Below are 230686 nucleotides of genomic sequence, written 5' to 3' on the forward strand. Positions count from 1 at the left end.
TTCGACCGTCACGTCCGCCGAACAGATGAAGGCATACAAGCAGCTCGCCGGCACGCCCGGCACCGTGGTGCGCACGGCCGATGCCGGCAACGCGCCGCCGGCGGCCACGCGAATCCGGCAGGACTACGAATTTCCGTATCTGGCTCATGCACCGATGGAACCGCTCAGTTGCACGGTTGACGTCGGCCCGCCGAGCTGCGCGTGCGGGATCAAGATCTGGGGCGGCTCGTCGATGCAGACGTCCGATCGCGCCGCGGTCGCGAAGGCACTAGGTGTCGTGCCCGAGAAAGTCCAGATCTTCACGATGATGTCGGGCGGTGACTACGGCCGGCGCTCGACGCCCACGTCGGACTACGTGGTCGAAGCCGCGCGTGTGTCCGCCGCGTACCTGGCAGCCGGCCACCTGGGCCCGGTCAAGACCATCTGGACGCGCGAGGACGACCTGCGCGGCGGCTATTACCGCCCGATGGTGCTGCATCGGGTCAACATCGGCGTCGACGGCAGCGGCGCGGTGCGGGACTGGCAGCACGTCGTCGTCGGCCAGTCGGTGCTGAAGGGTTCGCCGCTCGAGCGCACGACGATTCGCAAAAGCGGCACCGATCCCGACCTCACCGAAGGCGTGGCGAACAGCCCGTACGGTTTCCCGATGCAGGTCTCGGTCCACCAGCCGGACGTCGACGTGCCGGTCCAGTCATGGCGCTCGGGCGGCAATACGCATACGGCGTTCGTGATGGAGACGCTCGTCGACGAACTCGCGCACGCGGCCCGCCAGGATCCGGTCGCGTACCGGATGGCGCGGCTGTCCAGCCCCGAGCACACTCGCCATCGCCAGGCGCTCGCACTGGCCGTCGACAAGTCGGGCTACGGCGCACGCACGCTGCCCGCCGGCCATGCGTGGGGCGTCGCGATGCACGAAACCGCCGGCACGGTCGTCGCGTATGTCACCGAGGTGTCGATCGAAGCCAGGCAGCCGCGCGTGCACCGCGTGACGGCCGGCGTGCATGCCGGCCGCATCGTGAACCCGACCGGCGCGGACGCGCAGATCCAGGGCGGTGCGCTGTTCGGCCTCGCGACGACCAAGCCGGGTTTCGCGATCGACGTCGAGCATGGTGCGGCCCGCAACGCCGGCTTCGCCGACTACTCGCCGGTGCGGATGCAGGAAGCAGCGCCGGTGGACGTGTTCTTCGTCCCGTCGGACGCGCATCCGACCGGGTTGAGCGAGGCCGGCGTGCCGCCGATCGCACCGGCGGTCGCCAACGGCGCGTTCGTTCTGACCGGCGAGCGGATGCGCGCGTTGCCGTTCGCGCCGATGCTGGTCGCGTCGACCGCGCCCGCACTGCCTGCCGCGGCGGCAGCGGAAGACGACCCGTACGCCGACCTGGCGGCCGGCGGTTGCCGGATGCCGCACAAGGCAAAGACGGCCGCGTCGAAGCCGAAGGTCAGTCAAAGCCAGGCCGGCGTCGGGCAATCCAGCGCGGTGCCCAAGTTTCTCCGTCCCAAGCGGAAAGCAGGCATCCCGTGCATCGACGATCTCAAGAAGCCAACGACGACCTGATGCCCGTGATCGGTTTGGCGAGCCGAAGCCAGGATGGAAGGATGCGTGCGTGCGGCCGCGGGCGATTTTCCACGGGACATCCGGATCAATGCCGTGACCCCGACCGTACTGACCGAATCCGTGGTCGGGGTTCGGTCGGTTTTTTCCCCGGCCGCGAAAGCGCGCCGGCGTCACGTGTGGCAATCGCCTACCGACGCAGCGTGGAAGGCGTGCATGGCGGCCGCGTTTATCGGGTGGGTCATTGACGTCGAGGGCTCGCCCCGCGAGCCCGAATCCCGCGCTCCGCCGCCCGCCCCAGATTCCACCAAGCCATCACCGCCCCCACCACCAGCAACAGAGCCGAAACGATCAACGCCCGCTCCATCCCATGGACGAACGCCACGCCCCCTGCCTCACGAACGAAGAAACCAAACAACGCGACGCCCATCACGCCGCCCACCTGTCGCGCCGTATTCAACAACCCCGATGCCACACCCGACTGCGCGCCGCTCACGGCCGCGAGCGCCGCGTCCGTGATGGTCGGTATCGTCAACGCGATGCCGCCGCCTGCCAGCAGCATCGGTATCGCGAGCAACCCGTTGGATTGCTCAACGATCGCCAGCCACATCGCCAGATAACCGACCGCTGAAATCGACAGCCCGGCCGTCGCCAGCGTGCGCGCGCCCAGCCGGCCGGTCAGCCGCCCGGCGACGATGCTCATGATCATCAGCACCCCCATCATCGGCAGAAACGCGACGCCCGCACGCACCGGCGTCATACGCCAGACCGACTGAAACAGCAGGCTCAACGTAAAGACGATGCCGTAGAAGACCAGGTTCGCGATCGCACCGATCACGATCGAGCTGCGGACGATCCGGTCCTGCCACAACCCTGCCGGCAGCATCGCGTCCGGATTGCGCGCCTCCAGCCGGACGAACGCGATGCCCAACGCAACGCACAACACGAATGCACTCACGATGACCGGACTGCGCCATCCCAGCGCACTGATCTCGGTCGACGCGAACGTGAGCGCCGCCAGCGCAAACGCACCGGTCAGTTGCGCGGGAAGATCGAGGCGCCTGCCGCCCTGCGCTTTCGTGTCGGGCGCAAACCGCCACGTCAGCCAGATACCGGCAATGCCGACCGGCACGTTGACCAGGAAAATGCTGCGCCAGCCGACTGCAGCGATGAGCAACCCGCCGGCCAGCGGCCCCGCGGCCAGCGCAATGCCGCCGCCGGCACCCCACCAGCCGATCGCGCGGCTACGCGCTGCCGCGTCGTCGAATGCGAGACGCAGCACGGCCAGCGAGTTCGGCACCAGCAGCGCGGCGCCGATCCCCTGAACGAGACGCCAGGCGATCAACGCGCCGATGGAATGCGCGAGGCCGCAGCCGATCGATGACAGCGTGAAGATCGCGTAGCCGGCAATGAACACGCGCTTTGCACCCAGCCGGTCGCCGAGCGCGCCCGCCATCAGCAGGGTCGCCGCGAACACGAGCGCATACGCGTTGACGACCCATTGCAGGTCGGTGAGCGCAGCGCCAAAGGACGTTCGCAATGCATCGAGCGCAACGTTGACGACGCTGACGTCGATCAGGACGACCGCATAACCGAGGCACGCCGCCGTTTGAACCAGCCGCGGGTGAGGTGTGGATGAGGTCTGCATCGGCAATCCTTCGCATTCGGAGGATTGAAGCGTAGAGGATCGTCTTCTGTGCGAATATTCCGCAAAACAGCACAGCAACCTGGAGAAAATGCACCGATGTTCGACTGGGAAAACCTGCGTTACTTCGTTGCCGTCGCTCAAGCGGGGAGTCTTTCCGCGGCCGCCCGGCGATTGAACGTCGACCATGCGACAGTCAGCCGTCGCCTGGCCGCACTCGAATCGGAATTGAAGATGCGCGTGATCGACAGGTTGCCGCGCGCGTGCCGGCCGACCGCCGCCGGCCGGCAGATTCTCGAGTTCGCCGGGAAAATGGAGGAGCACGCGTTTGCGATCGAGCGCCTCGCGCTCACGGAACATCTGCCGATGCACGGCACCGTGACGATCAGCGTGCCGCCCGTGCTCGCCAACAATTTCTACGCGAATCATCTGTATGCGTTCGCGCAAATGCATCCGGGCATTCGGCTGTCGATGGCCAGCCAGGCGCAAAGCGTCTCGCTCGCCCGCCGTGAAGCGGATATCGCCGTGCGCCTGTTCCGCCCCGAAGAGCCGCAAAACGTGACGCGCAAGCTGGGCGAGATGGCTTTCGGGCTCTATGCGAGTCGCGACTATGCGCACGCGTCGACGCCTGACGATTGGGCGTTCATCTGCTACGACGCGCAATTCGCGGAAATGCCGCATCAGAAGTGGCTCGAGTCGATCGCTCGAGGTCGCCGCATCGCGTGCGAAGTCAGCGACATCACGACGCAGCAGGTCGCGGCCCGTACCGGAATCGGCGTAGCGGGCCTACCCGTGTTCATGGGCGATGACGATCCGGGGTTGCAGCGCTTGCCGTTCGACGGGGAACCGTACGCCCGCGACATCTGGCTGGTCGTGCATGCCGATCTCAGGCATTCCCCGTCGATTCGCGCGGCGATCAACTTCATCGCCGACGTGACGGGAAAGACCTTCGCGCCGGATTCGAGGCAGTAGCGACGTCCATACCGTGGCGTGCGATACCGGGCGCCGGGATCGATCGCGATGCCTGCGCCGAGCTTCACCACGCCCCTTCTTGCGGGCGCGTGGCGTCAACACCCATCTGCACACACACGCGCCCCATCAAACCACCGCCCTCAACCACCCCAGCACATCCCCCTGCGCACTCCCCGCCACCACCGGTTCCGGCGTCAACAAGCAGTAATGCGAACCATCCTCGACGAACCCCATCGGCGCGACCAGCACACCGCTTTCGATGTCGTCGCGAACGAGGTGCCACGGGCCGATCGCGACACCGAGCCCCGCAACCGCCGCCTGCAGACTGAAATAGAAATGGTCGAACGTCTGCCCGCGCCCGCCCGCGGCCGGCTGGTTCGCCGCCACTGCCCATTCCTTCCACGCGTGCGGCCGTGTCCGCGTGTGCAGTCGCGCAACATCCGCCTTCAACGAGCGACTGCCACGACGCGCGGAAAACCACGCATCGACCTTATCCGGCCGGCAGACCGGCCCCACCTTCTCCGCGAACAGCCGCTCCGCGTGATAACCCGCCGGCCACGCAAAGTCATTGCGTCGAATCGCCATGTCGATGCCGCTGTCGAATGAGAACGGACCGCCTGCGGCAGCCAGGTGAATGTCGACGCCCGCATGCCGCGCCTGAAAATCCGGCCAGCGCGGAATCAGCCAGCGCATCAGAAGCGTCGGTTCGCACGACAGCACCCAGCGCCGCGCCCGGGCGGCCTCGGTACGCAATTCCTGCGCGGCGTGACGCATCAGCCCCAGCCCGTCATGAACGGCCTGCGCCAGCTTGCGGCCCGCATCGGTCAGGAACACGCGACGGCTGCGCCGCTGGAACAGCGCGACGCCCAGGTCGTCCTCGAGCAATCGCACCGCGCGGCTGACCGCGCCATGGGTCAGGCACAGCTCGTCGGCCGCACGGCTGAAATTCTCGTGACGCGCCGCCGCCTCGAAGCAACGCAGCGCCATCAGCGATGGCAGGTTCGTGCGAACTGACTGTGAGTCAATCTCACCATTCTGGTCAGAAATCATCGCTTTTTCCGATGGAACATGACCCATAAGATTGCGCCATCAAGCCATCAATCGCAAGGACAAGACGATGACCGAACTGATAGTTGTAGTCACCATCACGCTGCTGGCCGTGATCAGCCCGGGGCCGGACTTCGCGATGCTCACGCGCAACAGCCTGATGCTGTCGCGCCGCTCGGGCGTACTCACCGCGCTGGGGATCGGGCTCGGCGTGACGGTTCACGTAAGCTACACGCTGCTGGGCGTCGGCCTGCTGATCCGGCAGTCGCTGTGGCTCTTCAATGCCGTCAAGCTGGTCGGCGCGATCTACCTGATCTACCTCGGCGTGAAGATGCTCATGACGAAGGCGGGCAACGGGCAGACGGATGCGCCGGCCGCACCGCTGTCCGACCTGGCCGCGCTGCGCACCGGCTTCCTGACCAATGCGCTGAACCCCAAGACCACGGTGTTCATCGTCAGCCTGTTCATGCAGGCCGTGCGGCCCGACACGCCGTTGATCGTGCAGATCGGCTACGGCGCGTTCATCGCCGTCGCGCATGCCGGCTGGTTCAGCCTGGTGGCCCTGTGCTTCTCCGCGACGGCCGTCCGCGATCGCCTGCTGGCGCTGCGGCACTGGATCGACCGCACCTTCGGCTGCCTGCTCGTCGGCTTCGGCGTCGCGCTTGCCATCGCGCGCGGCGGGCGCTGATTCGAAACGGCGCGCCACCCGTCGATGCAACCGACCGGCGCGCTTCGCCGGCGCGCCGGATGCGCCACTCGGTCGCTTTAGAACGTACGCGCGATCGTGCGGGCTTCGTCGATCGCGCGACTGCGATCGACCGCTCCGTCGGGGCCGAGCAAGGTGCGCTCGACGACGATCCCGGTGACGTCCTTCACGCCCACGAACTTGAGCCAGGTCTCCATGTACGGGCGCTGCAGATCGAATTCGGCCGCCGGGGTAAATGAGCCCGGCGACTGATAACCGAGCCCGCGCGCGTAGACCACCGCCGCCTTTTTCCCGGCCAGCTTGCCGGCGAAACCTGTGCCGTCGAACGTGAACAGCACGTCCTTCTGCGAGATCACGTCGATCAGGTGCTTGAGTTTGTACGGAATACTGAAATTCCACAGCGGCACGCCGAACAGAAGCTTGTCCGCCTCGTGGAACGGCGCCGCGAGCTGCTCGATCCGCTGCCATGCCGCCGCCTGAGCCGGCGTCAACGCGTTGCCGCTCAGTCCCGCATATTTAGCGGCCAGCGCGGCTTCGTCGAATTCGGGTATCGCCAGATTCCAGATGTCGAGCGTCTGTATCTCGTGATCGGGATGCGTGTGCCGATACGCATCGAGAAAGGCATTGCACACGTCGATGGACGCCGAGTAGTCCTTGTTGGGTGAGCCTTCGATATAAAGCACGCGTGTCATGAAACCGGTCCTTGCCGAAAGTGACGGCGACGCGCGGGATGCGCGATCGCCCACTGCCCTTCGCAGCCTATCGGATCGACCTATAATCCGGAAACGATATGAATTGATCGAATTAACCCGAATTGGTGATCAATGAACACGCCGCTCGACACCTCACTGCTTCATACGTTCGTCGCCATCGCCGACGTACGGAGCTTTACCGGCGCAGGTCGCAGGCTGCATCTCAGCCAGTCCGCGGTCAGCGCGCAGATCGCTCGTCTCGAGGAGCAGGTCGGCCGGGCGCTGCTCGCCCGCAATACGCGCAGCGTTACGCTCACCGAGCATGGCCGGATGCTGCTCGGCTACGCGCGCGCGATGCTCAACCTGAGCGAGGAAGCGAAGACGAAACTGGGCAGCGGCAACGCAGTCGATGTCACGCTGCGCATCGGCGCATCGGAGGATGTGGCGGGAGGCTGGCTGCCCGACGTGATGCGCCGCCATGGCGCCGCGCGGCGCGGCTTGCGGCTGAATCTGACGGTCGACATCGGCGACAGCCTGTTTCAACGGCACGCCGACGGCGAATTCGATCTCGTGATCGGCAGCCGGTGCGCGCACACGGGCCAGGGCGCGACGTTGTGGCGAGAGCCGCTCGTCTGGGCGTTTGCGTGCCACGAGCCGCTGCCGGAAGGCGATGTGCCGCTCGCGTGCTTCCCCGATCCGTGCCCGTACCGGGGCGCTGCCATCAAGGCGCTCGCGCTGGCCGGCATGCCCTATTTCATCGCATGCGAAAGCCCAAGCGTCACGGGCATCCGCACGTTCGCGCGCGCCGGCATCGCGATTGCGCCGGTGCCGCGCAGCGCGATCGACGACACGCTCCGCGAGCTGGGCGTGTCCGAAGGCTTGCCGGCGCTGCCGGACATGGAATTCGTGATGATGCACGACGCGGGAATGCCGGCCGCCGTCGAATTCGCTGCGACGCTTGTCGATGAAACCGCCATTCGCAACGGGGCCGGCGTGCGCAACCGGCCCTAGCGTGCAGTTCGGTCACGGCCGAGGTTCGATCACAGGCACTTACCGACGCATGCAAGTTCGGCCACAACGGCGCGCCGCGTGCGATTCAGCCGCGCACCGGTCGCGGCGCATCGCCGGTCTCAGCGCTTCGCGCTCAATCCCGCCCGCACGCCCTCAGGCTCCCGGCTGCGCCCGAGCAGCGCTGCCAGCGACAGATCCGCGAGCTTGCCAAACGGCGCACGCAGCAGGCTCGGCAGGTTCCAGCGCCCCAGCACGAACACGCCCTTCGCATGGCTCATCGCGCGGAATCCCTCGATGCCGTGATACGCGCCCATCCCGCTCGGGCCGACGCCGCCGAACGGCAAGTCCTCCTGCGCGACATGCAGGAGCGTGTTGTTGATGCCGACATTGCCCGACGTGGTGCGCTTGAGCAACGACTCGCAGTCGCTGTCCTGCGCGCCGAAGTAGTACAGCGCGAGCGGCCGCGGACGCGCATTCACGTAGTCGACGACTTCGTCGATCGTGCGATACGTGCGCACCGGCAGGATCGGCCCGAAGATCTCTTCCTGCATGACGGTCGTATCGTCGCCGGCACCGACGATCAGCGTGGGCGCGAGCGTCCGCTTGCGGGTGGCCGCCTGCTGCGGATTCACACCCGCCTCGATCACGCGCGCGCCCTTGCTACGCGCTTCGTCGACGAGGCTCTTCAGGCGATCGAAATGCCGGTCGCTGACGATCGACGTGTAGTCCGGGCTGGTCGGCCCGCCCGGATAGAAGCGCGCGACGGCCGCATCGTATTGCGCGACGAACGCGTCGAGGTCGTCTTCATGCACCAGCGCATAGTCGGGCGCGACGCAGGTCTGCCCGCCGTTCGACAGCTTGCCGAACACGATGCTGGACATCGTCCGGCCGTCGACGTGCCCTCTCGCGACGATCGCCGGGCTCTTGCCGCCGAGTTCGAGCGTCACCGGCACCAGGTTGTCGCTGGCCGCCTTCATGACCTTGCGGCCCACCTGCGTGCTGCCGGTAAACAGCAGATGATCGAACGGCAAGCCGCTGAAGGCGGCGCCGACTTCCGGGCCGCCGAGCACGACCGCGACTTCCTCGCTCGGGAAAGTTTCCGCGAGCATTCGGCGCATCACCTCGCTGGTGCGCGGCGTCAGTTCCGACGGCTTGAGCATCGCGCGGTTGCCCGCGGCCAGCGCGGTGGCCAGCGGAATGAACGTGAGCGCGAACGGGTAATTCCACGGCGCCATCACGCCGATGACACCCAGCGGCTGGTACTCCACGCGCGCGTGCCCGGCCCGGTAAAAGATCCCGACGTGCCGGCGCTGCGGCTTCGTGAAGCGGCGCAGATTGCGCGTCAGGTAGTCGATCGCCTGGATCACGCCGACCAGTTCCATGATCGCGGTCTCGTGTCGCGAGCGGTGCCCGAAATCGGCGCTGACCGCCTCCTCCACTTCGCTGCGATACGCGAGCACCACGGCGCGCAGCCGCGCGAGCCGCGCCTTGCGCTGCTGCACGCTCGGCGGCCCCTCGCTGACGAACGCGTTGCGCTGGCGGGCCAGCAACGCCGCCGGGTCGAAGCTCGAGCTGGATTCTGCGGAAACGGCCATGGTGCACCTCACGAGGTTGCGTCGATGTAGACACTGTCAACTTGCATGCGGCGGATCATAGGCTCACAATGTGTTCCCTGTCAACATAGGAGCAACGCGATGTCGTCGGATGAGGCTGCGGACGCCGGGCAAAAGGCTTATCACCACGGGGATCTGCGGCGCGCGATCATCGACACGGCGCTCGACACGCTGCAGGAGCAACAGGGCTGGCAGTTCACGCTGCGCGAAATCGCGCGGCGCGCGAACGTCAGCCACTCGGCGCCGTACCGGCATTTCCCGGACAAGGCCGCGTTGCTGCACGAGCTCGCGCTGATCGGCTTCGATCGGCTGAACGAAGACCTCGCCGCGTCCGTCGATCCCGCGGCGGACGCACCGGACGTGCTGCGCGCACTCGCTTACGCCCATCTCGCGTTCGGGCAGCGCAACCCGGATCTCTATCGACTGATGTTTGCCGCGGATGCCGGCGAGCCCACGGACATCCATCTCGATCCGCGCGTGCAGGCGCCGTTCCTGCTGGTCGTCGACATCCTGGAACACGGCCAGCGCGCCGGCACGATCCGCCCGCGCCCGGCGCTCGGCCAGGCGACCGCCTGCTGGGCGCATCTGCATGGGCTGACGATGCTGGCGATCGACGGGCGGCTGGTGCGCGAGAAGGTCGGCGATCACGCGATCGAAGATGCGCTGACCACCTTGCTGGACGGTCTCGTGCTGCCCGCCAGCCCCGCGCGGTCCGCGAAGACGAAAAGGCCTTGACCTTCAACTTTGCTTGAAGGTTAAGGTTTGCCTCGGCAGCGTATCGAGGCCATGGGTATGGGCACTGCCATCCGACAATCCGGCGGCGCGTCGACGACGCCCGCCCGTGGCCGATGAAAGGGAACCGCATCATGAGCAAGCGCATCCTTCACGTGGTCAGCAACGTCGCGCACTACGCCGATCCGTCCCAACCGACCGGCCTGTGGCTGTCCGAGCTGACCCATGCCCATCAGATCTTCGCGGCGAAAGGCTATGAGCAGCTGCTGGTGAGCCCCAAGGGCGGCGTGTCGCCGCTGGAGCCGCGCTCGCTCAAATGGCCGCACGCCGACGCCGCCGCGAAAGCGTGGCGCGCCGACAAGGCCAATGAGGCGCTGCTGGCCACCACCGCGCGCCCCGACGAGATCGATCCGGCCGATTTCGACGCGATCTACTTCACCGGGGGCCACGCGGTGATGTGGGACTACCCGGACGATGCGGGATTGCAGCGGCTCACGCGCGAGATCTACGAGCGCGGCGGCGTCGTGTCGTCGGTCTGTCACGGCTACTGCGGGCTGCTGAACACCAAGCTGTCGGACGGCTCGCTGCTGGTTGCCGGACGCCGGATCACCGGCTACTCGTGGGTCGAGGAAATCCTGGCCGGCGTCGCGAAGAAGGTGCCCTACAACGTCGAGGAGCAGATGCAGCAGCGTGGCGCGCGCTACGAGAAGGCGCTGCTGCCGTTCACGTCGTACGTCGTCGTCGACGGCCGGCTCGTGACCGGCCAGAATCCGCAATCGGCGAAGGCGACCGCGGAACAGGTCGTCGCGTTGCTGTGATGGGATGCGCCGGCGCGCTGCCGCTAGGCGCGGGGCGGCCGGCGGCGCACGACCGCTTCATCGCGATCGGCGGCGGCAGTCGTAGCCTCACCGCCGCTGCCCTCCGCCGCACTCCCCGGCGGGATGCGCGACAGCAATCGCTTCGCATGGATTGCACAATCGACCGACTCCGGTTTCGCGGCGATATCGGCGATCAGCGCCACGATCTGCGCCTTGCTTTGCGCGAGCCGCGCTTCCAGCGCCTCGATGTCCCGCACCTTGCCGCACAGCGCGTCCAGCAACGAAGCGCAGGGCCACTGCGCGAGGTCGGCCGGCATCAGCGTGCGAATCTCGTCGAGACTGAAGTCCGCCTTCTGCGCGGCCGTGATCAGGTCGAGCACCGTCACCGCTTCCTGCGGATAGGTGCGATAGCCGTTCGCTTCGCGCTCGACGAGCGTCAACAGACCGATGCGCTCGTAAAAGCGGATGCGCGAAGAGGTCAGGCCGGTGCGTTCCGCCAGTTCCCCGATCTTCATGTTCCGATACTCCCCGGCCGGATCGTGTCCGGCCATCTGCCCCGTCGTGACTGTCCTTTGTCTCCCGATGTTGTTTCGCAATCCGATCTTTATCGGCTTCCTGTCGAATGGCGAGCGAACGGCGCGCGCTCAAATCACTTCGAAACGCAGGCCCGCATGGCGCACCAGGCGCTCGATGTAGCGCGCGTCGAACATCGTCGCGGGCGTCCAGAAGCCGCCGCCGCGGCCGGTCTTCACGCCGTCGCCGGCGCAATCCAGCGCGAGACTGATCGCGGCCTGGCCGAGCATCTTGCCCGTGGAGCCATAGCCGGGATCGCGGTCGCCGGTGACTTTCACGCGCAAGGTCTTCCCGTCGTCGGTACGGCCGAAGAAGCGCAGATCGTAGCGGCCGGCCAGCTGCGCCGCGGCGCTCGGCCCCTCGCCGGGTTTCGGCAGCAGGAAGCGCTCCATCAGGCTGCGCACCGGCTTGATGACGACACCCACCATGAACGCGCCGAGACCGGCCACCATCGTCACCGCGGTCAGGCGGCCCTTGAGGCCCGTGCCCGTCATCACCGCTTCGTCATACGTGAAGCGGCTGCCGTACGCATTGCCGGCGAGCGCATTGGAGCGATGCACGACACGCTCGTTGATCGCCGCCATCACGAACGGCGCGATCCACGCGTCGAAGTCGCGATCGAATGCGGCGGATCGCACCGCATGCTGGCGCATCGTGAAGCCATGCCCCGGCGGGCACAGCGAGTACGGATCGAGCAGTTCCCGGCGCAAGGCCGGATCGGCCGCCGCTTCCCGCACGACGTTGATCACGCTCGCCACCGTGCCGCCCGACGCGCCGCCCTTCAGCGTTTTCACCCGCATCTTCACCTGCGCGGCCGGCACGCCCCACCGCTGCCGCGCCTGCTGCTGCAGGAAGAACACGCCCATGTCCGACGGCACCGAATCGAAGCCGCAGCAATGGACGATGCGCGCGCCGGATTGCCGGGCCGCGGGCTCGTACCTGTCGATCATCCGCTTGATCCACTGCGTCTCGCCGGTGAGGTCGCAGTAGTCGGTGCCGGTTTCCGCGCAGACCCTGACCAGCGGTTCCCCGTAAAGCGCATAGGGGCCGACGGTGGACACGACCACCCGCGTCTGCGCGCAGAGCGCGCGAAGCTGCGCTTCGTCGGCCGCGTCGGCGACGATGATCGGCACCGACTGCCCGGCCGCGCCCAGCGTATCCCGGACCTGCCTGAGCTTCGCTTCCGAACGGCCGGCGATGGCCCAGCGCAGCGTTTCGCCGCTGCCTGACAGGTACTCGGCGAGGTAGCGGGCGAGGATCTGCCCGACGAAACTGGTGGCGCCGAATACGACGAGATCGTGGGTCGGACGGGTCATGGGCGATTCCTTCGGCGCGGGCGTGCCGCGAAGTGGCGTGGCGTCAGCGTGGCTTTCCGGGTTCATCGAAGGCCTTCAACGGGGTCGGCAGGTTCAGCACCAGCTGCGCGTCCTTCACCACGTCGAGACGCAGGATGGTGGACGCGCCCAGCCCGTCGAGCAGCTGGCTCAGCGGGCCGCCGTGCCGCACGAGCTCGACGTTGCGCGGCAGCAGGCGCTGAGCGAACGATAGCGCATTCGTCTGCACGAATGTCTGGTGCCATTCGCCGTCGATGCGGTTGATCATCGTCGACGTGCCCATGTGCGACTGCGACGCGACGTTCGTCAGCTCGGGCATCGGCACGCTCAGGCTCAGGTCCGGCCGGCCGCCCGGGCCGGCAATGCGGGCGGTGGCGGTGGCGTCGAGTTTCACGTCGATATCGGCGAGCCACTTGGGCAGCTGATAGCCGTGCACGCCGCGCACCCGCGCGATTTCCGTGGTGACCGGCAGCGCGAGCACGTGCGCGAAGAAGCTCCGGCGCCGCATCGAATCGAGCAGCTCGAGCGCGTGTGATCCGGTCGAGCCGGGCCGCCGGATCACCACCGCGACCGACACTTCGTCATACGGATCGTTGTCGCACACCGAATACGAGAAGAAGGTCAGCGCGACCAGCCCGTACCCTGGGAGCGCGCGCAACGGCTCGAGCGGCACCGGCAGCGTGCTCCGCAGGCGTTCGAGCGGCGCAAGGAACAGCAGCTGAATGCTGCTGGAACGGTAGTAGAAATTCGGCGCCCAGGTCAGGCCGACCCGCGACGCAACCTGACGCTTCGGAATCCGACGGAAAAAATCGATGTTCCCCGCCGCGGGATCGCGCGCCACTTCGTCGAGGTCAGGATTCATCCGGAACCGGTCGTAGTACCCGCCTTCGGGCACGTCGACCTTGTGTGGGCCGAATTCGACCTGTGTAAACCGCCTGTCCATGTTCGTTGCCTCCCGTCGATGATCGACCGTGGCAGGCAACACCCGATGCCCGCTGACTCACCGCCGTCAGCAAGCACTCTAAGATTTAAGTCAACTTTAAGGTCAAGGCCCCGAGTAGAGGGGCACGTCGGATTGCGTTTGAGCGACTGGCCGGCGCTCGCCGGGCCGGCGCCGGATCATTTGGCGGTCGTGCGACGGCCCTTGCCGGGTGTCGGCGCCTCGCCCGGATTGCGCAACCGGTCCATCACCCAGCGCGTACGCTCCGAGCAGGTCAGTTCGGCCGGCCGGTTCTTGATGCTGTCGATCGCGACGCGCAGTTGCGCCTTGTTCTCCTCGAGGCGCTTCTGCATCGCGTCGATCTCGGCGACTTTCCGTTCGAGCGCCTCCACCAGCCCGTCATGCTGCCAGTTGCCGGCTTTCAACGGCAGCAGATGGCGGATCTGCTCCAGCGAGAATCCGGCGCTCTGTGCGCCGGCGATGATCTCGAGCATCCACACCGCGTCGTCGCCGTATTCGCGATAACCATTCGTGCCGCGCTCCACGGCCGTGAGCAGCCCCTCAGCCTCGTAGAAGCGGATCCGCGAGGCCGTCAGGCCACTGAGCTTCGCGAGTTCCCCGATTCTCATCCCTGCCTCTCCAGCGTGTTGACATTAAACCTAACTTTAAACCTAGAGTGAACGCATCGCCAAGGCAGGCGGGCAGCGGATGCCACCGCATGCGCCGCGCCGGCCTGGCGACCCTCGCGACCGGCAGGACCGTCACGGATCGACATCGCCCACCGAACAGGAGCAGACATGGGATACGTCACAACGCAGGATGGCGTCGACATCTTCTACAAGGACTGGGGGCCGCGCGACGCGCAGGTCATCTTCTTTCATCATGGCTGGCCGCTCAGCGCCGACGACTGGGATGCGCAAATGCTCTTCTTCCTGGCACAGGGCTATCGCGTGATCGCGCACGACCGTCGCGGCCATGGGCGCTCCAGCCAGGTGTGGGACGGTCATGACATGGATCACTACGCGGACGACGTCGCCGCGGTCGTGAATCACCTCGGCGTGCAAGGCGCCGTTCATGTCGGCCATTCGACCGGCGGCGGCGAGGTGATCCACTACGTCGCCCGTCACGGCGAAGACCGCGTCGAAGGCCGTGCTGATCAGCGCCGTTCCGCCGCTGATGGTCAAGACGGACAGCAATCCGGGCGGCCTGCCGAAAGCGGTATTCGACAACCTCCAGGCGCAACTCGCGGCGAACCGTGCGCAGTTCTACTACGACGTGCCCGCCGGCCCGTTCTACGGCTACAACCGCGACGGCGCGAAACCGTCGCAAGGCGTCATCTGGAACTGGTGGCGGCAGGGCATGATGGGCAGCGCGAAGGCCCACTACGACGGCATCGTCGCGTTCTCGCAGACCGACTTCACCGAAGACCTGAAAAGCACCACGATCCCCGTTCTCGTGATGCATGGCGACGACGACCAGATCGTTCCGTATGCGGATTCCGGTCTCCTGTCGGCGAAGCTGGCGAGGAACAGCACGTTGAAGACGTATGCGGGCTTCCCGCATGGCATGCCCACGTCCAACGCCGAAACGATCAACGCCGATCTGCTCGCGTTCATCCGCGGCTGAAAATCGACGACGCCACTGCGGCCTTCAGTTGCCCTTGCGGCTGAAGGCCGTCGCCTGCCCGCTCTCGAACGCAGCTAGTCGAGCCCGCGCAGAAAATCGGGAACCGCTTCACCGATCGACGCAAGATAGCCGGCCATCGCGCCGGCGACCTTGCGCACGGCGGGGCGTGCCGTCATCCGTTCACGCCACGCGAGCAGGCGGGGCGTTTCGTCCGTCATCGGCGCGCCCTTGCGCGCGCCGAACAACTGCGCCATGTAGAACGCGATGTCGGCATAGGAATACGTGTCGGCCAGAAACGCGCGATCCGCCAGCACGTGCTCCATGCGTCGATAGTATTCGGCCGCCGCGGCGCGTGCAGCCTGTGCGGCCGGATCGTCCGGTGTCGCCTCCGGCCCCATCAGCCGGATGATGTGCGGAAAATAGATTTCGTCGCTGCAATGCTCGAGCTGACGCGCGTTCGCGCGCGCCGCCGGATGCGCTGGCCATAGGGCGGGATCGGGCTGCAGATCCTCGAGATACTCGAAGATCTGCGTGGAATCGAAGAGCTCCAGATCGCCGTCGATCAGCACCGGCACCTGCCGCTTCGGGTTGATCCGCAACACGTCCGGATGTTTGGGATCGTAGCCGCGAAGCTGGCTGAACGGCACCATCACCAGTTCGAATTCGATGCCCTTCTCGTGCGCGGCCATCTCGACCTTCGCGCCAAACATGCTCAGCGGCCCGGAAATGATCTTCATCGCTTGATCCCTCGTGATGTCATGCTGCGTCGCCCGCGTCGATGAAACGGATCGGGAATGCGCGAAAGCATAAACCCGATAACATGACACCTCATGTCAGGTATTTGAGGTAACGTGTCGCTCATGAAAGCGAGCCGCCTGTTGTCGATCATGATGATGCTGCAAGCGCGCGGCCGGATGACCGCACCGGCGCTCGCCGAAGCATTGGAAGTATCCGAGCGCACGATCCTGCGCGACATCGACCAGCTCTCCACGGCCGGCGTGCCGATCTGGGGCGATCGCGGCCGCAACGGCGGCTTTCAGTTGAGCGATGGCTGGCGTACCGATCTCACCGGGCTTACCGAGCACGAAGCGCACGCGCTGATTCTGGCGGGCTTGCCCGGGCCGGCGCGAGAATTGGGCCTCGACGGCATGGCGACTTCCGCGCGGCTGAAGATGATCGCAAGCCTGCCGCCCGGCTCGCGCGAGCATGCCGATCGCGTCGCCAGCCGGCTGCACGTCGACACCGTCGACTGGTATCGCGCGCAGGAAACGCCGGCCTGCCTGCGTGACGTGGCCGATGCGGTGTGGGGCTCGTATCGTATCGACGTGAAATACCAGAGCTGGCGCGGCGTATCCCGCCGCGAACTCGAGCCGCTCGGTCTGGTGCTCAAGGGCGGCGCGTGGTACCTGGTTGCCAGGGTGGTCGGCAAGCCCGGCGCACTCACGTTCCGGCTCGCGAATATCCTCGAACTCGATGCATCGCGCCGCCGCTTCAAGCGGCCCGTGCGATTCGACCTCGCGACGCACTGGCGCGACGCGATGAGCCGGTACGAAGCCGACCTCAATCGGCTGACCGCCCATATCGCCGTGTCGCCGCGCGGCGAAACCTGGCTGGCCAACGCGCGGATCAAGGCCGAGCGTGTCGTGCAGGAAAAAGGCGACACGGAGGTGCCGCCGGGATGGACGGCGTTCCTGATGCCGATCGAATCGATCGAGCACGGCGCGCGGAAATTGCTGGGGTTCGGCGCACACGTGAAGATCCTCGGGCCGCAAGCGCTCAAGGATCAGTTCATCGACGAGTTGGCGCAGGTGCAGGCGCTCTATCAGGCCGGTGACGATTGAAGCATCGCGTTGCGCGACGACGTGGTCGCGGCGATTCGAAACAATGGAACCGTTGAGTCTTCGTCAAGTTTGACGTCGCGCTTCTCAAGGTGGTACTGCCGGCCACGCCGGTCAATTATCGCGCTTCGCCCCAACCCCGACCTGTTCAGCCACCGGCCCGCGGTGGACGATTGACAGCCGCCGGCAGAGCGCCGACAGTTCCGGCATCGCCGCTCGATCGTGCAGGCCGGCATACCGGGGATCGGCCACCGCGAGCGCGAGCGCGAGCGCGCGTGCCGCGCCTGTCGCAAGCAAGGCGCCCATGGACTGCTAGCCAACCATACCGAGAGAACAGCATGCCGCTTCAGTCGAACTACCCCAACACGCTCCACTACGTTCGGCAGAATGCGCGCCGGCTGACCTATGACATCGGCTACTACCTGAGCCCGCACAGTGACGGAGCGATCACCGTCGGCTACGAGATCGTGCAGGCGGCGCACCACGGCCGCATCGGCTGCGCGGCGACCACGCTCGATTTCCGGGGCTCGCTCGAAGAAGCGGAACGGTATCTGGTCAAGCAGCTCGAAGCGATGGTCGAGGGCTTGCCCGAGTCGTGGGAATCGGATCAATACAGAAACCGCAAGGAGACGGACGAGAGCGCGGTCGAGCATGCGTGGCTGATACGCAGCGTCTACGGCTACTGGCCGAAATTTCATGACGCCGGGGTACTGGCCATCGCACTGCGCCGGGTCAACGTGAACGGTGGATGGCAAACGGATATGGAACTCACGATCCGTCATGCCGGGCAAGACAATCCGGCATGGAAAGGGCCGCAAACGCCTTGCCGGATTACGTTCCTGTTCGAGGACGTAGAGGGAACCGAGTTCGCGACGGAAAATGTCGCGCTCCCGTCGTGGATTTACGATCTGCGGTTTTCTCATTGCGACGATGGCCGCATCCAGATCGACCTGTATCCGTCGACCGGCTTCGGGATCCTGCTCTACTGTCGTGCCGCGACCGTCATCCGCATCGAGCCCTGCGCGGCAGACGACGTCGGCATCTGAAAGCCACATCGGCACAGTCAGATTTCGTCGGAGAACTCGTCGAGAAAGCGCTGCAATCGATCGCGGCGAACGATCGCCATACGCGTGCCGGTGACGGTCTGAAAACCGGTTGAAAGCCTCAGCAGTTTCGTGCGGAAGTGATCGATCGCGAATCGCGTGTCGTCGAGCGCCCGTGCCGATGCGTGCGGATCCGCCGGGTCGTACAACGCGCTGCCCATCCGGCCCGCGACATAAAAGCACCGCGCGACGCCCACCATGCCGATCGCATCGAGCCGGTCGGCGTCCTGCAGCACCTTGGCTTCAATCGTCTTCGGCGCGACACCGGCCGAAAAACTGTGCGCCTCGACCGCATGCGCAACCGCGTCGATCTTCGCATCCGGCCAGTCCAGCGACTTCAGCACCTGCCGGGCCTTCTCCGCCGACAGCCGCGATGCGTGCGCGCGAAGCGGGGAATCTTTCTCCACCGCCACGCAGTCGTGCAGCAGCGTCGCCGCCAACAGCACCTCCGCGTCGCCGCCCTCCTTCGCCTGGATCGCGGCCGCGTTCTTCCACACGCGTTGCAGATGCGACGTGTCGTGCGCGCCGTCGCCATTGGCATCGCGCCAGTGCGCCAGCAAGGTGTTGGCCAGATCCTGAAAGGGTGCGAACGCAGGGAAAGTCATCGGGGAAAGCGGTCGAGGTCGGGATGCCGATTATCGCCGCAAGCGCCGCGCGGCATACGATCCGCTATCCGTTCTGCCCGTGATTCCGGTATATCAAGCAAACTACAACCTCCAGCAGAACCCGGTTGCCTTATAGTGCGGGTTGCCAATTCGACGAGGAGCGCTGCAATGACACTGCTGGCCAATGGTCCGTTTGAAGTGAAGCTGAATCCGGAATCCCTGAGTGCCGTCGCGGAACAGACCGGGCTCGGCCGCATGTCGCTGGACAAGCAGTATCACGGCGACCTGGAAGCCGTCAGCCAGGGAGAGATGCTAGCGTTTCGAAGCAGCATCCCGGGCTCCGCCGGCTATGTGGCGATGGAAACCGTGCAAGGCGCGCTGGGCGGCCGCCACGGCAGTTTCGTCCTGCAGCACAGCTCCACCATGACACGCGGGCAGCCGCAGCAGTCGATCACCGTCGTGCCCGATTCCGGCACGGGTGAACTGCTGGGGCTCGCCGGCTCGATGATCATCACCATCGACAACGGCCTGCATTCGTACCGCTTCGACTACACGTTGCCGGAATCGCCTCGGTAAGCCGGCTCGTGCAGCCGATGCGGCTGCTTCGTGGTGTCGCCGCGCCGGGGCAATGACGCCGTCCATGCAGCATTCACGTGCCCGATACCCGGCAATTGCGCTCCGACGAACGCACTACCGGGTTCGCTCGTGATCACGCAGATGCGTTCGACCGCGATGACGCACTCACCCGTCACCGAGCCATGACACCACGATCGTCACGCGTTCAATTCCACGCATGGCGCGCCGGCCGCACGCCGTTCAGGTAGTAATTGCCGACGAGGTGATATTTCCAGCGCACCGGATCGTGCAGCGTATGCGTGCGTGCATTGCGCCAGTGCCGGTCGAGGTTGTGCTCGGCCAGCGTCGACTGCGTGCCCGCCAGCTCGAACAGCTTCTCGCCCGCGAGCAGCGCGATTTCCGTCGTCAGCACCTTCGCCTCGCCCACCGCCACCGATGCACGTGCGACGTCGTCCTCGGTCACGTCGCCGCGCGCCGCGATCTCGTCGAGCGTACGCGCCGCGCGCTCGAGCAGCGCCTCCGCCGCATGCAGCTGGATGTGCAGATGGCCGACCTCGCGAATCGTCAGCGGATCGTCGGCCGCCCGCTCGACGCCGCTGTCGACCCACGGTCGCGTGCGCGAGCGCACGAACGCCAGCGTATCGTCGAGCGCGGCCTTCGCGATGCCCGCGTCGATCGCGGCCTGGATGATCTGCGACAGCGGGCCGTTCAGCGTCGGCAGGTCGGACACGCGCTGCGCCGGCAGCACGTGCGACGCCGGCACGCGCACGTTGTCGAGCACGACGGTGCCGCTCGCGGTGGTTCGTTGCCCGAACCCCGACCAGTCGTCGATTACGGTCAGCCCCGGCGCGGGCTGGCGAATGTACGCGAGCCACGCTTGGCCCGTGTCGTCGAGGCCGAGCACCGGCACGTAATGCGCGAACAGCGCGCCGGTCGAATAGAACTTGGTGCCGTCGACGACGTAATCGTCGCCGTCCCGCCGCACGCGCGTCTTCAGATCGAGCACGTGCTTCGTGCCCTTCTCCGAAAAGCCGTTGCCGAACCGCTTGCCGCTCAGCACTTCCGAGAACAGGTGGCGCTTCTGCGCGTCGGTGCCGGTCAGCGCAATCACGTCGACCAGCCCGAAATGATTCTGCGGCAACTGCCCGAGCGACGGATCGGCCGCCGCGACGATCTTCACCACCTCGGTCAGCGTCACGTGCGACACGCCCGCGCCGCCGTACGCCTTCGGCACGGTGATGGCCCACAGCCCCGACTGCGAGAACCATTCGATCTCGTCACGCGGCAGCCGGCGCTCCCGGTCGCGTTCGGCCGCGCCTTCCGCGAGCCGCTGCGCAAGCGCGTGCGCGGCCGCGATGGCCTGCGCGTCGTCGGCGATCACGCGGGCCGCCTGCGGTTGCGGATCGGCCGGCCGTTCCTGGATCGTGGCGCTCGTCTCTGACATCGGGCTCTCCTGCTGATTGACGGAAACATTCAATCTAGCAGCACGCCGTACGCCGGCAAACCGAGCGATTCGCACAACGATATTCCTTCGCATGACAAACGATGCGGTGCACGGCCCGCAATGCACCACGCGTCAGCGACGATATCGACGCCCCGGCATCGATGCCACACCGCCTCGCCCGCGTAATGCCCGGTGACGATAACGATGTACGAATCCGTTATTGGATCGTCAGCAGCGTGCTTCCTATACTGGCCTGCCGGCATCGACGGCCCTGCCTTTCAAGGATCACCGCATGACTTCGTCTCCCGCAGCAACCGAACTTTCCACCGGCACTGACTATGACGCGCTTGCCAGCCGCTTCAGGCCGATCTTCGAACGCATCGCGGCCGGCACCGCGGAACGCGAACGCCGCCGAGAGCTGCCGCACGAGGCGATCGGCTGGCTGAAGGCCGCAGGCTTCGGCGCCGTGCGGCTGCCGGTGCGCGATGGCGGCGCCGGCGCGTCGCTGCCGCAGCTGTTCCGGCTGCTGACCGAACTCGCTACCGCCGATTCCAATCTGCCGCAGGCCTTGCGCGGGCACTTCGCGTTCGTCGAGGACTGGCTGAACGCGCCGCCCGGCGCCGATCGCCAGACCTGGTTCGACCGCTTCGCGAGCGGCCAGCTCGTCGGCAATGCATGGACGGAAACCGGCGACGTGGCGCTCGGCCAGACCATCACGAAGGTATCTGAAAAGAATGGCCGGCTCGTGCTGAACGGCCGGAAGTTCTACAGCACCGGCAGCCTGTTCGCCGACTGGATCGACGTGTTCGCGCAGCGCGCGGACGACGGCCGCGACGTGATCGTCGCCGTCGCGACCGCGCAGCCCGGCGTGATCCGCGAAGACGACTGGGACGGCTTCGGCCAGACGACGACCGGCAGCGGCACCACGCGCTTCGAGGACGCGACGGTCGACGCGCGGGACGTGATCGACTTCGCGCGACGCTTCAAGTACCAGACGGCGTTCTACCAGCTCTTCCACGTCGCGACGTTGGCCGGCATCGGCCACGCGATCGTGCGCGACGCGGGCGACCTGGTGCGCCGCCGCACCCGCGTGTACAGCCACGGCAACGCCCCGCGCGCGGCCGACGACGCGCAGCTGCAGCAGGTGATCGGCGAAATCGCGTCGTGGGCCTATGCGGCCGACGCGCTCGCGCTGCGCGCCGCGCAGCCGCTGCAACGGGCCTACGAGGCGCACTTCGATGGCGACGAGGCGGCCGAGCACGATGCGAACGTGGCGGCCGAGATCGAATCCGCGCAAAGCCAGCTCGTCGTCTCGGACCTCGTGCTGCGCGCGGCGACGCGCCTGTTCGACGCGCTGGGTGCGTCGGCAACCCGCAGCACGACGGCGCTCGATCGTCACTGGCGCAACGCGCGCACCGTGTCGTCGCACAATCCGCTCGTCTACAAGGCGCGGATCGTCGGCGACTGGGTCATCAACGGGCGCACGCCGCCGTTCGTCTGGCAGATCGGCAACGGCCCGGGTGCGAGTTCAAACACGAGCACGCATGCAGAGACAGGAGCCGCCCAATGAGCAAGACCATCCGCTTCAATGCGTTCGAGATGAACTGCGTCGGCCATCAGTCGCCCGGGCTGTGGGCGCATCCGCGCGACCGGTCGTGGCAATACAAGGATCTCGACTACTGGACCGACCTCGCCCGTGTGCTCGAACGCGGGATTTTCGACGCGATCTTCATCGCGGACGTGATCGGCTACTACGACGTCTACAAGGGCAGCAATTACCACGCGCTGCACCAGGCCGCGCAGATCCCGGTCAACGATCCGCTGCAGCTCGCCGCGCCGATCGCGATGGCGACCGAGCATCTCGGCATCGGCATCACTGCATCGACGACGTTCGAGCACCCGTACACGTTCGCACGCCGGCTGTCGACCGCCGACCATCACACGAAGGGCCGGCTCGCGTGGAACATCGTCACGTCCTACCTTGAAAGCGGTGCGAAGAACGTCGGCGACAACGGCCTGCGCACGCACGACGACCGCTATGCGGTCGCGGCCGAATACGTCGAGGTGCTGTACAAGCTGTTCGAGGGCAGCTGGGAAGACGGCGCGGTCGTGCGCGATCGCGACGGCCGCGTGTTCACGCATCCGGAGAAGGTGCACGAGATCGGCCACAAGGGCCGTTTCTTCGACGTGCCCGGCTACCACCTGTGCGAGCCGTCGCCGCAGCGCACGCCGGTGCTGTTCCAGGCCGGCGCGTCCGGCCCCGGCAAGGCGTTCGCGGCGCAGCACGCGGAATGCGTGTTCGTCGCCGCGCCGACGCGCCCGCAGCTCGCGCGCTACGTGGCCGACGTGCGCGCGCAGGCCGCGGCCGCCGGGCGCGACGCGAGCAAGGTCCTGATCTACAACCTCGTCACCGTGATCGTCGACGAGACCGACGAGAAGGCGCAGGCCAAGTTCGACGAATACCGCAAGTACGTATCGTATGACGGGTCGCTGGTGTTCATGTCCGGCTGGACCGGCATCGACTTCGGCCAGTACGCGCCGAACGATCCCGTCCGGCGCGTCGAAACGAATGCGATCGTGTCGGCGGTCGAGCACCTCGCGGGCGGTGACACCGCGTGGACGATCGAGGAACTGGCGGCCTGGGGCGGCATCGGCGGCCTGGGGCCGGTGTTCGTCGGGTCGGCGGAAACCGTCGCGGACATCCTGCAGGAATGGGTCGCCGCCACCGACGTGGACGGCTTCAACCTCGCGTATGCGGTGGCGCACGAAACCTTCGAGGATGTCGTGCGTTATCTCGTGCCCGAGTTGCAACGGCGTGGCGTGTATCCGACCGGCTATGCGCAGGGCACGCTGCGCGAGAAACTGTTCGGCGGGTCGGCGCGGCTGCCGGACGAGCATCCGGCCGCGCAGTATCGCGACATCGAGCAGGTCAAGCGCGATGCCGAGCGGGTAGCCGCCTGAGCGTGACGACCATTCGGCGGCTGGTCGGCCTGCCGTGTGCGGGCCGGCCGGCTTCACGATGAGCAACAACTGGTGCGTCGGGCCGACACTCGCCCGGCACGCCGCCACCTGATCGCCCCTTCCCCCTCATTCGACACCCGATGCGGGCTCCGCTTCCGCGCTCGTCCATCGAGCGGGCGAAACGTGCGGCTGCGGCAACCCACGACGACGCGCGCACCCACCGTGCGCGCGTTTCCCTAAGGAAGTCTAACCTCGACCGCGTTCAAACACCGCCGTCATCATCGATATCACGCGCCGTCGGCTCATAACGCACGATCAACAGGAACACGATCGGCGTGGCGGCGCTGATCGCGACGACCCAGAACATGTCCGTGCCGAGCCGCGCCTGCAGGATCGGCAGCACGAACAGCGCGAGCGCCTGACCGATGCCGCACAGCGAACGCCCGAAGCCGACGCCGGTGCCGCGGATCGCCGCCGGATACGACAGCGTCGGGTAGATCATCATCTGCGCGCCGGGCCCGAACCCTTCGGCGAACAGCCAGGTGCCCAGCATCAGCAGCACGAAGCCGATCGCGAGCGCGCCATGCGGATGCCCTGCCAGCGCGAGCGCCACGAGCGCGACGAACTGCAGCGCGAAGCCCGCGATCGCGACATGGCGTGACGCATGGCGATGGGCAAGGCGCATGCCCAGCAAGCCGCCGGTGAACGCAAACAGCACGTTCAGCGCCAGCGACGCCGCGATCGTTTCGAACACGCCCGCGCCGAGAAACTGCGACAGGATCGACGGCAGGAAGAACGCGATCGCCGTGTATTCGAACGGGATGCACAGGTTCATCACGCTGGCGACGATCGTGCGTCCCAGGTACGGGCGCTGGAACAGCACACGAATGCGCACGGGCGGCTGGCTCGGCGCGCGTCGGGCGTCCTCTGCTTCGTGCGCATGAATCCCGTACGACTCGCGCAGAATCCGCGCGGCGTTGGCCAGGTCACCCTGGTTCGCGGCCCACAGCGGCGACTCGTTCATGAACCGGTTCCGGAACAGAATGATGACGAGCGCCGGCACCGCACCGAAGATCAGCGACGCGCGCCACAGCCATCCCGCATGCTCGGCGGGCAGCAGGAAATACAACCCGAAGATCAGCAGGAAGCAGGCCGACGACGCCACGTACCACATCGGGCACCACGCCGCGAGCCGCGACGCCTTGTTGCCGCGGCCGTTGAACTTCGAGAATTCCGCGAGAAACGCCATCGCGACCGGCAGGTCGATGCCGACCCCGAGCCCCATCACGAAGCGCGCGCCGATCAGCACCCACACGTTCGGCGCGAGCCCGGCCGCGATCGCCGCGACCACGAAAAACAGCATGTCGGCCATGAACACCTGATAGCGGCCGATCTTGTCGGTCAGCCATCCGCCGATCAGGCTGCCGAAGATCGTGCCGATCATGATCGCCGACCCGACCAGCCCGGTCAGTGCCGGTGTCAGGCCGAACTCGCGCGCCACGTCGTCGATCCCGTAGGACAGCGTCGTCAGGTCGTACGCATCGAGAAACACGCCGCCCAGCGCCAGCAGCACGATCATCCGGGCATGGCTGACCGAGCTGTCCACCGTGTTGATCAGGCGCGCGACGTCGCTTGCCGAGCGAATGGGCGAGGAAACCGGTGTAACGGCGTTCAGATCGATCGAACTCATCGCATTCCTTAGTGTTTCGCCGAATGATCGGCGATGTCCGCATGAAGCCGGAAGTCGGGCATATTCATTCGCGATCGACAGCGACCATGCGCGGCCAGACGCCGCTCGACACGCGACGCCATCACGTTCCGGCAGCACGCATTCTGTTCTCCCGATTCCGTTATCCCAAGCGATATAAATCGATAAATTAATCGGCCCGCGTCATAAAGTTGCTCGCCATCCACGCTTAGCAGCAGCGTGCATGTTCAATCGCGGATTTCTTCGTTCACGGCGCGCCGATGCTTCGTTACATTGGCCGGTCACCCTGCCTGTTCGCGGCATCTTGCCGCCCTTCCGGAGAATCCCCGATGAAGCTGTCCTGGTCCCGCGCGTGGCAATCCGCGGCCCTCGTCGTTGCCGCGTTCGCCAGCCTCGTCTCGGTGCACGCACGCGCCGCGACGCCCGCGGAGATCCGCGTCGACTATGCCTACTACTCACCGGAGAGCCTGGTGATCCGCCACTTCGGTTGGCTCGAAGACGAATTCAAGGCCGACCGCACGTCGATTCGCTGGGTGCTGAGCCTGGGCAGCAATCGTGCGCTCGAATACCTGAACAGCGGCGCGGTCGATTTCGGTTCCGCCGCGGGTCTCGCGTCGGTGCTCGCGCGTGCGAACGGCAACCCGATCCATACGGTCTACGTGTTCTCGCGCCCCGAGTGGACCGCGCTGGTGGTCCGCAAGGATTCGCCGATCCGCTCGCTCGCGGACCTGAAGGGCAAGAAAATCGCCGCGACGCGCGGCACCGATCCGTTCCTGTTCACGCTACGCGCGCTGCACACGGTCGGCCTGACCCGCGACGACGTCGAGATCGTCAACCTGCAGCATCCGGACGGGCGCACCGCGCTTGCGAACGGCCAGGTCGATGCGTGGGCCGGCCTCGATCCGCACATGGCCGCGGCCCAGCTCGACGACGGCGCGCGCCTGCTCTATCGCAATGTCGCGTTCAACACCTATGGCTTCCTGAACGTCCGCGACGCGTTCGCCAGCCAGTATCCGCAGGCGGTCACGCGCGTGCTGAAGGTCTACGATCGCGCGCGCCAGTGGATCGTCGCGCATCCGGCCGACACCGCGCAGATCGTCGCCGACGAATCGAAGGTGTCGCTGCCGGTGGCGAAACTGCAGCTGCAGCGCAACGACTTCAGCGATCCCGTTCCGGGCGACACCCAGCGAGCGGCGCTGAAGGCGGCCGCCCCCGTATTGACGGCCGAACAGCTGACCAAGCCCGGAGTCGATCCCGCGAAGATCGTCGATACGCTGATCGATCCGTCGTTCGCGCGCCCGCTCGTCGACGCATCGCGCTGAGACTGCCGCCCATGACCGACACCGCCGCCCGCGACGACACGCTCGCGCCCCGCCGCCCCGCTTCGCCGCCCGCTGGCCGGCGCGATCCGCTTCGCCGGTGGCGGATCGCGGGCCTCGCGCTGCCGTTCGCGGCGCTCGCGTTGCTGGAGGTCGTCGTGCGGCAGGGCTGGCTGCCGAATCATCTCGTCCCCGCACCGAGCGAGATTCTCGACACGCTCGCCCGCCTCGGCGTCACGCGCGTGGCGCGCCATGTCGGCGCGAGTACGCTGCGGGTCGCGGCGGGGTTTGCGGCGGGCGCCGGACTCGCGCTCGTCGTCGGCGCGGCGATGGGCCTGAGCCGCCGGATCGACGCGCTGTTCGAACCGACGTTCCAGGCGCTGCGCGCGATTCCGTCGCTCGCATGGGTGCCGGTGTTGCTGCTGTGGCTCGGCATCGACGAAGCACCGAAGATCACGCTGATCGCCATCGGCGCGTTCTTCCCGGTCCACCTCGCGGTGGTCGCCGGCATTCGCGACGTCGACCGCAAGCTCGTCGAACTCGGCGCGGTGTACCGGCTCGGCCCGTTCGTGCTGTTCCGCCGCATCCTGCTGCCGGCCGCGCTGCCGCAGATCGTCACCGGCTTGCGCACCGGCCTCAGCCTCGCGTGGATGTTCATGGTGGCCGCGGAGCTGATCGCGGCCACGCGCGGGCTCGGCTTCCTGTTGAGCGACGGCCGCGAAACCGGCCGCCCGGATCTCGTGTTCGGGGCGATCCTGCTGCTGGCGCTGCTCGGCAAGCTGACCGACGGCGCGATGGCGCGCATCGAGTCGCGCTGGCTCGGCTGGCGCGATGCATTCGACCACACGCCACGTAAAGGGTCGGCATGAGCATACGTTCTTCCGCACACACGGCGGCGCGCACCGCGACACCGCTGCTCGACGTGCGCATCACCCGCAAGCTTTACGGCGATCGCACGATCCTCGCCGATGTCCCGCTGCAGGTTGCGCGCGGCGAGATCGTCTGCGTGGTCGGCCCGAGTGGTTGCGGCAAGAGCACGCTGCTGCGGATCGTCGCCGGCCTCGATACGGATTTCCGCGGCAGCGTGAAGCTGGGCGGCGTCGCACTCGACGGCCCGTCCCCGCGCGCCGGTGTGATCTTCCAGGAGCCGCGGCTGCTGCCGTGGCTATCGATCGCGGACAACGTCGGCTTTGCGGCCGGCCCGCGCGGCGGCCGCGAGCCGGCCGTCGCACGGCTGCTCGACGAAGTCGGCCTGGCCGGGGTCGCCCGGCAACTGCCGGCCACGTTGTCGGGGGGAATGGCGCAGCGTGCGGCGATCGCGCGCGGGCTGTTCGGCGAGCCCGACCTGCTGCTGCTCGACGAACCGTTCAGCGCGGTCGATGCGATCACCCGGATGCGGTTGCAGACGCTGCTGCTCGATGTCGTCGCGCGGCACCGGACGGCCGCGATCGTCGTCACGCACGATCTGGACGAAGCGTTGTATCTCGGCGATCGCGTGCTGATGCTCGCGCCCAATCCGGGCCGCATCGACGACGAGATCCACGTCGGGGTCGCCCGGCCGCGCGATCGGCGCGACCCGACGCTGGCCGTGCTGCGCGCGCGGCTGCTGGACGCATTCCAGCAGCTTCAGGATCGTGCCGACGAGACGACGCGCCGACCGCGCGACCTTCAGGCCTCCGAAGCCTGACTTCGCGCCCGCCGGTTCACGACCGGCGTCGCCCGGCCCCCATTCGGCACGCGTTCAGCGCCGGGGCGACGCATCCGTCATCGAATACCGATGCTGCAGGAATCGCAGCCGTATCGGAGCGCCGCCACGGTGCGCGAGGTGTCGCGCGCCTGCTCACCGCTCAGCGAGGTGACATGCTGCAACCCACCGGGCGCACTTCAACCGTGCGTATGCCGCAACTCGCCGTCGATCGTCTGCGGCAGTCTCAGCAGGTTGAAGATCGGGCAGATGGCCTCGACCGCCTGATGCAGTGCCCGAATCGTCTCCGGCGGTTCGGGCGAGACGATATCGAGCGTATAGCGAAGGTTGTGCGGGAACACCGGCACATGCTCGAACCCCGGTTGCTGCGCGAGCGGATGCTGGTCGCCGGTCACCTCGACCTCGATCGAGTCGATCTTCAGGCCGCGCTCCGCTGCCTGGATCAGCGTGATGTGCGTCAGGCAACTGCCGAGCACGCCGAGCTGCAGCTCCGGCGACGCCGGCCCGAGGTTATAGCCCGCGAAATCGGGCGGGCTGTCGCTGATCACCTGGAAGTCGCGAATGCGGATCTCCCGCACGCCGCTGCGGCCCAGCGCGCGCACGGTCGCTTTCAGCGGGGTCGCCTTGAGTTCGGGATTGCTGCGGGCGGCTTCCTTTTTCGCGAGCCACGCGTCGCGCTTTTGTTCGAGATAGTCGTTCAGTGTCGTCATGTCGGGTCGATACGGTCGCAATGACCGGCCGCGCATACGGCGGTCAATCGAAGGGGATCTTCATGCTATTCCCTTCGCTGACCGCCACGAAACGATCATTCCAGCAAAGCAATTCGCAGGATGTGATGTCGCATTGCGACACGCGCGCTCGGGAATTTCCGGCTGTCGTTCATCTCCTCGAGTTATCCACAATTTCCGTGCATAACCCTGTGGAGAACGTTGGAGAAATTGCCCGTCCGCCTTGACCGGCAAGGATCACGGCTACGCCGTGCTGCCTCGGGGCCCCTGAACGCAGACCGCGTCGCATCGCGCTCGGCGATCGGCGATCGGCCGATCGTCGTGCTTCACCGCGCCAGTGCATGGATCGCGTCGACGTCGGCAGTCAGGAAGTCCGCACCAGAAATGTGCCGCTTCGACGCCGGTGCACCGCGTTGGCGGCAAGCCGGCCCGTCGATCCCGCTCCGGTCGCCCGTATCGGTGCATCAGGCGAGCGCCTCGTCACGCAGACGGAACTGCGCAACCGCCGCACTCAGCCGCGCGCCCTGTTCATCGAGCGACAGCGCCGCGGCCGCGGCCTCCTCGACCAGCGCGGCGTTGCGCTGCATCGTCTGCTCCATCTGGATGACCGCGGCGTTCACCTGCTCGATGCCCGACGCCTGCTCCTCGAACGCCTGGCCGGTTTCGTTCATGATCGTATTGACGCGCTCGACCGCCGCGACGAGCTCGGCCATCGCCGAACCGGCCAGTGCGACGAGCCCGCTGCCGTCTTCGACACGCTGCGCGGAATGGCCAATCAGTTCGCGGATCTCCTTCGCCGCCGACGCGCAACGCTGCGCGAGCCCGCGCACTTCCGTCGCGACGACCGCGAAGCCGCGCCCCTGCTCGCCGGCGCGTGCGGCTTCGACGGCAGCATTCAACGCGAGGATGTTGGTCTGGAATGCGATGCTTTCGATCACGCCGACGATCCCGGAGATCCGCGTGGAACTGAGCGAAATCGCCGACATTGTCTCCACCACGCGCTGCATCGCCTCGCCGCCGCGCGACGCGATGCCGGCCGCGCCTTCGACATAGGTGCGCGCATCGCGCGCGTTGTCCGCGTTCTGGCGCACGGCCGCCGTCAGTTGCTCGACGCTCGCCGCCGCCTGTTGCAGCGAGACGGCCTGCTGCTCGGTGCGCGCCGACAGGTCGACGTTGCCGCTCGCGATCGTCCGGACGTCGCCGACGATCGTCTCCGTGCTCGTGCGCACCTGGTTCACGGTGTCGACGAGGCCGTCCTGCATCCGCTTCAGTGCATGCAGCAGATAGGCCATCTCGTTCTCGCCGGGCACCACGACCGTTCCGGTCAGGTCGCCTGTCGAGATCTTCTCGAACTGGCCGACCGCGAGCTTGATCGGCTCGATGATCGCCTTCGCGAGCACGCGCTGCGCAAGGAAGCCGACGACGAGTGCGAAGGCCGCGACCGCCGCCATCCCCCACACGATCCGGTGGAACTGCACGCCGGCCGCCTCGTAGCGCGCCCTTTCGCGCGCGACCTGGAACGCCTCGAGCGCATCGATCGCCTCCTGGTAGGCGGCGAACAGCTCGGGCGGCGCGGTACGCTGCGTGTCGAGGAAGCCGAAGCCGTCGTCGCCGTCGAGTTGCGAGAGCGCCTTCAGGAACACGCGGTCGAGCAACGCCCGACGGCGATTCTGCAGCGTGTCGAACAGCGCCTGCTCGTCGGCGTTGCGCGCGTGCAGCCCCGCATAGGCATCCAGTTCGTCGTTGCTCTGCTTGAGGAGCGTGCGGAGTTTCGCGATCTCTTCCTTGGCCGAGTGGCCGGCGCTGATGATCTGCGCGACGTCGCTCATGCGTTCGCGCAGCACGAGCATCCGCTCGGAGCTGGTCTTCAGGTGCAGCAGCGACGCGGTGTCGTCGCGGTACATCGCCTCGAGCGAACCGTTGCCCATATAGAGGGCCGCGATGCTCGCGCCGACCACCAGCACGAGCAGCACGGTATAGCCGGCGATGGTCGCGACGAGGCCACCACGGATAGTGAGTTGTTTTCGCATGACGTTCCCTTGCGCGGGCCGGGCGCGGCCAGCGGCGGATGTGGATTCCGGATCACGAAAGACGCGCGCCGTGTCGCAACACGGGGCGCATGGGCTGCGAACGGGTTAACGGCGGCGGGAACGGGGAGGTTTTACCGATACGCGACGTGAATCTTGACGATTGCGACAGGGGCAGCGGCGAAGCGGTACGTGACGAGTGCGCGAAGCCGTGCCGACGATCATCTGGGAGTGAAGAAAGGCATCCTGATCACTTCGACGCACTCCGACGGGTATCTAGCCGCCGTTCGTCAGCCTCGAACGAATCTCGTCAACCGACAGGTCGCGCTGATGCGTTGCGATCTGCCATCGATTCCCCCACGGATCCTGCACCATCGCCCGCCTGTCGCCGTATGGCATGTCGGCGGGGGCTTCGAGCGTAGTCGCACCCGCTGCAAGCGCCCGCCGGTAGGTCAGGTCGGCATCCTCGACATACACGTACAGGAATGCCGGCATCGGCTCACGCAGGCCATCTTCCCCGCTGATCATCACGACGGAATCACCGATCCTGATTTCCGCGGGCAGCCCCGGGCGGTACTCGCCCTGTGCGTGAAATACCGTTCGGATGAATTCGATCAGGTTTTCAGGATCAGGCACGACGATCCGGGGCGTGACGGTATGCCATCCATCGGGCTGGAACCTGGCCATGTCGGGCAGCCTCCGAAGAAATTTCCGGGAGTATTGTGCGCCGGGCTCCTGCTGTCAGCAAAGGGGCGGCGCAACGCGGCCAACGCCGTCAATCTCCGGGCGATCCACGCACCGCGGTCACGAGTCGCCCGTCCCCCGCATCAAGCGACCGCGCAACGCGAAACCCCAGATCGTCGATTGCAAAGGTCGGATGACTGCGACGGCGATTCGTCGCCAGGCAGCCCCGTTCGACATCGGCCCAGCCCCCGCCGCGAAACACGCGATACGAACCGTAGACCGCCGGGTCGTACTGATCCGCGCACCACTCCCACACGTTGCCCAGCATGTCGTGCAGCCCCCAGCCATTGGGCTGTTTCCGGCCGACGTCGTGCGTGCGGCCGCCGGAATTGTCCCGGTACCACGCGATGGCATCGAGTTCGCCATACCGCGAGCCCTGTGTTCCCGCGCGGCACGCGTACTCCCACTCCGCTTCGGTGGGCAGCCGGTAGCCGCTGCTGCCGGGAATCGGGGAGGCGCTCGTGCCGTCTTCGTCGATTTCGTAACCGCAAGACAGACCGTCGGCCGTCGACAGCCGGTTGCAGAACCGGACGGCATCGAGCCACGATACGTTTTCCACCGGGCAGTGCGCTCCGCCATGCGACGACGGCGACAGGCCCGTTACCGCCGCATATTGCGCCTGCGTCACCGGATAGCGGCCAATCGCAAAGCGTCGCAATTCGACGCACCAGGTGCGGCCGATCCGGTCGTCCCTCAATGCGATGGTCCCGGCGGGAACCTGCACCATCGGCAGATCGAGTGTTTCAGACGGATATTCGATGTTCTCCATGCTGTCGCACCGTTACGAAGAGAGCCTGACGGAACCGGCTTCGTCATAAGCGACGATGTTCAGCCCTTCCGTCGCAGCCGGCGCGACGAAGTGCCGCGTGATCCGTTCGAACTCGGCATCCGACGCCTGGAACGGATGGTCGCCTCGCGCATTGCGTGCGTGCAGCCGCGCCTTGCAAACGCCATCGCTGACGTCCAGGTAATGCAGTCGATGGCCACGGCCGGCGGCCCGAGAAACGGCGAGCCCCCATGCACGCGCGGCGACGGTGTTGAACGGCACATCGAGCACCACCGACACACCGGCCTGCAGTACCGCGCGAGCCTGATCGGCCATCACGTGGCCGACGCGCTTCGCGCACCGGACATAGTCGTCGATCGACAGGATCTCGCCCGGATAGAGCTGCGCGAGCCACGCGTCCTCGCTGATCGAAACGACCGGCCCGGCGCTCGCGAGTCGCGCGACGAGCGTCGATTTTCCGGACGCGATCTTGCCGCATACCATGTGGAGCAACACGGCATCGTCCGATGCCGTCGCATGAAATGATTTCGCTGTCTGCATTTCCAGGCTCTCCCTCGAACGCCCAGAAAGCGAAAACCCGCCTTCCGGGCGGGTTTTGACGATATCCATTCAGTCGATCGCTATCCCGCCGGCAACATTGCGGCGCAAATGATCGAACGGGTTTGCGAATGGGTCATGCGCATCAGAATAACCAACTGCGCGATCGCGAGCAAGCGGGCTGGAAGCGGCGCACGTCAATCCGCGCGCGTGAAACCGGTACACCAGCCGGAAATGAATATCGAAATATCGACGCTCCGTGGTGTCTGCGCACCGCCATCCATTCAGATTGGGATGGATTCGACATGGCCGAAGACGCGCGTCCCCTCTTCCTACGACATACATCCGCGCGGCCGCATGTTTAACTCATGCCCAACCGGATCGGGCGCACTCCGAATCCGGGCGGCGCGCGCACCTTGAAGGTTCATGAAGCCCGTCAATGCTTCGATGAATTCCGATGTGCTTGACGCACTGCTTGTACACAGCGACGACGAACCGGCTATCGACGTGTGAACCAACACGCGCGTCGCTGCCGCACCCGTTGCGCTCCAAGTGAGGCTTGCCTACGCATCGCCATGCCAACAACGACTGGAACCTGAATGGTGACAAACGCCGAATCCGTGAATTTCCACAGCGCGATCGCCTGTGCCCCGGTAGCAAGCGAGCCACTCGAGTACCCGCCCGCATGCGTCTGATCTGTTTTCCGTATGCGGGCGGCTCGGCCGCCGTCTACCGCGCGCTGCAAACCTTGTTGCCCGGCATCGAAGTGCGCGGTCATGAACTTGCCGGCCGAGGCGGCCGCCTGTCCGAGCCTGCCATCCGAGACATGTCGACGCTGGTCGACACGTTGCTGCGCGACCTGGACAACTGCTTCGATCGTCCCTTCGCGCTGCTCGGACACAGCATGGGCGCGGCGATTGCGGCCGAACTGGCCCTGCGACTTCCCGCCCACGCACGACCGAACCTGCGGCATCTGTTCGTGAGCGCGCGTGCCGCACCGGGCCAGGAGCGCCACGATCGGCGCATGCAGGCGCTGGATGATCGCGCCTTCATCGATGCGCTGCGCGAGATGGGCGGCACACCGAAAGCGGTGCTGGACAACGGCGAACTGATGGCGCTGCTGATGCCGGCGCTGCGTGCGGATTTCACGCTGATCGAAAACCACCGGCCCGTGCCCGGGCCCAGGCTGGCGGTGGATATCACCGCATTCGCGGGCCGGGGGGACAACGAGGTCCCCGTCGATGCCGTTGCGGGCTGGGGCGCCGCGACGACCGGGCGCTTCGATTTTCACGTCATCGATGGAGATCATTTCTTTCTGAGAAACGAAATGCGGACGATGGCCGGCGTCATCGCGGCGCGCATGCGGCGCGCGGAACACGCCGCGTCGAGCGCACTGCAGGCATGACGGGCCGATCCTCGCGATCGGCGTGCCGGCCGGTGCCGTGATCGTCGAATGAAAACGCCCGCGCGCCTGATCCGCTCCCCTGCCGGAGCCGCGGGCCGGTCAAGCAAGTCGGGAGGCCGCGTCGCTTCCCTGCACGCGATACTTGGAGTGCCATTGTGCAACGTAATCGAAAGCGAATCCTCGTAACAGGTGGCGCGGGTTTCCTCGGTTCGCATCTTTGCGAGCGCCTGGTCGAACTCGGTCACGACGTCTTGTGCGTCGACAACTATTTCACCGGCACGAAGCAGAACGTCGCGGCGCTGCTCGGCAACCCGAGCTTCGAGGCGCTGCGTCACGACGTCACCTTTCCGTTGTACGTGGAGGTGGACGAGATCTACAACCTCGCCTGCCCGGCTTCGCCGATCCACTATCAATTCGATCCCGTGCAGACCACCAAGACCAGCGTGATGGGCGCGATCAACATGCTGGGGCTCGCCAAGCGCACGCATGCGCGCGTTCTGCAAACCTCGACGAGCGAGGTGTACGGCGACCCTGACGTGCACCCGCAACCGGAAAGTTACCGCGGCAACGTCAACCCGCTCGGGCCGCGCGCCTGCTACGACGAAGGCAAACGTTGCGCGGAGACGCTGTTCTTCGACTATCACCGCCAGCAGAACGTACGCATCAAGGTGGTACGCATCTTCAACACGTACGGGCCGCGCATGCATCCCAACGACGGCCGCGTGGTGTCCAACTTCATCGTGCAGGCGCTGCGCGGCGAGGACATCACGCTGTATGGCGACGGCAGCCAGACCCGGGCCTTCTGCTATGTCGACGACATGGTCGACGGTTTGATCCGGATGATGGCCACGCCCGCGGAGCTCACCGGCCCGATCAACCTCGGCAATCCGCACGAGATCGCGGTCAGCGAACTGGCGCAGATCATCTTGCGCCTGACCGGCTCGAAGTCGCGGCTCGTATTCCGTCCGCTGCCAAAGGATGATCCGACCCAACGTTGCCCCGACATCAGCCTCGCACGCGCCCACCTCGACTGGGAGCCGACGATCGGGCTCGAAACGGGGCTGCGGCGGACCATCGATTATTTCTGTTCGACGCTCGCTGCCTGACGTCGCGCCTGGAAACCCCGCTTCGATGATCAAAAGGCAATGGCATGACGGGGTGACGTCGCCTGGCTGATGTCCCATTTTTACGTGACAGACGTGATGCGGAGACCATGCTCCAATCCGGTCGTACCGTTAACACCATTGGCCGGGATGAAGCGATTCTCGTGCGCCAGTGTCCATCAATCCGCCTCGCAAGCCGGATCTTCGCGCATGGAAAAAATCGAGTATCTTAAGCAGGTCGAATCGAACGCGCGAACCTACGCAACCTCTTTCCCGCGGCTGTTTACCCATGCCAAGGGCATACGCGTACGCGACGCCGACGGGCAGGAATACATCGACTGCCTGTCGAATGCGGGCACGCTCGCGCTCGGACACAATCACCCGGAAGTCAATGAAGCCGTGATGCGGTTTCTGTCGTCCGATCAGATGCAACAGGCACTCGACCTGGCGACGCCGGCCAAGCACGCGTTCGTCGAGCAGCTTTTCTCGCTCCTGCCCGGGAAGATCGCCGAATCCGGCAAGATCCAGTTTTGTAGCCCGAGTGGGGCGGACGGCGTCGAAGCGGCGATCAAGCTGACCCGGCACTATACGGGCCGCCCGGCGATCATGGCGTTCCACGGCGCCTACCACGGCATGACGGCCGGCGCACTCGCCGTGTCGGGAAACCTCACGCCGAAATCGGCCGGCGGCAACGGACGCGACGTTCATTTCCTGCCCTATCCCTATGCCTTTCGCTGCCCGTTCGGCACCGACGGCTCGGCGACCGATCAACTCAGCATCAACTACATCCGGACCGTCCTGTCCGATCCGGAGAGCGGGATCACCAAACCGGCGGCCATCATCGTCGAAGTCGTGCAAGGCGAAGGGGGTTGCATCCCCGCTCCCGACACCTGGCTGATCGAGTTGCGTGAGCTGACGCTGCGGCATGAAATCCCGTTGATCGTCGATGAAGTGCAGACCGGACTCGGTCGAACCGGCGCGCTGTTCGCTGTCGAACATTCCGGCATCCGGCCGGACGTACTCGTGCTGTCGAAGGCATTCGGCGGCGGCTATCCATTATCGGTGGTGGTCTACGACGAGCGCCTGGACACCTGGCCGCCGGGCGCGCATGCCGGCACCTTTCGAGGCAACCAGATTGCGATGGTGGCCGGCTTGTCGACCATGCGCATCGTCGAACGGGAGAATCTGTCGGCGCACGCGGACCGGGTCGGCAAACTGCTGGTGGCCGGCCTCGAGGGGCTTGCCGAACGCTTTCCGTGCCTGGGCCAGATTCGCGGCCGCGGCCTGATGATCGGCGCTGAAGTCGTCGTGCCCGGCACCCATGGTCGAACCGGCCCGCCCCACACGGAACGGGCAAAAGCCATCAAGCGGAACTGCCTGCAAAACGGGCTCATCGTCGAAACCGGCGGGCGCAACGGTGCGGTACTCCGGTTCCTGCCGCCGCTGATCGTTTCGGATGCGGATATCCACGAAATCCTCAATCGCTTCGAGCATGCCGTGGAAACGGCCTGCCGTGCCTAGCCGCACCGCGGCGCGACCACGCAGGCCGACCCGTTCGGTTGCGTCGTGATCCACGTACAGGAAAGGACTATTGACGATGCTGGGCATGACGGAACGCAAGCTGCTTGCCGAGGGTAGCTCGCCGTGGCTGCTGGAACCCGTGTCGAACGGGCGTGATCTCGCGCGGGCGGTGAACGACAACCGGGTGGCACTGGAATCCCGGCTGCTGGAACATGGCGCACTGCTGTTTCGCGGCTTCGACGTTTCATCCGTGGGCGGCTTCGAAGCGTTTGCTCACGCGATTTCGGCCCATCAGTCCGACTACGTCTATCGTTCCACGCCGCGCACCTCGATCGGCAACGGCATCTTCACCGCGACCGAGTATCCGCCGAGCGAGACGATCGCCCTTCATTGCGAAAACGCATATCAACGAAGCTGGCCGCTGAGAGTCGCATTCTGTTGCCTGACGCCGGCCGCGACCGGCGGCGAAACGCCGATTGCCGACATGCGGGAGGTGAGCCGCCGGATCGGACCGCGCCTCCTGGATCACTTCGAAGCGAAGCAGGTCCGCTATGTCAGGCACTACCGGCGGCACGTCGACATTCCGTGGGAAACCGTGTTCCAGACCCGCGACCGCAGCCAGGTTGCCGCCTTCTGCGCGGACAACGGCATCGAGCATGAATGGCTCGACGACGACACGTTGCGCACCGCCCAGGTCAACCAGGGCGTGGCCTACCATCCGGTCACCGGCGACCGGGTGTTCTTCAATCAGGCCCATCTGTTCCATCTGTCGAACCTGGAAGCCTCGCTCGCCCGTTCGATCGTCAGCCTGTTCGGCGAGGATCGCATTCCGCGCAATGCCAGCCACGGCGACGGGAGTCCATTCGATCTCGCCGACCTCGAGCAGATCCGCACCGCGTTCCGCGCATGCGCGATCACGTTTCCATGGCAGCGAGGCGACGTCCTGCTGGTCGACAACATGCGCTTCGCGCATGGCCGCAACCCGTTCGAAGGCGAGCGCAAGGTCGTCGTGTCACTGCTGGACCCGTACGCGCCCGACCTCGCAGGAAGCGCCGATCGTTAGCAAGCGCGAACGTGCACCTCAATAACAAGCCGTATTGATCCGGTGCGCGAAACGCCGTGTCCTTGGATTACGGGGCAGACGTCGGATTAGAGCGATGCTCTAATTTCAATACCGTCCAACGAAGCACGCTTGGCGGGATCGCCACGACCGGTCCTGAGATATTCAACGTTTAGAAGACAACGAAGGTTGAGCATGCTTCCCGATACAAAATTCAGGACTGTTACAGAAATTCTGTTGTTTCGCGGCAAGGTCGAACCGGAGAAGACCGCATTCATTTTTCTCGAGAACGGCGAAGCGGAACTGACCCGGCTCACGTTCGGCGACCTCGACAAGCGGGCGCGCGGCATCGCCGCCAGGCTGCAGGACATCGCGCAACCGGGCGATCGCGTCCTGCTGGTCTATCCGCCCGGGCTCGAATTCATCTGCGCATGGGTCGGATGCCTGTACGCCGGCCTGATCGGCGTACCTGCTTATCCACCGCGCAGGCATCGCCCCGCCGATCGTCTCAAGGCGATCGTCGCCGACGCCGGGCCGGTCGTCGCGCTGACCGATGCAGCCACACTCGACGGCATCGCGCATCACGCGGACGGTTACTCCGACACGCTGGAACTGAAGATCCTCGCGACGGACCAGCGCTTCGACGCGCCGGCCGAACACTGGCGCGCACCGGACATCACGCCGCAGACGCTGGCGCTTCTGCAATACACGTCAGGCTCCACCGGTACGCCGAAAGGCGTGATGATCAGTCATGCGAACATCCTGAGCAACATGGCGGTCATCGCCGAGGCGAGCGATGCCGATGCGTCGACGGTGTTCGTCAGCTGGCTCCCGGTGTTTCACGACATGGGGTTCTTCGGGAAGGTGCTGCTGCCGATCTATCTCGGCGTGCTGTCGGTGCTGATGGCGCCCGCGGCGTTCGTGCAGAAGCCCCTCCGCTGGCTGCAGGCCATCACGAAGTATCGCGGCACGCATTGCGCCGCGCCGGATTTCGCGTATGACCTGTGCGCGCGCAAAATCTCCGATGAAGCGCGCGCGCAGCTCGATCTGAGCAGCTGGCGGGTTGCGTTCAACGGCGCGGAACCGGTGCGCGCGGAGTCGGTGGCGCGTTTTTCGCGCGCCTTCGCCGCATGCGGCTTCCACGCGCACACCATGCGCCCGGTCTACGGGATGGCCGAGGCGACCTTGTTCATCTCCGGTCAGCCGGCACGCTCGCTGCCGCGCGTGGCGGACTACGACGCCGACGGCCTCGCGCAAGGCGTGGCGACGAGAAGCGACCAAGGCAAGCGCCACGCGCTGGTCTCTTGCGGTCGGACCTGGGCGGAGCACCGCCTGCGGATCGTGAATCCGGATACCGGTGAGCGCTGCGCGCCCGGCCGGATCGGCGAAATCTGGTTGACGGGCCCGAGCGTCGGCGTCGGCTACTGGAACCGCGTCGAGGAAACGGAGCGCACCTTCCGCGCGAAGCTGGATGGCGATGATGCGCGTTACCTGCGCACGGGCGATCTCGGTTTCGTCGATGGCGAGGATCTGTTCGTCACCGGCCGTTTGAAAGACCTCATCATCGTCGCCGGCCGCAATCACTACCCGCAGGATCTCGAACAAACCGCGGAGGGAAGCCACCCCGCGCTGGCGCCCAATGCATCGGCGGCTTTCTCGATCAACGTCGACAACGTGGAGCGGATCGTCGTCGCCTGTGAAGTGCGCCGGGAAGCGCTCAACACGCTGGACGCGGAAGCCGTCGCCGCGGAGATCCGGCGCACGCTCGCCGAAGCGCACGACGTCGATCTGTATGCGGCTGTGCTGTTGAAGCCCGCCACGATCCTGCGCACGTCCAGCGGCAAAATCCAGCGGAGCCGGATCAGGCAGGCATTCATCGATGAACAGGGGCTCGCGATCGCGGGCGAGTGGCGCCGTGCGTTCTCCGCGCCGCCGGCCGCCCCGCAGACGGCCACGCCACGCGACACGCAAGCGCTGGTGCAATGGTGCGTCGAGCGTGTCTCGCGTCTGTCGGGAATCGACGCCGGCAAGATCGACCCCGACGCACCGTTCAGCATCCACGGGCTCGATTCGAAGGACGCCATCCAGCTCTCGGGCGAGTTGCAGGACTGGCTCGGGCGGCCGGTTTCCCCGACTGTCGTCTACGATTTTCCGAGTATTTCGCTGCTGGCGCGCCATTTGAGCGGCACCGGGAACGCCATGCCGGACCCGGCGCCCGGCTCGGCCGCAGCACGCGCGGATATCGCGATCGTCGGCATGGGATGCCGTTTCCCCGGCGCCGGCAATCCCGACGCATTCTGGCAGCTGCTGCTGGAGGGCCGGGACGCGGTCGGCGCGTCGACGCAGCGCGGCGCCGACCTTCCGCCCGCCGGACTGCTGGACCAGGTCGATCAGTTCGATGCGGCGTTCTTCGGCATCAGCGCACGCGAAGCCGAATCGATGGATCCGCAACAGCGTCTGCTGCTGGAGGTGGCCTGGGAGACGCTCGAGCATGCGGGGATCGCACCCGGCAGTCTCGCCGGCGGCCGCACCGCGGTCATCGTCGGCATCAGCAATTCGGACTACATCCGGCTGGCACAGGACGAAGTCGCGGACGTCGGCCCTTATGTCGCGACGGGCAATGCGCTCAGCGTCGCAGCCAACCGCATTTCCTACGCGCTCGATCTGCGCGGCCCAAGCTGGGCGGTCGATACCGCGTGTTCGTCCTCGCTCGTCGCGGTGCATCAGGCGTGCCGCGCGCTGCAGCGCGGCGAGTCCGATGCGGCACTGGCCGGCGGGGTCAACCTGATTCTGGCGCCGCAATTGAGCGCGTCCTTCACGCAAGCGGGCATGCTGTCGCCGGACGGCCGATGCAAGGCGTTCGATGCATCAGCGAACGGTTACGTGCGCGGCGAAGGCGTGGGCATGGTGCTGCTCAAGCGGCTCGACGATGCGCTCGCGAACGGCGACACCGTGTTCGCCTTGATCCGCGGCTCCGCGGTGAATCAGGATGGACGCAGCCATGGCCTGACCGCGCCCAACGGCCCGGCCCAGCAGGCCGTGATTCATAGTGCGCTGCGCGATGCCGGCGTACGCGCGCAGGACATCGGTTTCGTCGAGGCGCACGGGACGGGCACGCCGCTCGGCGACCCGATCGAATTGAACGCGCTGGCGGCCGTCCTGAACGACTCCCGCCGGCCGGACGAGCACTGCTGGATCGGCTCGGTCAAGACCAACATCGGCCACCTGGAATCGGCGGCGGGCATCGCCAGCCTGATCAAGACCGCCCTTGCGCTACACCATCGCGCCATTCCGCCGAACCTCCATTTCCGGTCGATCAATCCGCAGATCGCGCTCGACGGCACGCCGTTCCGCATGCCGCAGCAGGTCACGCCGTGGCATTCGGAACACGGGCCGCGCGTGGCCGGCGTCAGTTCGTTCGGCTTCGGCGGTACCAACGCGCACCTGATCCTGTCCGAAGCGCCCCGGCCCGCGGAGATCGAAGCCGACCTGGCAGCGCCCGCGGCGCACGTCGTGACGCTCTCCGCGCGCACGCCGGAAGCGTTGCACGCGCTCGCTGCGTCCTATGCGGCCTACCTCGACGCCCATCCCGAGGCCCGTGTGCGGGATGTCGCATTCACGGCCAATACCGGGCGCACTCACTTCACGCGGCGCGCGGCCATCGTCGCATCGAGTCTCGATTCGTTGCGTTCGCAACTTGGTGCCGTTTCGTCCGGCGAGCCAGCCGAAACGCCGCCTGCGGTGACATTCCACTTTTGCGCCGACGACGGCGGCAGCGCCGACGCGGTTCGACAATTGCGCTCGGCCAGCCCCGCTTTCGACGCGCTGATGCAGCGGCAATCCGAGACGCCCGGGCTCGCCCTCGCCGAAGCCGGGTTCACGGCATTCCAGCGCGCGCTCGCGCAACTGTGGATGTCGTTCGGCATCACGCCGAATGCCGTCAGCAGCGCGGGCGACGGGCATCGCGCCGCAGCCTCGTGGGCGGACATGCCGCAGACGCCGGACGGCGGTGCGGCGGAGAACCGCGTCGTGATCGAAATCGGCACGCACACGGCCGCGTGGGACGCGATCCTGCACACGCTCGCCACGCTGTACGTACGCGGCGCGTCGATCGACTGGGATGCCGTGGAGCGGGGCGCACCGCACCGCCGGCTCGCGCTGCCCACCTACCCGTTCGAGCGTCGCCGCTTCTGGATCACGCCACATGCGCCCCGGCATCCGTTGCTCGGGCGCCTCATGGAGCAGCACGCGCATGCGCCGGCCACGTGGATCTGGCAATCGCGTCTCGATGCGCCGGCCACCACCTTTCTCGACGGTCATCGCGTCAAGGGCTCGCCCGTCCTGCCCTATTCCGCGTTCGTGGAAATGGCGCTGTCGGCCACGTCGGAAATCGGTGCTGCCGGCCATACGACGTTGAAGGACCTCGCGCTGCATGCGCCGTTGCCGCTGCATCCGCATGCATCGCGCACCGTGCAGACCGTGCTGAGCCGCCGGTCCTGGGGACCGTTTTCGTTTGCCGTCTATCACCGGATCGACGACACCCGCGCCGCCGCGACCTGGCAGATGTGCGCGAGTGCCGAGATTCACGAATCGGAGCGGAGCCACGCATGAAATTCGGCCTGATGTTCTTCGCCAGCAGTGAAGAGGCGCTGTCCGGCAACAAGTACCAGCTCGTGATGGAAAGCGCGCGTTTCGCCGATGCGAACGGGTTTTCCAGCGTCTGGGTGCCGGAGCGCCATTTCACCGAATTCGGCTCGCTGTACCCGAATCCCGCCGTCCTGCACGCCGCGCTCGCCGCTGCCACCCAGCGCGTGAAGCTGGTCGCGGGCAGCGTGGTCGCGGCGCTGCACAACCCGATCCGGATCGCGGAAGAATGGTCGATGGTGGACAACCTGTCGAACGGCCGCGTGGGCGTGTCGTTCGCGTCCGGATGGAATCCGGACGACTTCGTGTTCGCCCCGGACAAATATGCGAGCCGGCAGGACGACATGCTGGCGACGATGCGCACGGTCCAGCATCTGTGGCGCGGCGGCATGCTGGACGCGACGAACGGCGTCGGCAAGCCGGTGCAGTTGCGCATCTATCCGACGCCGGTGCAGCCGGAGCTGCCCGTGTGGGTGACCGCCGCGAGCAATCCGCAGACGTTCGTGCGCGCCGGCGAAACCGGCGCCAACCTGCTGACCCACGTGCTCGACCAGGATCGCGACCAGCTCGCGCACAAGATCGCCCTCTACCGCGACGCGCGCGCGAAGCACGGCTTCGATCCGGCGGCCGGCACCGTGTCCGTGATGCTGCACACGTTCGTCGGCGACGATGCGGCGCAGGCGCGCGAACAGGCGCGTGTGCCGTTCTGCAACTACATCCGCGGCAATATCGGGCTGTTGAACGGGCTGGCGCAGAGCCGCGGCCAGTCGGTCGACGTGCGCGCGATGGGCGCACGCGAACTGGACGAGTTCGTCGAGTTTCTCTATGAACGCTTCGCGCAATCGCGCGGGCTCATCGGCACGCCGGAAACCTGCGTCGACCTGGTGCGGGATCTCGCGTCGATCGGCGTGGATGAAGTGGCCTGCCTGCTGGATTTCGGTCCGCCGGTCGAGCGGATCCTCGGCAATCTTCCGCAGTTGCGTCGACTACGGGAGATGTGCGCGCCCAGGCAAGCCGCCGCGCAGACGCGATTCGATGCCGCCGAGGTGCAGGCCCGCTGCCCGGAAACGACGTCGGGCGCGGACTTCAATGGCGAAATCCGGCAGCACGGCGTGCAGATCGACGGCGTGTTCGACGCGATCCGGCAGATCTGGCGTACGACCGGCGAGGCGCTGGGGAAAATCAGCCTGCCGGCCGACGCGCTGGCATCGTCGCCGTACCAGGTCCACCCCGCCTTTCTCGACGCGTGCAGCCGCGTGCTCGCCGCCGCCATCGATCCGGAAGCGCTGGCGTCGGGCGACCTGTACCTGCCCAGCTCGATCGGTGCGGTACGAGTGCATCAGCCGCCGTCGTCGACCGACGCATGGAGTCACGCCACGCTGCGCAAGCCGGTCGGGCACGGTGCGCTGGAGGGTGACATCCGCGTCCATGACCTCGCCGGGCGACTGCTGATCGAGATCGATGCGCTGCGGTTGCAGCAGGTGCGCGCGGGGCGCGCCGCCGAGCGGCACGACTTCGCCGCGCTGCTTTATCAACGCGTCTGGAGACCGTCGAACGTCGACGCGGCAACCGGCGGTTCCGCGCAGGGCGAGTGGCTGATTCTCGCGGACCGCGGCGGCGTGGGCGCACAGCTGTCGGCGCTGCTGGAAGCCAACGGCGATACGTGCACGCTGCGCTTCGCCGACGCGACGCCGGACCTGCCCGCGCCCGACCGCCCGCTGAAGGGCGTCATCCACCTGTGGAGTCTCGATCTCGCGCCCGCCGACATCGCGGCGAGACGGCGTGCCAGCGCGAGCGTGCTGCACCTGGTCAGGGCGCTTGCGTCACGCGCGCCGTCGGCCCGGCAGGCGCGTCTATGGCTGGTGACGTCGGGCGCGATGAATGTTCTGGAGGGCGAATCGATCGCGGTGGCGCAGGCCCCGCTGTGGGGATTGGGCCGCGCGATCGCGGTCGAGCATGCGGCGCTGTGGGGCGGGCTCGTCGACCTCGATCCCGCGCAGCCGTCAGCGGCGCACATCGTGCAAGCGGTACAGGCGGGCGGCCGGGAAGACATGGTCGCGTTTCGCCGCGACCAGCGCTACGTCGCGCGCATCGCCCGCGACAATCGCGAATTCGTCAGCCACCGGCCGATCCGGTTCCACGATGACGCAACGTATCTCGTGACCGGCGGGCTCGGCGGGCTCGGCCTGCGGCTCGCGTCCTGGCTCGCCGACCACGGCGCCGGGAAAATCGTCCTGCTGGGGCGCGGCGAACCTTCCGCCGCGCACGAGAAAATCCTGCGCACGCTCGACGCGCGGTTCATTCGCGCCGACCTGTCGCGTCGCGAGGACGTCGAGCAGGCGCTCGGTGAAATCGCGCAATCGATGCCGCCGCTCAAAGGGGTCTTTCATCTCGCCGGCGCGCTCGACGATGCGCTGCTGACGCGCCAGGACGACGACGCCTTCCATCGCGCCGGCAGCGGCAAGGCCGACGGCGCCTGGTATCTGCACGAGCTGACGGCCGGCTTGCCGCTCGACCATTTCGTGCTGTTCTCGTCGATGGCCGCGCTGATCACCATGCCGGGCCAGGGCAACTACGCGGCGGCGAACAGCTTCCTCGACGCGCTCGCCCAGCATCGGCGCGCGCAGGGGCAACCGGGGCTCAGCGTCAATTGGGGGCCGTGGGCGGAGATCGGCCACGCCGCCACCGACTACGGACGGCGCGCGCACGAACAGCTGGGCGCGCTCGGCGTCGGCACGCTGCCGCCCGAACTGGCCATCGCGACGCTGGAACGGCTGATGGCGTCCGGCGTCGCCCAGTCCGGGGTCGCGCAAATCGACTGGCCGACCCTGTTCCGGGTCGATGCGCCGGCCGCCGGTTCCGCGCTGTTTTCCGAGCTGGCGCAACCGGCCGCGCAGCCCGTGCAGCAGGACACGGCGTTGCTGCGCCAGCTGCATGCATGCGCGCCGCGCGAGCGGGTCGAGCTCGTCACCGACACGCTCGCGGCGATGCTCGCCGAGACCTTGCGTCTTTCCGGCCCCGACGCGATCGCGCCCGAGCAATCGCTGCTCGATCTCGGCCTGGATTCGCTGGTCGCGCTCGAACTGACGGACCGCCTCACCAAGGTGTTCGGCAGGCCGTTTCGCGCGACGCTGTTCTTTTCCTATCCGAACCTGCGGGCGCTCGCCCAGTACGTGCTCAACGAGCTGTCGCCGTCGCTCCCCGCGCCGGTCGTCGACGAAGCATCCGACGACCTCGACGAGGACGACCTTTCCGAACTGATCGCCCAGGAGATCGGCGCCCAATGAACGCCAAGGCCACGCATGCACTGAAAGCCGCGCTCGACGAATTGCGCCTGCGGCGCGCGGAAATCGCGGCGCTGCGTTCGGACCGCAACGAGCCGATCGCCGTCATCGGCATGGCTTGCCGCTTCCCCGGCCGCAGCGATACGCCGGACGCGTTCTGGCAATTGCTCGACGGCGCGCGCGATGCCGTCACCGAAGTGCCGGGCGAACGCTGGGACATCGATCGCTATTACGACCCCGATCCGTCCGCGCCCGGCAAGATGGCGACCCGCCACGGCGCCTTTCTCGAACGCGTGGATCAATTCGACGCGGCGTTCTTCGGGATCGCGCCGCGCGAAGCGACCTACCTCGATCCGCAGCAACGGCTCCTGCTCGAAGTGGCGTGGGAGGCGCTCGAGAACGCCCATCTCGCGCCCGAGCGCTTCCGCCAGTCCGCCACGGGCGTGTACGTCGGCATCACCTGCTTCGACCACGCGATCCAGGTGTCCAATGCGTCGATGCCGTCGAGCAGCTACGCGGGCACGGGCAGCGCGCTGAACATGGCCGCGGGCCGGCTGTCGTTCGTGCTGGGCCTCACCGGCCCGAGCATGGCGATCGACACCGCCTGCTCGTCGTCGCTGGTGTGCCTGCACCTGGCCTGCGAAAGCCTGCGCTCGCGCGAAACCGGCATGGCGCTCGCGGGCGGCGTCAACCTGATGCTGTCGCCCGAGGTCATGGTCAGTTTCTCGCAGGCGCGCATGCTGTCGCCGGACGGCCGCTGCAAGACCTTCGACGCGGCGGCGGACGGCTACGTGCGCGGCGAAGGGTGCGGCATGGTGGTGCTCAAGCGCCTCGCCGACGCGCTCGCCGACGGCGACCGGGTGCTCGGCATCGTGCGCGGCACGGCGGTCGACCAGGGCGGCGCGGGCGGCGGGCTGACCGTGCCGAGCCGCGATTCGCAGGAACGGGTGATCCGCCGCGCGCTGAACCAGGCCGGCGTCGCGCCCGGCGACGTCTCGTATGTCGAGGCCCACGGTACCGGGACGTCCCTCGGCGACCCGATCGAGGTCGAGGCGCTGGCCGGCGTCTACGGCGCCGGGCGCACGGCGGACGAGCCGCTCGTGATCGGTTCGGTCAAGACCAATATCGGGCATCTGGAGTCGGCCTCCGGCATCGCCGGCCTGATCAAGGTCCTGCTGTCGTTCGAGCACGACCGGATTCCGGCGCACCTGCATTTCACCCGACCCAATCCGCATACGCCGTGGCAGGAGATCCCGATCCGCGTCGCCGCCGATCCGGTCGCGTGGCAGCGCGGGGAACGCAAGCGCATCGCCGGGGTGAGCGCGTTCGGATTCAGCGGCACCAATGCCCACGCGATCGTCGAGGAGCCGCCCGTCGCGCCGGCGCACGCCGCGCAGCGCGCGCTGCTGCTGTCGGCACGATCCGAAGCGGCGCTGGCGGCGCTCGTGCAGCGCTACGAGCGCGCGATCGACGGCGCGACGCCGCAGGAGCTGGCCGCCATCTGCCGCGCCGCCGCCACCGGACGGAGTCACTACCCGTTTCGCGCGGCCTATGTGTCGGGCGTGAGGGCAGCGTCGGCGGCAGCGGCGCGCACGGGCAAGGCGTTGCGCGTGGGCTTCATGTTCGGCGCGCCGGACACCGGCGTCGCACGCGCGCTCCACGCGTCGGAACCGCTGTTCCGCGATGCGTTCGCGCGTTGCGCGGTGCCGCTGGAGGCGCTCGAGACTAACGCGGGCCGCTTCGCGATCCAGTTCGCATGGGCGGAACTGTGGAAGGAATGGGGCATCCGCCCAGCCGTCGTGTCGGGCCATGGCATCGGCGAATATGTCGCGGCCTGCGTGGCGGGCGTCGTGAGCGTGGCCGACGCGCTGCGCGTCGTGACCGCCCGTTCGGATGCCGAAGCGTTGCACGCCGTGCTTCAGGACATCTCGCTCGCACGGCCGTCGGTCCGCCTGATTTCGGGCTGTCTCGGCACCGAAGTGACCGACGAGGTGACACACCCGTCGTACTGGTTGCAACTGGCCGGCGCGTCGGATCAAGCCGATGCGCCGCACCCGCCGGAAGGGCTCGCCGACGGCTGGCTGCCGCCGCCCTGCGCGGGCGATGCACTGGAACACGCACTCGCGGCGCTGTACGTGCAGGGCGCGCAGTTCGACTGGCGCGCGCTGTTCCCGGCGCCCGCCCAGCCCGCCACGACCCTGCCGAACTACCCGTTCGAGCGGCAGCGCTTCAGCCTGGAGAAGACCCCGTCGCCCGTCGTCGGGGTGGATGCGGGCAGCATCGACGCAGCGGTGCGGCAGCTCAAGTCGTCCGGCAAGTATCCGGAGGACATGCTGAACGCGTTTCCGGACCTGCTCAGGACGGCATTCGCCCCCGCCAAAACCACCGCGTCGAACGAAAGCCCGCTCTATCACGTGGTGTGGGAGCCGCAGGCCGCATTGCCGGCGGCACAGACGGCCGCCGACGCGTCCCCGTGGCTGATCTTCGCGGACGCGAGCGGTGCCGGCGAGCGGCTTGCGGCGCTGCTGCGGGCGCGCGGCGCAGCCTGCTCGCTGGTGCGCCCCGGCCTCGACTATCTCGGCGACGTGGAAGCGGGCTGGCAGGTCGCGCCCGAGCGGCCGGACGACTTCGTCCGCCTGCTGAACGAGACCGCCGCTCCCGGCCAGCGCATCGTCTTTCTGTGGGCGCTGGACGAAGCCGTCGGCGAGACGCGCATGTCCACGGCGCTGCTGCATCTCGTGCATGCGGTGGTCGGCAGTGAGCGCGAGTGGACGCCTTCGACCCGGCCCAGGATCTCGGTGGTCACGCGCGACGCGGTGGAAGCCGGCGCAGCGCCGCACGTATCCGGGCTCGCGCAGGCTGCGCTGTCGGGCCTGGCACGCGGGGCGATGATCGAGCATCCGGAATGGTTCGGCACCGCGATCGATCTCGACCCGGCCGCGCCGGAAGACGAGACGCAGGCGCTGCTCCTGGAACTACTCGGCGAGAGCCGCGAGGAACAGGTGGCGTTGCGGCACGGCGCGCGCCATGCCGCGCGCCTGAGCCCGCTCGCGCCAGCCGAAACCGCCGCGCTGCCGGTCGATCCGGACGCGGCCTACCTGATCACCGGCGGGTTCGGCGCGCTCGGGCTGCACACCGCCCGGTGGCTGGCGGCGCGCGGCGCACGCACGCTGATCCTGGTTGGCCGGCAAGGGGCCGCGAGCGACGAGAGCCAGCGGGCAATCGACGAACTGCGCGAGCGGAACGTCACGCTGCGCTGCGAGCGCGTCGATATCGCCGACCCCGCGGCGGTCGCCGCTTTCTTCGCCGCGCTCCGGCGCGACGGCGTGCCGCTGCGGGGCATCGTGCACGCGGCCGGCATCGTCGGCTACAAGCCGATCATGCAGGTCGGGCGCGAGGAGCTGGACGCGGTGCTGCAACCGAAGGTGGCCGGCGCGTGGCTGCTCCATCAGCACAGCGGGCACTTTCCGCTCGATTTCTTCATCCTGTTTTCGTCGATCGCGTCCGCGTGGGGTTCGCGCGAGCAGGCGCACTACAGTGCCGCGAACCGCTTCCTCGACGCGCTCGCGCATCATCGTCGCGGCCAGGGCCTGCCCGCGCTGAGCGTGAACTGGGGGCCGTGGGCGGATGGCGGCATGACGTTCCCCGAGGCGGAAGCGCTGCTGCGGCGGGTCGGCATCCGGTCGCTGGCGGCGGATCGCGCGCTCGACGTGCTGAATCGCCTCCCCGCCGTGCCCCAGGTCGCGGTCGTCGATATCGACCTGGCGCTGTTCCAGGGCTCCTACGAGGCGCGCGGACCCAGGCCGTTCCTCGACCGCGTGCGAGTGGCCAAAAGCGCGCCCGGCGCGACGGCGATGCCGGCGTTGAGCGACGCGTCGCCGCGCGAGCGCAAGCGCCTGCTGGCGGACAGCATCGATCGCGCGGTGGCCCAGGTGCTCGGCTACGACGCGGGGACGCTCGATCGCGATCTCGGCTTCTTCGAGATGGGCATGGATTCGCTGATGGCGCTGGACGTGCGCACGCAGCTCGAAACCGCGCTGGGCATTCCGTTGTCGGTCGCGCTGTTGTTCGATCATCCGACGGTCAACGCCCTCGCGGATTTCCTCGCGGAGCAGGCGTCCGGCATGGCGGCGGACGCACACACGTCACCGGCACCGGCGCAGGCCATGCCGCCGCAGCCGCAACCGCGACCGATCGCGCCGGCCATCGAGGCCCGCGAGGCCGGTACGCCGGAGCCGATCGCGATCGTCGGCATGAGCTGCCGGTTTCCGGGCGCCGCGCACGATCTCGACGCCTACTGGAACTTGCTGAACGACGGGGTGGATGCGATCTCCGAAGTGCCGCGCGAGCGCTGGGATGTCGACGCGTACTACGATCCCGATCCGGAAGCGCCGGGGCGCATGTATTGCCGCTTCGGCGGTTTTCTCGACGACGTCGACCAGTTCGATCCGGCGTTCTTCCGCATCACGCCGCGCGAAGCGAACGCGATGGATCCGCAGCAGCGCCTGTTGCTCGAAGTCAGTCACGAAGCGCTGGAGCATGCCGGCATTCCGGTCGACAGTCTCAAGGGCAGCCGCACCGGCGTGTTCGTCGGCATCACCACCAACGATTACGCGAACCTGCAGCTTCGCAACGGCGGCGGCGCCGGCATCGACGGCTATTTCTTCACCGGCAATCCGCTGAACACGGCGGCCGGCCGCATCTCCTACGGACTGGGCCTGCAAGGGCCGAGCATGGCGATCGATACCGCGTGCTCGTCGTCGCTCACCGCGATCCATACCGCCAGCCAGAACCTGCGCAGCGGCGAGTGCGATCTCGCCATCGCGGGCGGCGTCAACCTGATCCTGTCGCCGGACAACTCCATCGCCGTCTCGCGCACGCGGGCGCTGGCGCCGGACGGCCGCTGCAAGACCTTCGACGCGTCCGCGGACGGCTTCGTGCGCAGCGAAGGCTCCGGCGCGCTGGTGCTCAAGCGCCTGTCCGATGCGCTCGCTGCCGGCGATCGCGTGCTGGCCGTGCTGCGGGGTTCGGCGGTCAACCACGACGGCGCGTCGAGCGGCTTTACCGCGCCGAACGGACGGGCGCAGGAAGCCGTGATCCGCCAGGCGCTGGGCGGGCTGCCCGCCGCGTCCATCGATTACGTGGAAGCGCACGGCACCGGCACCCCGCTCGGCGACCCCGTCGAGCTGCAGGCGCTGGCGACGGTATTCGGCGATGGCCGTGATGAAGGCCGGCGGCTGCGCGTCGGCTCCGTGAAAACCAACATCGGCCACACGGAGTCCGCCGCCGGCATCGCGGGGGTCATCAAGGTCGTGCTGTCGCTGAACCACGACCGCCTGCCCGCCCACCTGCATTTCCGCCAGCCGAGCCCGCTGGTGCAGTGGGACACGCTGCCCCTCGAGATCTGCGCCGAGGCGAGCGCGTGGCCGCGCGGCGAGCGGCCGCGGCGAGCCGGCGTCAGCGCGTTCGGCGCGAGCGGCACCAATGCCCATCTGGTGCTCGAAGAAGCGCCCGCGTCGGCGCGGCCGGCGACACCGTCGAGACACAAGGTGCATCCGCTGGTGCTGTCGGCCAAGACGCCTGCGGCGTTGCGCGAGCTGGTCGGGCGCTATCAGCGGCGGCTCGAAGCCGAACCCGGTCTCGACATCGCGGCCGTGGCCTTTTCGGCGGCGACCGGCCGCTCGCATTTCGCGCATCGGCTCGCGTGGCCGGTGACGTCGCTCGACGACGCCCTCGACAAGCTGCGCGCCTTCCACGCGAAGGAACCCGCCGGCACGACGCAGCCCGCGCCCCGCGTGAAGATGGCCTTCCTGTTCACCGGCCAGGGCGCGCAATACGCCGGCATGGGCCGCCGCCTGTACGACGCGTATCCGGTGTTCCGCGACGCCATCGACCGCTGCCGCGCGGTGGCCGATCCGCTGCTCGACAAGCCGTTGCTCGACGTGCTGTCCGCCCAGGGCGAGGACATTCACCAGACCGGCTACAGCCAGCCGGCCCTGTTCTCGCTGCAGTACGCGCTCACCACGTTGCTGGCGTCGTTCGGGGTGGTGCCCGACGCCGTGATGGGCCACAGCGTCGGCGAGTACGCGGCGGCGTGCGCGGCCGGCGTCTTCTCGCCGGAAGACGGCCTGCGGCTGATCGCCGAACGCGGCCGGCTGATGCAGGCGTTGCCCCGCGACGGCGAAATGGCGGCCATCTTCACCGACCTCGCCACCGTCGAGCGCGCGATCGAAGCGTGGCCGCACGAGGTCGCGGTAGCGGCCGTCAACGGCCCGGCGAGCATCGTGATCTCCGGCAAGCGCGAGCGCATCGCGATGCTGGTCGACGCGTTCGCCGCGCAGGACATCCGGTCCGTGCCGCTCAATACGTCGCACGCGTTTCACTCGCCGCTGCTCGAGCCGATGCTGGACCGCTTCCAGGCCGCGGCGAAAGCCGTGCCCGTCGCGCGCCCGGCGCTCCCGTTCTATTCGAATCTCACGGGCGCCGTGATGGACGACGCGCCCACCGACCTGTACTGGCGCCGGCACTGCCGTGAGCCGGTGCAGTTCGCGAGCAGCGTCGAGCGCCTCGCCGAAGCCGGTTTCAACGTGCTGGTCGAAATCGGCCCCAAGCCGGTGCTCGTCAACCTGGCCCGCGCGTGCTGTGCGCCGGACGCCGGGATCCAGTTCCTTGCCCTGCAGCGGCCGCAAGTCGAGCAGCAAGCGCTGATCGAAACGCTGTCGACCCTGTATGCCCGCGGCGTCGATGTCGACTGGGCCCCGACCGAAACACCCGCACCCGCACGCATCGCATTGCCGTCCTATCCCTTCCAACGCAGCCGTACCTGGTTCCAGAAAGCGGACACGTCCATGACTCAGACAAGCGCATCACCCCTCGCCGCCGCACCGACGCACAATCGCAGCGGCGAGGTGCTCGAATGGCTTCGCGGCAAGATCGGCGAATTGATCCAGGCCGATCCCGACACCATCAACATCGAACTGCCCTTCCTCGAGATGGGCGCCGACTCGATCGTGCTGATCGAGGCCATCCGGCACATCGAGGCGGAGTACGGCGTGAAGCTGGCCATGCGCCGCTTCTTCGAAGACCTGGCGACGGTGCAGGCGCTCGCCGAATATGTCGCGGACAACCTGCCGGTGGCCGCCGCGCCGACCGGGGCCGAGGTCGTGGGCGCTTCCGAGGCTGTGGCGGAACCGTCCACGGCGGCGGTCGCGGTTGCGGTCGCGCCGTCCGCGCAGGCGCTTGCGCCGCTCGCCGCCGCGCCGGTGGAATGGGTGGCAGCCGAAGGCGGCTCGACGGTCGAGCGCGTGTTGCGGGAGCAGAATCAGCTGCTGTCCCACGTGATGAGCCAGCAGATGGAACTGCTGCGCACGTCGCTGACCGGGCAGGCCGGCGTCCGGCCGGCGACGGCCGCCGCGCAAGCCGTCGCGAGCACGGCGAGCGTCGCCCCCCAGGCCGCGATCGCGACCCCGGCCGCCGCGCCCGCGGCGAAGCCCGCACCAGCCGCCGCCGCGGCGCCCGCGGCCGACAATGCGCCGCCCAAGCCGATGATGCCGTGGGGCAGCCCGGTCCAGCAGCGCGCGCGCGGCTTGTCCGCCGCGCAGCAGGAGCATCTCGAGGCGCTGATCGTGCGCTACACGACGCGCACCCGGAAATCGAAGGACTCGGTGCAGGCGTCGCGCCCGGTGCTGGCCGACAGCCGCGCCACGGTCGGCTTCCGCTTTTCGACCAAGGAGATGCTGTATCCGATCGTCGGCGATCGCGCGGCCGGTTCGCGGCTGTGGGACATCGACGGCAACGAGTACATCGATTTCACGATGGGCTTCGGCGTGCATCTGTTCGGCCACACGCCGGATTTCATCCAGCAGCAGGTCACCCGGGAATGGCAGCGCCCGCTCGAACTGGGCGCGCGCTCCAGCCTCGTCGGTGAAGTCGCCGCGCGCTTTGCCCGCGTGACCGGCCTCGATCGCGTGGCGTTCTCGAACACCGGCACCGAGGCCGTCATGACCGCGATGCGGCTCGCGCGCGCCGTGACCGGGCGCGACAAGATCGTGATGTTCACGCATTCGTATCACGGCCACGCCGACGGCACGCTCGCCGCGGCGAACGCGGACGGCGTGACGGAAACCATCGCCCCCGGCGTGCCGTTCGGCTCGGTCGAGAACATGATCCTGCTCGACTACGGCAGCGATGCCGCGCTCGAAGCCATTCGCGGGATGGCGTCGACGCTCGCCGCCGTGATGGTGGAGCCGGTGCAGAGCCGCAACCCTTCGCTGCAACCCGTCGCATTCCTGAAGGAACTGCGCCGCATCACCGAGGAGGCCGGCGTCGCCCTGATCTTCGACGAAATGATCACCGGCTTCCGCGTCCATCCGGGCGGCTCGCAAGCGATGTTCGGGATCAGGGCCGATCTCGCGACGTACGGCAAGATCATCGGCGGCGGCCTGCCGCTGGGCGTGATCGCCGGCACCAGCCGCTTCATGGATGCGATCGACGGCGGCATGTGGACCTACGGCGACCACTCGTTCCCCGCCGCGGACCGCACCGCGTTCGGCGGCACCTTCTGCCAGTATCCGCTCGCGATGGCGGCCGCGCTGGCCGTGCTGGAGAAGATCGAACAGGAAGGCCCGGCGCTGCAGGCCGCGCTCAACGAACGCACCGCGCAGATCGCCGACACGTTGAATGCGTTCTTCGTGGAGGCCGAGGCGCCGATCAAGGTCACGTGGTTCGGCTCGATGTTCCGTTTCGAATTCACCGAGAACCTCGACCTGTTCTTCTATCACATGCTCGAAAAGGGCATCTACATCTGGGAATGGCGCACCTGCTTCCTGTCCACCGCGCATACGGATGCGGATATCGACCGCTTCATCCGGGCAGTGAAGGACAGCGTCGCCGACCTGCGCCGGGGCGGCTTCATCCGGCCGCATTCGAAACACGGCACGGTGGCCGCGCTGAGCGAAGCGCAACGCCAGCTGTGGGTGCTGTCGGAAATCGATCCCGAAGGGTCGCTCGCCTACAACGTCAACACCACGCTCGAACTGAACGGCCGGCTCGACGAAGCCGCGATGCGCGCGGCCGTCCAGAGCCTGGTCGATCGGCACGAGGCGCTGCGCACCACGGTGATGGCGGACGGGTCGGGCCAGATCGTGCATCCGTCGCTGACACTCGAGATCCCGCTGATCGACACGGAGCAGGACGCGTGGCGGGAGCAGGAAAGCCGCCAGCCGTTCGACCTCGTGAACGGCCCGCTCTTTCGGGCCGCGCTCGTGCGCGTGGGCAGCGAGCGTCACCTGCTGGTGATGACGGCCCATCACATCATCTGTGACGGCTCGACGTTCGGGGTCCTGCTCGAGGACCTGGCCCGCGCGTATGCCGGTGCGGCGCCGGCCGACGCGCCGCTGCAGTTTCGCGCGTACCTGAAGCAGCTCGACGGCCAGCGCCACAGCCCGGAAACGAAGGCGAATCGCGATTACTGGCTGGCGCAATGCGCGCACCAGGCCTCCCCGCTGAATCTCCCGGTGGACTACCCGCGGCCCGCGGTGAAGACGTTTCACGGCGGGCGCGTGTCGCTGCATCTGGACACGGCGGCGGCCGCGACGCTGCGCACCGCGGCCCGTCAGAACGGCTGCACGCTCTACATGGTGCTGCTCGCGGGCTTCAATCTGTTCCTGCACCGCGTCGCCGGCCAGCAAGCGATCGTCACCGGCATCCCGGTGACCGGCCGCTCCGTGGCCGGGAGCGACCGCCTCGCCGGCTACTGCACGCATCTGCTGCCGCTGCGCTCCACGCTGCCCGAGCAGGCCACCGTGGCCAGCTTCCTGGCCGGCACCCGGCAGAACCTGCTCGACGCGCTCGAGCACCAGGATTATCCGTTCGCCGAGCTGGTCCGCGAAATCGGCGCACAGCGCGATCTCAACGCCGCGCCGCTGGTGTCGGCGGTCTTCAACCTCGAACCCGTGTCGGCGCTGCCCGAACTGCCCGGCCTGACGGTCGGCCTCGTGGCGCCGCTGATCCGCCATACCGCGTTCGACCTGAACGTCAACGTGCTCGACGCGGGGCAGGCACTCCTGATCGATTGCGACTACAACACCGATCTGTTCGACGCGAGCACGGTGCAGCGTTTCCTCGACATCTACCGGACCCTGCTGACGCATCTCGCGGACGATGCGTCGGCCGCCGTTGCCAAACTGCCGTTGATGAGCGATGCGGAGCGGAACCTGATGACGGTCGAGTGGAACCGCACCGACACGGATTTCGGCGACGCCGCCGCACAACCGCTGCATCGGTTGTTCGAACAGCAGGTCGAGCGCACGCCCGATGCCGTCGCGGCCGTCTTCGATGACCAGACGCTCACCTACGCCGAACTCAACCTGCGCGCCAACCGCCTCGCCCACCACCTCATCGCGCTCGGCGTCGGCCCCGATGCCCTCGTCGGCGTCGCCATGGAGCGCTCGCTCGACATGAGCGTCGCGCTGCTCGCGATCCTCAAGGCCGGCGGCGCTTACGTCCCCGTCGACCCCGACTACCCCGCCGAGCGCGTGCGCTTCATGATCGATCACGCGCAGTTGCGCTGGCTGCTCACCCAACAGCATCTGCGCGACGCGCTGCCCGAGACCGACGCCCGCCTGATCGTCGTCGATACCGACTCGCTCGACCTCGATGCCGCGGCGACGTCCAACCCCACGCCCGCGCTCGACGGCGACAACCTCGCCTACATGATCTACACGTCCGGCTCGACCGGCCGCCCCAAGGGCGCGCTCAACACCCATCGCGCGATCACCAACCGCATCCTGTGGATGCAACACGCCTACGCGCTCGGTGCTGACGATACGGTCCTGCAGAAGACACCCTTCAGCTTCGACGTCTCGGTCTGGGAACTCTTCTGGCCGCTCGTCACCGGCGCGCGCCTCGTGTTCGCCCGCCCCGGCGGCCAGCGCGAGACCGACTACCTGGTCGAGCTCATCGAGCGCGAACGCATCACCACGCTCCATTTCGTGCCGTCGATGCTGCGTGCGTTCCTCGATCATCCCGACCTCGACGCGCACTGCGCATCGCTGCGCCGTGTCGTGTGCAGCGGCGAGGCGTTGCCCCACGACCTGCAGCAGCGTTTCCTCGAGCGCCTGGACGCCAAGCTGTACAACCTCTACGGCCCGACCGAGGCCGCTGTCGACGTGACCGCGTGGGAATGCCGCCGCGACGACCCGCACCGCATCGTCCCGATCGGCCGGCCCATCGCCAACACCCGCCTCTACATCGTCGACGCGCAGATGCAGCCCACGCCGATCGGTGTGCCAGGAGAACTGCTGATCGGCGGCACGCCGGTCGGGCGCGGCTACCACGGCGAACCTCAACTGAGCGCCGAGAAGTTCGTCGCCGATCCGTTCTCCGACGACCCGCTCGCGCGCCTCTACCGCACCGGCGATCTCGCGCGCTACCGGCCCGACGGCAACATCGAATTCCTCGGCCGCATCGATCACCAGATCAAGCTGCGCGGCCTGCGCATCGAACCCGGTGAAATCGAGGCGGCGCTGACGTCGCACCCGCTGGTCGACGCCGCCGTCGTGGCGCTGCGCGGCGTGGACGACGGCGCGAGACTGGTCGCATGGCTGTGCTCGTCGCATCCCGAAGCCGAACTGGTCGACGCGGTGCGCGGCCGCCTGCGGCAACGGCTGCCGGATTACATGGTGCCCGCCGCGTTCGTCGTCGTGAGCGCGTTCGAGCAACTGCCCAACGGCAAGCTCGATCGCGCCAAACTGCCCGAACCCGGCGACGGCCTGGACTACGTGGCGCCCGTCAACGCGCTCGAAGCGCAGTTGACGGCCATCTGGCAGGAAGTGCTCGGCAAGGTTCGGATCAGCACGACCGCCAATTTCTTCGAGCTGGGCGGCAATTCGCTGCTGGCGACGAAGGTCGTCGCGCGCATCCGTCGCGATCTGCATGCGAAGCTGGAAATCCGCAGCCTGTTCGCACTCCCCACCATCTCGAGCCTCGCGAAGCGCATCGCCGATACGCAGCCGATCGACTACGCGCCGGTGACGCCGCTGCCGGCGCAGGCAAGCTACGCGCTCTCCCCGGCCCAGACGCGGCTGTGGGTGCAGGATCGCCTCCATGCGGCGCAAGCCGGCGGGCCGCTGCCCACGTCGCTGCTGTTCGAGGGCGTGCTGGACGTGGACGCGCTCGTGCGGGCGTTCCGCGCGTTGAGCGAGCGTCACGAGATCCTGCGCACGCGTTTCGTGCTGGAAGGCAACCAGCCGGTCCAGCAAGTCCTGCCGCCCGGCGAAGCCGCGTTCCCGGTCGAAGTCGTGGATCTGCAGGAGGCCGAGGATCGCGATGCCCAGGCCGCGTCGATCCAGGCAAGCGAACGGCTCGTGCCGATGGATCTCGCCGCCGGCCCGCTGTTCCGCGTCAAGCTGCTCAGGCTCTCCGAAGTCCGTCACGTCTGCATCTGCACGATGCATCACATCGTGAGCGACGGCTGGTCCACGGAGATCCTGCTCGACGACCTGTCGGCGCTCTATGACGCATTCGTCCAGCGTCGCGACGATCCGCTGCCCGCGCTCCCGATCCAGTACAAGGATTACGCCGGCTGGCTGAACCGCCTGCTCGCCGGGCCGGACGGCGCGCGCATGAAGGACTACTGGCTGACCAAGCTGGGCGGCGGCCTGCGCGCGCTGGACCTGCCGGGCGACGTCGCGCAGCCGGCCGCGCCGAGCTGGAAATCCTGGCGATTCGAGCTGCCCGCCGCCGAGACGACGGCGCTGGAATCGCTCGGCAAGCGCCACGGCGCGACCTTGTTCATCGCGCTGCTGTCCGCGATCAAGGCGCTGTTCTACCGCCGTTCCGGCCAGGAGGACATCGTCGTCGGCACGCCGGTCGCGGGCCGCGAGCTGCCCGAACTCGAGTCGCAGGTCGGCCCCTACCTGAACGTGCTGGCGCTGCGCGATCGTGTCGCGGGCGACGACCGGTTCGACACGCTGCTCACCCGGGTGCGGGACACCACCCTCGAAGCGTTCTCGCACCCGCTGTATCCGCTCGATCGCCTGCTCGACGAGCTGCACGTCAAACGCGTGGCGGGACGCAATCCGCTCTTCGACATCGGCCTGACGCTGCAGAACCAGCGACACGGCCCCGTCGATCGCTATGCGGGACAAGTGCATATCGCCGAGCTGCCGGACCACGACCCGCAGGGCGCGGACACGGAAGCCGCAACGGACTTCTGGTTCCTGGCCGAACCGCGCGCCGAGGGCCTCGCGATCCGCGTCGTCTATCACGCGGGGCGGTTCAGCGAGGCGCTGGTGCAAGGCGTCGCCCACGAGCTGACGTCCGTCATCGGCGAGGTGCTGGCCAATCCGGGCGTTCGCATCCGGAACCTGACCCTGGGACACCGCGCGCTGCACGCCGACGCCCGCCAGCCCACCGTCGAACTCAGCGCATTCTAAGGAGCCTTCGTTGACCATTTCGTCCAGCACGCAGGTCTACCTGCGACACAACATCCAGTTCGAACCGCTGATCAACAGCTGGTACGCGTGGTATCACACGCTGCCGCCGTTGACCGCCGCCCTCAACGTGGCGGAGCGGTTCCTGCCGCTGCTGAAGTCCTATGCGGCATCGCCGATGATGCATGCGGCGGCCTGCAAGGATCCCGCGATGCGCGGCGGGCCGTTCCTCGACCTGGGCGGCCAGCGCGTCGACGAAATCCGCGCGCTGATCGAGCAGACCACCCAGCGCGCGACCCGGCAACTGGAACTGGCGAAGGCCTACAAGGCGTTCTCCACGCTGCTGCTGGAACAGGCCACGGGGATGGCGTCGGACCCGCTCTACCCCGCGATTCCGGAGGTGTTGAAAGGCTATGTCGAGATCTACTACGACCTGAACCACAACCCGTCCTTCCGGGTGTTCGAAAGCCTGCTGTACGCGAGCCCGTTCTATGCGCGCGATGCGCAGAGCATCGCGCTGTCGGCGATCGAGGAGCACACGCCGCGGCCGTTCATCCTCAGCACGCCCCGGCTCCGCGACGATCGCACGGTGTTCTGCGACATGGCGTTCGACGACCGCGCGCTCGACGCGCTGTTCCGCATGCGCGACACGCCCGGCAGCTACGCGAAGATCGTCGACCTGATGCGCGTGGCGGAGCAGGACGAGCCGCTGTTCCGCTCGTTCTTCACCGAGGAGGCGCCGGCGCCGAAACCGGATCGTTCGTTCGACGGCGACGACATCCGCATCCGCTACTACGGCCACGCGTGCGTGCTGATCCAGAGCCGCGGCGTGAGCATCCTGATCGATCCGGTGATCAGCTACGGCTACGACACCGCGCTGCCGCGCTACACGTTCGCCGACCTGCCGGACCAGATCGACTACGTGCTGATCACGCACAGCCATCACGATCACATCGTCCTCGAAACGCTGCTGCAGCTTCGCCACAAGGTCAAGACCGTGGTGGTCGGCCGCAATCTCGACGGCTTTCCGCAAGATCCGTCGATGGAACTGGCGTTGCGCAAGCTCGGCTTCGACGACGTGCTGGAAGTTCGGGATGCCCAGGAAATCAAGCTGCCCGGCGGCACCATCACCGCCATTCCGTTCATGGGCGAACACAACGACCTGGCGATCCACAGCAAGCAGAGCTTCATGATCCGCTTCGGCTCGCGCTCGGTGCTGTGCATCGCCGATTCGTGCAACCTGGACCCGCGCCTCTACGAGCATGTGTTCCGCCTCGCCGGCAAGCCGGACACGCTGTTCGTCGGGATGGAAACCGAGGGCGCGCCGCCGTCGTGGGTCTACGGCCCGCTGTTTCCGAAGGCGCTGCCGCGCGACATCGACCAGTCGCGCCGGGCGCGGGGCTGCCAGTTCGGCGAGGCCGCCGCGCTGGTGGACGATTTCGCGTTCAACGCAGCGTATGTCTATGCGATGGGCCAGGAGCCGTGGCTGAACCACCTGCTCGACAACACCTTCGACGAAAACTCGCCCAGCCACATCCAGTCCACCCAGTTCGTCGCGCACTGCCGGGCCAAGGGCATCGCGTCCGAAATCCTGTACGCGACGAGGGAGATCGTGCTTTGTCAGAACTGAATCTCAACGCGCTCTCGACGAGCGGGCAATACCAGGAACACGTGGCGTTCTGGAACGACGCGCTCGGTCGCCTCGACGAAGACTTCCGCCTTCAGCAGGCGTGGCAGGCGTACGCGCTGCCGCTCGGCCCCGAGCCGACCCTGACGTTCGCGCTCGACGGCGACGCGGCGCCGGTGCTGGAGAAGCTCGCCGCCGGCAACGCGCTGGGCGCGTTCGTCGTGCTGCTGGCCGCGCTGTTCCGCGTGCTGGGGCGCTACGACGGTGCGGCCGGCCTGTTCGTGGCGTCGCCGCCCCTGATCGCCGGACCCGCGAGCGGCGCCGCCGAGCCCGTCCCGTTGCTCGACGCCGGCGCGCCCGGCCCCTCGGTTCGCGCGTACCTGAACCAGTTGCGCGACGCGGTGCAGCGCAGCTATTCGTACCAGGATTTCCCGATCGCCGCGCTCGTGCACAAGCTGCATGGCGAACGGCGCGCGACCAACGTCGGCGTGCGCTTCGACGGCCTTCACGAAGCCTGGGCAGCGGCCGACTACGACCTGTCGATCGAGATCCGCCATCGCGAGCGCTACGAGATCGTGCTGACGGGCCGGCCGACGGTGTTCACGCTGCATTATCTGCAGCATCTCGCGCGGCACCTGCGCAACGTCGTGGCCGGCTTCGGCGCACTGGATGCGCCGCTCGACACCGTCTCGCTGCTCGACGACGACGAGCGCGCGCGCCTGCGTTCGCAGGCGGCACCCGTCGCGGTCGACGGCACCTTCCTGGAACAGTTCGCGCAACGGGTCGCGGCCGCGCCGGACAGCGTCGCGGTGGTGACCGCCGACGCGTCGCTGACCTATGCCGAACTCGACGACCAGGCGTCCCGGCTGGCGAGCTTCCTGCTCGCGGAATACGCGATCGAACGCGGCGACGTGGTGGGCGTGGTGGCCGACCGTTCCGAGCGCTGGATCGTCGGCCTGCTCGGCGCGCTCAAGGCGGGCGCGGTGTATCTGCCGCTCGACCCGGAGTTTCCGCGGGAGCGGCTGCGCTTCATGATCGAGGATGCGAAGGTCAAGGCGCTGCTGACGCACTCGGAACACCTGCCGTTGCTCGCCGACTTCTGGGCGATCCCGATGTTCGCGCTCGACTTCCAGCTCGACACGCTGGCACCCGCGTCGGCATCGGCGCAGGTCGAGGTCCGGCCGGGCGATGCGGCGTACATCATCTACACGTCCGGCTCCACGGGCGTGCCCAAGGGCGTCGTGCTCGAACACGCAGGGCTCCTGAACATGGCGCAGCACCATGTGGACGCATTCGGTTTCGATGCGGCCGACCGCTTCGTGCAGTTCTACTCCCCGGGCTTCGACGGCTCGATCATGGAGATCTTCGTCACGCTGCTCGCGGGCGCGCGCCTGGTGCTGGCAAAGCCCACCGTGATCCGGGACGTGCCGCGTTTCGTCGACTACATCGCGCAGCAGGGCGTCACCACCGTGAACGCGACGCCGGCCTATCTCGCCGCGCTCGACTGGCCCGCGCTCGGCGCCGTGACCCGGGTCATCAGCGCCGGCGACAACGCCCGCGTGGCGGATCTGCGCGAGCTGGCCCGGACCCGCACGTGCCACAACTCGTACGGCCCGACCGAGGCAACCGTGTGCATCACGGACTACGTGGTCGACCCGGCCGTCACCTACGGGGCCCGCCTGCCGGTGGGCCGCCCGATCCGCAACACGCACCTGTACCTGCTCGACGAGCACGGCGGCCTGGCCCCCGAGGGCTGCACGGGCGAGATCTGCGTGTCCGGCATCGCACTGGCGCGCGGCTATGTCGGCCGGGACGACCTGACGGCCGCCGCGTTCGTCGACCACCCGTTCGACGCGGGCGCGCGCCTCTATCGCACCGGCGACCTCGGCGTCTGGCTGCCGGACGGCAACCTGGAAGTCACCGGCCGGCGCGACACGCAGGTGAAGATTCGCGGCTACCGGATCGAAACGGGCGAGATCGAGGCGGCGCTGAGGCAGCACGCCGGCGTCGCCGACGCAATCGTGTTCGTGCGCGAAGACACGCCGCAGCACAGGCAGCTGGTGGCCTGCGTCGCGACGGCGACGGCCAGCGTCGCCAGCCTGCGGGAACACCTGAAGGAACGTCTGCCCGAGTTCATGGTGCCGGCGTCGATCGTGACGCTCGAACGCCTGCCGCTGACGCCGAACGGCAAGCCCGACCGCAAGGCGCTCGCCGCGCTGGAACTGGCGCCCGTGCCGAGCGAAACCGCGTACGTCGCACCGGCCAATGACGTCGAGGCGCGCCTGGGCAGGATCTGGGCCGACGTGCTGGGCCGCGGGCCGATCGGCGTGCACGACAACTTCTTCGAACTGGGCGGCGACTCGATCCTGATCATCCAGGTGATGTCGCTGGCCCAGCAGGTCGGGCTCAAGTTCACCGCCGACCAGTTCTTCGCCCACCCGACCATCGCCGAGCTTGCCCGGGTCGCGACGGAGGCGCCGTCGCTGCGGATCGCGCAGGAGCCGGTGGTCGGCCCCGCCCCGCTGACGCCGATCCAGCACTGGTTCTTCGCGCAGGACGTCGCCGATCCGCATCACTACAACCAGTCGACGATGATCGAGGTGCCCGCGTCGCTGCGGCCGGACACGATCGAGCGCGCGCTCGCGGCCGTCACGACGCATCACGACGCGCTGCGGCTGAGTTTCGAGCGCGTCGCCGGTGCATGGCAGCAAGCGCATGCGGCGCCGCCGCTGGCCATTGCGCTCGGCGTCACGTCGCTGGCGGACGCGGCACCCGCCGCGCGTGAGGCCGCGATGCTCGCGACCGCCACCGCCATGCAGGCGAGCTTCACGCTGTCGGCGGCGCCGCTGCTGCGCGCGCACCTGTTCCAGTTCGGCCCCGACGCGCCGCAGCGCCTGCTCGTGGTCGCGCATCACCTGGTGATCGACGGCGTCTCGTGGCGCATCCTGTTCGAAGACCTGTACACCGCGTGCCGCCAGCTCGAAGCGGGCCACGTGGTGCAGCTCCCGGCCAGGACGACGGCGTGGCGCGACTGGTCGACGCATCTGTCCGAACTCGGCGCGACCGCGCTCGACGGTCTGGGGCTCGACTACTGGATCGACGGGAACGCCGGCGAGCCGGCGTGCTTCGACGACATGCCGGTCGGCACCCGCGCCGAAGCCGGCTCGACGGTCGTCGAGTTCGACGCCCAGCAGACGCTCGCGCTGTTGCAGGACGTGCCGCGTGCGTTCAACACGCAGATCAATGAAGTCCTGCTGACGGCCCTGCTGCTCGCGTTCGGCGACTGGACCGGCAACGCGTCGCTGGTCGTCGATCTCGAAGGCCACGGCCGCGAGGCCCTCTTCGACGGCGTCGATACGTCGCGCACGATCGGCTGGTTCACCACCCACTATCCGGTGTTCCTGAACGCCGGCGACGCCACGGTGGCGGTCGACGCGCTGCGCCACGTCAAGGAGCAACTGCGCGCGGTCCCGATGCGCGGGCTCGGCTACGGCATCGCCCGCTACCTCGGCCGCGACGCCGGCATCACGGCCGCGCTGGAACGGCAGCCGCCGGCGCCGGTGCGCTTCAACTATCTCGGCCAGGTCGATCGCGTGCTGGCCGACGACACGGGCTGGAAGCCGGTGCTCGACTTCCAGAGCCCCGAGCACAGCCCGCGCGCGCGTCGCGGCCATCTGTTCGAGATCGACGGGATGGTGTTCGACGGCCGCCTGCGCCTGACGTGGCACTACAACCGCGAGGCCTGCGCACCCGGCGTCATCGAGCAGCTGACGCAGTGCTACCGCAGCCGTCTGCTGTCGATCGTCGCGGCCAGCGGCGACGGCCCGCGCGCGCTGAGCCCGTCGGATTTTCCGGCCGCGCGCATCAGCCAGGCAGCGCTGGACGCCCTCGTCTCAAGGATCAAATCGTGACATCCCCGACCATCGCCGATATCTACGCGCTCTCCCCGATGCAGGAGGGGATGCTCTTTCATGCCGTGCACGAGCCCGGCGCGAGAAGCAGCTTCAACCAGCTCAGTTGCCGGATCACCGGCAGCCTCGACACCGCGCTGTTTCATGCCGCATGGCAGCAGCTCATCGATCGGCATCCGGTGATGCGCACGTCGTTCCATTGGGAGGAATTCGACAAGCCCATGCAGGTCGTGCACGCGCACGCCACGCTGCCGTGGGTGCAGGACGACTGGCGCGACCTGCCGGAACACGAGCAGCGCACGCGGTGGCAAGCGCACCTCGAAAGCGACCTGGCCGAGGGCTTCGCGCTCGATCGCGCGCCGCTCGTGCGCTGTCGCCTGGCGCGCGTCGCCGCCGACGCGTACCTGTTCAGCTGGAGCCACCATCACATCCTGGCCGATGGCTGGTGCCTGTCGCTCGTCATCGAGGAGATCTTCGAGGTGTATGGCGCGCTCGCGCGCGGCGTGCCGCCGGCGCTCGCGCCGGCGCGCCCGTATCGCGACTACATCCAGTGGCTGCAGCAGCACGAGCCGCAAGCCGCGCAGCAATACTGGACGCGCTATCTCGAAGGGTTCCGCTCGCCGACCCCGCTGCCCACGGCCGCGCGCGCGGGCGCTGACGAGCGCTTCGGCCAGGGCCTCGCGCAAGTGCAGGCCGACCTGTCGGCCGACCTGAGCGCGCGCCTGCGGCAATTCGCGGCCCGCCATCACGTCACCCTCAATACGCTCGCGCAAGCGGCCTGGGCGCTCGTGCTGTCGCGTTACAGCGGGGAAACCGACGTGGTGTTCGGCGCGGTCGTGTCCGGGCGTGGCGCCCCTCTGCCGGGGATCGAAGCCATGCTCGGCCTGTTCATCAACACGGTGCCGGTGCGGGTGCGGGTCGACCCGAGGCAGCCGCTGGTGCCGTGGCTGAAGATGATCCAGGCGCGCGTGGCCGCCCGTGCGCCGTTCGAGCACACCCCGTTGCCCGACATCCAGCGCTGCAGCGAAGTGCCGCCGTCGACGCCGCTGTTCGAGAGCAACATCACGTTCATGAATTACCCGCTCGACGCGTCGCTCACGCATGGCGCGCATGGGCTGGCGGTCGACGAGGTGCAGCTCTACAACCGCGCCGACATTCCGCTCGAATTCGTGGTGACGGCGCGCGACGACTGGAAGATGGAACTGTCGTTCGACCCGCGGCGCTTCGATGAAGACACGATGCAGCGGATGCTGGGCCACGTGGCCGCGACGCTCGACGCGTTCGCGGCCGAGCCGAACCGGCTGCTCGGCCGCGTGCCGATCTTGCCCGAGGCCGAACGCCGGCAGTTGCTGGAAACCTTCAACGACACCGCCGTGCCGTTCGACGCCGCGCTCACCGTGGTGCATCGCCTGGAGCAGGCCGCCGCGGACCACCCCGAGCGGCCGGCGATCGAGTACCGCGATAGCGTCCTGAGCGCGGGCGAGCTGAACGCGCGCGCCAACCGCATCGCGCACCGCCTGCTGGCCGCGGCCGAGCTGGGGCCGGACACGCTGGTCGCGATCTGCATGCACCGGTCCGCCCAGCTGATGGAGGCGATCCTGGCCGTCTGGAAGTGCGGCGCCGCCTATGTTCCGATCGACCCCGACTATCCGGTGGCGCGCATCCGCACCATCCTCGAGGATTCCGGCGCCGCCCTCGTGATCACCAGCGACGGGCTCCTGCCTGCGGAGCTGGCCGGGATCGCGCCGGTCGTGTCGCTCGACGCCGTCACCGAAATCGACAACGACACCAATCCCGGCCGCCCCGTGTCGCCCGACAGCCTCGCGTACGTGATCTACACGTCCGGCTCCACCGGCAAGCCCAAAGGGGCGATGGTCGAGCACGCCGGCATGCTGAATCACATGCTCGCCGAGATCGACGAGTTCTCGATCTCGGCGCATTCGGTGATCGCGCAAACCGCGCCGCATTGCTTCGATATTTCGGTCTGGCAATTTTTCACGGCGCCGCTCGTCGGCGGCAAGACCGTGATCGTCGACGACGAATGCATTCGCGATCCCGCGCGTTTCGTCGCGTATCTGGACACCACCCGGATCAGCATCCTCGAACTGGTGCCGTCCTATCTGTCCGCGGTGCTCGACCGTGCATCGGAACAGCCGGCGCTGATGCGGCACCTGCGGCACCTGCTCGTCACCGGCGAAATGGTCAGCCCGGCCCTGGTGAAACAGTGGTTCGACGTGTTCCCTGGCATCGCGCTGGTGAACGCGTACGGCCCGGCCGAAGCGTCCGACGACGTCGCGCAGCACCGCATGACGTGCGCGCCAACCACGCCTTACGTACCGGTCGGCAAGCCGATCCGCAACGTGCGCCTCTACGTCGTCGACCCGCAGATGAACCTGTGCCCGATCGGGATTCCCGGCGAGCTGTGCGTGTCCGGCGTCGCCGTCGGCCGCGGCTATCTGAACGACGAGGCCGCCACGCGGGAGGCGTTCGTCGAGGATCCGTTCCATCCGGCGCGCGGGGCCCGCCTGTACCGCACCCGCGACATCGGCTGCTACCTGCCCGATGGAACGATCGTGCTCCACGGCCGCCAGGACCACCAGCTGAAGATCCGCGGCTACCGCATCGAGCTCGGGGAGATCGACAACGCGCTGGCCGCCATTCCGGAAATCCGCCAGGCGGCCGCGCTCGACTATCGCGACGAGGCCGGCCGCGCCGCGCTGTGCGCGTATGTCGCGTTCCGCGACGGCGCGGCGCTGAGCGACGCCGCGATCGCCGCCGCGTTGTCCGCGACGCTACCGGACTACATGGTGCCCGGCATCTACGTGGTGCTCGACGCGCTGCCGCTGAGCGGCAACGGCAAGATCGACCGCAAGGCGCTGCCGCCGCTGGACCGCGCGCGACTCGCCGCCACCACGCACGCGCCGACGCCGCCGCGCACGCCCACCGAGACGCTGCTGTGCCGCATCTGGGGCGAAGCGCTGGGCATTCCGTCGCCCGGCATCCACGACAACCTCTTCGCGCTGGGCGGCGATTCGATCCTGAGCATGCGCATCGTGTCGCTGGCCGCGAAGGCGGGCCTGAAGCTCACCACCCGGCTCATCTTCCAGCATCCGACGGTGGCCGAACTCGCCGCCGTGGCGACGCGCGGCACGGTCGGCGCGGCGGAGTTCGTCGCGTCGTCCGGCCCGCTGCCGCTGACGCCCATCCAGAAGCGTTTCTTCGCGCAGCACCAGCACGACCCGAACCAGTACAACCAGGCGGTCCTGCTCGACGTGCCGGCGGATGTCGATCCGGGCCTGCTGCGCCAGGCGCTGCGGCACGCGGCCAAATGGCATGACGCGCTGCGGCTGCGCTTTCGCGCAGGCGCGTCCGGCTGGAGCCAGGAAGTCGTCGACGATCCGGACGTCCCCGTCGTCGTGTCCGACGTGGCGCGCGATCAGCTCGCGCAGCACGTCGCGCAAGCGCATGCGAGCCTGAATCTCGCGGACGGCCCCGTCGTGCGCGCCGACCTGTTCCGCCTGGACGCAGGTCGTTCGCTCCGCCTGCTGCTGGTCGCCCATCATCTGGTGGTCGACGGCGTGTCGTGGGGCGCGCTGCTCGAAACCGTGTACGACGCCTATACCCGCCTGCGCCACGGCAAGGCACCCGAGTTCGCGGGCGGCAGCGCCACCTGGACCGCCTGGACCCGGGCGATCTCGACCTGGGCCGATTCCGGCGCCGCCGACGCCGACCTCGCCCATTGGCAATCCCTCGCGCGTGCCGCGCTACCCGGCCTGCCGCTCGATCGCGAGGCGTCCGCCGACGCCAATACCGTGTCGTCCGCCGAAACGATCGTGGTCGAGCTCGGCGAAGCCGCGACGACGGCGTTGCTGGGCGCCGCACCCCGCGCGTATGACGCGCAGATCAACGACGTGCTGCTGGCCGCGCTCGCGCGGGCCGTCAGCGACTGGAGCGGATGCGCCGACGTCCTGCTGGATCTCGAAGCGCACGGGCGCGAGGAGCTGATCGACGCGCTCGACATCTCGCGCACGGTGGGCTGGTTCACGTCCGTGTTCCCGGTCGTGCTGACGGTCGATGCCGGTTCGCACGATCCGGCCGGCCTGGTCGCATCGGTCAAGGCGCGACTGCGCGCGGTGCCGAACGCGGGCATCACCTGCGGCCTGCTGCAAGACCGGCTCGACGGCCCGCTTCCGCGGCCGCGCATGCAGTTCAACTACCTGGGTCAGACCGACCAGCTGTTCACCGCCGCACGCGACTGGAAACAGGCCGCGGAGCCGAGCGGGGACGGCCGCCATGCGAACCAGCGGCGCGAGCACCTGCTCGACATCAACGCGTACGTGACCGGCAACCGCCTGCACGTGGCGTGGGAATTCAGCCGGGCTTGCCACGACGCGGACACCATCCGGCGCGTCGCGCAAGCCTACATCGCGGTGCTCGAATCCCTGGTCGCCGGCCATGCCGTCCCGTCCGCCTCGTCCCGGCCCGCGACCGGCTTGCCGCAGGCGCCGGCGTCGGTGCGGCCGGACGAGGTCGCCGACGTCTACCCGCTGACACCGACCCAGCAGGGCATGCTGTTCCACAGCCTGTACGCACCCGCGTCGGATGCGTACTTCAGCAGTCTGAATTTCCGGATCGACGGGGCGCTCGACGTCGAACGGTTCCGCCGCGCGTGGGAGACCGTGGCGCACCGGCACGACATCCTGCGCACCGCGTTTCACTGGGAAGACATCGAAAGCCCCGTGCAGGTCGTGCATCGCCGGATCGACTTGCCGTGGCACGAAGAGGATCTGCGCGCGGCGTCCGCCGTGGAGGCCGAGCAGCGCTGGGACGCCTACGTGGCGCAGGACCGGGCGCGCGGCTTCGACTTTGCCCGCGCGCCGCTGATGCGGCTCGCGCTGTTCCGCGTGGGCGAGCACGCGTGGCGCTTTCATTGGAGCCACCACCACATCCTGCTCGACGGATGGAGCTCCGCCCGGCTCCTGAGCGAAGTGGCCGCCGCCTATCAGGCGCCGCCGGCCGACGACGCGCCGCAGCAGGACGCGCCGCCCGCCTTCGCCGATTACGTGCGCTGGCTGGCGCGCCAGGACGCCGCCGCCGCGGAACGTTTCTGGAAAACGAAGCTGGCGGATTTCCCGGCGACGACGCCGCTCGTGCTGGGTCGCCCCGAACTCGACGGCACGGCCGCGCAGGGCGCCTACGTGGAAGAGGCGCTGCTGCTCTCCGAAAGCGACACGCAACGGCTCGTCGCGTTCGCGCAAACCAGTCGACTCACCCTGAACACGCTCGCGCAGGGCGCGTGGGCGCAGTTGCTGAGCCGCTACAGCGGCGAATCGGACGTCGTGTTCGGCACGATCGTGTCCGGTCGTCCGGCGTCGCTGCCGGCGTCGGACGAGATGGTCGGGCTGTTCATCAACACGCTGCCGGTGCGGGTGCGCATCGACGCGCGCCCGACGTCCGCGTGGCTGACGCAATTGCAGCTGGATCTCGCGCAGCAGGAGGACTATGCGCACTATCCGCTGGCCGACCTCCAGAAATTCGCCGGCCTGCCGCCCGGCGTGCCGCTCTTCGACAGCCTGCTCATCTTCCAGAACTATCCGGTGGAGGAAGCGCTGGCCGATGCGCTTCCCGGCCTGCGGATCGGCGCCTTCCAGGTGTCCGATCCGAACAATTACCCGCTGACGCTGGTCGTGACGCCGGGCAAGCGCCTGTCGCTGCAGGTGCTGTACGACGACGGCCGGTTCGATCGCGACACGATCGTCCGCCTGCTGCGCCATGTCGAAACCCTGCTCACCGGCCTGGCCGGCGCGGAAGATCGGCCGAACCGCAGCGTTGCGCTGCTCACCGCCGCCGAGCGGGACGCTCTCCTGCTCGGCTGGAACGACACGTTCGCGCCGGTGCCGTCCGACCGGACGCTGCCCGAACTGATCGAGGCCGTCGCCGCCGCGCACCCGGAGCGCATCGCGGTACGCTGCGGCACGGAGGTTCGCACCTATCGGGCGCTCGTCGAAGGCGCGAACCGGATCGCCGCGCAGCTTCTGCAGACGGCGCCGCTGCAGCCGGACGACCGGATCGCCGTCTGGATGCCGCGCTCGCCGCTGATGCTGGAAACGATCCTGGCCATCTGGAAGTGCGGCGCGGCGTATGTTCCGGTCGATCCGGCCTATCCGGCCCAGCGGGTCGAGACCCTGCTGACGCTGGCCCGGCCGGCCCTCATCGTCGGCACCGACTGCCGGCCGCCGCCGGCGCTGGCGTCGATTCCGCTGGTCGATCCCGCCCGCCTGCCCGCCCATCAGGACGCCGAAGCACCGACGCCGCGCTGCCGGCCCGCGGATCTCGCCTACGTGATCTTCACGTCGGGTTCGACCGGCCAGCCGAAGGGCGCGATGGTCGAACATCGCGGCATGCTCAATCACGTGCTCGCGATGGCGCGCCGGGTCGGGCTCGACGCGCGGAGCGCGGTCGCCCAGACCGCTTCGCACTGCTCCGATATTTCGGTCTGGCAGTGCTTCGCGGCGCTGGCGTCGGGCGGCACGACGGTGATCTATCCCGATGCCGTGATCCTCGAGCCCGCACGCCTGATCGACAGCCTGCACCGCGACCGCATCACGGCGATGCAATTCGTGCCGTCCTATCTCGCGACCTTCCTCGGCGAACTGGAACGGCACGCGGCACCGGCCTTCCCGCACCTCGACACGCTGCTGACGATCGGCGAAACGCTGCAGCCCGCCACCGCGCAAGCGTGGTTCCGCCTGAATCCGACGGTTCGGCTCATCAACGCGTACGGGCCGACCGAAGCGTCGGACTCCGTCGCGCATTACAGCCTGACGCGCGCGCCGGATCGGCCGGCGATTCCGATCGGCCGGCCGATCGAGAACCTGCGCCTCTACGTCGTGGACGCCGACCTGAATCCGTGCCCGGCCGGCGTCATGGGCGAGATCTGCATCGGCGGCGTCGGCGTCGGGCGCGGCTACCTGTTCGACGAAGCCCGCACGCGGGCGGTGTTCCGCGACGATCCGTTCAGTCCGGAACCGGGCGCGCGCCTGTATCGCACCGGCGATGTCGGCTGCTTCGACGCGGACGGCAATCTCCACTTCTTCGGCCGCCGCGACTTCCAGGTCAAGATCCGTGGCTATCGGATCGAGCTCGGGGAAATCGAAGCCGCGCTGACCGGTCTCGCAGGCATCTCCCACGCCGTCGTGGTCGCCCGGGAAACGTCGGATGCCGAAATGACCCTGTGCGCCTACGCGTCGGGAACCGGCTGGACGCCCCCACGCGTGCGCGACGCACTGCGCGACACGCTGCCGGCGCATATGGTGCCCGACACCGTGATGCTGCTGCCGGCGCTGCCCGTCATGCCGAACGGCAAGATCAACCGCGCCGCGCTGCCGCTCCCGGATGCCGCGTCCGTGCCCGACGACGTGCCGGCCGAACCGCGCACGCCGGTCGAAGCGGCGCTGCTGCGCGTCTTCGCCGAGGTGCTCGGCCGCCGGCCGAACGGCGTCGACGCCGATTTCTTCGAGCAGGGCGGCCAAAGCCTCAAGGCGATCCAGCTGGTCAGCCGGATCCGGCGCGAACTGAAACGGGACGTCACGGTCGCCGACATCTTCCATGCGCCGACGCCGCGCGCGCTCGCGCGGAAGCTGGCGGCCATGCCCGTCGACGGAGCTGCCACCGACGATACGTTCATCCCGGCGCTGGCCGCGCAATCGTCCTACGCGGTGTCCCGCGCACAGAAGCGGATCTGGCTCGCCAGCCGCGGCGCGGATCCGTCCACGTACAACATGGCGGGCGCGCTGCAGCTGGACGGCGCCGTCGACACGGCGCGCCTCGTCCGTGCGTTCGACCTGCTGGTCGATCGCCACGAGAGCCTGCGCACCGTGTTCGCGATGATCGAAGGCGAGTTGCGGCAACGCATCCTCAGCCGCGAAGCCTCCGGCTTCCGGGTCGAGCAGCGCGATCTCGCGGACGATGCCGGGCCGCAGGCGATCGATGCGTTGATTCGCGCGGCAAGCGAGCAGCCGTTCGATCTCGCGTCGGGGCCGCTGTTTCGCGTCACGCTGGTGCGGCTCTCGCCAGTGAAGCACCTGCTGCTGCTGAACATGCACCACGTGATCTCGGATGCGTGGTCGATCCGCGTGCTGACCGACGACCTGCATGCGCTGTATGCGGGACACGACCTGCCGCCGCTGCCGATCCAGTATCGCGACTACGCCGCGTGGCACAACGCGAGCCTATCCGGTCCGCGTGCCGCCGCGCATCGCGCGTACTGGCTCGCGCAACTGGCGCCGCCGCTGCCCCGCCTGCAACTGGCATCCGACTTCCCGCGGCCCGAGCGGCCCGGTCATGCCGGGCAGACGCTCGAAGTCGAACTGCCGGCGCCGCACGCGGCAGAACTCGCCGCGCTGGCCCGCGCGCACCATACGTCGCTCTACGCGGTGCTGCTGGCGTCGTTCTGCGTGCTGATGCATCGCTACACGGGGCGTGAGGACATCGTCATCGGCAGCGTATCGGCCGGGCGCGACAGCGAGCCGCTCGAATCGCAGGTCGGCGTGTATCTCAACACCGTCGTGCTGCGCGTGCCGGTGCGGGCATCCTCGACCGTCGCCGACGTGATCGACGGCGTGGCGACAGCCTCCACGCAAGCGCTGGAGCATGCGTCCTATCCGTTCGACGTGTTGCTGGAAGACCTGAAGATCCGCACCCCGGCGGGCCATTTTCCGATCTTCGACATTCAGGTGAACCACGTGTCGATGCCGGCCCCGCAGCCCGGCCTGCGCATCACGGACCTCTCGCCGGCGGACACGACGGCCAAGTTCGACCTCTCCTTCCAGGTCGTGGAAAGCGAAGGCCGGCACCTGATCCAGTTCATCTACAACACGCACCTGTTCCGCCCGTCGACCATCGCCGCGATGCGCGATCGACTGCTCGCGATCCACGACGTCTTCCGCCGCGACCCGGCCACGCCGGTCGATCGCATCCCGCTCTCCGGCGAGGCCCCCGCCGCCGGCCCACGGGCCCGCGTCGGCCTGCGCCTGAAGCGCGCGCCCGAGGTCACGGCCGACGACGCGCTCGAGGAGAAGACGTGATGTGGATCGTCCGGAGTTCGAGCAGCGTGCGCCGTGCGCGCCGCTTCGGGTTGTTTCAGGTGAACAAAACGTTTCAAGGAGTGTCCTGTGCAAGACAATAACGTGCTGGTCACCGACCATCGCTATGCCTCCACCGCGCGTTTCTGGCGCGAAAGCCTTTCGCAGGTCGCCGGCGTCTACCGGATCGCGGCGTACGCCCCGAATCAGCAACCGGGTCGCCCGCTGTCCCGCACGGTGCGGCTCACGCCCGCGTCGCTCGACCTGTTGCGGCGCATCGGCGACGGCGAGCTTGCCGAGTTCGCCGTCACGGCGGCGGGCATTGCATTCCTGCTCTGGAAATACTTCCGGATTCCGGTCACGGTGCTCGGCACGCCGGCGCTGGCCGCGCATCCGCCGGCCCGCGCCGCCACCGTGCCGCTGATCATCGAGGTCCGTCCCGACGAGCGCGTCGAGGACTACCTGTCGCGCGTGGCCGCGATCGTGGAAGACAGCTACGCCGAGCCTCACTTCCCGCTTGAAACGCTCGTGCGCAACGAAAAGGACATGGCGCTCGCGCAGCTCACGAAAGTCGCGCTCGCTGACGACCGGGTGCACGACGCACCGACCGGTCGCGACGACGATCTGCAGTTGCATCTGCGGCTCGCGCGCGGCGAAATCGAGCTTCGTTACAGCACGGCGATCGAGCCTTTCATCATCGACGGTTTCGCCGGCAGCCTCGGCGCGGTGCTGGCGGCATTCGAACACCTCGACACGGCCGTCGGCGACATCGCATCGGCCCCGCCGGAAGAGGGGCCGCTGCTGAGCGCCTTCAACGAAACCGCGACGGCCGGCCCCAGCCACCCGACGGTCGTCGCCATGTTCGAAGCGCAGGTCGCCCGCACGCCGACGGCGCCGGCCCTGGTCACCGACAGTGCGCTGATGACCTACGCCGACCTGAACGCGCGGGCCAACAGCCTCGCGCATCAATTGCGCGAACACCACGGCGTCGGGCCGGAATCGCTGGTCGGCATCATGCTCGACCGTTCCGAATGGATGATCGTCGCGATTCTCGGCATCCTGAAGGCGGGCGCGGCGTTCGTTCCGCTGGACCCGGCGTATCCGGCCGAGCGGATCAATCACATCCTCGGCGACACCGGCCTGTCGTTGCTGGTGACCCAATCGAATCAGCTCGCGCAGTGGTATGAGTTCTCCGGCGTGACGCTGCTGCTGGACCAGGAACTCCCCGGCTGGCCGCCGCGGCCCGACAACCCGCCGTACCGTGCCGAACCGGCGCACCTCGCCTACGTGCTCTACACGTCCGGCTCGACCGGGAAACCCAAAGGCTGCCTGCTCGAACACCGGAACCTGGCCCACTACATCGCGTGGGCCGCCGCGTATTACTTTCCGGAAAGCACGACCGGCAGTTTCGGCCTGTACAGCTCGCTCTGCTTCGATTTCACGCTCACCAATATCTTCTGCCCGCTGGTGCGCGGCAAGACGCTGCGCATCTATCCGCAGTCGGAGAGCATCGACACCATCCTGGCCCGGATGTTCCAGCCCGGCAGCGGCGTCGACACCCTCAAGCTCACGCCCACCCACATTCACCTGCTGGAGTACATGAACCTGGCGCGCTCCGGCGTGCGCAAGGTGATCGTCGGCGGCGAGGAACTGACGCCCCAGCACATCGCCACGCTGCGCAAGATCGATCCCGCGATCGAGATCTACAACGAGTACGGTCCCACCGAGGCGACGGTCGGCTGCATCGTCGAGCGCGTCGAGGACGCGCCGTCGACGGTGCTGATCGGCCGGCCCATCGCCGACACCCGCGTGTACATGCTCGACGACGCGCTGCGGCCGGTTCCGCTCGGCGTGCCCGGCGAAATCTGCCTCGCCGGCGCGGGCCTTGCACGCGGCTACCACCAGCGGCCCGACGTCACCGCCGCGAAATTCGTCGAGCATCCGTTCCCCGGCGAAGCGCGCATCTATCGCACCGGCGACATCGGCCGGTGGCTGCCCGACGGACGTATCCAGTGCTACGGGCGCGTCGACCACCAGGTCAAGATCCGCGGGCACCGTGTCGAACTCGGCGAGATCGAGGCCGCGATCGCCGCGCACGAGGACGTCGTCGGCGCGGCGGTCATGCTGCGCGAATCCGCCCACGGCGTGCGCAAGCTGGCGGCCTACGTCAAGGGCGCCGCGAGCCTGAGCGTGCCGGACCTGCGGGCCTATCTGGCCGGGAAGCTGCCGGACTACATGGTTCCGTCCGACATCATCCCGATCGCCGAATTTCCGCTCAACGCCAACGGCAAGCTGGATCGCCCGGCGCTGCTGGCGCTGGAGCCCAACGCCGCGCCCGACGACGCCCGTCTCGACGCCACGCCGATTCAGCTCGAGCTGGTGCGCATCTGGCGCGACGTGCTCGACAATCCGGCCGTCGATCTCACCGGCCGCTTCTTCGACTACGGCGGCGATTCGCTGCAAGCCATGCAGCTGGTCTCGCGGATCTGGAGCAGCTTCTCCGTCGAGATCGGCATCGACGCGATCTTCGAACTCCAGACCATCAGCGCGGTGTCCGACCTGATCGAAGCGTCGTCGCCCCACGCCGGTTCGACGGCCGGCGCCATCCTGCCCCGCTCGCGCGCGAACGACCTGCCGCTGTCCTTTCCGCAGCAGCGGCTGTGGTTCCTCGCGCAACTGGAAGGCCCGTCGGCCACCTACAACATCTCGAGCGCGCTGCGCTTCGACGGCGAACTCGACATCGCGCGCCTGCAGGCCGCCGTGTCCGAGATCAGCCGGCGTCACGAGATCCTGCGCACGACGTTTCCCGCCGTCGACGGCCGCGGGGTTCAACGCATCGCGCCGCCGGCGCCGGTCGCGCTCGACGTCGTCGACGTCGCCCGCGAATCCGACACGCTCGCGCGGCTCGCGGAGGAAGCCGCCCGCCCGTTCGATCTCGCCGCCGGGCCGCTCTATCGCGTCGTGCTGTATCGCGTCCATGAGCGCCTGCACGTCTTCGGCATCGTGATGCATCACATCGTCTCCGATGCATGGTCGTCAGGCATCCTGATCGGCGAACTGGCCGCGCTCTATGCCGGCGAGTCGCTGCCGGAACTGGCGGTCCAGTACGCGGACTACGCGGTGTGGCAGCACGAGCGCCTGGCGTCCGCCGACACGCATCGGGAACTGGCGCTGCTGAGCGCCGCGCTGGCCGATGCGCCGGACCTGATCGAACTGCCCACCGACCGCCCGCGGCCCGCCATCCAGCAGTTCCGCGGCGCGGTGCTGCCGTTCCAGCTGAGCGGCGAACGCGCCGACGGCCTGCGCGCGATCGCGCGTGCGTCCGGCACCAGCACGTTCATGGTCGTGCTCGCCGCGTATGCGCTGCTCCTGTCGCGATACAGCAACCAGCAGGACCTCGTCATCGGCTCCCCGATCGCCAACCGGCGGTCCAGCATGACCGAGCCGCTGATCGGCTTCTTCGCGAACATGCTCGCGCTGCGCGTGGACCTGTCGGGCAATCCGACCTTCGGCGAACTGCTGGCGCGCGTGAAGCGCGTCGCGCTCGACGGCTACAGCCGCCAGGAGATTCCGTTCGAGCAGGTAGTGGATTCGCTCGCGCTCGAGCGCAACCTGAGCCGCACGCCGGTGTTCCAGGTCGTGTTCGCGTACGAAAAAGCGCCGTCCCAGGCGGTGGGCTTCCCCGGTCTCGTGGCCACGCCGGTGTCGGTCGAGACCCACACCGCGAAGTTCGACCTCACGCTCCATGTGCAGGATGCCGACGACGGCCTCGCGGGCTCGCTGGAATACAACCTCGACCTGTTCGACGCCGCCACGATCGATCGCATGGCGGAACACTTCCGCACGCTCGTCGATGCCGTGACCGCCGATCCGGACGCGCCGCTCGGCGCGCTGCCGTTGACGAGCGACGCGGAGCGGAACCTGATGACGGTCGAGTGGAACCGCACCGACACGGATTTCGGCGACGCCGCCGCACAACCGCTGCATCGGTTGTTCGAACAGCAGGTCGAGCGCACGCCCGATGCCGTCGCGGCCGTCTTCGATGACCAGACGCTCACCTACGCCGAACTCAACCTGCGCGCCAACCGCCTCGCCCACCACCTCATCGCGCTCGGCGTCGGCCCCGATGCCCTCGTCGGCGTCGCCATGGAGCGCTCGCTCGACATGAGCGTCGCGCTGCTCGCGATCCTCAAGGCCGGCGGCGCTTACGTCCCCGTCGACCCCGACTACCCCGCCGAGCGCGTGCGCTTCATGATCGATCACGCGCAGTTGCGCTGGCTGCTCACCCAACAGCATCTGCGCGACGCGCTGCCCGAGACCGACGCCCGCCTGATCGTCGTCGATACCGACTCGCTCGACCTCGATGCCGCGGCGACGTCCAACCCCGCGCCCGCGCTCGACGGCGACAACCTCGCCTACATGATCTACACGTCCGGCTCGACCGGCCGCCCCAAGGGCGCGCTCAACACCCATCGCGCGATCACCAACCGCATCCTCTGGATGCAGCACGCCTACGCACTCGACGCTGACGATACGGTGCTGCAGAAAACCCCGTTCAGCTTCGACGTCTCGGTCTGGGAACTCTTCTGGCCGCTCGTCACCGGCGCGCGCCTCGTGTTCGCCCGACCCGGCGGCCAGCGCGAGACCGATTACCTGGTCGAGCTCATCGAGCGCGAACGCATCACCACGCTCCATTTCGTGCCGTCGATGCTGCGTGCGTTCCTCGACCATCCCGACCTCGACGCGCACTGCGCATCGCTGCGCCGCGTCGTATGCAGCGGCGAGGCGTTGCCCCACGACCTGCAGCAACGTTGCCTCGAGCGCCTGGACGTCAGGCTGTACAACCTCTACGGCCCGACCGAGGCCGCCGTCGACGTGACCGCGTGGGAATGCCGCCGCGACGACCCGCACCGCATCGTCCCGATCGGCCGGCCGATCGCCAACACCCGCCTCTACATCGTCGACGCGCAGATGCAGCCCACGCCGATCGGTGTGCCCGGAGAACTGCTGATCGGCGGCACGCCGGTCGGGCGCGGCTACCACGGCGAACCCGAACTGAGCGCCGGGAAGTTCATCGCTGATCCGTTCTCCGCCGACCCGCTCGCGCGCCTCTACCGCACCGGCGATCTCGCGCGCTACCGGCCCGACGGCAACATCGAATTCCTCGGCCGCATCGATCACCAGATCAAGCTGCGCGGCCTGCGCATCGAACCCGGTGAAATCGAGGCCGCGCTGCGCACGCATCCGTCGGTCGACGACTGCGTCGTGATCGCGAAAACCGCAGGAGCCCGAACGTTCCTGATCGCCTATGTCGCGACCGCGGAGCCAGACATTGCCGATCTGCGCGGTTATCTCGGCGGCAAGCTCGCCGACTACATGGTGCCGTCGCAGTTCGTCGTCCTTGCATCGTTGCCGATGCTGCCCAACGGCAAGATCAACCGCAAGGCGCTGCCCGCCCCGGCCGACGGGGTCAACGTGGTCAACATGGCCCAGCCGCACGCGCCCGCCGTCACGCCCCGGGAAATCCTGCTGGCGTCGATCTGGCAAGACGTGCTGCAGCTGCCTTCCGTCGGCATCCACGACAATTTCTTCGAACTCGGCGGCGACTCCATCCTGAGCATCCAGGTGGTCGCGCGCGCCAATCAGGCGGGGCTGCGCGTGACGGCGAAGCAGCTGTTCCAGTATCAGACGATCGCGCAGCTGGCCGCCGCGCCCGAGGAGCGGGCAGCCTGCGTGCCGACCTTGAGCCCGCTGGGCGACGCGCCGCTCACGCCGGTGCAGCACTGGTTCTTCGACCAGGAGATCGACGCGCCGTCGCACTTCAATCAAACGGTCCTGATCCAGGTGCCGGCGGATCTCGACGCGTCGCGGCTGGCCGACGCGTTCCGGCAAGTCTACGAACATCACGACGCGTTGCGACTGCGTTTCTCGCGCGATGCGGGCCGCTGGACCCAGCACGTCGTCGCCGGCGGCGAGATGCCGGCGCTCTTTGCGAAACAGGTGATCGCCGGCGACGCCGCCGAGCGCCTGGCGGCGATGCGCGCCGCCGCCGCTGACGCGGAGCGCGGCATCGACATCACGCACGGCCCGTTGCTGGCGGCGCGGCTCTTCTGCGTGGCCGGCGAGCCGCTCGCCCGCCTGTTCGTGTCGATCCATCACCTGGCGGTGGACGGCGTGTCGTGGCGCGTGCTGCTCGAGGACTTGCATGCCGCCTACCACGGCCAGCCGTTGCCCGCGAAAACGACGTCGTTCCGCGAATGGGCGCTGCATCTGCAGGAACGGGCCCGGTCGCCGGCCATCGGCGACGAAGCGCGACTGTGGCAAGCGCTCCTCGCGCAGCCCGTCGAGCCGATACCGGTCGACTATCCGGCCGCAGGCGTGCCCAACAATGTGGCCAACAACGCGGTCGGCGACGCGTCATCCGTTTCATTCGAGCTGGACGAAGCCGACACCACCGCGTTGCTGCGCCGGCTGCCACGGGCCTACGACACCCGCATCAACGACGTCCTGCTCATCGCGCTCGCACAAGCCTGTAGCATGGTCACCGGCAACGCCCGCACGCGGATCGATCTCGAGAGTCACGGCCGCCACGTGGCGGACGCGCCGCTCGACCTCACCCGGACGGTGGGCTGGTTCACGTCCATCTACCCCGTCGTGCTCGACGCCGACGCGATGCACACGCCGGAGCAGGCGCTGCGTGCCGCGCGCCAGCAGCTGCGCCGGATTCCGGCCGACGGTCTCGGTTATTCGCTGCTCCGCTACCTGAGCCCCGACGCCGCCGTGCGCGACAGTCTCGCCGCGTTGCCGCAGGCCGATATCCTCTTCAACTATCACGGGCAGCTCGATACCGTGTTGCAGCAATCCGACGGCTGGCGCCCGGCGACCGAAGACCTCGGTTCGCTGCGTGCCGGGCGGTCGCAGCGCACGCACGCGTTCGAGATCGTCGCCGCCGTGGTCGACGGCAAGCTGCAGGTGGACTGGCGCTACGGCGAGCGGCTCCACCGGCGGCAGACGGTCGAGAACCTGGCCGCGCACTTCAGGGACCGGTTGCTCGACTTCACGGCGTCGGTCCCCGACACCGCGGCGGACGACATCGACGACAGCTACCCGCTCTCGTCGCTGCAGCAGGGCATCCTGTTCCATTCGCTGTACGACCTGGATCCTGCCGCCTATTTCCAGCAGTTCAGCTTCGTCGTCAGCGGCCCGCTCCAGGTGCCGGCGCTCCGGCAGGCGTGGGCCCATGCGCTCGCGCGCCATGCCGTGCTGCGCACCGCGTTCGCGTGGGCCGATCGCGAGCAACCCGTCCAGACCGTGCTGCACACGGTCGATCTGCCGTGGACAGTGCTTGACTGGCGGCACCGCGATGCGTCCCGCCGCGCGCAGGACTTCGATGCATTCCTCGCCGACGACCGGAAGCGCGGCTTCGATCTGCAGCAGGCGCCGCTGTTCCGCTGCACGCTGATCCAGGAAACCGACACGCGCCATCGCTTCTGCTGGAGCGCGCACCACATCATCCTCGACGGCTGGAGCACCGCGACCCTGATGAAGGAGGTGTTCGCCGACTACCTGTCGCTCGCGCGCACCGGCACGCCCGCGGTCGCGGCGTCGGCGCCCGGATACCGCGCGTACATCGACTGGCTCGCGCGTCATCCGCGCGCCGCCGACGAAGCCTGGTGGCGCGCCGAGCTGGCCGGCTTCCCCGCCGCCACGCCGATCGCGGCCAGCCCGGCCCGGCAGACGACCGGCGACGCCGCGCGACAGGACAAGCGCCGGACCCAGCAATTCCTGCTGGACGAGGCGCTGACCGCGCGGCTGCACGTGCTCACGCGTGCGCATCGCGTCACCCTCAACGTGCTGATCCGCGCGGTCTGGGCGTTGGTGCTGCGACGCCACGCCGGAACGGACGACGTCGTCTTCGGCGTCACCGTGTCCGGGCGCCCGCCGCTGCTCGACGGCGTCGAGTCGATCGTGGGGCTGTTCATCAACACGCTGCCGCTGCGCCTGCGTATCGCGCCCGAGCGCCCCTTCACCGAATGGCTGGCAGAGGTTCACGCCGCGCAGACGGCGATGGAGCCGCACTCGTACAGCTCGCTGGTCGACATCCAGTCGTGGAGCGAAGTGCCCGCCCGCGACAGCCTGTTCGACAGCCTGCTGGTCTTCGAGAACTTCCCGGTTGCCGCCGCCCCCGAACTCGGGCCGGACGACATCGAGATCCTCGACACCCGCGCGTTCGCGGAATCGAACTACCCGCTGACCCTGACCGTGCACCCGGACGCGCGCATCGGCTTCCATATTTCGCACGATGCGCACCGCGTCGCGCCGGATGTCGTGCGGCAGATGCTCGACACCCTCCGCACGTTGCTCGAGCGATTCGCCGAGCACCCGGACCAGCCGACCGGCCAGCTCGCCGACCCGCCGGCCGCCGACGGCCAGCCGGGCGCGCCGCGCGATGCGGCCGGGCCGGCGATCGAAGCCGCCGCCGGTGCGGCCACGGCGGCACGCGTCGTCGCGCCCACGGCGGACGAGCGCACGTTGCTGGAGATCTGGCAGCGGATCTTCAAACGAGACGACATCGCGGTCACCGACAACTATTTCGACCTCGGCGGCCACTCGATCATCGCGATCCAGCTGATGGCCCATGTCGAGAAGGCGTTCGATCGCCGGCTGCCGATTTCCTGTCTCTTCGAGAATCCGACGATCGAGAAACTGGCGGCGGCGCTCGCCACGAACGAACCGGCCGCGCCCGCCGGCGGACTCGTGCCGATTCGCGACGGCGGCCCCGCCGCGCCGCTCTTCCTGCTGCCGGGCGCCGGCGGGAACGTGGTCTACTTCCACCCGCTCGCGCACCACCTGAGCGGCGCCCACGCGATTCACGGGCTGGAAGCGCCCGGCCTCGACGGCGCGTGCGAGCCGCTCACCCGCGTGGAAGACATCGCGGCCCGTCATATCGAGCGCATCTGGCCGCTGGTGGGCGCGGGTCCGTACTACCTCGCTGGCCACTCGTTCGGCGCGCACGTGGCGCTCGAGATGAGCCGGCAACTGGTCGCCAAGGGCGCCGACGTGAAGCTGCTGGCGATCCTCGACGCGTCCGCGCCCATCGACAGCTCGGCCGCCACGTACTGGCAGGACTGGGACGACACCGAATGGCTGGTCGCGATCGCCCACGAAATCGGCACCTTCCTCGGCGCCGACCTCCAGGTGACGCGAGCCGACCTCGTCCCGCTCGATCCCGACGGCCAGGCCGACTTGATCCTCGCGCGGATCGGCGACCGCGGCAACTGGTTCGCGGACGCCGGGCCCGACCGCCTGCGCGCGTACCTGCGCGTCTATCAGGCCAACTTCAAGTCGCACTACGCGCCGCACGCCACGCCGCTGCCCGTACCGATCGCGTTGTTCCGCAGCACCGAGCACGATCCCGACGACTTCGCGCCGTCGCCCGAGATCGCGCAGCTTCGCCTGGACCCGGCCTGGGGATGGTCCCGCTTCTCGACGCTCCCCGTCGCGGTGACGGACGTCCCCGGCGACCACCTGACCATGCTGCTCGATCCGCATGCCGGCGCCCTCGCCGCCCATGTCAATTCGTTCCTGGAAAAACAACCCTCATGAAACTGAAATCAACGCCGACGATCGACAACACGTTCGCCCGCAAGGTCTGCATCAACCTGGACCGGCGTCCCGACCGCTGGGAAGCGATGCAACGAAAATTCGCAGAGCAGAACATCCTCACGGTGGAACGGCTGTCCGCCGTCGATGCAAGGCTGGTGAGCGTGCCGGAATCGTTGAGCCACATGCGTCCGCAGGACTACGGCTGCACGATGAGCCATCTCGCGGCCGTGAAACAGGCGAAGGCCGCCGGCGCCAGCGAAGTCCTGATCTTCGAGGACGACGCGTTCTTCGACGCCGAGTTCGCCGCGCGCTTCCCCGAGTTCATCGCGCAAGTGCCGGACGACTGGCACATGCTGTTCCTGGGCGCGTATCACTTCACGCCGCCCATTCCCGTCGCGCCGAACATCGTCAAGGCCGTGGAGACGCTCACCGCGCACGCGTACGTCGTCAGGGACTCGCTTTACGACGCGTTCATCGCGATCAACGAAAACCCGCCGGCGATCAACGACCGCAACAACCTCGTCCTGCAGCAGACGTTCAATTGCTACTGCTTCGAGCCGAACCTGGTCGGACAGGAGTCCGGCTACTCCGACATCATGGACGAAGTGATGCCGGAGAAGCCGCTGACCTATTCGATGCCCATTCCGGACGGCTGGTAACGCCTGCCGCCCCGTGCTCGCCGCGAACCCTCACTCGACAGGCCATTGAACCTCATGCAAACCACCACCGTTGACCTCGAAGCGGCGTTCGTACAGGCCGCGCTGGATGCGCTTCACCGGGACTGCAAGCTCGGCGACGCGATTTCACTGGCTTACGGGAAATGCGAATCGACTGCCGGCGTGATCGACCTGATTTTTCCGTTGATCACGAAGAAACTGCGGATCGACTACATCCTCATGTACAGCATCGAAAGCAATCCCCGCACGCTCCTGCAATTTCTTCGGCAGGTCGAGTCGCGGCTGGCACGGAACGAAAACTGGACGGCCGCGTCGGTCGAGGCCGCGTTGCGGAGCGTGGCCGATTCGACGGACAGCGTCGGCTGGGCGCGGGCGCAGCGCCTGCTGAAGTGCTGCATCCTGTTTTCCGATTCGCCGCTGGGCATCGTGGAAAGCATCACGTTCCTGGGCCAGCACGAAACCTCGTCGAGGTTGAGATCAGCGGCAAGCAATGTCGAACTCAGCCACCTGATCAACTGAGACCTATTGGCCATTCATGGATTCCGCTCAAAGCAAATCGCCGCCCTGGCATTCCGCCGTCACGCTGATGTGGCGCAGTCATCCCTGGCTGACGCTGGGCACGGTCCTGACGGGCCTCGTCAGCGGCATCGCGTCGATCGTGGGCGTCGGGTTGATCAGCACCGTGCTGCACGACCCGTCTGATCGACAGACGCTGCTGCTGATGTTCATTGCGGTGAATGTCATCGCGGTGGTCTGCAGGAGCGGCGCGGCCGTGATGCCGTCCTATGCGTGCATGAAAGTCATGACGAGATTGCGCGTCAACCTGTGCAAGCGGATCCTTGCGACCCCGCTCGACGAAATCGACCGACGCGGCGCCCCCCATGTGCTGACCTTGCTGACACAGGACATTCCGCAGCTGAGCCAGACCCTGCTCACCATCCCGACGATCATCGTTCAATCCGTCGTGCTGATCTGCAGCATCGTCTATCTCGCCTATCTCTCGTGGATCGTTTTCGCGTCGACGATGATCCTGACCCTCGTCGGCCTGGTGCTTTACCTGTTCTTCTATCGGAAGGCGGTCAATTTCACCGAGCGGGTTCGCGATGAATTCGTCCAGTTCAACGAATACACGCATGGCCTCGTGTTCGGCATCAAGGAACTCAAGCTCAACCGGGCGAGGCGCCGCTGGTTCACCCGGGCCGCGATCGAACTGTCATCGAAGCGCGTGGCGGGATTCAACTACATCGAACGCTTCTGGTTCATGAGCGGCGACAGCATCGGCCAGATCACCGTCGCGGTGCTGCTCGGCTTCCTGCTGTTCGGCGTGCCTTCGCTCGGCGTCGTGGATCCGTCCGTCCTCACGGCGAGCATTCTGGCCGTGCTCTACATGATGGGGCCCTTGACCATGCTGATCAATATCCTGCCGGTGATGGCCGAAGGCAAGACCGCGCTCGCCCGGCTGGCGGAATTCGGTTTCCTGATCGATGACACGCAGGACGCACGCAATGAGCCGCCCCATCCGGGCGCCGTGGCATCCCCATCGGCGAAGTCATGGAAGGTCATCGAGTTGAACGAGGTGACGATGAACTACCGTGACAATGAATCGTCGACCGACTTCGTGCTCGGCCCCATCAACATGACGATTCATGCCGGAGAACTCGTCTATGTAATCGGCGGCAACGGCAGCGGCAAGAGCACGTTGTGCAAGGTCCTCAGCGGCCTCTATGCGCCGACCGGCGGCACCATTTCGCTCGACGGAAAAGTCATCGACGACGATGCCCGGGAACGCTACCGAAACCTGTTTTCCGCCGTCTTCACCGATTTCCATTTGTTCAATCGCATCATCGGGCCGGATCGGGGCAATGACAGCATCGAGCTTGCCCGGAAATACCTCGACACCCTGAAACTGGCGGACAAGATCGAGATTTCCGGCCGCACCTACTCGACCACCCGGGCGCTATCGACCGGGCAACGCAAGCGCTTGGCGCTGCTTTGCGCGTACATCGAGGATCGTCCGATTTACATCCTGGACGAATGGGCCGCCGATCAGGATCCGGTCTTCAAGCGATTCTTCTATGAAGTGCTGGTTCCCGACCTGAAATCCCGCGGGAAATGCGTCGTCATCATTACCCACGACGATCAGTACTTCAAGCTGGCGGACCGGGTCATTCGGCTCGATAGCGGCCGTATCTTCTCCGATACGGCCGTATGCGCCGTCCCGGCCGAAGCCGCCGGATGAGCCGCGATCCCGATGGGACACGATGCGCGCCGTACCGGATTCGACGGCCGGCGATGCGTCTGTCCCGGCAAACCGTTACAGACGCATTCGCACGTGGGTGTTTAAATCATGTCGGCATCCATGCGCACACGCGCAGCTTCAACGTCTCATCAGGAATCCTTTCATGGAGTTCAGCAGATTGTTCGCACACGTCGGCGAAGCGATCTCGAGCAGCGGGAGCCGACGTTTTCCCCGAATGATGTACAACCTGATCGCCGCGGCGGTCCCCGTCGACGAGATCCGCATTTCGGAGCTGGCGGTCGACGACTCACCTGACGGCCATCCCGCGGTGCGCAGCCTCGGCGCGGTCGGCGCGGCGCTCGCGAAGGCCGGGGTGACCGCCGCCTGTTGCGGGCCGCAGATGCCGCCGCGCCCGGGGGCGAGCCCCCTGCACGTCGACGACACGCTCGCCGGCCACGGCCCCATCCACGCGCAGCTCGACCGCTTCATCGTCATGCAGGCGGCGGTCGTGTCGCCGCGTTACGCGCAATTCCACCTCGTGACCCGCAAGCGGGGCCACTGTTACGTGATCTCGTTGTATCGCACGTGTACGTTCGACGATTTCTCGCCGCAGGAGCGAACCTTCCTCAAGGAACTCTCGCACGTGCTGTTTCCGATCGTCGAGAGCCATGTCGCGGCGCTCGACGCGACGCCACCGGCCGCCCAAGTGACTATCGCCGCGCCGCCGGCGACGCAATCGGGCCGGGAGCGCGTGGCGCGGCGGTTCGCCGAGCGTCTGCGGCAAGCCGGCGTCAAGCTGTCGACGCGCGAGATCGAGGCATGCACGGCACTGCTGGCCGGCGACACGGTGCCCGCCATCGCCATGCGTTTCGCGCTGCGCGAAAGCACCGTCGAGACCTACCTGAAGCGGGCCGCCGTCAAGCTGGGCTTCAGCGGGCGTCATGGCCTGACGCGCTGGATGCTCGACGAGACGGCCGGGGCCGCGACGGAAGCGGGCGGGGACGGCATGCGAAGCGTGCGGCGCGACTACGCGTCGCCGCGCATCGGAACCTGAGGGCACACGGCCCGAACACGCCGATCCGGCGGCGCGGCGTGCGTCAGGCGCGGCACGCCAGGCACTTCAGCGCGCGCGACGCCGACGCAGGCGCAGGCGACGCGCGAAACTCCATGGGACGACTGCCGCCGGTTTCCATCTCGCGTCGCACGTCGGCAATCTAGCCGGCGCCGCAACCCGCGCTGCCGCACCCGGTGACATCGTCGTCATCGCCCGCGCCGACGCGCGTCGGCGCGGGCGCGTGCGGCAGCCTTCCAGGCTAGTCGGCCGGCGGTGTGTCGCACGTCGGCGGCGTGTCGGCGTCACGCCGCCGACGCGCACGGTACGGAATCGTCGATCATCCATTTCGTGAGCCCGTGCCGGCCGCTGATGCCGAGCTTCACCGCGGCGCGCTTGATGTACGTCTCGATCGTGCTCTCCTTCACACCGAGCTCGCCGGCCATTTCGCGCAGCATCTTGCCCGCGAGCAGGCCGAGGCACACTTCGTTTTCACGCGCCGACAGCACGACCCGCGCGCGCGCGAGCCGCGATTCGAACTCGTGGCGCAGCGCGTCGACGCCGGGCAAGCCTGCCGTCGCACCGGGCGCCGTCGCGCATTCGAGCGTGCCGTGCCGACGCGTCGACGCATGCCATTCGACGAGCGGCAACAGCGTATCGGCGAAATTCTTCAGGAACGACATCTCCTGCAACGAGAAGTCGCGATGCGATGCCGTGCGATGCAGCGAGATCACGTAGCGCCGATTCGCCTTGCCCGACACGAGATGGCACTGAAATCCGCCGCCCGGCCCGCGCGGCGGCGCGACGTCGCCGCCATTGCCACGCCGCAACAGCGGATTGATGTGAATGAGCTGCCGGTCGCAGGCCGCCAGGATCCGGTTCAACGGCGGATGCGCGGCCGGTTCCCGCTCGCCGTGCGCGGTCGGCGCGCCGCGCCCGTCGCCGCCCGGCGCGCCGAACGCGCCGAGCGATTGCACGCGGACGACTTCGCCCGCCGGCTCGTCGAGCGTCCATTCAGTCATCCGGGTGATCGCGAGCGGAATCGATTCGACCAGCAATGCATGCATGTCGGATGCGAACCGCTCACTGCCGGCGCTCGAAATCACCTTCCCGAGCTTCGCGAACATCTGACTCTCCTTGTTGTGCGTGCTTGAGGACCTGGCGCAACACCGGCGCGCGCGAGCCGGCACGGTTGGCGCGGCGCGCGTCGGGTCGCGCTGCGTCGCACGCGTTCTCAGGCGGGCAACGCGCGCCGCCGGCGCGCGATCCGGAACACGCCATGCGCGTGCGAATGATCGTCAGGCACGGCGAGCGCCACCGCGTCACCGACGATCGAACAGACCGATGACGAACGAGAAACAGGCACGATGTTTCCTCCGTATCGGACAGCGCGATGCGGCAGGCGTCGCATCGATGGACGTTCACGACGGGCAACGCTGCCAGCAGCCGAAACGTCCATTTCGGTCGATGCGCGTGGCGGGACGAAAACGCGCCGCCGACGGAGGTGCTGCAGACCTGAATCGGACAACCCGGCGCCGGCTCGAAGCAGGCGCGTTTCCGGCGTATTCAACGAAAAATGTCGATCAAAAAGCGAAACGATTCTTTCCATTGAATTTGATCCATGTATATCCCAGCCGCGTATGATAGCGATGATTTAAGACATTTGCAGTTAACCCGAAATTTATTTTTAAAACGACATCGCCCGATAACCGGAAATCGGCATTATTATCAACGCACGAATAAATCAACATTCGTTTACCACGAACTTTGGTAATAATCGGCCGAGCGACGCTTACCACGAATTTTCATCCGGGAGCGCTATTCGAGAGAGGAATTGTCGGATTTCACCAGCACCCCGCTCATCGAGCTGGCTTCAAGGCATATCTTCCGGACGTTATTTCGATTCACTCAACAATCGATTCAATATGCGCGACGGCAAAGCATAGTTTCCACCCCAAGCCCACGGCTGCTGGCCTCCGAGACCGGCGTTGCAAAAACACCCACAAAGGGCGAAGCCATTTCCCGTCATAAAATTTCCATATTAAATCAGTCGGAATTCGTCAATTCCACCGCTTGTCTCCCGATAGATAAATTGTTACGCTTTCGACCGAAATATACGACGCATCATCAATCAACCGTGAACTGCGGTCGGGTTTATTTAAAAAATCGAAACATGACGATTAATATTCACGTGAAATCATCTTTTATCGATTGCCGCGGCTAGCGCTTCGCCGCACGCGATTCCGTCGAATTTCCCTATCCGCTTGTCGACAGAACAGGCCGACGGCCAATTGCAGCAATCTCCCGGCGGTTTTTCGATTTCCTTTTAGACGCCCGTGGTGATGCGCGGCCCGCGCATTGCCGGACGCATCGTTCTTTTTCAATCCTGCCCGACCCGAGCGCAACGCTTCCCGAGCGTCACGCCTGCATCGATTGCCACACCAGTCTCAACGCGTCATTTGTCGTCTTTCCAATCTTCAAAACAATGCCGAAAAATTGGAGCACACCATGAGTCACGACTTCCGAGACGAACCCGCGCCGCGTCGCGCCTTCCTGGCCGACATGGCAAAACTCGCGGCGGCCGGCATCGTCACCGGCTGGACCCCGCTCTACCAGATCGCGGCACACGCGCGGACGGCCGGCGACACGCCGCCCGGCTTCCCGGCCGACATCCCGCTTTACAAGCAGGCATTCCAGAACTGGAGCGGCGAGATCGCCGTGCAGGACGTATGGACCGCCGCGCCGCGCTCCGCCGACGACGTCGTCGCGACCGTCAACTGGGCGCGCGCGAACGGCTACCGGATACGCCCGCGCGGCTACATGCACAACTGGTCGCCGCTGACGCTGGACCCGGGCGCCGGCGCCGCGAACCTCGTGCTGCTCGATACGACGAAGTCGCTGACGGCCGTCTCCGTCGACACGTCGGCACGTCCGGCGCGCGTCACCGCCCAAACGGGCGTCTCGCTGGAGTCGTTGCTCGCGACGCTCGAGCCATATGGCCTCGGCGTGATTGCCGCGCCGGCACCGGGCGACATCACGCTCGGCGGCGCGCTCGCGATCGATGCACACGGCACCGCCGTGCCGGCGGCCGGTGAAACCTTGCAGCCGGGCCATACATACGGCTCGCTGAGCAATCTCGTGGTCGCGCTCACCGCGGTCGTGTTCGATCCGGCCCGGCAGCAATACGTGCTGCGCCGGTTCGAGCGCGGCGATCCCGAGATCGGCGCGTTCCTCGCACACATCGGGCGGGCGTTCGTCGTCGAAGTCACGCTGACGGCAGGCCCGAACCAGCGGCTGCGCTGCCAGAGCTACGTCGATATTCCGGCATCCGAACTGTTTGCGCCGGCCGGCTCGACGGGCCGCACGATCGCGTCGTTTCTCGATCGTTCGGGCCGGGTGGAAGCCATCTGGTTCCCGTTCACGACCAAGCCGTGGCTCAAGGTCTGGACGCCGACACCCAGCAAGCCGTTCCTGTCGCGCGCCGTCACGCAGCCGTACAACTATCCGTTCTCCGATTCGATCTCGCAGACCATCTCGGATCTCGTCAAGCGGATCGTGATCGGCGGCGAAGGCGCGTTGACGCCGCTGTTCGGCCAGACGCAGCTGGCCATCACGACGGCCGGTCTCGCACTCACGCTCAGCGGGGACATCTGGGGCTGGTCGCGCACCGTGCTGCAGTACATCCGGCCGACGACGCTGCGCGTCACCGCGAACGGCTACGCGGTGCTGGCGCGGCGCGCCGACGTGCAGCGCGTGATCAGCGAATTCGTGCAGTTCTATCAGAACCGCGTCGACACGTACAAGGCGCGCAACGAGTATCCGATGAACGGTCCGGTCGAGATCCGCGTCACCGGCCTCGACAAGCCGGCCGATGCCGGCGCGGGCGCGGCCGTGCCCGCGTTGTCCGCGCTCAAGCCGCGTCCCGACCGGCCGGAATGGGATACCGCCGTGTGGTTCGACATCCTGACGTTGCCGGGCACGCCGGCCGCCGATCGCTTCTATCGCGAGATCGAGCAATGGATGCTCGCGAACTACACCGGCTCGTATGCGACGGTGCGCCCCGAATGGTCGAAGGGCTGGGCCTATACCGACACGGCCGCCTGGCAGGACGACACGATGCTCACCACCACGATTCCGAACCTGCATCGTGAAGGCCAGCCGCCGTCCAGCAGCTGGGATACGGCGCGCGCGACCCTCGAACGCTACGACCCGCACCGGATCTTCCGGTCGCCGCTGCTCGACCGGCTGATGCCGTAGGGATCCCGGCGGAAGCCGGCTGCCATGGCCGCCACGGAACGGATGACGATGCGCGAACCGTGCAGGTTCGCAAGGTCATTCAGGATGTGGCGGCCGGCAGGCTGGAACCGTGGCGAGCGGCGGAACGGCTGAATCGACGACCCGACAGGCTCGCCTGCGGGTCGCCAGGCCGCGGGAGCGCGGCCGCGAAGCGCTCCGGCCCATGCACGACTGTCGAAGCGATTGCCGGATGCGGCGCGTGATTCGACAACAGCACCGCGCAAAACCGCACCGGCCCCACTGCCATCGGTCGATCGTCAAAAGGCGACCGCCTGCCGCCGGTCGCCCGCAGCCGGTCGCCCCTCCCCGCCTTACGCCGCGGCCGCTTCCGCCCACGGCGGCCGGAAATCCAGCCCGAGATGCTGGCTGATCGCCGCGTCGAGCCGCTCCACCGCGTCCCGCTCGATACGCGTGATGCCCGGATGCCAGATGTCGACGAGCAGGCAAACCCGCGGCTCGTTGCTGTCGTTCCAGCTCTCATGCTCGAACGTATCGTCGAAAATGATCGCGCGCCCGTCCGGCCACTCGCGAATCTCGTCGCCGACGCGCAGCCGCGAACCGCGCGGCACGATCAGCGGAAGCTGGCAGGTCAGCTTCAGATTCGTCGTGTCCGTATGCGGCGGAATCCGCGTCCCGCCCTGGATCACCGAAAAGATGAAGGCGCCGCTCGGGCTGAGGAAGTCCTGCACCTGCCGCATCAGCGCCGCGGTGCGCGGGCAGCGGCGGCAATTCTCCTCGACCTCGGGCTCGCCCTTGCGCCTGAAATAGAACGACCCCCAGTCGTTGCGCCGGATCGATTCGAAACGCCCGGCCACCTGCTCTTCGTACGGCAGCAGCATCGGCGTGGTCACCTGGGCGAGAAACTCCTCGCGCAGCACGTCGACCGACGCCTCGAACGTCGACGTGAACGCCTCGAGCGCCGGATAGTCGGACGCCTCGTACCACGGCTTGCCGTCCAGCCCCGGGAAATAGAACAGCAGCGGCCGCTGATATTTCGGCAACGCGGGCAGCGGAACCCGCCCCGTGTTGATGTCGACGAACTCGATCACGCGTTCGAGCTCCGCGGTCCCGTACTGCGACACGAGCGCCTCCAGCGTCTCGTGAATCGCGATGCGCATCTCCTGTTTCAAAGTCGATCTCCTTGGCTATCGTGGGGTGACAAACAACAAAATTGCCGCTTCCGCATGACGCATCACACATGAATCGAAACGGTGCGCCCGGCCTACGCGCGCGCCGTCGTCTTCGCCTCCTCCATCGGGTCGGCGGCCCAGCCGCCGATCGACGCGCCGTACCCGGCCGCCGCCGCGACCAGCACGCCGACGCCGCACCACACCGCCTGCACGCCCCACTGGCTGACCAGGTAGCCGAGCAGGATCGACGCGATCATGCTGCCGAGCTGGAACACCAGCGAAAAGAACGAGACGGCGCGCGATCGCAACGCATCGGGCGTCCGGTGATGCAGCACCGCGTTGACCACCGCGCCGGCGATGCCGAGGAACAGCGCGACCCCGCTCAGCACGGCGCCGAACGCGACCACGTGATTCGCCCAGCGCGTCAGCACGAGGCTCGCGGCGAGCCCGGCGAACGGCAGCGACACGGCGAGCGCCGGCCGTGCGGCGCAATGCTTCATCACGCGATACGACACCCAGCCGCCCGCGCCCTTGACGACCAGCATCAGCGTGAGGAACAGGCCGAACGCCCAGGTCGCGCCATGCATCGGCACGAGCGTCTTCAGCACCACCGGCCAGTAGCTCTCCAGCACCGACACGACGCCGCCGAGCAGCATGCAGAGCAGGATCAGCGGCCGCACCGCGCCGCCGTGCCACGCGAAGCGCACCAGTTCGCGCAGGTCGTCGCGCATCCGGCCGGCCGGCGCGGCCTCGGGCGGCGCCTGCTCCGCCTCGGCGAAAAACCATGACGTCAGGCCCAGCAGCACGATGAACAAGCCGCCTGCGAGCGCCAGGCCGATCCGGTAAGGGTTGTCGAACAGCCGGCTGCCGATCAGGTCCGGGAGCACGCCGCCGACCAGCGACATGCTTGCCAGCCCGAGCGCGGAGGCCAGCTCCGCGCGGCCGAGAAAATAAGGAATCCGGTTCGTCTCGCCGTGCTCGCGCAGCAGGCCGACATACCACGCGTCGACGGTGCCGGAACTCATCGCGCGCGCGACGCCGAAGCTCGCCGCGGCGAGGTACAGCACCGGCTTCTGGCTGAAGCACAGCATCAGCGCGCAGCCGATGCTGTTCATCAGCAGCGAGATGCGATAGGTCCGGATCCGGCCCACGCGGTCGGCCATCGCGCCGAACGGCAGTTCCAGCGCGATGGTCGACAGGCTGAACACCGCCGCGTAAAGCCCGATCTCGAACAGCGTGAAATGGCTGTGCAGCAGGAACAACGTGACGACCGGCAGCACGAGGCCGAAGGTGCCCCACAACGCCGCCTGCTGCAGGCAGTACCGCAGGTGGACGGTCATCGGCCGTCCTTGCCGCCGGACTCGAGCAGCAGGTACTCGCCGTCTTCCGAGCTGCCGGCGCCGATCTCGACGAAACCGCACGCGGCATAGAACGCCAGCGCCGGCCCGTTGGCGCGCAGGCACTTGAGCCGGTAACGCGTGGCCGGCCAGCCCGGCAACGCGCGCAGCAGCGCCCGGCCGATGCCGCTCCGGTGGTGCGACCGGTGCACGTGCAGGTGATGGATGAAATGGTCGGGCTCCCAGACCGACACGAAGCCGGCGAGTCGCCCGCGGTCGTCCTCGGCGACCCTCAGCCGCTCGCCTTCCGTCTGGGCCTCGAAATCGGCCAGCTGGAACGCGCCGGCCGGCTGCCAGACGAAGGTCTCGCGGCGCGAGCGCAGGAACAGTTCGCACAGGGCCGGCGTATCGGCGGCCACGGCGTCACGTACGATGATCTTCATGATGCGCTTACCTCGCGGCAGTCGTGGTTGCCGGGCCCGCACAGCCCGGCAGGCTCGCCATCACGTCGGCGACGAAACGTTCGGTATCCCAACTGTGGTCCACCGTCGCGCCCAGCCGCGTGATGACCGCGCGGCACGACGGCACGATCACCACCAGCTGGTGATTGAAGCCGTCCATCATCATCAGGTCCGCCGGCAGCGACGGAAACCGGCGCGCGCCGCCGACGCCGGCGTTCAGCCACAGATGCGCGCCGAGCCGGCCGTCGTGCCGCGCCGCCTGGGGCGTCGCCATGAAGCGCACCCAGTCCGGCTCGACGATGCGCGTGCCGCGCCACACGCCTTGCTGCAGGATCAACTGGCCGAGCTTCGACCAGTCCCGCGCCGACGCCAGCATGTAGCTGCCGCCGACCAGCGTGCCCGACGCGTCGGGCTCCATCATCGCGGTGCGGATGCCGAGCGGCTCGAACAGCCGCGCCCGCGCGAACGGCACGACGTCGAGCGGCCGCGGCGAAATCGCGCGCGCGACGATCTTCGCGACCAGCACGCTGCCGCCGCTCTGGTAGTCCACCTCGCGGCCGGGCGCGACCTTCAGCGGCCGGCTCGCGACGAAGCGCGCCATGTCGGTCGACTGGTACAGCATCTTCGTCGTGTCCGAGCCGGGCAGATAGCCTTCCTGGTAATCCAGCCCGCTCGTCCATTGCAGCAGGTTGCGCAACTGGATCGCCTGGCGCGGATCGCCGGGTTGCGCCCAGTCGTCCAGCAGGTGATCCTGCGTGAGCGTCAGCTTGCCGTCGCGGGCCAGCACACCCGCCAGCAACGCGGTGACGCTTTTCGTCATCGACCAGCCGAGCAACGGGGTGTCGGCCGTGACGCCCGGCGCATACCGCTCGCCGACGAGCTTGCCATCCTGCCGCACGACCACGGCCAGCGTGTTGCGCAGCGACGCGGGCGACGGCTCCGCCATCGCGCGATCCAGCACGGCGCTCAGCGCCGGCAGCGGATCGGCCGGCGCGACATCGTCGGCGTTGCCGTAGTGGTCGACGTAGCCGGCATCGGCCGCGGCGGGCGGCAGCGCGAGGCCGCGGCCCGCCGCGCGCAATGCGTCGATCTCATCGGCCGGCGCGATCGTGCAGCCGAGGCCCGGCCGGTACAGCGCGACCGTCGAACGCAGCACGCCGAGCCCGGCGGCCTCGACGGTCTGTCGCGCCCGGTCGATCCGGTACGTGACGAAGTTGAACAACGGATTGATCGGCTTGACTTCGCGCGCGAACAGCGCACGTGCATCGCCGTCGCCGCCGGCGAGCGCGCGCGCGCACAGGTAGTGCGACGCGTAGCCGGTGGCGGCGGGCAGCGCCCAATACAGCAGGCCCGCGGCAATCACCAGCAACAGCACGGCCGTGGCGGCGAGCATCTTGAAGGCGGCAGCGACACGGGACGGATGACGATCCGGCATGGGAGTGGTTTCCTGGTTCGACGATTCGACGAGACGAGACGACACGACACGATGCGGACGGCCGCGTGGCCGCCCGCGCTCAGAGGATGATTTCCTTCTTCAGGTACAGCCGCTCGGACTGGATGTCGTGCGCGTGACAGCGGGCGATCAGCTTGTCCGATTCGACGATCGGCAGCGACGTCGGCGCGTATTCGATGCTGGAGATGAACTTGAGCCAAGGCTCCGCGCCCATCGCATAGACGAACACCTGGCGCGGCGCGAAGCACTCGACCAGCGGCCACGCGCGCTCGCAGTCGGAGCCGTTCAGCCGGCGGTTCTGGTCGAACTGCCGCCCGAGCGGCTCGTTCAGGAGCGCGCCGTACAGCCAGGACATCGGCGCGCCCTCGCATTCCATGCCGATGAACAGCGTGCCGATCCGGCCGATGCGCTGCGCGATACGCTGGTACAGCTCCGGCTGCAGGTTGTTCGAGTCGGCCGCGAACAGCATGCTCTTGCCGTCCACCTTCAGCGCGAACGCCATCTTCGCGGCGATATGCAGATCGCCGTGCTCGCCGAGGAATGGCAGCGCCACGATCTCGCCGCCCGGCACGGGCACGCTGTCCAGCTCGCCGACCTCGACCACCCGCTCGAACCCGCACGCCTCGAGCGCGAGCCGGATCGACGGGTCCTGCAGGAACCCGCCATGGCTGCGCGGCACCACCAGCGTGCCGATCCGGTGCCGCAGCTGCAGCAGGCTCTCGAGCACGATGTGATCCTGGTGGTTGTGGGTCAGCAGCACGTAGTCGATGCGCTCGGGCAGATCCGCGAACGTGAACGGATCGTCGCCCTGGCCGAGCGGATAGCCGACGATCGGATCGGTCAGCAGCGAAAATTCCGCGGTTTCGACCAGCACCGTCGCATGGTTGAAGTAGCGCACCCGCACCGGCTGCCCCGCGCGCGCCGGCGCCGACGGCGGGCGCGGCGGCGGCGCGTCGGTGAACCAGGTTTCGAGTGCCGCGCGCCGCTCGGCACCGCCCTCCGCGTGAACCAGCAGGCGGTCGATCAGGTCCGGCGCGGCGCCCGCGTGGCGAGCCGCGAACAGTTCGTCGTACAGCGCGTCGCGGAACGGCAGGCGGATCTGCACCATGTGCTCGTCGGGAAAGCGCGGCGTGCTGAGCATGAAGCTCCGGTCGTCGCTGGTCGCGAGGAAGCCGTTCACGCTCTGCAGCGCGTCGAGATAGCCGGCGCTGTCGTACAGCAGCCGCTCGAACAGCCGGTACGACGCGTGGCCGCGCAGGTCGTAGCCCAGCTCGACGAAGCCCTTCAACGGCTCGGGCACCCGCGCATACAGCGGCGACAGCGTGTCGCCGCCCCCTTCCCGCGCGAGCAGCTCGTCGAGCTCGCGCAGCGCGTCCGCCAGCGCCAGCAGCGGCGCGGCGCGCGTGCGGGTGTCGCGGATCAGCGCGTCGACCGCCGGCAAGAGCTCCCGGCCGCCGTTGAGGAACGGCCCGCCGGCCATTTTCGCGGCGGAACGCCGATGCAGTTCGGGTGCGCGGATGAAGGATTCCATGATGCGCAGGTGCACCTGCTTCATCACCAGCGCGCAGGTCGCCGGCTGCAGCAGGAACGTCCACGCATACCACTGATTGACCAGCGGTTCGAAGACGACGTTCGGTTTCAGGTAGATCTGGGTCATGTCAGGAATGATCGTGTTCGACTACGGGAACGGCGGCGTCGGCGACGAGCGCGAGCGCGGCCTCCATGTGCTCGCGCCACCGGCGCAGCAACCGTTCGGCAGTGGCGCGCGTGTGCACGGTGTTGCTGTAACGGCACTCGAATGCGAGTTCGCCGTCGCCCGCGACGCAGACGAGGTTCAGCAGGTGCGAACGTTGGTCGGTCGCCGCGCGATCCGCGCCCACCGCCTCGGGCGCGGCGGAGAACCACGCGGAAGGGCGCGCGGCGGCCGCCGAGACGAAATCGACGCTGACCTGCGGCTGCACGCAACGCCGCCACGCGTCGGCATCGACGCCGGCGGGCGGCGGCACGTCCGCGCCGCCCAGCGCCGCCGGCGGCAGCGCGGCGAGCGCCGCCTCCCACGCGCGCAGCGCGGCGACGCCCGGCGCGCCGGCGTGCTGCGGCAACAGCAGCGGCACGTCGCAGACGAAGCAGCCGAGCGCGCGCTCGACCGCCGGCCCGTCGTCGAGCCAGTCGCGGCCGTGCCGGCCGAGATCGGCGACCACCGCGCCGCCCGCCCATTCGGTCAGCGCGCGCGCGGCCGCCGCGATGGCGACGGTGGCGGCTTTCACGCGCAGGCGCTGCGGCACGACGGTGAGCATCCGTCGCGCCGCGTCGCCCGTCAGCCGGTCGCGCACGACCTGCTGGCTGGCCTCCGCGTTGTCGCCGGGTGCCGCGTGCCGATCCCGCGGCAGCGCGACGTTGGCCGCCATCGGCGCGAAGTACGCGGCGCTCTCGCCCGCCGCCCGCGCGGCGGCAATGCGCGCGTCCACCGCACGCAGATAGGCCGGGTACGCGAGCGTCGGCGCGGCCAGTGCCGGCGTCCGGCCGTTCGCATGCGCCGCATATGCGTGGGCCAGGTCGTCCAGCAGCACCGCCCAGCCATGGCTGTCCGCCACCAGCCCGTGCACGACGAGCAGCAGCCGGTCGCCGGCCGCGCCGCACCGGTAGTGCGCGATCCGGACCAGCGGCCCGTGCGCGAGATCGAAGCCCAGCTGCAGCGTCGCGCCGTGCGCGGCGATGAAGCGGGCCGCATCGTCCGCCGTGCCGAGGTCGTGGCTGCTGAAGCAGCGCTGCACGGCGTCCGCGTCCGCCGGCGCGATGCGGCCGGCCAGCGCGTGGGCATCGAATACGCAGCGCAGCCCCGGGTGCGCGTCGAGCAGCGAGCGGAACGCGGCCCGCAGCGCGTCGGCGTCGAGCGGCTGCGCCGCCTGAACGAGCAGCGAGCGGTTCCAGTGGTGCGCGTGCGGGCGCTGCAACACGCGCCGCTGATACGGCGTCAGCGGGAATCCGGACGCGTCGTCCGCCTCCGGCCGCACCGTCAGCGGTCGCAGGCATTCGGCCAGGTCCGCGAGGGTCGAGGTCGAGAAGAAGTCCTGAGGATCGACCGTCCAGCCCGCCCGGTTCAGTTGCGCGACGGCGCGCAACACCAGGATGGAGTCGCCGCCCAGCCCGAAGTAGTTGTCGTCCCGGCCGATCCGGTCCAGCCGCAGCACGTCGCGCAGCACCGCCAGCAGCGCGCGCAGCGGCGGCGCTTCGTCGCCGTCCGCGGCTTCGTCGGGCAGCACCGCCGTCGACACCCACTGGCGGTCGATCTTGTCACCGGACGTCTTGGGCAGCGACGGCACGATGGCCAGCGCATGCGGCACCAGGTGCGCCGGCGCCACGCGGCGCAACGCACGCAGCCGCGCGCGCGCCGCATCGCGTGGCGTGGCCGGCGCATCCGACGCGTCGGAACCCACGACGATGAACGCCTCCAGGCGCGGCGCCGGCGCATCGGGCCCGCTCGACAGCCGCACCGCCGCCTCGCGCACGCCGTCCTGGTCGAGCAGCAGCGCCTCCACCTCGGCCAGGTCGACGCGAATCCCGCGCACCTTGATCTGGCGATCGCTGCGGCCGAGGTAGACCAGTGCGCCGTCCGTATCGCGACGCACGAGGTCGCCGGTGCGATACATGCGCGCGCCCGGCTGGCCGGCGAACGGATCGGGCAGGAAGGCGGCGGCCGTCTGCCCGGGCCGGCCCGGATAGCCGCTCGCGAGCGCACTGCCGCCCAGGTAGAGCTCGCCGCGGCACAGCGGCGGCACCGGTTGCAGGTGCGCGTCGAGCACATAGGCGGTGGTGCCCGGCAGCGGCGCGCCGATCGGCACGTCGCGTTCGTCCGGGCGCGCGGCGGTCGGCACGTCGTGCACGACGGACGTGATCACGCTTTCCGTCAGCCCGTACGCGTTCATCAGCGCCACGCGGCCGCCCGTCACGGCGCGCCATGCCTGCACCGCCGCGAGCGGCACCGTCTCGCTGCCCGTCACGACCAGGCGCAGCCGCGCCGGCAGCGCGGCCTCGCCGAGCCGGATCGCACGCACCCATTCGCGCCAGAACGACGCGGGCAGGTTGAGAACGGTCGCGCGCTGCGTATCGAGCAGGCCGCTGAACGCACCGAGCGTCGGCCATGCCGCGCGATCGAGCAACAGCAGGCAGGCGCCGGCGGACAGCGTCGTGAAAATCTCCTCGATCGACACGTCGAACACGAGCGACGAGAACTGCACGACGCGGTCGTCTGCGGTCATCCGGTACGCGGCGCACAGCGCCTGGATCTTGTGCGCGACGGCCCGATGGCTGACGTCGACGCCCTTCGGCACGCCGGTCGAGCCGGACGTGAACAGCGTATAGGCGGCCTGCTGCGGATCGATGCACGCGGGCAGCGCGCCGGCGGGCGCATCGCCCAGCACGGCAAACGCGATCGCCGCGCATCCGGGCCATGCCGGCGCCGCCGCCGTGGCGTCGTGCACGAGCAGCACCGGCGCCGCCTGCGACAGGATCGCGTGCTGCCGCGCGGCCGGCGCGGCGGGATCGAGCGGCAGGTAGGTCGCCCCGGCGTGCAGCACGCCGAGCAGCGCCACCAGTGCGTCGAGCCCCGTCGGCAAGCACAGCGCGACGCGGTCGCCGGTGCGCACGCCGCGCGCGAGCAGTGCGCCCGCGACCTGGTCCACCCGGGCCCGCAGCGCCCCGTAGCTGAGCGTCTCGTGCGCGGTGGCGACCGCGGGCGCGGCGTTGCCGGCCGTCAGCGTGCCCGACAGCAGCGACACGAGGTCGGACGCCGCCCGCGCAGGCGCGTCGACGGTGCCGGACGCCGCCTGCCATGCCTGCCGCTGCGCGGCCGACAGCACGCCCGCGTCGCCCAGCGGCGCATCGTCCGGCAGCGTCAGCAACAGGTCCAGCGCCGCGTGGAACTGTTCGACCACCTCGTCCGCCTCGCCCCGCTCCAGCGCGCCGTCGCGTGTCAGCAGCACGCCGCCGTAGCCCGCGCCGTCGCGATGCAGGTTCATCGTCAGGTCGTATTCGGTTTCCGTTTCCGGCGTGTCCTCGAACGCGACGTCCAGCGCGCCGATCCGCACCTGGCGAACCGGCGCCTCCTGCATCGAGAACACCACCTGGAACAGCGGCGTCAGCGACGCGTCGCGCGGGCCGGCGAAACGCTCGACCAGCTTTTCGAACGGATAGTCCTGATGCGCGTGCGCGGCCATCACGCAGTCGCGCACCCGTTCGATCCATGCGCGCGTGCTGCTGGCCGCCGGGAACGCCACGCGCAATGCGAGCAGGTTGACGAAAAAGCCGACGAGCTCTTCGGTGCGGCTCGACGCGCGGTTGGCGACCGGCGAGCCGACCACCAGGTCGCGCTGCCCCGTGCGCCGCGACAGCATCAGCAGGAACGCGGACAGGAACACGACGTACGGCGTCGTCCGCAAGCGCCGCGCCAGCGCGTCGACCTGCGCGGCGCGCCCGGCGTCCACCGCGACGCGGCCGCTGTGCGCGAGGCGTCCGGGCGTGCGCGCGCGACGCCGGTCGCCGCCGAGGTCGAGCACCGGCGCGCCGTCCAGGTGCGCCCAGAACGCCTCGTGCGCCGCGTCGTGCCCGGCGGCGAACCGCGCCGCCTGCTCCTCGCTGTAGTCCGCGTAGTCCCACGCGGGCGGCGCGGCCTCCGGCGCGCGCCCCTGGCTCGCCGCGCCGTACAGCGACGCGAGATCCTGCGCGATCAGCCGGAACGACCAGCCATCGACGACGATGTGATGGAACGACATCAACAGGCACGCGCGGCGCGGCCCGAGTTCGAGCAGCCGCGCGCGGAACAGCGGCGGCCGCGCGAGACCGAACGGCTCCGCCCGCAGCGCGTCGCGATGCTGCGCGATGAACGCGCGCAGCGCGTCGTCCGTGTCGTCCGTGTCGTCCGTGTCGCCGGCGTACGCATGGATCGACAGCGCGACCGCCGCGTCGGCATGCACGTGCTGCTCGCCGCCGCCGTCCGGCCCCTCGTGGAACGACGTGCGCAGCACCGGATGGCGCGCGACCAGCCCGCCGAGCGCCGCGTGCAGCGCGGCGCGGTCGACGTCGCCGTGCAGATGCAGGCATTGCGGCAGGTGGAAGACCGAACCGCCCATGCCGAGCCGTTCGAGCGTCCACAGCCGGCGCTGCTGGAACGACATCGGCGCGCGGCGCGGCCCGGCGGCCGGCCGGCCAGCCGGCGTCGTTGCCGCCCGCTCGGCTGGCTGCGCGGGTTCCGCCTGCATGCGAATCGCGCAGGCCAGCCCGTCGATCGTCGGCGCACTGAAGAACGCCTCGAGCGTCAGCTCCGCATTCAGCCGCTCGTGAATCCGCGCGAGCACGCGCCCGGCCAGCAGCGAATCGCCGCCCAGCGCGAAGAAATCGTCGGTCGGCGTGATCCGCTCATGGCCGAGGCATTCCGTCCAGATGCGCGTCAGCGCATGCCGCACGTCGTCGGTTTCGACCGCTGCGGCGCGCGGGGTGTCGACCGCAACCGGTGCAGCAACCGGTGCAACGGCCGGCGCCTGCGGCTGCGCGCGCTCGAGGGGGCCGCCCTGCTGGGCCGGCAGCCAGTGGCGCGTGCGCTCGAACGGATAGCCCGGCAACGGCAGCCGCTTGCGGCGCTCGCCCGCGTACGCGTCGCGGCGCGTCAGTCGCGCGCCCTTCGCCCACAGCCGGCCGTAGCCGGCGAGCAAGGTCGCCATCGTGCGCGGCGCGCGCTCCGTGAAGCTTGCCAGCACCGCGTCGGCCGGCGCGCAGCGATGCGCGCGCACCAGCGCCGCGAGCACGTCGCGCGGGCCGATCTCGACCCACAGCGCGTCGCCCAGCGCCGCCAGCGTCCGCACGCCCGCCGAGAAACGCACGGTGCCGAGCACGTGCGCAGCCCAGTACGCGGGATCGGCGGCGCGCTGCGCATCCAGCAGCGTGCCGTCGAGGTTGGAGATCAGCGGGATGCGCGGCGCGTGCAGCGTCATCGTCGCGGCATGCGCCTGCACGCGCGCGGCCGCGTCGGCCATCATCGGCGAATGGAACGCGTGCGACGACGCGAGCGGCGCATGCGCGACCCCCGCGTTGCGCAGGTGCGCCGCGAACGCGTCGACCGCGTCCACCGGGCCGGACACCACGCACTGCAGCGGCCCGTTGACCGCCGCGACGGCGAGCGTCGGCGGCAGCTGCGCGGCCAGTTCGTCCTCCGCGATCGATACCGACAGCATCGCGCCGGCCGGCTGCGCCTGCATCGCCGCCGCGCGCGCCGCCACGAGGCCGACCGCGTCGTCGAGCGAGAACACGCCCGCGCAGCACGCGGCGACCAGTTCGCCGAGGCTGTGGCCGATCAGGTAGTCCGGCGTCACCCCCAGCGCCGCCCACGCCTGATACAGCGCGTACTCGTACGCGAACAGCAGCGGCTGGACCAGCGCCGTGTCGGTGGTGCTCGCGTCGCCCAGCAGGTACGGTTCGAGCGCCAGCCCGGCCGCCCCCGCGAACCGCCCGCACACGTCGTCGAGCGCGGCGCGGAACACCGGGTGCTCGCGATGCAGGTCGCGCGCCATCCCGGCGGCCTGCGCGCCCTGCCCGGTGAACAGGAAAATCACCGGGCGCGCGGGCGGCGCGTCGCCGGTGGCCGGCCACCCGCCCGCGGCCAGCGCGTCGAGCGCCGTGTCGCGCGACTCGGCAACCACGAACGCCCGGCACGCGTGGTCCTGCCGGGCGGCCTGCAGCGTATGCGCGACGTCGGCCAGCGCCCATTCCGGGTGGCGGCGCCACGCGGCGGCGAGGCGGTCCGCCGCGCGCCGCAGCCCGTCCGGCGTGGCGGCCGACAGCCGCAGGCAATGCGCGGCGGCGGCCGTCGGCGCATCCGCCTCGGGCGGCGCGGCTTCCAGGATCACGTGCGCATTGGTCCCGCCGATGCCGAACGAGCTGACGGCCGCGCGGCGCGGCGTGCCGCCGTCCGGCCAGTCGGCCGCTTCCGCGGTGAGGCGGAAGGCCGTGTCGTCGAGTTCGAGCAGCGGGTTGGGCGTGTCGAAATGCAGCGTGCCCGGCACCTTGCCGCGTTCGAGCGCGAGCGCCGCCTTGATCACGCCCGCGAGCCCCGCCGCGCTGTCCAGGTGCCCGACGCTCGTCTTGACCGCGCCGAGCAGGCGCGGGGCGCGTGCCGGGTGCTGGCCGTAGGTCGCCTTCAGCGCGGCCATTTCGATCGGATCGCCGAGCAGCGTGCCGGTGCCGTGCGTCTCGACATAGCCGACCGACGCGGCGTCCACGCCCGCGTCCGCCAGCGCGGCGCGGATCACCCGTGCCTGGCCCGCGGGGCTCGGCGCGGTGTAGCCGGCCTTGTCGTGGCCGTCGTTGTTGATCGCGGAGCCCTTGACGACCGCATACACGTGATCGCCGTCGCGGCGCGCGAGATCGAGCCGCTTCAGCACCACCGCACCCGCGCCGCTGCCCTCGACGGTGCCGCTCGCGGCCGCGTCGAAGGCGCGGCAATAGCCGTCCGCGGAAAAGATCCCGCCGGTGCGGTGCAGGTAGCCCGGCACGCCGTCGACGCCGATCGACGCCGCGCCCGCGAGCGCGAGTTCGCAGTCGCCCTGCGCGACCGCGCGCGCGGCCATGTGCAGCGCGACCAGCGACGTCGAGCACGCGGTGTTCAGCGTGACCGCGGGGCCGGTGAGGTTCAGCCGGTAGGCGATCTGCGTCGCGGGCTGGTTCAGCACGTTGATCTGGTACAAGCCGAGCGCGTCGACCGCGTCGCGGTTGCCGAGCACGTGGTTCGCGAGGTACTGGCTCGCGCCCACGCCGACGTAGACGCCCACGTCGCGCGCGAGCCCGGGCCCGGCATAACCGGCGTCCTCGAGCGCGCGGTAGCTTTCCTCCATCAGCTTGCGCTGCTGCGGATCCATGATCTCGGCTTCGCGCGGCGTATAGCCGAAGAACGCGGCGTCGAAACAGTCCGGATCACGAATCAACCCGCGCGCGGCGACGAAGCGCGGATTGCCGAGCAGGTCGTCCGGCACGCCGAGCGCGCGCAGCCGTGCGTCGTCGAGCCGGGTGATGCCGTCCTCGCCCGCGAGCAGCATGCGCCAGAACTGCTCGACGTCGTCCGCGCCCGACACGGCCGCGCTCATCCCGATGATCGCGACGTCGCGGCTGTCGACGGGCGATGGGCTCACGGCCGCGACCGCGACCGCGCCGTCGACATCCGCATCGGCCGACGACGTGCCGGACGCGGACAGCCAGCCGGCCAGCGTGCGAATCGTCGTGTAGCGGAACAGGTGATCGATGTCGACGTCGCGGCCGAATTCGCGACGCAGCCGCGCCTGGCACTGGATCAACGCGAGCGAGTGGCCGCCGGCGTCGAAGAAGTTGGTGTCCGGATCGATCTCGGCGAGGCCGAGCACGTCGCACCAGATCGCCGCGACCGCGCCCTCGGCATCGCCGGGTGTGCGGTGTGCGGGGGTGGCAGGGCCGGCGGAATCGGTGGCGCCCGCCGCGTCGAGCGGCCAGTCGGCCAGCCGGAGACGATCGATCTTGCCGCTGCCGGTCATCGGCATCGCGTCGAGCACGACGATCCGGTCGGGCACCATGTACGGCGGCAGCGCCTGTTGCGCATGCGCCTTCAGCGCGCCGTCCGGCAGCGCGCCCGCCGCCTGCACGAACGCGCAGAGCACGGCGCCCGCGCTCCCCGTACGCGCGAGCACCGCGACCTTGGCGACCCCCGGATGGCGGCCCAGCACCGATTCGACTTCGCCCGTCTCGATGCGGAAGCCGCGCACCTTGACCTGCTGGTCGTCGCGGCCCACGAATTCGAGGTCGCCGTGCCGATCGAAGCGGGCCAGGTCGCCGGTGCGATACAGCACGCGATCCGCATCGCCGGTCGCATACGGATTCGGCACGAAGCGCTCCGCGCTCAGTTCGGGCCGGTTCAGGTAGCCTGACGCCAGCGCGCGCCCGGACAGGTAAAGCTCGCCGGTCACGCCGATCGGCAGCCGTGCGAGATCGGGCGCGAGGATGTGCGTGCCGACGTCGCCCACCGCGCGGCCGATCAACACGGGGCCGCTCGCGCAGCGCCATACGGTTGCGTAGATGCTGGCCTCGGTCGGGCCGTAGGCGTTGAACAGCGGCGCGTGCGGCAGCACGCGCGCCGCCAGCTCGACGGTCGCCGGCAGCAGCGGCTCGCCGGCGGCGAATACCGCGCGCAGCGGGCTCGCCGCGCCGGCGTCGAGCGACTGCAGGAACAGGTGCAGCATCGACGGCACGAAATTGACCACCGTCACGCGATGCTGCTCGATCGCGCGCTGCAGGTAGCGCGGATCGTACTGGCCGTCCGGCCGCGCGATCACGATCGCGGCGCCCTTCATCAACGGCCACAGCATTTCGGTGAGCGAAACGTCGAACGATTGCGCGGTCTTCCACAGCACGCGATCGCCCGCGGCCAGCGGATACGTGCGGGCGAGCGCGTCGAACAGCGCGAGGATGCCCTCCTGGCGGCACAGCACGCCCTTCGGCGTACCGGTCGAGCCGGACGTATAGAGAATGTAGGCCGGGTCGCCGGGGCTGACGCGCGGCGCGGCGGCCAACGCGGCCGGGCCCGCTTCCGCCAGCGCCGCCTGCTCGACGAAGCGCACGCCGCACGCGCGCAGGCAGGCGGGCGCGGCGGCATCGCCGACGATCGCCTCCGGACGCGCGTCATCCACCATGAAGCGATGGCGCGCTTCCGGCAACGCGGGATCGAGCGGCAGATACACGGCGCCGATCCGGAACAGCGCGAGCACGGTCCGCAGCGTCGCCGCCGTGCGGCCCGCGCACACCGCCACGACGTCGCCCTGCCGCACGCCCAGCGCGACGAGCGCAGCGGCGTGCCGGTCGCACTGTTCGAGTAGCGCCGCATAGGTCGTTTCGCCCGTGTCGTCGATCAGCGCGACGGCGTCCGGCGCGGCGGCCGCGCACGCGGCAAGGCGCTCGCCGACGCTCGCGCCAACCGGCCGCCCCGGCTTCGGCGCCGCCCAGTCGTCGAGCCGCGCGAGCGTGGCAGGCAGCAGCCACGTCGCCGCGGGTGCGCCGGCAAGCCGCCGCAGCGCTTCGTGCTGCGCGTGCGCGATGTCTTCCGCGTCGGCGCGCCGCAGGCTGTCGGCCCGGTAGCCGACGATGCAACGCAGCCGCTGGTCGCTCGCGGAGACGGAGAAGTCGACCTGCACCGGAAAGCTGTTGACCGCATGGCCGTCGCGGCCCGCGAGCATCCGCACGTCCGCGTCGTCCAGCTCGCGCAGCACGTGGAAGCTCGTGAAATTGAACAGCACCTCACCCAGCTCGATCCCGCCGTTGTCCTGCCGGATCTGCTGCGACGGATAGAAGCGGTGCCGGAAAATACCCGACTCGATCTCGAACACCTGCCGCACCTGCGCGACGGGCGATGCCGCGCCGTCGAGCGCCGCGCGCACCGGCACCGAATTCAGGAACAGCCCGACCGCACGCGCCGCATGCTCGGTCTCGGGCCGCACGTGCGTCACCATCGACGTCAGCACGTCGCGCCGCCCGCTCAGCGCCTGCAGCGCGCGCAGGTGGGCAGCGAGCAGCACGCTCTTGAGCGGCACGTTCGCGTCGCGCGCGAGCGCGCGCAGCGCCGCCTCCAGTTCGACGGAGACCTCGACCTCCAGATAATCCACCCGTTCGTCCGCCGCGTCGCCCGGCAGCGGCGCGCGGCGCAGCGACAGCGCCTGCGCGCCGTCGAGCCGGCCGCGCCAGAACTCGCGCTGGGCCGGATCGGCGAGCGCGGCCTGTTCCAGTTCGATGAAATCCCGGTAACCGGCCTGCACCGGCTCGTCGTCCTGCGGGTTCCGCGCGCCCGTCAGGCCCGCCGTGTAGAGCCGGATGAATTCGGCGGTCAGCGCGGCCTCGCTCCAGCCGTCGAGCATCGCGTGATGGAAGCTCCACACCAGCTTGAAGCGCTGCGCCGCCAGCTTGAACACGAAGCAGCGAAACAGCGGCGCGGCGGCGATGTCGAACGCGGCGAACCGCTCGCCGTCCATGAACGCGGCGATCCGGGCGGCCTGCGCCGTCGCGTCGAGCGCGGTCAGGTCGGTGACCGTCAGCGGAATGCGCGCCGTGTCGAACACGAGTTGCAGCGGCACGCTGAACCCCTCCATCCGCAGCGCGGTGCGCAACGCCGGATGGCGGGCCGACAGCCGGTCGAGCGCGTGCGCGAGGCACGCTTCGTCGTACGCATACGCGACCTCGTAGCCGATCACGTCGTGGTACACGCTCGAGCGCTCGTGGCGCAGGCCGTGATAGAGCATCCCCAGTTGCAGGCGGCTGAGCGGATACGCGTCGACGACGCCGGCCGGCAGCCGCGCACGATCCGCTTCGCTCGTCAGCGGCGCCCGGGCGACGGCGGCCTCGGCCGGCGCAACTGCAACGGCGCCTGCCCCCGCGCCGCGCTGCCGCTCGATGTGCTCGCCCAGCGTCCGCACGCTCTGGTGGACGAACAGGTCCTGGATCTCGAATTCGAGCCCGTGGCGCTGCGCCTGCGCCTTCAGCCGGATCGCCAGCAGCGAATCGCCGCCGAGATCGAAGAAGCCGTCGTCGAGGCCGAACCCGCTGCGGCCGAGCACGTCTTCCCACAGCGTGCGCAGGACGCGCTGCGTGTCCGTCAGCGTCTCGGGCGCCGCGTCGACGGGCGCGTCGGCCGGCGTGAGCCGCGCGAGCGCGGCCCGGTCCACCTTGCCGTTCGCCGTCAGCGGAATGTGCGGCACCGCGTGGAAGCGCGCCGGCACCAGATGATCCGGCAGCGACGCCCGCAGCTGCGCGCGCAGGCCGGCTTCGTCCGGCACGTCCGCGCCCGTGCCCGGGCTTGCGGTCCAGTACGCGACGAGCTGCTTGTCGCCCTGCGGCGTCGCGTCGACCGTCACGACGGCGGCCTGCACGCCGCGGCACGCGGCCAGCGCCGCCTCGATTTCCGCCGGCTCGATCCGGTAGCCGCGCAGCTTCACCTGCCGGTCGCGCCGGCCGAGGTAATGCAGCGCGCCGTCATGCGCCCAGTAGCCGACGTCGCCGCTGCGGTACATGCGGGCGCCCGGCTCGCCGCCATGCGGATCGGGCACGAACGCGGCCGCGGTCAGGTCCGGCCGGTTCGCGTAGCCGTGCGCGACGCCGGGCCCCGCGATGTAGAGGTCGCCCGCCGCGCCGGCCGGCAGCGGATTCAGGTCGTCGTCGAGCACATACACCGACGTGCCCTGGATCGGCATGCCGATCGGCACCGTGCGCCCGGCCGCCAGCGCGCCGCGCACCGGGTACGCGGTGGCGAAGGTCGTGGTCTCGGTCGGCCCGTAGCCGTTGACCACCTGGCCGCGTTCCAGCAGCGCGCGGGCGCGCGCCACGTGCGGCAGCGACAGCACGTCGCCGCCGCAGACGAGGTAGCGCAGCTGCCGCAGCGCGTCCGGCGCGTGATCGACCATCGCCGCGAACAGGCCGCTCGTCAGCCACAGGATCGTCACGCCCGCGTCGACCAGCAACGGCCCGAGCTGGTCGAGCGACGCGTCGCGCCCAACCGGCACGACGAGCGACGCGCCGTTCAGGAGCGCGGTCCAGATCTCGAACGTCGACGCGTCGAATGCCGTCGGCGCGAACTGGAGGAACACGTCGTCCGGCGTCACGTCGAGATAGGCCGGCCGGTAGGCGAGCCGCAGGATCGCCTGCTGCGGCACGATGACGCCCTTCGGACGATCGGTGGTGCCCGACGTGTACATCAGGTACGCCGGCATCTGCGCCGGCAGCCCGCTCGCGACGAACGCGCCGTCGCGCGCGGCGATCTCGTCGTCGTGGTCCTCGAGGACGATCAGGTTCAGATAGCCGTCGCGCAGCGCATCGGTGCGCGCCACCACGTCGTCGCGCGTGACGATCACGCTTGCCTGGCTGTCGTCGATCAGGAATCGCAGCCGGTCCGCCGGATAGCGGCTGTCGAGCGGCACATACGCGCAGCCCGCGTTGAGCACCGCCAGCATCGCGACGATCAGCTCGGCGCCCGGCTCGAGGCACAGGCCGACGGTCGAGCCCGGCGACACGCCGAGATCGCGCAAGTGATCCGCCAGCCGGTTCGCGCGCAAGTTCAGCGCGTGGTAGTCGAGCGTCGCGTCGCCGTGGCGGATCGCCGTGCGGCCCGGATGCTGCCGCGCGAGCGCGTCGATCACCGCGCCGATCGAGTCGGGCAGCGGCTGCCCGAGCGGCCGGCTCTGCCAGCCGCGCAGCGCGTCGAGCGTGGCCGCGTCGCCGCGCGCGAGCGTGCCGAACGGCGCGTCCGGCTGCGCGGTCAGCGCGTCGAGGTACTGCGCGTAGGTGCGCGACAGCCGCTCGATATCGGCGGCCTCGAACAGATCGGTGCGGAACACCGTGCAGCAGCGCACGCCGTCGGACGTCAGCTCGGCGAACAGCGTCAGGTCGAACTGCGCGTAGCGGTACAGGTCGTCGCGCACCGTCATCGCCGGCATCCCGGCCGGCGTCGCCGGCTCGGCGGCGCCGGGCACCGCGCCTTTCGTGTCCTGCAGCACGAAGTTGACCTGGAACAGCGGGCTGCGCGCGGCATCGCGCGCGACGCCGACCTGCTCGACCACCTGGTCGAACGACACCGCCTGATGCCGCAGCGCGTCGGCGACGGTGTCGCGCTCGCGCTCGACCAGCGCGGCGAACGTGGCGCAGCCTTGCCGCGCGGTGCGCAACGCGAGCAGGTTCGCGAAGAAGCCGACGATGCGCTCGCTGCCCGGATGCACGCGGTTCGACGCGGTCGTGCCGATGCAGAAGTCGTCCTGGCCGGCGTAGTCGCCGAGCAGGCACCGCCACGCGGCCAGCATCACGGTGAACAGCGTGCCGCCCTGCCGGCGCGCCAGCGCCTCGGCCCGCGCGCGCACGGCGGCGGGAATCGTGAAGAACACCAGTTCGCCGTCGTGCGCGCGCCGCGGCGGGCGCGGCAGCGCGAACGGCAATTCGAGCGTCGTCGCGCCGGCCAGCCGGCCCTGCCAGTAGGCGAGGCTCGGCGCGCTGTCCGCGGCGCCGCGCGCCTGCTGCCACAGCGCATAGTCCGCATAGTGCGGCTCGTCGTCGGCCGGCGGCTCGAGCTCGCGGCCCGCCAGCCGCGCCGCGTAGGCCCGCCACCAGTCGGCCAGCATCAGTTCCAGCGACCACCCGTCGACGATCAGGTGATGGGCGGTCAGCACGAGAATCTGCCGCGCGTCGCCGACACGATGCAGCGACACGCGCAGCAGCGGCCCGTGCGCCAGGTCGAACGGCTGCGCGATTTCGGCGGTGATCGTGCGGGCGATGTCCGCGTCGGTCGCGCCCGCCGCATGACGATGGACGGGCAGCGACGGATCGAGCGCGGGGTGCACACGCTGGTACAAGCCGCCGTCGCGCGCGTCGAACGTCGTGCGCAGCGCCTCGTGCCGCGCGACCACGTCGCACAGCGCCGCCCGCAATGCCGCTTCGTCGAGCGTGCCCGCAATCTCCAGCACGTGCGGCACGTGGAAATGGCCAGCGCCGCCGCTGATCGCCATCTGCACCCACATCCGCAATTGTTCCGCCGACGCGGGCAGGTCCGCCGGCCGCGCCTGGCGGGTAATCGCGTCGCGGCTGCCCGCGCCGCGCTGCCTGCCGAACGCTTCGAGCAATTGGCGACGCTTGTTTTCGGTGGAATCGTTATGCGACATCAAACCAGCTCTCCCGACGATGAAAACAGTGTGAGTAGTTCGTCCATGTCGTCCGGCGCGAGGCGATCGAGCAGCGCTTCGAGGCGGGCCTCCCGCTGGGCTTTCTGGCCGAGCGCGACCAGCACCTGTGCGCTGAACCGGTCGAGCTGCGGTGCGCCGAACAGCAGCGGCGGCGACAGCAGCAGCCCGTAGCGGCCATTCAGACGCGCGATCAGCTGGATCGCCTGCACGGAGCTGCCGCCGAGCATGAAGAAATGATCGTCCGGCCCGATGTCGGCGACGTCGAGCACGGCCGACCACTCGGCGGCGACCTCGGCCTGGAACGGTGTCTTGGCGCGCGCCTCGGCGCCGCGCGCGCGCGTCTCGAGCGCCGCGTCGGCGAGCTGGGCCAGGCGCTTGCGGTCGATCTTGCCGGCCGGCAGCAGCGCGATGCGCTCCACCACGTCGATGCGCGCCGGACGCATCGATTCGGGCAGCCGCGCGGCCAGCTCCGTGTGCAGCGCGTCCACCGGCCAGCTGTCCCACCCCGCGGCCGGCTCGACGAACGCATGCAGCAGCCGCACGCGCCCGTGCACCCGCACCGGCACCACCGCGCACTGCGCGATGCCCGGCAGCGCCAGCAGGCACGCCTCGATCTCGCGCAGTTCGATCCGGTTGCCGTTGAGCTTGACCTGCTCGTCGCGCCGGCCGAGGTAATGCAGTTCACCGTGCTCGCCGAACATCGCGATGTCGCCGGTGCGGTACATGCGCGCGCCTGCACGGCCCGCGTACGGATCGGGCACGAAGCTCGCCGCGGTGAGATCCGGGCGGCCGACATACCCTTGCGCGAGCCCCGCGCCGCCGATGTACAGCTCGCCCGCGCGGCCGGGCGCGCAGGGCTCGAGGCCCGCGTCCAGCACGTACAGCGACACGTTGTCGATCGGCCGGCCGATCGGCACGCCGGCGCGCGCGTAAGCCTCGCCCGGCGCGCAATGCCACACGCTCACGTCGATCGCCGCCTCGGTCGGCCCGTACAGGTTGGCGAGCCGCACGCCCGGCAGCAGCCGGTGGAAGCGCTCGGCCTGCTCGGCGAGCAGCGCCTCGCCGCTGCAGACGACCAGCGCGAGATCCGGGAAGCGCTGCCCGGGCACCGCGTCCAGGAACGCGTTCAGCATCGACGGCACGAAGTGCGCGACCGCGATGCGCGCGTGGCGCAGCAGCGCCGCCAGCCCGGCCGGGTCCTTGTGCAGCTCCGGCGGCGCGATCACCAGCGCATGCCCGCTCTGCAGCGTCCACAGGAATTCCCAGACCGACACGTCGAAAAAGTACGGCGTCTTCTGCAGCACGCGCACCGGCGCGGCATCGGCGAGCAGCGAGCCGTGCCAGTCGAGCCGGTTGACCAGCGCGCGATGCGTGTTGGCGACGCCCTTCGGCGCGCCGGTGGAGCCGGACGTGTAGATCACGTAAGCGATCCCGTCCGGGTGCAGGCGCCGCGCCGGCAGCGGCTCGGCGGCGAGCCACGCCGCCCGGTCGTCCAGCGCCTGCCGCGCGGCCGGCCCGGCGGGCAGGCGCGCCAGCAGGTGCCGCTGCGTAAGCAGCAGCGCGAGCCCGGCATCGTCGACGATGCGCCGCAGCCGCTCCGGCGGCGCGGCGGGATCGAGCGGCACGTAGGCCGCGCCCGCGCGCAGCACCGCGACGATCGCCAGCACCATTTCCGTCGAGCGCTCGCAGCACAGCCCGACGAGGGCCCCCGGCGTCACGCCGCGCGCCGCGAGAAAACCCGCGAGCCGGGCCGACAGCGCATCCAGTTCGCGATAGGTCAGCTGCTCCGCGCCGAACTGGACGGCCGGCGCATCCGGCGTCGCGGCGCACTGCGCGGCGAAGCGGGCCGGCCAGTCCGTCGCGTCGAGCGGGCGCGCGGGCCCGTGCCAGTGGCGCGCGAGCCGCGCGCGCTGCTCGGGCGCCAGCAAGTCGACCGCGAGCGCGGGCTGCGCGTCGTCGTCCAGGTACGCGCGCAGCAGCCGGCCGAAGGACGCGGCGAACTCGCCGATCCGCGCCGCCGGCACGCGGCCCGTGTCGTATTCGAGATTCACGTGCAGGCCGTCGGGCGTCAGCTGATACGCGAAGTTCAGGTCGAACGGCCGCTCCGCGGCGACCGCCGGCAGCAATTCCGCTTGCACGCCGTGGAAGGCGAGCGGTGCGTCCTGCACGAAGAACGCTTCCGTCACGCCGACGTTGAAGACGGGCGCATCGGCCAGCGAGCGCGTGCGCCGCAGCGCCGTCACGAGATCGGTCAGCGACAGCTGCTGATGGCGCTTGGCCTCCGCACGCTGGGCGGTGGTGCGCGCGACGATGTCGATGAACGTGTCGCCCTGCCGCAGCGAAAAGATCATCGGCAGGTTGTTCACGAAGCATCCGCTGGCCTCGCGAAAACCCGGCGAGCGCATGTTGACGGGATAAGTCACGACCAGTTCGCGCACGTCCTGCCAGCGGGCCAGCGCGATCGCGAACAGGCTCGACAGCACGAGAAACGGGGTCGACCGGCTCGCGCGGGCACGCGCGCGCAGCCGGCGCGTGATGTCCGCGTCGAAGCGCAGCCGGTGGATGCGCCCCTCGCCCGGAGCGGCCGATGCCGGTGCCGCTGCCGCTGCCGCCGCGTCGAACTCGAGCCCGAGCGGCGCGTGCGCCAGCGCGCCGAGCCAATAGGCGAGGTCTTCGTCGTAGCGCGGCGACGCGCGGTACGCGGCTTCGAACGCGAGCTGCTCGCCGAGACCGCGCAACGTGCGGGCGGGCGCCGGGCCCACGCCGAGCGCGTGGTTGTACAGCGCCGTCAGCCGCTGGTTGATGTACACCGCCGAAAACGCATCGGAGATGATGTGCGGAAAGCTGAGCACGAGCCGGTGCACGTCGGCCTCCTCGCGCAGCAGCGCGAAGCGAAACAGCGGCGCGTCGTCGAGCGCGAACACGTGCGCCGCGCGCGCGGCGATCCACGCGTCGGCCTCGGCGGCGTCCAGCGCCGGCGCCGCCCGCGCGTCGCGGTAGTCGAGCGCGACCGTCACGCGGTCGTGCACGTCCCGCACCACGCCGGCGTCGCCCATCCGGAACGAGCTGCGGCATCCTTCGTCATGCTCGTGGACGAACGCCTCCAGCGCGCGCCGCAGCGCGTCGCGATCCAGCGGACCCGACAGGCGGTAGACGAGCGCGGTCGTGTAGGCCGACGAGTGCGGATTGAGCTGCCACTCGAGCCAGAAGCGGTACTGATAGGCTGAAAGCGAAGTGGTACGCATGGTAGCCCCTGTCTGGATGCATGAAGGACGTGAAGGACATGGAGGACGGCGCGGCGGGTCGCGCCCGGCGCGCCGCGCGTCAACGGACCGCGTGGCCCGCGACGTCCGGTGCCGCGAAGTGTTCGGCGATGCAGTGGCGCAGCCGCGGCCCGAACACGGCGGCGATGTCGTCGGCCGAGTACGGCGCGATGGCGTCGTCGATGCCGAGCGTGCGATCCACCTCCTGCTGGAGCCGCGTGAAGATCCGCTGCGCGGCGCGCTCGTCGTGCAGGTACGTATTGAGCGCGTCCGCCGTCGCCCGCGCCGCCGCCGCGTCGAGCCCGTGCGCCGCGAACGCGTCGGCCGACCATGCGTCAGCGTCGCGCGGCGCATCGCGCATCGCGTCGATCTCCGCCAGCAGCGCCGGCCCGTGCGCGCCGAGCGTGGCCACGCACATCCGGTCCGCCGCGGCGACGAGCTGGTTCAGCCCGGCCGTCATCTGGCGCAGCACCGTCCCCGCCGGCCATTGCCGCGCACGCGCGATCTCGGCCTCGTCGCCCTGCAGCAGCATCGTCAGATCCTCGCGGGCGATTTCGTGCGCGAGCGGGCTCGTGTGTTCGGTGGACCAGTCCTCGAAGCGCGCCAGCGCGTCGCGGAACGCGTGCGTGCGCGCCTGCCCGGGCACCGCGTCGAGCGCGACGATCAGCGCGCGCAACTGCTGCGCCGCACGCACCGCGAACAGGTATTTTTCGGCTTCGAGCTTCAGGAACGCCGCCGCGTAGCGGTAGAAGCCGGGCTCGGCCGCGCTCGCTTCGGCGCCCGCCGGCGGCGCCGGCTCGATCATCGCGCGATAGGCCTGCTCGACCATCGTCTGCGGCCCCGCGCACACCGAGTTGCGGCCGACGAGCAGGCCCGCCGCCTCGGCGACCAGGTAATACGCGTCGCTGGCGAGGCACGGCGCGGCCGGATCGCCGCCCGACGCCATCCGCTTGATCAGCGAGATATGCACGATCCGGTGCATGCCGAGCGAGATCCGGTAGATGATCGACGGCACGACGGGAATGGCATCCGGGTCGGCCGGCTGCTCGCGCCGGCGGATCAGGTACGCGGGCAGCAGCTGGCACAGCTTGCTGATGAACCACAGGTCGAGCATCGACACCGCGCCGTCGTGGCCGCGCAGGCGGCAATACCCGTCGCGCAGCGTCGAGATGGTCGGCAGCACCAGATGCCAGTGGTTCGCGAACTGCCGCAGCGACGAGATGTTCATCGGCAGCGCGTGATGAAACCGGCTGCCCTCGTACTCGCAGCGTGCGGCTTCGATCTCGATGCCGTCGCGCGCGTCGGCCGGCGCGATCTCCTCTCCGAGCGGGCGAAAGAAGCTGTCGCGATACGCGACCATCGAGCCCAGCATCGAGCGCCAGTAGAACTCCGGTTTGTCGAGCGCACGCGGCCCGTGATAGCCGGTCGCGTACAGCGCGTCGATGACGGTGAAATCAAACTCGTTCTGCATCATGGCTTCCTGAAGAGACACGGCCGCCGGCACGGCGGCTCGATAGAACGAACGGCGTGGCGCCGGCGCGTCAGCGCGGCATCGACATCGGCTTGTCGGCCGTGCCGGCCGCGCGGCCCCACCGGCGCGCGAGCGCCTGCCACAGGCTCGCGAGCTCGACCCGGCAGAAGGTCCGCACGGCGCGGGGCGACCACCACCAGTAATTCACGTTGATCGAATCGCTCAGCGATTCCACGTAGTGCCACCAGCCGGGCGGCAGGTACAGCACCTCGCCCGCCTCCAGCACGAAGTCGTGGCGCGGCGCCGACTGCACGCGCGGAAACCGCACCGGGTCCGGATCGCTCATGTCCACCGGGCTGAAGATCACCGGCAGGTCGCGGCGCTGCCGGTAATACACGTTGGCGGACTGCCCGGGCGCAAACAGCACCCAGCGCTTGCGGCCGTACACCTGCACGTTCAGGTTCTCGTGCCGGTCGAAATGCATCGGCGACGAAATCCCGGTGGGGCCGAGCCAGAAGCCCGGCCGCAACACCAGCCTGCGCCGCAGCCAGTGCGGCATCCAGCCGGGAAAGCCGTGCTGCTCGTGCAGCGGCGCGATGTCGTCCTTCAACGCCGGCGCCGTCGAATAGATCGCCGCGTAGGTGATGTACGCCGTACGGGCGCTGCCCTGCGCCTGCATCGCCCGGATCGTTGCGCCCAGGCGTGCGGTCTCGTAGCGGCGCGCGCCCAGGTACAGGTCCGGCTGCGTCGGCGTCGGCGACAGCTGCGAGGTCTCCACCGTGATCTCGTGCTCGCCGTAGCGCTCGACGAAGAAATCCGGCGTCCAGCGCGTGCGCGCGGGCCAGGCTTCGATGAAGCCTTCCAGCACGGCCGGATGCTTCAGTCCGGCCAGAACGTCGCGCATGCTGCGGCTGCCGTCATAGCGAATCCGCGGCATCGGCACAATCTTGCTGCCAGTCATCGTGGGGCTCCTGTCGACGGGAAGAAAATCAGGACACCTGCCAGTCGCCGTGGTGACGCAGCACGTCGCCGGGCAGCCAGCGAATCACGCGGGTGGCGCCGCCGAGTGCGCCGATGCGCGCGTCGATCTGGTCGAGCGTTTCGGCTTCCGCGGGCTCGCCGTTGATCCAGCCGATGTCGCCGATCTCGGTGGCGATGCCGCAGAACCCGTTCGCATACGGCGCGAACGCGCGCGCGCCGGCGCGTGCGCAGAGCTCGCCGATGCCGTCCGGGCCGAGCGTGATGGACGGGCCGTCGCCCGCCTCCGCGATGCGCGGCAGGCGTTGCAGCTCGGTCATCGGCAGCACCATCCAGAACGTGAACAGGCCCTGCCAGAACGGCGCCTTGCGCAGTTCGCGGCAGCAGCTCAGGACCAGGTCGGGCCGGCCGCGACGGGCGACCGACTGGTCGATCACGTCCATCACCGAGCCCTTTGCATCCTCGCCGCTGTCGACGAGCAGGATCACCGAGAACTGCGGCGTCGTGACCCGGTAGCAATTGCCCCAGTTGCGCACGTCGTGCGGCGGCACGGCCGCGCCGATGGTCGGCTGCTCGCCGTAGAACGGCAGGATGTCGATCTCGATGTCGCCGATCCGCACCGTCTCGCCCCAGCCGGGCGCGAGCACCGTCTGCCCGACGTCACGCAGCGACTGCTGCATGTCGTCCTGCGCCAGCAGCGATGCGACCGGGATGCGCGGCACGATGACGGGCACCGATCCGTCGCCGCCGTGCCGCAGGATCGTCGGGACATGCCAGTGGTCGAGATGGCCATGCGTGACGAGCATGCCGTCGATCCGCTGGCCCAGGTTGGACGGCGCGCGATCGAGATCGGGCAGGCCGACGTTGCCGCCGATCGCGAGGCTGATCGGGTCGGTCAACAGGCGGGTGGTGTCGGAGGCGATCAGCAGCGACGCGTGTTCGAGCCGCTGGATGCCCGGGCCGTCGAACGCCGGCCACGCCAGCGCCGCGTCGTCCGTGGGCCGTTCGCAGCCGAGCAGGCGGGGATCCGCGTACAGCGCGGACAGCGGCTGCCAGTGGTTGCGCTGCAGCGCGTCGCGCAGCGCGTTCGCGAGTCGCGGCACGTCGCCGGCGGCAGTGTCGAGCACGATCGGCTCGCCGTGCCGCGGCGCGAGCGCGAGCGTCCAGCGGTCGCGCTGCTGATGCAGATCGTAGAGCAGCGCGCGGCTCGCGATACAGCCGCCGGCCGCCACCGAATCCGGATCGAACAGCTCCTCCAGGAACGGATAGCGCGCAATCGCGTCGCGCAACAGCGCGGCGCAGGCGGCCGGCTCGAATTTCGCTGCCATGAATTGCTGCATGAGCGCGTCCTGCTGCTCGATCAGCCGGCCCAGGTCATGCGCGCGCGAAGCCAGAATGCCTGTATTGAGGAAGACCCCCAGGCGATCATCGACAGACATGGTGTGTTTACCCTCGGATTCTCTCGGCGAAACGCTGCATGCGCCCGCGCGCCCCGTCACCGGGCCGCGAGAGGCCGCATCGTTCCTTTATCTTTTATTGCGCCGTGCGTGGCGCGACGCGTCGACCGTCAGGCCGACAGCGCGACCCGGACGCTCAATGGCCGCATGTCGGTCCAGTTGGCGTTGATCCATTCGAGACAGGCGTCCCGGGTTCCCGACGGGCCCGCCGCCCGCCAGCCGTCCGGCACGCGCTTGTCGTCCGGCCAGATCGCGTATTGTTCCTCGTGATTGACGACCACCTTGAAAATGGTGTCGTGGTTCGGCATTTCGGCTTCCATGTCTCTCTCGTTTCAATAATCGATCAAGCGTGTCACACGCATAACATGATTCGATATTTCTATAAAAACAGCACGCCCAGCCATGCCGGGTAACGATGCAAGCACTTTGAAATCGAAGCGAGCAGACTTTACCATAAGCCATCCGAAAACAATTACATTTCTATTGAATAAAAACAAAGCAAATCATAAGCGGCGCCGGCCAATAATCCCGGCCATTGTTTATAAATATGTGAATCGATGACAAACAATCTGTCCTTTCGATTAAATCGATAATCGGCTTAATTGTTTGAATATTTTGTATGGTTCGTTTTTAAAGCGGAGTCCCGACGCATGGCCTTGCTACCCAGTACCCTCACCATCCCGCGCGAGCGCCCGACGGCTCGGCACCGGCTGCTGGTGTTCCATCACGCGTGCGGCGCGGCGGCCAATTACTACCGGTGGGCGGCGTCCTTCCCGGACGATATCGAGGTCTGGCTGATCGAGCTGCCCGGTCGCGGCAAAAGCCTGGGCACGCGCGCGATCGATACGTTGTCCGAACTGATCGACTTCCTGCGGGCGCTCCGGCCGCTGCTGCCGCGCGACTACGCGGTGTTCGGCCACAGCATGGGGGCGCTGATCGCGTACTGTTTCGCGCGCGACATGGCGCAACTGGGGCATCCGCCCGTCTGGCTCGGTGCGTCCGGCACCGATGCGCCGTTCTACCCGCATCGCCACGCGCCGCTTGATGGCGCGCCGGTGCACCGGCGCAACGACGCGGACATCGTCGACTATGTCGTGTCGCTCGGCGGCACGCCGCGCGAGGTAGCTGAGCACGACGCGCTGCGGGCGATGCTGCTGAAGCTGGCCAAGGCGGATTTCCGCGTGATCGAGGCGTGCTTCCCGCTGCCGTCCGCAACGGCGCTGCCCTGCCCCGTCACGGTCTTCTCGGGCCGCGACGATACGTTGCTGAGCCCCGCCGGGCAGCGTGACTGGTTGCGCGCATCACGGCACACGGTCACCTTTCGCGCGTTCGACGGCGGGCACTTCTATCTGTTGGAAAACCCGGCCGCCGTTCAGCACGCGATCGGCGAGGCGCTGGCCGATGCGGTGCGATGCGACACCGCCGAGGCGTCGGCCGGCCCGTGCCGCTGACGTCGACGCGCGCGGTGATGCCGGCCGTCGCGCGGGCGCCAGGGCGCCCGGGCGGCCAGCCGCCGCGACGCATGCGTCACGCGGCGCCGTCGCGCCCTTTCGGGAACACGCCATGGCTCATCGCGTCGAGCTGCCGACCGATCTCCGCGCGCAATTCGGCGGAGATCTCGAGGCTGTCGAGCAGTTTCGAAATCCACAGCCCGTCGGCGGCGAGCCGGCAGATCATCAGCGTCGCGGCCTGCTCGAGCGGCACGGGGTCCGGCCGCGTCCATTCCCGCATCGGCACCGACCAGCGCGCGCGCGTGTCCTGATCGGTAATCATCGACGCGACCAGCACGCGCAGCACGTCGGTGCTCGCGACCGAATGCGACTCGTCGAGCACCGCGTGCATGTAGGCCCGCGCCACCGCGCCGGCGCCTTCGGCATCCGCCGCCACCCGCGCGGCCATCTGCGCGGCGAACCGCTCGGTCGCCTGGCCGAACAGCGCATCCAGCAGCCCCTGCTTGTTCGCGAAGTGATACTGCAGCGCGCCTTTCGTCACGCCGGCCCGCTCGGCCACCGCATCGAGCGTCAACGCGGCCACGCCGTGATGTGTCGCGATTTCCGATGCAGCCGCCAGCAACTGCGCACGCACCTGATCCGGCGCTTTTTTCCGACGCACGCCGGCGGTGGGGACAGCCGGCGCCGAGGCTGCTTCAGTCGCCCGCGCACCGGCCGTTCCAGCCGGTTCGACGGGCGCGGACGCATCGTGCGGCGCGGGTTCGAGGTGTTTTTTCATGGTGCGGATGGTAGCACCCGGCGTCTCGATATAAACATTCCGGCCGGATGGTATGATCCGCCGCATGATTACACCGACCTCCTCCCCCTGGTCCGCGCTCGACACCGCCATCGCCCGTGGACGCGACGCCCTGGTGCGTCTCCAGCAGCCTGACGGCAGCTGGTGTTTCGAACTCGAATCCGACGCGACGATCACCGCGGAATACATCCTGATGATGCATTTCATGGACAAGATCGACGACGTGCGCCAGGAGAAGATGGCGCGCTACCTGCGCGCGAACCAGCGGCTCGACACGCATGGCGGCTGGGCGCTGTACGTCGACGGCGATCCGGACGTGTCGTGCAGCGTGAAGGCGTACTTCGCGCTGAAGGCAGCCGGCGACAGCGAACATGCGCCGCACATGGTCCGCGCGCGCGACGCGATCCTCAAGCTCGGCGGCGCGGCCCGCGCGAACGTGTTCACGCGGATCCTGCTCGCGACGTTCGGCCAGGTGCCGTGGCGCGCGACGCCGTTCATGCCGATCGAATTCGTGCTGTTCCCGAAGTGGGTGCCGATCTCGATGTACAAGGTCGCGTACTGGGCGCGCACGACGATGGTGCCGCTGCTGGTGCTGTGCTCGCTGAAGGCGCGCGCGCGCAATCCGCGCAACGTCTCGATCCGCGAGCTGTTCGTCACGCCGCCGGACGAGGAACGCCGGTACTTCCCGCCCGCGCGCGGCATGCGCAGGCTGTTCCTCGCGCTCGACCGCACGGTGCGCCACGTCGAGCCGCTGATCCCGAAGGGCCTGCGACAGCGCGCGATCCGCCATGCCGAGGCGTGGTGCGCGGAGCGCATGAACGGCGAGGACGGGCTCGGCGGCATTTTCCCGCCGATCGTGTATGCCAACCAGATGATGCAGGTGCTCGGCTACCCGGACGACCATCCGCTGCGGCGCGATTGCGACAACGCGCTGGAGAAGCTGCTGGTCACGCGGCCGGACGGCAGCATGTATTGCCAGCCGTGCCTGTCGCCGGTGTGGGACACCGCGTGGAGCACGATGGCGCTCGAGCAGGCGCGCGGCGTGGCGGTAGCGGAAGACGGCGAGCCGGGCGACGCACGGCGCGCGCTCGACGAACGCATCGCACGCGCGTACGACTGGCTGGCCGAACGCCAGGTGAACGACCTGCGCGGCGACTGGATCGAGAACGCGCCGGCCGAGGTCCAGCCGGGCGGATGGGCGTTCCAGTACGCGAACCCGTACTACCCCGACATCGACGATACGGCGGTCGTCACCGCGATGCTCGATCGCCGCGGCCGCACGCATGCCAACGCGGACGGCACGAACCCGTATGCGCCGCGCGTCGCGCGCGCGCTCGACTGGATGCGCGGGCTGCAGTCGCGCAACGGCGGCTTCGCGGCATTCGACGCCGACTGCGACCGCATGTACCTGAACGCGATTCCGTTCGCCGACCACGGCGCACTGCTCGATCCGCCGACCGAGGACGTGTCGGGCCGCGTGCTGCTGTGCTTCGGGGTGACGAAACGGTCGGACGAACGCGAGTCGGTCGCGCGCTGCATCGACTACGTGAAGCGCACGCAGCAACCCGACGGCAGCTGGTGGGGCCGCTGGGGCACGAACTACATCTACGGGACGTGGAGCGTGCTGGCCGGCCTCGCGCTCGCCGGCGAGGACAAGTCGCAGCCGTATATCGCGCGCGCGATCGAATGGCTGCGCTCACGGCAGCACGCGGACGGCGGCTGGGGCGAGACGAACGACAGCTACATCGACCCGAAGCTGGGCGGCACCAATGGCGGCGAGAGCACGTCGAACTTCACCGCGTGGGCGCTGCTCGCGCAGATGGCATTCGGCGATTGCGAATCCGATTCGGTGAAGCGCGGCATCGCGTATCTGCTGTCGGTCCAGCAGGAAGACGGCTTCTGGTGGCACCGCTCGCACAATGCGCCGGGCTTTCCGCGCATCTTCTACCTGAAGTATCACGGCTATACCGCGTATTTCCCGCTGTGGGCGCTCGCGCGCTATCGGCGGCTGGCGGGCGCGGCGGCCGCGCGGGCGTCGGCTGCGCACGGTGCGACGGCGGTCAAGGCAGCGGCCACGGTGCTCGCCTGAGCGGTAACGTGACGGCGCAAGGCCGTCACACGAAGCCCTCTTCGACCAGCGTGCAGCCGTGCGCCGTGATCTCGTGCCGCTGGCCCGAGCCGCCGACCACGCGGCTCCAGCTCTTCGACACGAGCATGGCCGCGGCGCCGTCGGCGTGCAGCGCGTAACCGAACCCGCCATACATGCCCGGCACGCCGAACCATACGCTGTCGGCCTGCGCGTCGAGTTCCAGCAGCGGTTCGAGTTCGGGCAGGCGCAGCGCGTCGACGCGCAGGTGTGCGATGCGGCCGAGCATCATCTCGTGGAAGTGGCGCTGGATGTCGCGCAGCGTTTCGTCGGGCACGAAGCGTCGCGGCTGCGGCGTCAGCAGATCGATCAGATGCCGATGCCCGCGCTGCGCGGCGATATCGACCGGGCGCGCGCCGTCTGCATCGCGCAGCATGCGCCACGCACCGAGCTGCAACAGTTCGACGACGACCTCCTGCGGCGCGCCGCCGTAGGCAGCCTGATGCAGCGGTGTATAAAGCGACTTACCGCCGAGCCGCGTCGCGTTGACGAGCTTGTGCTCTTTTGCAATGCAGCCGAGCATCGTCGCCCAGTCGCCGTTGCGCGCCGCGTCGGCCAGCGCGTGCCGGCTCGCGACCTGCGCGTCGTCGAGCACATCCGCGCCCGTGATTCCATCCCATGTGATGCCCAACCGTTTTCTCCTTTCGCCTCTCGCGCATCCGGCCGGCGCGTCGTCCGCTCATCATAAGCGTTCGTCACGGCCGTGCGTCGCGACACGAGTCGCGGCGCCGGCAACCGCCAAACCCGCCCGCAAGTATGGAATCATGCGAACGCGCCGTCGGCGCGTTCATTTCACAACGACTCAGCACAACGACTCAGGAGGCCAGCCGTGCTCGACATTACCGCCATCACCGATGCCCTCACCCCGAACGGCGAACCCGTGCAATACCGCGTCGCGCCCGAGAAACTGCTGGCGGGCGACCCGCTGCAGACGCTCACGCCCGGCTTCACGAGCCCGTGCGGCCGCTTCTCGACCGGCATCTGGGAAAGCACGCCGGGCTGCTGGCGGGTCGCGTATACCGAAGCGGAATACTGCGAGATCCTGGCAGGCACGTCGGTGATCACCGACGAGGAAGGCAACGCGAAAACCCTGCGCGCCGGCCATCGCTTCGTCATTCCGCCGGGCTTTCGCGGCACGTGGGAAGTCGTCGAGCGCACGCGGAAAATCTTCGTCGCGTACGAAGCGCAGCCGACGGAATGAGCCGCACCGGCCCCGGCGTCGGAAACGTTACCGCCAGCCGTCGAGCGCCCCGAGGATCCCGTACGCGGCCTTCACGCGGTCCTCGTTCGGATAGCTGCGGTTCGCGAGCATCACGATCGCGATCCGCTTCGACGGGACGAACGCGACATAGGTACTGAAGCCGTTGGTCGAGCCCGTCTTGTTGATCCACGTGTCCGCGCTCGGCGCGAGCGGCGGCTTGATCGCGGCGGCCGGTAGCCCGTCACGCAGCATCTTCATCGAGTTGCCTTCGAGCAGCGTCGGCAGCGCGACCGGATACGGATACTGTTCCCAGATCAGGTCCTGCGTCAGCGGCCCCGAGCGGAAATAGCCGGTGTGCGTGCGTTCGAGCGCGCGCTGCAGGCGCGGCGCGGTTTCGATCAGCCCCATATTCGCCTGCACGAAGCGCAGCAGGTCGGCCGCCGTGGTCCGCACGCCGTAGGCCGGCTGCCACAGCATGCCGCCCGTCATCCGGATCGGCTTGCCGTCCTGCGTATAGCCCTGCGCATAGTCGGCCTGGCGCGCATCGGGCACGTTGATGTACGTGTGCGTCATGCCGAGCGCGGGAAAGAGCCGCTGCTCCATCAGCACCGCGAAATCCTTGTGCATCGCCTTCGCGGTGAGCCACCCGAGCATGCCGACCGACACGTTCGAATACGTACGGTACGTACCCGGCGCGTGCGCGGGCCGCCACGCGCCGAGATAGCGGATCAGGCCCGCGTCGTCGCGGATGCTGTCCGGCACCTGCACGGGCATGCCGCCGGACGTGTGCGTGCCGAGATCGCGCAGCGTCACGACACCGAACGGCTTGCCCTGCAGCGCGGGCAGGTACTTGCCCACCGGGTCGGCCAGCGACAGTTCGCCGCCCTCCTGCGCATCGGCCGCGAGGGTCGCGGTCAGCGTCTTGCTGACGGAGCCGATTTCGAACAGCGTATCGCCGGTGACGGGCTTGCCCGATTGCGTCGACATCACGCCGTAGTCGAACACGTAGGGCTTGCCGTCGGCGACGATGCCGATCGCCATGCCGGGAATCGCGTACTGCTTCATCAACGGCGCGATGTGGCGGGTGACGGTGTCGTGGAGCGCGTCCTGGGTGACGGCGGCCGCGCGGCCGGCCGTGGCGGTGGCGCACGCGGCGACGAGCAGGGTCGCGGCGAAGCGTGTCGCGTTGAATCGCATGGTGGCGGTTCCTTTGAGTTCTGATGGTTGCGTGGACAACGGTCCGGCCACGCCGTGCGGAAATCGCAGTGGCCGGCCTGCCGAAGCAGGACTATCCCCTGTCGATCCGCCGCCAACAATCGACGATATGTTGCGCGAGACGAAAGAAAATCTTTTGGCGCCGTCCCCTGCCGAACGGCGGGGGATTCCCATGCCTGGCGATGCACGTCCGCATCGGAGCATGTTCGACGCAGCGTTGGTATCTCGATCATGCGAGACACCGCATTCACTTCAGGCCCACGCTCTTGTTCGCAGCCCGGCGAACCTTTTCGGCCGCGTCGTGCCGTCTTTCGACCCGTACGCCGAACAGGGCTGGGTAGAAGAACCGCCTTCGTCGAACGGATGAAATCGGCACAGCGATGGATAACGCGGCCGCCGGCGGGCCGCGCGACCATCACCCCGGCAGCCGCCCGAGAAACGCGAGCATCGCCGCGTTGAACCGCTCGGGCCGCTGCAGCGGCGCGAAATGGCTCACGCCGGGCAGGGTCGTCAGCATCGCGCCCGGAATCGTGCTTGCCAGGTACGCCGCATGCTCGGGCCGGATGAATTCGTCGTGCTCGCCCAGCACGATCGTCACCGGAACGGCAATCGCCGCGAGATCCTGCGCGCGGTAATCCGGTTGCGTGCGCATCATTTCGCTGACCGCCGCGACGAAGGCGTCGAACTGGTCCGGCGTCGCGGACAGTGCTGCGTAGTCCTTGCGGTGCCGCGCGAAGCAGCGGTCGAGCAGCGGGCTCGGCACGATCTCCTTCGTCCCGCTCGGGTCCATGTTGCACGCGAAGAAGAACACGCCGGCCGCCCGTTCCGGCGCGCGATCGGCCAGCACGAGCGCGATGCACGCGCCGTCGCTCCAGCCGACGAAGCGCGCACGGTCGACGTGCAGCGCGTCGAGGACCGCCAGCACGTCCGAGGCCATGCGTTCGTAGGAATAGGGTTCGTCGTCGCGCGTGCTGCGGCCGTGGCCGCGGCTGTCGATCACGATCGCGCGGTAGCCGGCCGCGAGCAGCGCCGGCACCTGGTTGCCCCAGTTGCCGCTGTGGCCGAGGCCGCCGTGCAGCAGCACGACCGCCGGGCCATGGCCGAACGACGCGTGCCAGATGCGCGCGCCGTCGTGTTCCAGCCATCCTTGCTCATCGGCCGCCGGCAGCGGCGTGCCGCCTTGCGACTCGAAGCGGGCGAGGTCGTCGTCGTTGAATTCCGCATTCATCGTTCAGCCGTCCTGTCGAGGGAGACGTGCTCGCGATTGTAATGCGTGCGGCCGACACGGCCGCGACCGGTCAGGCCTGCGTCGACACCAGCCCGCCCGCCTGCGAGCCGCCCGATTTCTGGATCGCCGCCGCGAGTTGCGAGATCGCAGTCGAAAGCGCCCCCGAGATCGCGCTGGCTTGCGCGCTCAGCGACTGCTGTTCGATCGCCGCGGCCGGGTCGTCCTTCGCGCGCTGGCTCGCGCTCGCGATCTGCTGCTCCAGTGCCGCGAGCTGCTTCTGCAGCCGCTCGATCAGCGCCTTCAACTGGCTGACCGCCGGGTCGTCCGACGACGCGCCCGATGCGCCGAGCGTTTCGCCGGTGGCGCCGGTCGACTCCTTCGTGCCGGGGGTGGCGGTCGTACTCGTCGCACCCGAGGTACTCGTCGCGCCATCGGTGGACGTCGTCGCCGCAGCGCCGGACGAAGCGTTCGCGTTCAGATTGCCGTCCGCCAGCGGCGAGCGTGTGGTCGTGGAGAAATCGATCTGCATCGTGTCGGTCCGTATGTCGGTAAGCGAATCGTGACTGGGATGAAACTGCCTTCCAGAATGTTTACGGCATTCGTCACACGAAACTTGAGTATCGGGGACGGACTGATTTAGCCGAAGATCGACCGGTTTAGCCGCGAAAGGGCCAGATTGACGGCCCGGCGGCGCTGGTAAAATCGCGGCTTCGCCAGCGGGATTCGCGCGCCGATCGCCTCCGGGTATGAGCACGCAACGCCGCCGGCTTCGACTCCCGCCCTGCCGGGCGCGGCACGCAGTACGTGCCGGCGCCGCGGTCGCGGCTGCGCGGGTCGCCTTTTTCGTGCGCCGGTGTGCCCCGCTCGCCCTGTCGAGCAGCGAGCGCCATGCGGCGCGCACGCACTTCATCACGTATTCGAGGAACCCACGATGGCCCGCATCGGCGCCTTCTGCATCACGACGTGGCTTGCCGCCGCGATTCTCTACTTCGGCCAGCACTCCGTCGCGATGATCGTATTGAGCGGTGTCGTCGTATTCGGCGGCTTCGATCTGCTGCGCCCGTAGACACGCCTGGCGACGCCACCGCGCACGGCCGCGATGGCCGATGCGATTGTGATAGCCTCTCCCGCACCATCCGTCAGATGCGCGCGCCGCTGGCGAGAACAGGAGAACGGGAATTGAATCACGACCTGAATCGCCACCCGGCGGCCCTTACCTGCAAAGTGTGTGCTGCCCACGCGCCCATCTGCGGCCTGGTCGATTTTTCGCGCTGCGGCGCGGACTTCATTGCCGGGAAAAAGGTCGACCCGTATGCGGGGGTGCCGGTCTACTACCATGCGTGCGAGCAATGCGGCTTCACGTGGGCCCCGATGTTCGACAGCTGGACCCACGACGATTTCGCGCAGCATGTCTATAACGCCGACTACCCGCGCCACGACCCCGAGTATCTCGAGATCCGTCCGCAACAGCATGCCGACCTGATCTGCACCAGCTTTCCGGAAATGCGGGAAGGCCGGGTGCTCGATTTCGGCTCGGGGCTGGGCTTGCTGGAACAGAAGCTGGCATCGCGCGGCTTCGCGGACGTGACGTCGTACGATCCGTTCTCGCACCCGGTTCCGCCCGAAGGCAGCTTCGATACGATCCTGTCATTCGAGGTGTTCGAGCATCATCAGGCGCCGGTCGACCTCTTCGACCAGATCATGCGCCATCGGAAGCCCGACGGCGCGCTGCTGTTCCAGACGTCGCTGATCACCCGGGACATCCTCGATCAAGGCATCGATCAGTGGTGGTACTGCGTGCCGCGCAACGGGCACATCTCGTTTCACACCGCCCAGTCCCTGACGCTGCTTGCCCAACGCCACGGGCTCGAATATGGCGCATTCGGCCCGTCGCTGCACGTCGTCTTCGATCGCGCGGCGACACCGCGCTGGCTCGACAAATTCCTCAAGCAGTAGCGGCCTGGCGGCTATCCGGCAGGCCACGAACACCGCGCGCATTCACGCGGCGCGTCACCGGCCCGCTCCCGCTTGGCGCGCCCTCACGCAGCACCCACCTGCGTCAGCAGGCCGCGAACGTCGGCACCGCCGGCGCGACCGCCAGCGCGCGCTCGTTGAACACGACCGGCACGCCGCCGAGCCCCAGCCGGCAGTTCGGGCGATCGAGCCGCCACCCGTCGACGCGCAGCGCGACGCGCGACACCGGCGCGCCGCCCGCATGCGGCAGGTCGATCGTGATCTGCCGCTTCCCGCCGGGTATCAGGTTCAGGTAGTTGTCGCTGTAGAACGCCGGCAGCACACGCGCGCCGGTCGACGGATCGAATACCTGCACGTGCGTCATCAGCGCGACGGCGGCGCCGAGGTTCGCGACGTCGACCGTGATGCGCGTCGTCACGTCGTCGGCCTCGGCCGACGATGCGTGGACGGATACGGCCGCACCCGGCATCGTGTCGAGCGACGTGTATGCGTCGTCGCCCCCGTCGCGCTGCCGCCAGTAGACGTTCTCGGCCAGCGCATTGTCGCCCGAATCGGTCAGCGCGAGCGCGACGATGCATACGTCCGATTTCGCGGCGGCCAGCGCCGACGCGAGGTTCGCCACCACGCGATACGACGCCTTCGCGACGCCGCCGACATCCGCGCTCGTCCGGCTGCTCAGCGTGCCATCGAGGTTGTACACGCGCATCTCGACGCGGCCGGTGACGGCCGCCGCCGTGTGATTCGCGATCGTCACGTCGGCCGTGCTCGCATCGAGAATCGCATTGACGCGACGGCACCCGTGGCGCACCGCGAAGAACGACGCGTGCGCCTCGAGATCGTGGCTGTACATCTGCCACACGAAGCTCGGCTGCGCGGGGTTCGTCATCCACATGATCACGCCGGTGGCCGGCGACGTGATCTTCCCGGCCACCGGGCCGATCATCACGGCCGCGTTCGCCTCGTAGATCGAGCGGATGCATTCGTAGTTCATCATCTGCGCCTTGCGCACGAAATCCGCGAGATTCCGGATCGCGCCGTAGCGCAGCGCCGTCATCGCGATGTAGCCGGCGCCGCCCTGCTTGCCGACCGCCGGGTAGTACGCGCCGTTGCCGTTCATGTCGCGATCGGCCCAGAAGTCGTCGGGGCATTCGTACGAGGCCGGCGGCAGCATCGCTTCGACGCATTCGAGCGTCGGGATCGAATGCGAGCCGACTTCGTTGTGAAACGCGACCGACGTCGTGCCGTAGCCGCGGCTGAACGCGGCCTGCGGCGACGCCCAGTTGTACGGGCCGCCTGACGAATAGCCGTTCACCGCGCCGGCGCCCGTATCGCCGGCCGAACTCGTGAGGCACAGGCGCTGCGGGTCCAGCTCGGCAACGAGCGCGTCGAGCCCCTTGACGAGTGCCGGCGGCGGCGCACCTTCGTTGCCGCCGCACCAGAGCAGGATCGACGGTCGATGACGGTGGCGTGCGATCACGTCGCGGATATTGTCGAGATCGCGCGGCACGTTGGCCGGGCCCGACCCGTCTCCTTCGGTCGAGAAGAAGAAATCCTGCCAGACGAGGATCCCGTGGCGGTCGCATGCGTCGAAGAAGTCGTCGCTCGTGCTCTGCCCGTTCCAGTTGCGGATCAGGTTGAGGTTCGCGTCGCGATGGAGCCGCACCTGGTGGAACAGCCGCGCGCGCGGAATGCGCTTCAGCGCTTCGTCGAGCCCCCAGTTGCCGCCCATCACGAGAATCGGCAGGCCGTTGACCGTGATGCTCAACTGCTTGCCCATGCCGATGTCGCGCGCATAGTCGATGCGACGCAGGCCGATGTTCAGCGTGCGCTCGTCCGACAGCAGGCGCCCGACCTTGACGCCGACCGTCACCGCATGAAGAGTCGGTTCGCCGTACCCGTTCGGCCACCACAGGCGCGGTTGCTTGATCGACAACGCCGCGATCTCCGACGACGTGAGCGACACCTTCGTCGTCGTGCCCGACGCGGGAATCGCGATGTCGTGGCTGAACGGCGCGCCGTTGCCGATCGTGCCGACGAGCGTCGCGACGAGATCGGCGCCCGAGCCATTGTCCAGTTCGAGATCGAGCCGCAGCTCGGCGCGCGACAGGTCGGCGGACAGCGTGTGCGCGACGTGGATCGCCGCGATGCGCACCGCGCCGGTCGTGAACCAGGTCACCGGCTGCCAGATGCCGAGCGCGCGATCGGGAATCGTCGGCAGCCAGTCCCAGCCCGCCGAGCAGAAGAACGTCGGCCCGTTCTTCAGCGTGACGCCGGTCGGGCCGCCGTTGCGCCCGCCACGCGTGACGCCGCTCTGGTAGCTCGGCAGCAGCGGCCCTTCGGAGAAATCCAGCTTGACCACGCGCACCGCGAGATTGGCCGCGCCACCCGCCTGCGGCACGAGCCGCGAGATGTCGAACGCGCCCTGCTTGAACGCGCCTTCCAGCCGGCCGACGAGCGCGCCGTTCAGCCAGACCTCGGCGCAGTAGTTGACGCCGCCGAAACGCAGCCACAGCCGCTGCCCCGGCTGCCGCGCCGGCGCCGCGAAGGTCGTCCGGTACCAGTAGTCGGTGTCCTTCAGCGTATCGGGAATGGTGTCGGTGACGATGCGGCCGTAGAACGGATCGGGATACTTGCCGTTGACGATCATGCTGTTCAGCACGGTGCCGGGCACCGTTGCCGGCGCCATGCCCGCCACGCCAGCGGCGCCCGACAGTTGCGCCCCGTCGGCGCCCGGCAGGCTGCTCGCCGATGCGAACGTCCAGTTCGTGGCGAGTTCCTGCGTGGCCAGCAGGCTGCGCGCCGGGTCGTTCGGCACGCCCGGCACGGTCGGTGTGACCGTCGCGGGACCGTCGGCGCCCGGCGTGCCGGCCGTGCCCGCTGCCGGATCGATATCGCCGTTGCAGCCGGCGAGCCAGCTCGTACCGGCGAGTGCTGCGCTGTAAGACAGGAATTTCCGGCGCGATGTCGATTGCATGGTGTCGTTCTCCCGGATGGCGTCGTCTCGACGGGCGCGCAGGGTGGCCCCTGCGCGTCGTGCCCGCTTGGGTTTATCGCGCGCCGGCCTCGCGCATGCGCATCGCCGCTGCCGACCCGCCGGCCGTCATCTGCGTGTAGTCCGCGTTCGGCCCGGACGGCGGCGTCAGGTTGTCGGCAGCCGCCCATTGCGTCGGCGTCGCGGACAGCGCGTAGCTCATCGTGCCGCCATTGGCGATCTTGCCCAGCGGCAGCCACGACCCCGCGTAGTCCGCGCCATTGACCTTCAGCGACTGGACATACGCAAACGACGGGCGCCCCGCGCTGTCCATCGTGACCTGCTTGTCGCTTTCGAGCCGCAACGTCTTGCCGTTGCCGAACCAGACGGTGATCCCGCTGAACTGCGGCGTGGACAGCGCGAGCCCCGCCTCCGACGGAATGACCGGGAACATGCCGAGCGCGGCCCACACGTACCAGCTCGACGTCGCGCCCATGTCGTCGTTGCCCGGCAGCCCGTCGCGGGCCGTCGTGAACGCCTTCGACATGATGATCGGGAGAACGTACTGTGCGCCGCTCGGCTGCCCGGCCCAGTTGTACCCCCACGGCGACTGGAACGACGGTTCGTTGCCGATGTACAGGGTGTTCGACGATTCGCCGCCGTTCAGGCTGCCGGAGGACGGCACGCTCGAGAACGGCGTCGTGATCGCGAACAGGTTGTTCAGCCGCGTGACGGCTGCCTGCTTGCCGCCGATCGCATCGATCAGCGCGCTCCAGTCCTGCGCGAAGGTCCAGAAGTAGTTCGGCTCCGTCGATTCGTGGAACGCGCCCTGCACCAGCGTGCCCAGCGTGCCGGGCGCCGAGCCGGCCGGCGGCGCGTTGCGCGCGGCGATCACCTTGTTCGTGTAGTCGAAGATGTTGCGCCACCACCCGGCCCGCGTGTACAGCGTGCCGATGGTGTCCGGCGTCACGCCGACCGACGGCGCGTTCAGCACGCTGGCGGGCAGCGCCTGCAGGAACGCGGCCGCGGAGCGGTCGCTCAGCACGCGCTCGATGGTCGCCGACGACGAGTGACCGTCATCGCTCTGCGACAGATAGTGGGCCGTCAGGAAATTGGCCAGGCCCTCTGCGCTCGTGCGATCGTTGCAGGCGCTGGACGGATCGAACACCGACTGCTTCGTCAGGCGGGCGGCCGACACCAGGTCGAAATCGTTCGCACCGAACTTGTACGCGCCGGCAATCACGTTCAGCGCGTTGTCGCCCGCCATCGGCGTCGAGTCGTCGCTGCCGTCGACCCAGTGCGGGAACGCGCCGCACTGCAACCCGTCGACGACGAGCGACTGCATCATGTCGCTCGATTCCTTCGGTGCGAGCAGCGCCAGCAGCTGCGCCTGCGACCGGTACGTGTCCCACAGCGAGAAACCCGTGTAGTGGTTGCCCGCGCCGCCCTGCGATCCGTCGGCGCGCCGGAATGCGTAATCACTGACCTTGGCCGTCTCGCGCGGCGGAATGGTGCCGGTCTGGTCGACCGACTTCGGATAGCTGCCATCCGCGTTCCTGGGCTGGCGCATGCTGCGGAATTCGCCGTTCGTGTCGCTGTAGAGCGTCGGCGTGCCGAACACGCGATAGAGCGCGGTGTAGAACTTCGTCAGGTTCGCCTTCTGCGTCGCATTCAGCGATGCGGGCGTCGCGGCCTGGTCGATCTGGATCGTGTTGAGCCGGTCGTTCCACAGGCCGGACGCGTTCTTGCGTGCGTCGTCGAACGCGAGCGTCTCGCCCTCGGCCTTCAGGTTCGCCTGCGCATTCCGGACGCTGACGGACGACACCCCGACTTTCACGGTGACGGTCCGGTCCGCGTCGGTCAGGTCGAACTGCAGCGTCGCCGCGCCGTTGCTGGCGGTATTCACCGCCGAGGTGCCCGCCTGCTTGCGCAGCGGCTTGTCGAAGCTCGCGTAGAAATATACGGGCGCATTCCATACGGTGCCGTACGGCGTGCAGAACGCCGGCGCCACGGCCTGCCCGCTTATCGACTTGCCGTCGCTCGCGAGCGCCAGCGCGACGTTGTTCGCGGTGACCTTCGTGCTGCCCGAATCGCTGTTGCCGTTCAGCCTCGCGTCGATCGAGAAGAAGCCCTTGTCCTTGTTCGTGTACGTGAAGCGCGCGATGCCGGCGCGCGCGGTCGCGCTCAGCTCCGTCACGATGCCGTTCGCGAGACGCACCTTGTAGTACCCGGGCTCGGCCGTCTCATCCGCGTAGCGGTACCCGACGCCGATCGGCCGGCCGCCCGAGGCCACGGGCGTCGCCGCGTCGGTCGGCAGCATCGCGACCGTGCCCTGCCCCGGGCACCCGACACCGCTCAGGTGCGTCACGCTGAAGAAGTCGATCGTGCCGCCCGACCCGCCTGTCGACAGGTAGCCGCCCGAGCCGTTGAAGTCGTAGCGCGGCGTGTTCGGCCCGAAATTCACCATCCCGAACGGCACCATCGCGCCCGGGCTCACGTTGCCCGCGTAGCCGGAATCCGCATTGACCTGCGTGCCGATCAACGGATTGACGAACTGCGTCAACGCCATGTCGGTGCGCTTCGGCGGGGCCGGCTGATCCGGCTGGGAAGGTTGCGACGGCCCCGCCGTCGGCGGGACGGTCGACGGCGTGTCGCCTGCGCCGCTGCTGGCCGTCTGGACACTGTTCACGTCGTCGCCGCCACACGCGGCCAATGCCGCGCAAGCCAGTGCGGCGACGAGCAAGAGTCGTGGATTTTTCATTTCTTCGTTTAGTACCGTTAATTAAAACGATTGATCCGGCGCCGACGATCATCCGGCACGCCGCCCGGCTTGCGGGCCCTGCGCGGCACATCGATGCCGCGCGGCGTGGCGTCGGCTGCCCCCCCAAAACGACGTCACGCTGACTTTCAGATGCGAACACCCGGCGACGATCGTTGCCTCCGCAACCGTCTCCACCACCGCCCTGCCTCCTGGAGCGTCACAGGCTTCCCAGGGGCTTACAGTGCCGCAACGACTGTTTATTCACTACAAGAAGTTTCCCGAATTTTCAGTTTGTTTAACTAAACAATCCGGCGTTAAGTGGCTTTGGGTACAAATTTCCGCCATTGTTGCGTTGCAACGGCGGCGCACAGGGGGGTGCTTTGACGGGCGCCCGGCGAACCCGGGCGCCACATGAACCGGCGGAACGGAACGAATGAATGAATGCCGTGCGCGTCAGCGCGGCAACGTCCTCAGCGAAGAAGGCCCGCCCGTCAGTGCAATCCGCTTGCCCGTATCGTGCAGCTTGCCGCCTTCGACCGAATAGAGCGCCAGTTGCCGTTCGACGTTGAACTGCACGATCACGTGCCGGCTGTCGGCGGTGAACACGATGCCTTGCGCGGCTTCGCCGCCGGGCAACTCGCTCACCTTCACGGCCTGCCCGTTGCGGATCTCGAACAGCAGCACCTTGCCGATCTTGTGGCGGCCCGGGTTGTCGGCCGTCAGGTTCGAGCCGTCCATCGCCTGCACGGCGATCCACTTGCCGTTCGGCGAGATCGCGACGCCTTCCGGCAACGACGGCACCGTCAGGTACTGGACCGTGCGGAACGGCGTGCGCGACACGTCGATCAGCGCGACGGTATCGGCGTCGCCCGCCAGCGTGCCCGTATAGCCCGGCAGCCCCGCGAGCCCGACGTTGCTGACGACGGCCCAGCGGTTGTCGCTCGACACGTCGATCGTGTAAGGCGCGACGCCGGTGCTCAGGCGCGACCCGCTGTCGGTCACCTTGCCGTCGTCGACGTTCAGCACCGCGATGCCCTGCTCGTCGCGCAGCGACACGAGCGCATGCTTGCCGTCATGGGTGAAGCTGATCCCCGCCAGCCGCTTCTTGCCGATCTTCAGGTTGCCGTCGAGCGTCACGTTCGTGCCGTCGATACGCAGGATCGACACGCTGCCGTCGACGTTCGCGACGAGCGCGAGCTTGCCCGAGCGGTCGATCGCGATGCCTTGCGGATGCGTGCCGAGCTCGATGCGCGTGATCGACGGCGGCGCGGCGTCGAGATTCACGACCTGCAGGAACGTGTCGAACACGAGCTGCTTCGCGGCCGTGTCGTAGCGCGTCGGCGCGCCGACGAGCGCGAGCTTCGCGTCCGGCGTGATCGCGACGGCCTGCGGCGGCCCCTGGATGCCGTTCTCGACGTCGACCTGCAGCGCGACCTTCGGCGGGAACGTGCTGGCGTCGAGCAGCGTCAGCGTGTCGGCGGGCGGCGAAGCCAGATAGGTGTCGCGGCCCTCGACGCGCTGGTACTTGCCGTCGTTGCCGGACACGATCCAGTCGGCGGCGTGGGCGGCAACGGCCGTCGTGGCGAGGGTCAGTGCGGCGAGCAGGCGCGCACTGCGCGGGCGAAAAGGATTCGAATGCATGTCGGTCGATTCTCCGGATCGGTTGCGGACACAATGGATGGCATCGACCCTGCTGCTCGACGGGTCGGTGCCATCGCATGATGCCCGAAAGCCGGCAAATCCGGCGTTTTGCGCCCGGTCGGTTTCCGTCACGCCGTCCCGCGCGCGCCGGACGACGACCATTCGCCCACCACGTCGAGCGGATACACGGGCCGCGCCAGCCGCTCGTATTGGAACAGCCCGTAGTCCGACCCCGTCACGCCGCGGCTGTCGCATTCGACCAGCGCGGCTGCGATCGGCACGAACACCGGCCGGCAATACATCCGCGACTTCAGCAGCAGGAAGCGCGCGCGGCGTGGATCGACGCCGACGCTCTCGAACACGCCGAGATCCCACGGCTCCTGGGTCCGCTCGGTGATGACCAGCGTGGCCGCGCCGATGTCGAGCACGGCCGTGCGGCCCATGTACGCACGCTGGCCCGTGTAAGTGGGCCCCGTGATCACGTATTCGCCGTCGGTGAGCGCACGCACGATGCCGGTCGCGCGGAACGGCTCGCGCCGCACGCCGCCGTGCGACGGCAGGCGGTTGCCCACCGATACCGTGACGGTCGCGCCGACACCCGCGTCGATCAGCGCTGCGACGGCCTGCGGGTCGCACAACGGCCCGCTGACGATACCGTCGAGCCCGTGCGCGAGCGCGGCCTCGAGCAGGTCCATCGTGTCGCACGGGCCGCCCGACATGCAGTTGTCGCCGTGATCGAGCATCAGCACCGGGCGATCCGCGCCGTGCGCGAGCGTCGCGGCCTGCGCAACCGATTCAGCGAGCGGCGCGCTGCGATAGACGAAATCGTCGCGCGCGTCCCAGATCTGCCGCGCGATGCGCTCGGCCACCGCGTCGGCGGCGGCCCGGTCGCCATCGGCCACCACCACCACGCTGATGCACGGCGCGGGAATGTCCGCGAGCGAGAAGCCGGGCAGCACCGAAACCGCGAGCATCCCGTCGGCCTCGGCGGCGCGCGCGGCCTCCACCGCGCGCCGCATTGCGCCTTCCGCGCTCGCACTGAGCAGCGTCGATGCCATCAGCGGCGGCTGCCGCCACGCGAGCACGGGCCGCGCGCGGCCGTGCAACCGGTCGAGCAGCACGCGCGCCGCATGCTCGCCCGTCTCGTACATATCGACGTGCGGGTAAGTCTTGAAGCTGACGATCACGTCCGCGTGATCGATCATCTTCTGCGTGACGTTCGCATGCAGGTCGAGCGCGACCGCGATCGGCGCGTTGGGCAGCGCCGCGCGCACACGCGCGAGCAGGTCGCCCTCGCCGTCCGCGCTCTGCTCGGCGACCATCGCGCCGTGCAGGTCGAGCATCACCGCGTCGCAGCCGGGCGCGGCCGCGACGATCGCGTCGCAGATCGCCGCATACGCGTCGGCCGCGACCGGCCCGCTCGGGTTCGCGGCCGCCGATACGGGCGTCACGATGTCGGCGCCTTCACGTTCGGCCGCGTCGAGGAACGCGGCCATCGCGGTGCGCATCCCGCGATTCGCGCGATAGGCGTCGTCGCCCCAGTCCGGGCCGTTGCGGCCGAACGCGGCAAGCGGCGTCGGCACCGGCGAGAACGTGTTGGTCTCGTGGTTCATCCGTGCGATCAGGATTTTCATCGTGCGCGGCCCTCCGCGATCCCGGCAGCGCCGAGCATCGCGTGCAGCAACACGTTGCAGCCGGCCTCCAGATGCGCGGGATCGGCCTCCTCGATCTCGTTGTGGCTGATCCCGTCTTTGCACGGCACGAAGATCATCGCGGTCGGCGCCACGCGCGCGAGATACACGGCGTCGTGGCCCGCCCCGCTGATCACGTTCATCGACGACAGCCCGAGCGCACGCGCGCCCGCACGCACCTGCTCGACCAGCGTCGCGTCGAACGGCTGCGGCGGGAAGTACACGACCTGCTCGACGTCGATTGGCATGCCGGCCGCTGCGCCCAGGTCGGCGCACGCCGCACGCAGCTCGGCATCCATCGTCGCAAGCGTCGCATCGTCGGCTGCGCGCAGGTCGACGGTCAGCGTCACGCGGCCCGGAATCACGTTGCGTGAGTTCGGATGCACGTCGACCCAGCCGACCGTGCCGCGCCCATGCGGCGGATGCGCGCACGCGATGTCGTTCACCTTGCGCACCAGATCGGACGCGACGAGCAGCGCGTCACGCCGCAGCGCCATCGGCGTCGGGCCCGCGTGCGCCTCCATGCCGTGCACGGTCACGTCATACCAGCGCTGCCCGAGCGCACCCTCGACCACGCCGATCGTCGTGTCGTGCGCCTCCAGCACCGGGCCCTGCTCGATATGCGCTTCGAAATACGCGCCGACCGGATGCGCGCCGCGCCCGTCGTTCGCATCGCCCGCATAGCCGATCGCGGCCAGCGCGTCGCGCACCGACACGCCGTCGCGGTCGCATTGAGCGAGCGCATGGTCGAGCGTGAACGCGCCCGCGAACACGCCGGAACCCATCATCACGGGCACGAAGCGCGACCCTTCCTCGTTGGTCCACACCGCGACCTCGAGCGGCGCCCGCGTGCGCACGCCCGCATCGTCAAGCGTGCGCAGCACTTCGAGGCCCGCGAGCACGCCGTAGTTGCCGTCGAACTTGCCGCCGGTCGGCTGCGTGTCGATATGGCTGCCCGTCGTCACGGGCGGCAGGTCGTCGCGTTCGCCCGCGCGCCGCGCGAAGATGTTGCCGATCGCGTCGACGCGCACCGTGCAGCCGATTTCCTTCGCCCACGCGGCGAACAGGTCGCGCGCCTCGCGATCGAGTTCGGTGAGCGCGAGGCGGCACACGCCCCCTTTGTCGGTCGCGCCGATCCGCGCGAGACGCATCAGGCTGTCCCACAGCCGCGCGCCGTCGACGCGCAAGCCGGACGCCGCGACGCCCGGTGTCGAATCCTGAACTTGCATCGATGGAATTCCTCGCAATGAAAGGACGCGGCGCTTACGCGACACCGACGCCCAGGTAACGGTCCTTCACCTCGTGATCGGCCGCGAACGCCGCGTTGCTGCCTTCGTAGACGATCACGCCCTGTTCGATCACGAAGTGGCGGTCGGCGAGCTGCGTGCACACTTCGAGGTTCTGTTCGACGAGCAGGATCGCCACGCCGGCCGCCTTGATCCGCTTCAGCTGCTCCACGATCTCCTCGACGATCACCGGCGCGAGCCCTTCCACCGGCTCGTCGAGCATCAGCAGCCGCGGGTGGTTCATCAGCGCGCGGCCGATCGCGAGCATCTGCTGCTCGCCGCCCGACAACTGCGCGCCGCCGTTGCGGCGGCGCTCCTTCAGGCGCGGGAAGATCCGGTAGATGTCGTCGAGCTGCCACGGTGAATCGCGGCGCGCACCGAGCCGCAGGTTCTCCTCGACCGACAGCAGGCGGAAAATCCCGCGATGCTCCGGCACGAAGCACAGGCCGCGCGCGGCGATCCGGTGCGCCGGCTGCCCGGACACCGGCCGGCCCGCGAACGTCACCGTGCCGCCGGTCGGCGCGACGACGCCCGCGATCGTCTTGAGCGTCGTCGACTTGCCCGCGCCGTTGCGGCCGAGCAGCGTCACCGTCTCGCCTTCGTCCACGTTCAGCGAAATGCCCTGCAGGATGTGGCTCTTGCCGTAGCAGGCGTGAACGTCCTTCACGTCGAGCATCATGCGCGGCCTCCCGTGATCATGTTGCCGAGATACGCGCTGCGCACGCGCTCATCGCCGCGAATCGCGTCCGGCTTGCCTTCGACCAGCACGCGGCCCTGCTGCATCACCGTAATCGTGTCCGAGATGTCCATCACGATGCCCATGTTGTGTTCGATCAGCACGACCGTGTAGTCGTCTCGCAGGCCGCGGATCAGTGCCTTCATGTCGTCGAGATCGTCGATCCCCATGCCCGACGTCGGCTCGTCGAGAAAGATCGCGCGCGGTCGCGCCGCCAGCGCCATCCCGACCTCGAGCCGGCGCTGCTGGCCGTGCGACAGCACGCCCGCCGCCGTATCGGCGAAACGCTGCAGGCCGAGCCGCTCGAGCACGTCGTCGACGATGCCGTCGTGCGCGAGCGCACCGCGCGGCGCCGCCCACGGATTCAGCGCGCGCCGCGCTTCGACGCCCTGCGCGGCGACGCGCAGGTTCTCGCGCACGCTCAGGTTCGGAAACAGGCTCGTCACCTGGAACGAGCGCGCGATGCCGCGCCGCACGCGCTTGTGATCGGGTTCGCGCGACACGTCGTGACCGTCGAACAGGATCGAGCCCGACGTGATCGGCAGCGTGCCCGTCAACGTATGGAACAGTGTCGTCTTGCCGGCGCCGTTCGGCCCGATCACCGAATGCACGGTGCGCGGCATGATCCGCAGGTCGACGCCGCCCAGCGCCGTGAACTTGCCGTAGCGCTTGACGATGCCGCGCGCCTCGAGAATCGCTTCGCTCATTGCTGCTCCCCGGTCGTCGTCGCCGTCCGTGCGCCGCGCCGCAGCGACGCCGCGACGCGTTCACCCAATCCCCACAACCCGCGCTGCATGAACAGGCTGACCGCGATCAGCACGAGGCCGAGCAGCAGCAGCCAGCGCGGCCACAGCGTCGACAGCCAGTCCGCGAACAGCACATAGAACGCCGCGCCGAGCACCGACGCGAACAGGTTGCCCGTGCCGCCGATCACCGTCATCACGAGGATCATCTCGCTCGTGTGATAGTCGATGTTCGACAGCGGCGCGATGCCCGTCATCAACGCGTGCAGCGCACCGGCGAAACCCGTGACCGCACCCGACAGCACGAACGCCGCGAGCTTGAAGCGCTTCACGTCGTAGCCGGCCGCCGCCGCGCGCGCCTCGTTGTCGCGGATCGCGAGCAGCGTACGGCCGAACACGGAGCGAGACACGCGCAACAACAGCCAGAACACCGCGACGAACAGCACCGCGACGAAGCCGTAGTAGCGCCACGGTGAATCGAGCGAGACGAGCGGATGCCCGAACAGGGACAGCGCGGGGCGCGGGATGTCGAGCAGCCCGTTGTCGCCACCCGTGAGGTCCGGCGTCGTATAGGCGAGAAAGTAGAACAGCTGCCCGAACGCGAGCGTCAGCATCACGAAATAAGTGCCGCGCTGCCGGATCGAGAACCAGCCGACGAGCGCGGCCGCGACGGCACCGAGCACGGTGGCGGCCACCAGCGCGGCAGTCACCGATGCGACGCCGTGCGTCAGCACCAGCCCCGCCGCGTAGCTGCCGAGCCCGAAGAAGATGCCCTGCCCGAACGACAGCAGCCCCGTGTAGCCGAGCAGCAGGTTGCAGCCGAGCGCGGCGAGCGCGAACACCAGCACCTCGGTCGCGAGCGAGCCCGAGCTCAGCGCAACCGGCAGCGCGCACACGACGGCCACCGCGAGCCAGCCTTCCGGCCGCTGCCATGCGCCGCGCCACGGCCGCGGGCGTGACGAGGCCGCCGTCCCGGGCGGCAGCGGTTTCGACGATTCGATCATGCGGCCCTCCCCAGCAACCCGTTCGGACGCAACAGCAGCACGGCCGCCATCGCGACATAGATCATCAGCCTCGCCCCTTCCGGCCACAGCGTGCTCATCAGGCTCTGCACGATGCCGACCAGCAGCCCGCCGACCAGCGCCCCGAGAAAATTCCCCATCCCGCCGACGACGACCACGACGAACGCGACACCGAGCGCCTCGATGCCCATGAACGGGTCGACGCCGCGGATCGGTGCGGCGAGCACGCCCGCGAGCGCGGCCGTCGCCGCGCCGAGCGCGAACACGAGGCTGAACACGCGCGTCACGTTGATGCCGAGCAGCGACACCATCTCCGACGATTCGCTGCCCGCGCGCACCGTGCTGCCAAGCCGCGTGCCTTCGAGCACCCACCACAGCAGCGCGGCGAGCACGGCCGTGAACGCGATCACGAACAGCCGGTATTTCGGGTAGACGAAGCCGCCCCAGATCACGACGCCGTTCAGCGCGTCGGGTGGCGGCACGTTGTCGCCGAGCGGGCCCCACGCGAGGATCGCGCACTCCTGCAGCACGAGCGCGAGCCCGACCGTCGCGAGGATGTGGAATTCGTGCTGCTGCGCGTACACATGACGCAGCACGAGCTTTTCGACGCTCCACGCGAACGCGCCGACGACGAGCGGCACGACCGCGAGCGCGACCCAGAAATTCGCCGACCATTGCAGCGCCTGGTAGCAGAGATACGCACCGAGCAGGTAGAACGCACCGTGAGCGAAGTTCACGAAGCGCAGCAGGCCGAACACGATCGACAGGCCGACGGCGAGCAGGAAATACAGCATGCCCACGCCGATGCCGTTGACGATCTGCAGCAGATAGACGTTCATGGCTTCCGTGTCAGAAAGGAAGGTAACGGACGTCCGCGGCGCGCGACGGCCGCGGACGCATGCACTGCGTCACGCGAGCTTGCAGCTCGTCTTGTCGACCGGCAGGAACGACTGGCCCGAACTGACGATGTCGGCGTAGTCGTCCGCGTTCTTCATCCGGCTCTTCGGCTTGCCCTTCAGCAGGTAGTAGTTCTTCAGCACCTGGTGATCGCCCTTGCGGATTTCCTCCGGGCCCGTGAGGCCGTCGTACTTCATGCCCTCCATCGCCGCGACCACCTTCTTCGGATCGGCGCTGCCGGCCTTCACCATCGCGTCGACCAGGATCTTCGAGCAGATGTAGGAACCCGCGAGGCTGTAGTTCGGGTTCGCCTTGAACGTGGCGTTCGCGCGCTTCACGAGGTCGCGGTTCAGCGGCGAATCGATGCCGTGCCAGTACTGCGCGCCGAAATACACGCCGTCGCAGATGTCGGGCCCGAGCGCCTCGAACTGCTCGAGGCCCGATGCCCACGCGAGCAGGATCGTGCAGTTGCGCTTCATCCCGAAGCTGACGGCCTGGCGCAGCGTGTCCGACGACTGCGAGCCGAAGTTCAGGATCAGCAGCACGTCCGGCTGCGCAGCCGCCGCATTCGTCAGGTAGCCGCTGAACTCCTTCTCGGCGAGCGAGTGGTAGCTGTTGCCGACATGCTCGATGCCCTTTTCCTTGAAGATCGCCTTCGCGGCCGACAGCAGGCCCTCGCCGAACACGTATTGCGGCGTGATCGTGTACCAGCGCTTCGCCTTCGGCAGCATCTGGGTCAACGGGCGCACCGTCTGCTCGATCGCGCCGAAGGTCGGCACCGACCAGCGGAACGTCGCGGCATTGCAATCCTTGCCGGTGATCTCGTCCGCGCCGGCCGTCGTGATGAACACGCCGCCCGCCTTCTGGACTTCCTTGCCCATCGCCAGCGACTCGGACGACAGGATGCCGCCCGCGAAGAAACGCACGCCCTTCTGCTGCGCGATCTCCTGCACGCGCCGCACGGCGGTCGCGGGCTTGCCCTCGGTGTCGAGCGCCGTGTAGGCGAGCGGCGCGCCAAGCACCTTGCCGTATTGCTGGACGATGAGCTGCATGCCGAGATCGGCGTACTTGCCGTTGGCCGCGAACGGCCCCGACATCGGCACCGGGCATGCGAGCTGGATGGACGAACCCTGCGCGAACGCGGCGCGGGACGACATGCTGCCGAGCGCACCCGGCGCGGCCGACAGCGCGGCCAGTTTCAACAGTTCTCGGCGATTCAAGTTGACGCTCCTGATAAAGGGGGACACACGCGATGCGACCGACTGCCAAACCGTGCCCACGCCCTGCAGGATGCGCGCCGCCGGTTGATCCTATTTATCATGATAAATAGAATGAACCTGATGCTAGAGTTGATCAAAATTGGTGTCAATCAGGCAAAATTCCGTACCCGCGCCGGAACGGATCGTCGACGATGACGCGGCGCGCAGTCAGACAAAGGAGTCGTGAAGATGGTCATGGACCGAGCCAGGGCGGGCCTCGCGGTCGAAATCAAGCAGCCGAAGCGGGCCGACCTCGTCGCCGAGGAGATCAAGCGGCTGATCACCGAGAAGGACCTGAAGCCGGGCGATCGCCTGCCGCGCGAAGCCGAGCTGCAGCAGCTCTATGCGGTGAGCAAGAGCACGATCCGCGAGGCGCTGAAGTCGCTCGAGGTGCAAGGGCTGATCAAGGTCACCACGGGGCCGTCCGGCGGCGGGATGGTCGTCGAGGTGCCGCTCGACCGCACGTTGCAGCTGCTGCAGAACTACCTGTTCTTCAAAGACGTGACGATCGACGACATCTACACCGTGCGCAAGCTGCTCGAACCCGAGCTGGCGGCCGGTGCCGTGCCGCATCTGGGCGAGCGCGACTTCGCGGCGCTGGAGGCGAACATCGCGTGCTGCGACGGCGCGTCGGGCGTGCACGACCGCGGGCACATGCTGCGCCAGCGCCAGGAGGACACGACGTTCCACGACATCCTCGCGGCCGCGAACCCGAACCCGTTCCTGCGCTTCAGCTGCGAGCTGATCAACGAGATGATCCGTCAGCTGATCGAGTTCCGGAACGATACGCCGCTCGTGGAGCACAAGCGCTTCGGCGAAGCGAACGTGTCGATCCACAAGGCGATCCTGCAGGCCGCGCGCGAGCGCGACGCCGAGCGCGTCCGGGCGCTGATGGTCGAGCACATGACCGAGGCGCCCAAGCATGTGAAGCGGATGAAGGGCAAGCTGCGCGGGCGGTTGATCCTCGATTCCGAGATCCGCCGGCGGGCCGCCGCGCCCGTTGCGGGATCCGATGCGGGCGCAACGGATCCCGACGAGGACTGACTGCCGGCGAGCGCGGCGTCGGCGCGACGCCGCGTGCTCCGCAGCGCACGGGAAGTATCAGCCACGCGGTCACTGCCGACGCCGTGCGTGGCCGTGGCGGCCGGCCGCCGCGAGCGGCGCAGGCAATCGCGCACGCGCGCCGCGATTCACCCGGGCGGGCGCCGCATCGTGCGGACGCTCACGCGTACCCCGTCGTGCCCTTCGTCTCCAGATACTCGACGAGGCCGAACTCCGCATACTCGCGGCCGTTGCCCGAGCGCTTGTAGCCGCCGAACGGCGCGGCCGGATTCCATGCCGGGTAGTTGATGTGGACGTTGCCGACCCGCAACCGCGCCGCCACCCTGCGCGCACGCTCGATATCCTTCGACTGCACGTAGGCCGCGAGCCCGTAGACCGAATCGTTCGCGAGCGCGACGGCTTCTTCTTCGGTCCGGTAGGCCATGATCGACAGTACCGGCCCGAAGATTTCCTCGGTCGCGATCGTCATGTCGGGCGTGACGTTCGAGAATACCGTCGGCCGCACATAGAACCCTTCACCGAGCCCGTCAGGCCGCCCCGGCCCGCCGGCGACGAGCGTCGCGCCTTCTTCGATCCCGAGCCGGATGAAGTGCTGGATGCGGTCGAACTGCGTGCGGCTGACCACCGGCCCGATACCGGTTTCCGTCGAACGCGGATCGCCGACGACCGTGCGCTCCGCCTCCCGCCGCGCGGCCTGCTCGGCCAGCGCCAGATGATCGGCGTGCACGAGCATGCGCGTCGGCGCATTGCACGACTGGCCGCTGTTGCTGAAGCAGCTGCGCACGCCCCGCGTGACCGCATCCTCAATGTCGGCATCGGGCAGGATCAGGTTCGGGCTCTTGCTGCCGAGTTCCTGGTGCACGCGCTTCACGGTATCGGCGGCGGCCTTCGCGACCTCGACACCGGCGCGCGTCGAGCCCGTGAACGACACCATGTCGACATCCGGATGCCGCGACAGCGCGTCGCCCACTTCGTGCCCGTAGCCGTGCACGAGGTTGAACACGCCGGGCGGCACGCCGGCTTCGTGCAGGATCTCCGCGAACAGGATCGCGCTGAACGGCGCGATCTCGCTCGGCTTGAGCACCATCGTGCAGCCGGCCGCGAGCGCCGGCGCGACCTTGCACACGATCTGGTTGATCGGCCAGTTCCACGGCGTGATCAGCGCGCACACGCCGATCGGCTCGTGCGACACCAGCAGCGAATCGGTCTGCGTGCTGAAGCGAAACGACTGCAACGCACGGATCGTCTGTTCGAGGTGCGCGGTGCCGACGGCCGCCTGCATCGCGCGCGCGAATGCGATCGGCGCACCCATCTCCTGGCTGATCGTCCGCGCAACCTCCTCGTAGCGGCGCTGGTAAATGTCGAGCACGCGCCGCAGCAGCGCGACGCGCTCGTCCACCGGCCAGCGCGAATACGTGTCGAAAGCCTGCTTCGCCGCGCCGACCGCGCGATCGACGTCGGCCGCATCGCCGATCCTGAGCTGCGCATACGGCCGCGCCGTGCTCGGATCGATCACGTCGATCGATCGTGCGTCAGCCGGATCGAGCCACTGGCCGTCGATGTAGGACTGTTGTGTCGTTCTCATCGAATGCTCCTGAAATGAAGGACGCCGCGCTCAGCGCGTCGCCCGTGCATAGGTGTCGACGAGGATGTCGCGGATCTTCGCGACGAACCACACGATCTCGTCGCGCGACATCACGAGCGGCGGCGAGAACTGCACGATCGGCGTGCCTTCGTGATCGACGCCCGCGCGGCACAGCAGCCCTGCGTCGAAGATCGCGGGCGCGAGCAGCGTCGACACGAACGCCTGCGCGCTGATGCCGGCCGCCCAGCAGCGCGCGGCCTTGTCGGTCACGAGTTCGAGCGAATAGTGATAGCCGTCGCCGCGCACGTCGCCGACGCACGGCAGTTCGAGCAGGCCGTCGAGCGTCTGGCGGAACACCGCTTCGTTGCTGCGGACGTTCTCGAGCACGCCTTCGCGCTCCATGATCGCGAGGTTCGCGAGCGCGGCCGTGCACGCGACCGGGTGGCCGCCGTAGGTCGCGCCGTGCAGGAACATCTGCTGCGGGCCGTCGAGCACCGTGTCGACCACCGCGTCGCTCGCGATCACGCCGCCGAGCGGCACGTAGCCCGACGCGATGCCTTTCGCGAACGTGATGATGTCCGGCTTCAGCCCGTAGCGCGCGGAGCCGAAATATTCGCCGAGCCGGCCGAACCCGCAGATCACTTCGTCGGCGACGAGCAGCACGCCGTGCCGGTCGCAGATGTCGCGCAACCCGGCCGCATAGCCGGCCGGCGGCGTCAGGCTGCCGCCCGCGTTCTGCAGCGGCTCGACGACGATCGCGGCGACGGTATCCGGCCCTTCCTGCACGATCAGCGATTCGATCTCGTCGAGCAGGTGGCGCGTGAACTGCGCTTCCGTCTCGCCCGCCGGGCGGCCGTAGCGCTTCGTGTTGCCCACGTGCCGCACGCCCGACATCAGCGGCTCGAAATGCTTGCGGAAGTTCGTCATCCCGTTCAGCGCGAGCGCGCCGAACGACGTGCCGTGATACGCGACGCGCCGCGCGATGAACTTGCGCCGCTGCGGCTCGCCGCGCGCCTGGTGATACTGGCGCACCAGCTTGATCGCCGATTCGTTCGACTCCGAGCCGCTCGACGTGAAGAACACGCGGTTCAGCCCGTCGGGCGCGAGCGCCGCGAGCTTGTGCGCGAGCTTGATCGCCGGCTCGTGGCCGACACCCCAGTTGGTCGCGAAGGGCAGCCGCACCATCTGCTCGCGGATCGCGTCGCCGATTTCCGCGCCGTGGCTGTAGCCGACCTGCACGCAGTACAGCCCGGCCAGCCCGTCGAAGTAGCGCTTGCCGTTGCGGTCGACGAGCCAGCAGCCCTCGCCGCGGTCGAACACGGTGAGCGCGTGGTCGCGATACGCATCGGCGTGCGTGAAATGCATCAGCAGGTGGCGTTTGCCGATGGCCTGCAGGTCCGCATCGAGATTGACGTCAACAGCGTTCATGGATGATTCCTCCTTCAGGGTTTCAGAGCCGGCGGCCGGCAGTCGGCCACCGGTCATTCAATTCATCGACAGCGTCGGCGCCGGGCGCGTGAAGCCGCGCGTGAGCCACACGAGCTGGCAGAGTCCGAGCACGAGCCAGCCGGTGCCGACGTAGAACGTCTGGCGCGACAGGCCCGACCAGAGCCACACGTTCATCGCGAAGCCGATCGCCGGCATCACGCCGAACGTGATCCAGCCCGCGAAGCGGCGATGCTCGGGCCGGCACAGATAGCTGCGCATCACGCACAGGTTCACCACCGCGAACGCGACGAGCGCACCGAAGCTGATCATCGTCGACGCGAGATCGAGCGTGATGAACAGCGCGGACAGCGACACGATGCCGACCGCGAGCGTCGCGCGCACCGGCGTGTGCAACCGCGCATGCAGGTGGCCGAAGACGCGTTCGGGCAGCACGCGGTCGCGGCCCATCGCGAACAGCACGCGCGTCACGCTCGCCTGGCCCGCCATCGCGCTCGCGAAACAGCCGGCCACGTACACCGCGACGAAGAACGCCGACAGCGTGCCGCCGCCGATGCGCCGCATCAGGTCGAGGCTGGCCGAATCGAGATCCTTGAATGCGTGCCAGTCGGGAAACACCACTTGCCCGACGTACGCGACCAGCATGAACAGCACGCCGCTCACCAGCGTGCAGAGCAGGATCGCGCGCGGCACCGTGCGCTTCGGCTCGCGCGTTTCCTCCGACAGCGTGGTGACCGCGTCGAAGCCGAGGAACGACAGGCACAGGATCGCTGAGCCGGCGAAGATCGCCCGCGCATCGCCCGACGACGGCAGCGCGACGGCCATCGACAGCCCTTCGCCCGACGCGACCCGCGCGGAAGCGATGAAGAAGATCGCGATGAACACGAGCTGGCTCGCGATCAGGATCAGGTTCACGCGATTGACGAGCCGGATGCCGACGATGTTCAGCCCGGTGATCAGCACGATGCTGCCGACGATCCACACGCCGGCCGGCACGCCCGGGAAAATCTGTTTCATGTAAATGCCGATCGCGAGGTAGCTGATCATCGGGATGAACAGGTAGTCCATCAGCAACGCCCAGCCGACCATGAAGCCGGCCGACGTGCCGAAGTTGCGGCTCGCGAACGTATAGGCGGAACCGGCGCTCGGCATCAGCCGTGCCATGTGGCCGTAGCTGCGCGCGGTGAACAGCATCGCCACCAGCGTGACCGCATACGCGGCGGTCAGGTGCCCGTTCGTCTCGCTCGTGACGATCCCGTAAGTCGTGAACACCGTCATCGGCAGCATGTACGCGAGGCCGAAGATCACCAGCGTCGCGAGCCCGAGCAGGTGCGGCTTGCGGTGTTGGTCCGCGTCGCCTCGCATCGCGTGCGCGCCGACGTCATGCATCGCGGCGGCTGATGCGTATCGACCTGGGCTGTCGTTGTCCATGCTGTCCTCACGTGGGTGGCGTTCACGGCTTCAACACTCGTTCGCCCGGCACGGCCGGCGGCGCACGACTGGGAGAAAGTGTGGTGCGCCAAAAAATCCGCCACGAATGAGAAAAGCGGACGTAATCAGGGGATATTTCCGGACACACCGCCGTGCGTCGCGCCGGCGAGCCATGCATGCTGCTGTGCGGCACTGGCGTTTTGCGGACATTCCGGCTATGTTCTACGCGACCCCGTCGCCCCTTCAGCACCATGAACAGTCGCCCCCATCCAGACCAGAGCCGGGCCGAGCGCAGCCTGCGCTCGTCGCTCGGCCTCGCACGCCCGGCCGGGCGCCAGGAGGACATTCCTGCCACCGTCCACGCGATCGCGGTCGCGCTGGACGAGTGCCGCGTGCGGCATATCGACGGCGCCGCGCTGCTCGAAGGCACGGGGCTCGGCGCGGACGAAGTCGCGTCGCCGAACCTGCACGTGAATCGCGGCCAGGAGCAGCGCTGCTTCCACAACCTGCTGCAGTGCAGCGGCGTGCCGTCGATCGGTCTGTCGATCGGCGCGCGGCTGCACGTGTCGACGCTCGGCCTCGCCGGCTACGCGATGCTGATCAGCGGATCGGTGATGCAGGCGTTCCGGTGCATGGCCCAGTTTCCGCTGTTCATGGGGTTGTATTTCGATGTACGTATCGATGCGCACGCGGATGGCATGAGCGTGACGATCAGCCGCTACAACGGCGAACCCGATCTCGAGGTGTTCCAGGTCGACATGTGCCTGTCCAGCCTGCGGCTGATCGTGTCCGATCTCGTCGGCAAGCCGGTCTGGCCCGAGCAGGTTCAGCTCGCGCGCCGCACGCCGCGCAATGCGGCCGACTACACGCGCCACTTCGGCTGCAAGGTCGTGTTCAATGCGGGCGACAACCGTCTCGTGTTCACGTCGGTGAACGGCACCGAGACGCCGCTGCTCGCGAACGAAGTCAGCTTCAACGCGTTGCATGGCCAGTGCGAGGCGCTCGAACGGCAGTGGGCCGCGTCGGTCGGCACGCGCTTCGCCGATCGCGCGAGGGAGTTGATGGCGCGCGACCTCGCGCGCTTCAAGTCGATGACGTCGCTCGCGGATGCACTGCACCTGACGGAGCGCACGCTGCGCCGGCGGCTCGACAAGGACGGTCTCACGTTTCAGTCGCTCCTCGACGACGTGCGCCGCGACGAAGCAGTGCGGATGCTCGACGATCCCGAGCTGACGGTCGCGGCCATCGCCGAACGTCTCGGCTACAGCGAGCCGCGCAGTTTCCGTCACGCGTATCGACGCTGGACCGGCAGGGCACCGCGCGCCGATCAGGACGGCAGCGAATAGGCCGGGCGCGCGTGGAGACATGGTGGTGCGTGACGGTCGGGCACGACGCTGGGGCGCTCGCGAAACCCGCTTCAAGTCGACGGCCTCGTCAATCGATTCGGAATTCGAATCATTTTTCAAACACCTGATCCTTCCCCGTTTCATCGCCACCGCACGATCGTCGGCACGCAATCCCGATCGCTCCCCAAGGTAGACGCGATCATTCGATTACTCTATACTCAGCCCAACTTCATCACAAAATGCATGATCTCGTGTGCAACGTGATGTCATTTCGCAATTCGTTGCGCATGCATCCGTTTCGCCACGTCAAGGGGGCCTCCGGCTCCAGCGGCAGGTGTCACGCCCGCCGCATCCATGCCGTCCTCACGGGGCGGTGCCCTGCTCGAACGCGCCTCGCCATGACGGCGCCGCCGGGCTGAACATGACAATCAGACGAACGCAGCATTGCGTTCACTCGACCGCCAGTCGCACCTCGTTGCGGCCGGCATGACTGTTTCCGTCAGTTCAAATCGCGGCCATGCCGGGATCACGAACTTCCATCGCGGCGCCATCCGGCGTCCACGCGGCGCGCGCTCGTGCGTGTGCCGCACCGAGATTGAGGGGGTGTATCTTCATGACTCGACGCACTGTCCAGCTGGTGGGCAGCCTGATCGCCATCGTCGCCATCGCCTGGGCGCTCGCCCGCGGCATCGGCGCCGACACATTCAGCCAGCGCGCGGACGATCTCGCGTACTACGCGGGCCAGCACATGCTACTGGTCGTCTATTCGATGGCGCTCGCGATCGCCGTGGGCGTGCCGGCCGGCGTGCTGCTGAGCCGGCCGCGCTTCCAGCATCAGGCCGAGCGCTTCATGCAGGTCTTCAACATCGGCAACACGATCCCGTCGCTCGCCGTGCTCGCCATCGCGCTCGGCATCTTCGGCATCGGCAGCGTGCCCGCGATCGTCGCGCTGTTCCTCGCATCGCTGCTGCCCATCACGCGCAATGCCTACGAAGGCATGAAGAACGTGCCGGCCGCGCTGCGCGAAGCCGCCAAGGGCATCGGCATGACGGGCTGGCAATCGCTCGTGCGCGTGGAGTTGCCCAATGCGCTGCCGATCATCGTCGGCGGCGTGCGCACCGCGCTCGCGATCAACGTCGGCACGGCCCCGCTCGCGTACCTGATCGGTGCGGACAGTCTCGGCTCGCTGATTTTCCCCGGCATCTATCTCGACAATCAGCCGCTGCTGCTGCTCGGCGCGTCGCTCACCGCGATCCTCGCGCTCGTGCTGGACGGCCTCGTCGCGGCCGGCAGCCGCCATTGGCTCGCCCGCCACGGAGGTGCCGCATGACGCTCCACCGCACCATTCGATCGCTCGCGCGCCTGTGCGCCGTCGCCGCGTTGTGCGTGGCGGCGAGTGCACCGGCCTGCGCGGCGAAGCTCGTGCTGGGCGCGAAGAACTTCACCGAGCAATACGTGCTGGCGGAACTCACCGCGCAATACCTGCGCGCGCGCGGCTACGACGTGGAAGTCCGTTCGGGCCTCGGCAGCACGCTCGTGCGCAGCGCGCTGGAGAACGGCCAGTTCGATCTCATATGGGATTACACGGGCACCGCTGCGCTCGTCTACAACAAGATCAACGACAAGCTGTCGCCCGACGAAATGTACCGGCGCGTCAAGGCGCTCGACGTGCCGCGCGGGCTCGTCTGGCTCGACGCGTCGCCGCTCAACGACACCTACGCGATCGGCCTGCCCAGCCCGCTCGCGCAGGCCACCGGCATCCGGACCGTCTCGCAGCTCGCCGAGCACCTGAAGACCGATCCGGCCGCGAAGCACTACGTGTTCGGGATGGACGCCGAATTCGCGAATCGCCCCGACGGGCTGAAGCCGCTGCTCGCCGCCTACGGCATGCAGTTCAGCCGCGCGCAGCTCAAGCAGATGGACCCCGGGCTCGTCTATACAGCGCTGCACAACAACCAGCTGAAGATCGGCCTCGTCTACACGACCGACGGGCGCGTGAAGGGCTTCGGCATCGTGCCGCTCGAGGACGACAAGCACTTCTTCCCGCCGTACAACGCGACGCCCGTGGTGCGCAAGGGCACGCTCGATCGCAATCCGAAACTTGCGACGCAGCTCAACGCGCTGTCGGCCGCGCTCGACAACGACGTGATGCAGGCGATGGCCAAGGAGGTCGACCTCGACGGCAAGTCGCCGCGCGACGTCGCCGACGCGTTCCTGCGCACGCACAAGCTGCCCTGAAGGAGAACCCATGAGCGTATTCGACTATCTCGCGTCGAGCTGGCCCGAACTGCTGCAACTCACGTTGCAGCACATCTGGCTGGTCGGCATCGCCGTAGGCTGCGCGATCGTGGCCGGCGTGCCGCTCGGCATCCTCATCAATCGCCACGACTGGCTTGCCGGGCCGCTGCTCGGCGTCGCGACCATCGTGCTCACGCTGCCGTCCATCGCGCTGTTCGGCCTGATGATCCCGCTCTTCTCGCGCTTCGGCCAGGGGATCGGCGCCGCCCCCGCGATCACGGCCGTGTTCCTGTACTCGCTGCTGCCGATCATGCGCAACACGTACCTCGCGCTGCACAACGTCGATGCGGGCATCAAGGAAGCCGGCACCGGCATCGGCATGACGTCGTGGCAGCGCCTGCGGCTCGTCGACCTGCCGCTTGCGGTGCCGGTGATTCTCGCGGGCGTGCGCACCGCGGTCGTGATGAACATCGGCGTGATGACGATCGCCGCCGTGGTCGGCGCGGGCGGGCTCGGCACGCTGATCCTGCGCGCCATCGGCCAGAGCAGCATGATGAAACTGCTGGTGGGCGCGGTGCTCGTGAGCCTGCTCGCGATCGTCGCCGACCGGCTCCTGCAGAGGCTGCAGCGAGCATTGACACCGAAGGGAGTGCAGAAGACATGATCGAACTCGACAAACTGACCAAGACCTTCACGCGCAAGGACGGCCAGGCCGTGCGCGCCGTCGACGCCGTGAGCCTCTCGGTGGCCGAGGGGGAAATCTGCGTGTTCCTCGGCCCGTCGGGTTGCGGCAAGACCACCACGCTGAAGATGATCAACCGGCTGATCGCCCCCACGTCCGGCCGTGTGCTGATCAACGGCGAGGATACGGCGCAGCTGAACGAGGTCGACCTGCGGCGCCACATCGGCTACGTGATCCAGCAGATCGGGTTGTTCCCGAACATGACGATCGAGGAAAACATCACCGTCGTGCCGCGCCTGCTGGGCTGGGACAAGAAGCGCTGCGCCGAACGCGCGCGCGACCTGATGGCGATGGTCGCGCTCGATCCGAAGCTGTACCTGAAACGCTATCCGCGCGAGCTGTCGGGCGGGCAGCAGCAGCGGATCGGCGTGATTCGCGCGCTGGCCGCCGATCCGCCCGTGCTGTTGATGGACGAGCCGTTCGGCGCGGTCGATCCGATCAATCGCGAATCGATCCAGAACGAGTTTTTCCAGATGCAGCGGCAACTGAACAAGACCGTGATCATGGTGAGCCACGATATCGACGAAGCGATCAAGCTGGGCGATCGCATCGCCGTGTTCCGGCGCGGCCAGCTCGTGCAATACGATCACCCCGACACACTGCTCGCCCGCCCGCGCGACGAATTCGTCGCGCAGTTCGTGGGCCAGGACAGCACGCTCAAGCGCCTGCTGCTCGTGAAGGCCGGCGACGCCGCCACGCAGCCCGAAACGGCCCGGGTCGATACGCCGCTCGCGCACGCGCTCGCCGTGATGGACGAAACCGACTGCCGCTACCTGACCGTGCTCGACGACGCGGGCCGCGCGCTCGGCTACGTGACGCGCCGCGCGGCGCGCACCGGCGGCGGCGTGTGCGGCGAGCGCGTGACGCCCTTCCCGGCCGGCGTCGCGGCGGACGACAACCTGCGCATCGTGCTGTCGAAGATGTACCAGTACAGCGCGTCGTGGATGCCGGTGCTCGACCCCGACGGCGCGTGGCTCGGCGAGATCACGCAGGACTCGATTGCCGCGTACCTCAGCTCGGGCCGCTCGCGCCGGCAGACGGGCCAGCCGCCCGGCAGCCCGGCCGATGCGGTCGCGGCAAGCGCCACGCACTGATTCGTCTCCGTGCCGGTGCGGCGTCGCACCGGCACGGGCAAGCGAATCGATACCGTGCGCGATGGAAAAAAACGCGCGGCCAGGCCCGGCGATCAAACGCCGCCTGACCCGCCTTCAACTGAAAACCGTCGAACCGGAACCGGCGAGCGGACGCCATTTCGATCATCCGTGTTTGCCGCAGACGTAATCCATGACCAGCGTCTGAATGGAGTCGCGCTCGACATACCGGTAATCATCCGAATTTTCACGAGATATGTAGACCTCGCCCGGCTGCACTCCGACCATGCTGGTCTTGCCCATCGCCCAGGTCTTGTTCTCGCAGTCGAACGACCAATCGGAAACGACGCGCTTCACCGGAAACGGCGCCGAGTAACGGCGCGGCTCGGCATAAACGATCTTGACCGTCACCCACGAATTGAGCGGATAACGCTCGACGGAAGCGGGATCCACATAGAGCGCGATGGCCGGGCCGGGGCCAAGCGTGATCCAGCTCTCGGCCCATGCCCCGCTTGCGACGAGCGCAAGGAATGCACCCGCAATCCAGCGTCTTTTCATTTTCATTCCTCGAATCCGGCTCGGTGAATTCCGGCGGCCTGATTCTACTTTCTCCGGTTGCGTGACGTGCGCGATTCAAACCGGATCATTCACCGACTTCAAATCATTTCGCCCAATCGACATCCGGTCACACCTATCGCGCGCATATAGAACAATCCGCGCGACGAATGCATCGCGAATTGCATGAATTCGACTCGCGTAGAATGCCCGCAATAATCGAACATCAAGCCGAGCGGGCCGCCCTTCCATTCCACTCGCACCGGCGCAACGCGAACAAGACAACACGGACACGACCCGTGGCATCCGCAAACGGCGCCGCCCCGACCGCGCGCCCTTGCGACGATCGCCCGCCGACGAAGCCTCCATGAGCAAACCGATCCTGTACCTCCTCGCCGGCAACGGCAGCGCGGCCGACTGGTGGGACGATGCGCTGCCCCACTTCCGGCATTACCAGCCGGTGCCGCTGGAACTGCCGGGGTTCGGCGACAACCCCACGCCGCCCTGCGAGGATCTCGCCGCCTATGCGCAAGCGCTGCTCGACATGACCGAACCGGGCCACGCGATCATGGCGGTCGGCGTGAACGCGCTGCTGGTGCTGCACGCGTTGCAGCGACGCCCCGGCCACTTCAGCCGCAGCGTGCTGCTCGCGCCCGTCGGCGCGTTCCTGTGGGAACGCCGCCTGCCGAAACTGATGGCGCCGAAGCCGCTGCGCAAGACCATCCACTGGCTGCTCGCGCACTACCCGACGCTGTTCGCCCGCAAGTTCTCGAACCTGACCTGGACACGCGCACAGTACCGCCGCATGGGCGCCGGCTATGCGCGCTGCCGTGCGTTCCTGCCGCACTGGGATCTCGTGCGCGCCGATACCGCGCTACCGCTGCTCGAGTGGGTCGCCGATCGCATCGAACTCGTATGGGGCGACCAGGACAACGTGCTCGGCGTGCGCCAGGCCGCCGCGTGGTCGGCGATTCTCGCGCGCGCCGACCTCACCGTCACGCTGCAGGCCGGCTGGGGACACTATCCGTGGATCGACGCGCCGGCGGCATTCGTGCACTGGCTCGAAGCGGGCGATGCCGGCTTCGTCGCGCATACCAAGGGCGGGCGTCTGGCGCTGGCGACGATGGCCGGCCTGCCCGTGCCGCCCGCGCTGTCGCTGACCCGCGCCGACGATCCGCGCCTGCCCGGCTTTCTCGCGAGCCAGCCCGATGCCGAGTGGGCGATCCGCTCGTCGAGCCACGGTGAAGACCAGGCCGATGCGGCCAACGCCGGCCTGCATACGACGTTCCTGCGCGTACCGGCAGCGCAGGCGGCCGCGCGTGTGGCGGAGCTGCTCGATGGCGGCCTCGAGGAAGCGGTCGTGCAGCGCTTCATCACGCCCGTGCTGTCGGGCATCGCGTTCGTGCGGCATCTGGCGGTCGAAGTCGAATGGGTGGAAGGCCACCTCGAAACGCTCGCCGACGGGCAGGCCAGCCCGCAACGCGCGACCCTGTCGCGGCTCGGCGAGCCCTGGCAGCGCGGTACGTTCCCCACCGCGCACGGCCTGGGCGCGACGCAACTGTGGACCTTCCTGCAACGCGTGCTGCGCGCGTTCCACTACGTGCCGGGCGACGTCGAGTGGGCATGGGACGGCCGGCAGCTGTGGCTGCTGCAATACCGGCCGATCAGCAGCTACGGCTGGCATCGCCACCTGACCGCCGCGAACATCGCCGAGATCCTGCCGCCGCAGCCGAGCCGGCTGGTCGAGTACGCGCAACGACGCGCGGCCGGCAGCATCCCGGCGATCATGGCGCGCTGGGACGCACGCGTACTGCAGGACAACGAACCATTCACCGCGCTCTATGGCGGCGCGTCGTATATCAACAACGACCTGTTCCTCGCCCGCCTCGCCGACTGGGGCGTGTCGGCCGGCAACTACTCCGGCGAGATCGGCGGCGCGACGCCGCCGCTGCGCTGGCGCCCGCTGCGGCTGCTGCGTTCGCTGCCGGTGTTCTGGCGCATGCTGCGCGTAGCGCGCGGGCACCTGCCGACACTCGAACGCGGCTTGCAGCGCTTCGACCAGGAACTCGCGACGCTCGTCGAGCAGCACGCCGACGGCCAGCAACTGGCCGACTGGTTCACGCGCTTCTACGTGTTCGTCGTGCAGGGCAACCTGTGCATTGCGTCGTCGCTGGCCAGCAGCGGCGGCGCACTGTGGGGCCGTCCGCCGACCGCATACGGCCAGCTCGACGACAGCCCGCATCGCCTGCCGTGGGAAACCGATCCGGGCACCGCGCGACCCGCGCCTACCCGCCTGCCGCTGCAGGCGTTTCCTGACTGGCCGCTGCCGGTCCGCGTGCTCCACGCGCTCGGCGCGCCCGGCATGCGCGGCTGGTATCTGCAGGTCCGCGAGTGGTATCGCGACAACCTGATGCGCGTGTTCTTCCGCCTGCATCATGCGATGCCGGCCGCCGATCGCGACACGTGGTTCGCGCCGCATCCCGAGCGCCGCGAACGCAACGGCAGTTTCTGGCAGGACGGCAGCGAAGGCACCGACGAGGCGGCCGGCTTCATGATCTATCCGGGCCACACGCAAGGCGTGCTCGGCCACGACATCCTGCTGGAAGACACGCTCGACCCGGGCCGGCACGCGCAATATCAGGCCGCGCGCGCCGTGATCGCGCGCATGGGCGGCCGGCTGTCGCACGGCGCGACACTGCTGCGCGAACTGCGCAAGCCGTCGGCCGTGCTGCCGCGCGTCGATGCGGCGTGGATCGGGCGCGAGGTGCGGCTCAGCGACGGCCGGCTGACGCTGGTCGAATGAACGAGATGCGGTTGTCGTCCGCCTGAGCCTGAACTGCTTGCGGGTCAGCGCACCGGCGTGCGGACGACTCCGTCGACCTTCAGCGTGCGGCGGTCGTGCGCGGCTTCGTATTCGACCGTCTGCGCGGGCGTGACGGCGCCGTACGAACGGCCGTTCACATAGACGGTGCCGTCCCGCAACTCGACCCGGTCGCCATTGACCGTCGCGGTGGCCCGTTCGCCCTGCAACACGGCGCCCGAGCAGCCGGCGGTCGAGAAGCTGCGTACCGACGTGCCCGGCATCGCGGCGATCCCGCCCGGGTCCGCCGCATGCGCCGCGCTGCACGGCAGCGCATCCATGCTGCCGGCAGCGTGGACCGCGCCGGCGCTGATGCCGCATCCGGCAAGCAACACAATCGTCATCGGCTTCAGAGGGTTCATGGTGAGCTCCGTTGTCCGCCGCCGCGGATCGATGGCCAGCCGACGCCCGTGCGCGCATGGCAGGCAGGCCGGATGCACCCAGTATGCGTCCGCTTCGCGGCACGCCGCCATCCGCGTCAGTACCACTCGTCGCCGCCCTGGTTCACGCCGACACCGGCCTCTGGAAACATCTCCCCCCGTGCAATCCGTCCCCATGAAAGTTCGCCTTGATCAAGTTGCGACCCGCAACTATTATTGATTGCGATCCGCAACCTTTCCAGGCCACCCATGGACCTCATCGACGCGCCCGCCAAGCCTCGCGAAGCCACGATCCTCGAGCTGCGCGACTTCTCCCGAAAACTGGTTCGCGAGCTCGGCTTCATGCGCGCGACGCTGGCCGACAGCGACTGGGCGCCTTCGGCCGTCCACGCGATCCTCGAGATCGGGATGGCGCCCGGCATCAACGCCCGCGACCTGGGCAACATCCTGCGGCTGGACAAATCGAACACGAGCCGGCAACTCGCGCGGCTCGAGGCGGCCGGTGTCGTCGAGCGGCGCGTGTCGAGCGACGATGCGCGCGCGATCGAGCTGTACCTGACCGCCGAAGGGAAAAAGCTCCAGAAGAGAATCGACACGTTCGCGACGGACCAGGTGTCGAATGCGCTGCGCCGCATGGTGCCCGCCGACCAGCAGGCGCTGCTGCGCTCGCTCGCGCTGTATGCCGATGCGCTCGCGCAAGACAACGCCGCGAAAGCGCCCGTCGCGGCACTCGACGCGCCGGCGATCCGCGAAGGTTACCAACCGGGCTGCATCGGCGATATCGCGGGCCTCCACGCGCGCTTTTATTCGGAACACTGGGGCTTCGGCGCCTTTTTCGAAAAGCGGGTGGCGACCGAACTGGCCGAATTCGCCGCTGCGCTACCGGCCGACGGCAAGGCGCTTTGGCTATGCCAGGAAGACGGACGGACACTCGCGTCGCTCGCGATCGACGGCGACCCGGCAACCGGCATCGCGCACCTGCGCTGGTTCATCGTGAACGATGCGCTGCGCGGGTCGGGCATCGGGCGCCGGCTCATGACGGAAGCCATGCGCTTCGTCGACGCGCAGCGGTTTCGCGAAACCTACCTGTGGACGTTCAAGGGGCTGGACTCGGCACGCCATCTGTACGAGTCGTTCGGCTTCACGCTGACCGACGAATCCGCGGGCACGCATTGGGGAACCGAGGTGGTCGAGCAACGCTTCAGCCGGCCGGGGCCGTCGGGCGGTTGAGGGGCGACGGGACGGCTCCGTCGCGCTACCCCATCCCGAAGAGCGAATCGAAGACGTTCTTGATTTCTCGATGAAAAAGTCGAACGCGCAGGATAACCGCACTCGAGCGTCCACGCGACGCGTGGCCGGCGCATCACTTGATGCGCCGCACGCGCACGATGCCCCAGACGAGTATCGCGATAACGACGGCGAATACCGCACGCGTATCCGGATCTCGCGCACGCCGCTGCGACCGGGCGCGTGCGCGGTCACCTTCAGCGTCCGCGTCTCGAGAATGTGATCGTCGCGCGCTACGTGCCGAGGCGCTCAGTCGACTGCCGGAATCCATGCGGCAGTCGCCGCGTCGCTCGCGCGGAACGCCGGAAACTTCGCGGCGAGTTCGGCCACGGTATGAATGTCGTTCTTCACGAGATCGTCACGCGTGATCAGCGTCGGCTTCACCGCGATGCGCGCGCCCGGGTCCCGCCCTGCGACCAGCAGCGCGGCGGCCCGCACCGACACGGCGCCGACGACCGCCGGATTGGTCGCGGCCGTCGCGACCCACGCGCTGTTCGGCGCGCGGATGGCCTCGATGTCGGCCGTCGACACGTCCGCGCTGTAGATGCGGATTTTCGACGAGAGCCGGGCCTCGTCCGCCGCGAGCTTTGCGCCGCGCGCGAACTCGTCGTACGGCGCGAACACGACGCGAATGTCGGGATTCGCGCGATACACGGCCGCCGCCTGGTTCGCGACCGATTGCGCGATCGGATTGTCGACGGTGCCCCAGCGCGCCTTTTCCTGCACCTTCGGGTGCGCACGCTTGAAATCGCGCCACGCGGCATCGCGCCGGTCGAGCGGCGCGAATCCGGCCACGTACACGTACCCTGCCGCGAACGTGTCGCCGTTGTCCTTCACCGCCTGATTCAGCAGCAGGTTCGCCAGGTCGCGATCGTTCTGCTCGATCTGCGGCACCTTCGGATTGGCGAGATCGACGTCGAACGCGACAACCTTGATGCCTTTGTCCAGCGCGCGCTGAACGACGTCCTTCAGCGATTCCGGCAAGCCGTGATTGACGATGATCGCAGACACGCCGATGCTGATCGCCTGCTGAATCTGCTCACGCTGCTCGGCCGCGTCCTGCCGGCCTTCGTAGATGCGCAGATCGACGCCGAGCGCCCGTGCCTGCTTCTGCGCGCCGGCTTCGTAGGCCTGGAAGAAATCGCCGGTCGACAGGTAGTTGACGAGCGCGATCTTCACGCCGCCCTTGTCGAACGGCGCAGGCGCCCCCTTGAGCGGACCAGCGTGGGCCGTGGGCACACCGAACACGAGCGCGGTGCCCAGCACGAGTGCACCGAGTTTCAGTTCGATACGCGACTTTCGGCGAAGCAACGAGCGCATGGCGTGTCTGTCTCCATATAGGACGATATCGGCTCAATCTATCAGCGCACCGAGCGAATTCAAACCGACCGATTCGGCAATGGATATTACTTTGGATAACAAACCGTCCTGCCTGAAGATTCTCTGAACCGTGGATGCCCGAGCCTGGTCTCGGCGAGCTCACGCGTCACGCCCGGGCATCCGTACGGCGACCGATGCCGAACGTAAATGCAAGGGCCAGCACGAGCAGTACGCCCTTGATGAAATCCTGCATGTAGTAGGGTGCGTTCAGCATCGTGAGCCCGTTGAGCAGCACGCCGACGAACACCGCCCCGACGACCGTGCCGAATACGTTGGGCCGCTTCGCGCCCCACACCGCATAACCGATCAGCGCGGCCGCCACCGCATCGAGCAGCAGCGAGTGGCCCGCGCTCACGTCGCCGCGGCCGACCCGCGCGGCGATCAGCACGCCGCCCAGCGACGCGATCGCACCCGACACGACATACGCGGCGACGCGGTAGCGCGCGGCCGGCGCGCCGGCCAGCCGCGCGGCCGTTTCGTTGCCGCCGATCGCGTAGATCACGCGGCCCCAGCGGGTCGCCTCCATCGTCACGCAGGCCAGCACCGTCACAGCCGCGAGCAGCAGGACCGGCAACGGTACGACGTCGAACACGCGCAACCGGCCGAGCGCGAGAAACGCATCGGGGAACACGCCCGTCGCGTCCGTGCCGTCGGGCAGCACGGAACCGGTCGCGAGCGAACGGCCGCCGGTCGGGATCAACTGCAGGCCGGCGAGCAGGAACAGCGTGCCGAGCGTCGCGAGCTGGTCGGGCACGCGCAGCCGCGTAATCAGCAAGCCGTTGAACAAGCCGGCCGCCACGCCAAGCACGACGCAGGCGAGCACGGCCGCCCATGCGCTGCCGTGCCAGACGACCAGCACGTAGCTCGCGGCCATCTGCGCGGTCGCGGCCACGCTGCCGACCGACAGGTCGAAACCGCCGGCCGCGAGCGTGACCGTCACGCCGATGCCGAGCAACGCGACGATCGACACCGCCTGCAGGATGCTGAACAGGTTGTCGACGTTCAGGAACGCGGGCTCCCTGAGCGCGAACACAACCACGAGGACGCCCAGCACGAGCAGGATGCCCGTCCGTTCGAGCACATCGCGGATGCGCGCCGGCCCGGGGCGCGACGACCGTTCGACGGATGCGGCATGGCGGACAGCGGAAGAAGTCACGGGTTTCATGAGCAGGCACGCACGATGGAAGAAGTGGGAGGCACGCAATCAAGCGTCGCGCGGTCGAATCGCACGATACGATCGGCGATCTCGGCCGCTTCCTCGAGATCGCTGACGAACACGATCGTCGTGCGCTCATGCGCATGACGCCGCAGCGTATCGACGATATCGGCGCGCGCGCCCGCATCGATGCCCTGGAACGGCTCGTCGAGCAGCAACAGCCGCGCCGGCTCGGCATGCCAGCGCGCGAGCACGACCTTCTGCTGGTTGCCGCCGGACAGGTGCGCGACGCGATCGTCGGGCCCGTCGCAGCGAATGCCGAACCGCGCGATCGCCGCCGCGGCGGCCGTGCGTTCGCGCGCTCGGCGCACAGCGCCGCTCGCGAACCAGCGCGACAGGAACGGAAAGCCGATCGTGCCCGCGATCGACGCGAACGGAACGCTGTCGGGAAACAGCGACGTGCGCCAGCGGTCCTCGCCGGCCAGGAATACGCCGGCGCGAATCGCGTCAGCCGGCGAACGTGGCCGCCATGTCCGGCCGTCGAGTGTCATCTCGCCGGCCGCCGCCCGCACCGCGCCGAAGATCGTCCGCGCGAAGCGCGACTTGCCGCCACCGACGGGGCCCGCGATCGCGACGATCTCGCCACGCCGGACATCGAGGTCGAACGGTGTACTGGTCAGCGTCAGCCGCATCTGCCGCACGCTGAAGCCTGGGCCTGCCCCGGCTCCGGCGAGCCCGGCACGCTCCGGCACCGATGCACGCGTACGCGGCAACGGCCGGCCGATCATCGTTTCCACCGCCGCATCGAAATCGATCGGCGCGGCCAGATCGGCGACGATCCGCCCGTCGCGGACGATCGCCGCGCGATCGGCGATGCGGCGCAAATCGCCGAGCCGATGCGACACCAGCAGGATGGCGACGCCGTCGCGGCGCAACGCGTCCACCAGCACGAACAGCCGCTCGGCCTCCGCCGCCGACAGGCTGGCGGTCGGCTCGTCGAGAATCAGCAACGATGGCTGCCCGGCCAGCGCACGCGCCAGGGTCACACGCTGCTGGTCAGCCAGCGACAGCGAGGCGAGCGGTGCGGCCAGGTCGACGTCGAGCCCGACCCGTGCGGCGAGCGATCGCGCCGCCGCGCGCCGCGCGGCCGGCGGCACGCGCCACGGCGAGGCCGGATCGCACAGCCGGTCGAGCAGCAGGTTGTCGGCGATCGACAGCGTCGGCACGACGGCGTCGGCCACGGACTGGTGCACGGTCGCGACGCCGAGCCGCTTGGCCGCGTGCGGCGACGCCGGCCGATAGGGTTCGCCGCGTAGCGTCAGCGTGCCGCTGTCCGCTTGCAGCGCGCCGCTCAGGATCTTGACGAAGGTCGACTTGCCCGCGCCGTTCGCGCCCATCAACGCGACGACTTCGCCGGCGCCGATCGACAGGTCGAGCGCCGCCAGCGCGACGGTCGCGTCGAAGCGCTTCGCGATGCCCGTGGCGCTCAGGACGGGCGGTAACGTCGACCGATGAGGCCGATCGTCGCGCGTCACGTCCATCGTCTCGTTCGTCGCGCTATTCATACCGAAGATTCCGGACGGCGCGATGCGCTTGCAGGAGAAACAGGTCGTCGTGGGTCATGTCACGCAACTCCGCTGAGGGTCGTCCGGTATTGATCGGCTCGTCAGCCCGCTTCCGGCACCGGAAACCGGAACGAAGCGCCATAGGCCGTGTCCGGCAGGCGGTCCCGCCCGCTCAGCCGTGAACGGAAGGTGCCGCTCGCCGGCGTCGCTCGGTACAGGCCGCGCTTTTTCAGTTCCGGCACGATCAGTTCGGCGAAATCGTCGAGCGTGCCCGGGCTGATCAGCGGATTGAGCATGTAGCCGCTCGTCGTCGATTGCCGCGCATGCTCGGCGAGCTGGTCGGCGACTTCGTCAGGCGAGCCGACGAGGATCAGGTCGGTGCCGCGCGTGACATTCGCGAACTTGCGCCGCACGTCGCCGGCGGTGAGCGGCTTGCCGCTGCCGTCCGGCCGCACCACGTAGGACGTGAGCCCTTCCGTTTGTGTCGTCAACGGCTCGTCGTCCGCATAGCGATCGATGTCGATGCCGGTATCGCCCGCATAGCTGACGAGTTGAGCCTGCAGGTGATAGTGCTGCTGCAGCGCGTGGTACTTCTCCTTCGCGTCGGCCGACGAACGCGCCGTCACGATCCGCAGCACCGTGAGCGCCTTCACATCCTCCGCTGCCCGGCCGTTTTCGACCGCCAGCCGCCGGATTTCATCGAGGCCAGTGCGGATCTCATGCGGATTCGACTTCGCGACGAACACCACTTCCGCGTGCTTCGCCGCGAATTCGCGCCCGCGCCCCGACCAGCCGGCCTGGATCAGCACCGGCGAGCGCTGCGGCGACGGCGCGCAGACGTGCGGGCCATGCACGCGATAATGCGTGCCTTCGTGCTCGATCGGCCGCACACGGTCGCCGCGCGCGTAGCGCGGCTCGCGCTTGTCGGCGACGACCGCGTCGTCCGCCCAGCTCCCTTCCCACAGCTTGTAGGCCACGTCGAGAAACTCCTCCGCACGCGCGTAGCGTTCGTCGTGGCCGATCATCCGGTCGAGCCCGAAGTTGCGCGCCGCGCTCGTCAGGTAGGACGTCACGATGTTCCAGCCGATCCGGCCGTTGCTCAGGTGGTCGAGCGTGCTGAAGCGCCGCGCGAGCGCGAACGGGTGCTCGTAGGTCGTGCTCGCGGTCACGCCGAATGCGAGCCGCTCGGTCTGCGCGACGAGCGCCGGAATCAGCATCATCGGATCGTTCGCGGGCGCCTCGACCGCCCACCGGACCGCCGCGTCGGACGACCCGCCATGGACGTCGTACAGGCCGAGCACGTCCGCGAAGAACAGCATGTCGAGATCGGCCTGCTCGGCCGTGCGCGCGAGGTTCGACCAGAACGCGAGCGTATTCGCGCGCAGCCGTTCGTCGGCGGGATGGGTCCACAGGCTCGGCGCACCGCCGCAGCCGACGCTGGCCTGTTCGTAAAGGGAAAACAGCAAGGGGCGAGGATCGGACATCGTCGTGTTCAGTGCAAAAGCAGGAATCAGTTGGGTGCCGCCCACGCGCCGGACGATGCGCGGCGGCGCCGTGCGGGCGGGCGATCGTCGGGCTCGCGCGTCAGGTAGCGGTTGAGGTGTTTCTCGAGACGGGCGGCGGGAATCGTCAGCAGCGCGACCAGCACGACATAGACGATCGCCGCGCCCGCGAGCGGCTCATAAACGCGCAAGGTTTCAAAACGAAGCGTATTGGCCGTCCCCATCACGTCGAACACCGTGACGGTCGACGCGAGGACGGTCGACTTCAGCAGCAGGATCGCCTCGCCGGTGAGCGCCGGCAGTGCGAGTCGCCATGCACGCGGGCCGACGATCCGGCGCAGTACACCCGCCCGCGTCATTCCGTATGCAAAGCCGGCCTCGATTTCGCCGGCCGGCACCCCGGCAATCGCGCCGCGCAGGATCGTCGCGACATAGGCGCCCTCGTTCACGCTCAACGCGACGACCGCATACCAGAACGCATCGCGCAGCAACGGCGACGCCCAGCTGTCGCGCATCCATTCGCGCGGGACGATCTGGCCGAAGCCGTAATACAGCAGATAAAGCTGCACCAGCAGCGGTGTACCGCGAACCAGCATGATCCAGCCGCGCGCGGGCCAGCGGCAGGCTACGTGACGCGAACCCGCCGCCAGCGCGAGCGGAATGCCGATCACCACGCTGGCGATACCCGACAACAGCAGCAACGCCAGGGTCGTCGGCACCGCGGCGAGCAGCTTCGGCATCACCGTGTCGAGCAGGAAAGGCAGCGAGAAGATCATGTCGTCGCGCGCCTCGTGCCGCGGTTCGCATGCCGCTCCAGCGCCGCGAAGAGGCCGGTCGACGTGATGCTCAGCAGCAGGAACAGTGCGGCCGTGACCAGATAGAAGAATACGTAGTGCCGCGTCGCGCCGGCCGCGAGCTGGCTCGCCTTCAGCAGATCCGTGAAAGACCCGAGCACGCTGATGAACGACGCATCCTTGGTCGCGTTCAGCCACACGTTGCCGACGCCCGGCAGCGCGAGCCGCGCGGCGGCCGGGAACCGGATGCGCGCGAACGTCTGCCATGGCGTCATCCCGTACGCGTGCGCGGCTTCGATCTGGCCGACCGGCACGTTGACGAGCGCCGCGCGGAAGATGTCGGTGAGATACGCACCCTGGATGAAACCGAGCGACAGTGCGGCGACGACGAACGGATCGAACGCGAAGTCGCCCGATACGATGCCGCTGCCGCGAAGCGCGTTCTCGATGGCCGGTGCGACCGCATAGAACGCGAGCAGCAGGCACAACAGCTCGGGCAGCGCGCGCACGAGCGTCGTGTAGAGGCGCGCCAGCCACACGAGCGCCGCGTATCGCGACAGCTTGCCGAGCGCGCCGGCGACGCCGAGCAGCACGCCGGTGCAGAACGACGCAGCCGCGACGCCGAACGTCAGCGCGAACGCACCCGCGAACACGCGGCCATAACCGCCGTCGCCGAATGCGAGCAACGCGAGCAGCGAATCGTCCGCGGCCATGCGCTCAGCGCCCCTTCTCGATCGTGCCTTTCAGGTTCGGATAGCGGGCGGTGATCGCATCCCACGTGCCGTCCTGCTGCAGTTGCGCGATCGCGGTCGACAGCTTGCCGCGCAGCGCATCGCCGCGCCGCACGCCCGCGCCGACCCCGAGGCCCAGCACCGGATCGTCCGCGCACGTGGCCTTGACCTCGAAGTCCTTGCCGTCGCGCGACGCGAGGAACGCCGTGAATAGCCCCTTGCCTTCCTGCACGTAGTCGACGCGCCCGGACACCAGATCCGCGAGCGCATTGTCGAACTTGTCGAACGCCTTGATCTGCACGTTCTGCTTGAAGCGGGCATCGAGGAACGCCGAGAAGTTCGTGCCGGCCTCGACGCCGATCACGCTGCCCTTGAAGGTCGCGGGCACCGCGCAGTCGACGCGGCGCCGGTCGCTTTTCGCGCCGACGAACACCGTCGGCGACTCATAGTAGGCACGACTGAAGTCGATCGCTTTCTGCCGTTCGCCGGTGATCGTCATCGACGACCAGATCACGTCGATCTTGCGGTTCTGCAACGCCGGAATCAGGCCGTCCCATGCAATGTCGGTGAGCTCGCACCGCACGTTCAGCTTGCCGCATGCGGCATCGAGCACGTCGATTTCCCAGCCCTTCCACTTGCCGCCGGCATCTTTCGAAAAGAACGGCGGATACGATTCGGCGTCGATGCCGACGCGCAACGTCGGCTGGGCCGCGTGGGAAATCGGCGCGAGGCCGAGCACGAACAGCGCGGCCGCGGCACGGCGGACCCTGGAACGCATCAAACGATTCATGTGGCGAATTTCTGAAATAACGTCGGAACGACCGGCGTTGCAGCCGGCAGGAGGCGTGACTGTAATGCGCGCCGATGCGTGTACCAAATGGTTATTTTTGCGATGGATATCTGATCGCGCGATATGCACGATATGCACGAAACCGCGCACCGTCCGACGTACGGCACGGTACGCGGTTCATCCGTCGTTCACGCCGCCACGGCCTCGCGCCGCAACGCCGGCAGTTCCAGGTTCGCGCGAAAATCGCCGCCTACATAGTCGGTGTCGAGCAGATCGCGCCGCCGCAATTCGGGCAGCAACCCGTTGAGCAGCAGGTCTTCCTGGTCCGGCTGGCCGAGCCCGTGCAACGACAGCACGTCGACGAGCCCCGCGCGATAGCGCGTTTCAATCGCGTCGGCGAGCTGTTCCGGCGTGCCGGCGACGGACCAGTGGCCCGTCTCCTGCGCACGGATGATCAGCTCGCGCAGCGTCAGCCGCTGGCGTGCGTAGCCCACGAAGATCGCGACGCGTCCGCGCCGGCGATGCACGCTGTCGATCGCCGGCAGCAGCGACGCCGGCAACGGCTGGTCGAGCGGCAGGCCGCTCAGGTCGACGACGCCGCCCAGCATGTCGGCCAGCTTCAGCCTGCCCTGTTCGTAATCGATCCGTTCATGCTTGTCGCGCAACCGTCGCGCGACGTCGGCATCGGATTCGCCGATCACCGAATGGAACGAGTTCATCACGAGCGGCAGCCGGTCGGCGCGGCCGAATGCGATGGCCTGCCGATGCAGCTCGGCGACGAATGCGCGCGCATCGTCGTGCGTCGGCTGTGACGTATAGACGACCTCCGCGTACTTCGCGCCGAGCGATACGCCGCTGGCCGACTGCCCGGCCTGAAACAGCACCGGCCTGCGCTGCGGCGACGGCGGCACGTTCAGCGGCCCCTGCACCTGGAAGTGCTCGCCGCGGTAGTCGATCGCGCCGAGCTGGCGCGGATCGACCGAGATGCCGCCGCCCTGCCCGCGCCGCGTCGCGCGCGGATCGTTCGCGTCGAACAGCGCGTTGACGACTTCGACGAATTCGGCCGCACGCGCGTAACGCCGTTCGGGGTCGGGCAGCGCCGCATCGCCGAAATTCTCCTCGCCGACCGACGACGTGACCGCATTCCACGCGGCCCGCCCGCCGCTCACGTGGTCGAGCGTGCCGATCAGCCGCGCGAGGTTGTACGGATGGTGATACGTGGTCGACACCGTCGCGACGAGGCCGATCGCCGACGTCGCCTGGCTCAGCGCCGCCAGCGCGACGATCGGCTCCTGGCTGCCCGTGGTGCCGGCGAGGCCTGCCGCATCGGCCTGCAGCAGGTCGGCGGTAAAGAGGCCGGTGATCTTCTCGGCTTCCGCCCTGCGTGCGAGCGACGCCGCGCGTCGCACACCCTGTGCGACATCCGCATCGCCGGGCGCGTACAGCACGCTCGCCGCGCCGACGAGTGTCTTCAGCCGTCTGCGTGCGCCGCTCATGACGCGGCTCCGTTCATCGCGCGATAGCACGCCGTGAGGGCCGTACGTCGTTCGCGTTGCTCATTCATTCGCATTCCTCGTGATTCCGTTCGGTCTGAGAATCGGAGCGTGCCCGCGGGCATCGCGACGGCGAGCGTACTCGCGTCGGACCGTCGGTCAGGCTCCACACACGCGCCGCGAGGCGCGCAGCCAACGACCATAACGCAAGCCCCCGGGGCGGCCGGAACGAATATTTTCGGCTTTCGATATTCTTCTTGATTGTTTGACCGTGCGAACGTCGACGCAAAATAATTCGGCATGCCAAATCCGCTGATCAGGCCGTTTCGACCCGCGCCGATCGCTTCATCATGACGTTCGACGCCCTCCGCTCCCACTTCGATTTGTCCGCTTTGTCCGCGTTGCCGTTCCGCTTGAGCGTGCTCGACAAGAGCCCCGTCGCGCCCGGAGAAACCGCCGCCGACGCGCTGGCGCGCAGCGTATCGCTCGCACGCTTCGCCGATGCGGCCGGCTATCACCGCTACTGGCTCGCCGAACATCACAACACCGCCGCGCTCGCGTGCCCGTCGCCGGAAATCCTGATCGCGCACGTGCTCGCGCAGACGCGGCGCATTCGGGTCGGATCCGGCGGCGTGATGCTGCAGCACTACAGTCCGTACAAGATCGCGGAAAACTTCAACCTGCTCGCGTCGCTCGCGCCCGGCCGCGTCGATCTCGGCATCGGCAAGGCGCCGGGCGGCCTGCCGCTGTCGACCCGTGCGCTGCAGGCCGGCTACGATCCGGCGCGGCGCGCGTCGTTCGCCGATCTGGCCGAGGAATTGAATCGTCATCTCGAGGGCGACGATGCAACAGCCGACGCGAGCGATCAGGATGGCGCTACGCTGCATGCGACGCCACGCCCGCCCGAGCCCGCGCAACCGTTCCTGCTCGGCGCCAGCGCGGAAAGCGCCACGCTCGCCGCGCGGCTCGGCTGGGCGTTCGTCTACGCGTCGCATCTGAATGCCTCCGCGACGGATCTGGAGCGCACGTTCGACACCTATCGCGAGGCGTCGGGCGGCCGCACGCCGCTGCTGGCCGTCTCCGCGATCGTCGCCGGCACCCGCGACGCGGCGGCGCGACTCGCGAGCGGACATCAGGGCTTTCGCGTTCAGGTGGGCGACACGCCCGCCGTCAACGTCGGCAGCCTCGAACAGGCGCACGCGTACATCCGCCAGGCCGGCGGCGGCCCGCACCGGATCGACCCGCGCGAAACGCGGATCGTGCACGGCACGCGCGACGACGTGCTGCACGAGCTCGACGCATTGCATCGCCGCCACGGGATTGCCGAATTCGTCGTCGACACGCCGGTCGCCGACGCCGCCCCGCGCATTGCGTCGCTGCGCCTGCTGGCCGGCGCGCATGCCGACGGTGACGACACGGCGGCGGGCGCGCGCGACGAAGCGAACGCGAACGCGCGAGATGCCGGCGCGCGCACGATCGCACGCCAACCGGACTTCGAGGGCACCGCGCCATGACCGATACGATTCGCATCGCCAGCGCAGACGACGTGCCGGCCGTCTACGCGTTGCTGCAGGACGCCTACGCGCCGCTCGCGGCGCAGGGCGTGCACTTCACGATCACGCGCTCGCCGATCGAACGCGTCGCGCAAGCCGTCGCGCGCGAAACGACGTTCGTGCTCGAACATGCGGCACCCGACGGCCGTACCGCCCTCGCGGCCACGTTGACCGTGCGGTCTCCATGGGTATCCGGCGAACGCCATCGCACGCCCTATCCGTTCCTGCACTGGTTCGCGGTTGCGCCCGCGTTCGCGCGGCAAGGGCTCGGGCACACGCTGCTCGAACACGTCGAGACACAGTTCCTGGCCGCGCAGGTCAAGGCGCCCGCGACGTATCTGGCGACCGCGATCCACCATCCATGGCTGCAGTCGTACTACGAGCGCGGCGGCTACGTGCCGTTCGATCGCTCGACCAACGCGCTCGGCACGCCGCTCGTCTGGCTCAGAAAAATCCTGATCCCGGATCTCTACGAGGATCCGGCGACGGCCGACGCCGCGCCGGAGCGCCTGCCTGTCCCCATGAACGCGTGACGCGCGGGCGCACCCTGCCATCCATCTCGTGAAAGGCTTCAACGCATGACTCTCGCATTTCCGGATTCCGCTCTCCGCGCGTCGCGCCACACCGTATCGGCTGCGTTGCTGCTCGCCGTCGCGATGCCGTATGCGGCGTTCGCACAGGGCACACCCGTCTCCGGCGGCACGCTGACCTGGGGTGTCGAAACCGAGCCCCGCACGCTGAATCCGCAACTGAACGGCCAGGACAAGGTCGAGCTGCTGCTGCGCAACGCCTACGAAAGCCTGCTCGCGCAGAAGCCCGACGGCAGTTACGTGCCGTGGCTCGCGACCGGCTACAAGGTCTCGGCCGACGGCAAGACCTACACGTTCACACTGCGCGACGGCGTAAAATTCACCGACGGCGCGCCGTTCGACGCGCAGGCCGTCGCCCGCAACTTCCTGAACGCGCGCGAACTGTCATACTCGGCCGGCAGCCAGCTTGCGCGGCTGATCTCGCACGTCGCGGACGTGAAGACGCCCGACGCACACACGGTCGTGATCGCGCTCGACGCGCCGTATACGCCGTTCCTGACGTTCGCCGGCCGTCTGCCGCTGCTGTCGCCGAACGCGTTCGGCCGGTCGAGCCTGAAGTCGGGCGGCACCGACATCGCGGGCACCGGCCCGTTCATCCTGAAGCGGTACGTGAAAGGGCAGGAAATCGAGTTCGCGAAGAACCCCGACTATCGCTGGGCGCCGCCGACGGCGGGCCACCAGGGCCCCGCGTACCTCGACCGGATCGTCTACCGGTTCCTCCCCGAATCGTCGGTGCGCACCGGCGCGCTGTTGTCCGGCCAGGTCGACGTGATCGAAGGCGTGTCCGGCAACGACGCGGCACTGATCCGCAAGAACGCCGATTTCACGTATCGCCGCGCGCTCAATACCGGCACGCCCTACTCACTGTTCCTGAACGTCGACTACGGCCCGACCCGCGACGTGAAAGTACGCCGCGCGCTGCTCGAAGGACTGGACGCGACCGGCATCGTGCAGTCGATCTACCGCGGCGAGCGCGCGCGCGCGTGGGGGATCACGTCGCCGATCGATCCGCTCTACGACGCCGCTGTCGAAAAGACCTACGGCAACAATCCGAAACGGGCGAACCAGCTGCTGGACGAAGCCGGCTGGCAAGCACGCGACAGCAGCGGCTACCGGACCCGCGACGGCGAACGCCTGACGATCGCGGTGATCCAGGCGCAGGCGACGGTACGCGATCAGCGCGACGTGCTGCTGCAGGCATTGCAGGCCCAGGCACGGCAACGCCTCGGCGTCGACCTGAAGATCCAGTACGTCGACGACGGCACGTACGTCGAAGCGCGCAAGAGCGGCAAGTTCGGCTCGATCGCGAACTCCAACACGCCGCCCGACGGCATCGACATCGAGGGCCACTACCTGCCGGTCGATCGCGGCGGCGCGCTGAACTACAGCCGTGCGGCGGCGCCCGAACTGACGCGCTGGTTGCAGGCGGCCGCGCGTACGCAGAACGTCGCGCAGCGCAAGCAGTCGTACGGCGAGCTGCAGCGCTTCGCGATCAACGAACAGGCGTATGCGGTCCCGCTTTACGAACCGGAAGACCAGATCGCGGCCGCGAAGGCCGTCCAGGGGCTGCGCTTCCGCTCGTTCGCGCAGATGCCGGAGAACCCGTACGACGTGTGGGTGAAGCAGTAAGCCGGCGCAGCGGCCCGCTTTTGCATCACGGTTCGCGCCGACCCGACAGGAGATTTCCCAATGAGCCATTCGACCTCCGCTCCCGCCTCCCTCCCTGACGCACGACCGGCCGCGCCGTCGCCGGCCGCATGGCGGCGCTGGCCGGGCTCGCCCGTCGTCACGCGGCTCGCCACCGGCGTGCTCGTGCTGTGGGCCGCGATCACGCTGTCGTTCGCGGCCGTGCATCTCGCGCCGGGCGATATCGTCGGCATCCTGATCGGCGAGCAGTTGAGCACGCCCGAGATCGAGGCCGCGATCCGCCAGGAATGGGGACTCGACGAACCGCTCGCACTGCAATACGTGCACTACCTGTGGCGCGTGCTGCACGGCGAGTTCGGCCGCTCCTACATCCTGAACACGGACGTCGCGCCGCTCGTGCTCGGGCAGCTGTGGCCGACGCTTAAGCTGACGGGCGCGGCGCTCGTCGTGACGATCGTGTTCGCGGTCGGCCTCGCGGTGCTGACGGCCGGCCGCCGCTGGGCGGGGCGCGCCGCGTCCGGCGTCGAACTGCTGCTGGCCTCGACGCCGTCGTTCTGGCTCGGAATCATGCTGTTGTTCGTGTTCAGCTTCACGCTGAAGCTGTTCCCGGTGGCCGGTGATCGCGGCTTGGCGTCGCTCGTGCTGCCCGCGCTGTCGCTGGGGCTCGCGCAGGGCGCGGTGATCGGCCGCGTGCTGCGGCAAGGCATCGAGCGCGCGCTCGACGAGCCGTATGCGCTGACGGTGCGCTCGTGGGGGATCGGCGGGTTCGCGCTGCGCGTGCGCCATGCGCTGCGCCACGCGGCGCTGCCGGCCGTCACGCTCGCCGGCTGGCTCGTGGGCGGGCTGCTGAGCGGCGCCGTGATCACCGAGCAGGTGTTCGGCCGGCCGGGCCTCGGCAAGGTGACGGTCGACGCGGTGCTGTCGAAGGACATGCCGGTGATCCTCGCGATCGCGATCCTGTCGGCCGCGATCTACGTCGCGCTCAGCACCGCCGTCGATCTGCTGTACCTGCTGATCGATCCCCGCCTGCGCGAACGCCGCGCACGGCATTGAACCGGAGGCACCGATGTCCGTTCCCGTCGATCTCACGTTGCGCCCGAGCGCGACCCGCGGCACGGCCGGCTGGCTGTCCCGCCATCCGGGGCTGGCGCTCGCCGCCGTCTATCTGCTGCTGAACGTGGTCGCCGTCGTCGCGCCCGGCTGGCTCGCGCACGGCGATCCGCTCGCCGCCGATCCGCTGTCCGCGCAGCTCGGCAGCAGCGCCGAGCACTGGCTCGGCACCGACCAGCTCGGCCGCGACATCTACTCGCGCGTCGTGTATGGCGCACGCTACTCGCTGTCGATCAGCGTGGCCGCGATCGGCGTCGCGACGCTGTTCGGCACCGCGCTCGGGCTGCTCGCCGGCCTCGCCCGCGGCTGGCTCGACGAGCTGATCACGCGCGTGCTCGACGTCGTGTCCGCGTTCCCCGACCTGCTGCTCGCGCTGATGCTGATCTCGTTCACCGGCCCCGGCGCGGTGAACCTGGTGTTCGCGCTCGGCGTCGCGTCGGTGCCGCGCTTCGCGCGCATCGTGCGCGCGCAGACCTTCGTCGTCGCATCCTCCGGTTACGTCGAGCACGCGCGCACGCTCGGCCTCGCGCCGGCGGTGCTGGTCTGGCGCCACGTGCTGCCGCACGCGATCGCGCAGGTGCCGGTACTCGCGACGATCGGCCTCGGCACCGCGATCATCGGCGCGTCGGGGCTGAGCTTTCTCGGCATGGGGCCGCAACCGCCGGCAGCCGAATGGGGGCTGATGCTCGCCGAGGGCCGCAACTATCTGTACAACGCGTGGTGGATCGCAGTGTGGCCCGGCCTCGCGATCACCGCGGCCGTGATCGCGGTGAATGCGCTCGGCGGCTACTGGCAGGCGCGCTTCGAGCGGCGGGAGGCAGCATGAGTACGATCGGCGCCGTGTCGCAGCCGACGCCCGCGCGTGGCGCGCCGCTGGTCCGCATCGAGCAGCTGACGGTCGGGTTCCGCGGCGCGCAGCCCGTCGTCGGGCCGCTCGATCTCACGCTGCATGCCGGCGAATGCGTCGCGCTGGTCGGCGAGTCGGGTTCCGGCAAGTCGGTGACCGCGCGCAGCCTCGTCGGGCTGAACGGCCCGCATGCCGCGATCGACGCAGCACGCTTCGACATCGCCGGCATCGACGTGCGCCGCCATCGGGAACGCGACTGGCGCGCCATTCGCGGCCGCCGGATCGGCTATGTGCTGCAGGACGCGCTGGTGTCGCTCGATCCGCTGTGGCGCGTGCGTGACCTCGTCGCCGAAGCGCTGCACGATACGCGGCGGCGCGACATCGCAACGCGCAGCGCCGACCTGCTGCGCTCGGTCGGCATCGACGACCCCGAGCGGCGGCTGCCGCAGTATCCGCACCAGTTGTCGGGCGGCTTGCGGCAGCGCGTGCTGATCGGCACCGCGATCGCGGGCGGCGCGGCGCTGCTGATCGCCGACGAGCCGACCACCGCGCTCGACATGACCGTGCAACGCCAGATCCTGTCGCTGCTGCGTGCGCGCCGCGATGCCGGCGATGCGGTGCTGCTGATCAGCCACGATCTCGCGGTCGTCGCCGAACTGGCCGATCGCGTGCTCGTGATGCGCGGCGGCCGGATCGTCGAGCAAGGGCCGGCACGCGACGTGTTGAGCGCGCCGACGCATCCGTACACGCGGCAGCTGCTCGCGGCGATTCCCACTGCCGCGTCGCGCGGGTTCCGGCTCGCAGCCACCCCGCGCGTGCCGCTGCCGCCGAAGCGCATCGACACGGGCACGCCGGTGCTGGCCGTCGACGCGTTGACGAAACGCTACGGCGGCCGCGACACGCCGGCCGCGGTCGACGGCGTGTCGTTCACGCTCGCGCGCGGCGAGACGCTCGGCATCGTCGGCGAATCCGGCTCCGGCAAATCCACCGTCGCGCGAATCGTGCTCGGGCTCGTCGAACCGGACAACGGCGCCGTCGCGCTCGACGGCCAGCCGTGGAACGGCGTGCCGGAAGCCGCGCGGCGGGCGCGCCGCGCGCGGCTGCAGTTGATCGCACAGGATCCGTACAGCTCGTTCGACCCACGCTACCCGGTCGGGCAGATCGTCGGCGAAAGCCTCGATGTGGCCGGCATCCGTGGCGACGCGCGGCGCCGCCGCGTCCTGCAGCTGCTCGACGAAGTCCAGCTCGGCGCCGGTTGCATCGACCGGTATCCGCGCGAACTGTCCGGCGGCCAGCGGCAGCGCGTCGCGATCGCGCGTGCGTTCGCGTCGAATCCGGCGCTGCTCGTCGCGGACGAGCCGGTCAGCGCGCTCGACGTGTCGATCCAGGCGCAGGTGCTGGACCTGCTCGCCGACCTGCAGGCCGAGCACGGCACCGCGATGCTGTTCATCTCGCACGATCTCGGCGTGGTGCATCACGTCGCCGACCGGATTCTCGTGATGCGGGGCGGCCGCGTCGTCGAAAGCGGCCCAGTCGACCGGGTGTTCGGCGCGCCGTCGCACCCGTACACCGCATCGCTGCTCGACGCGCTGCCGCTTCTGCCCGACGCCCGTGCGGCGTCGCCGCTGCCCGCCGTCGCCTGACCATGGTTTTTCACCGAACCGCTGCCATGCACCGATCGACGCCCGCCTCTCCCCGCCGGATCCATCTCGGCGCCATCATCCCGCGCGCGGCCGGCAACATGTCCGCGTAGCGGCACCGGATGCGCTCGCTGACGCGAGCCTCTCGGGCTTCCGTATCCGCCGAACCGGCACGCACGCGCGGCATGAGCGGCATCGAGTCGTGCGCGTGGCCGGGCCTTGCGTGACGGTCGTATCGCCAGCCCGGCCGGCCTTGTGCATTTCGCCAGGCCACCGCGCGCGAACCCGGCTCAACCGTGGAACACGAGCAGCACCAGCGGCATCGTGACGGCCGCGAGCGCGGTCTGCACGGTGATGATCCCGGCGGACAAGCGATGATCGCCGCCGAGCAGCTTCGCCATGATGTACGCCGACGGTGTGCACGGCAGCGAATTGAACAACACGATCGTCGTGAGTGCCGGCCCCCGGATGCCGAGACTGAAGCCGATCCAGAAGGTCAGCAAGGGCACGAGCAGCAATTTGATCACCGACGACTGGAACACGGGGCCGCGCGCCGCCTTCGCGGCCTTCACGTCGAGACCGGCTCCCACGGCGAGCAGCCCGAGCGGGAGCGATGCAGCACCGAGAATCGACAGCACGCTCGACAGCACGCCCGGCAAGGGCAGCCCGCCGAGATTGAACGCGGCGCCGAGCACGACCGACATGATCACCGGGTTTCTCAGCAACGCGCCGCCGATCTGCCGCGCCGATGGCGCACCGCCGCTGCCGTGACGCATCAGGATGATGATCGACGCGACGTTCAGCAACGGGATCGCGACTGCGATGCTGATCGACGTGAGCGTGAGACCCACGCTGCCGTACAACGCTGCGGCGGCGGCAACCCCCACGTACGTATTGGGCCGCAGCGCCCCCTGGATCACCGACGAAAACACAGCTCCCGGCTGCCGGCTCCACGCTCGCCATGCATAGAGCAGCGCCGCGCTCGCGACCACCGCGCCGAGGATGGCGATCGCGATCGGCCGCACCGGAAACTGCGTCAGATTGGCTTTCGCGACCTGACTGAACATCAGCGCGGGAAACATGTAGTAGTAGTTCAGCGTTTCGCACGGCAACCAGAATTCGTCCGGCAGCAGGCGGCGCTGCCGCAGCACGAATCCTGTCAGGATCAGCACGAAGATCGGAATGAGTGCGGTCAGGACATTCTGCACGGGCCGCTCCGTCACGCGAAGACCAGCGTCTTCGCGAGCACGACCGCGCCGTAGACGCCGATGAATGCGGTCATCGCGCGCTCGTACAGCGGTGCGCCGGCGCGCGCCTTCAGGTTCAAGCGCACCAGCATCGCGAGCGATGCCAGCACCGCGATCGCGCAGATCACCATCGTGACCCGTTCGGCGACCGGCACCGCACGTCGCCGCGCGAGCAGCGACGCCGGCCCGATCGTCGCAATGATGGTGGTCTTTGACATTTTTCTGATCCGATGAATTCGGTGCACAGAAATATGACAGAACCGTGAAATTCTCAGAAAGAATTAAAAATACGAAACCTAGATCCGAAAGTGATTTAGAAGGCGTGCACCTCGTCCGGTCGACTGACTGCGCATGGCCATTGCCACGGCCCACGGCCAAACGCATGTTCAACCGACAAATCGCGCTTCGACACCGCTTCGCACCACCAGATCGAAGCGCTCCGGACGAATATGAAACACGGTGGATTCACACGTGCGGCCGTCGGCCAGACGCGACGTGCGCCGCAACACGAGCAGCGGCGCCTGCTTTGCGGTCTTGAGCCACACGGCGATATCGTCGGGCGCGGCCACGGCCGTCACCGACATGTCGGCGTCGGCAATGCGCCAGCCGAGCAGTTGCTCCAGCAGCTCGTAGGTCGGCAGGCTGTCGGCCCGCGCAAAAGCGACGTCGCTCGCTTCGGGCAGCAGGCAAGTCTGCGCGAGCGCGATGGGCTCGTCGTCGACCCAGTGCAGGCGTTCGAGATAGACGCAGCGCGTGACGTCGGCGGCGAACGCGTGTCGCAGGCCGGGCGGCACGTCGCACGCCTCCATGCGCAGCAGTTCCATCCGTGCCTTGGCCCCCTGTCCCGCGATCGAATCGTGCAGTCCACGCAGCACATCCAGTCGATGCCGCAGCCGCTGCTTGGCGGCGAACGTGCCCTTGCCCTGCTTGCGCTCGACGATTCGCGCGTCGGTCAGCCGGTCGAGCGCGAGCCGGACGGTCACGCGACTCACCTGAAAACGCTCGCTCAGTTGTGCCTCCGAGGGCAGCTTGCCGGTCGGCTCGTACGCGCCTTGCTCGATCTCGTCGCGCAGCGTCGTCGCGATCTGCTCGTAAAGCGACGTCGCGTCATCACGCAGCAGCGTCATCGAATCTTCCTCTCCGTGCTCGGCTCGCGCTATGCGCGAATCCTGATTTCGATATGAAAAGCAATTGGATCGTCCAACTTGTATTAATACGTATTATGACATCTCGATAGACGATCGGGCCTGCTGTCTCAGGGCCAGACGCACGGAGAGCATACCAGTGACTGAAAACGCAATCGGCACGCCGCCGCTCGACAGCACGCACGCGATCCGACCGCCACCGGCCGGATCGCCGGCGACACGACACGCCGATCCGCACGCGACAGGCCGATCGCGTCGCGCGCACTGGCGTGCCGCGATCGGCTTCGCCGCAGCGTGGCTCGCGTTCTTCGCGATCGCCTGGTGGCTGCCGGCCCCCGCGCATCTGTCCGCGGAAGGCAAGGCGACACTCGCGGTGGTTTCGTGGGTCGCGATCGTGTGGATCACCGACGCGGTTCCGGTCGGCGTGAGTGGCATCCTGCTGCCGATGCTGCTCGTGCTGTCGCACGCGAGCCCGTCGTTTCCGAAGGCGGCCAGCGGCTTCGCCGCGCCCGTCGTGTTCCTGTGCCTCGCCGCGTTCCTGTTCTCCGCGATCATGCAGGCGTGTGGACTCGACCGCCGCATCGCCCTGTTGCTCCTCGACCGCCTGAAGGTGCGAACCGCCAACGGCGTGATCTGGGCCATGTTCGCGGTGAATTGCGTGATGGCGCTCGTCGTGCCGGCCGCGAATGCACGGGCCGCTACGCTGCTGCCCGTCACGAACGGGATCGTCCGGCTGTTCGGCGAGTCGCCGCGCGAGCGTGCCGCACGCAAGGCGATCGTGATCCAGACGCTCGTCTACGGCGCGATGATCAGCGGCATGTGCATCCTGACGGCCCACCTGCCGAACATGGTCGTGTCCGGGCTGCTCGAGAAACAGCTCGGCATCCGGATCTCGTATCTGACCTGGCTCAAGCTCCAGTGGCCGTACCTCGGGATGTTCGCGATCACGCAAGCCTGGGTGCAATTCCATTTCCGCTCGCGCGCCGTCGCGATTCCCGGCGGCCCGGGCGCGATCGCGGCCATGCGCCGTGCGCAACCGCGCGCGGCGCGCAACGACTGGGCCGTGCTCGTGCTGTTGGCCGCCGTCGCCGTATTGTGGGCGACCGAGCCGCTGCACCACCTGCCGTCGGAAATCGTCGCGCTGATCGCGCTGGCGCTGCTGTTCGCGCCCGGCGTGCTGCGCTTCGGCTGGGCGGAAGTCGAGCAGCGCACGATCTGGGGCACGCTGTTCCTGCTGGCCGGCGCGCTGTCGCTGTCGTCGGCGATCAGCGCGTCGGGGCTCGCGAGCTGGGCCGCCGATCACATCTATGTCGCCGCGCACGGTCACGGCTGGTGGTTGGCGATCGCGATCGTGATGCTCGGAACGCACGTGATCCGCATCGGCATGCTGTCCAACGTCGCGGCCGTCACGATGATCGCGCCGATCGCGCTCGCACTCGCGCCGCGCCTCGGGCTGCATCCCGTCGCCTTCACGATGCTCGTCAGCGATACCGACAGCTTCGCCTATCTGCTGCCCACGCAGATCACCGCGGGCGTCATCGCTTACAGCAGCGGCGCATTCTCGACGGCCGACTACGCGAAGGTCGGCGCGGTGTCCGTGCTGATCGCGATCGTCTACGGCCTCTGCGTGATTGCACCGTGGTACGCGTACATGGGCATCCCCGTCTGGGACGCGAGCGCGCCCTGGCCGTTCGCGCACTGAAGCGCCCGAGTTCCATCGCCATTTCTTCCGGATTGACCATGAACGAATCCAACGACGCCCTCGATACCGTCGATGCCCTCGCCGCCGCGCTGCGCGACCGCCTGGGCCCGCACGTCGCGCCCGAAGGCCTGTATGAGCGCCACAAACGCCTGCCGTTCGCCGGACGCGTGCGCTGCAACGTTGCACAGCTCGAAGCCGGCGCATGGAGCGAGATCGTGCTCGACTACGAAGTCGGCTCGTCGGGCATCGCCGACGGTGGCTGGCTGAAGGCCACCTTCAAGTTCTATTCGGATTGGGCGCTGTTCCAGACCAGCGATCCGGGCGCCGCCAACTACATCAGTGCCGAATACCATGCCGCATCGCCCGTGCCGGGCCAGAGCCCGGCCACCGTGCAGGCGCTGAACGTGCGCTTCGACCAGAAGGGACACGAGCGGCCGTTCCAGAAAGCCGTGATCGTCGACGTCGTCGACGGTTACGTGAACGCCGGCGACCGGATCGTGATCCGACTCGGCGATCGCCGTCGCGGCCCCGGCACGCGCGTGCAGACCTTCGCCGAGGACAACTTCCGGTTCCGGCTCTACGTCGATCCGCTCGGTACGTCGCGCTTCGTCGCCGTGCCCGGAGACATCTCGATCGACATCCGTGCCGGCGCACCTTCCGACGTACTCCTGAACGGCCCGCGCTTCGTGCGGCCCGGCACGCGCGCGCCCTTCCGGCTATCGCTGCAGGACCGCTGGGGCAATGCGTGCCGAGACGCAGGCGGCACCGCGCGCGTCGTCGCATACGACGCACGCGGCGAAGCCGTCTACCGACGCGAGCACGCGCTGCCCGATGCCGGGCTCGCGACCTGCGCGGTCGACGACCTGCCGGTCGATGCCGGCACGCTGCGCATCGTGGCCGACATCCCCGCCCGCCCGGACGTGCGCGCGGCCGAAGCGTGGCTCACGAGCGACGCGTCGCTGCCTGCGCCCCGTGCGTGGTACGCCGACCTGCACGTCCACGCCCACGATACGGTCGGCACCAACAGCCCGGCGTACAACGCGCGCTACGCACGCGACATCGGCGGCATCGACGTGCTCGGCTATACGGCGAACGATTTCCAGATCACCGACGAGAACTGGCAACTCGGGGTGGATGCGGTCGAGCAGTTCAACGACCCGGGCCGCTTCGTCGTCTATCCGGTGCAGGAATGGTGCGGCAGCTCGACCGCGGGCGGCGACCACAATGTCGTATTTCTCGGCGACGCGCGGCCGGATTTCCCGTACAACGCGCGCGGCGAGCACAACCGCACGCTGGTCTGGAACGAGGACATGAAGGGCAATGCGGTCGAGCTCGGCCGCTGGCCCGTCGAGGAACTGTGGGATGCGTATGCGGACGATGCCGCGCATCATCTGGTGATGCCGCACGTCGGTGGCCGCCGCTATATCCCCGACTGGCACCATCCCGAGCTCGAACGGCTCGTCGAGATCGCGTCGTCGTGGGGGCACTTCGGCTGGCTTTACCAGGACGTGATCGCGCGCGGCTATCGGCTCGGCGTGGCGGCCAGCGGCGACGAGCATCGCGGCCGGCCCGGCGGTGGCGCGCCCGGCGTGCAGGTGTTCGGCGTGCGTGGCGGCCTGACCGGCGTGCTGGCCGAATCCCTCGACCGCCGCAGCGTCGGCGAAGCGCTTCGCGCCCGTCATACGTGGGCGACGACGGGAGAGCACACCGCACTGCTCGTTCAATGCGGCGAATACCGGCAAGGCGACGCGTTCCGGCATCGCGGGCCAGCCACGCTCGATTACCGCCTGCTCGGCAATGCAGGCTGGGAATACGTGGCGGCCTACGACCATACCGGCGTGATCTGGGAGCGCGATCTTCACGCGGAGCTGGGATACGCGCAGCGGCACATCCGGGTTCGCTGGGGAGGTGCACGCATTCGCGATCGCTATCGCTGGGCCTCCTGGCGCGGCACGATTCGTGTGCTGAACGGCACGATCCACAATTTCAGGTCAAACGGCTTCGAACACCTCGAGGAGGCGGCCTGGCGTTCCGGGACGACCGACATTGGCTTCGCAAGCGATACGTACGGCGATGCCGACAGCGTCGAGATTGAAGTGGGCGGCCTGGCCCATGCCACGATCGTCGTCGAAGGCACCATCGACGGTTTCGTCAAGGTCGGCGATCCCCTGGCCGGCAATCCGTTTGCGCATGCGCCGACGTTCCGTCATGAGATTCGTGGCGCGGATCTGCTGGCAGCCGGCTCCGCGACGCACCAGCTCGGTGGCACCGAGCTGTTTCTCGCCATCGAACGGCTGACTGAGCAGACGTTGCCGACCGACCTCTCGGGAAGCATCGAGATCGCCCCGTCCAACGCCTCGTTCGGCCACCGCCCCGTGTACTTCTTCGGGCGGCAACGCGATGATGCGAAGGTCTGGTCTTCGGCGCAGTTCATTACGTTCGACGATTGAGCGCGTCCGACTCGACCCACCTTGTCACCGGGCGCTTGCGACGGTCTTTCCGACGCTCGCCCGGTGACGATCGCGGCTGCAAACCGTCGAATATTCTCATCACTTCGAGCCTGTCTCGACCGGCAAAGCGGCCTCACGCGCGCCGTTCACCCACCATCGCCACCACACCCGGACGCATTCATCGGCCTTCGAACGCCTAGGGAAAATCCGGAGACATCCTTACAGCGATTTACCTGATGATTCATGGAAGCGTCATGTTTCGGCGATTCAGGTGTCCGCCAAGCTTTCAATTCGCGTCACGCAACCGATGCCGCCGCGCGGCACATGCGATGACCGAAACCTGAAACGGCAGCCTCCGGCGCATCGTCAGGTGTTCAATACTTTCAACAACCCGGTCGAGAGTAATCGTGAGATTCCGTGGCCCGCTGGTGCGGTGGAGACGAGGCGATGCGCGAAACCTGCGCGCCGCGATCGCGTCCTCCGACGACAGTGACGGCGGGCAAAGCCCTTGCCTGCCTCTGTCGATCTACACCATCCTGTCCCGCCGCTCCGTTCGCCGCCACAACGCCGTCGCCGCGCGTGCGTACGTCGCGATCCATACCGACGACGTGGCATCGCTGCTGCCTTAGCGCCCCGCCTCTTTTCCTGACTCCGTTCGACCCACTCGCCGTGTCACCCGACCGGTGACGGGATCGGCTCGCACTGCGTTTCCGTGCAAGCCGGCTCCTGATCGAACGGACTCCTGATCGCCGTGCACCACGCTCGCTCGCCACGCGCGGCGGTCACGCACGTCTGCTTCATCCGATGAACCATCGCGCCACGACCCGCGCCTTGCGGCTCACCACGCGCACCGAAATGGAAGACTCCGTCATGCGAATCCGCACGCTTCGCCGCGCCGTTGCAACCGCCGCCATCCTGTCGGCCGCCGCGGCTGCCGGCACGACCGCCCACGCGGCCGGCGAACTGAACATCTACAACTGGTCCGACTACATCGCGCCGGACACGATCCCGACCTTCCAGAAGCAGACGGGCCTGCACGTCCGCTACGACAACTACGACAGCGACGACACGCTGCAGGCAAAACTGATGTCGGGGAATTCCGGCTACGACATCGTCGTGCCGACGTCGAACTACATGGCCAAGCAGATCCAGGCGAGCGTCTACCAGCCGCTCGACAAGTCGAAGCTGCCGAACCTCACGAACCTCGATCCGTTGCTGATGAAGATGGTCGCCGATGCCGATCCGGGCAACCGGTACGGCGTGCCGTGGGCGTACGGCACCGACGGCATCGGCTACAACGTGCAGGCCGTGAAAAAGGTGCTCGGCGACAAGGCACCGGTCGACAGCTGGGCGCTGGTGTTCGACCCGGCCAACATGGCGAAGCTGAAAAGCTGCGGCGTGTCGTTCCTCGACCAGGCCGTCGACGTGTTCGCGGCCACGCTGCAGTACATGGGCAAGGATCCGAACAGCACGAACCCGGCCGACTACCGCGCCGCGTACGAGGTGCTGAAGAAGGTGCGCCCGTACATCACGCAGTTCAACTCGTCGGGCTACATCAACGATCTCGCGAACAACGACCTGTGCGTGGCGTTCGGCTATTCGGGCGACGTCGGCATCGCGCACCGTCGCGCCGCCGAAGCGAAGCGCCCGTACGAGATCGGCTTCGCGAACCCGAAGGAAGGCGGGCTGCTGTGGTTCGACATGATGGTGATCCCGAAGGACGCGCCGAATCGCGACGCCGCATTGAAGTGGATCAACTACGTGCAGGATCCGAAGGTCAACGCCGGCATCACCAACGCGGTGTTCTATCCGACCGCGAACAAGGCCGCGCGCCAGTACGTGAAGCCCGCGATCGCGCGCGATACGTCGGTGTATCCGCCCGACGAGGTGCTGAGCAAGATGACGCTGCTCAAGCCGATGCCGCCGGAAATTCGCCGGCTGCAGAACCGGCTGTGGGCGCAGTTGAAGACGGGGCGCTGAACCGCGCGCCGCGGTAACGAATCGTGCCGCCGGCGGCTTGCTCGCGCCGGCGGCACGTGGTCGCATCGGAACCGGTGACCTCGCGTACCGAGGCGCCGACCCTGCCACGCGAGCATCGCAACGACCGTAGCCGAACCGGCCGCGCGAATTATCGAAGCGCCGGCTCCGCCGAAAACGCGTGTTCCACGAAGCGGATCACGTCGTCGAACGACGACGTGCACGTGGCCCCCGCCGCAAGCTCGCGAAACGCACCGTCCGGCCCGAAGCAGATGAGCGGCTTGCGCCAGCGCCGCGCGAGCGCGATCTCCTCGGCCGTGCCGGGCCCGCCCGGCAGCGCGACGATGAGGTCGCTGCTCAGCACGTTCACATAGTTGCGGTTGATCGTATCCGGGGCGGCGTCCGGCTCGCGGCGCGGCAGCGGCGTGAGGATCGGGATGTCGACGAACGGATGCGGATAGCCGTCGAGCGGCACGAAGCCCGCGAGCGGATCGGCTTGCGTCGGCAGGATGCCGATCGACCGGCCGGCCCGCCCCGGCACGCCGGCGAACGCACGTGCGACCGCCAGCATCACGCCCTGCCCGCCGCCCGTCAGCAGGTTGAAACCGGCCTGCGCGAGCCAGGTGCCGAGCGGCTCCGAAAACGCGAGCCACGGCTCCTTGCCCGAGCCCATCACGCCGATCGTCTTGTTCTTCTGTTGCATCGTGGTTACGAGTGAGGTCGTTGGATGGTGCGCGATGGCCGCGCTCATTCGAGCTCGACGCCCTTGAGCTCGGGAATCAGGCACAGCGTCGCGACCATGTCGAGCACGTAGAGGCCGGCGAGCAGCGCGATGGCCGTCTGGAACGAGTAGTGCGCGGCCAGCGCGCCGACCGCGACCGGGCCGAAGCCGCCGACCGCGCGGCCGATATTCCACAGCACGTTCTGCGCGGTGGCGCGTGCGGCCGTCGGATAGCCTTCCGACATCAGCGTCCCGTAGCCGCCGACCATCCCGTTGACGAACATGCCCATCAGCGCACCGGCCCACAGCATCGCGGTCGGGTCCGACAGCCGCGCATACGCGAGGACCGTCACGACCGCGCCGAGCTGGTACAGCAGGAACGTCGGCTTGCGCCCGATGCGGTCCGCCAGCTGCCCGAACACCCAGACGCCGATCATCATCCCGACGACCGTCGCCGCCGTCCACAGCCCCGACTTCGTCAGCGAGAAGCCCATCTGTTTCGACAGGAAGGTCGGCAGCCAGATCATGATCCCGTAGTAGCCGAAGTTCTGGACCGAACACAGGATCACGATGCCGACGCTCGTGCGCGTGGTGCGGCCGTCCGCGACGAGCAGGCGGAATGCGTTGGCCTTCGGCTGCGCTGCGCGCTGCACGAACGCTTCAGGCTCGTGCAGCCGGTTGCGCATCGCCCAGGCGAGCAGCGCGGGCAGCACGCCGACCACGAACATCCCGCGCCAGCCGATGTGCTGCAGCAGGAACGGCGTCAGCAAGGCGGCCAGCAGCACGCCGGCCTGCCAGCCGAGCGCGACGTAGCACGACACGCGGGCGCGCTTGCTGGCCGGCCACGCTTCCGCCGCGAGCGCCATGCCGATCCCGAACTCGCCGCCGAGCCCGATGCCCGCGATGGTGCGATACACGAGCAGATCCTCGAAGCCCTGTGCGAACGCACACAGCCCGGTGAAGACCGCGAACAGCAGGATCGTCCAGGTCAGCACGCGCACCCGCCCGTACCGGTCGCTCAATGCACCGAACAGGATGCCGCCCGCGACGGCGCCGATCAGCGTCCACGTGACCAGCGCGCCGCCCTGCCCGGGCGTCAGATGCAGCGCCGCCGTGATCGCCGGCAGCATGAAGCCGAGGATCAGCAGGTCGAAGCCGTCCATCGCATAGCCGATCGCCGATCCGGCCAGCGCTTTCCACGCGTACGCGCCGACCTGCTCCACGCGCGGGGCCGGCGGGCCGTCGAGCGTCGAAGATTCTATGTTTGCTGCCATGGTGTCCTGCCACGATTGTCCGGCGACATTTTAAAGCCTGTGCCCGTGAGCGACGGGCCGGCAGCCGCCCGGTGACGATGGTTCGCGCGTGCGTCGGTGCCCGCTTGCGGGACGGCGTGGCGGAAATCTGCAGACAATGAACGGGAGGGGAAAAACGGCGATCCGGTGTCGGCGGCGAAGCCGGCGATGCCGCGGTCAGGCCGGACACCGAATGAAAAGCAGCATGCTGGCGGAGTGTTGCCGTCCGGCCCGCTGGCGCGAACCGGACGGCGCCGGGTGGCCTGGCGGCCGGGCCGGCTTCAGCCCTGATCGTCTCCGGGCCACCAGGTCTTGGCCTCGCGGTCGACGGCGAGCGCATCGAGATCCTTGCCTTCGAGCCATTTCGGCCGCGGGCCGCGGCCCGACCACGAGCGGCCGGTCGTCGGATCGTAGTACTTGGCAGGCGCCTTGCGTTTTCGCTGGACGATGTAACCGAGCGCGCTCAGCACTTCCTGCTGCGAAATTCCCAAAAGCTCGACCTGTTCCTTGAATGCCGCGAGCGCGGCCTGCTTCTCCTTCTGCTTCGCATCCGACAGCTTGATGTTCAGGTCCCGAAGTTGTGCTTCGAGTTCCTGCAGGGCCTGGGTCATGTATTCATCCTCTTTGGGCATGTTTTCGCAAAAAGCTCCGATGGCGGAACCTACCACGAAGTTCCGCCGATGGGGGCTGTCAAATGGGTGCATCGATTGCCTGAGCCGGCATGGCTTGCGCGATACGCACTAAACGACGCCGCGCGTCAATCAATGAGACAGGACCGGCCGGCAACGCGCAGCCCGCCGTGTACGAAGGCACGGCGAACGGCTGCGGCAAGTAAGCGCCGCACCATGGCACTGGCGCGGCATGGCGCGAATGATAGCAGTGCTCGGCGTCGTATTACAGAAGGCGTCGATGCGGATACGTCCGATTACAGGCCGATGTCGCCGGCGTCCCATGCGATCCGGTCGAACAGCGCGCGCAGCTTCGCGCCGCGCGCCGCGTTCAGCGCGGCCGCATGCGCGACGCGCCCGGCGAGATGCGCGCGGAAATCCGGATGCGCATCGCGATTCTGCGATGCCGGCCCGCTGCGGATGCAGTTGGTCAGGATGGCCTTCAGGAGATCGAACGCATCGCGCGCCAGGTTCGGATGACGATTGACGACCACGCCGGCCAGTTGCTGCCGCGTGCCGCGCCGCATCACGCGCGTCTTGCGCAGTTGCAGCGCAAAGCCTTCCTCGAGCGCGATCGCGGCGACCCGGATCTGCAGCCGTTCGACGTCGCGCGCCAGCGTGCCGCCGCCGGAGAAGGCGAGATCGTCGGCATAGCGCGTGTAGGTTGCACCGAGCGAACGCGCGAGCGCGGCGAGCCGCATGTCGAACCGGAACGCGCTCAGGTTCGCCAGCGCCGGCGACGTCGGCGCGCCCTGCGGCAGATGCCGCTCTCGATAACGCTGGCGGCCGATCCAGTCGAACCGGTCGCGCAGGTCCGGCGCGAGCAGCCGTGCGGACGGCACGCGGTTGGTGCACAGCCCGGTGAGCATGCGCGCGACTTCGACCGGGTACCCGAGCGTGACGAACAGCGCGTGCACGCGGGCGGCGCGTATCGATACGAAGAAATCCGCGAGATCGAAACGGACGACGACGTCGCGATCCGCATGGGGCGCCGCGAACGACACGATCCCGTGCCCCTTGCGAAAGCCGTGTACCGCACCGTGCGGCGCGATGCGATCGAGCAGCCCGTGCAGGATGCGGCGCTGCGCTTCGCGCAGCCGGCCTTTCGGGATTTCGACGAGGCGGCTGCCGCCGCTGCGCTTGTCGTGCGCCACGTACGTGTAGTGATGCAACGGCGTGGCGCTGCTGCGCGCGTCGACGCGCCATTGGTCGGACAGCCAGTCGAGCGCCGGCGCGCTCACGCCGAGCCAGCCGGCCAGATCGCCGGGCGTCGCCCATTGCGGCACGTCGCAGCCGGCGAGCGGCGCCGGCAAGGGCCGCTGGACCAGCGGGCGCCGTACGACGCGAATCGCGACGGGCCGATCGCTGCCGTACCACGCGCGCACGAAAGCCGGCGCATCGGCGAGGTCAGCCGCAAGCGTATCGATGTCGATGTCGGCCCAGCGCGCACCGAAGCGTGCGAGCGCGGCATCCGCGACTTCGTGAGTCCACGGTGGCGCGCCGCCGAGCACGGCCGCCATCCGGGACAGGACGCCGGGGCGTTCAGGTTCGCCGGCCAGCATCGCTTCCGCAATCGTGCGGGTGGTGTCGAACAGGGAGCCGGACATGGGAATCGATAGGCGGGACGATGAGCCAACGTGACTGGTGCTGCGAGGAGTCGCGTTGCGCAACGCGCAACCGTGCTCCTTGCGACGCATCGGGGTGTCAATCTCATCCACGGGGTAGCCCCGTAGTCCTGGAACATCGGCTGCCTGTTCCGGGCGTGTGCTTGACCCACCGGCCCGCGATGCGACTTTAATGGCCGCGAACGCGGCGTGTCAAACCGGGTGGCGATCCGGCGCCACGGCGACGCGCCGGATCGCGACGCGCAACCTACGCGTGCCGGGAAAACAGCTCGCGGTACGCGATCGGCGGGACGCCGACGCCGGCCATGTTGTTCAGCATCGTGGCCCAGGTCGCGTTGTCGACGCTGACCGGAAACGACCGCACGCGGTTGGCGAGCAGCCAGAAGGTGCGCGTCATGCCGTTGCTCATCGCGACTTCGTACCCGCTTCCCTCGAGCCAGTGGCCGACCGGCGGCAGCGCCACCGGTTCGAGGCGGCCGGCCCGGAACGCGGCGGCGGCCGACGCGTATTTGCTGTCGAGCGGCATGACGCGGCGCGGCACGCAATCCTGCGAATTCAGTTGCGGAAACGCCGGGCTCGTGCCGAGCCACAGGCCGTAGAACTTTTGAGCGTCGAGATGCACGACGAAGCGCTCCGTTTCGGCGGGCGTTGCCGCCATGTAGCAGTCCGCCTGGCCGGGAACGACCACGCGCCACGTCGCGCGCTGCGCGCTCAGGTCGACCAGCTCGCTCGGCAGCGGCCGCGGCTGGATGGGAGACGGTCGTCCCGCTTCGCGCAGGTCGCGCGCGCGATCGAGTCCGATACGAAGACGTGTCAGCATGGGCCCTCTATTTCTCTCGTGATTTGTTCGAATGCGTCAGGGGGCGGGCGATTACATCGTCACGTGTTTGCAATCCGTGGGCCCGGTGTCCTGGCGCTCCCGGTGTGTTCGGGAACTGGCGCAGTGTAGCGTCTTTCCGGGTCGGCAAGAATCAACTCGGCCGGCGTCGACTGCAGCATCGACGGATGTGCGCTGCGCAGTTCGCACACTGGAAGAACCGCACGCTCGAATGCTGGAACCCTCATGAACGCCCATGCGCTATGCCCGCCACACCATCAACCATCGAATCAATATTCGTCGCCGATTATTTAAATATCGAAACAATCAAAAAACAAAAACAACAGCCCGCAGAATTCAATGAAATCAAATTCAAACAAAATTATCGAATATGATTAACGATAAATTAATACGATTGGCGCCCTCAAAATCAAATAAATAATCTTTGTTGTGCGCCGCAACACCGTGATTCAAAGATCAGCGAGATACGGAGGCGCAGCATGAATTACTTCATTCATGCTTGGTCGCAGAGTTTCCCCCTTATCAGGCCACCGTTGATTTCCAGACATTTGTGAATCAGCAATCCGGAAAGACAGTCACGTCTTCCCGGACGTGACCGACGTCGTCAGATCGCATCGATTCATTCAATACCAAAGGAAAGTCATGAAGAAGATTGCAACCGTGCTGTTTTCAGCACTGATGCTCGCCTCCACGTGCGCGTCCGCGCAGGCGCTTTGCAAAGCCGGCAAAATCGACAAGATCGAAACCGACACCACCGGCAACCTGCTGGTGACCATTAACGACGGCGTCTATTCGTTCGGCGCGAAGGAAGTTTATTCAATTATTTACCAGGCCTATTCAGAAAACAGAAATCTGTTTATCTATGGAAACAATTGCGCGAATGGTTCGCCGGCAACCCGCTTTGCCATTCGTTAATCGACCTTAAACGCTCGACGATCATCAATACGTCGAGCACGGGGCTGGATTGACATTCTGAATCCGGCGCCATCGCGGGCTGGGGTGTCGGCGTTGCGCGTCATGACGCCCGGCCCGCCCCCTCCCGTTCCGGTCCCCATGGAGCAGCCGTGCTTGCCGCTATAAGCCAAACGTTGTCGGGTATTTTTCATCCCGACCACCTCGGGCGCCCGCCGGCCCGTAGTTCACCATGCAACTCGATGCCGGACATCCCCGGCATGCAGACATCCGCAATCAAAAACGCGATGTCGCGAACGTGGGCAGAATCGAGAGGCGGCCGGGCCGAATCGAATGTATTCACGCGCCACCCCGACGAACGCCGAAAGCCCGCGATCGCGGGAAACTACCGCAGAAACGGCGCCAGCGTGTCGGAAGCCTCGGAGAACCGCTGCTCGAGGAAGTCGAGCAAGGTGCGCACGCGTGGCGCCATATAAAGCGTTCGTTGAAACAGCGCGTTCACCGGCACGTCCGGGCAGCGCCACTCCTGCAGGAGCAGCTTGAGCCGCCCGGCCTGAAGATCGGCGCCGATGTCCCAGATCGATTTCATGGCCACCCCGCGCCCCTCGATCGCCCATTCGCGGGCAAGCGCACCATCATTGGTCTGACGGGAACGGTCGAGCGGCGCGGTGAACGACGCGGTCTCCCCGTCGCGCGCGAAACGCCAGTTGTTCGCCGCGCCGGCCGCGGAAGAAAGGACGATGCATCGATGCTCACGCAAATCGTCGGGATGGCTCGGCATGCCGTGCTCGGCGATGTAGTCGGGCGACGCGCAAAGCGCGCGGCGATTGTCGGCCATGCGCTTGGCGACCATCGCGCTGTCCGCCGGCACGCCGAACCGGATCGCGAGATCGATGTCGTCCTGCAGCAGGTGTGACAGTGAATCCGAGAGCACGAGCGTCAGTGTGACGTTCGGATGGCGTTCGTTGAATTCGTCGAGCCATCGACGCAGCACGGTGCGCCCGAAATCGGAGGTGGCCGATACGCGCAACGCCCCGCTCACCGATGCACGTCCGGCCTGCAACGCCGCGCGCGCATCTTCCAGCGTTTGCAGTGCATGCTGGCAATGGACGAGATACAGACGACCTTCATCCGTGAGGCGCAGCTTGCGGGTCGAACGCTCGAACAGCTGCGTGTGGAGTTCTCCCTCGAGCTTGACGAGCCGGGCGCTCGCCGCCGCAGGGGACAGTCCGAGCTTTCTGCCTGCCGCCGAAAGACTGCCCTGGCCTGCTGCTTCGACGAAAAGACGAATGTCACCGAGATTGTCCATGGTCGCGTCACGCGAAAAGAGTGTTGGGTCGTGCCGCGCGATGCGCCGCGAAGGCCCGGGCATGGTAACGCGATGCGGACGGACGAAGAAAAGGCCGATTGGCACGATCGGCCCCCGGCCCGCTTACTTGGCGACCACGCCGAGCTGTTGCAGGAACGTCAGGTTGTCTTCGAGATGCCAGTTGTCGGTGATCTTGCCGTCGCGAATGCGATAGATGTCCGTGGCGATGAAGTCGACTACCTGCCCCTTCCCCTGCACGCCGTTGAAGGTGCCGGTGAAGTGACCGGTGAAGTGCAGATGGGTGACGACGCGGTCGCCGGCGACGATCATCTGTTCGACTTCGGCGTGGACGTCCGGCACGGCGCGATGGAAGCCTTTCGATGCAGCCAGCGGCCCGGCGATGCCCTGCGGCCGACCGGCGGGCAAGGTGCGGTCCGTGAAATCGGCCGCCAGCGCCTCGCGGGCCTGGGCCTCGTCGCCCGTGCTCCAGAAGGTGTCGTAAAGACGTGCCGCGCGAATCTGTTGCTCGGCCTGCTGCTTCGAGAGGTTCTTGTCGACGATCAGCGTTTTCGGCTGCACGAGATCGTCGCCGGTCGCGGCGACGGCAGGCAACGCGGCAGCAGCGGCGGCGGCGGCCAGCGCGATGCGGGAAACGGCGGAAAGGACGGTGCGGGTTTTCATGACGGGCTCCTTGAGTGTGTACGCGATGCTCGATGAACGGATTGAATCCGGCAGTAGTGCGACTTGGGTCATTCAGGCTGGAAAGCGGGCGGTGCGATTCGCTTGTGCGGTCTCGCGTCGATCAAGCCGGGACGCGAAAGCGGTCACCGCAATCGCCATCAGCGTCAACGCGGCGGCCACGAGCGGCAGCGTGTCGAGTGCCTGCCCGTGCGAAAGCGCCATGCCGCCGAGCCATGCCCCCATCGCATTCCCCACGTTGAATGCGCCGATGTTGAGCGTCGATGCGAGGTTCGGTGCGCTCGCGGCCTTGCTCAGCACGCGCATCTGCAGGCCCGGGACCGTCGCAAATGCCGCGACGCCCCAGACGAAAATCGTCAGGACCGATGCCACGGGGTGATGCATGGTGCGACTGAACACCACCATGATCGCGACCAGCACGACGAACACGCCCGTCAGCGCCCGCATCACGCCGCGATCAGCAAGCTTGCCGCCGAGCGCATTGCCGATGGCCAGACCGATGCCGAACAGCACGAGAATCTTCGTCACGCCGCTCGGCGCGAATCCGCTCGCCTGTTCGAGCACGGGGGTGATGTAGGTGAACACCACGAACATGCCGCCAAAGCCGAGCACGGTCATCAACAGTGCGAGCCAAACCTGCGGGTGCTTGAGCACGCCTACTTCGTGCGCAAGGCTCGCGGGTTGCGCTTCGCGCGTGTTCGGCACGAGCGTCACGAGGGCCAGCGCGGCGAGCACGCCTGCGCCGGCGACGGACCAGAATGCGGCACGCCAGCCGAGCATCTGGCCGATGAAGGTGCCGAGCGGCACGCCGAGCACGTTGGCGAGCGCAAGACCGGTAAACATCAATGCGACGGCGCTCGCGCGCTTGTCCTGCGACACGAGCGACGCGGCAACGACCGACCCGATGCCGAAGAACGAGCCATGCGCGAACGACGTGACGACGCGGGCGATCATGAGGCTCGTGTAGCCCGGCGCGACCGCGCACAGAACATTGCCGACGATGAAGATTCCCATCAGCAGCAGAAGCGCCCACTTGCGCGGCATCCGGCTCGTGAGGACGGCGAGCAGCGGCGCGCCCACGGCGACGCCCAGCGCATAGCCGCTCACGAGCAGCCCCGCCGACGGGATGGAAACGGAAAGCGACTGCGCGACATCGGGCAGGATGCCCATGATGACGAATTCCGTGGTGCCGATCGCAAAAGCGCTCAGGGCCAGCGCGAGAATGGGAAGTGGCATGGCTGTCTCCGGGAAAGCGGCAGAGCCGCAGGGGATGTGCAGCGATTCTGCTTGCCACCGTGCGGATTGATAATTGGCCTCCGTCTTGAATCATTTTCAAGCCAGACAAGAAAATCAACGCAAGGGGCGGCGCGTGCTTGATCAGCACTCCATCATTCGTCGCCGGTCAACGCGCCGATCAGCGCGCGCACGCGAGCAGGCCTCGTACGCGAGCCAGGCATCACGAGATTGACGGGCAGCGGCGCGGGGCGACGGGTCGGCAACACTTCAACGAGCGTGCCGCTGCGCAGGTGGAGTTTGGCGAGAAACGCGGGGAACTTGTGCGAGGCCCGCGCCAAGCGCGGCGGCTTCGACGAGCGCTTCACCGTGGTTGATGCGGAAGCGGGCCTCGATGGTCAGCGTGACCGTTCGCCCGTGTTCGACGAACTCGATTGGCCGATCACGGCCCGTGATTGGTATGCGAAACGCAATGAGGCGATGCTTTCGCAAATCGCCAACCGAACGAATCGTCGGATTGGCCGCCAGGGAATCCGGATGCGCGCACAGGATCAGCGCCGCTTCGCCGATGCGACGGGAGACAAGCGAAGCGTCGTCGAGCGCCTTCGCACGATCGCACCGGTGCGAAGGCGCTCGGGCAGCCCGCTAGATCGTCTCGCTTTCGCGCACCGTAATCGGGCTTTGCAGCACGAACCGCGCAATGTCGTCCTTGCGCATGAACGCAACGCCGGGATGGCTCTTTGCATGACGCAGGAACGCGTCCCATGCACGCGTCATCTGCGGCGTGCCGCTGATACGGTCATGCGCGCTGATCGACATCATGCGCCGACGCGTACCCGCTTCCTCGTACAACTGATCAAAATCGAACTTGATCTGTTCGAGGAACTTGTCCGGCGAGTAATTCCGGCCCTCCACCAGCAGGATGTCGTTATTGCGCAGCGTATACGGAATCACGACGAAATCCTTGCCGTTGACCTTTTCGATGAACGGCTCGTCGCGGCTCGTATCATCGATGTGATACACGTAGCCCAGCTCCTGCAGCAGCGACAGCGTGTTCGGCCCGCGTCGCAGCCAGTTCGCGTTGTAGCCGATCGGACGTTGGCCCGTCACCTCCTCCACCATCGATCGCGCCTGGATCAGAAACTCGCGTTCCTGCGGTCGCGACATCGCATACTGCGAGTTCCACGTCGGCCCATGGCCCGACGCTTCGTGGCCGCGCGCCACGATTTCGCGCGCCACCTGCGGATGCCGCTTCGCCGCCTCGCCGATCATGTGACTCGTCACCTTCACGTCATGCCGATCCCACAGATCCAGCATTCGGGGAATGCCCTCGCGATACCCGTACGCAAACCATGCTTGCGCGGCAAGATCGGCGGGCACGCTCGCCGGGAAATCGACTTTCGGAAACGGATTGTCGGCGCCCTTTGGCGGCTGTCCGCCCGCCTCGAACTGCATCGAGATCGAAATGACCAGCCGTGCACCGTTCGGCCAGAATTCACCCTGCACGGGCGCGGCTACCGGGATCGATCGGGGGCTGCCCGTTTGCGCACCGGCCTGGGGGGATTGAAGCATCGCACCGACGGCGAACGCGCCCGCGCCGATTCCGGCCTGGGTCAGGAAGGAACGGCGCGTCGGTTGATCGGGTGCCTGCTCGGCCGGATCGCGATCCACGTGATCGATTTGAATTGCCATGGACAATCTCCTCATGACGCGCAAGCGCGTCGCTCGCACCGCAACGCGATGCATGATGAACGGGTATGGAATGTCACGCAGATTGGTGCGCGTACAACCCATTTTCGGAAAACGGTCCCGCTTTGAAAATGGGCTTTGAAATGAATAGACTTTCAATCCAGGCCAAAAAATCGGTGTTCCATCCGGATATGGCAAGCCCGCTCGGCCTACCGCGCTTCAATGCGTCGATACCCTTCGATAAACGACGGTGATCGCCATCGCATCGTGATGGCGATCCTTCAACCATCCGAACACGATCGGCCCCGCAAAACCCGTCAGGTTTCCGAAGCAATTGATCGTCGCGATCCCCGCCGCCGCGGCCGCGCCGGTCATTCTCATGGTCGGCAGGTGCCGGAAAAGCGGCAATCGGTGCGATCGACACGTACGCACGATCGCTCGTCATGCCGACGATATCGGCCCTGCTCTCACGACACCCGCAGTTGTACGTGTCCGTTCAAGCACTCCCGGCTGCGGCGATCGATCAGGGGCTGGTGGAAAATGAACTGGACGTCGGCGTGTCGCTCTCCCATCTGTCGCATGCGGACGTCCAGCAGAGAACGTTGTGCATCGAACGGCTGGCGCGGGTGCGTCGATCCGCCAGTCGCAAGGTCCGGAAGACCGCCAGCCTGCGGGAAGTGGCGACGACGATCGCGGACGATGGCCTGTCGCGCATCACCGCGGCGCGCTGGCGTCGCGGCAAGACCTTCACGCCTGCCAAGGAGCGTTTTGTAGAAGTGCTGTCGCGAACGATCCGCTCGTCCGGCCTCGACATGCCGGACAACGATTCGGTACGCACATCGGAGCCATCGCGGCCTGCGGGCACCAGAAAGCGCTAACGGCATCCTGAATACGCGTGCGCCCCGAAACGGAGGCGGCGCAGACGCTCATGCTCGCCCGTGCACCCGGGATCATCCGGCGCCGCACACGGCACGCGGAATTCGGGCACGGGCGCTCGGACAACGGCGACGCATCGCGGTTCGACCTTCAACCAACCCGGCCGCTACGCGATCGCACCGCCACCGTCGACCAGCACCGTCGAGCCGGTCGCGTACGGGGTCGACGCGAGGTAGAACACGGCGTTCGCAACGTCCTCGGGTTGACCGACACGGCCGGCCGGCAAGCGCGCCGCGGCGCCTTCGTACATCCTGTCCCGCGCCTGCGCATCGAGCTTCGACCAGAGCGGCGTCGCGATCAGGCCCGGGGATACCGTATTCACCCGCACGGGCGACAGCTCGAGCGCCAGACCCCGCGCCAGCGATTCGAGCGCCGCGTTGATCGCGCCTTGCAGGACCGAGGTCTTGCTCGGCCGCACGCTCAGGAAGCCCGACACGAACGTCATCGATCCGCCCTGCCGAATGCGTACGGCCCGCGCGACGCGATAGGCGCCCCAGAACTTGCTGTCCATCGCCGCGTAGGCATCGGCGAGCGCGAGACCACGCACCGGCCCCGTGGGTGTCTGAGCGGCCGACACGACAACGTGGTCGAATTCGCCCGCCGATTCGAAAAATGCACGTACGCTCGTGTCGTCGGTCGTGTCCGTCACACCGGTTCGCACGCCGTGACCGATCCTCGCTGCGCTCGCCGCCAGTTTGGCCGCGTCGCGCGACGCGATCGTCACGCTCGCCCCGGCCGCCGCAAAGGCCCGCGCGGCCGCTTCGCCGATCCCGGAGCTTCCGCCGACCACCAGCACGTCTTGCCCATCGAATTTCATCGTTCGCTTCCTCCGATCAAAAGCGTGCTCGCGAGCGTGAAGCCGCGCCCGTCGCACGCACCAAATGTTCTGAATACCGCTTGCGGCCAAGGATGGCCGGCCGCCACGCCGAATCGCCGCTGTCGCCGGCGAAGCCGGCAAGCGTCATGGGTTTCGCGAGACGATTCGGCAGATCCGGTCATCCGTTCGGAATCCCAGGCTGCTCATCCGCTCCGAGCGTCGTCACAAATTCGACGGAAACCCCCGGGGCAATGGACACGAACAACTGAAGCTCATTGGACAACGGCACTTCACTCAGCGAGTAGTCGATCCGACTGCCGGAGAGTCGATCGATCAACGTCACCCATTCGCGGTGCGTGTCGACGCGAAGCGCAATGTGATCGATGCGCGGCGTGCTACGGCCTGCGTGCGCCGGTAGCGTTGCACGCGTGACATGAATCATCGGGCGGCTATCGAGGTACAACCAGTAGCCATCCACCGTGAACGGCGGTCGAGGCCCGGTATCGAGACCGACGACCTCATCGAAAAAGCGGCGTGTACCGTCAATGTCATCGGTAACGATGGTGGCGTGGTCGAAATGCATGCTTCGTGTCCATGCTGGAAAGCCTGGTACGCATTCTGTCGCACGTCGGTCGGTCTTGATAATTGGCTTCGCCATTGAATGATCTTCAATGACGACAAGAAGATGGGGGCCGCTGGTTGCCTTGGGGGTCCCGGTTTCGTCGCACGCCAGCGGATTCAAGAGACACGATGTCACCGCGACGCCATGCGTGCACGTCTTCGGCAATGTCGCGAACGGCATTCATGGCGCGGCCGGCGCAATGGGCACATGTGCACGGGCCGCGCGGGGCGCCCGATCCTACAGCCCCTGCGGCGCATCGCGCAGCACGGCGCGCAGCGCGGTATCGAACGGCGTCGCGTGATCGATCCCCGCGGCGCGCACGCTCGATGCGTCCAGGTGGCAGTCGTAGGGGCGCGGTGTCGTGTCGGTCGGCTGGTCGATTCGCATGAGCGCGGCGTCGATGCCGAGCGCGGCCGCGATCCGCTGCGCGATGTCGTACTTCGTCATCGGCTCCTCGCCCGACCAGTGACGAAGGCCCGTGATCGACGCACCCGCGAGATGGCGCAGCGTCAGGTCGCGGATGACGTCCGCGACATCCGGCGTATACGTCGGGTACCGGATCGCCCATGCGTCCATGCCGACGGCTTCGGCGCCAGGCTGCGCAGACGCGACGATCGCCGGCACGAGGCTCGTGACGGCCGATTCGCTCCAGTCGACGATCGGGCCGAAGAGCAGCGGCAGGCGCAGCACACATGACAGCGGCGACGCGGCGAGCAGGGCCGCCTCGCCTTCGAGCTTCGTGCGGCCGTAGATGTTCAGCGGGTTCGGTGCGGCGTCCTCGCGGTACGGCGCCGCCTTGCCGTCGAAAACGTAGTCGGTGGAGATGCCGAGCGTCCATGCGCCGTGGCGCGCAGCGAGCGCGCCGATGCGGGCCGGGGCCGTGACGTTGATCGCCCGCGCGCCGGCAGGGTCGCGTTCGCAGACATCCGGGCGGCGTTCGGCCGCGCAGATGATCACGGCGGCCGGTTGGCAAGTGGCGAAGAGGTGTTCGAGGGCCGGCTCGTCGAGGACGTCGAGTTCGGCGAGGTTTTCCGGGGGCAGCGCCAGGCGTTTGGCGCCGGCGCCTTGCGGGTTCCGGATCGTTGCGACGAGGTTCAGCGACGATTCGCGGGCCAGAGATGCGGCAACCGCGCGGCCGAGGAGGCCGGCGGCACCGATGAGGAGGACGGTCGGGAGGTCAGTCGACGAGGTCGGATTTGGCATGGGCGGTCATTCGGGTGACTGGGAAGTGCTCGAGGTCGCGTTCGACACTCGGGCCAGGGTCGCGGGGAGCATAGCCGAGTATGACAGCCAGTACATCGTGATGGCAGATCGGCAACCCCGCGACGGGCGCGTGTCACGCGCGTCACGTGCATCACGTGCGCCGCGGCCGGCGGCCGACGCTCGGCACGGCGCCCCCAGCCATCGGGATGACGACCGTCCTGCCGACGACGTCGACACGCCGCGCGGCCGCCCGCGCGCGCGGGCAATCCGCGGCGGCGCCACCTCACGAACCTCGCCCAAAAGCAAAGCCCGGTGCGCTTGCACGCACCGGGCCGTCACCTCTGCGGAAAACCGCGTCCCGCGTTACTTCCGGTCGAGCGAATACCGCCCCGGCCCGGTCAGTGCGAGCAACAGCAGCCCGCCGATGATGCTCACGTTCTTGTAGAAGTTGATCATCGCCATGTATTGCTCCATCCCCTGCAGCGCCCAGTAGCGATGGCCGATCAGCGCGGTCGCGAGCGTATAGGCGGCGAACACCAGTGCGAGCGGACGCGTATAGAAGCCGATCGCGATCAGCAGGCCACCGGCCAGCTCGACCGCCACCGCGATCGCGGCCGCCAGCTCGGGCGCAGGGTTCCCCGTCGACGCCATGTACGCGACCGTGCCCGAGAAGCCGCTCAGCTTCTGCCAGCCGAACAGCACGAACAGGATCATCAACAGCACGCGAGCCGCCAGCAGCAGCTCGTCCTTCTTCGACTCCAGTGAAACGTAACGCATGACAATCACCCTTGAATTGACGGTTTGATGCGTCCGGTGCCGATACGCGCCCAATCGGCACGCCAGGTCGGCAACGAACCACTCCTCGCACACTCGGACAGCAAGCCGGCTGGCCCGCCGCCGAAGAATCCGCCTGGTCGCGCCGCTCCCGGCGCGCTCCGGATCGGTTCTGGCGAAGCACGGATGCAGTCTACTGTCTCCCTGAGAATCATCAATCCTTCAAAACAAGATTCGCCGTCACAATCCAGTGGACAATCGAGCGAAACAAGGCCGCACGCAGCAGCCATGAATCCGGTCAGATGAATCTGCCGTTATGTTTCAAGGACATGAAAACCGCCCACTCATATCCGGCCTCCGTATCCAGTCGATATTGAAGCGCCAATTCGCGCTCACAGGCCACATCGAAATATCGCAATCGCGATTCGACGATACGTTATGTGTACAAACCTGCCATCAGTGAATTAATTTACAAATTCGACTTTCTTTCCAATCGGCGAAGGCCCTCCGTTCGGGGCAAAGACGTCCGGCCTGGAAATGCGTTTTGGCAAACGAAAACGTTTCACGGGCAAGCGGGTAGATGTCGTCCGCGGCGGATGCCGTCCCGTGGCAACGGTTTCAGCCCGATAGCTGCCGGTAAGAGCAACTTCCGCGCACTGTCGATCGATCCGGTGTTTAGCCGAGCAAGCGAAAAAACGATCAAACATTCATGCTTCCGGCAAGTTCTCGATTCCAGCAAAAAAATCCGTTAAAAAACACAATCAAAAATGATGCGTTTACGGCAAAAAATTGCAAACCTTTAACCCACCACTCCACCACGACATTTCCATCCACACTTTTCCCAACAATCATTACAAAAAATTACTAATTAATACGGATTTAAATATACGATAGCGCACGCCCTTACATTTCCCCGACATTCCCGTGACTCCCGGAACGCGTCGTTCCGGACACGGCCCGCAGGCCGTCGACAGCCGCTCGTCACGGGATCGCTTTTCAACCGGAGACCACCCATGGCAACGAACATGTCCGTGAACAACAGCGCGAACGCGAACAGCCTGTTGCAACAGGCGGCGCAATCGATCATCAACGGCTCGACCGGCAATGGGTCGATGGATGTCGGCTTGCTCGTCACGACGCTGGTGAACGCGAAGACGGCCGGCCGGGCCGCGGCGCTCGCGGCGTCGCAGCAGACCGGCACCACGCAGATTTCCGCATTCGGCGCGCTGTCGTCCGCGCTTGGCGCGCTCGAGACGGGCCTCACCACGCTGGCGAATGGCGCGCTGCAGTCGACGTTCACCGCGGTCGCGAGCGGCAAGGGCCTGACCGCGACGCCGAGTGCAGGCGCGGTTGCCGGCACCTACACGGTCGGCGTCACGCAGATCGCGACCGCGCAGGCGCTGGCTTCGTCGGGCTTCGACGGGAAGAAGGCGCTCGGCACCGGCACCCTGACGCTGTCGCTCGGCAACCAGTCGTTCAAAGTCGACGTCAACGGCACGAACAACACGCTGTCAGGCATCGCGGCCGCGATCAACTCCGCATCGAACAACCCGGGGGTCAGCGCGACGGTCATCAACGGCACCGACGGCGCGCACCTCGTGCTCGCGTCGTCGAAGACGGGCTCGGCAAGCACGATCAGCGTCGCGGTCGGCAACGTGGCCAACGACAACGGGCTGTCGAACCTCGGCGTCACGTCGACGGCCGACACGAAGGGCGGCCCGTCGAAGATCGACTCGGCGAACAGCGCGGCCGCATGGCGGCAAAGCGCCGTCGCGCAGGACGCGAAGTTCACGGTCAGCGGCATCGCGTCGACCAGCGCGAGCAACACGGTGACGGGCGTGCTGAACGGCGTCACGCTGAACTTGTCGGCGGCTGCGGTCAGCGCAACCGATACGCAGACGCTGACGATCAGCCCCGACACGAAGTCGCAGGCGGCCACGATCACGAATTTCGTGAACCAGTACAACGCCGTCGTCAAGACGATGGGCGCGCTGTCGAGCTACACGCCGGGGGCGAGCGCGCAGGGCGCGCTGATCGGCGACTCGACGCTGCACACGATCCGCAACGCCCTCGCGTCGACCATCGCGCGCGGCGTTCCCAACAAGAACGGCGACGGGCACACGAACCTGGCAGCGATCGGCGTCTCGCTCGAGAAGGACGGCACGCTGAGGGCCGACAGCGCGAAGCTCGACAGTGCGCTGACCAACAACCCGTCGGGGGTCGCGCACCTGTTCAACCCGACGAACGGGGTAGGCAAGCAACTGACCGACCAGATCGCGACCTTCACGAAGCGGGGCGGGATGATCGACCTGCGCACGAACGCGCTGGGCGCCGACCTGAAGCGCGTCACGCAGCAACAGACGAATCTGGCCGACTACGCCGCGCAACTGACCAAGCAGTACCAGGCGCAGTTCACGGCACTCAACGCGCTGATGGCCAAGATGAACTCGAACACGCAGTACCTGACGCGGCTGTTCGGCGGGGCCAACAGCAGCGGCACGCTGGCGAACAAGTGACGCGCGTCCGGGTCGACCGACGATCGTGGCGGCGGCCGCCGGTCAATGGATCGACCGGCTCGCGCCGCCGCGCACGGTGTCCCGCGTGGAAGCCTCATTCACGCACGCCCGGCAGTGCGCGAGCATGCGCCGGGTTCGGCTCCCCGTCTCGCACCGTCAACCCCGGACGGCAGCGCGCGCCCGATTACGCGGCGATCCTTCGCCGGAAATGCTCGGTGCCGGCCACGATCTTGTCGAGCACCGCATCGAGCGCCCAGAACCGCTCACGCACGTCGTAGTCGATCACGCGGCAACGGATCGACGCGAAGGTGCCGATTCGCTGGTGATAGAGCTTCGCGAGCGCCGGATACCCCAGCGCTTCCGACACCGCCGACACGACGAGGAACGTCGACAGTTCGTCGGCCAGCGCCGGATGCGACGCCCCTTGCGTGCGCAACCACCGGTACAGGTCCGGATGGAAATTGGTGAACACGCCGTTGAAGCCGGCGGACCCCGCCTTCATCGCGTCCCATGCAATCGCGGCGTTCGCGTTGAGGATCTTCAGCGGCGAGCCCTCGGCGAGCGCGACGCGCCGCTTCACCGTCTCCAGGTCGCAGCTCACATCCTTGAGCATCACGAACCGGCCCGTGTCGATGCACGCACGCAGTTCGTCATCCGACAGCAGCCGCCGGTAAGGCGCCGGGCACTCGTACAGCCCGAGCGGCAGATCCGACGGCAAGCGCGCGAGCAGCCGCTGCAGATGGTCGAGCAGCGCGGCACTGCCCTTGCGCTGCGGATCGAGTCGGTTGGTCACGAGCACGACGCCCTGCGCGCCCGATTCGGCCGCCGCGCGCAGCTCCTCGGCCTGCGCGTCGAGATCGTCGCTGATGTGCCCGGACGCGACGACCGGCACGCGCCCGGCCACCCGCTCGACCACGAAGCGCGCGAGTTCCGCGCGTTCGGCCAGGCTCAGGAACTGCATCTCGCTCGACTGCGCGACCGCGAACAACGCATCGGCGCCGTGCGCCAGATACCATTCGATGAGCCGTTCGAGCCCGGCGTAGTCGATCGCGCCGGCGTCGTCGAACGGCGTCAGCATCACCGGGACGATGCCCTCGATGGTCACGTTCGATTGCTGCGGGTGTTGCATCTGTTTCTCCTTGCTTCAGTGAATGCGTCGCGCATGCCGCGTGCTCAGGCCGGCAACGGCCCGGGCGCGGCGTTCGCGGCCTGCTCGGGAATCGGCTTGCGCACCAGCAGCAGGTACGCCATTGCACCGGCGAACGCGATCGCCGCGGCCGTCAGCAGCGCCGGCACGAACGACCACTTCTGCGCAATGATGCCCGTCAGGATCGGCGCGAGCGCGCCGCCGATGAAACCGCCGAAATTCTGGATCGCGCCGAGCGACGCAATGCGGCTCGGCGGCGCGGCTGCCGTCGCGAGCGCCCACGAGCAGGCCGACGCCGCGTTGGCGAGAAAGATCACGACCGAAATGCACGCGAGCGCCACCGTGTTGCTCTGCGCAAGCGCGGCGGGAATCGTGAACGCGACCATCCCGAGCATCGCGACCACCACCGCATTGCGCCGGCTCACGACCGGCGAACGGCTGCGGCGCGTGACCAGGTCCGACAGCCAGCCGGCCAGCAGCGAGCCGACGAACCCGCACAGGAATGGCACCGACGCGGCAAAGCCGGTGCGGATCAGGCTCATGTGCCGCTCCATCGTCAGGTAGCCCGGCAGCCAGGTGAGGTACACCCAGTTCAGGTACACGGAACCGAAATAGCCGATCAGCATCCCCCAGGTCGTGCCGTGCGAGAACAGGCCGCGCCATTCGGCGAACGTCAGTTTCGGCGCCGCGACCGTGCTTTGCGCGTCGGCGTCGAGGTAATTGCGCTCGGTGGCAGTCAGTTGCGCGCGCACCGGATCGCGATACAGCGCGAACCAGACGACGGCGACGACGAGACCGGCTGCGCCCGTCGCGATGAACGCCCAGCGCCAGTCCAATGACGCGACGAGGATCGACAGCAGCAACGGCGCGAGCGCGGTGCCGAGCGGCGACGCGGCGTTGAAAATGCCGGTCGGCGTGCCGCGTGCGCGCAGCGGAAACCAGTTGCTCACCACCCGCGCGGCCGACGGGAACTGCGGCGCCTCGCCGATGCCGAGCACGATGCGCGCGACGATGAACCAGCCAAAGGTCGACACGATGCCGGCCGCCGCTTGCGCGATCGACCACACGATCAGGCCGATTCCGAGCAGCCGGCGCGGCCCGATGCGGTCGACCAGCCCGCCGACCGGGAACTGGCACAGCGCGTAGCTCCACGAGAAGGCCGACAGCAGCAGCCCCATCTGTGCGAGCGACAGGCCGAGATCGGCGCGGATCGCCGAGCTTGCAACGGCCAGCGTGCCGCGATCGAGGTAGTTGACGATGCCGCTCACCATCAACAGCGCGAGCGCGATGCGTTGCCCGCGCCGGATACGCGGCGGGGCGGGCGGAACGGTCGGGGTTTCGTTCATTGCGGTTGTCTCCATGTCAGTGATATCGGCCGGTTCCGGCCTGTCCGTCTGATGCGGAATTCAAGGTTCCAGGCATGCCACTTCGTCGCGCGTCGGAATCGAGGTCTGAGCGCCGTGGCGCGTCACGCTGATCGCGGCGGCGCGCTGGCCGAAGCCGATCGCGTCGTCCATCGACGCACCGCCCGCGCGAGCGGCCGCGAACCCGCCGACGAACGTGTCGCCGGCCGCGGTCGTATCGACGGCGACCACCGACATCGCCCGCAGGCGGCCATTACCCGCACCGCCGCGCCAGCACACGCCGCGCGCGCCGAGCGTGACCAGCACGTTGCCCACGCCCTTCGCGCACAGCGCATCGGCGGCGCGCACGGCGGACGCATCGTCGCCGACGGCGATGCCGGTCAGCGATTCGGCCTCGGTTTCGTTGACGACGAGGTAGTCGACCCGTGCGAGCAGCGCGTCGAACAGCGGCTGCGCGGGCGCGGGATTGAGCAGCACCGGCGTGTGGTGCGCGCAGGCACAGGCGATGGCGCGCGCCACGGTGGCGACCGGCACTTCGAGCTGGCTCACGAGCATCGCCGCCCCGGCGATCGCGTCGCGCGCCGCGTCGATCCGGTCGGCATCGAGGCGCGCATTCGCGCCGGGCACGACGACGATGCTGTTCGCGCCGCCCTCGTCGACCGTGATCGTGGCCACCCCAGTGGCCGTACCGCCGATCCGCGCCAGATGCGTCACGTCGATGCCCTCTGCCGACAGCGCGTCGTGCAGGCGCGCGCCGAACGCGTCGTCGCCAACGCAGCCGATCATCGCGACCGACGCGCCCAGGCGCGCAGCCGCGACCGCCTGGTTCGCGCCCTTGCCGCCATGGACGGTCTGGAAATCGGTGCCGAGCAGCGTCTCGCCCGGCACCGGAAGGCGCGGCGCGCGTGTGACGAGGTCGATGTTCACGCTGCCGACGACGGCGATGCGCGGGGGAGTGGTGTCTCTCATTTCTGAATGTAATCGCTTACATTTGCGACGGATAAAAAGGCCGGAATGGCCGTCGTCGATGAAAATTTCACGATATGGATAGAATATGGGTCTGACATAATACGGAAGCACGTCAAGATAGCGCTTACATTCTCACAGGGTCGACCGGGAATGCAAGCGGCGCCACCACGAATCGAGGGTAAACATTGACGCATTTGACACCTTGTAGCGCTGCCGTCGCCGCTACGCCTGGAGACAGCCGATGAGCTCGCCCCCATCCCGCGCCGGCGCGCCCCGCGCGCGCCGCGGCAGCGGCCGCTCCGTGCTCGGCGATGTCGCGAAGCTGGCCGGCGTGTCGACCGCGACCGTTTCGCGCGTGTACAACGATCCCGGCAAGGTGTCGGCCGACGTGCAGCAGCGCGTGCGCGACGCGGCGCGCGCACTGAACTGGATCCCGAATGCGGCGGGCCGTGCGCTCGCGTCCACGCGCACCCACATCACGGGCGCGATCATTCCGACGCTCGACGACCAGGTGTTCGCCTCGCAGGTCGCGGGCATGCAGACGGTCATGGCCGAGCACGGCATCACGCTGTTCCTTGGCTGCTCGAACTACGATCCCGCGCAGGCGCTGGGCCAGGTGCGCGCGATGCTGTCGCGCGGCGTGGAAGCCGTGTCGCTCGTCGGCGAAGCGTATCCGCCTGAATTGTTCGAACTGCTTGCGATGCACCGCGTGCCATACGTCGTCACCTATGCGTATCGCGACGACAGCCCGCACTGCTGCATCGGCTTCGACAACCGCGCGGCGTTCGCGCAGCTCACCACTCACCTGCTCGACCTCGGCCACCGCGATTTCGCGATCATCATGCAGCCGTCCGCCGACAACGACCGCGTGCAGGCGCGCCTGCGCGGCATTCACGACACGCTGGCCGCGCGCGGGCTCGCGGTGCGCCCCGTCCATCAGCACGAAGGCGCGGCCACGATCGCATTCGGGCGGGCGAGCCTGCGCGCGATCGCCGACAGCGACGCGGCCACGCGGCCGACGGCCGTGATCTGCGGCAACGACGCGCTCGCGCTGGGCGCATTGCTCGAGGCGCAGGCGCTCGGCATCGACGTGCCCGCGCAATTGTCGATCACCGGCTTCGACGACATCGCGCTCGCGCGCGAGATCCAGCCGCCGCTGACGACGATGTGGGTCGACACCCACGCGATCGGGCGCCAGGCCGCGCAGGCGTTGCTCGACGCACTCGAGAACGGTGCAACGGGGCCGGGTCATGCGGTGCTGCCGGAGTTGCGCACGCGGGAATCGGCTGCGGCGCCGGCGCAGGTTCGAGCAGGACGTAAAAAATGACGATGCGCCGGGCGGCTTCGACTGCCCGGCCCGCCTGTCACTGCATCACATCGACCGGCAGCGTCTTGTCGAGATTGTCGTGCCACGCCTGGATGGTCTTCGGCACGTTTTTCTTCCACGCCGGCACGTTCGTGTAATAACGCATCCGGACGTTGTTCTTCGCGTCGAACACGAGCAGGCCGATCCACAGGTCATTCCCGCGGCGCATCACGATCGCCGCATTCGTCGTCGCGATGCCGCGCACCCAGTACGCATTCACGTGCGCGTTCAGCCCGTCGAGATCCTTCTCGTCGGCGCTGTAGTTGACGTTGTCGACGAGCGTCTGATAATCGGCGCCGAGCAGCTTGTGCGCGGTCGCGTTCTGCGTCGCGTCGTCGACGACCTTGAGGCTCAGCAGGTCGGCCGCCGGTTTGGCCTGGAACTGCGACGCCGTCACATACTGGCCGTCGTAGGAGACGCCCGAGCCCGCACCGCAGTCAAAATCCGCGCCGTGTTGCGTGACGCCGATGCGCCCGCCCTTCCGTTCGAAATCGAGCCGGCATTTGCCCTTGCGGTAGGTACCGCTGTCGCCGTGCAGCACGATGTCGCCATCGAGCCCGCCCGTATTCGCGCCGTTGTTGCCGCTCAGCTCGAAATGCACGTGCGGCGCCGTGCCGGTGAACGTCAGCACGCCGCCGAACGACGGGTTGTCGCTCGTCATGTACCACGTCTGCTGCCAGCGGTCGGCGGCCAGCGGCTTGCCGTTCAGGCTCGCGAGCCGTTCGCGGTAGCGATCGCCGAGGCACTGCGCGTCGTCGCCGCACCGGTCGCGCTGCTTGAGCCACTTCAACTGCGCGGCTTTCAGCGCGGCCGTATCGCCGCCTTTTCCGAGCGCCTGCTTCCACGCCGTCGCCAGGTCGCCGTCGAGCTTCGACAGCGCGGCGTCCGCGCAGATTGCCTTCTCGGTGGGCGAAGCGGCTTTCGCGCAGTCGAAGCCTGCGGCATGCGCGGCGAGCGGCAGCAGTGTCAGCAACGCGGCGGCCGCGACGGATCGCCGGTGCGTGTGCCGCACGGCACGGGCGGAAATCGCGGTTTGCCCGCGCGCATTCTTTGGGTTCTGGAGGGTCATCGGCTTGATCGTCGCTGGATCGCGCGCCTGTAGAAGCTACCTGCACGCGGCATTCGAGGTAAAAACGCCCGGCCCGGCATGCGGCGCATGCCGTTGCTCGCCGAAGCCTAACCCGAATGCGCGGCGCCGATCAATCGACGTTAGATGTCAGCGCAACCGTCGACGCAGCCACGCTGCATTGCACGATGCCGTCACGCAAGGTGGCTTCCACGGCGGCATCGATGAAGCCGATGAACACCATCACGCCGTCTCCTTCGCGCACGGCCAGCCCTTCGTCTTCCATCGACGAAAACCGGAGGCGCCGCGCGGCGACCTGGCACACGCGCGTGGCGACCGCGCCCTGCGCATCGGCCACGCGCACGATGCCCTTCGCGCGCAGGATCGTGCGCGGCAACGCCTTCAGCCATGCACGCAGCCGCGCCTTGTCGAGCACGTCCGGCGCGGCGACGGTAACGCTCGCGAACGCCGGCATCGCGTCATGTCCGATCGCCCGGTGCGAGCGCGCGAAACCCGCCGGCATCGCGCCACGATCGGGCACGGCCGCGTCGAACAGCAGCGCGAGCGGAATCTCGCCATGGCGCGCGGCGACGACGATGTCGGTCGGCGCCCACGCGCGCACGTCGCCGAGTACCGCGTCGCGCCGTTCCGGCGCAACGCGGTCGAGCTTGGTCACGACGATCGCGCCCGCGCCGTCGAGCTGGCGCTGCGCCATCGCGCCGACGAGCGGATCGGCGAGCGTGTCGCGCCACGCGAGCGCGTCGGCGACGACGAGCACCGACGTCAGCCGGAACGCACCGTTCAGCAGCCCGATCTGCGCGATCTTCGCGGGATCGGCCACGCCGCTCGCTTCGACGAGCAGCAGTTCGGGCCGCACGTCGCGCGTCGCGACGCGTGTCAGCGCATCGACGAGCGCGCCGCCGATCGTGCAGCAGATACAGCCGTTGTCGAGTTCGATCACGTCGTCGCCGCGCCCCCGCACGAGCCGCGCATCGATGTTCACCGCGCCGAAATCGTTGACGAGCACCGCGATGCGCCGGCCATGCGGCGCCTGCAGGATCGCGTTGACGACCGTCGTCTTGCCCGCGCCGAGATAGCCGCCGATCACCGCGAGGTCGATCGGCGCGGGCGCAGCCCCGGCGGACACGACGGCGTCGCCTTGCGCACTCATCGCGGCGACCGGAACACGCGCCCGCCGAGCACGGTGCCCCACACGTCGAGCTCCTTCAAACGTGCGGGCGCGCAGACCGACGGATCATCGTCGAGCACCGCGAAATCCGCGAACTTGCCGATCTCGATGCTGCCGACGAGATGATCCATCCGCAACGTATAGGCCGCGCCGAGCGTGATCGCATGCAGCGCGTCGTCAACCGCAAGCCGCTCGCCTTCGCCGAGCACGCGTCCGGACGCCGTCTCGCGCTGCACCGCGCACCATGCGGTGAACAGCGGATTGAGCGGCGTGATCGGCGCATCCGAATGCAAGGCGAACGGAATGCCGAGCCGCTGCGCGGAGCCGGCCGCATCCATCCGGTTCGCGCGATCGGGGCCGATGGTCTGGCCGTAATGCGCGTCCCCCCAGTAGTACAGATGATTCGCGAAGAAATTCACGCACATCCCGAGCGCGCGAACGCGCTTCAATTGCGCGGCGTCCGCCATCTGGCAATGCTGCAGCGTATGGCGATGATCGGGGCGCGGATGGCGCTCGAGCAGCGTCGCCATCGCGTCGAGCACGACGTCGGTCGCTTCGTCGCCGTTGGTATGCACGTGCAGTTGCAGCCCCGCGCGATGAAACGGCTCGAACACGTCGACGAGCTGGGCGGGCGGAATCAGCCACAGCCCGTTCGGCTGCCCGCCCGCGTAGCCGGGCCAGCGCACGCGCGCGGTGAAGCCCTGGATCGAGCCGTCGACGATGAACTTCACCGGCCCGAAATGCAGCTTGTCGGTATTGCGCTCGATCTCCGCGAGCACACTGTCGGCCGAGCGCGCCGGATTGCGCTGCGGCGCGAACGCCGGCACGATCCGCACCGGATAATCCGGATCGGCGGTGACGTCGCGCAGCGTGCGGTTGCCGTCGGCCGACAGGTCATTGACGAGATCGGTGGCCGTCGTCACGCCCGCGAGCTGCGCGACGCGCCCGAAATTCCAGACGGCGTGCGGCTTCTCGCTCGCGGAAATCGCGAGCTTGCCGCCGATCGTCTGATACACCGGCAGCATCGCCGCGAACTCCTGCAGCTCGCCGGTCGGGCGGCCGTCGGCATCGCGCGTCACGCCGTCGATGTCGGTGTCCTCGTCGATGCCCGCGCGCGCGAGCATCGCGCCGTTCACGTTCATCAGGTGCACGCTCGCATGCAGGATCGCGATCGGCCGCTGCGCCGATACGCGGTCGAGTTCGTGCGCGGTCAGCCGCGCGGTGCCGAAGAAGATCGGATCGAAGCCCCACGCGAGCAGCGGCCCGTCGTCGGTCATCGCGCGCTCGGCTTCCGCGAGCCGTTCGAGCACCGCGTCGAGCGAGCGCAGCCCCGGCCACAGCGTGCCGTCGGGGCCGCGCCGGTCGTAGTAGCCGACGTACACGGCGTCCCACATCGCGCCTTCCATCAGGTGGCAATGCCCTTCGACGAGCCCCGGCATCAGCACCTTGTCGCGCAGCGTGTCGTCGGTCGTGCATGCACCGAACCGCGCGTGCCACGTGGCCGCGTCGGCGGCATCGCCGACCGCGAGGATGCGGCCGTCGCGCACGGCGACGTGCGTGGCCGACGGCTGCGCCGGGTTCATCGTCAGGATGCGGCGCGCCGTGAACACCGTCACGGGCGCGGCCGGGGTTGCGGATGCTGGCATGGGATGAGGCTCTCCTTGCGGCGGAACGCCGACGCGTCAGGATACGGCGTATTGCTTCACGGGACGGCCATGCAGCATCGCATGCACGGCCGCGACGACGAGCACGTTGACGACGAGGCACACGAGGCCGAGGTTGATGCCGCCGAAGTCGACATGGAGCACGTAGAAGATCATCGCGAGCACCTGGCCGCAGATCATCCCGGCCCCGACCGCGACAGGCCGCACCCGGCGCCCCGCGAGCAGGATCAGCACGCCCGGCAGGAACTGCGTGACGCCGTAGTACGTGGTGTTGATCAGCGTGAGCATCAGGTTCGGCGTGAGCATCGTGGTCGCGATCGACAGCAGCAGGTAGCCGACGATCACGTATTTCGCCGCACGCTTCTGGCGCGACTCGGGCAGGTTCGGCATCAGGTTGCGCGTGACGATCGGCCCGATCGCGAGGCAGATGCCGGCCAGCACGAGCAGCCCCGACAGCGCGGCGCCGGCCGCGACGAGGCCGATCAGCCAGCCGGGCAACAGGTGCGTGACGGCGGCGAAGAACGCGTCGTTCGGCGACGCGAGCGTGAGGTTCGCGGTGATCGCGTAGTACGACGCGATCACGAGGAACGGATACATCAGCATGTACAGCGGCATCACGACCTGCGTGCGCCGGATCGCGTCCGGCCCGCGCGCGGTGAAGAAATTCTGCGCGGCGAACGGCATCAGGTAGAAGCCGAGCGACTGGAACAGCATCGTGCTCATCGAGAAGCGCAGCTGCGATCCGCTCATCGTGTTGCTGACCTGCCGGCTCGCGGCGTCGAACACCGGATGCACGCCGCCCACCTGCCACGCGACGGCCACGCCCGTCACGACGATCGCGAGCAGCATCAGGATGTCCTTCAGGATCGCGATGTACGCCGACGCGCGCACGCCGGAGATCGCGATATAGGTGAACGCGAGCGCCGCGCACACGAGGATCAGGTACAGCGGCTCGACGTGCCAGCCGAGCCCCTTGAGCGCCGCGACGAGCCCGGTGAACTGCAGCTGCCCCCACGGGATCAGGAACAGGATCGATGCGCACGCAACGACCAGCTCGAGCCCGCGGCTGCGGTAATGGCCCTTGAACAGGTCGGGCAGCGTGATCGCATTGTGGCGCTTGCCGGTCTCCCAGATCTTCGGGCCGACGAAATAGCCGATCGGGTAGGCGAGCAGGATGTAGCCGAGGAACCACACGCCGTAGGTCGGCCCTTTCGCGTAGATGCCGCCGGGGAAGCCGACCATCGTGCCGATGCTGTAGATCTCGCCGGCGGTCAGGAAGAACACGAGCGCCGTGCCGAACTGGCGCGACGCGACGAAGAAGTCATGCACGCTCTGCTTGCCGCGGCCGCGGCCGGAACGGATGGCGAGATAGAGCGACAGCGCGATCAGCGCGGCGAAGACGACCGTGGACATGCGCACCTCTGCGAAGGAAAGGAATGCGTAGGGTTCGCCGGAAAGCGCGGGCGGCCGGCGGTCCGCGAGAAGCGGATGCGTGCGCTAGGCGGCGCCGCTCGCGCGGCGGTCGAACAGCATCCAGCACGCGAACAGGCAGCCGGACGTCAGCACGAACCACGCGAAGATCCACATGAAGATGAACGGCACGCCCAGCACGTAGCGGTCCTGCGCGGCCGCCCACGGCAGCACGCCGATCACGCCGAGATACGGAATACCGATGCCGATCAGGTACCTGAGCATGCGTGTCTCCTTGAAAGCGGGTTCGTACGGAAGGGTCGTACGCGGGGGCGGCGGATATCGCCTGTACGACATCCGGGCTCGAATCCAGTATTCGAAGACAAAAAGGCGCGGGATAGTGCCAGACGCGGGCAATCGCTTGGGCCAGTGGCCCATTGCCCGGTCAACGCGGCAACGATCGAAGCGGCAACCCGACTCCGCTCGGTCGCGGCCAGCGCCCACCGGTCATGACCCGGTCCGGCGTCAGCCGCTAAACGGCATCAGCTCGTAACTCGTGCTCCGGCCGCCGGACGACGAGCGGCGCAGCACGCCGTGCTCGACGAGCTCGGTAATGTCGCGCAGCGCGGTGTCTTGCGAGCATTTCGCCAGCGCCGCCCACTTGGTGGTGGTCAGCTTCCCCTCGAAGCCGTCGAGCAGGCGATTCATCACCTTCACCTGGCGTTCGTTCATCGCGAAGCCCGCGCAGCGCTGCCAGAAGCGCGCCTTGACCAGCACCGCGTCGAGCGTCGTGTGCGCGTGGTCGATGGCCCTGCCGAGCGCGGTCAGGAACCACGCGAGCCATTCCGTGACGTCGAGCGAGCCGCGCTGCGTCCGCTCCAGCACGTCGTAATACGCGTTGCGCTCGCGCTGGATTTGCGCCGACAGGCTGTAGAAGCGCTGCGGACTGCGGTCGGCGCGCGCGAGGACCAGATCCCCGAGCGCGCGTGCAATCCGGCCGTTGCCGTCATCGAACGGATGGAGCGTGACGAACCACAGGTGAGCGAGGCCGGCCCGGATCAGCAACGGCTCGACCGGCTCCGCATTGAGCCACGCGAGAAAGCGGGCGATCTCGCCGGCGAGGCGCGCGGCGGGCGGCGCCTCGAAATGCACGCGCTGCCGCCCGATCGGGCCGGACACGACCTGCATGGGCCCGGTGGCGTCGGTGCGCCAGCCGCCGACCGTGATCCGCGACATCCCCGAATAGCCGGTCGGAAACAGCGCCGCATGCCACCCGAACAGACGGGCGTCCGTGACCGGTGCCGTCGCGTGGGCGGTCGCGTCCAGCACCATGTCGACCACGCCCTCGACGTGACGATCGACCGGCGCCAGCGCGCCGATATCGACGCCGAGCCGGCGCGCGATCGACGACCGCACCGACGCCACGTTCAGGCTTTCGCCCTCGATCGCGCTGGTCTTGACGACGTCCTCCGTCAACGCGGCGAGGCTGGCCTCGTCGCGCAGCGCCAGGCCGACATCCGCCAGCCGCCCGGCCAGCATGCCTTGCGCCCAGCTGACGTCGGCGAGTGGCGTCGCCAGTGCAGGGAGATCGAAGCGCCACGCGGGCCAGTCGGCCGACTCCCAGATGTCGGTGTAATCTCCGCTCATGATGCGGAGATTATCCCACCGATTCACCGCATGACTCAATATTCTCCGCAAATCATGCGGAGAATAGCACCCCCATTCCCCGCAAACCGGCCCGCTACCGCGCCCGGCCCGCCCCGCCCTTCGCGGCCGGCGCCGCGTCGCCGAGCCGTTCCGCGAGAAACCCAATGAACGTGCGCAGCGTGACGAACCCTTCCCGATGCTGCGGAAACACCGCATTGAGCGTGATCGGCGACGGTGCGTACGCGTCGAGCACCGGCACCAGCGCGCCGCTGTCGAGCGCCCCGCCGACGATGAAATCCGGCAGCAGCGCGATGCCGAGCCCTGCGATCGCCGCGTCGCGCACCACCTCGCCGTTGTTCGCGACCAGCGGCCCCTGTACGTCGAACGTGCGCGCCGCGCCGTCGACGCGGAATTCCCAGCCGATGCGCCGCTCGCGCCCGTACAGCACGCACGTATGGCCGGCGAGATCGGCCGGCGTCTGCGGCGTGCCCTGCCGCTTCAGATAGGCGGGGCTCGCGCACGCAATCATTCGCCACGCGCCGAGCGGGCGCGCGATCAGCGTCGAATCCTCGAGCGAGCCGATCCGCAGCACGAGATCGAAGCCCTCGCCGATCAGGTCGACGCGCCGGTCGGTCAGGTCGAGGTTCAGCCGCACGGCCGGGTGCGCGGACAGGAATTCGGCGATCAGCGGCGACACGTGCGTGATCCCGAACGACAGCGGCGCGCTGATTTTCAGCGACCCGTGCAGCTCGGTGCTGCGCACCGACATCGCCTGCTCGGCGTCGGCGATCTCCGCGAGGATCCGCTGCGCCCGCGCATAGAACTCCTGACCCGATTCGGTCACCGCGAGGTTGCGCGTGTTCCGGTGCAGCAGCCGCACGCCGAGCGACGCCTCCAGCGCCATCGTGCGCCGGCTGACGAACTGCTTGGACAGCATCAGCTGGTCGGCCGCCGCCGTGAAGCTGCCCGCATCGACCGTCGCGACGAAGATCCTGAGATCGTTCAGTTCCATATTGTCCACTCCATAGCGACAGTCATTATCTCTACAGCCATTTATTTGTCAAATCGATTGACCTAAGATTCATCTCAACGAACGGCCGGGCCCACTTCCGAGGTCCGGCGTCTTGAGGAACAAAAATCATGATCGAAATCCGTGCAGCAAACCAACGTGGCCGTGCGGAGCATGGCTGGCTCAGCTCCCGTCATACGTTTTCGTTCGCGAACTACTACGATCCGAAGCAAGTCGGCTTCTCCGACCTGCTGGTGATCAACGACGACCGCGTCGCCCCGGGCCGCGGCTTCGGCACGCACCCGCACCGCGACATGGAAATCCTGTCGTACGTGCTCGACGGCGCGCTGGAACACAAGGACTCGATGGGCACCGGTTCGGTGATCGTGCCGGGCGACGTGCAGCTGATGAGCGCCGGCACCGGCGTGCGCCACAGCGAGTTCAACCACTCGCCGGAACTGCCGGTCCACTTCCTGCAGATCTGGGTCGGGCCGGCCGAAAAGGGTGCCGAGCCGCGTTATCAGCAGACGAACGTCACGGCCGACGACAAGCGCGGCAAGCTCGCCCTCGTCGTCTCGCCGAACGGCGACGCCGGTTCGCTGAAGATCCGGCAGGACACGCGGATCTACGCGGGCTTGTTCGACGGCGATGAACGCGCGACGCTGGAACTGGCGCCGAACCGCTTTGCCTACGTGCACGTGGCACGCGGCAGCGTGACGGTCAACGGCGTGACGCTCGGCGAAGGCGACGGCGTGCGCATCCGCGACGAACAGGCGCTGACGGTCGCCGACGGGAAGGATGCCGAAGTGCTGGTGTTCGACCTGCGTCCGGTCGAAGTAACGGCCGAATGGGCATGACGCCCGTTCGGGAAACCGGGCCCCGCTGAACGCGGGGCCCTTTTAATCGGAGATTCGCAACATGGCCAAGGTACTCGTTCTTTACTACTCGTCCTACGGGCACGTCGAAACGATGGCGCAGCACATCGCGGAAGGCGCGAAATCGGTGGCCGGCGTCGAGGTCACGCTCAAGCGCGTGCCGGAAACGATTCCCGTCGACCAGGCCCGCGCGATCGGCGTGAAGGTCGACCAGGCCGCACCGGTCGCCACGGTGGACGAACTCGCCGACTACGATGCGATCATCTTCGGCACGCCGACCCGCTTCGGCAACATGGCCGGCCAGATGCGCACGTTCCTCGACCAGACCGGCGGCCTGTGGATGAAGGGCGCGCTCGTCGGCAAGATCGGCAGCGTGTTCGCGTCGACCGGCACGCAGCACGGCGGCCAGGAAACGACGATCACGTCGTTCCACACCACGCTGCTGCACCACGGGATGGTGATCGTCGGTGTGCCGTACGCCTGCAGCGGCCTCGTCAACATGAACGAAATCACCGGCGGCACGCCGTACGGCGCGACCACGCTCGCGGGCGCGGACGGCAGCCGCCAGCCGAGCGCGAACGAGCTCGATATCGCGCGCTACCAGGGCAAGCACGTCGCGGAAATCGCGAGCAAGCTCGCGTCCTAACGCGACGGCCCGGCGGTTCGGGCCGCCCCGCACATGCGCGAACGGCGCCGGTCGATCCGGCGCCGTTCGCGCTGTGCCGAGGTTCCGGCCGTTACTGGCCCGATGCCGGGGCGGCCGGCGCCGCCTTCATCGCGGGCGCCTTCTGCGCGGCGTTCTGCGGATAGTTGCTCTGGTCGTTGGTCAACCGGTAGCCGCTGCCCGTGCCGATCGCCTTCAGGTCCGACGCATGCCGCGCCCGGGCGGCCTTGCGGGCCGCCTTCTTCTGCGCCTTGTCGAGTTGCTTCTGCGTCGGCGCGGACGCCGGATCCTGCGCGTATGCCGCCGGCGCGGCGGTCAACAGCAGACCGAACGACGCCGTTACTGCTACTGCCACCGATACCACGCGAGACTGCTTCATGGCCGGATCTCCTTGTCGATTGTTGATAGTGGGTCGAACACCGGCGCGCACGCGACCGCTTGCGACATCGGCGCCGTTGCAACGTTAGCCGATCAGTATTCCGTTGTCCGTGTGCGTTCCTGAATTCTCCTGATAACGGCCACGATACATGCACACCGCGAGTGCCGCCGTTTCGGCGCCGCGCCGGCGCCATCAGGGAAACCGATAACCCGGCCTCGCCCGCCCTAGCCGGCGCTCAGATCCAGCGCGACAGCACCGGCAGCAGGATCGGCACGACGAAGGCCGTCAGCACGCCGTTCAGCCCCATCCCGAGCCCGGCGAACGCGCCGGCTTCCTCGCTGACCTGGAACGCGCGCGCGGTGCCGATCCCGTGCGACGCGACGCCGAGCGCGAAGCCGCGCACGGCCGGTTCGTCGACCCGCAGCGCATTGAGGATCCCGCGTGCGCACACCGCGCCGAAAATCCCGGTCGAGATCACGAGCACGGCAGTGAGCGACGGAATCCCGCCGATTTCGGCCGCGACGGCCATCGCGATCGGCGTCGTCGCCGATTTCGGTGCAAGCGACGCGATCGTCTGGTGCGACGCGCCGAACAGCGCCGCGATGCCCACCGCCGACACGATCGCGGTCAGCGAACCCGCGAGCAGGCCGACCAGCAGCGGCACCGCGGCGCGGCGCAGCTTCGACCACTGGCGGTACAGCGGCAGCGCGAGCGCGACGGTCGCGGGGCCGAGCAGGAAGTGGACGAACTGCGCGCCTTCGAAATACGTCGGATACGGCGTGCGGGTGATCGTCAGCAGCACGACGATCAGCGCGACCGCGATCAGCACCGGGTTCGCGAGCGGGTTGAAGCGCGCCCGCGCATAGACGGCCTGCGCGAACAGATAGGCGATCAGCGTGATGGTCAGGCCCAGCAGCGGGGTCGCGGCGAGATAGACCCAGATCGCGCCGAGTGTCGGAAAGGCCGTCATCGCGTGCCCTCCGCCGCGCCGCCCGCGCGCCGCTGGCGCCGCAGCAGCGCGCGCGTGACGAGCGCGGTCACGGCGATCGCGAGCGTGGTGCTCACCGCCAGCGCGACGACGACCGCGACCGCATCGCCGCGCACGCGGTCGGCCGACACCATAATGCCGACGCCAGCCGGCACGAACAGCAGCGACAGGTGGCGCAGCAGCTCGAGCGCGGTCGGCTCGATCGCGTCGGCCACCTGCGGGCGCAGCATCACGAAGCCGAACAGCAGCAGCATGCCGATCACCGGGCCCGGCACCGGCAAGCCGAACAGGTAGGACACGCCTTCCCCGAGACACTGGAAGGTCAGCAAGACCGCGAACGCCTGCAGCATGAACCGCTTCTCCCGAACGGGGCCGCGCTGCCGGGCGGCCGCGCGACCGATGGCCGGCGGCTTGCGGCGCCGGCGTGAACGATACGCGCGATCGTACCAACTTCACGCGCGATCGAACATCGCCGCGTGCGGCTGCGGGAAGACACCACCGGGTGCACGGCGTGCGGCCTCCCGCCGCCACGCATCATCCCGGCACCGGTTCGGCCGACATCGCCCTGCCCGGGTCGTGCGCGTTGCCGGCTACGCCGGCCACGGGCAGCGTGACCGTCACGGTCGTGCCCCGCCACGGGGCGCTGCGCACGTGGATCTCGCCGCGGTGCCGGTCGACGACCGCCTTCGCGAACGCCATGCCGAGCCCGACACCCTTCGTGTCGGGCTGTCCCGGCAGACGAAAGCGCCGGTAACGCTCGAACAGGCGCGCCTGATCCTCGGCCGCGATCCCGTAGCCGTCATCGCGAATCACGCAGCGTACCGAAGCACCGTCGTCCGCCAGTTCGACGCTGCACGCGATGCGAGTATGCGCCGCGCTGTAGTCGACCGCGTTCCCCAGCAGATTGACCAGCGCACGCGACAGCAGCGCCGGATCGCCATGCACGAGCGCGTCGTCGCACGACGGGACGTCCTCGATCGCGATGTGCTTGTCACGCGCACGCGGCCAGATTTCGTCGCGCGCGTGATTCATCAGGTCGGCCACGTTGACGAGCTCCGACGCGTACTCGCCCGCCTCGGCCCGCGACACCTGCGCGAAACCGTCCGCCATCGCGAGCGTATGACGCGCCAGCCCGCCGATCTCGTGAAGACGCTCGCGCAGCGCGCAGTCGGGCGGGCACGCGGCAGGCGCGTTCACCAGCACGATGACCGACGTGAGCGGCGCACGCATGTCGTGCGAGAACAGCGTCAGCATGTCGTTGCGCTGCCGCTCGAGCAGCGTGCGATGGACGTAGGCGCCGCGCAGCGCGTCCAGTGCATCGTTCACGTGCGCGATCTCGGGGCTCGTGCCCGGAATCCGGACGATCGGCGATACGTCGCCCTCGCTCAACGCGACGATGCGCCGGCTCAGCGCATCGAGCGGTTTCGACAGCGTCCGCTGCGTGCCGCGCACGAGCAGGAACAGGATCGCGATGCAACACGCCGCCTCGGCGCCGGACAGCGTCATCCGGACGCGCGCCGCATCGCGCAGCGTCACCGCGCGCGCCCGCGTGAGGTCGAGCACGTGATCGCGCAACCGCGCCGATGCGTCGAGGTCGCGCATGATCCGCGACGCGAAATCCTCCGCGTTCATCGCATAGGTGCCCGTGCGCCCTGCGCGAAGCGTCGTCGCCACGAGCGGCAGGAAGCTGCCGTCCATCGTGTCGTTCAACCGGGCCAGGTCATTCGACAGCATCGCGTCGTCGAGCGTCGGTGCGATCGCGCCGGCGATCAGTGCGCGGAGCTGCACGATGCGCCCGCGCATCTGGAGGATGCGCGCCAGCCGGTCGTTGTCGAGCGCCTCATTCCTCACCAGCGGCGCGACGAACAGCGCGCCCAGCCGGCCGGTGTATTCGCGCAGGTCGCCCAGCAGGCGCGCGAGGACCAGCGCGCCGGCCGTGTCCGGATGACGCATCGCCGTCCCGGCCATCACGACGCCGGTCAGCGCCGCCAGATCGTCGGCGGCCGCGAACATGCGGTCCTGCGCGGCCTGCACCTGCCACGTCGCACGCGCCGCCGCGGGCCGCGCGGCGAGCGCATCGACTTCGCCGCGCGCGCCGGCCAGCCCGGCGCGTAGCGACGCGAGCGCGTGCAGCGCGGCCCCGCGCTCGGATGCCCCGAGCGCCTCCGCCCGCGTGAGGTCGTCTCGCAGCGCATCGAGCGCCTGGTCCGTGCGCGCGCGCGCATCGCGCACGGCCTGCGCTTCCTTGGCCGAATCGCGCCGCCGCAGCGCCAGCAACCGGTTGGCGGGCCAGCGTTCGGCCGAGATCCGGTTCGACGCGATCATCACGCACTCGACCAGCGCGAAATCGCGCAGGTCGAGCATCCCGTGCCGATACTGCCGATAGCTTTCCCACAGATTCGTGCCGCACGCGACTGCCGTCAGCATCACGACGAGCACGAAGCCGGCACGCATCCGCTGCCGGATGGAGAGGCCGCGGAGGTTCACGATGCCGGCTCGATGCGCACCGGATGCGCGCAGCCTTCCCCATCGGACGAACGCGCCGCCCCGGCCGACGCGAGGTGCCGACCGGCGTCATGCGCCGCGGACCGCGTGGGCCCTGCCGCGGCCGCCCTCGCCCCGCTAGATCGCACACCATTCTCCCGATGATTCGTCCGCGACGCTTCCGCTGCCGCGACAGGACGCGACGGCGACCTGTGCGTCGTGCCGTCGCGCATGACGCGTGCCGGGCTCCGCGAGCGGCGACGTCCCGACCGCGCGCTTGCCGGCACGCGCCGGCAGCCGGCAGGCGACGCACACGGGATGCCGGCGCAGCGCGTGGCGGTAGGTGATGAACGCCGCGCCGCAATCCCGGCATCGGGCGATGTCGAGCACGCCGGCGTCGACGAAGCGCACCAGCATCCAGGCGCGTGTCAGGTCCAGCGGCAACGCGCGGCACGCGGCATCGCCCTGTTCGGCATACAGCGTATAGGCCTTGACGAGCGCCTCGAGTCGCGTGCAGCCCGCCTGGTTGCGCAGGAAGCGATAGATGCTGTGGAACAGCGATGCATGAAGGTTCGCGAACCACGTCATGTACCAGTCGATCGACGACGGCAGCAACCCCTTCGGCGCGGCCACGCCGCGCACTTCGCGATACAGCCGCACGAGCCGGTCGCGCGGCAATCCGCACTCGATTTCCAGCATCTGCAGCCGCGCGCCGAGCCGGATCAGCGCCGCCGCGTGCATCGTCAGTTGCGCGTCGTCCGCGAGGCCATGTCGCCCTGCCCGGCCGTTCACGATGTTTCCTCGTTGGGTAGCGCAAGGCCGGCCAGCACCATCGCGGTATGCACGCGCACGAGATCGACCGGCGGCGTCGCGCGGGTCAGCGCCGACAGCACACAGTACCGGCCCGGCCGCAATGCGCAGATCAACTGCCCCGCGGACGCGAGCTCGTTCATGTGCTTCATCGACAGCGCGGCCAGCGCGGCGGCGACATCGGCGGTCACACCCAGGCGGAACATGCCGGTTGCGCGATCCGACTGCAGCAGTCGCTGCGCAAGCCAGAGATACGACATGTTCAGTTCCCACATTGCATCGCTGTCGTTGGCAACCTTCATCGTTCACCTCGATTCATGCGCGATCAGGATCAATGATTCATCGTCAAAATGCGTGCTGATAATCCCGTTATGACGAACCGTTAATTTTTTTCGTTCGGCATGAATAACCGAAATTCACGGTTGCCGAACGACGCACATCGTGTGCGTGCAGCGCGCCGTCATTCAATCCTGTAGAGGGCCGCTTGCTTCGTCGCTCGCATCGCCGCGATGCCGGCGACGCATCGAATGGCGTGCCTGCATTCACCTGCATTGCGAACTGTCGTGATTGAGTCTCGGCGATATTCCGCTGAATGTAAATGCGACGTTAGACGCAAGACAGATGCAGGACAAAAGCGACTTTAGTATTAAGACTTTCGTCTTGTACAATCCGGTTCGTTCGTGTCGGCCCGACTCCGGATTCACTTATTCAAGCATCCTCATGAAAATTCTGATCGTCGACGATCACGCGATCCTGCGGGATGGCGTGGAGATGCTGCTGCGCCAGGGTGACGACGACACGGTCGTCGTCCAGGCGAGCAGCGCCGATGATGCGGTGCGGCTGCTCGACGATCACACCGACCTCGACGCCATCGTGCTCGACCTGAAGCTGCAGGGCATGGACGGCCTCGACGCCCTCGCTGTCTTCGCGACGATGCGCCCGGGGCTGCCGGTCATCGTGCTGTCGTCGTCCGAGGATCCCGGCGCCGTGCGCAGCGCGTTCGCGCAGGGCGCGATGGGTTACGTGCCGAAGTCCGCCAGCCCGCGCACGCTGCTGTCCGCGATCCGGATCGCCCTCAACGGCGAACGCTACGTACCGCCGCTCGTGCTCGACGACCCCGCGCTGCAGCATCAGGACGGTGCCGCAGCAGCACGCGGTTCGATGCTGACGCAACGACAGATCGAAGTGCTGCGCTATCTCGCGGAAGGCGTGCCGAACAAGGTCATCGCCGACAAGCTGGGCCTGTCCGAAAAGACCATCAAGGCGCACATCACCGCGATCTTCAAGGCGCTGAACGTCATCAACCGCACCCAGGCAGCGGCAGCCGGCAGGAAGGCAGGGCTCATCTGACCCGACGCCGGCTCGCGTCGCGACATTGCCATGCCGGCGCGGAACGCCTAAATTTTCCTCATTGTCCCCGCCCGTTCGAGGAGCGTGCGCATGACGCATGTCGACGAGCCGCCCGACGCGCCGGCCGACCATGAAGTCCCGTTCGACCTCGCCGCCGACGTGATCGCGCGCTGGCAGCGCCTCGTCGACCTGATGGCGGAAATCGTCGGCGTGCCGGCCGGGCTGATCATGCGCAACGTCGGCCGCGACATCCAGGTGCTGGTGGCGAGCCGCAACACCGGCAATCCATTCTATCCGGGCGAATCGGCCGAACTGCACGGCTCCGGGCTTTACTGCGAAGCGGTCATCGCGAGCGGCGCTACGCTGGTCGTGCCGGATGCGCGGCAATCCGCGCAGTGGCGCAACAATCCGGACCTGCGCGTCAACATGGTCTCGTACCTCGGCCTGCCGATCCGCTGGCCCGACAACACGCCGTTCGGCACGATCTGCCTGCTCGACTGCAAGGAGAATGCGTATTCGGAGCGCTACATCCGGCTCGTCGAGGAATTCCGCGACCAGATCGAGATGCAGTTGCAACTGATCCGCGCGCAACGGATCGCCGAACGCGAACGCCAGCGCGCCGCGCAGCTGGCCGAGAACTTCCGCCGGCAAAAGGATCTCGCGACGGAGGCCGTGCACGTCAAGTCGAGCTTTCTCGCGGCCGCGAGCCATGACCTGCGTCAGCCCGTCCACGCGTTGAGCCTGTTCGTCGGCGCGTTGCGGCACGTGCCGATGCCGGCCGACGGCACGCTGCTCGTCGATCGCATCGACCAGTCCGTCAACGCGATGGACGCGCTGTTCACCGCGATCCTCGACATCTCGCGGCTCGATGCGGGCGTCGTGCCCGTCCATCGCCGGCCGTTCGCGATCGGCGCAGTGCTGGAGCGCGTGTGCCGCGAAGTCGCCGCCGACGCGCACGGGAAAGGCTTGTCGCTGTCGTACGTGCGCAGCACGGCCGTGGTCGATTCCGATCCCGTGCTGATCGAGCGCATCGCGCGCAACCTGCTGTCGAATGCGGTGCGCTATACCGACACCGGACGCATCGTCGTCGGCTGCAGGCGCACGCGCCAGCACGTTCGCCTGCAATTCATCGACACCGGGCGCGGCATTCCGGCCGACCAGCAGGCGCGCGTATTCGACGACTACTACCAGTTGCGCCGTCGCGGCGACGAGCCCGAACGGGGCGTCGGCCTCGGGCTGGCGATCGTGCGGCGCCTCGCGGGGCTGCTCGACTGTCCGCTGACGCTGCGCTCCGAACCCGGGCGGGGCTCATGCTTCGAACTGCAGCTGGTGCGGCTGGACACGGCCGTGCAGCCGGGCGCCGCCGCCGACGAGATCGCCGTCGACGAGACGACGGCCGCCGCGCACCTCGTGGTCGTGATCGACGACGAAAGCGCGATCCGCGCCGGCATGTCGATGCTGCTCGAGCGCTGGGGCTACCAGGTCGTCACGGCCGCGTCGGTCGATGACGCGATCGCGTGCCTGGCATCGTGCGAGGTACGGCCGACCCTGCTGATCTGCGACCTGCACCTGCACGGCGACCAGAACGGCATCGCTGCGATCGCGCGCATTCGCGACGAGTACAACACGGCGATTCCCGCGATGCTGATCACGGGCGACACGACCGCGCGACGGCCCGGCCGGCTGAAGCACGGCGGGTTCGTGCTGCTGCACAAGCCGGTGCCGAGCGACAAGCTGCGCGCGGCGATGGCGCGCCTGCTGCATGCGCAGGCCCCCGGGCAGCAGCGCCGGGCCGACGCGGGATAGTCGGCGGCGCACCGGCGGCATACAAAAACGGCGGGCATCTGCCCGCCGCCGAGTCTTCTCACGCGCACCGTGTGAAGCGCGGCGCACGTGCGGGCCCTCGCTTACTTCAACCGCGTCGCGATCTCGTTCGCCATCGCCTTCGTCGCGGCTTTCGTCGGCGCATCCGTGGCCAGCGCATTCAGCAGGCCGAAATCGTGAATGGTGCCGTCGTAGCGCGTGGTCGTCGCATCGACACCCGCCGCGTCGAGCTTGCGGCCGTACGCTTCACCTTCGTCACGCAGCACGTCGAACTGCGCGACCTGGATCAGCGCGGGCGGCAGGCCCTTCAACTGCGCGGTGCTCGCGCGCAGCGGCGACGCGTAGATCTCGTTGCGTTGCGCTTCGTTCTTCGTATAGGCGTCCCAGAACCACTTCATCATCGGCCGCGTCAGGAAGTGTCCTTGCTGATACGCGTTGTACGAGCCCGTGTTGAAGTTGTGGTCCGTCACCGGCCACATCAGCCCCTGGAAGCGGATCGCGGGGCCGCCCTTGTCCTTCGCCATCAGCGCCACCACGGCCGCCATGTTCCCGCCGACGCTGTTGCCGACCACCGCGAGGCGGCTGCCGTCGACGCCGATCTCCGCGCCGTGCGCGGCCACCCACTTCGTCGCCGCATACGCCTGGTTGATCGCGACCGGGTAATGCGCTTCCGGCGACGGCGTGTAGTTCACGAACACCGCGACGGCGCCCGATTGCACGACGAGATCGCGCACGAGGCGTTCATGCGTCGGGAAATCGCCGAGCACCCAGCCGCCGCCGTGAATGAACACGAATACCGGCGGCGTACCCGTCGCGCCTTGCGGGCGCACGATCGTGACCGGCACCGACAGGCCGTCCTGTTCGATCGTGCGGTTCGACACGTCGATGCCCGACAGGTCGACCTTCGTGCCGTTCTGCGCATCGACCAGCACCTGGCGCGCCTTCGCGGGGCTCAACGTTTCGAGGCCCGGGCCCTTCTGGCCGTTCAGCGCGGCGAGGAATGCGCTCGTCGTCGCATCAGGACCGACGGCTTCGGCGCCGGCGGCGAACGCGGCAGGTGCGGTGGACAGTGCGGCTGCCACGGCGGCAGCGATCAGCAGCGGCTTGACGATCTTCATGGTGCAACTCCTTGGTCGAATCTTTGAATGGCGAGGATGGTTGGCAGTGCGATTGATCAGACGAGCGTGAGCGTGACGTCGATGTTGCCGCGCGTCGCGTTCGAGTACGGGCAGACGACGTGCGCGCGGTCGATCAGCGTTTGCGCGACATCGCGATCGAGGCCCGGCAGCGAAATCTTCAGTTCGACTTCGATGCCGAAGCCGTTCGGGATCGCGCCGATGCCGACGCTGCCTTCGATCGCGGCGTCCGCGGGGATCGCGATCTTGTCGCGCGCGGCGACGAACTTCATCGCGCCGATGAAGCAGGCGCTGTAGCCGGCGGCGAACAGCTGCTCGGGGTTCGCGCCCGCACCGCCCGCGCCGCCAAGCTCGCGCGGCGTGGTCAGCTTCAGGTCGAGGCCGCTTTCGGGCACCGTCGCACGGCCGTCACGGCCGCCGGTGGCTTTTGCATGGGCGCGGTACAGCACTTTTTCGATCGACATGACAGACTCCTTTTTCAGCAAATGAATGAAACAGCTTTCGAACCGGGGACCACGTGCCGGCGGCTTTTCCGCCGGCTTCGCATTTGTTTATCTACTTATAGATAGATAAACGTCCCCAAAAAATGCAGAGGATCGATTCCTCTGCGCCAACCATCTATCTACTACATGATAGATGACAAGATTCAATAAAAAGGCGGCGAACCGCCTCACTGCTTGCGCCGTCCGTCAGGACCGCGTTTTCCAGACCGCCTCGACGTCCTCGAGACGCGCCCGCGTATGAAACAACCGGCTGGCCAGCACGCTGCCCTGGAACGCCGCGTACAGCGTGCGCGCCGCCGTGTCAGGCTCGCCGCTGAACTGCAGCGTGCCTTCCTTCGCGCCTTGCGCCAGCAATTCCGCGAGCCAGCGCTCGTTGGCCGTGAAGAACGCCTGCACCGCCTGCCGCACGTTCTCCGGCAGCGTTTCGATGTCGGACGCGAGCATCCCGCACAGGCAGATCAGGTTGCCGTCACCCAGCGTGCGGCCGAACATCTTCGTGTACAGGCTCAGCTTCACGTCGGCCGGCAGCGCCGGATCGATCGCCCGCACGGCCGCGAGGACTTCGTCGCTGTAGGCCGCCACCGCTTCCAGCACGAGATCGTCCTTCGACGGGAAGTAGTAGTGGATGCTCGATGTCTTCACGCCCACCAGGTCGGACAGGTCCCGATAGCTGAAGCCGTTGTAACCGCGCTGCATCATCAGCGTGATCGCATGATCGAGAATCTGTTCGCGGACGGTCGGTTTCGTTTCCATGGATCGAACTTTATCTACTCATAGATAGACAGTCAAGGACTTTTTTAAGGGCGCGATGACCATGCCTGCGAGCCCGCTGCGCAAGTACGGCGCCGTTCGCCTGGCCGGGCGGCTTACAACCGGCCTGCAGCACGATCGAATCGATGCGACACTTCACGCCGGGCCACGCGAATCGCGGTGCGGCGTCCATCGGCTGGACGGACGTGCCGGCACACGATGACCGCATCGCATCCGGCCCCGGCATCATCGGCCCGCCCGCTGCGTCGGGCCGCACAAGGAGAACAAGTCGATGTTTTCGTGGTTTGAACGGCGCCTGCCGACTTTCCCGCTCGAAGATCCCGTCACGCCGCCGCGGGGTTTCTTCTCGTTCGTCTGGGCGTGCACGAAAGGCGCGCGCAGCTGGATCCTGCTGATCGCGCTGACGTCGGCCGCACTGGCCGCGTACGAAGCCGCGCTGTTCGCGATGATGGGCCGCGTGGTCGACTGGCTCGCGTCGTCGACGCCGGCCGATTTCGGCGGCCGGCACTTCGGCACGCTCGCCGGGTTCGCGGCGATCCTCGCCGGCAGTGCGCTGCTGATCGCGCTGCATACGATGGTCAAGCACCAGGTGCTCGCGATCAACTTCCCGATGCGGCTGCGCTGGCTGTTTCACCGGCTGATGCTCGACCAGAGCCTGTCGTTCTACGCGAACGAGTTCGCGGGCCGCGTGACGACCAAGATCATGCAGACCGCGCTCGCGGTGCGCGATGCGCTGTTCATGTCGGTCGACGTCGTGATCGGCGTCGCCGCGTACCTGATCGGCATCCTCGCGCTCGCGGCCAGCTTCGACTGGCGGCTGATGATCCCGCTCGCGCTGTGGGCGCTCGGCTACGGCCTGGCGTGCGCGTATTTCGTGCCGCGCCTCGGTGCCGTCGGCAGCCGCCAGGCCGATGCGCGCGCGCTGATGACGGGCCGCATCACCGACGCGTATTCGAACATCACGACCGTGAAGCTGTTCTCGCACACGCGGCGCGAAGCCGACCACGCGCGCCGCGCGATGGAAGCGTTCAAGGCGACCGGCGACGCGCAGATGCGGCTCGTCAGCGCGTTCGAGGTCGTCAATCACCTGCTGTCGACGCTGCTGCTGGTCGGCTCGACCGGCCTCGCGCTGGTGCTGTGGATGCACGGCCAGGTGAGCGCGGGCGTCGTCGCGGCGGTGATCGCGATGGCGCTGCGCCTGTCGAGCTACTCGCACTGGATCATGTGGGAAATGACCGAGCTGTTCGAGAACGTCGGCACGATCCAGGACGGCATCAACACGCTGACGAAGGTGCACAGCGTGGTCGACGCGCCCGACGCGAAGCCGCTCGTGGTGCAGCGCGGCGGGATCGTGTTCGACAACGTGCAGTTCGCGCACGAGGACAACGATCGCGCCGTGTTCGACGGGCTGAACCTGACGATCCGGCCCGGCGAGCGGATCGGCCTGATCGGCCGCTCGGGCGCCGGCAAGTCGACGCTCGTGAACCTGCTGCTGCGCTTCTACGACGTGGGCGGCGGCACGATCCGGATCGACGGGCAGGACATCGCGCACGTGACGCAGGACAGCCTGCGCGGCGCGATCGGGATGGTCACGCAGGATACGTCGCTGCTGCACCGGACAATGCGCGAGAACCTGCTGTACGGGCGCCCCGACGCGACCGAGCGCGAGATGCACGACGCAGCCGTGCGCGCGGAAGCGTCCGAGTTCATCGGCCGGCTGCGCGATCGCCACGGGCGCAGCGGCTACGACGTCGAGGTCGGCGAGCGCGGCGTGAAGCTGTCGGGTGGCCAGCGGCAGCGCGTCGCGATCGCGCGCGTGATGCTCAAGGACGCGCCGATCCTCGTGCTCGACGAGGCGACCAGCGCGCTCGATTCCGAAGTCGAAGTCGCGATCCAGCGCAGCCTCGACGACCTGATGAGCGGCAAGACGGTGATCGCGATCGCGCACCGGCTGTCGACCATCGCGGCGATGGACCGGCTGATCGTGCTCGACGAAGGGCGCATCGTCGAGGAAGGGACGCACCAGCAGCTGCTGCAGGCGGGTGGTATTTACGCGGCGCTGTGGGCGCACCAGAGCGGCGGGTTCCTTGGGGAGACGGCGGACGTGGAGAAGGCGGAGCAGTAAGCCGCCCGTCCGGATGCGCAAGACGCGCGGCCTCGTTGCCCAGGCCGCGTCGCCCATGACATTACAACCGCACGACCGTCGACTTCAGCTCGGTGTACTTGTCGAGCGCATGCAACGATTTGTCACGACCGTTGCCCGACAGCTTGTAGCCGCCGAACGGGAAGTTCAGGTCGTCGCTGC

General features: G+C 68.1%; 159 protein-coding genes and 3 pseudogenes (2 of these 162 only partly in view). 65 read left to right on the forward strand and 97 right to left on the reverse strand.

The annotated features are described in order from the left end of the window. On the forward strand, nt 1-1555 hold the 3' portion of the coding sequence (locus CFB45_RS36085; protein ID WP_089429855.1) for a xanthine dehydrogenase family protein molybdopterin-binding subunit. It extends 935 nt beyond the left edge of the window; only the last 1555 of its 2490 coding nucleotides appear in the window; its start codon lies beyond the left edge, outside the window; it ends in the stop codon at nt 1553-1555. Nucleotides 1556-1582: 27 nt separating this feature from the next. Further along, nucleotides 1583-1800 (forward strand): annotated as a pseudogene (locus CFB45_RS39860) (short chain dehydrogenase); the annotation flags it as partial. On the opposite strand, the gene CFB45_RS36095 reads toward CFB45_RS39860, so the two are convergent. Further along, a complete protein-coding gene (locus tag CFB45_RS36095; RefSeq protein WP_089429856.1) occupies nt 1794-3200 on the reverse strand; it encodes an MFS transporter in 1407 nt (468 codons plus the stop codon). The pseudogene CFB45_RS39860 and the gene CFB45_RS36095 sit on opposite strands and share 7 nt — an antisense overlap. Nucleotides 3201-3296: 96 nt before the next feature. On the opposite strand from CFB45_RS36095, the gene CFB45_RS36100 reads away from it, so the two are divergent. Further along, nucleotides 3297-4169, forward strand: a complete 873-nt coding sequence (locus CFB45_RS36100; protein WP_089429857.1) for a LysR family transcriptional regulator — start codon at nt 3297-3299, stop codon at nt 4167-4169. Nucleotides 4170-4295: 126 nt separating this feature from the next. Here CFB45_RS36100 and CFB45_RS36105 read toward each other — a convergent pair whose 3' ends face one another. Continuing rightward, a complete protein-coding gene (locus CFB45_RS36105; protein WP_089429858.1) occupies nt 4296-5219 on the reverse strand; it encodes a LysR family transcriptional regulator in 924 nt (307 codons plus the stop codon). A gap of 67 nt (nt 5220-5286) precedes the next feature. Here CFB45_RS36105 and CFB45_RS36110 point away from each other — a divergent pair, with 67 nt between their 5' ends. Further along, nucleotides 5287-5904, forward strand: a complete 618-nt coding sequence (locus CFB45_RS36110; RefSeq protein WP_089430141.1) for a LysE family translocator — start codon at nt 5287-5289, stop codon at nt 5902-5904. Nucleotides 5905-5981: 77 nt separating this feature from the next. Here the strand turns inward: CFB45_RS36110 and CFB45_RS36115 are convergent, their stop codons facing one another. Then, complete coding sequence (locus CFB45_RS36115; RefSeq protein WP_089429859.1) at nt 5982-6614, reverse strand: FMN-dependent NADH-azoreductase; 633 nt, start codon at nt 6612-6614, stop codon at nt 5982-5984. 132 nt (nt 6615-6746) lie between these two features. Here CFB45_RS36115 and CFB45_RS36120 point away from each other — a divergent pair, with 132 nt between their 5' ends. Then, nucleotides 6747-7625 carry a LysR substrate-binding domain-containing protein gene (locus CFB45_RS36120; protein ID WP_089429860.1) on the forward strand — a complete coding sequence of 293 codons (879 nt, stop codon included), beginning with the start codon at nt 6747-6749 and terminating at the stop codon, nt 7623-7625. A gap of 119 nt (nt 7626-7744) precedes the next feature. Here the strand turns inward: CFB45_RS36120 and CFB45_RS36125 are convergent, their stop codons facing one another. After that, nucleotides 7745-9220, reverse strand: a complete 1476-nt coding sequence (locus CFB45_RS36125) for a coniferyl aldehyde dehydrogenase (RefSeq protein ID WP_089429861.1) — start codon at nt 9218-9220, stop codon at nt 7745-7747. Nucleotides 9221-9319: 99 nt separating this feature from the next. On the opposite strand from CFB45_RS36125, the gene CFB45_RS36130 reads away from it, so the two are divergent. Together CFB45_RS36130 and CFB45_RS36135 are read left to right on the forward strand one after the other, a co-directional pair. Further along, entirely contained in the window at nt 9320-9973 is a 654-nt protein-coding gene (locus tag CFB45_RS36130) for a TetR/AcrR family transcriptional regulator (RefSeq protein WP_089429862.1), read from the forward strand. Nucleotides 9974-10104: 131 nt separating this feature from the next. After that, nucleotides 10105-10788: a type 1 glutamine amidotransferase domain-containing protein gene (locus tag CFB45_RS36135; RefSeq protein ID WP_089430142.1), complete on the forward strand. Its 684-nt coding sequence runs from the start codon at nt 10105-10107 to the stop codon at nt 10786-10788. Nucleotides 10789-10811: 23 nt separating this feature from the next. Here CFB45_RS36135 and CFB45_RS36140 read toward each other — a convergent pair whose 3' ends face one another. From CFB45_RS36140 to CFB45_RS36155, 4 genes are all read right to left on the reverse strand, one after another. Continuing rightward, nucleotides 10812-11303: a MerR family transcriptional regulator gene (locus CFB45_RS36140; protein WP_179255146.1), complete on the reverse strand. Its 492-nt coding sequence runs from the start codon at nt 11301-11303 to the stop codon at nt 10812-10814. Nucleotides 11304-11432: 129 nt separating this feature from the next. Beyond that, entirely contained in the window at nt 11433-12677 is a 1245-nt protein-coding gene (locus CFB45_RS36145; RefSeq protein WP_089429864.1) for a saccharopine dehydrogenase family protein, read from the reverse strand. Nucleotides 12678-12720: 43 nt separating this feature from the next. Continuing rightward, complete coding sequence (locus tag CFB45_RS36150) at nt 12721-13638, reverse strand: acetoacetate decarboxylase (RefSeq protein WP_089429865.1); 918 nt, start codon at nt 13636-13638, stop codon at nt 12721-12723. A 176-nt stretch (nt 13639-13814) separates the two neighbouring features. After that, nucleotides 13815-14264 carry a MerR family transcriptional regulator gene (locus tag CFB45_RS36155; protein ID WP_089429866.1) on the reverse strand — a complete coding sequence of 150 codons (450 nt, stop codon included), beginning with the start codon at nt 14262-14264 and terminating at the stop codon, nt 13815-13817. Nucleotides 14265-14555: 291 nt separating this feature from the next. On the opposite strand from CFB45_RS36155, the pseudogene CFB45_RS39865 reads away from it, so the two are divergent. After that, nucleotides 14556-15068 (forward strand): annotated as a pseudogene (locus CFB45_RS39865) (alpha/beta fold hydrolase); the annotation flags it as partial. After that, nucleotides 14956-15261 (forward strand): annotated as a pseudogene (locus CFB45_RS39870) (alpha/beta fold hydrolase); the annotation flags it as partial. The pseudogenes CFB45_RS39865 and CFB45_RS39870, both read left to right, overlap by 113 nt. A 74-nt stretch (nt 15262-15335) precedes the next feature. Here the strand turns inward: CFB45_RS39870 and CFB45_RS36165 are convergent. After that, a complete protein-coding gene (locus CFB45_RS36165) occupies nt 15336-15998 on the reverse strand; it encodes a glutathione S-transferase family protein (RefSeq protein ID WP_089429867.1) in 663 nt (220 codons plus the stop codon). Between the two features lie 123 nt (nt 15999-16121). Between CFB45_RS36165 and CFB45_RS36170 the strand changes: the two genes are divergently transcribed. Then, a complete protein-coding gene (locus tag CFB45_RS36170; protein ID WP_089429868.1) occupies nt 16122-17102 on the forward strand; it encodes a helix-turn-helix transcriptional regulator in 981 nt (326 codons plus the stop codon). Between the two features lie 111 nt (nt 17103-17213). Here the strand turns inward: CFB45_RS36170 and CFB45_RS36175 are convergent, their stop codons facing one another. Next, nucleotides 17214-17405, reverse strand: a complete 192-nt coding sequence (locus CFB45_RS36175) for a hypothetical protein (protein ID WP_089429869.1) — start codon at nt 17403-17405, stop codon at nt 17214-17216. A gap of 32 nt (nt 17406-17437) precedes the next feature. Here CFB45_RS36175 and CFB45_RS36180 point away from each other — a divergent pair, with 32 nt between their 5' ends. After that, nucleotides 17438-18145, forward strand: coding sequence for an Imm50 family immunity protein (locus CFB45_RS36180; protein WP_089429870.1), 708 nt, complete (start codon nt 17438-17440; stop codon nt 18143-18145). A gap of 17 nt (nt 18146-18162) precedes the next feature. Here CFB45_RS36180 and CFB45_RS36185 read toward each other — a convergent pair whose 3' ends face one another. Further along, nucleotides 18163-18807: an HD domain-containing protein gene (locus tag CFB45_RS36185; protein ID WP_089429871.1), complete on the reverse strand. Its 645-nt coding sequence runs from the start codon at nt 18805-18807 to the stop codon at nt 18163-18165. A 168-nt stretch (nt 18808-18975) separates the two neighbouring features. Between CFB45_RS36185 and CFB45_RS36190 the strand changes: the two genes are divergently transcribed. After that, the gene (locus CFB45_RS36190) at nt 18976-19383 is read left to right on the forward strand and encodes a DUF3224 domain-containing protein (RefSeq protein ID WP_089429872.1); all 408 of its coding nucleotides are present in this window, start codon (nt 18976-18978) and stop codon (nt 19381-19383) included. Nucleotides 19384-19588: 205 nt separating this feature from the next. Here the strand turns inward: CFB45_RS36190 and CFB45_RS36195 are convergent, their stop codons facing one another. Next, entirely contained in the window at nt 19589-20827 is a 1239-nt protein-coding gene (locus CFB45_RS36195; RefSeq protein ID WP_089429873.1) for an SfnB family sulfur acquisition oxidoreductase, read from the reverse strand. Between the two features lie 292 nt (nt 20828-21119). Here CFB45_RS36195 and CFB45_RS36200 point away from each other — a divergent pair, with 292 nt between their 5' ends. Together CFB45_RS36200 and CFB45_RS36205 are read left to right on the forward strand one after the other, a co-directional pair. After that, entirely contained in the window at nt 21120-22397 is a 1278-nt protein-coding gene (locus tag CFB45_RS36200; protein WP_089429874.1) for an acyl-CoA dehydrogenase family protein, read from the forward strand. Further along, nucleotides 22394-23788 (forward strand): LLM class flavin-dependent oxidoreductase, encoded by a 1395-nt coding sequence (locus CFB45_RS36205; protein ID WP_089429875.1) that lies wholly within the window; start codon nt 22394-22396, stop codon nt 23786-23788. The genes CFB45_RS36200 and CFB45_RS36205 overlap by 4 nt, the downstream gene beginning before the upstream one ends. 262 nt (nt 23789-24050) lie before the next feature. Here the strand turns inward: CFB45_RS36205 and CFB45_RS36210 are convergent, their stop codons facing one another. Next, nucleotides 24051-25478 carry an MFS transporter gene (locus tag CFB45_RS36210; RefSeq protein ID WP_089429876.1) on the reverse strand — a complete coding sequence of 476 codons (1428 nt, stop codon included), beginning with the start codon at nt 25476-25478 and terminating at the stop codon, nt 24051-24053. Between the two features lie 347 nt (nt 25479-25825). On the opposite strand from CFB45_RS36210, the gene CFB45_RS36215 reads away from it, so the two are divergent. The 3 genes from CFB45_RS36215 to CFB45_RS36225 are packed head-to-tail and all read left to right on the forward strand — an operon-like array spanning nt 25826 to nt 28502. After that, nucleotides 25826-26818 carry an aliphatic sulfonate ABC transporter substrate-binding protein gene (locus CFB45_RS36215; RefSeq protein WP_089429877.1) on the forward strand — a complete coding sequence of 331 codons (993 nt, stop codon included), beginning with the start codon at nt 25826-25828 and terminating at the stop codon, nt 26816-26818. Between the two features lie 11 nt (nt 26819-26829). Then, a complete protein-coding gene (locus CFB45_RS36220) occupies nt 26830-27684 on the forward strand; it encodes an ABC transporter permease (RefSeq protein WP_179255147.1) in 855 nt (284 codons plus the stop codon). Next, a complete protein-coding gene (locus CFB45_RS36225) occupies nt 27681-28502 on the forward strand; it encodes an ABC transporter ATP-binding protein (RefSeq protein WP_089429878.1) in 822 nt (273 codons plus the stop codon). Before CFB45_RS36220 ends, CFB45_RS36225 begins: the two co-directional genes overlap by 4 nt. A 197-nt stretch (nt 28503-28699) precedes the next feature. Here the strand turns inward: CFB45_RS36225 and CFB45_RS36230 are convergent, their stop codons facing one another. From CFB45_RS36230 to CFB45_RS36250, 5 genes are all read right to left on the reverse strand, one after another. Then, nucleotides 28700-29230: an OsmC family protein gene (locus CFB45_RS36230; protein ID WP_089429879.1), complete on the reverse strand. Its 531-nt coding sequence runs from the start codon at nt 29228-29230 to the stop codon at nt 28700-28702. 482 nt (nt 29231-29712) lie between these two features. Next, on the reverse strand, nt 29713-31278 hold the full coding sequence (locus CFB45_RS36235) for a methyl-accepting chemotaxis protein (RefSeq protein WP_089429880.1): 1566 nt from the start codon (nt 31276-31278) through the stop codon (nt 29713-29715). Nucleotides 31279-31551: 273 nt separating this feature from the next. Then, the gene (locus CFB45_RS36240; RefSeq protein WP_089429881.1) at nt 31552-31962 is read right to left on the reverse strand and encodes a VOC family protein; all 411 of its coding nucleotides are present in this window, start codon (nt 31960-31962) and stop codon (nt 31552-31554) included. A gap of 88 nt (nt 31963-32050) precedes the next feature. Next, complete coding sequence (locus CFB45_RS36245; RefSeq protein ID WP_089429882.1) at nt 32051-32788, reverse strand: formylglycine-generating enzyme family protein; 738 nt, start codon at nt 32786-32788, stop codon at nt 32051-32053. Nucleotides 32789-32800: 12 nt separating this feature from the next. After that, nucleotides 32801-33346 carry an AAA family ATPase gene (locus CFB45_RS36250; RefSeq protein WP_089429883.1) on the reverse strand — a complete coding sequence of 182 codons (546 nt, stop codon included), beginning with the start codon at nt 33344-33346 and terminating at the stop codon, nt 32801-32803. A gap of 682 nt (nt 33347-34028) precedes the next feature. On the opposite strand from CFB45_RS36250, the gene CFB45_RS36255 reads away from it, so the two are divergent. The 15 genes from CFB45_RS36255 to CFB45_RS36325 all read left to right on the forward strand — a co-directional run bounded on the left by CFB45_RS36255 (nt 34029) and on the right by CFB45_RS36325 (nt 87990). Further along, nucleotides 34029-34748, forward strand: coding sequence for a thioesterase II family protein (locus CFB45_RS36255; RefSeq protein ID WP_089429884.1), 720 nt, complete (start codon nt 34029-34031; stop codon nt 34746-34748). Nucleotides 34749-34903: 155 nt separating this feature from the next. Beyond that, complete coding sequence (locus CFB45_RS36260) at nt 34904-35854, forward strand: UDP-glucuronic acid decarboxylase family protein (RefSeq protein WP_089429885.1); 951 nt, start codon at nt 34904-34906, stop codon at nt 35852-35854. Nucleotides 35855-36061: 207 nt separating this feature from the next. Further along, nucleotides 36062-37372 carry a diaminobutyrate--2-oxoglutarate transaminase family protein gene (locus CFB45_RS36265; protein WP_089429886.1) on the forward strand — a complete coding sequence of 437 codons (1311 nt, stop codon included), beginning with the start codon at nt 36062-36064 and terminating at the stop codon, nt 37370-37372. A 76-nt stretch (nt 37373-37448) separates the two neighbouring features. Beyond that, nucleotides 37449-38435 (forward strand): TauD/TfdA family dioxygenase, encoded by a 987-nt coding sequence (locus CFB45_RS36270; RefSeq protein ID WP_089430144.1) that lies wholly within the window; start codon nt 37449-37451, stop codon nt 38433-38435. Between the two features lie 192 nt (nt 38436-38627). After that, entirely contained in the window at nt 38628-43043 is a 4416-nt protein-coding gene (locus tag CFB45_RS36275; protein WP_089429887.1) for a beta-ketoacyl synthase N-terminal-like domain-containing protein, read from the forward strand. Next, complete coding sequence (locus CFB45_RS36280) at nt 43040-46363, forward strand: bifunctional LLM class flavin-dependent oxidoreductase/SDR family oxidoreductase (RefSeq protein ID WP_089429888.1); 3324 nt, start codon at nt 43040-43042, stop codon at nt 46361-46363. The genes CFB45_RS36275 and CFB45_RS36280 overlap by 4 nt, the downstream gene beginning before the upstream one ends. Further along, nucleotides 46360-59796, forward strand: coding sequence for a hybrid non-ribosomal peptide synthetase/type I polyketide synthase (locus CFB45_RS36285; RefSeq protein WP_089429889.1), 13437 nt, complete (start codon nt 46360-46362; stop codon nt 59794-59796). Before CFB45_RS36280 ends, CFB45_RS36285 begins: the two co-directional genes overlap by 4 nt. A 10-nt stretch (nt 59797-59806) precedes the next feature. Continuing rightward, the gene (locus tag CFB45_RS36290; RefSeq protein WP_089429890.1) at nt 59807-61423 is read left to right on the forward strand and encodes an MBL fold metallo-hydrolase; all 1617 of its coding nucleotides are present in this window, start codon (nt 59807-59809) and stop codon (nt 61421-61423) included. Continuing rightward, the gene (locus CFB45_RS36295) at nt 61411-65331 is read left to right on the forward strand and encodes a non-ribosomal peptide synthetase (protein WP_089429891.1); all 3921 of its coding nucleotides are present in this window, start codon (nt 61411-61413) and stop codon (nt 65329-65331) included. The genes CFB45_RS36290 and CFB45_RS36295 overlap by 13 nt, the downstream gene beginning before the upstream one ends. Continuing rightward, a complete protein-coding gene (locus tag CFB45_RS36300; protein ID WP_089429892.1) occupies nt 65328-74417 on the forward strand; it encodes a non-ribosomal peptide synthetase in 9090 nt (3029 codons plus the stop codon). Before CFB45_RS36295 ends, CFB45_RS36300 begins: the two co-directional genes overlap by 4 nt. A gap of 87 nt (nt 74418-74504) precedes the next feature. Then, the gene (locus tag CFB45_RS36305; RefSeq protein ID WP_089429893.1) at nt 74505-84020 is read left to right on the forward strand and encodes an amino acid adenylation domain-containing protein; all 9516 of its coding nucleotides are present in this window, start codon (nt 74505-74507) and stop codon (nt 84018-84020) included. After that, nucleotides 84017-84679: a glycosyltransferase family 25 protein gene (locus CFB45_RS36310; protein ID WP_256976964.1), complete on the forward strand. Its 663-nt coding sequence runs from the start codon at nt 84017-84019 to the stop codon at nt 84677-84679. Before CFB45_RS36305 ends, CFB45_RS36310 begins: the two co-directional genes overlap by 4 nt. A 54-nt stretch (nt 84680-84733) precedes the next feature. Next, nucleotides 84734-85216, forward strand: a complete 483-nt coding sequence (locus CFB45_RS36315; RefSeq protein ID WP_089429894.1) for a hypothetical protein — start codon at nt 84734-84736, stop codon at nt 85214-85216. A gap of 16 nt (nt 85217-85232) precedes the next feature. Continuing rightward, complete coding sequence (locus tag CFB45_RS36320; RefSeq protein ID WP_089429895.1) at nt 85233-86936, forward strand: cyclic peptide export ABC transporter; 1704 nt, start codon at nt 85233-85235, stop codon at nt 86934-86936. Between the two features lie 163 nt (nt 86937-87099). Beyond that, a complete protein-coding gene (locus CFB45_RS36325; protein ID WP_089429896.1) occupies nt 87100-87990 on the forward strand; it encodes a helix-turn-helix transcriptional regulator in 891 nt (296 codons plus the stop codon). A 302-nt stretch (nt 87991-88292) separates the two neighbouring features. Here CFB45_RS36325 and CFB45_RS36330 read toward each other — a convergent pair whose 3' ends face one another. Together CFB45_RS36330 and CFB45_RS38825 are read right to left on the reverse strand one after the other, a co-directional pair. Next, nucleotides 88293-89114 carry a helix-turn-helix domain-containing protein gene (locus CFB45_RS36330; RefSeq protein ID WP_089429897.1) on the reverse strand — a complete coding sequence of 274 codons (822 nt, stop codon included), beginning with the start codon at nt 89112-89114 and terminating at the stop codon, nt 88293-88295. Between the two features lie 107 nt (nt 89115-89221). Continuing rightward, nucleotides 89222-89596 carry a hypothetical protein gene (locus CFB45_RS38825; RefSeq protein WP_144025273.1) on the reverse strand — a complete coding sequence of 125 codons (375 nt, stop codon included), beginning with the start codon at nt 89594-89596 and terminating at the stop codon, nt 89222-89224. A gap of 899 nt (nt 89597-90495) precedes the next feature. Between CFB45_RS38825 and CFB45_RS36335 the strand changes: the two genes are divergently transcribed. Then, complete coding sequence (locus CFB45_RS36335; RefSeq protein WP_089429898.1) at nt 90496-92244, forward strand: cholesterol oxidase substrate-binding domain-containing protein; 1749 nt, start codon at nt 90496-90498, stop codon at nt 92242-92244. Between the two features lie 350 nt (nt 92245-92594). On the opposite strand, the gene CFB45_RS36340 is transcribed toward CFB45_RS36335, so the two are convergent. From CFB45_RS36340 to CFB45_RS36390, 11 genes are all read right to left on the reverse strand, one after another. Continuing rightward, nucleotides 92595-93413 carry an aspartyl/asparaginyl beta-hydroxylase domain-containing protein gene (locus tag CFB45_RS36340; protein WP_089429899.1) on the reverse strand — a complete coding sequence of 273 codons (819 nt, stop codon included), beginning with the start codon at nt 93411-93413 and terminating at the stop codon, nt 92595-92597. Nucleotides 93414-93505: 92 nt separating this feature from the next. Then, entirely contained in the window at nt 93506-94753 is a 1248-nt protein-coding gene (locus CFB45_RS36345) for an MFS transporter (protein WP_089429900.1), read from the reverse strand. Beyond that, a complete protein-coding gene (locus tag CFB45_RS36350) occupies nt 94750-95193 on the reverse strand; it encodes a GNAT family N-acetyltransferase (RefSeq protein ID WP_089429901.1) in 444 nt (147 codons plus the stop codon). Before CFB45_RS36350 ends, CFB45_RS36345 begins: the two co-directional genes overlap by 4 nt. Before the next feature lie 7 nt (nt 95194-95200). Beyond that, the gene (locus CFB45_RS36355) at nt 95201-96646 is read right to left on the reverse strand and encodes a serine hydrolase domain-containing protein (protein ID WP_089429902.1); all 1446 of its coding nucleotides are present in this window, start codon (nt 96644-96646) and stop codon (nt 95201-95203) included. A gap of 79 nt (nt 96647-96725) precedes the next feature. Beyond that, nucleotides 96726-98321: an MBL fold metallo-hydrolase gene (locus tag CFB45_RS36360; protein WP_256976965.1), complete on the reverse strand. Its 1596-nt coding sequence runs from the start codon at nt 98319-98321 to the stop codon at nt 96726-96728. A gap of 1 nt (nt 98322) precedes the next feature. Next, nucleotides 98323-112362: a hybrid non-ribosomal peptide synthetase/type I polyketide synthase gene (locus tag CFB45_RS36365; RefSeq protein WP_089429904.1), complete on the reverse strand. Its 14040-nt coding sequence runs from the start codon at nt 112360-112362 to the stop codon at nt 98323-98325. Then, complete coding sequence (locus CFB45_RS36370) at nt 112362-115628, reverse strand: non-ribosomal peptide synthetase (RefSeq protein ID WP_089429905.1); 3267 nt, start codon at nt 115626-115628, stop codon at nt 112362-112364. Before CFB45_RS36370 ends, CFB45_RS36365 begins: the two co-directional genes overlap by 1 nt. Before the next feature lie 79 nt (nt 115629-115707). After that, nucleotides 115708-117117 carry a hypothetical protein gene (locus CFB45_RS36375; protein WP_089430146.1) on the reverse strand — a complete coding sequence of 470 codons (1410 nt, stop codon included), beginning with the start codon at nt 117115-117117 and terminating at the stop codon, nt 115708-115710. A gap of 70 nt (nt 117118-117187) precedes the next feature. After that, entirely contained in the window at nt 117188-118078 is an 891-nt protein-coding gene (locus CFB45_RS36380) for a cupin-like domain-containing protein (protein ID WP_089429906.1), read from the reverse strand. Between the two features lie 28 nt (nt 118079-118106). Beyond that, nucleotides 118107-119534: an MBL fold metallo-hydrolase gene (locus tag CFB45_RS36385; protein ID WP_089429907.1), complete on the reverse strand. Its 1428-nt coding sequence runs from the start codon at nt 119532-119534 to the stop codon at nt 118107-118109. A gap of 128 nt (nt 119535-119662) precedes the next feature. Beyond that, complete coding sequence (locus CFB45_RS36390; RefSeq protein ID WP_089429908.1) at nt 119663-119872, reverse strand: MbtH family protein; 210 nt, start codon at nt 119870-119872, stop codon at nt 119663-119665. A gap of 330 nt (nt 119873-120202) precedes the next feature. Here CFB45_RS36390 and CFB45_RS36395 point away from each other — a divergent pair, with 330 nt between their 5' ends. After that, nucleotides 120203-121003: a thioesterase II family protein gene (locus tag CFB45_RS36395; protein ID WP_089429909.1), complete on the forward strand. Its 801-nt coding sequence runs from the start codon at nt 120203-120205 to the stop codon at nt 121001-121003. 76 nt (nt 121004-121079) lie between these two features. Here the strand turns inward: CFB45_RS36395 and CFB45_RS36400 are convergent, their stop codons facing one another. Then, a complete protein-coding gene (locus CFB45_RS36400; protein WP_089429910.1) occupies nt 121080-121781 on the reverse strand; it encodes a TetR/AcrR family transcriptional regulator in 702 nt (233 codons plus the stop codon). A gap of 52 nt (nt 121782-121833) precedes the next feature. On the opposite strand from CFB45_RS36400, the gene shc reads away from it, so the two are divergent. Next, complete coding sequence (gene shc / locus CFB45_RS36405; protein WP_089429911.1) at nt 121834-123888, forward strand: squalene--hopene cyclase; 2055 nt, start codon at nt 121834-121836, stop codon at nt 123886-123888. 25 nt (nt 123889-123913) lie between these two features. On the opposite strand, the gene CFB45_RS36410 is transcribed toward shc, so the two are convergent. Further along, nucleotides 123914-124576 carry an ankyrin repeat domain-containing protein gene (locus CFB45_RS36410; protein WP_089429912.1) on the reverse strand — a complete coding sequence of 221 codons (663 nt, stop codon included), beginning with the start codon at nt 124574-124576 and terminating at the stop codon, nt 123914-123916. 198 nt (nt 124577-124774) lie between these two features. Between CFB45_RS36410 and CFB45_RS36415 the strand changes: the two genes are divergently transcribed. Continuing rightward, a complete protein-coding gene (locus CFB45_RS36415) occupies nt 124775-125146 on the forward strand; it encodes a cupin domain-containing protein (RefSeq protein WP_256978496.1) in 372 nt (123 codons plus the stop codon). Nucleotides 125147-125173: 27 nt separating this feature from the next. On the opposite strand, the gene ampC is transcribed toward CFB45_RS36415, so the two are convergent. From ampC to CFB45_RS36435, 3 genes are all read right to left on the reverse strand, one after another. After that, entirely contained in the window at nt 125174-126343 is a 1170-nt protein-coding gene (gene ampC, locus CFB45_RS36420) for a class C beta-lactamase (RefSeq protein ID WP_089430148.1), read from the reverse strand. A 433-nt stretch (nt 126344-126776) separates the two neighbouring features. Next, nucleotides 126777-127589: an alpha/beta fold hydrolase gene (locus CFB45_RS36430; RefSeq protein WP_089429913.1), complete on the reverse strand. Its 813-nt coding sequence runs from the start codon at nt 127587-127589 to the stop codon at nt 126777-126779. Between the two features lie 70 nt (nt 127590-127659). Beyond that, nucleotides 127660-128118, reverse strand: a complete 459-nt coding sequence (locus tag CFB45_RS36435; protein WP_089429914.1) for a hypothetical protein — start codon at nt 128116-128118, stop codon at nt 127660-127662. 402 nt (nt 128119-128520) lie between these two features. Here CFB45_RS36435 and CFB45_RS39720 point away from each other — a divergent pair, with 402 nt between their 5' ends. Both CFB45_RS39720 and CFB45_RS36445 read left to right on the forward strand, forming a co-directional pair. Then, the gene (locus CFB45_RS39720) at nt 128521-128655 is read left to right on the forward strand and encodes a hypothetical protein (RefSeq protein ID WP_006767081.1); all 135 of its coding nucleotides are present in this window, start codon (nt 128521-128523) and stop codon (nt 128653-128655) included. Nucleotides 128656-128768: 113 nt separating this feature from the next. Beyond that, nucleotides 128769-129545 (forward strand): class I SAM-dependent methyltransferase, encoded by a 777-nt coding sequence (locus tag CFB45_RS36445; RefSeq protein ID WP_089429915.1) that lies wholly within the window; start codon nt 128769-128771, stop codon nt 129543-129545. A gap of 103 nt (nt 129546-129648) precedes the next feature. Here CFB45_RS36445 and CFB45_RS36450 read toward each other — a convergent pair whose 3' ends face one another. The 10 genes from CFB45_RS36450 to CFB45_RS36495 all read right to left on the reverse strand — a co-directional run bounded on the left by CFB45_RS36450 (nt 129649) and on the right by CFB45_RS36495 (nt 144531). Further along, nucleotides 129649-132537 (reverse strand): glycoside hydrolase family 2 protein, encoded by a 2889-nt coding sequence (locus CFB45_RS36450; protein ID WP_089429916.1) that lies wholly within the window; start codon nt 132535-132537, stop codon nt 129649-129651. A 73-nt stretch (nt 132538-132610) separates the two neighbouring features. Further along, entirely contained in the window at nt 132611-135295 is a 2685-nt protein-coding gene (locus tag CFB45_RS36455; RefSeq protein WP_089429917.1) for a glycoside hydrolase domain-containing protein, read from the reverse strand. 453 nt (nt 135296-135748) lie between these two features. After that, nucleotides 135749-136936, reverse strand: coding sequence for a beta-propeller fold lactonase family protein (locus CFB45_RS36460; protein ID WP_089430149.1), 1188 nt, complete (start codon nt 136934-136936; stop codon nt 135749-135751). A 128-nt stretch (nt 136937-137064) separates the two neighbouring features. Next, entirely contained in the window at nt 137065-138570 is a 1506-nt protein-coding gene (locus CFB45_RS36465; RefSeq protein ID WP_089429918.1) for a M81 family metallopeptidase, read from the reverse strand. After that, nucleotides 138567-139856 carry a Zn-dependent hydrolase gene (locus CFB45_RS36470; protein ID WP_089429919.1) on the reverse strand — a complete coding sequence of 430 codons (1290 nt, stop codon included), beginning with the start codon at nt 139854-139856 and terminating at the stop codon, nt 138567-138569. The genes CFB45_RS36465 and CFB45_RS36470 overlap by 4 nt, the downstream gene beginning before the upstream one ends. Nucleotides 139857-139890: 34 nt before the next feature. Next, complete coding sequence (locus CFB45_RS36475; protein WP_089429920.1) at nt 139891-140592, reverse strand: ABC transporter ATP-binding protein; 702 nt, start codon at nt 140590-140592, stop codon at nt 139891-139893. Next, nucleotides 140589-141356: an ABC transporter ATP-binding protein gene (locus CFB45_RS36480; protein WP_089429921.1), complete on the reverse strand. Its 768-nt coding sequence runs from the start codon at nt 141354-141356 to the stop codon at nt 140589-140591. The genes CFB45_RS36475 and CFB45_RS36480 overlap by 4 nt, the downstream gene beginning before the upstream one ends. After that, nucleotides 141353-142396, reverse strand: a complete 1044-nt coding sequence (locus tag CFB45_RS36485) for a branched-chain amino acid ABC transporter permease (protein WP_089429922.1) — start codon at nt 142394-142396, stop codon at nt 141353-141355. Before CFB45_RS36485 ends, CFB45_RS36480 begins: the two co-directional genes overlap by 4 nt. Beyond that, nucleotides 142393-143253: a branched-chain amino acid ABC transporter permease gene (locus CFB45_RS36490; protein WP_039355129.1), complete on the reverse strand. Its 861-nt coding sequence runs from the start codon at nt 143251-143253 to the stop codon at nt 142393-142395. The genes CFB45_RS36485 and CFB45_RS36490 overlap by 4 nt, the downstream gene beginning before the upstream one ends. A 69-nt stretch (nt 143254-143322) precedes the next feature. Further along, entirely contained in the window at nt 143323-144531 is a 1209-nt protein-coding gene (locus CFB45_RS36495; RefSeq protein ID WP_089429923.1) for an ABC transporter substrate-binding protein, read from the reverse strand. Between the two features lie 228 nt (nt 144532-144759). On the opposite strand from CFB45_RS36495, the gene CFB45_RS36500 reads away from it, so the two are divergent. Continuing rightward, on the forward strand, nt 144760-145614 hold the full coding sequence (locus tag CFB45_RS36500; protein WP_089430150.1) for a FadR/GntR family transcriptional regulator: 855 nt from the start codon (nt 144760-144762) through the stop codon (nt 145612-145614). 178 nt (nt 145615-145792) lie between these two features. Here CFB45_RS36500 and CFB45_RS36505 read toward each other — a convergent pair whose 3' ends face one another. The 3 genes from CFB45_RS36505 to CFB45_RS36515 are packed head-to-tail and all read right to left on the reverse strand — an operon-like array spanning nt 145793 to nt 150094. Further along, the gene (locus CFB45_RS36505) at nt 145793-147217 is read right to left on the reverse strand and encodes an aldehyde dehydrogenase family protein (protein WP_089429924.1); all 1425 of its coding nucleotides are present in this window, start codon (nt 147215-147217) and stop codon (nt 145793-145795) included. A 30-nt stretch (nt 147218-147247) separates the two neighbouring features. Beyond that, nucleotides 147248-148645 carry an aspartate aminotransferase family protein gene (locus CFB45_RS36510; protein WP_089429925.1) on the reverse strand — a complete coding sequence of 466 codons (1398 nt, stop codon included), beginning with the start codon at nt 148643-148645 and terminating at the stop codon, nt 147248-147250. A gap of 57 nt (nt 148646-148702) precedes the next feature. After that, nucleotides 148703-150094 (reverse strand): APC family permease, encoded by a 1392-nt coding sequence (locus CFB45_RS36515; protein ID WP_089429926.1) that lies wholly within the window; start codon nt 150092-150094, stop codon nt 148703-148705. Between the two features lie 251 nt (nt 150095-150345). Between CFB45_RS36515 and CFB45_RS36520 the strand changes: the two genes are divergently transcribed. The 5 genes from CFB45_RS36520 (at nt 150346) to CFB45_RS36550 (ending at nt 155514) form a co-directional block, all read left to right on the forward strand. Next, nucleotides 150346-151440, forward strand: a complete 1095-nt coding sequence (locus CFB45_RS36520; RefSeq protein WP_089429927.1) for an AraC family transcriptional regulator — start codon at nt 150346-150348, stop codon at nt 151438-151440. Between the two features lie 613 nt (nt 151441-152053). Continuing rightward, nucleotides 152054-152770, forward strand: coding sequence for an ABC transporter permease (locus CFB45_RS36535; RefSeq protein ID WP_089429928.1), 717 nt, complete (start codon nt 152054-152056; stop codon nt 152768-152770). After that, nucleotides 152767-153678, forward strand: coding sequence for a glycine betaine ABC transporter substrate-binding protein (locus tag CFB45_RS36540; protein ID WP_089429929.1), 912 nt, complete (start codon nt 152767-152769; stop codon nt 153676-153678). Before CFB45_RS36535 ends, CFB45_RS36540 begins: the two co-directional genes overlap by 4 nt. 10 nt (nt 153679-153688) lie before the next feature. Further along, nucleotides 153689-154342: an ABC transporter permease gene (locus CFB45_RS36545; RefSeq protein WP_089429930.1), complete on the forward strand. Its 654-nt coding sequence runs from the start codon at nt 153689-153691 to the stop codon at nt 154340-154342. Further along, on the forward strand, nt 154339-155514 hold the full coding sequence (locus CFB45_RS36550; RefSeq protein ID WP_089429931.1) for an ABC transporter ATP-binding protein: 1176 nt from the start codon (nt 154339-154341) through the stop codon (nt 155512-155514). The genes CFB45_RS36545 and CFB45_RS36550 overlap by 4 nt, the downstream gene beginning before the upstream one ends. A gap of 162 nt (nt 155515-155676) precedes the next feature. On the opposite strand, the gene CFB45_RS36555 is transcribed toward CFB45_RS36550, so the two are convergent. Further along, the gene (locus CFB45_RS36555; RefSeq protein ID WP_089429932.1) at nt 155677-156075 is read right to left on the reverse strand and encodes a surface-adhesin E family protein; all 399 of its coding nucleotides are present in this window, start codon (nt 156073-156075) and stop codon (nt 155677-155679) included. A 358-nt stretch (nt 156076-156433) separates the two neighbouring features. Here CFB45_RS36555 and CFB45_RS36560 point away from each other — a divergent pair, with 358 nt between their 5' ends. After that, nucleotides 156434-158869: a PEP-utilizing enzyme gene (locus tag CFB45_RS36560; RefSeq protein ID WP_089429933.1), complete on the forward strand. Its 2436-nt coding sequence runs from the start codon at nt 156434-156436 to the stop codon at nt 158867-158869. Between the two features lie 44 nt (nt 158870-158913). On the opposite strand, the gene CFB45_RS36565 is transcribed toward CFB45_RS36560, so the two are convergent. Continuing rightward, complete coding sequence (locus tag CFB45_RS36565; protein ID WP_089429934.1) at nt 158914-159288, reverse strand: sugar ABC transporter ATPase; 375 nt, start codon at nt 159286-159288, stop codon at nt 158914-158916. Between the two features lie 267 nt (nt 159289-159555). Here CFB45_RS36565 and CFB45_RS36570 point away from each other — a divergent pair, with 267 nt between their 5' ends. Beyond that, nucleotides 159556-160536: a bifunctional helix-turn-helix transcriptional regulator/GNAT family N-acetyltransferase gene (locus CFB45_RS36570; RefSeq protein ID WP_089429935.1), complete on the forward strand. Its 981-nt coding sequence runs from the start codon at nt 159556-159558 to the stop codon at nt 160534-160536. 306 nt (nt 160537-160842) lie between these two features. On the opposite strand, the gene CFB45_RS36575 is transcribed toward CFB45_RS36570, so the two are convergent. From CFB45_RS36575 to CFB45_RS36615, 8 genes are all read right to left on the reverse strand, one after another. After that, entirely contained in the window at nt 160843-161913 is a 1071-nt protein-coding gene (locus CFB45_RS36575) for a substrate-binding domain-containing protein (protein WP_089429936.1), read from the reverse strand. A gap of 166 nt (nt 161914-162079) precedes the next feature. Continuing rightward, nucleotides 162080-163138: an ABC transporter permease gene (locus CFB45_RS36580; RefSeq protein WP_089429937.1), complete on the reverse strand. Its 1059-nt coding sequence runs from the start codon at nt 163136-163138 to the stop codon at nt 162080-162082. Beyond that, complete coding sequence (locus tag CFB45_RS36585; protein ID WP_089429938.1) at nt 163135-164694, reverse strand: sugar ABC transporter ATP-binding protein; 1560 nt, start codon at nt 164692-164694, stop codon at nt 163135-163137. The genes CFB45_RS36580 and CFB45_RS36585 overlap by 4 nt, the downstream gene beginning before the upstream one ends. 101 nt (nt 164695-164795) lie before the next feature. After that, a complete protein-coding gene (locus CFB45_RS36590; protein WP_089430151.1) occupies nt 164796-166178 on the reverse strand; it encodes an LLM class flavin-dependent oxidoreductase in 1383 nt (460 codons plus the stop codon). Nucleotides 166179-166204: 26 nt separating this feature from the next. After that, complete coding sequence (locus tag CFB45_RS36595) at nt 166205-166972, reverse strand: ABC transporter permease (protein WP_089429939.1); 768 nt, start codon at nt 166970-166972, stop codon at nt 166205-166207. Continuing rightward, on the reverse strand, nt 166969-167703 hold the full coding sequence (locus tag CFB45_RS36600) for an ABC transporter permease (protein ID WP_089429940.1): 735 nt from the start codon (nt 167701-167703) through the stop codon (nt 166969-166971). Before CFB45_RS36600 ends, CFB45_RS36595 begins: the two co-directional genes overlap by 4 nt. Nucleotides 167704-167707: 4 nt before the next feature. Beyond that, nucleotides 167708-168511 (reverse strand): transporter substrate-binding domain-containing protein, encoded by an 804-nt coding sequence (locus CFB45_RS36605; RefSeq protein ID WP_089429941.1) that lies wholly within the window; start codon nt 168509-168511, stop codon nt 167708-167710. A gap of 188 nt (nt 168512-168699) precedes the next feature. Continuing rightward, a complete protein-coding gene (locus tag CFB45_RS36615; protein WP_089429942.1) occupies nt 168700-170007 on the reverse strand; it encodes an NtaA/DmoA family FMN-dependent monooxygenase in 1308 nt (435 codons plus the stop codon). Between the two features lie 347 nt (nt 170008-170354). On the opposite strand from CFB45_RS36615, the gene CFB45_RS36625 reads away from it, so the two are divergent. Genes CFB45_RS36625 through CFB45_RS36650 form a run of 6 tightly spaced genes read left to right on the forward strand, consistent with a single transcriptional unit; the run spans nt 170355 to nt 177394 of the window. Then, nucleotides 170355-171518: an MsnO8 family LLM class oxidoreductase gene (locus CFB45_RS36625; protein ID WP_089429943.1), complete on the forward strand. Its 1164-nt coding sequence runs from the start codon at nt 170355-170357 to the stop codon at nt 171516-171518. Further along, nucleotides 171515-172090, forward strand: coding sequence for a GNAT family N-acetyltransferase (locus CFB45_RS36630; protein ID WP_089429944.1), 576 nt, complete (start codon nt 171515-171517; stop codon nt 172088-172090). The genes CFB45_RS36625 and CFB45_RS36630 overlap by 4 nt, the downstream gene beginning before the upstream one ends. Nucleotides 172091-172135: 45 nt before the next feature. Further along, nucleotides 172136-173776, forward strand: coding sequence for an ABC transporter substrate-binding protein (locus tag CFB45_RS36635; RefSeq protein WP_089429945.1), 1641 nt, complete (start codon nt 172136-172138; stop codon nt 173774-173776). Between the two features lie 60 nt (nt 173777-173836). After that, on the forward strand, nt 173837-174847 hold the full coding sequence (locus CFB45_RS36640; RefSeq protein ID WP_089429946.1) for an ABC transporter permease: 1011 nt from the start codon (nt 173837-173839) through the stop codon (nt 174845-174847). 13 nt (nt 174848-174860) lie between these two features. Further along, nucleotides 174861-175730: an ABC transporter permease gene (locus CFB45_RS36645; RefSeq protein WP_089429947.1), complete on the forward strand. Its 870-nt coding sequence runs from the start codon at nt 174861-174863 to the stop codon at nt 175728-175730. Continuing rightward, a complete protein-coding gene (locus CFB45_RS36650) occupies nt 175727-177394 on the forward strand; it encodes a dipeptide ABC transporter ATP-binding protein (RefSeq protein ID WP_089429948.1) in 1668 nt (555 codons plus the stop codon). The genes CFB45_RS36645 and CFB45_RS36650 overlap by 4 nt, the downstream gene beginning before the upstream one ends. 287 nt (nt 177395-177681) lie before the next feature. On the opposite strand, the gene CFB45_RS36655 is transcribed toward CFB45_RS36650, so the two are convergent. From CFB45_RS36655 to CFB45_RS36665, 3 genes are all read right to left on the reverse strand, one after another. After that, nucleotides 177682-178599: an AEC family transporter gene (locus CFB45_RS36655; RefSeq protein ID WP_089429949.1), complete on the reverse strand. Its 918-nt coding sequence runs from the start codon at nt 178597-178599 to the stop codon at nt 177682-177684. 11 nt (nt 178600-178610) lie between these two features. Then, nucleotides 178611-178856 (reverse strand): hypothetical protein, encoded by a 246-nt coding sequence (locus tag CFB45_RS36660; RefSeq protein ID WP_089429950.1) that lies wholly within the window; start codon nt 178854-178856, stop codon nt 178611-178613. Nucleotides 178857-179024: 168 nt separating this feature from the next. Further along, nucleotides 179025-179765, reverse strand: coding sequence for a GntR family transcriptional regulator (locus CFB45_RS36665; protein ID WP_089429951.1), 741 nt, complete (start codon nt 179763-179765; stop codon nt 179025-179027). Between the two features lie 157 nt (nt 179766-179922). Between CFB45_RS36665 and CFB45_RS36670 the strand changes: the two genes are divergently transcribed. The 4 genes from CFB45_RS36670 (at nt 179923) to CFB45_RS36685 (ending at nt 185915) form a co-directional block, all read left to right on the forward strand. Then, nucleotides 179923-181485, forward strand: a complete 1563-nt coding sequence (locus CFB45_RS36670; protein ID WP_256978507.1) for an SLC13 family permease — start codon at nt 179923-179925, stop codon at nt 181483-181485. A gap of 38 nt (nt 181486-181523) precedes the next feature. Next, a complete protein-coding gene (locus tag CFB45_RS36675) occupies nt 181524-183935 on the forward strand; it encodes a hypothetical protein (RefSeq protein WP_089429952.1) in 2412 nt (803 codons plus the stop codon). A gap of 407 nt (nt 183936-184342) precedes the next feature. After that, complete coding sequence (locus CFB45_RS39725) at nt 184343-184564, forward strand: hypothetical protein (RefSeq protein ID WP_089429953.1); 222 nt, start codon at nt 184343-184345, stop codon at nt 184562-184564. A 241-nt stretch (nt 184565-184805) separates the two neighbouring features. Continuing rightward, entirely contained in the window at nt 184806-185915 is a 1110-nt protein-coding gene (locus tag CFB45_RS36685; RefSeq protein WP_089430153.1) for a polyamine ABC transporter substrate-binding protein, read from the forward strand. 148 nt (nt 185916-186063) lie between these two features. Here CFB45_RS36685 and CFB45_RS36690 read toward each other — a convergent pair whose 3' ends face one another. The 5 genes from CFB45_RS36690 to CFB45_RS36715 form a co-directional block, all read right to left on the reverse strand. Continuing rightward, a complete protein-coding gene (locus CFB45_RS36690; RefSeq protein ID WP_179255149.1) occupies nt 186064-186615 on the reverse strand; it encodes an LOG family protein in 552 nt (183 codons plus the stop codon). Between the two features lie 44 nt (nt 186616-186659). Beyond that, a complete protein-coding gene (locus tag CFB45_RS36695; protein WP_089429955.1) occupies nt 186660-187907 on the reverse strand; it encodes an MFS transporter in 1248 nt (415 codons plus the stop codon). A gap of 299 nt (nt 187908-188206) precedes the next feature. Further along, nucleotides 188207-188536 (reverse strand): H-NS histone family protein, encoded by a 330-nt coding sequence (locus tag CFB45_RS36700; protein ID WP_089429956.1) that lies wholly within the window; start codon nt 188534-188536, stop codon nt 188207-188209. Between the two features lie 314 nt (nt 188537-188850). After that, nucleotides 188851-190200 (reverse strand): reverse transcriptase family protein, encoded by a 1350-nt coding sequence (locus CFB45_RS36710; protein ID WP_089429957.1) that lies wholly within the window; start codon nt 190198-190200, stop codon nt 188851-188853. 265 nt (nt 190201-190465) lie between these two features. Further along, nucleotides 190466-191038, reverse strand: coding sequence for a plasmid fertility inhibition factor family protein (locus tag CFB45_RS36715; RefSeq protein WP_089429958.1), 573 nt, complete (start codon nt 191036-191038; stop codon nt 190466-190468). Between the two features lie 660 nt (nt 191039-191698). On the opposite strand from CFB45_RS36715, the gene CFB45_RS36720 reads away from it, so the two are divergent. Then, the gene (locus CFB45_RS36720; RefSeq protein ID WP_089429959.1) at nt 191699-191971 is read left to right on the forward strand and encodes a hypothetical protein; all 273 of its coding nucleotides are present in this window, start codon (nt 191699-191701) and stop codon (nt 191969-191971) included. 382 nt (nt 191972-192353) lie between these two features. On the opposite strand, the gene CFB45_RS36725 is transcribed toward CFB45_RS36720, so the two are convergent. From CFB45_RS36725 to CFB45_RS36745, 6 genes are all read right to left on the reverse strand, one after another. Continuing rightward, nucleotides 192354-193277 carry a LysR family transcriptional regulator gene (locus tag CFB45_RS36725; RefSeq protein WP_089429960.1) on the reverse strand — a complete coding sequence of 308 codons (924 nt, stop codon included), beginning with the start codon at nt 193275-193277 and terminating at the stop codon, nt 192354-192356. 123 nt (nt 193278-193400) lie between these two features. Then, entirely contained in the window at nt 193401-193958 is a 558-nt protein-coding gene (locus CFB45_RS36730) for an ester cyclase (protein ID WP_089429961.1), read from the reverse strand. Nucleotides 193959-194030: 72 nt separating this feature from the next. Then, complete coding sequence (locus tag CFB45_RS36735; RefSeq protein ID WP_089429962.1) at nt 194031-195212, reverse strand: MFS transporter; 1182 nt, start codon at nt 195210-195212, stop codon at nt 194031-194033. A gap of 152 nt (nt 195213-195364) precedes the next feature. Further along, complete coding sequence (locus CFB45_RS38835) at nt 195365-195577, reverse strand: hypothetical protein (RefSeq protein ID WP_144025274.1); 213 nt, start codon at nt 195575-195577, stop codon at nt 195365-195367. Continuing rightward, nucleotides 195480-195779, reverse strand: coding sequence for a LysR substrate-binding domain-containing protein (locus tag CFB45_RS39875; RefSeq protein ID WP_089429963.1), 300 nt, complete (start codon nt 195777-195779; stop codon nt 195480-195482). The genes CFB45_RS38835 and CFB45_RS39875 overlap by 98 nt, the downstream gene beginning before the upstream one ends. A 75-nt stretch (nt 195780-195854) precedes the next feature. After that, nucleotides 195855-196895 carry a polysaccharide deacetylase family protein gene (locus CFB45_RS36745; RefSeq protein WP_373558438.1) on the reverse strand — a complete coding sequence of 347 codons (1041 nt, stop codon included), beginning with the start codon at nt 196893-196895 and terminating at the stop codon, nt 195855-195857. Nucleotides 196896-197305: 410 nt separating this feature from the next. Between CFB45_RS36745 and CFB45_RS36755 the strand changes: the two genes are divergently transcribed. Next, nucleotides 197306-197776 (forward strand): LysR substrate-binding domain-containing protein, encoded by a 471-nt coding sequence (locus tag CFB45_RS36755; RefSeq protein ID WP_089429966.1) that lies wholly within the window; start codon nt 197306-197308, stop codon nt 197774-197776. Nucleotides 197777-197940: 164 nt separating this feature from the next. Here the strand turns inward: CFB45_RS36755 and CFB45_RS36760 are convergent, their stop codons facing one another. From CFB45_RS36760 to CFB45_RS36775, 4 genes are all read right to left on the reverse strand, one after another. Then, complete coding sequence (locus CFB45_RS36760) at nt 197941-198651, reverse strand: SDR family oxidoreductase (protein WP_089429967.1); 711 nt, start codon at nt 198649-198651, stop codon at nt 197941-197943. Between the two features lie 178 nt (nt 198652-198829). Next, nucleotides 198830-199234, reverse strand: coding sequence for an extradiol dioxygenase (locus tag CFB45_RS36765; protein ID WP_089429968.1), 405 nt, complete (start codon nt 199232-199234; stop codon nt 198830-198832). Nucleotides 199235-199510: 276 nt separating this feature from the next. Beyond that, nucleotides 199511-200476 (reverse strand): dTDP-4-dehydrorhamnose reductase family protein, encoded by a 966-nt coding sequence (locus tag CFB45_RS36770; protein WP_089429969.1) that lies wholly within the window; start codon nt 200474-200476, stop codon nt 199511-199513. A gap of 363 nt (nt 200477-200839) precedes the next feature. Then, nucleotides 200840-201253, reverse strand: coding sequence for a DoxX family protein (locus tag CFB45_RS36775; protein WP_089429970.1), 414 nt, complete (start codon nt 201251-201253; stop codon nt 200840-200842). Between the two features lie 1010 nt (nt 201254-202263). Here CFB45_RS36775 and fliD point away from each other — a divergent pair. Beyond that, nucleotides 202264-203766, forward strand: a complete 1503-nt coding sequence (gene fliD / locus CFB45_RS36780; RefSeq protein ID WP_089429971.1) for a flagellar filament capping protein FliD — start codon at nt 202264-202266, stop codon at nt 203764-203766. 184 nt (nt 203767-203950) lie between these two features. Here the strand turns inward: fliD and CFB45_RS36785 are convergent, their stop codons facing one another. Genes CFB45_RS36785 through rbsK form a run of 3 tightly spaced genes read right to left on the reverse strand, consistent with a single transcriptional unit; the run spans nt 203951 to nt 207246 of the window. After that, a complete protein-coding gene (locus CFB45_RS36785; RefSeq protein WP_089429972.1) occupies nt 203951-204895 on the reverse strand; it encodes a dihydrodipicolinate synthase family protein in 945 nt (314 codons plus the stop codon). Nucleotides 204896-204939: 44 nt separating this feature from the next. Further along, the gene (locus CFB45_RS36790) at nt 204940-206259 is read right to left on the reverse strand and encodes an MFS transporter (protein WP_089429973.1); all 1320 of its coding nucleotides are present in this window, start codon (nt 206257-206259) and stop codon (nt 204940-204942) included. Nucleotides 206260-206319: 60 nt separating this feature from the next. After that, the gene (gene rbsK / locus CFB45_RS36795; protein ID WP_089429974.1) at nt 206320-207246 is read right to left on the reverse strand and encodes a ribokinase; all 927 of its coding nucleotides are present in this window, start codon (nt 207244-207246) and stop codon (nt 206320-206322) included. A gap of 241 nt (nt 207247-207487) precedes the next feature. Here rbsK and CFB45_RS36800 point away from each other — a divergent pair, with 241 nt between their 5' ends. Then, complete coding sequence (locus tag CFB45_RS36800) at nt 207488-208573, forward strand: LacI family DNA-binding transcriptional regulator (RefSeq protein WP_089429975.1); 1086 nt, start codon at nt 207488-207490, stop codon at nt 208571-208573. A gap of 37 nt (nt 208574-208610) precedes the next feature. On the opposite strand, the gene CFB45_RS36805 is transcribed toward CFB45_RS36800, so the two are convergent. From CFB45_RS36805 to CFB45_RS36835, 7 genes are all read right to left on the reverse strand, one after another. Then, nucleotides 208611-209681 carry a lysozyme inhibitor LprI family protein gene (locus CFB45_RS36805; RefSeq protein WP_256978509.1) on the reverse strand — a complete coding sequence of 357 codons (1071 nt, stop codon included), beginning with the start codon at nt 209679-209681 and terminating at the stop codon, nt 208611-208613. Between the two features lie 130 nt (nt 209682-209811). Beyond that, the gene (locus tag CFB45_RS36810) at nt 209812-210849 is read right to left on the reverse strand and encodes a CobW family GTP-binding protein (protein WP_089430155.1); all 1038 of its coding nucleotides are present in this window, start codon (nt 210847-210849) and stop codon (nt 209812-209814) included. Further along, nucleotides 210846-212513 carry an amidohydrolase gene (locus CFB45_RS36815; RefSeq protein ID WP_089429976.1) on the reverse strand — a complete coding sequence of 556 codons (1668 nt, stop codon included), beginning with the start codon at nt 212511-212513 and terminating at the stop codon, nt 210846-210848. Before CFB45_RS36815 ends, CFB45_RS36810 begins: the two co-directional genes overlap by 4 nt. A 36-nt stretch (nt 212514-212549) precedes the next feature. After that, nucleotides 212550-213944 carry a sodium:solute symporter family protein gene (locus tag CFB45_RS36820; RefSeq protein ID WP_089429977.1) on the reverse strand — a complete coding sequence of 465 codons (1395 nt, stop codon included), beginning with the start codon at nt 213942-213944 and terminating at the stop codon, nt 212550-212552. A gap of 84 nt (nt 213945-214028) precedes the next feature. Further along, nucleotides 214029-214226, reverse strand: a complete 198-nt coding sequence (locus CFB45_RS36825) for a DUF3311 domain-containing protein (protein ID WP_085040323.1) — start codon at nt 214224-214226, stop codon at nt 214029-214031. 240 nt (nt 214227-214466) lie between these two features. After that, nucleotides 214467-215588, reverse strand: a complete 1122-nt coding sequence (locus tag CFB45_RS36830; protein WP_218828891.1) for a Fic family protein — start codon at nt 215586-215588, stop codon at nt 214467-214469. A 94-nt stretch (nt 215589-215682) separates the two neighbouring features. Next, nucleotides 215683-216600, reverse strand: a complete 918-nt coding sequence (locus tag CFB45_RS36835; protein WP_089429978.1) for a LysR family transcriptional regulator — start codon at nt 216598-216600, stop codon at nt 215683-215685. 128 nt (nt 216601-216728) lie between these two features. Here CFB45_RS36835 and CFB45_RS36840 point away from each other — a divergent pair, with 128 nt between their 5' ends. Together CFB45_RS36840 and wrbA are read left to right on the forward strand one after the other, a co-directional pair. Next, nucleotides 216729-217454: a pirin family protein gene (locus CFB45_RS36840; protein WP_089429979.1), complete on the forward strand. Its 726-nt coding sequence runs from the start codon at nt 216729-216731 to the stop codon at nt 217452-217454. 61 nt (nt 217455-217515) lie between these two features. Beyond that, nucleotides 217516-218118, forward strand: a complete 603-nt coding sequence (gene wrbA / locus CFB45_RS36845) for an NAD(P)H:quinone oxidoreductase (protein WP_039355294.1) — start codon at nt 217516-217518, stop codon at nt 218116-218118. Between the two features lie 91 nt (nt 218119-218209). On the opposite strand, the gene CFB45_RS36850 is transcribed toward wrbA, so the two are convergent. From CFB45_RS36850 to CFB45_RS36875, 6 genes are all read right to left on the reverse strand, one after another. After that, complete coding sequence (locus CFB45_RS36850; RefSeq protein WP_089429980.1) at nt 218210-218515, reverse strand: hypothetical protein; 306 nt, start codon at nt 218513-218515, stop codon at nt 218210-218212. A 235-nt stretch (nt 218516-218750) separates the two neighbouring features. Then, nucleotides 218751-219485 carry an LrgB family protein gene (locus tag CFB45_RS36855; protein ID WP_089429981.1) on the reverse strand — a complete coding sequence of 245 codons (735 nt, stop codon included), beginning with the start codon at nt 219483-219485 and terminating at the stop codon, nt 218751-218753. Further along, nucleotides 219482-219853 carry a CidA/LrgA family protein gene (locus CFB45_RS36860; RefSeq protein WP_089429982.1) on the reverse strand — a complete coding sequence of 124 codons (372 nt, stop codon included), beginning with the start codon at nt 219851-219853 and terminating at the stop codon, nt 219482-219484. Before CFB45_RS36860 ends, CFB45_RS36855 begins: the two co-directional genes overlap by 4 nt. A gap of 184 nt (nt 219854-220037) precedes the next feature. Then, nucleotides 220038-221990 (reverse strand): sensor histidine kinase, encoded by a 1953-nt coding sequence (locus CFB45_RS36865; RefSeq protein ID WP_256978510.1) that lies wholly within the window; start codon nt 221988-221990, stop codon nt 220038-220040. Between the two features lie 135 nt (nt 221991-222125). Then, entirely contained in the window at nt 222126-222779 is a 654-nt protein-coding gene (locus CFB45_RS36870; RefSeq protein ID WP_256978511.1) for a FlhC family transcriptional regulator, read from the reverse strand. Further along, nucleotides 222776-223099 carry a flagellar transcriptional regulator FlhD gene (locus CFB45_RS36875; RefSeq protein ID WP_089429984.1) on the reverse strand — a complete coding sequence of 108 codons (324 nt, stop codon included), beginning with the start codon at nt 223097-223099 and terminating at the stop codon, nt 222776-222778. Before CFB45_RS36875 ends, CFB45_RS36870 begins: the two co-directional genes overlap by 4 nt. Nucleotides 223100-223517: 418 nt before the next feature. On the opposite strand from CFB45_RS36875, the gene CFB45_RS36880 reads away from it, so the two are divergent. Next, nucleotides 223518-224147, forward strand: coding sequence for a response regulator (locus CFB45_RS36880; protein WP_089429985.1), 630 nt, complete (start codon nt 223518-223520; stop codon nt 224145-224147). Nucleotides 224148-224237: 90 nt separating this feature from the next. Further along, nucleotides 224238-225953: a hybrid sensor histidine kinase/response regulator gene (locus tag CFB45_RS36885; protein ID WP_089429986.1), complete on the forward strand. Its 1716-nt coding sequence runs from the start codon at nt 224238-224240 to the stop codon at nt 225951-225953. A gap of 101 nt (nt 225954-226054) precedes the next feature. Here the strand turns inward: CFB45_RS36885 and CFB45_RS36890 are convergent, their stop codons facing one another. From CFB45_RS36890 to CFB45_RS36900, 3 genes are all read right to left on the reverse strand, one after another. Then, nucleotides 226055-227089, reverse strand: coding sequence for an alpha/beta hydrolase (locus tag CFB45_RS36890; RefSeq protein WP_089429987.1), 1035 nt, complete (start codon nt 227087-227089; stop codon nt 226055-226057). A 56-nt stretch (nt 227090-227145) separates the two neighbouring features. Further along, nucleotides 227146-227571 (reverse strand): organic hydroperoxide resistance protein, encoded by a 426-nt coding sequence (locus tag CFB45_RS36895; RefSeq protein ID WP_046547194.1) that lies wholly within the window; start codon nt 227569-227571, stop codon nt 227146-227148. 225 nt (nt 227572-227796) lie between these two features. Next, nucleotides 227797-228363, reverse strand: coding sequence for a TetR/AcrR family transcriptional regulator (locus CFB45_RS36900; RefSeq protein WP_089429988.1), 567 nt, complete (start codon nt 228361-228363; stop codon nt 227797-227799). A gap of 289 nt (nt 228364-228652) precedes the next feature. Between CFB45_RS36900 and CFB45_RS36905 the strand changes: the two genes are divergently transcribed. Further along, entirely contained in the window at nt 228653-230506 is a 1854-nt protein-coding gene (locus CFB45_RS36905; RefSeq protein ID WP_089429989.1) for an ABC transporter ATP-binding protein, read from the forward strand. A gap of 61 nt (nt 230507-230567) precedes the next feature. On the opposite strand, the gene CFB45_RS36910 is transcribed toward CFB45_RS36905, so the two are convergent. After that, nucleotides 230568-230686, reverse strand: the 3' end of a protein-coding gene (locus CFB45_RS36910; protein WP_089429990.1) for an aldehyde dehydrogenase. It continues 1372 nt past the right edge of the window; only the last 119 of its 1491 coding nucleotides appear in the window; its start codon lies beyond the right edge, outside the window; the stop codon is at nt 230568-230570.

The sequence above is a fragment of the Burkholderia sp. HI2500 genome (genome assembly GCF_002223055.1).
GTDB lineage: Bacteria > Pseudomonadota > Gammaproteobacteria > Burkholderiales > Burkholderiaceae > Burkholderia.

Coding starts and splice junctions, on each gene's coding strand:
- CFB45_RS36095 (WP_089429856.1), bottom strand. CDS start 3,200: ATGCAGACCTCATCCACACCTCACCCGCGGCTGGTTCAAACGGCGGCG.
- CFB45_RS36100 (WP_089429857.1), top strand. CDS start 3,297: ATGTTCGACTGGGAAAACCTGCGTTACTTCGTTGCCGTCGCTCAAGCG.
- CFB45_RS36105 (WP_089429858.1), bottom strand. CDS start 5,219: ATGATTTCTGACCAGAATGGTGAGATTGACTCACAGTCAGTTCGCACG.
- CFB45_RS36110 (WP_089430141.1), top strand. CDS start 5,287: ATGACCGAACTGATAGTTGTAGTCACCATCACGCTGCTGGCCGTGATC.
- CFB45_RS36115 (WP_089429859.1), bottom strand. CDS start 6,614: ATGACACGCGTGCTTTATATCGAAGGCTCACCCAACAAGGACTACTCG.
- CFB45_RS36120 (WP_089429860.1), top strand. CDS start 6,747: ATGAACACGCCGCTCGACACCTCACTGCTTCATACGTTCGTCGCCATC.
- CFB45_RS36125 (WP_089429861.1), bottom strand. CDS start 9,220: ATGGCCGTTTCCGCAGAATCCAGCTCGAGCTTCGACCCGGCGGCGTTG.
- CFB45_RS36130 (WP_089429862.1), top strand. CDS start 9,320: ATGTCGTCGGATGAGGCTGCGGACGCCGGGCAAAAGGCTTATCACCAC.
- CFB45_RS36135 (WP_089430142.1), top strand. CDS start 10,105: ATGAGCAAGCGCATCCTTCACGTGGTCAGCAACGTCGCGCACTACGCC.
- CFB45_RS36140 (WP_179255146.1), bottom strand. CDS start 11,303: ATGAAGATCGGGGAACTGGCGGAACGCACCGGCCTGACCTCTTCGCGC.
- CFB45_RS36145 (WP_089429864.1), bottom strand. CDS start 12,677: ATGACCCGTCCGACCCACGATCTCGTCGTATTCGGCGCCACCAGTTTC.
- CFB45_RS36150 (WP_089429865.1), bottom strand. CDS start 13,638: ATGGACAGGCGGTTTACACAGGTCGAATTCGGCCCACACAAGGTCGAC.
- CFB45_RS36155 (WP_089429866.1), bottom strand. CDS start 14,264: ATGAGAATCGGGGAACTCGCGAAGCTCAGTGGCCTGACGGCCTCGCGG.
- CFB45_RS36165 (WP_089429867.1), bottom strand. CDS start 15,998: ATGAAGATCATTTCCGGGCCGCTGAGCATGTTTGGCGCGAAGGTCGAG.
- CFB45_RS36170 (WP_089429868.1), top strand. CDS start 16,122: ATGAAAGCGAGCCGCCTGTTGTCGATCATGATGATGCTGCAAGCGCGC.
- CFB45_RS36175 (WP_089429869.1), bottom strand. CDS start 17,405: ATGGGCGCCTTGCTTGCGACAGGCGCGGCACGCGCGCTCGCGCTCGCG.
- CFB45_RS36180 (WP_089429870.1), top strand. CDS start 17,438: ATGCCGCTTCAGTCGAACTACCCCAACACGCTCCACTACGTTCGGCAG.
- CFB45_RS36185 (WP_089429871.1), bottom strand. CDS start 18,807: ATGACTTTCCCTGCGTTCGCACCCTTTCAGGATCTGGCCAACACCTTG.
- CFB45_RS36190 (WP_089429872.1), top strand. CDS start 18,976: ATGACACTGCTGGCCAATGGTCCGTTTGAAGTGAAGCTGAATCCGGAA.
- CFB45_RS36195 (WP_089429873.1), bottom strand. CDS start 20,827: ATGTCAGAGACGAGCGCCACGATCCAGGAACGGCCGGCCGATCCGCAA.
- CFB45_RS36200 (WP_089429874.1), top strand. CDS start 21,120: ATGACTTCGTCTCCCGCAGCAACCGAACTTTCCACCGGCACTGACTAT.
- CFB45_RS36205 (WP_089429875.1), top strand. CDS start 22,394: ATGAGCAAGACCATCCGCTTCAATGCGTTCGAGATGAACTGCGTCGGC.
- CFB45_RS36210 (WP_089429876.1), bottom strand. CDS start 25,478: ATGAGTTCGATCGATCTGAACGCCGTTACACCGGTTTCCTCGCCCATT.
- CFB45_RS36215 (WP_089429877.1), top strand. CDS start 25,826: ATGAAGCTGTCCTGGTCCCGCGCGTGGCAATCCGCGGCCCTCGTCGTT.
- CFB45_RS36220 (WP_179255147.1), top strand. CDS start 26,830: ATGACCGACACCGCCGCCCGCGACGACACGCTCGCGCCCCGCCGCCCC.
- CFB45_RS36225 (WP_089429878.1), top strand. CDS start 27,681: ATGAGCATACGTTCTTCCGCACACACGGCGGCGCGCACCGCGACACCG.
- CFB45_RS36230 (WP_089429879.1), bottom strand. CDS start 29,230: ATGACGACACTGAACGACTATCTCGAACAAAAGCGCGACGCGTGGCTC.
- CFB45_RS36235 (WP_089429880.1), bottom strand. CDS start 31,278: ATGCGAAAACAACTCACTATCCGTGGTGGCCTCGTCGCGACCATCGCC.
- CFB45_RS36240 (WP_089429881.1), bottom strand. CDS start 31,962: ATGGCCAGGTTCCAGCCCGATGGATGGCATACCGTCACGCCCCGGATC.
- CFB45_RS36245 (WP_089429882.1), bottom strand. CDS start 32,788: ATGGAGAACATCGAATATCCGTCTGAAACACTCGATCTGCCGATGGTG.
- CFB45_RS36250 (WP_089429883.1), bottom strand. CDS start 33,346: ATGCAGACAGCGAAATCATTTCATGCGACGGCATCGGACGATGCCGTG.
- CFB45_RS36255 (WP_089429884.1), top strand. CDS start 34,029: ATGCGTCTGATCTGTTTTCCGTATGCGGGCGGCTCGGCCGCCGTCTAC.
- CFB45_RS36265 (WP_089429886.1), top strand. CDS start 36,062: ATGGAAAAAATCGAGTATCTTAAGCAGGTCGAATCGAACGCGCGAACC.
- CFB45_RS36270 (WP_089430144.1), top strand. CDS start 37,449: ATGCTGGGCATGACGGAACGCAAGCTGCTTGCCGAGGGTAGCTCGCCG.
- CFB45_RS36275 (WP_089429887.1), top strand. CDS start 38,628: ATGCTTCCCGATACAAAATTCAGGACTGTTACAGAAATTCTGTTGTTT.
- CFB45_RS36280 (WP_089429888.1), top strand. CDS start 43,040: ATGAAATTCGGCCTGATGTTCTTCGCCAGCAGTGAAGAGGCGCTGTCC.
- CFB45_RS36285 (WP_089429889.1), top strand. CDS start 46,360: ATGAACGCCAAGGCCACGCATGCACTGAAAGCCGCGCTCGACGAATTG.
- CFB45_RS36310 (WP_256976964.1), top strand. CDS start 84,017: ATGAAACTGAAATCAACGCCGACGATCGACAACACGTTCGCCCGCAAG.
- CFB45_RS36315 (WP_089429894.1), top strand. CDS start 84,734: ATGCAAACCACCACCGTTGACCTCGAAGCGGCGTTCGTACAGGCCGCG.
- CFB45_RS36320 (WP_089429895.1), top strand. CDS start 85,233: ATGGATTCCGCTCAAAGCAAATCGCCGCCCTGGCATTCCGCCGTCACG.
- CFB45_RS36325 (WP_089429896.1), top strand. CDS start 87,100: ATGGAGTTCAGCAGATTGTTCGCACACGTCGGCGAAGCGATCTCGAGC.
- CFB45_RS36330 (WP_089429897.1), bottom strand. CDS start 89,114: ATGTTCGCGAAGCTCGGGAAGGTGATTTCGAGCGCCGGCAGTGAGCGG.
- CFB45_RS38825 (WP_144025273.1), bottom strand. CDS start 89,596: ATGGAAAGAATCGTTTCGCTTTTTGATCGACATTTTTCGTTGAATACG.
- CFB45_RS36335 (WP_089429898.1), top strand. CDS start 90,496: ATGAGTCACGACTTCCGAGACGAACCCGCGCCGCGTCGCGCCTTCCTG.
- CFB45_RS36345 (WP_089429900.1), bottom strand. CDS start 94,753: ATGACCGTCCACCTGCGGTACTGCCTGCAGCAGGCGGCGTTGTGGGGC.
- CFB45_RS36350 (WP_089429901.1), bottom strand. CDS start 95,193: ATGAAGATCATCGTACGTGACGCCGTGGCCGCCGATACGCCGGCCCTG.
- CFB45_RS36355 (WP_089429902.1), bottom strand. CDS start 96,646: ATGCCGGATCGTCATCCGTCCCGTGTCGCTGCCGCCTTCAAGATGCTC.
- CFB45_RS36360 (WP_256976965.1), bottom strand. CDS start 98,321: ATGACCCAGATCTACCTGAAACCGAACGTCGTCTTCGAACCGCTGGTC.
- CFB45_RS36365 (WP_089429904.1), bottom strand. CDS start 112,362: ATGTCGCATAACGATTCCACCGAAAACAAGCGTCGCCAATTGCTCGAA.
- CFB45_RS36370 (WP_089429905.1), bottom strand. CDS start 115,628: ATGCGTACCACTTCGCTTTCAGCCTATCAGTACCGCTTCTGGCTCGAG.
- CFB45_RS36375 (WP_089430146.1), bottom strand. CDS start 117,117: ATGCAGAACGAGTTTGATTTCACCGTCATCGACGCGCTGTACGCGACC.
- CFB45_RS36380 (WP_089429906.1), bottom strand. CDS start 118,078: ATGACTGGCAGCAAGATTGTGCCGATGCCGCGGATTCGCTATGACGGC.
- CFB45_RS36385 (WP_089429907.1), bottom strand. CDS start 119,534: ATGTCTGTCGATGATCGCCTGGGGGTCTTCCTCAATACAGGCATTCTG.
- CFB45_RS36390 (WP_089429908.1), bottom strand. CDS start 119,872: ATGGAAGCCGAAATGCCGAACCACGACACCATTTTCAAGGTGGTCGTC.
- CFB45_RS36395 (WP_089429909.1), top strand. CDS start 120,203: ATGGCCTTGCTACCCAGTACCCTCACCATCCCGCGCGAGCGCCCGACG.
- CFB45_RS36400 (WP_089429910.1), bottom strand. CDS start 121,781: ATGAAAAAACACCTCGAACCCGCGCCGCACGATGCGTCCGCGCCCGTC.
- shc (WP_089429911.1), top strand. CDS start 121,834: ATGATCCGCCGCATGATTACACCGACCTCCTCCCCCTGGTCCGCGCTC.
- ampC (WP_089430148.1), bottom strand. CDS start 126,343: ATGCGATTCAACGCGACACGCTTCGCCGCGACCCTGCTCGTCGCCGCG.
- CFB45_RS36430 (WP_089429913.1), bottom strand. CDS start 127,589: ATGAATGCGGAATTCAACGACGACGACCTCGCCCGCTTCGAGTCGCAA.
- CFB45_RS36435 (WP_089429914.1), bottom strand. CDS start 128,118: ATGCAGATCGATTTCTCCACGACCACACGCTCGCCGCTGGCGGACGGC.
- CFB45_RS39720 (WP_006767081.1), top strand. CDS start 128,521: ATGGCCCGCATCGGCGCCTTCTGCATCACGACGTGGCTTGCCGCCGCG.
- CFB45_RS36450 (WP_089429916.1), bottom strand. CDS start 132,537: ATGCAATCGACATCGCGCCGGAAATTCCTGTCTTACAGCGCAGCACTC.
- CFB45_RS36455 (WP_089429917.1), bottom strand. CDS start 135,295: ATGAAAAATCCACGACTCTTGCTCGTCGCCGCACTGGCTTGCGCGGCA.
- CFB45_RS36460 (WP_089430149.1), bottom strand. CDS start 136,936: ATGCATTCGAATCCTTTTCGCCCGCGCAGTGCGCGCCTGCTCGCCGCA.
- CFB45_RS36465 (WP_089429918.1), bottom strand. CDS start 138,570: ATGAAAATCCTGATCGCACGGATGAACCACGAGACCAACACGTTCTCG.
- CFB45_RS36470 (WP_089429919.1), bottom strand. CDS start 139,856: ATGCAAGTTCAGGATTCGACACCGGGCGTCGCGGCGTCCGGCTTGCGC.
- CFB45_RS36475 (WP_089429920.1), bottom strand. CDS start 140,592: ATGATGCTCGACGTGAAGGACGTTCACGCCTGCTACGGCAAGAGCCAC.
- CFB45_RS36480 (WP_089429921.1), bottom strand. CDS start 141,356: ATGAGCGAAGCGATTCTCGAGGCGCGCGGCATCGTCAAGCGCTACGGC.
- CFB45_RS36485 (WP_089429922.1), bottom strand. CDS start 142,396: ATGATCGAATCGTCGAAACCGCTGCCGCCCGGGACGGCGGCCTCGTCA.
- CFB45_RS36490 (WP_039355129.1), bottom strand. CDS start 143,253: ATGAACGTCTATCTGCTGCAGATCGTCAACGGCATCGGCGTGGGCATG.
- CFB45_RS36500 (WP_089430150.1), top strand. CDS start 144,760: ATGGTCATGGACCGAGCCAGGGCGGGCCTCGCGGTCGAAATCAAGCAG.
- CFB45_RS36505 (WP_089429924.1), bottom strand. CDS start 147,217: ATGAGAACGACACAACAGTCCTACATCGACGGCCAGTGGCTCGATCCG.
- CFB45_RS36510 (WP_089429925.1), bottom strand. CDS start 148,645: ATGAACGCTGTTGACGTCAATCTCGATGCGGACCTGCAGGCCATCGGC.
- CFB45_RS36515 (WP_089429926.1), bottom strand. CDS start 150,094: ATGGACAACGACAGCCCAGGTCGATACGCATCAGCCGCCGCGATGCAT.
- CFB45_RS36520 (WP_089429927.1), top strand. CDS start 150,346: ATGAACAGTCGCCCCCATCCAGACCAGAGCCGGGCCGAGCGCAGCCTG.
- CFB45_RS36535 (WP_089429928.1), top strand. CDS start 152,054: ATGACTCGACGCACTGTCCAGCTGGTGGGCAGCCTGATCGCCATCGTC.
- CFB45_RS36540 (WP_089429929.1), top strand. CDS start 152,767: ATGACGCTCCACCGCACCATTCGATCGCTCGCGCGCCTGTGCGCCGTC.
- CFB45_RS36545 (WP_089429930.1), top strand. CDS start 153,689: ATGAGCGTATTCGACTATCTCGCGTCGAGCTGGCCCGAACTGCTGCAA.
- CFB45_RS36550 (WP_089429931.1), top strand. CDS start 154,339: ATGATCGAACTCGACAAACTGACCAAGACCTTCACGCGCAAGGACGGC.
- CFB45_RS36555 (WP_089429932.1), bottom strand. CDS start 156,075: ATGAAAATGAAAAGACGCTGGATTGCGGGTGCATTCCTTGCGCTCGTC.
- CFB45_RS36560 (WP_089429933.1), top strand. CDS start 156,434: ATGAGCAAACCGATCCTGTACCTCCTCGCCGGCAACGGCAGCGCGGCC.
- CFB45_RS36565 (WP_089429934.1), bottom strand. CDS start 159,288: ATGAACCCTCTGAAGCCGATGACGATTGTGTTGCTTGCCGGATGCGGC.
- CFB45_RS36570 (WP_089429935.1), top strand. CDS start 159,556: ATGGACCTCATCGACGCGCCCGCCAAGCCTCGCGAAGCCACGATCCTC.
- CFB45_RS36575 (WP_089429936.1), bottom strand. CDS start 161,913: ATGCGCTCGTTGCTTCGCCGAAAGTCGCGTATCGAACTGAAACTCGGT.
- CFB45_RS36580 (WP_089429937.1), bottom strand. CDS start 163,138: ATGAAACCCGTGACTTCTTCCGCTGTCCGCCATGCCGCATCCGTCGAA.
- CFB45_RS36585 (WP_089429938.1), bottom strand. CDS start 164,694: ATGAATAGCGCGACGAACGAGACGATGGACGTGACGCGCGACGATCGG.
- CFB45_RS36590 (WP_089430151.1), bottom strand. CDS start 166,178: ATGTCCGATCCTCGCCCCTTGCTGTTTTCCCTTTACGAACAGGCCAGC.
- CFB45_RS36595 (WP_089429939.1), bottom strand. CDS start 166,972: ATGATCTTCTCGCTGCCTTTCCTGCTCGACACGGTGATGCCGAAGCTG.
- CFB45_RS36600 (WP_089429940.1), bottom strand. CDS start 167,703: ATGGCCGCGGACGATTCGCTGCTCGCGTTGCTCGCATTCGGCGACGGC.
- CFB45_RS36605 (WP_089429941.1), bottom strand. CDS start 168,511: ATGAATCGTTTGATGCGTTCCAGGGTCCGCCGTGCCGCGGCCGCGCTG.
- CFB45_RS36615 (WP_089429942.1), bottom strand. CDS start 170,007: ATGAGCGGCGCACGCAGACGGCTGAAGACACTCGTCGGCGCGGCGAGC.
- CFB45_RS36625 (WP_089429943.1), top strand. CDS start 170,355: ATGACGTTCGACGCCCTCCGCTCCCACTTCGATTTGTCCGCTTTGTCC.
- CFB45_RS36630 (WP_089429944.1), top strand. CDS start 171,515: ATGACCGATACGATTCGCATCGCCAGCGCAGACGACGTGCCGGCCGTC.
- CFB45_RS36635 (WP_089429945.1), top strand. CDS start 172,136: ATGACTCTCGCATTTCCGGATTCCGCTCTCCGCGCGTCGCGCCACACC.
- CFB45_RS36640 (WP_089429946.1), top strand. CDS start 173,837: ATGAGCCATTCGACCTCCGCTCCCGCCTCCCTCCCTGACGCACGACCG.
- CFB45_RS36645 (WP_089429947.1), top strand. CDS start 174,861: ATGTCCGTTCCCGTCGATCTCACGTTGCGCCCGAGCGCGACCCGCGGC.
- CFB45_RS36650 (WP_089429948.1), top strand. CDS start 175,727: ATGAGTACGATCGGCGCCGTGTCGCAGCCGACGCCCGCGCGTGGCGCG.
- CFB45_RS36660 (WP_089429950.1), bottom strand. CDS start 178,856: ATGTCAAAGACCACCATCATTGCGACGATCGGGCCGGCGTCGCTGCTC.
- CFB45_RS36665 (WP_089429951.1), bottom strand. CDS start 179,765: ATGACGCTGCTGCGTGATGACGCGACGTCGCTTTACGAGCAGATCGCG.
- CFB45_RS36675 (WP_089429952.1), top strand. CDS start 181,524: ATGAACGAATCCAACGACGCCCTCGATACCGTCGATGCCCTCGCCGCC.
- CFB45_RS36685 (WP_089430153.1), top strand. CDS start 184,806: ATGCGAATCCGCACGCTTCGCCGCGCCGTTGCAACCGCCGCCATCCTG.
- CFB45_RS36690 (WP_179255149.1), bottom strand. CDS start 186,615: ATGCAACAGAAGAACAAGACGATCGGCGTGATGGGCTCGGGCAAGGAG.
- CFB45_RS36695 (WP_089429955.1), bottom strand. CDS start 187,907: ATGGCAGCAAACATAGAATCTTCGACGCTCGACGGCCCGCCGGCCCCG.
- CFB45_RS36700 (WP_089429956.1), bottom strand. CDS start 188,536: ATGACCCAGGCCCTGCAGGAACTCGAAGCACAACTTCGGGACCTGAAC.
- CFB45_RS36710 (WP_089429957.1), bottom strand. CDS start 190,200: ATGTCCGGCTCCCTGTTCGACACCACCCGCACGATTGCGGAAGCGATG.
- CFB45_RS36715 (WP_089429958.1), bottom strand. CDS start 191,038: ATGCTGACACGTCTTCGTATCGGACTCGATCGCGCGCGCGACCTGCGC.
- CFB45_RS36720 (WP_089429959.1), top strand. CDS start 191,699: ATGAAGAAGATTGCAACCGTGCTGTTTTCAGCACTGATGCTCGCCTCC.
- CFB45_RS36725 (WP_089429960.1), bottom strand. CDS start 193,277: ATGGACAATCTCGGTGACATTCGTCTTTTCGTCGAAGCAGCAGGCCAG.
- CFB45_RS36730 (WP_089429961.1), bottom strand. CDS start 193,958: ATGAAAACCCGCACCGTCCTTTCCGCCGTTTCCCGCATCGCGCTGGCC.
- CFB45_RS36735 (WP_089429962.1), bottom strand. CDS start 195,212: ATGCCACTTCCCATTCTCGCGCTGGCCCTGAGCGCTTTTGCGATCGGC.
- CFB45_RS36760 (WP_089429967.1), bottom strand. CDS start 198,651: ATGAAATTCGATGGGCAAGACGTGCTGGTGGTCGGCGGAAGCTCCGGG.
- CFB45_RS36765 (WP_089429968.1), bottom strand. CDS start 199,234: ATGCATTTCGACCACGCCACCATCGTTACCGATGACATTGACGGTACA.
- CFB45_RS36770 (WP_089429969.1), bottom strand. CDS start 200,476: ATGCCAAATCCGACCTCGTCGACTGACCTCCCGACCGTCCTCCTCATC.
- CFB45_RS36775 (WP_089429970.1), bottom strand. CDS start 201,253: ATGCGTTACGTTTCACTGGAGTCGAAGAAGGACGAGCTGCTGCTGGCG.
- fliD (WP_089429971.1), top strand. CDS start 202,264: ATGGCAACGAACATGTCCGTGAACAACAGCGCGAACGCGAACAGCCTG.
- CFB45_RS36785 (WP_089429972.1), bottom strand. CDS start 204,895: ATGCAACACCCGCAGCAATCGAACGTGACCATCGAGGGCATCGTCCCG.
- CFB45_RS36790 (WP_089429973.1), bottom strand. CDS start 206,259: ATGAACGAAACCCCGACCGTTCCGCCCGCCCCGCCGCGTATCCGGCGC.
- rbsK (WP_089429974.1), bottom strand. CDS start 207,246: ATGAGAGACACCACTCCCCCGCGCATCGCCGTCGTCGGCAGCGTGAAC.
- CFB45_RS36800 (WP_089429975.1), top strand. CDS start 207,488: ATGAGCTCGCCCCCATCCCGCGCCGGCGCGCCCCGCGCGCGCCGCGGC.
- CFB45_RS36805 (WP_256978509.1), bottom strand. CDS start 209,681: ATGACCCTCCAGAACCCAAAGAATGCGCGCGGGCAAACCGCGATTTCC.
- CFB45_RS36810 (WP_089430155.1), bottom strand. CDS start 210,849: ATGAGTGCGCAAGGCGACGCCGTCGTGTCCGCCGGGGCTGCGCCCGCG.
- CFB45_RS36815 (WP_089429976.1), bottom strand. CDS start 212,513: ATGCCAGCATCCGCAACCCCGGCCGCGCCCGTGACGGTGTTCACGGCG.
- CFB45_RS36820 (WP_089429977.1), bottom strand. CDS start 213,944: ATGTCCACGGTCGTCTTCGCCGCGCTGATCGCGCTGTCGCTCTATCTC.
- CFB45_RS36825 (WP_085040323.1), bottom strand. CDS start 214,226: ATGCTCAGGTACCTGATCGGCATCGGTATTCCGTATCTCGGCGTGATC.
- CFB45_RS36830 (WP_218828891.1), bottom strand. CDS start 215,588: ATGAGCGGAGATTACACCGACATCTGGGAGTCGGCCGACTGGCCCGCG.
- CFB45_RS36835 (WP_089429978.1), bottom strand. CDS start 216,600: ATGGAACTGAACGATCTCAGGATCTTCGTCGCGACGGTCGATGCGGGC.
- CFB45_RS36840 (WP_089429979.1), top strand. CDS start 216,729: ATGATCGAAATCCGTGCAGCAAACCAACGTGGCCGTGCGGAGCATGGC.
- wrbA (WP_039355294.1), top strand. CDS start 217,516: ATGGCCAAGGTACTCGTTCTTTACTACTCGTCCTACGGGCACGTCGAA.
- CFB45_RS36850 (WP_089429980.1), bottom strand. CDS start 218,515: ATGAAGCAGTCTCGCGTGGTATCGGTGGCAGTAGCAGTAACGGCGTCG.
- CFB45_RS36855 (WP_089429981.1), bottom strand. CDS start 219,485: ATGACGGCCTTTCCGACACTCGGCGCGATCTGGGTCTATCTCGCCGCG.
- CFB45_RS36860 (WP_089429982.1), bottom strand. CDS start 219,853: ATGCTGCAGGCGTTCGCGGTCTTGCTGACCTTCCAGTGTCTCGGGGAA.
- CFB45_RS36875 (WP_089429984.1), bottom strand. CDS start 223,099: ATGAAGGTTGCCAACGACAGCGATGCAATGTGGGAACTGAACATGTCG.
- CFB45_RS36880 (WP_089429985.1), top strand. CDS start 223,518: ATGAAAATTCTGATCGTCGACGATCACGCGATCCTGCGGGATGGCGTG.
- CFB45_RS36885 (WP_089429986.1), top strand. CDS start 224,238: ATGACGCATGTCGACGAGCCGCCCGACGCGCCGGCCGACCATGAAGTC.
- CFB45_RS36890 (WP_089429987.1), bottom strand. CDS start 227,089: ATGAAGATCGTCAAGCCGCTGCTGATCGCTGCCGCCGTGGCAGCCGCA.
- CFB45_RS36895 (WP_046547194.1), bottom strand. CDS start 227,571: ATGTCGATCGAAAAAGTGCTGTACCGCGCCCATGCAAAAGCCACCGGC.
- CFB45_RS36900 (WP_089429988.1), bottom strand. CDS start 228,363: ATGGAAACGAAACCGACCGTCCGCGAACAGATTCTCGATCATGCGATC.
- CFB45_RS36905 (WP_089429989.1), top strand. CDS start 228,653: ATGTTTTCGTGGTTTGAACGGCGCCTGCCGACTTTCCCGCTCGAAGAT.